Source organism: Alteromonas sp. ABH4_452 (assembly GCF_056311825.1).
The window spans coordinates 1263358-1494043 of record NZ_CM149973.1; the positions used below are offsets into that span (position 1 = coordinate 1263358).

Consider the following 230686-nt stretch of genomic DNA (forward strand, 5'->3'; position numbering starts at 1 on the left):
ATGGCAAAGGTTACACCGAGATTTACACAGTCTTCCATAATCTCAGACACCTTTTTGATATTAGATAGCTTGCTGGTTTCAAGTACTTCTAATTGGATTGCTTTAGGTGGTGTTTCGGGTACTTTTGAAAGCAAATGTTCTAAACGAGTAGGGAAGTTTCTTTGTTGTATCTGCAATGCAGAAATATTCACGCTAATTTTGATGTCTATGCCGAATTGCTTCCATTGGTGGTATTGCCGCAACGATTGTTCAATAACCCATTCGCCAACGTCGATACTCAGAGGGTGATTTTCGATAAAGGGTAAGAACTCTGCCGGAGAAAGTAGTCCACGTAGTGGGTGTTGCCAGCGAATCAGCGCTTCTACACCAACAATCTCTCCTGTATGCATATTCACTTTAGGTTGGTAGTGAAGTTCAAACTCATTATTTTGAAGCGCCTTGCTTATATTTTTAACTGTTTCATGGCGAGTTTTAATCGCATCTTCTGATTCAATGTCAAAAAGGTGGAAACAGTTCTTCCCTTTCTGTTTTGCTAAGTACATGGCTTGATCAGCATGTCTGATAAGTTGCTCTGCATCGGTTTCGTCGGAAGGGTAAACCGTAACGCCAATACTTGCTGAAACTTTGAGTTCATTTTCACCATATTTAACTGGCGTTGAAGCTGCTCTAAGCATGTTCTTTACTGTATTCCTAAAGTCCTGGGCTTGCTTTAAATCGGTAAGTACTGCTACAAATTCATCTCCACCAAAACGGGAAATGGTATCTCCCTGGCTTAGCGTGCTTTTGAAACGGTGAGCCAATGTAATAAGTAGCTCGTCTCCTACGCTGTGTCCGAACGTATCGTTTATCTCTTTGAACCCGTCTAAATCAAGTAACACAACAGCGGCGTAACGTTCATTAGTCTGGCACTGCCTAAGAGCACTATCCAAACGTTCAGCGAGTAGAGTGCGGTTAGGTAAGTTAGTTAAGATATCGTAGTGAGCCATCTGCTCAAGACGATATTGCTGTTCTTTTGTCTCGGAGATATCGCTAAAAATAGCAATGTAATTTTTAACTGTGCCGTCATCATCTTTTACAGCACTAACCGTTAGTAATTGAGCATATATTTCGTGGTTTTTTCTCTTGTTCCAAACTTCTCCCGCCCAATAGCCGTCATTGATTATCGATTTCCATAGATTCTCGTAAAATTCCTTAGACTGCTTTCCAGATTTAAACATACTGGGCTTCTTGCCTAATACGTCGCTTCGGGAGTAGCCAGTTATCTCTTCAAAGGTTTTGTTTACATCAATAATGTTCGATTCGCTATCGGTAATAAAGATACCTTCTCGGGCGTGAGAGAAGACGCTGGCTGATAACTTTAATTTATCTTCTAAGCGTTTGTTTACAGTAATGTCTTGAACTAATGAAACGACGCTTATTACTTTGCCAGAGAAGTCCAAGATTGGGGTGCTGTACCACTCGCAAGTGATTGTTTCGAGCAGTCTAGTGAGGTTATCGTTTACTCTACGGACAGTTTTTTTTCCCTCGACTAGTATTTCGAATACGTCATTTATTTCATGACGCAGTTCAATTGGAACCACAAGCTCCGAGGCATGCTTACCTATAGCTTCTTCTTTGCTATAGCCAAAGATCACCTCAGCCGATTTGTTCCAATCAGTGCAGATGAAGTCAGTATCCCAAGTAACGCACCCTAAAGGTGTGTTTTCAATATGACTCGCTAAGATATCTCGACTTTCCTGCAGTGAATTTTGACTATCAATAAGTTGTTTTTCAGCATCTAGGCGCGTTCTAGCCATCTGTGCAAAACGTAGCTGAAGCTTTCTTAGCTCTATACTGCCCTTTGTCGATGTCTCATCAACTTCTTTACCTTCGGCCAACGCTGTAGTCGACTTCAAAAGGGTTTTTATGGGTATCAAAACGTTTTTTCGAATCAGCCATACTGAAACACCGACGAAAAATAAAACGATCAACGCTAATATAAGGGTGGTTGTCGTTAACCTGGTATCAATTGCTTCAAACGTATGTTTCAGCGGAATACCAATGGTGATGTTGATATGCTTCCCATCATCAAATAGTGGGTGCGTTACATAAACCCGTTGATAAGGGTCTTCGGTCAGAAAAACAGTATTACCCAATGTTATGTCTGTATATTCGCTCTTATCACCCTTTTCTTCTATATCTAGCTGAGTGCCAATCAGCTCTTGTCTAGCAGGGAATGCTGCCACAATTTTGTTTTCACTATCAGTTATAAATGCCACGGTAGCATCAGGCAGGTAAGACTCAGAAAGTATTTCGTTCCACCACTCGAGTGATATAACAGCTACAACCAAACCGACTAAATTACCTTGTTTTGAATTTATAACGGGGTAGGCAAAGTTAATACTGGTTAAATTTGTCGCCCGGTCTATTTGAAATTCACTGATTGAAAATTTACGGGTGGCGATGGCTTGTTGTATATAAGGTCGGTCGTAAACGTTTACCGAACGTTTTAATTCTCGTGCATTACATAACAATTCACCATCTGCGCGTGGTACACCTAGATTTACATAATTACTGTTTACTTTAAGCACGTTAGCAAGGAAGCGACTACACTGTTGTGAACTAGGCTGCTGCACTGCATCGAATTGCGCCAAGTTCTTTAGAAAATGTTGTGTTTTATCAATGAGGTTTGCTTGGATCTTCGAGTGTGTTTTTGTGGTATTTACTGCTTGGATAACTGCAGTCTTTATTGCTTGTTCTCTTTCCACGAATGCATCGTAAAAGATGCTAATGAAGCCGGGCACGGCAATCATTAAAATCAGAATAATAACTCTTGCCTGTAGAGTCTGAAAAAGTTGTGACATGTAATTTGTTTAAATCCATTTAAGCTTGATTAGATTGGAGAACATCGGTGATTTTCGATATCCACAACTTTCCAAAAAATTATACGTGCGCTCAATTGTTAGTTACTAAAGGTAGTATAGTAAAAATATTATAGAAGGGTTATTAAAGTTAAAATGCTCAGCTCAAGAAAGTGACGGGCAAATTTTATAGGTAATGGGCTCCCTTGAAATAGCGCCACCAGCTACTCCTTTTTAGCGCGTGCTATTAATAAGAAAATGGGGGAATATCCATTGCTAAAGTAGAAAGTAAGAATTTAAAATGAACAAAGCCTCTAATGAGGCTTTGTTTTAAGTTACTTCGCGATAAGAGTGAAGCGCTTTTCACCTATAGGCTTTTACATATAAAAGTAAGGGCCTACCCAGCTATAGCTATCACCGTTAATCTCAACCTTGTGTTTTGCGCTGTTATCATTATTGCTATTAGCGATAATAAACAGCTGAGTGTTGCCTTTTACATCGGTAATACGCACGCCAGTGTACGCGTCACTATCTAAAACCACCTCAAGACTTTTGATACTGCTTCTTGAGTTAATCGACGATTCACTTACTGGGCTGTATGAACCATGAGATTCTACTACAGAAACAAATAAAGTGTCTTGGGTGTCATTTCGTCTAAGCGTAATCGCCGCGTCGCGACGTAGGTTGAAGTCTGGATCGTTTGCGCCGATGCGAGTCAAATACACCTCGTCTTCAGCGTTGGTAACCGTAGTCAGCGTATAATACTTGCCATGCTGAAGCCACTGGAACTTAGTGTTGCCGTCACTCGCGTTACCCTTGCCCTCTACAAATAAATGTTGATAGCCATTGTCTTCACCAAATGGTGATAAGCTGGTAGGCGACACGTGAGTAAAGTTCTTATCGATTATCTGACCCATGTAATAGAAGGGCAGGTCGTATTGATTTTTCTTGTCAGAATCAACGCGTAAAATGTCTAGTACAAACGGCTTTTCAAAGTTTTCGTCTTTTATCACTGCCATGGTGCGGTGCATTAACGTACCCGGGTAGGCATTTTCTTCTGTTGCACTAACCACTTTTACATTGTCATTTTCTGCGTCGAAAGTGAAAAGATCTGAGTGGTGTTGACTGGCAACCTCGTACTCACCATCAAAATGCTTTTTGCCATTAATCGATAAAGTATTATGTGCAATGGTTGTCTTTGCCCACGTAGTGTTTTCTTTTAGATAGTTACCACCGCCTTTTTGGCCTATATTCACAAAGCGAGCTAGACCATAATCTTGCAGAACCTCCTCGCCTTTTTCGTACAAAGAGAACGATAACTTATCGTAATGACCGTGGCTTAAACCCTGAGCGGCATACTTAAACACAAGCGTTAGGTCTTCATTACCATAACGCAAAATGCCTACACCGCCTTGGTCACCGTTCGGGCCATCACTTAAATTCACGGAAGACTTTACAAAAGGAACCGCTTTGCCATCTCGAATATCAATAGCAGCTTCAAGTCCTGACTCTTGAAGAAGCACTTGTCCTTGCTTCTCTACCACGCTTAGCAAGCGAGGATCTTTTTCTCCGTAAAAGTAGGCGAGGTCGACTGCAGTTACCAAAGAGGCTTTCTTATAAGACATGCCCTTTTGAGCATCGTTAAGCGGGAAAAATTCGCCATCTGCGTCAGACAAATTAAGAAGCGCATCGATACCTTTTAACAATACATTGTCTTTATGCTGTAGCACTTTTAAGTCTGGACGATTGTTCTCCATAGCCAGCGCAAGTATTAGGAAAGGATACATTGCATAGCGCTGATAGTAAGGGCCTTCGGTATAGTAGCCATCAGGAGAGAAGGGCTCTTCTAAATTTGCAAAAAAGCCCTTACGCTGACCTTCTACTTTAATAGTGCCGCCATCGTTGTCTTTACCACCCACTTCTAAGCCATCATCTTCAATACCATAAAGCGCGCGTTGAATAAGCTCTTCATCGTTCATAACAAGGCCAATCATGCCTACGGCAGCGATGCCCCAGGTACTGTGGTTGTGAACGCGGTTAAAAAATTGTGGGTTTTCCAACGAAATGAAATCGGCAAACGGACGGAAGAGGTTGTCCTCTAGTGTTTTGCGTTCTTCAGCAGAAAGGTAATCGTAAATAGCATCATAAGCTTGGCTCATGTAAACCAGCCAGTTGCTGTCGTTTAAGCATTGCCAGAAAAGTTTTCCACGAGAGTACGAACGCTCTTGCGGGTGCAAAGGTAAGTCTTTGTACATGGCTTCATATTGAAACAACATGTCACGGATGTATTTAGCGTATTTTTCTTCTTCTAACACTTGATAAAGCACGCCAGCTTTTTGCGCAATGAAAAAGTTTTGTTTATGGCGCTGGTGGGTGTAACCACCGGAGAAATCCTTAGGAATGGGCGTATCAATACCCATTGCAATTTCGGCGTCTACTTCTTGCTTAACGGTTGCCAAGCTTTTATCAAACAGAGGAACTTCACCCAAGTTGTCTCTCATTCTTTCTACGCCAGGTTCGGTAAGAATAAGGTTAGGGTGACCTTTTGCTTCGCTAGCAAAAGACGATAGGCTGATACTAACAGCTAGCATGGTAAGGCTAAATTTCTTGATGTTCATTGTATTTATTTCCTTGTTATCAAATAGCCATTGATGAAAACAGGCAACAACGGATGTAGGGTAAAAATGTTGTTATTTAAAAATGACAATTTGTAATAAACACAATAACAGAATAGAAGATGTGGTGGATAGGCCAATTTTAGTTTTTGGTAAAAAATAAAAATAAAATTGGTAATATGTGCTTGGCTAGCTGTTGCTAGGTTATGGGAGCTTTTTTGCTCAAATGGAACGCTGTGAACGAGAAAATTGCGAAATAGCTCTATGCAAATAGGAATAGCCTTGATGCGTTACACAAGGTGCAATTTGCTTAGTACCCCAAAGGCGAGGGCGGTAATCGGTAAAGACGCTAATGTGCTGACTGCGATAATACTTGCTGCTAAGCGATAGTCGCCTCCTAAGTTTCTCACCATGACATAGCTTGCTGCAGCGGTTGGTGAGATGGCTAATAAAAGAACAATACCCAGCTCCATCCCTTTAAAACCAAAAGCATAGGCAAGGGCAACCAATACAAATGGGTAAACTACACATTTGCTGGTTGTACTAAGCACAATATTAAACCAGTCACTGGAAAAAGAGCGGAACTGCAGTGATGCGCCGGTGCATATAAGTGCAAGTGGCAGGGTAAGCTGTGCGAAGTACTCTCCTGTTTTCACTAGGGTATCGGGAAGCTGCCATTCGAAGTATGAAAAGGGCAGTGCTGCGGCAATCGATAAGATCAACGGGTTTTTCGCCATGCCGGTAACTTGGCCCATTAAGGAGCGCGACGTACCTTGGTAAAAGTTAAGAACAAAAACTGAAAGTACATTAAATAAGATGGTAATACACCCCATGTAGACAGACGCTACAGCAAGCCCTTCTTGCCCATAAGTGTTAGCACAATAGGCTAAGCCGATAATACCCATATTGGCTCGAAAGCCGCCCTGAACAACTACACCTCTGGCTTTGTAAGGATGTACTGTCAAATGAGAAATAACCATAAGCGCTGCAAATACAATAAGTGTACCTATCACGCCCACGCTTATAAGGGATAGATTCGCGGCTTTGGAAAAGTCAGCTCTGGCGATTGATAAGAACAGTAGAGCAGGGAGCGCAACGTTAAATACGAGTTTAGAGCCAGCCTCTATAAAGCCTTCATTGAGCCACTTAATACGAAAGAAAAGCCAACCCATTAAAAGAAGGATCAATACAGGAATAAGGGTACTGGTAATAAAGCTAAGCATAAAAAGAATTAACGCCATTGAGTAGATTTGCGAAACAAAGCAGTAGATTGCTGCTTTGCAAATAGGCATACAGGACCATAGTATGCCAAGCTTCTGAGCTTATGCATAAAGTAAATGTGTAATTTACGAAAGAAAAAGCGGCTACATAGTGATCTACTAAATAAACTTATTCACAAACCTTGTTGATAAGCGTAAGTTAATATTTAAGTTTACAAGGGTTAAGCTTTTCTAATTCCAACCCTGTCTCTGAACCCCTATTAGAAAGAACTGATGTATGAGAGCATTTCTTTTCTTTGTTGGCTTGGTGATAGTTTACAGTCTTTGGGGCGGGCTTTCTTTCGCTTATGCTAAAGGAACAGCGCCATTAGATAAGATGGAGCTGATAAATCACAAGCTTTGGATGTATTTCGAGGGCGGTAGTGCGTCAGCCGCCGAAGACATTTTAGCAAAATACCGACAGAATAGTTTAGTCAAAAATGTAGGAAGGCAAGTCAGTTATGGGTTTACCGATAACACCGTTTGGGGTGTGCTAAAGATTGAACTTAATAACTACAACGTACTTACCAATCAGGTTGATGAAACCCGGCAACAAACGATTTCACCTTTACCTCTTACAATAAAAATAGACAATGCGTGGATCGATGATATCGACGTTTATTTTTTTGAAAGCGGTAAAAGAAAACACCATGTTCGTCTTGGCGACAACCAGGTGCATAGCGCACGTCGTGAAGATACTCGCATGCCATCACTTTCCTATCGGTTTACTCAGCCAGAAACGCTGGTAATTTTTCGGTTTGCGTCCCAAGACCCGATGACTATCCCCATTTATGTCGGACCTCCCAGAGCGGCAAAAGATAAATCGACGGAAAATGCGTATTTTTATGGTGCTCTATATGGGGCGCTTATCATTCTGTTGCTGTATAACCTCGTCTTATACTCTTATCTTAGAGAACAGCGCTACCTGCTTTATTCACTATATCTTTCGTCGTTTCTGTTGTTTAACTTCACCTACACAGGTCACGGTTTTTGGTGGTTGTGGTCAGAGTCGGTATTCATTCAGCAGTGGCTAATGCCAGCGCTTATGTTTTTTTATTTATTCAGCGCGGTAAGATTCACTATCGAGTTTCTTAATACCCAGCTTTACCTGCCCAGGCTTTATCGGTCAAGGAAGTATATTTACGGTGCTCTAGTTGGGCTTGCGGTAATCATCGTGCTAGTTGGAAACCGCTCTTTTGCGGTGATGTCACAACTGGTGGTACTGACATCAATTTCGGTTTGGATGCTGTGTATCGGAATACTAGCCTATCGCAATGGTGACACCCTTGCTAAGTTTTTTCTCCCCGCTATTTTGTGCGGAACAGGTGGTGCAACTGTGTCGAGTTTGGCCACGTGGGGGCTTATTCCCTATTCAAAGTGGGCGTTCAGAGGGATTGAAATTGGCATGGTATTGGAAATGTCTCTACTGTCTATTTCACTAGCGTTTAACTACAAGCAAGTGCAGCAAGCGCGAAAAAACGCTGAGCGCGACGCAAGACTCGATCCTCTCACTTCGCTCTATAACCGGCGTGCTTTTGAAGATTTGGTGTACCCTATTTGGGAGCTAGGAAAACGCAGTAATAAGTTTATGTCAGTTATGCTTATTGATATCGACTGGTTTAAAAAAGTTAACGATAAGTATGGTCATGACATGGGCGACAAGGTGCTGCAAAAAGTGGCAGAAGAAATAAAAGGGCAGGTTAGAGGCTCTGACATCACCTTTCGTTGGGGGGGAGAAGAGTTTTTAGTATTTTTACCTAATACCCGCGTTCAGTACGCTAAGCAAATAGCCGAAAACCTGCGCCTACATCTATTTTCCCATGACATCAATAAACTGCTTCGTGTAACAGTAAGTATCGGCGTGGCAGGCACCACTCCGGGCGAACATGATATCAATGTGTTAATTAAAGAGTCAGACCAAGCCTTGTATTTAGCAAAAGCGAAAGGGCGCAATAAGGTGGTGCTGTGGAACGAAGGCGTCGAATAAAGAAAGAAGCCAAGAACCAGAGAAATTAAAAAGGAGTAGTTGGAAATAAGAGGAAGTACCTCGCTGTTTTATATATACAGCATTCTCACGTATGATTCTGTTTTCGTTTTCTCAGAGTATCCTTTTCATGTACCAAAATTTTCAAGCAGAGCTGGCGTGGGCCAGCCTGCATATGCCGCGCACTCGCAAAGCCATTGCATCACTTCCCGATCTGTCTAACGTCAAGCTTGCCTGCAACATGCATTTAGATTTAAAAATGGCACCTTTGGTAGAGGGGCTACTTTCACGTGGCTGCGATATCTTTTTAACCACGTGCAACCCTACTACGGTTCAAGATGACGTGGTGTCTTACCTTGTTGATAAAGGTGCAACAGCACATGCATGGCGAGACATGAGCGACGCTGACTGGTCTGAGTCATTTGATAAAGCGCTAGCATGGCAACCCACTCACTTATGTGAAATGGGGGCGGACCTTACTACTCGACTGCATGAAAATATAAAAGCAAACAAGCCAGTTCCAAGCATTGTATCGGGCTTAGAAGCAACGGGTTCTGGCATTAACCGCTTAAACGGTATGGCGCCAAACTACCCGATATTTAACTGGGATGATTTGCCAGTTAAAGAAGGGCTTCACAACAGGCATATGGTGGGTTTAAGCGCATGGCAAACCTTTTTCCAAACCACCCATTTAACCCTACACGAAAAAGTAGTGGTTGTTATTGGTTATGGTTTGGTAGGGCAGGGCGTGGCAGCGTCGGCAAAGGCGTTTGGTGCACAGGTTCAAGTTGCAGAACTTGACCCAGCAAGAGCGCTGCAGGCGAAATACGACGGCTGGCCAGTGGTTGATTTGAATGAAGCAGCCAGCCAAGCTGACGTTATTGCCACTGCAACTGGTGCCTATGGCGTAGTGAATTCAAGCCATTTAGAAAGCATGAAAGACGGGGCGTTTATTTTAAATGTAGGTCACGTGGCACAAGAAATTGATGTGCCATACCTTAAAAATAACGCTACTCACAGTGTGCCAATGCCTTATGTTAACGCTTATAAGCTAGGCGATAAAACGCTGTATCTTCTCGCTGATGGCTCTATGTTTAACTTAACGGCGGGCTATGGCGACAGCATCAATGCGTTTGACGTAACCCTAGCCGTGATGGCTGCGGGCATCGGCTATATCGTGAATGAAGGTGCAGCAAGCGAGAAAGGTTTGTACTTACTTCCAGAAGCTGCGTGGAAAAGTGCACTGTAAAACTGAGTTGTAGTAAGCGAGTGTTCAGCAATAGTTACGCCATTTAACAGGCATCGCGACCCTCGCTTATCTCGACTTTCCTACCCATTATTGTACAGTGTGCCCGTTTTAATAAATTCATAGTTAAGGCGGGCTGAACACACTCCAATAGATAATCAGCCTTGCGCTAGTGTAGGGACAAAAAATGGGCACAACAATAGGCACAAAGACACCACAACAGGCTTTAGATAGCCTCGTCAACATGACAGGCGACCTAACACCCATCCCACTTTCAGAATACAAAGCCCGAATTGCCAAGGCGCAGCATTACATGCAACAGCATGGCATTGGCGCGTTATATCTTAACGCGGGTACTAACTTAGCGTATTTCACAGGCATGCAATGGTACGCCAGCGAACGCTTGGTCGGCGCACTTTTACCTGCAAAAGGTGATCTTGTATATCTTGCCCCTACGTTTGAAATAGACTCATTAAACGAGCTTAAACTAGTAGAAGGCGAGATTATCGGTTGGCAAGAACATGAAAGCCCGTACGCGCTTGCCATTTCTATGTTAAGCGAGCTGGATACAGCGGGTGGCAGCAAGCTGTGTGTTGATGAGTCTACGCAATTTTTTATTGTAGATGGCTTTAATAAACTGCTTGAACAGCCGTGGCAAATTATCAATGGTGCTGAGGTTACTGCGCACTGTCGTATGCACAAATCTAGCAATGAACTCGCGCTCATTCAGCGAGCCATGGACATGACCCTTGCTGTACACAAAGCCACAGCCAGTATGCTTTATGAAGGCATTACCACCACAGAAGTTGAAGCATTTATTAATGATGCACATAAAAAAGTAGGCGCCAGCGGTAACTATTTTTGTATTGTGCTTTTTGGTAAAGCGACCTCGTTTCCCCACGGCGTTAAAGACCCTCAAGTATTAAAGAAAAACGATCTTGTATTGATTGATACCGGTTGTAAAGTTCACGGCTACCTGTCTGATATCACTCGAACCTATTGCTTCGGTGAGCCAACCGATAAACAACGGGCACTATGGGAAAGCGAAAAGCGCGCGCAGCTTGCGGCATTTAACGCTGCAAAGGTCGGTGTACCTTGTGGTGACGTGGATAAAGCAGCGCGAGATAGCTTAGCCAAAGACGGCTTAGGGCCAGACTATAACTTACCAGGCTTGCCACATCGAACAGGACATGGCATAGGCATGGATATTCACGAATGGCCTTATTTAGTAAAAGATAATCCTCACCCGCTAGCATCTGGCATGTGTTTCAGTAACGAGCCTATGATAGTGGTGCCAGACGAGTTCGGTATTCGCTTAGAAGATCACTTTTATATGACCGAAGAGGGCCCGGTTTGGTTTACTGAGCCTAGTGAATCTATCGACTCTTTGTAAGTAAACTAAATTAAAGCTGCTCTTTATTACGAAGAGCAGCTGTAGTGCGCAACACCGCCAGCACTGAAAAATTCAAGTGGGCGTAGTTGGTAATACTTGTTCTCTACCTCTTCTGATTGCTCATCATAAGGCGCGGTAAGTATATTCTGTAGTTGGTGAATTTGGCTAAAATCACCTTTCTCGGCGGCTTTATAGGCAGGCACAATAAGCCACTCGCGCCAAGTGAACTTAGGGTTAACTTGGCGCATATTCTCTGCTATGGCAGTAATAGCGTTCGCCACGTCACCTTGTGCTTCAGCGACCTTTTCAATGCGCTCACGCCAGGTTTTTAACCAGGCTTCCCATTCTGTCATCACTTCTGTTTTAGGCGGGTAGTAAAAGCTCTTCGTCAAACTCGCCATATCTTCAGGTATTGATGATAGCTCTCTGAAAAACATATTGTAGTCAACGCCAGTGCGCAGCATTAATTGCAGTAGCTTGATAAGCAAATCGTGGTCGTAGCTGGCAAGACCGAGCTTTGTTGCCCACATGCTCTCCATAGCGCGTTCCATAACGTCAGAAAAACCGTCGTTAATATCGTCAAGCTTTGCTAGTTGTTCACTGTTGCCTTCAAGTAACGTCATCAGTGAGCGACAGAACATATCAAAGTTCTTTTGGGCGGCAATGGGCTGGTTTAAAAACGAGAAGTGACGACCGCCCCCTGTCCAAGGTTGGTAGTCTGCTTCAAAAAACTCACAAAAGCCGAATGGCCCATAATCCAGCGTAAAGCCGCCAGCGGCGCAGTTATCGCTATTGAAATTGCCCTGGCAGTAACCTACGCGAACCCAATTAGAAACTAGGCGAGTTAATCGGCCTCTAAAAAGCTCAGCCAGCGTTATCACTTGCTCTTCAAACGGCGCTGTAGTGTCTATTTCGCATGCGTACTCTCGCTCAATAAGGTGCTTAACAATGGCTTCTAGCTCGCTTAATGCTTCGCTGTGTTCATTACACCTTGCGCGCCTAGCAAAAAGCTCTATTTGTCCTACGCGCAAAAACGATGGGGCGACGCGGGTGGATATCGCCGTTATATTTTCTACCATCACTTCAGGCTCATAGGAGTGAGAGCCTTCGCGATACCAAGGCCTGCCTACCGTGTCTGATTCAGACATAAACAAGCTTAAAGAGCGGGAAGTGGGTACGCCAAGCGCATGCATGTGCTCTTGCACTAAAAATTCGCGTACGCTAGAGCGCAATACGGCTCGACCATCTGCGCCGCGACAATAAGGCGTGCGACCCGCGCCTTTTAACTGCATTTCCCAACGCTTACCGTTAAATATCCCTTCAACAATAGAGATAGCGCGACCGTCACCATAGCCATTACCCGTTCTAAACGGACACTGCTGTGTGTACTCCGTACCGTAAATAGAAAGCGCATAGCCGGTTGCCCAGCCGAACGACTTCATAGATTCAGGCATTGCAGACATGTCGCCTGAAAACAGCTGGGTGAAATCGTTAGATGTTGCCAGACTGTCGTCTAAACCTAATTCGGCAAACAAAGTTTCACTATGAGCAATATATTTGGGAGAAGATAATGGGGTCGGAGTAACCGGCACATAGTGACCAGAGAAAACTTGGCGTGGATCATGGTCGTTGCCATCACACGTCGACTGTGGGTCTGGGGTAAGGGTATTTAGTAATGAATAATCTACGTGCTTTGCAAATTCATCTAGCGTTTTGATACGTTCTGTCACTATGCCTGCCTATTTCACTGAATGGAAAAATCTGTTTGCGAGCATCGAGGCTCAGGTTACTTTCGTACCTTTAACAATTAGTAACCTCGACACTGCTTACGGTGTTTCAATGATTATTGTTTAGGTCGAAGCGCAAGTTTTCCTTGCTCCACAGTTAGCTGCAAAGGCACGGTTGAAAGCACGTTCACCGCTTTGTTTGCAGGGTCTAAGCGATAAACCGGGTTCGATGCTAAATAACCGTTGATAAGCTGCATAAATTCGCCGCTTACAGGTGCTAAGTTACCTTTAAAACCGCCTGCATCAATGGTGCTATCAAGTAGCGACAACGAGCGCACAAAAATCGCCTTTTCTTCACTGTCATAATAAGGCGTGCCTTCTAATGAAAGGCTTACCTTAGCAGGGTAGTTCAAACCAAAGGCACTAACGCGAGCGGTGGCAATTGCGCCTAACTGAACCACGTCTCTGCCATCTGGCCCAATGGTCGCCGTCATATCTTCCACATCTAAATAAAGCGGAATACCAGCAAGTGAGGTCTTCTTTTGTAGCTTACTCACTTGGCTATCGAGTACTTGTTCTAGCTCGGCATTAGAAACCGTATAAACCGCTAACTGAGAAAGGGTTGCACAGCCAGCAAGCGTAATAGCGAAAGCTATAGAAAGTAGAAATCTCATAAAAAAAGTCTCTTTAGTAATTAGGTGTCGAATTACACAGCGTGAGCTACTAATGCTATCGCTGTAACAACAGAATGCATTCATTGTAAGGGCTGAGGCAACAGATGAACAACGAAATCGTGTACGGGCTAAGACAACGGCTTATTCAGGCAATACGTTTCTTTGTTTAATCTAGATATTCATAACAAAGAAACGCCTAGTCTGTAGTGATGACTTTAAGGAAGCGCCATGAAAAAACAGCCATATACGAATTCCAATGATGCTGCAGAGCCTGAAAAAAAAGATGATGGTAGCAGTGACTTTGATAGAGAGACTATCCAATCAACTAAAGCTGCTTTGAATGAATCGATGGTGCTAACAGATAGCGAAGTAGAAACCTACCTTAAGTGGCTAAGCGGTTATCCAATGGAAAGCCGAGGCGAAGGAGTCTCTATTACCATCGAGTTTTTACCCGGCTTTGGTGATCGTATCGTCGCTAAACTTTCCAACAGCGAGTGTGTGTTGAGGGATTATTTTTAAAAAGGAAGCTAAGAATCAGGTTAGGTCCATACTAGTTAAATCGATGGACCTGCCTATCTCAATTGTCTAACTATATTTCGTTTGAAGTTGTTCCATCATGAATGTTACGACATGGAAGATCTCATTAATATCATCAGCTCTTGGGCGTACCTCAATATCTTTTTTAATCCCAGCTCGCTCAAGATAATTCTGCAACCCAATGTAGCTGCCTACACTGCCATTATTTACTTTTAGTGGGGCCATGGCCTGTGCAAAGCGCGTCTTCGATTCTTTATCTGTATTTGTGCTTACAAACTCTGGGCTGATCGTTCTTCCAGCTAATGGTAGTTTTAGCCTAATCGAAATGTCTATCGCAGGGTTATTTATCCATAAACCAGTGTCAGCAGGTGACTTACCGATAATTTCACTTACTGAATATTCAGTATCTTCAAGCAGAGGCTCGATATTCTCTTTGATTGACTCAAGCTTGGCTTCAATGTTGTTTTTCACAAACTTTTCTTGCTGAGCTTTAGTGAACGAACCGTCGTTGAGGCTAGGTGTGTACTCCACATCAATACCTGGGATCGTTTCGTAATTACCTATTGTTCGTATTAGCGCAGAATAACGGCCATGCACTTTATTCGTAAGGTTATCAAAGCCGTAAACCCACTTTATAAGCACAGTTTCAACAGCATGGGCTTCGCTCTCTGTATGGTATCGGCCCACAACACGTTTGCCGAAACGCTCAGTCTCCTGTAACTCTTTAATTTTAGCAGTTTTCTCACTATCGATAGTGTCATTTTCATGATGATCGATTCTAAAGCCTTTACCTTTCCCTACGTAGAAAACATCGTTGGTCTTGGTATCAAACAGTATATAAACGTAATAATCCATATTGAAACTTCTCAGTGGTTGCTTTTATTAGTCTTTTTCTATCTATAGCCCAGTTAAAGCGTGCACACTATAAGAGGATTTCCTACTTCTGATTTACCATAAGAGTAGAGAAGCTTAGGTTCCTCGTTTCTAATAAGTGTAAACATGTTCACTACAAAAACTTTTGCCATAACGTCTGTAACAAAGCAGTATAAGAAGCTCTTCTTATTAAAAATAAAAACACGACAAGGCACTTTCTATGGTTTCACAGAGACTGGTTTCTCGGAAAATGGTGGCCGCTTTTGCTATTTGCGTAAGCGCACTTTCTAGTTTCTCGCATTCTGCATTCGCACTTGAAGATACGGTTAACCCCGAACTTTTCGATAAAATGGAGTATCGCTTTATTGGGCCTTATCGCGGTGGGCGCTCTGTGGCGGTTACTGGGGTTGAAGGTAATACCAACCTTTATTTTATGGGCACCGCAGGTGGCGGTGTTTGGAAAACCGAAAACGCGGGTTTATCCTGGAAAGTCATATCCGATAAAACATTTAAAGTAGGCAGTATCGGCGCTATCGCGATTGCGCCTTCAGACCCTAACGTTATTTATGTAGGTACGGGTGAAGGCCCTATTCGAGGCGTAACCACTAGCCACGGAAAAGGTGTTTATAAATCTACAGACGGCGGTGAAACCTGGAAGCTGGTGGGTTTAGATAAACGGGGTCAAATACCTAAAATTCGCATACACCCCACTAACCCTGATATAGCTTGGGCGGCGGTACAAGGTAATATCTGGAGGCCGAATGAAGAGCGCGGCATTTTCAAAACGACAGACGGCGGCGAAACATGGCAGCATGTATTGAAAGTTAATGCTGATACGGGCGCTGCCGACTTAGCTATCGACCCTACTAACCCGAGAATTCTCTATGCCAGTATGTGGCATCACGGCAGAACGCCTTGGTTTATTAAGTCAGGCGGTGAGGGTGGCGGCCTTTATAAGTCAACAGACGGCGGCGAAAGCTGGGACAAGCTAGAAAAAGGGTTACCTAAGCTTATCGGTAAAGTGGGTGTTGATATTGCCGCATCTAACCCTAAGCGCCTCTACGCCATTATCGAGGCGGATGAAGGTGGCCTATATCGCAGTGACGATGCGGGTAAGTCTTGGTCGTTAATGAACGGCGACAATATTCTTAAAGCCCGTGCGTGGTACTACAACCACATCAAAGTTGACCCTAACGACGAAAATACCCTGTATGTGATGAATGTGCAGCTGCATAAATCTATTGATGGTGGCAAAACCTTCGAAATTAAATCTTTGCCCCACGGTGATACCCACGATATGTGGATAAACCCAGAAAACAGCTTAAACATGATCAACGCTAATGACGGTGGCGCAACCGTTACCTTCGACGGTGGTGAATCTTGGTCAAGCATTTACAATCAGCCAACAGCGCAGTTTTATCGTGTAACTACCGACAACTTAAACCCTTACTATGTTTATGGCGGGCAGCAAGATAACACGACCATGGCGACCCCGTCTGAAACCTGGGGCGACGGTATGGGAATAGAAGATCAGTTTTCTGTTGGCGGCGGCGAGAGTGCGCATATTGCGTTTAACCCAGACGATCCAACCCTTATTTACGCCACTACCATCAATGGCACGCTAACAGAGTATAACCGCGACACCGGGCTTACGCGCCCCATAATGCCATACCCTGAATATGTGTTTGGCAGAAACGCACGAGATCAAAAGTATCGCACCAACTGGAATGCCCCAGTGATAGTATCAAAGCATGATCCTGACACAGTCTATTACGGCACGCAGATGATTTTAAAAACCACCGACCGTGGTGTGAACTGGCAGGAAATTAGCCCAGACTTAACCCGTAACGAGCCTGAAAAGCAAGGCTTGAACGGCGGCCCCATTACCAACGAGCAAGCTGGGGCTGAATACTACAATACGGTTTTCTATATTGCAGAATCAGCGGTTAACAAAGGTGAACTCTGGGTGGGGGCCGATGACGGCAAGCTACATATTACCCGCGATGAGGGTGAAAACTGGAAAGATATTACTCCTCACAAAAAAGAAGCGCAGGTCAATGCCATAGAGCTTAGCCCTCACGCACAAGGCAGGGCTTACGTTGCGGTAGCAGGCTATAAATTAAATGACTACACGCCTTACATTTACAAAACCGACAACTACGGCAAGCGCTGGAAGCGTATTGACGAAGGCCTACCAGAGGACGCCTTTGTTCGTGTAGTGCGTGAAGATACAGAGCGCGAAGGCATGCTGTTCGCGGGTACAGAAAGCGGCATGTTTATTAGTTTCGACGACGGTAAACATTGGCAAGAACTAGACTTAAACCTGCCGCCTGTTGCAATTACCGATATGCAGGTAAAAGGTGATGATCTGGTCATTGCAACCCAAGGGCGAGGCTTTTGGATATTAGATGACATGAGTCCGCTACGTGAAGTGCATAAGTCGCTAGATGGCGAAGCGCTGTTTCAGTTTGAACCCGTAGATGGCATTCGCTTGCTATCTGGCGGTGGCATGACTGACCAGCCTCAAGCGAAAAACCCACCACGTGGCGCTACCTTCCGTTATTACCTGAAAGATGCGTTAGAAGAAGAGCAGACGCTACGCATTGATATATTTAATGCCGATAACGAGCTGGTTCGCACACTATCATCTGCACCTAGTGCATTTGAGAAATGCGCGAAGGGTAACGAAGACGTTCGCAGCCCTATCAAATTTAAACACCCTGCAACAAAAGCGGGTTACAACGAATTTGTATGGGATCTTCGACGTGAGCCGTTGAACTGCATCGAAAACGTAAAACTGTTTGGTGGTTGGAACGGCGCCCGTGTTATGCCTGGAGACTACAAAGCGAAAATCACAGTAGGTGAACAGGCACAAACCCGCACATTTAAAGTACTTCCAGACCCAAGGGAAGAAGCAGATAAAGCGCAGCTTCAAGTAGTTGAAAAGAGCATTCAGGCTACAGAAACTTTACTGAATGATTTGTTTGCACACCTGCAAAAATCCCGTGATGTTAGAGCGCAATTAAACGGTGTGTCTGAAGATAACGTAATGCTGGCAAGCGATGTGTCGGCTTCAATCGAGCGCATTGTTAGTGCAATCGACGACTGGGAAGCGTTGGTCATTCAGCCAAAACATCAAACTTTCGAAGACGACATTAACTGGCCGAATATGCTCGACAGACAAGTCCGCTTCTTGATGGATAACTTCGACAGAACAGGGGCACCTGCACAAGCTGGTGCACTAAAACGGTTGGAAGACTTAGAGTCAAAGTGGCAGCAGTATAAAGTGCAGCTAGAAACCCTGTTTGGTGAAGAAGTGAAGCCATTGAACGAAAAGCTCTCAAAGCAAGGCGCATTTGATTTAGAGAGTTTATAGGATTGAGGTAAACCCATAAAAAAGCCCCGTATTACGCAGTAGTAATACGGGGCAAAAAGCATCTTTAACGGGAGTTATCGATACTTGTTACGGGTCAACTGTTTAACTCGGGCGAATACATCAACACCAAGCTGACGGTATACGTGAAGTAAATCTATTAGCACCCAGTTCTCGCGTATCATGCCGTTCTCATTGCGCCAAAAATCTAAGCTGCGCATAGTGATGGGCTTATCGTTTGGCACAATGCCAAGCCAGCCATCGCCTGAAATGGTCATGCTCATGCCAGGCCAGCCAGTGAATCCCACATAATTATTTTCGGAGAACAAATGGCCGTTTGCGGGGTCGCCCACGCGGTTAGGCATACCGTTTAAAAACGCTTCTTGATGGGTATTGCGAAAGCCTTGAATACCGCGCCCAAAACCAATACCAGATGGGCCATACCAGTTTGATTTAGGATGCCAGTATTTGTCTAGGTTCATGGCAGCAACACCGCCTTCGGCGAATTTCCCTAAACTATTTAGCATATCAAGTACAAGCTGATGGCTCTGTGCGGTAAGCGACTTGTCTTCTTCAAACAAGTGTATTCCGTCTTGGGTTGTTGGCCCCGGCACATGCCACTCGGTACCTAAGCTTGGACTAAACGGCCAGCACTTTGCCTGCATCATGACTTCAGGCAAGTCCCAAATGGCTTGAACTTCCACTATGGTGTCGCCTTCAAAACGATAAAATTCATGAAAGCGCATATGAATTTGATCGCCAGTCGCAGGGATGTCTAACCAAGGCTTTTCAAGACGCCCAGTGTAATAACCACAGCAACCTAACCAGCGCAATTGTTTGTCGTCCTCGCCAACCATAATTATGGTATCGCGGCGCTCAAGATCGGGGACAGACTCCAGCAGTGGCGCATACACCTTATCTAGCATTTCGCGGTGGCCTGTCATGTCATCAAAAGGCACACAAAACTTAATGGCGGCATCCTGTGAAAAAAGGGTATCGCCCAGCGTTTTTAGCTTCTCGAGGTCAAAGTCGTACTGTGTTTCTCGAAAAGGAAGAAACGCTTTTTTTAGTGCAATATTTGAAAAAGTAGACATCGCATTTGCCTCTAATCAATAAATTCTGGGGCTTTGGCTGTGTCACCACGTCGGGTCACATAAATTAATGCTACCTCATCACCTTGCTGGGCAAAACTGCGAGCTGCGCCAATAGGTGTGGTAAATGTATCGCCTTTATTAAGAATGAGCGCTTCGCCGTCAACAAGCATTTTGATGCAGCCGTCTTGTACATATACTACTTCTTCCTCGAAGCGTTTGTGCGCAGTAATAAAAGCACCCGGCTTGAATTTAAGGGCGCGAACGCAGAATCCATGAGACCAGTTTAGCTTTGTTTCACCAAGCTTTTCATCCGCACTGGCAGGGCCGATAAGCGGTGCTTCCAAAACTTCTGTTCCTTGGGTTAATGCCGTGTTGTTGCTAAACGGGAAATCAGCTAAACGCACCACGCACTGCTCTAACGCTTCATCATCAATTACGCGGTGTTGCGCTATTTGTTCTGCCGATGTTTTTGGCATAGGCGCAACGCCTTCAGGAATTTTTTGTCCCAGAGTAGTATCAACTAAACCACCGTTTTCGAGCAAGACAAGCCCGTAGTCGCTGGCCATATCAAAAACTTGAGGAGCCCAAAGTACACGACCTGGATCGTCTCGTCCCAATACTGCGTAAAGGTATCCCGTGCCGTCGCCTACATTTTCAAAACCGCGAAACAAATCCATAGGAATAGAAATAATGTCGCCTTCTTCCATACGCACTACGGCATCGTTGCCTTCAACACCCGTAGTAAAGTGCCAGCTACCTTGAGACACAACAAATACCTCTTCGGTTAGGTGGCTATGCTGCGAGTTAAGGCAGCCGGGAGGCTGACGAGCTCCGCCAATGTTAAAGCCGTGCGGAATAGCAATGTGAACATGTTGGTCAGGGTTTTCGGCGACACCTGGACCAATTATGGTGAAGTTCTCTTTTTGATCACTGCCTGGCGAGCGCGTATCGATAAACGCGTTGCGGCATGGGATTAATTCTTCATAGCGGACTAAACGCTCGGATAATACTGACACAGTGATACCTCGTATTTAATGGGCGGTCCAACCGCCATCGACTTTAAGACAACTACCCGTGGTGGTCATAGACAATTCACTAAGTAGAAATATGCACGCGTTAGCAACGTCTTCGACGCTGCCTAAGCGTTGTAAGGGAATGTTGTTCATCACCATTTCAGCGAACGCTGGCTCTTCAAGCATGGGCTCGGTCATTGGTGTTTTAATAAACGTTGGCGCTACGCTATTGACGCGAATATTATTCGGCGCCAGTTCCACAGCCATGGCTTTCGTTAAGCCTTCAATTGCGTGTTTGCTTAAGCAATAAAGCGTGCGGCCTGGAGAGCCCACAAAGCCCATTTGTGATGACATGTGAACAATGGATGGAGACTGACTTTTAAGCATTGGCGTAATGGCAGCCTGCGCAACTTTGTATGCTGAGCGAATATTTAAATTCAAAATATCGTCAATATTCTCATCGCTCTGTTCTTGCATTGGCGCAACACGGTTCGTCCCGGCGTTATTGATTAATCCGTGAAGAAAGGGAAGTGCTTGGATCTTTTCATGAAGCGCTTTATCTTGAACATCTCCCACCCAAAAGCTAAGCCTTTCTGAACTCTCGTTCTTTAGCGCCACAAGGTCACTTTCGGTTCGCGCCACAGCAATAACATTTGCACCACATGCGTCAGCCAATAAAGCACATGCTTTACCAATACCTTTACCCGCACCTGTAACCAAAATTGCCTTGTCTTTTAATAGGTCATGAGAGAAAGCCACATGTCACCTCAAAATAATAATTGCATTCGAAGTCATTCTTATGTAATTTTTGGTGAAGATCAAGATAAATATTTGTTCGATTAATGTAACATCTCATTCACCTTTGTAGAGGAATAGACCGTGATCAAGTACTTGAAGCAAGGCAAGCAGGCTGAAGAAAAAGCAATTGATAATCAGAAAGTTAAAGAAATAGTTGAAAATATAATTAGCGATATTGAAAAACGTGGAGACGAAGCTGTTTCGCAATATTCTGGTCAGTTTGATAAATGGACTCCGGAGTCTTTTAGGTTGAGTCGTGAAGAAATTGACGCATGTTATGAGCAGTTAACCGAACAAGAGATTAGCGATATCAAATGGGCGCAGGAACAAGTTCGAAACTTTGCGACCATTCAGCGTGAGTCAATGAAAGACGTTGAAGTTGAAACGCTGCCCGGTGTAGTGCTTGGTCACAAAAATATTCCGGTAGATAGTGTGGGTTGTTATGTACCCGGTGGTAAGTATCCGCTGGTGGCTTCAGCACACATGAGCATTGTTACGGCAAAGGTGGCTGGTGTGAAACGGGTTATTGCTGCTACTCCTCCGTTTCAGGGTAAACCCGCACCAGCGGTAATTGTAGCGATGGACTTAGCCGGTGCTGATGAAATATATACCTTTGGTGGTGTACAGGCGATTGCCGCTATGGCTGTGGGCACTGATACTATTGAACCGGTAAGTATGATTGTTGGGCCGGGCAATGCCTTTGTGGCCGAAGCAAAACGCCAATTGTTCGGGCGCATTGGTATTGATCTTTTTGCGGGTCCAACAGAAACGTTAGTTATTGCTGACGACAGTGTTGATGGCGAATTATGTGCGGCGGATTTGCTCGGGCAGGCTGAGCATGGGCTTAATTCTCCAGCCGTATTGCTTACCAACAGCGAGCAACTGGGTAAAGATACTATGGCCGAAGTAGAGCGCCAGTTAACTATTTTACCTACTGCAGATGTGGCCTCTGTCGCATGGCGAGATTACGGTGAAGTCATTGTATGCGACACCTATGATGAAATGTTAGAGGTCGCTAACGACCTAGCATTTGAGCACGTTCAAATTATGACGAAAGACGTGCCGTACTTTCAAAAGAACATGCGTAACTTCGGAGCACTGTTTTTAGGCCCTGAAACCAATGTGTCTTACGGCGACAAATGTATTGGTACAAACCACACCCTACCCACGAAGGGCGCAGGTCGTTATACTGGAGGTCTATGGGTTGGTAAATTCTTAAAAACCTGTACATACCAGCGTGTTACGGAAGAAGCCTCAGTGATGGTTGGCGAGTATTGTTCACGTTTATGTGCAATTGAAGGTTTTGCAGGTCACAAAGAACAGGCTGACATTCGATTACGTCGTTACGGAAAAAAATAATTGAATAAAAAAAATAGGGTGACGTCATATGACGTTGCCCATGCAGCAGGAGTCTCTCAGTCGGCAGTGTCGCGGGTATATCGCCCGGGCGTTAGCGTATCTAAGAAAACCCGTGAAAAAGTGCTAAAAGCCGCAGAAGAGTTAGGCTACAAACCTAACGCCATTGCACGCATGTTGATAAACCAAAGCACGGGCATGATTGCGGTAATTATTTCATCGCGAGCTAATGTGAACTTCCCTGAAGTATTGGCACAGCTAAATAAACACATCGCTGAGAAAAACAAGCGGGTGCTGTTATTCACACTTGATGACGCAGAGCAGCTAGAAACGGTTATTGAGCAAATATTAGCATACCAGGTCGACGGCGTAGTTGCGCTTACAGCGCACTTCGAACCCGACAGTGTCACGCAGTTTGCTAAACACAATATTCCAGTGGTGTTGTATAACCGTGAGCTTCCTGATCACAGTGTAAGCTCGGTATGTTGTAACCATGACCAAGGCCTTCGCATGTTGGTGGATATTCTAGTTAACCATCATCACCAGCACTTCTTAATTATGGCTGGCCCAAAAGATTCTGATGTGGCCCGCGCAAGGTTAAGTGGAGCAAGGAATGCCTTATTATCTCATGGGTTTACCGACACCAACGTGGTTTATGGCGACTACAGCTATGACTCGGCGAGAGAGTGCTTAAGTGCTTATGCCGAGAAAAATGCGCTTCCTACTGCAATTATTTGTGCCAACGACACAATGGCAATTGGTGCCATTGACGAAATACGGGAAAACCTGAATTTGCGGGTACCTGAAGATATTTCAGTTGTTGGGTTTGATGGTATCAGTGCTTCTTCGTGGCACAGCTACCAGCTGACTACCGTAAGTCAGCCAACCTATTTTATGACAAAAGCAGCAGTAGAAACCTTGGTTAACTTAATTGAGAGCCCTGATATACCGCCAGAGACACGTTACTGGCCGGGCAAGCTCATTGAAGGAAACTCAGTGGCCGCTGCGCCAAGAGATAATGAGTAAACTATTATTTATACCCGGAACCCTTTGTAACGGAAACGTTTTTACCAACCAAATAACGACCTTAACCAATGCTGGTCATCAGTGCATTACCTTAGAGTATGACCAGCATGACAACCTGAGCGATGTTGCCAGTCATGCGTTACGTCTTTTTGATGAAGGCGAGCCATTCAGCATTTGCGGCTTTTCAATGGGCGGTATGGTGGCGTTTGAACTTTTAGCGCGCGTTCCCGAGCGAATTGAAAAAATAGCATTGCTAGATAGCAATGCGCATGCAGACAAACCCCAAGGGCGATCAGCCAGGAGCGAGCATTTAATTTATGCCGTTTCGCATGGCCTAGACACGCTTATTCACGATAAATTTAGCGCCGTCTATCTGCATAAGCCCAATGAAGCATTAATGAAATTAATTGCACAGATGGCGCAGGATACGGGAATTGAGCGCTATAAAGCCCAGCTCGAAATTCTTGCAACACGCCCGGACGCTAGCGAACTGTTAGCTAATTGCGCACATCCAATGCTGATAATTGGCGGTTGCAACGATGTGCTTTGCCCGCCATCAGAGCAGCAAAGAATGCATAACCTGGCCGCAAATAGCGAATTGGTGCTGATTGAAGACGCGGGGCATTTCGCAATGCTTGAGCAAAGCGCAAAAGTGAACCTGCATTTATATAACTTTTTCGGAGGTGCAGCACATGCTGAAACAAGCGCTTAAAAACAAGCAAAGCCTTTTGGGTACGTTCATAAAAACGCCCCATTACAATGTAATTGAAGTTTTGGCGCACGCTAGCATGGATGTATTGTGTTTAGATGCTGAGCATGCACCATTTTCAAGACAGGATTTAGACACCTGCATTCTTGCGGCAAGGGCGGGGAACATGCCTGTTCTAGTAAGAACACCAAACGATGCCCCAGAAACACTGCTAAATGTGCTGGATATGGGCGCAGACGGTGTGGTTGTGCCACATGTGAAAACGGCGGAACAGTTAAGTGCTATCGTCAGGCATTGCCACTACGGTGCAGGTGGAAGAGGCTATGCAGGTTCGAGCCGATTTGCAGGCTACACAACAAAGCCATTGAGTGAAAATTTAGAGGCGGGCAAAAACGTTAGTATTGTTGCCCAGCTTGAAGATTTAGACGCAATCGACAACATAGAAGCCATTGCACACGTTGACGGTGTCGATTGCTTGTTTATAGGTCGAATGGATTTAACCGTAGCGCTAGGCGAAACCAGCGCAGACGCCCCAAAAGTTAAACAAGCGGTTGAACACTTAGTTGAAGTAAGCCACAAGGCAGGTAAAGCTACGGGCATGTTCGTGGGTAATTTAGGAGAGCTCGCCTACTGGAAAGAAAAAGGCGTTTCTCTGTTCTTATTAGGTTCTGACCACGGTTTTATGTTAAGTGGCGCCAAAGCACTGCGCGAGACGTTTGATAAGGCGTAAAAATAAAAGCGTATACCTTTTTATCAAGCAAGAGTGCATTATGAAGACCAAAATAAGTCAATCCACAAATATTTAGCTCGGTAGATATTTAACTATTGCCGCTCTATTTCGATTGTTATATGGTAATTCTTTGTTAATTATAAAAATTCAGGGAAGATGTTATGACTCAATATGATGAATACAAAGTAATTCACGTGGTAGAAGGCGGTTGTGGAACACTATTACTTGGTTCCAGTGGATTGCCTCTCAAAAAGCTTGAAGCAACGCTTAATATGGAAGCGCAAGATGGCTGGCAGCTTGTTTTCCAAGTTATCGAAAATAAAAGATTTTTATTATTCTGGAGCCGAGAAGCTGTTATTTTAACTCTCGGCCGTAAACGTGTTTAAAAGCGTTGCACTTTCAGCCATTCGCCGATACCAAGCGAATGGCGGTTCCCAAGCTCATTTCAATATAAGCTGTAACTTTACTCCAACGTGTTCCGAATACACGCACCAAGCAATCGAAAAGTACGGTGTAATGAAAGGCATTTATCTCGGTTATTCTCGTATCCGAAGGTGTAATGATCCTGATTGTATTACGGTAAAACCAGATCCGTTAAGGTAACGTCATGGACGATTTAGCATTCAGAGAGCAAGAAGAAACACTTAGAAGCAAGGTTGCACAACTTAGTCTTGAATTAAGAAAGCAGTATTACCAGCTTGAAGAGCAACTGGTCAAAGATCCTGACACTTACGCTGTACTTAACTATTTTTTTGCAGCTGGTTTGCATCATTTCTATCTGGGCAAAGTAGCTCGCGGTGTCGTGAATTTAGTATTAATGCTAATTGGTCTTGCACTAATTCCCTATCATGGTTGGGTATTGATAATTTTCGTATGTGTTGTCGAATTACCTCAATTATTTAATAGCCAAAAGATAGTTAGGCAATACAACATTGATGTGATGCGAGAAATATTAGATGAGCTTAATAATTCAAAGCAGAATCAACCAATCTCAAACGTCTAAACGAGCACAATGGTTTTTAATTTTCGCGGCCACAATAATCATTGTGTTGCTTAGTGGATATCAGTTTTACACCAAAGGTGTGCCCTATTTTTCGGAAAGAATATCCGAGTCGTTACCCGATCAGATCTATCAAGTTATTGACGAAAGTAGCTTACAAGAATTAGATAACTCAGAGTTCAAAGCTTCTCAATTAAGCCTGTCAGAGCAAGAAGAAATACGGGCTCTCTTCAAATCATTACTCAAGGAAGACACACACGGCAATCGAGATTACAAGCTTGAATTCAGACAGTGGAGTGGAAAAGTAAACGCTATGGCGTTGGCAAACGGCACAATTATTATTACTGACAGTATGGTGACTCTTTCTGAAAATCCGCAAGAACTGAGCGCAGTCATGCTTCATGAAATTGGTCACGTTAGACATAATCATGTTATGGAGTCTCTGGTGGGTTCTTCTATTGTTTTCGTTAGCTTGACTATAGTATTTGGCGATGTCTCTGCGGTTTCAGACATAATAATGCAGGGCGCAATACTTGGGCTAAATCAAGGTTACTCTCAACAAGCCGAATTTGAAGCCGACTTTTATGCTAACGAAAAAATGAATGAAATGTATGGTGATAATACAGGAATGATTAGCATTTTTGAGAAGTTAGCTGCTGAGACAGACGACCAGCACAGTTGGTTGAGTTCACACCCAAGTTTTGAAAAGCGGATAGAGAAAATCAAGCGGGCGGATTGATTCGGCCTCGTTAACTCAGACTATTTGCACATGCTGTCTTAACCTTAGGTTACACACTTCCGGTGAAAGCTAAATTAAATCTGGCGGTCTGTTGTGTACGTATTCCGGACCTTCGTAACTTAGCTTTCAAGCTTCAGCTATGAGCGAGTAGCAGATCGTCACCATAGCCAATGCGATGGTCTGCTGAAGACAAATTGCGGAAGCTCTAACCTTGAATGTTTTTGCAATGATTAGTCATCGTCATGATTTTCAAAGCTACTACTTATGCAAATTAAATGGTAACTTCTAGCTGCGATGTGTAGGGGAACCCACTTTAAGAGCCAACTTTAGATAACTACCACTTAACTATACCTCGCGTTACTTTTATCCCTCCAATGATAGTAGACCCACCATAATCTTTTGCAAGACGCAACAGTGTGTCGTGAAATCCGTGATTGGGGAAAGTTTCTTCAACTTCTTTAATGATAGCTTTATCAATACCTTTTCGAAGCATACCTTTCGAAGCATCAACCCAGTCAGCTTTTCTGCAAGCTTCTATAACTTTTTGGTGAGGGCCCTTGTAAGAAAAAATCTTGTGATGCCAATGAATCGCTCCTTGCAGTAACTCAGGGTCTAAGCCCCACCCATACTTCTCGTTATCGCGCAAAGCAATTGCCTCAGACGGCTCCAAATAAGCCAATTCATGGTCAGTCCAAAGACCAATGTCGTGATAAACAAAGACTGTTTCAATCAATTGCTCGAACTCTGGATTATTGTTCAGAAAGTACATCGCATAGGTAATCGTACGGTAAACATGATTACGATAACCAAGGTAATCACCCCCAATCAAATCCTTGTATGGTTGGAATAGCTCTTCAACCCGAGGACGTTCAAGTTTAATCACAGGTTCAGACATTTTAAACCTCTAAATCGGTAAATAGTTAAGATAATTCATCTGAAATTGTATGAACTTTTGTTACGACTCAACAGTGACCCAGTTGCCATATTTCGATAAGATTGGGCCATCAATCAACTAAGTGATCCAAAAGATGGTTAAGATCGTGGAAAAAACCAAACAGGTTGCAGTACTAGCTTTTGAGCAAATAAGTCCATTTCACCTCTCTGTACCTTGCATAGCTTTCTGTGACGCGCCTAAAATGATTGGTTTATCAGATTTCAACCTAAAAGTGTGTAGTGAAGAAGCCTTTGCAGTGACCTGTAGCACTGGCTTTCAACTAGTACCTCAATACGATTTAGAGACACTGGCCAATTCTGACATTGTAATTATTCCTAGTTGGCCAAACCCCGATTTAAAACCATCTGATAAATTAATATCAGCAATCCAACATGCAAGGCAAAAAGGTGCATTGTTGGTTGGTCTGTGCTTAGGTGCTTACGTTTTGGCAGCAGCAGGTGTGTTGGATGATAAGATTGTTACTACTCACTGGGCTTACGCAGAAGACTTACAGCAACGTTTTCCTCAACTAAATGTGCAGTCAGATACACTTTACCATCAGCAAGATAATGTCGTAACCTCAGCAGGAACTGCCGCAGCTATTGATTGCTGTTTACAGTTAATTAGGGAATATTCAGGATTAGAGGCTTCTAATCGTATTGCAAGATTAATGGTGACAGCTCCACAACGTACAGGGAATCAGTCGCAGTTTATTGAGTTACCAGTTCTGGACAAAGTTACTGACTTCAAATTGGCCGAATTAATGGACGAAATTCTATTAGATCTTACGGCGCCTTATACAATTAACGTATTAGCTAGCCGTTTAGGAATGAGCCGCAGAACATTTACAAGGCATTTCCGCGCACTAACAGGCCAGAGCGTGGGGCAGTGGATATTAGTACAACGTCTCCGTCTTTGTCAGACTTTGTTAGAGCAAACAACCCAGAATATAGAACAAATTTCTCAGCTTTCAGGATTTCAATCTGTAGTAAGCCTCCGCCATCATTTCAAACAAAAGTTTGGAGTCTCCCCAAGTGAATGGCGCAAAACCTTCCAAATAAATTAGTGTAAGCAGTTGCACAAGATTATAGGTATGTGGTTGTATTGCTAACAATTGTAAACTTGCCAAGTCTACTGATCTTTAAAGCGAAAAATTCATTGCGCTAAGGTCGGGTTTACGTCAAAGGGGTCGTCCAGCAACAGGATTTCGACGATCTGCAAATGGCACTTATCGGAACCAAGAGCGGAGACTCCTGAATGTCCGTTGTTTGTCTATTTCAGAATCTAGATGAATACTCTTAGGTGGGAAGAAATAAAAAAGTAACTGAACGATACTCAAGTTCTGCTCCCAGCTTAAGAGATTTAACCAATCTTGATCGATACGTTAGATGCTTACAATGATGCCTTGAGAGTTAAGGATATTGTCCATACTTCTACGAGATGTGATTTGTTACTTTTGGGGAAAAGATTAGTTGAGTTTTAAATATCCGCATACGCCACTGGCGTATTTTGGTGTTAGTGTTATAGTTAACGTATGGTTATTATTGAAACACCCATATTCACCAAACTCATAAAAGAGCTAATGAATGATGATGAATACAAAGACTTGCAGGAAGCACTTGTTAGCAGGCCAGATAGAGGCTCATTAATTAAAAATAGTGGTGGTCTTAGAAAGGTACGCTGGGCGCTGGAAGGAAGGGGAAAGAGTGGTGGAGCTAGAGTTATCTATTATTGGATGACCGACAACGACCAACTTTATATGCTGTTGGCATACCCAAAAAATGTGCAGGATAATTTGACAGATACTCAGCTTAAAGCGCTGAAGAAGATCGTAGTGAGGTGGTCAGAATGAATGGTGACATGTTTGAACAATTGATAGAGAGTGTATCTCAGGCAGACGATATCATCAAAGGTAAGGCAAAGCCTTCCCGTTTAACCGAATTTGCTGAGCCTGAAGTAAAAGCCATTCGCGCAAAAACGGGGTTAACACAAGCCCGTTTTGCTGACGTTTTGGGTGTGAGCAAACGCACACTAGAGAATTGGGAACAAGGCCGACGCCATCCAACAGGTCCTGCTCGTGCTTTGCTTAAGATCTTAGATGCTGATCCTAAGCACGCTCTGGAAGCACTTAATCACTAGATAGCCAATATTAACCGCATGATAATACGTTCGGCAATGCACTTAGGAGTTACGACGAAGGTCCGTTGTTTGTCTACAGCCGACCTTTAAAGCTCAAAGCAGCGATAAGAAAAACTAACCCTTCAAACCCTCAACCACCACTAATAGAAAGCCAAAAAAAACGCCTCTACACACGGAGAGGCGCAAAATTCTAACGTATCAAATTTTAGTGACTGGAAGCTGATACGTTAGCTTAAAAAGGTTGGTTAAAAGGGAAGGGGAGCACCAAAGCGTTTTTCAAACGCGATAGAATCAACTACCCAGTACTCAGTAGTAATCTTATTCTCGTTAAACGTAAGCATGGTTGCTATGGGCAGGCGCACGCGTATTAGGCCGTTATCAGTCTTCAGGTCTGCATCTATTCGCCATCTGACTAGCGCGTTACTTTCATCCGCTATTACTTGTTCCAGCTGACAGTAGCGGCGGTGTAATTTGCTTTCAAGTAAAGTCAGCCAAGACGAGACAGAAGGAAAACCTTCTTTGTTTAACATTTGGCTATTTACGCTAATATGGGTAGCGTCACTGTATAGCTCTTTGATACCTGCCGTGTCGAAGCCTTGCCACACTTGCCACCATTGCGACAGTAGCGCCTTGCTCTTATCGCTAGTGTTACTTGCAACCACATCGTTAATGCCCGCATGGGTTGTCTTAAGATGAAGTTGAGGGTCAAATTCGCTCAGCTGTAATGGGTCTGGCTCGGGCCAAAAAGGTAGCGGCATCGAGTTGTCATGGCCAAGGGCTTCTTTTGTATTATAGTGCGCCGCAAGTGAAGCACTGTCTACCCATTGAAGCAATTGCTTGATAGCGGCATTGCGATGTTCGCATTGTGCAATAAAGTAGGTGCTGGTCGATGCTGATGAAAGACAAAATACGCCTGCTTCAACATCACCACTTTGCACCTTCGCGCATAATTCAACGGTCTCAAAATGCGTTGTAATATCAAGCCAATTAGCCATTAAACCCCGTTGCTGAATTGGCCCGTAGTGCAGTCTTTCTCCTAAAAGCCAGCGGCTTGAATGAAGCAAGGCGGCGGTAAGTGTTTGTGTGTCTTGTTTTTCTAGCAACTGTTGAATTGTGCTTAACATGCTTATGCCTCCGTCGCTTGTGGTAGCTTGCGCATAAGGTTTGCTAACGCCGCTACTTCGTCAAACACCGTAAATTCCTTGGCTATAACACCGTCTTCAATCTCAAAGTGAGTTGCGCCTAAAATGTAATGGGGTTGCTGATTAAACTGCGCATATTTGCTTTGTGTAGCATTGTAATGACCCGCCAAGCCCCATCTAAGCGCAATGTTCACGCGATTGTCGTCGTAATGGGTAACGCAAATGTGATCTACAACCATGTTGGCGTCTGGGCAACTGGCCAAGTACTTAATGAACATGCCGCCAATAGCTGCATTGCCAGTGGCTTGGCGACCGCCCGGCCACTGCACTGACGCATTAGGTTTGTAAAAGTCAGACAGCTTATTGAACATGCGCTTATTGAAGATTTGGTCGGCCCATGATTTGGCAAAGTCGCCCCACTGCTTGTCTTGCTCTGGCAATTCTTCCCAGCGCGATGCCTTGTTAGCACATGTTCGAGCGTACTCTTCATTTATCCATTGGGTAAACGTACTCGATACAGGAAACTTGGCTTGAAACGCTGCAGCATCGTCTAGCTCAATACCAAGCTGAGCGATAAGAAAGCTATTGTCTCGCATTAGCCATTCGTAAAAAATCTTATTGTCTCTGCACATGCAGTCTGCAATGGTGGTTACACGCCCGGTTTTGCCTGTTGGCGCGCCAAATTCAGAGGGGCCTTTATTGGTCATAATACTGGTGATACGGTGCGACGAATAATACACCTCGTTGGCTTCTTTACGGTAAATAACGTCTTCACCTATAAGCGACCTGTCAGGGAAGGCTGCGATGGTTTTTAACGTGTTTTGAACCACCACATCAACACTGTCGGCATAACCGCCAAGCGTATGTACCGGGCAGTAGTCAGCATAATAATCGTAGCAAGCGCCAATATTTTTCTGCTCCCAAATACGATGGGTAATGCGCAATATATAGTCTGCTAAGTCGACAAACTCTTCATCGAAACCCGCTAAGGTTTGCGTTTTACTTCGTGCAGGGTCCAGCATGTCATGCAGAGGCTGCCAATACACCGTTTTTGCTATGGATGTTTCGCTCATAGAATCTCCCTCAAAAGCGCTGAGTTTGGCTTTTAAAACATAAATTGAATTGAAAATAAGAACACGAGTGTGAGTAAGAAGAACCCAAACAATACGTAGTTGATTGGGTCTACGCGGCCGGGAACGCGATACCATCCTTGCTCTTTCTCATCGAGACCTTCGCGCGCGAAGTGTTGCTGCTGCCCTTTAATGGTATAAGCGTTGTATTCGGTTTGAACGCCATCAATAAGGCGACTAGCAATCATAGACACTACAATGTTGGCACTTGCACCTATGATGCAGTACCAAGGCCACGCGATATCTGTATTCAAGGCCACTAAAGTCACAACAATAAAGCCGCTCAATGTGCCAATGATCAGGCCATTTTCGGTTGTCTGTTTAGAGAAGAACCCTAAGAAGAACATGCCCATTTGCGCACCTACAAAATAAGAGCCTACTTTAGACAAAATTTCTAAAATTGAGCCTTCACTGAATAGGTGGTAGCCAATTGCTGGAAAAATAATAAGTACGGCGAAGAACAAGGTGAAAATACGTGAAGCCTTAAGGTAATGGGCGTCCGACGCGTCTTTCTTGAAGTATTTGATGTAGAAATCGATAGTTGCCACTGTCGATAGCGAGTTAAATGAGGAATCTAGGCTAGACATGGAAGCGGCCATAACCGCGGCTGCAATAATGCCCATTAAACCCGGCAAGCCGTAATCGGTTGCGAACTGCAAAATGATTGTGTTGCTGTTTTCGAAGGTCTTGCCTTGATAAAAGTCGTAGAACAACACGCCAAGTACAATGAAGAAGAAGTAGATGAAGAACGCGCAGAAACCCATTAATAAATAAGATTTTTTGGCGTCACCAATATTCTTGGCAGCCAGCGTTCGCTGCACCATCATTTGGTTGGTGCCGTAAACGGTGATGTGGTACAGCGTCATAGCAATAATGCCGCTCCACACCGTAGTTTCTTCAGTAAAGTCGAAGTCCCAATCAAGTGGGTTTAATTTACCCTGAGCTTTAAGCTCGCTCATTGATGAAGATAGCGTAGTGTCGCCGCTTTCAAGCAGGGCGTACATAATAATGCCCGCGCCCACAAATAAGATCACTGACTGAATAACGTCAGTCCAAATTACGGCAGTAATGCCGCCCATCATGGTGTAGATAAGCGCTATGGCAGTAACTATAACTATAGACCACACTACAGGTACGCCAGTAATGAACGACAAAACAAGAGAGGTAGCATAAAGAATAGCTGCTGAGCTCATGATTTGGCTTAGCATAAAAATGCTGGATACCATGGCGCGGGCACGCTTGCCGAAACGCCGTTCTTGGTAATCGTAAATGGACGCGACACCCGCGTTATAGAAGAATGGGAAAAAGAATATGATTACAGCCATGATGACGAGAGGGTAGTTCAAATGAAGTGCTATAACGGATAGCCCCTCTGAATAAGCCCAGGCTGGTGCCCCAAGAAACGTCATAGCGCTAACGTAAGTGGCAATAACCGAAATACCTATTGCCCACCACGGAGTTTGTTTTTGACCGAGATAAAAATCGTCGGAATTTTTTATATTTTTACCAATCACCAAACCCAGCAACAGGTTCGCAATGATGTACCCGCCTAAGATAGACCAGTTTAAAACGCCAAAATTTTCAGTCATATTCTTTACTCTGCCTGCTTAATAAGCGCGCTTTCTATTTACAATAATATTCAACCTAATACATAATGACTTCGAAGTCATTAATTATTTCAGGCCAGTATTAACAATTTTTTAAACAAAGAGGCGTAAGTCATGAGTTTTAATAGCGAAAAAGCCGTTGTCAGATCCTATCAAGCCGCTTTTGACAAAGGTGAGGCAAGTGATGTTAAAGGCGTAGTGAAATCGTATGTTTATGAAAATGCAAAGATTTATGCCTGCTATCCGTTTGATAAATGTTCGACTCCAGCAGAATTAGTGAAAGAGTTGTGGGAGCCGTTAAAACAGAGTTTTACGCGTATGAAGCGCCGTGAGGACGTATTCATGGCGGGAGATAACAGCGCCGGCGAAGGCAAATGGGTTATGTCGATGGGTCACTTCGCTGGACTGTTCGACAAGCCGTTTCTTGGTATTAGAAGTACGGGGAAACTGGCTTTTTTACGGTATGCCGAGTTTTTTGAAGTACGTGAAAATAAGATAGTTAGCCACGCTATTTTCTTCGACTTAATTGCACTAATGCAGCAAGTTGGGCTTAATCCTTTGCCCGTAGAAACAGGCCATACGTTTGTTTATCCAGGGCCATGTGATCACAACGGTTTACTGTTTGAAGAGCAAGATCCTAAGGAGTCTAAAAAGACCATTGAGCTGGTTGAGGAAATGGTAAAAGACCTAGATTCTTTAAATAAATCGGGTAACGACAACTGTCCTCCAGAGCTTCTCGCCAAATGCTGGAGCGAAGATATGGTGTGGTACGGGCCAGCGGGAATAGGGGCTACATACACCATCGAGCGTTACCAGCAGCAACATCAATTTCCTTTTCGTAAAGGTTTGAAAGATAAAGTTTTTAATGGTCATGTGGCGCGCTTTAGTGAAGGCAGTTTTGCCTGTTTCTTTGGTTGGCCGAACCTATCGAATACCGCAGGCGGCGGCTTGTTCGGCATGCCGGCGTCGGGTATACGTGCTGACATGCGAGTGGTTGATGTGTACTATCGCAAAGGGGATAAATTACTGGAAAACTGGGTGCTGATGGATGTGCCTTATTGGTTAAAACAACAAGGGTTAGATATCTTATCGCGCACTACCACCTACAGTTAAGCTAACAACATTAAAGGCTTTATACCTGAAATAGGTGTACTGACTGACGTCATTTTCCCATGAAGCTACCTAGCAAAACGCCCGTTTTTGCTAGGTGGGCTTTCTGATAAGCCAAACTATCTTAAGTGCACTTTCTTATCTATTTCCACTAATGCTTAACTCATGCATCAGCATTCGGTTTCTATCTTTTAAAGTGCCATTTTTCTATGCAGATCCTACCAGTCATTTTTGACTTGAAGTCTTAATATATACTTCGGAATCTTATTTTTATTGTCATTGATAAAGCCCTTTATTGGTTAATAAAGTTATTAAATACATGAGTTTATTTGTTTTTGGTATATTTAAACAAAAAATTAAAATTCATGAATTAACAATATTTGAACATTTTTATTGACTTCGAAGTAAATTGGGTTGTATGTTTGTTTAGACCAAGAATTAAACAACCTAGTATGATGTTGTCACAGGCAGGGTCATCAAAGGCTTGATAAACGCAGGGCACTAACAGGTTACTGCAGATAAGGTTTTATTAATCCGGGAACTATCACGATGAAGCAAGACCAACGAAAGTACCATACAACATACCTCTCCCGCGCTATTCAAAGTGCACTTCTAATCAGCGTTAGTTTTTGCGCTAGCGCCCAACAAGAAACCCCTGACAGCGAAGCTAAAGCAGCGGGTGTTGAACGTATTGAAGTAACAGCAAACCGACAATCTCAAGATTTGCAGGAAGTATCGTCTTCTGTGAGCGCGTTAGGTGCAGATGATATTTTGCGTAACGGCATTGAAAATATTAGTGGTCTTGAAAACGTTGTTCCCGGATTAAGAATAGGCAGCTCGGGTGGTGAAGTTCGTCCCGCTATGCGTGGTGCTCGTACCAACGAAGTCGGCGTGGCCGGTACAGGTATTGCTGAACAAGTTGTTGGTATTTTCCAGGATGGTATTTATGTGCCAACGACCACCGGTGGCTTAGGGGCTTACGTTGATATTGAGCGCATTGAAGTACTGCGCGGGCCGCAGGGAACATTGTATGGAAGAAATACATTTGCAGGTAGTATCAACGTTATTTCAAAGCAGCCTGAACTTGGCTATACCAGTGGTTCTGTGAAACTTACTCATGGTAGCTATGACCGTTCGGCCTATGAAGCTATTTTAAACCTGCCGCTAAGTGATAAGGCCGCTACGCGCTTTGTCATGAGCCACGACCGTCATGACGGCATGATCGAAAACCATTTCTTGCCGGGCTCGTCAGACGATTTACGCGAAAAGAATCAATTCTACTTACGTAACACGACTAAATACGAATTCTCAGACGATGTTACTGCATTGCTTCGCCTTGATTACAGTAAGAAAGATGCAAACTCAGAAGCGATTTGGGGTTACCAACAAATTGCGGGTTATCAAATTTCTGAAACCTCGCCGGGATCGGGCGTTTACAACCCTGTTGCTACGGTAACGCCTGGCCACATTTATCAGCCAGCTGATGCTGAGCGAGATGATGAAGGCCCATACGATGTATACAGAAATGCGGTGTCTTTCGATAACCAGGAAGCATGGTCGGCAACCTTGACGCTCGACTGGGCGATGGACTGGGCAAATGCAAAGTGGACCACTAATTATTCTGAACTGTCAGGCGAGCAATTCTACGATAACGACTACAGCGATGGTGGCTTAGACTTTGTTGGTGGTTTTGGACGTCAGGACGATCAAAAAGCGTTTTCTACCGAACTACAGTTGTCATCTGTTGAAAGCGATAGCCCGTTTTCTTGGATAGCAGGCGTTTATTTGTTCTCGCAAGAAGCGGATTGGGAATGGCTGTGGCGTGAGGATACAACCGGTAACGGTGAGCCAGATTCTATTACGGTTCCTTCGTGGGGAAATCCAAATCACGACCCGCATGAAGTCGATTCTGTAGCCGTATTTGGCCAAGCTCGTTATCAACTTAACGACGCCAACCGCTTGTTGGTTGGCCTTCGCTACAACAAAGACGAGAAGACATTTACAGGCGATTCAATTCCCGATTGGGACGACTCAGCGGTATTGTGGAAGTTAGCTTATGAGCTAGATGTTGCAAAAGACATGATGGTCTATGCCAGTGCAGCAACAGGTTATCGCACTGGTGGTGCTAACGACGCGAGGGTGGTAGCGCGTGGTGCCGATCCGCTATACGACAATGAAGAAGTTATTTCTTACGAAATTGGTTTGAAGAGCTTTTTATTCGATAACACCGTTCGGTTTAACGTTTCTGCTTTTGCAAACCAATACGACGACGTGAAAGCGCAGCTGTTTGCAGTTTCGTGTAACGACACAACAACTGACTTAACCGTGGCACAGTGCGTTTCTACTGGCGTTAGTACAACCTTTGAATACTATGAAAATGGTGGTCAGGTTGACACCTACGGGTTAGAAGCTGATTTGGAATGGCGCCCACTAAGCGAGTTAACGTTAAATGCAACTTTGGCGCTTCTTAACGCCGAGTTCGCTGACGACTTTGCGGTAGGTAATTCTCAACTTCAGCCTCTACTTGGGTTAGGCAATGTTGATGGCCGTCAGGATATTAACGATCCAAATAGCCAGTTTAGCTTTGCGGGTTACTCTCCAGCTATGTCACCAGATTATACGCTGGGCCTAAGCGCAAGGTATGAGTACTCATTGCCAAATGGCGGTTACTTAACGCCTTATCTTCATGTGAACTTTGTTGACGATCACTACGCGTTTGATATCAACATTCCTGAAACAAAAGTAGATGCTCACGCCATGGTAACGGCTCGTATTTCTTGGGAAGTAAATGAAAACTTAAACGTCGATTTCTTTGCAAATAACCTGACGGATGAAGAAGTGCTTACTCGTGCAGTGGTTCAGTCTCAAGTGCTTAATGGGCTGCCTATTAACTCCATTCAGGCAAACTGGAATAACCCGCGTACATACGGCGTAAGCTTACAGTACAAGTTCGACTAACACTTGTAGCGCAGTGCGCTATTTTAAACGCTGAACAAACTGGGCAATCACTAGGGTGATGAGCCCAGTTTTGGTTCTTAGCGCCAAATATCTACTTTACGCTCTGTTTCAAAACCCTAATTACGCATTCTTTAAACAGAGCTTTTAATATGCAGTACTCAACACTTTTTTGGGAGATATGAGATGAAAGGTTCACGTCCAGAACAAGGTATTCTTACAAAAGACAACGACTTGTCAAAAACGCAGGAAACTATTGATACCATTGACGCTATGGTCGATGGATTAAATGATCATGATATCGACAATATGGGCCGTTTCTTCAGCGAGAACTTTCGCTGGATGGGCAATGCAGGCTGCGGCTTCAAACAAGGGTTAAAAGAGTTTCAAGACAACTGGCAGCGACCGTTTCAAGCTGCGTTTTCTGATAAAGTTTGTATAGATGAAGCTCGCGTTACACAAGGCGAGTGGTGCGCTGCGTTTGGTCGCCAAGAAGCGGTTCACACTGGAACCTTTATGGGAATAGAGCCTACTGGTAAAAGAGTCGAAATTCGCTATATGGATTTTTGGAAAGTGGTAGACGGTAAAATTGTAGATAACTGGGTTAACGTTGACTTCCCCTACATTATGCAGCAGCTAGGTGTAGATCCGTTCAACGGACACGGGTGGGAAAACCGTGACTCAGGGAAAATGCCAGTGCAAAACGGCGAATAGAGAATGTATAACAAACAAGCCGGAACATCGAAGCCTCCGGCTTGTTTGATTTTATTACTAGAACTGGTATTTAACGCTCACCGTGTAGTTAGTTGGTGAGCCCGGCATGGTCCAAAGCTGATGGTATGAGTTCTCAAAGTAATCTCTGTCGAACAGATTATTCACGTCAAATCTCATAGAAAGTTCATCGCTGATGTTTACCGACGCCGCTAGGTTCACAAGGGTGTAAGACGGCAAGATGAATGATGGATCTGTGGTTTGCCCTAAGCGGTCGCCTACGTAACGCATGGTCACACCAAAGAACGCTTCTTTTTCAAATACGCTGGTGTAATGGTTCAGCGAGATATACCCCGAATGCTTGGCAATATTGATTAAGCGCGACCCTTTTGGAATAGGCACGCCAAAATCTAAGTCATTCACTGCTTTCGCGGTCTTAGCGTCGGTATACGCATAGGCCATATCAAGGCGAATGTCTGAAGTAAGGTCAGTCGTTAATTGAAACTCAACCCCTTGGCTTTCAACTTCACCGAGCGTAGCTGAAAAGCCAGTATTAGGTTCAGCGGTAAGCATGTTAGTCTTTTCCGCATCAAAAATAGCGACGCTACCAGAAAACATATCAGCAATGTTTTCCCACTTAGCTCCTACCTCAAAAGAGGTGGTCTCTTCAGGGTCAAACGCATTGCGGTCAGAGTCAAGTCCGGGGTTGGGTCTGAAACCTTCTGCATAGCTAGTGTAAAGGCTTACAGAATCATTGACTTCATACACGAAGCCAAAGCGCGGTGTCACTTCCGTTTGGTCTTGTTCTTGCCCTTCATTGCTTAACTTATTAAGAATGTCTTGCTCGAATTTGTCCACGCGAAAGCCAACTAAAAGCTTGGTTGCTTCGCTAAGTTCTATAACATCTTGTGCGTAGAAACCTAACCCTTTTTGCTTTTCAGCCGTGAGTGTAGTGGGCGTAACGTCAGGTCTGAAAATAGTGTAGTCTGGATTTTCAGGGTTGATGCTGTAAGTGGTATCACCCGCACCCCACGCAGTGCGCCAACGACGATAGTCTGTGTCGATGTGGTAGTTGTAATAGTCCAAACCAAACAAGACGTTATTTACGAAGCCTGCCACGTCTACCACGCCACTTAATTCACAGCGTAGTGATAAGTCTTGCGCTTGATAGTCACGGGTTCTGCGTTGCCTTGAAAGTATAGATGGGTCGGTATACAAAAGCTGACGACCTTCTGACAGTTCAGTATCTGAAGACTGCCCTTCAAAAGAAGAGTCTCTGTAGGCGAAGCCACTGAGTAAATGCCAGTTGTGATTCAACTCGTGATTTAACACTAGCTGATGTCCGAAGGCTTTAACTTCATGGGCTCCGTCTCTAACATCACCATAAAAGTCTTCGGCATCTACGGCGTCAAAGTCGTTATTTAATATGAACACACCGCGATCAAGCGGCTTTTCCTGATCCAATATTTCCATCTGGTAGCTTAAGCTGGTGTGATCAGAAATGTTCCAAATAAATGAAGGGTTAAGGTTCAAATTCTTGAAAAACACGTTATCGCGATAAGTATCAGAGTCTTCGTATGAACCGTTAACGCGATACGCCATGTCTGAATTAATGCCGTTCGTGTAATCGAACTCTACTTGTTTTTTATCAAAATTACCTACGGTACCCTGGATGTAGCCTTGCTCTTCGAACTGAGGTTTTTTGGTAATAACGTTAATGGTACCGCCAGGTTCCCCTTGACCATATAAGGCTGATCCCGGACCCTTCATTACTTCTATGGTTTGAACGTTAACCGTGCTTCTATTACCGCTATAGCCACGCACGTTGAAGCCGTTTATTAAATAACCCGATGGGTTATTTTCATCGCCAGAAAAACCTCGGATCGCAAAGCTATCGAACATGCCGCCAGAGTTGTTTTGTCTAACAATGGTGGGCGCAAAATCTAGCGCATCGATGAAGCGCGTGATCCCTTCATTCGCTAAGGTATCAGCAGTAATTCGGTCGATTGCTTGTGGGGTGTCGATTAGCGGTACATTACCACGGTATGGCTGAAAGTGTCTTTTTACCTCAATGTGTTCAAGTTCATCATGAGCACCTTGAAGGGAGCTTTCATCACTTTGCGCAGCGGCGCTTACTGATAATGCAACTAAAGAAAATATAAACGGTGTTTTAAGATCAAGCATAAGCAAGGTATTACGTGTCTTTGGCAGGTTTTTCAGAGGTCGCGAATGTTATGTTATCTCGTTTCTTTCCGCAAGAGGGCTTAGGAACCAAAAGGTGAGATTAATGATTCTTGAAGACTAATTGCATATCGGGCGCTTCATTCGGAAGGTGAAAACGCGCAAAGCGTTATTACAAAGCGTTGTTGCAAAGTGAATATACTGGTCCAAACTCAACTATCTGGCGTTTTCCTCTGCCTGCCAATGCTATACACTTCGCGTCTTTGTTACGCCTCCTTGCTGGCTACCCGTAAATTTGAACTAGGACCCTAAATGCGTCATACAACCCTCTCATTACTCTTTTGTACTCTACCTTTTTCTGTCATGGCCGCTGAAAGTGTTGATACTTCAAGCGCTAACGCTGGAGTGAACAGTAACGAAAAAGGCGTGGAGAAAATTACGATTGAAGGGGCGGCGACGGCGAATGACAAGCCAGTAGGCACGTTTAATTCACCTATTTCAAATTTAGAGTACGACCCGCGTGTCGATTTGCAGTCGAGGAACATGGCAGAAGCGCAGGCTGATGTCACTATTCGCGGCGGTATATTCGAAAACACGGGGTTTCGCATAGGAAGCGCGACGCTTATTGACCCGCAAACGGGGCACTATTTCGCTGAAATTCCCATTGCGCCAGAAATGTTGACGAAACCGAGTATTTTTACGGGCGTCGATAATGCACTTTACGGCGTAAATAGCTCTGTAGGTACGGTGTCTTACGGTTGGCGTCCTATCCAAACAGCAGGCAGTGTGTCAGTGGGAGTAGGTAATAACAACTTCAATCTGCAGCGTGTACACGGTGCAGTAAAGCACTCGCTTGATGGCTTACTTGGTTTGAAAGCCGGTTGGTCTGTTGGGGTTGAAGGCGAGTATTCTCGTTCTGAAAGTGATGGCACTATTGCTAATGGCGATCATAATTTCGAACGCGCGTCAGGGCGTATCCAACTAGCAAGTGACGATTCACAAACTGATTTGTTTTATGGCTTCCAGCAAAAGTTCTTTGGCTGGCCTAACTTGTACACGCCTTTCGACGTCAACGAAACAGAAGACATTCAAACTCGTTTGGTTATGCTAAATCATAAACAGCGCTATGGCGAAAAGGGTATAGAAAATAACTTTGAAGTTTCTGCCTACTACAGAGAGAATGACGACCATTACGTTTTCTCACGTGAAAATCCTGAATCGTTTCAGGCATTTCACGAAACCCAAGTGAAGTCATTCGCGTTTTCGGGTACTCATAATGTATCGCAAGAATTTGGTATCAACTATGCAGCACAGCTTACTGCAGACGACATCACATCAACCACGCTAGAGAACAATTTCACCTCTCGTGACTACTACAAAATAAGCCTAGTGCCCGAGTATCGAACTCAGTTGAACAGCAATGAGTCACTTACCGTTCGTTTAGGTGGGGCGTTTGACGATACAAATCGCGACGACGACCGACTGTCTTTTGTGGGCGATATTAGTTGGCTTACCCAAACAGGGAGTAATGCCTCGCGTACACTCTTTCTTTCGTATGCAAAGGCAACGCAGGTGGCTGGCTACACTGCTGTAGGCGGCAGTACCACAAGCGGTCTGTTTAGAAGTAACAACCAGTTACAGCGAGAAGTCAGCAAAAACCTAGAGTTTGGGGCGTCATTTGATAAATCCTCTTTCAAAGTTGATACCGCCGTATTCTATCGCTGGGATAATGAACTAACAGACTGGACTTATAGCTTCGACGCTACTTCAGCACGCAGTGCAAACCCGGTTGATATTGAAACCCTGGGGATTGAGTTGATTGCAGTGAAGCGCTTTGATAGCGCAGATGTGGTGGCAAGCTATACCTATTTAGATAAGTCTGAAGACTATCGAATTGATGAGGTAGACGCGAGCTTTTACGCGCTTAACTATCCGCCGCATCGCGCAACCCTTGGGTTGGTGTGGTTTGCAACCGATACGGTCGAGGTTCGCATTGATAACGAGTGGCGAAAACAAGAAACCAATGCGCTTAGAAACGGCGGTGACTCTGCGTTTTTCTCACATGTCACGCTCACATATTCACCGGCTCAAATTGAAGGGTTAAACCTAGTATTGGCCGTGGATAATTTGTGGGATGAGCGCTTTGAAGAAATCCCAGGAACGCCGGGCCGAGGCGACCAATATTCAGCTACTGTAACCTATTTTTGGTAAGGGAGGCGCAATGACCATTAATTCTCCTAATACCTTGGACGATTTTGCTGGACGATGGACGCTAACGCGAAAAATCATCCAGAGAAATGGCGATGTATTTACCTTTTCTGGCAAAGCTGAATTTAGCTGGCTTGAAGACAAAGGCTACATAGGTGAAGGCTACGTAGATAACGGTCACACCGGCAAAGACGACATAGTCAAAAAACACAAAGGCAAAAAACACGAAGACAACGTCGGCGCAAAAAAGGAAATGTGCAGCTTAGCGTATAACGAAAAAGGTGAGGTAACGGCGCCTAACGGCAGCGTTATGCCAGCAGAACGTCGGTATTTCTGGCAGCAGCCTCAAACTGGTTTATTTGAAGTGTTGTTCGACGATGAACGTTATTTTCATACATTTAGTGCGAGCAATCTTAATGCCGAACATCTATGCGGCGATGATAATTACGTGGTGCGCTATGACTTCTCTACTTGGCCTGTGTGGCGCTCAACATGGCAGGTGATTGGGCCGCGCAAAGACTACACCATGATAAGTGAGTATAGCCCAGCGTAGAGTCGGCTTTGGTAAGGCTAGGTCTGCTTCTGTTTTTTGTTGTATTGATGAGACATCCAAAGCGCAATAGCAATGATAGCACCGCCAAGAAACAGACGAGTGAAATCGGTGTCTTTTTGCCAAAGCAGTAAGTTAACCACAAGCCCTGCCGGAATAAGCGCATTATTCATTATGGCTAACGTACCACCAGAGACTTTTAGCGCGCCTTGATTCCAAAAGTAATAGCCAAGCCCGGATGCCGCAATCCCCAACCACAGTAGCACTCCCCATTGCTCGGTATTCTGCGGTAGTTGGCTTGTGTTGCCGAACAGGAAAAACGCGGGCAAGGCAACAGCCAGCGCGCCTAAATAAAACCAGGCGAATACGTTGTGATAGGGTACTTGGGCGGTAAAAGTCGAGGTCAGCTTTTTATAACCCACTTGGCCTAGCGCAAAGGAAAGGTTAGCACCTTGAACAATGGCAAAACCAAACCAGTAATTATCAGTCACGCCATCAAAACGAATTATTGCTGCCCCAGCGGTGGCGATAAGTGCGCACAATAAATAAAACGGGGTAAACCGCTTAAACAGGGCGTCGTTTAACATAACGACATAAAGTGGCGTAAAAATGGTGAAAAGCAACACTTCTGGCACGGTTAAATACAAAAACGCGTGGTAGAAGAAAATGTACATTAACCCCAGCTGCACAGCACCTAAAGCCGCCAACGCCGCTTTTTGCTTGGCGCTTAGCAATGATACTTTTAGAAACGGAAGGAACACCGCTGCAGCAAGAATTATGCGGGTTAATACGGCAAAGTAGCTATCTACTGAGCCGGCCAAGAATTCACCGATAAGCGAAAAGGAAAATGCCCATAGGGCTGTAACTGCAACAAGGTATAGCACGCGTTTCTCTTTTTCTAAGTAGGACGCGCGCTAAAGTATTGCAATGGGCAGTATTTATCAACTAATAGCTTGTTTGGACATTACTGATAACATTTAGTGAACAACGCTAGAAAGTACAGGCACTGGCGCTGACTCAACTTTTTTGTTGCCCTTATTACTTTCCTTAAATTCGCCAGCTTCCTCAACCAGCGCCGTCATAGCGTCAATAATATCTAAAAAGCTTGATAACTGCTCTGGCGTTAGGCCATTAGACAAATTTTCGATTTTATTGATAAGTTGTTTAGTAGGTAGGCGCATAGTGTCAAAATCTCGTTGTTTTCTAGCATGAAAGCTAAATTTTCAAGGTATAGCGTTATCAAAAACGTTATTTTCAACTAAATACTTCAATAAACTTGCCAACTTTTTTCTGACGGTTTTGTGCAAAAATCGTTGCTTATCAGTTTTTTGTATCATTTAAATGGTTTCTAATCTTGTTTTGCGTTCAGCGATATCTATTAAACCTAATGATAACGGCTGCTTTTCCATGTCGAAATTATAAGTAGTTTCTCCGCGTGTTGCTCTATTAGCACGTTGTAGTGAGTTATTACTAAGCAGTGAGTTCATGATTAAGTACGTTTTAATCTGTTCTCGTAAACCTAGTTACTTCTTGTAGAAGTGAAAGAAGGCGTTGAATATGAAAAAAGTAAGAATGTCACTGACAGCAGCTGTTATTGCCATCAGTGCCTGTAGTTCTGATGAAAACAATGTTAATACACCCCCTGTAGTAGAAGCAGGGGAGAGGCAAACAATAGATGAAAGGTCTATGGTAGTGCTTCAGGGTAATGCTAGCGATACACAAGGTAGCGTTAGCGTTCAATGGGAGCAAATATCAGGAGAGTCGGTTGATATCGAAGATGCAAGCTCACTTAATGCGAGTTTTCGAGCACCGTCTACCTCAGATGACGAAACCCTAGTGTTTCGACTTACCGCAACAGATAGTGAAGGGGTCACGGCCTCAGACGATGTAACCGTTGTGGTGAACGACCGTAGAGCCTCGTCACAAGGTATCGACGAAGACGCCAATGAACGACGCGAACGAGTAAATAATGACAGGGACAACGACAACGACTTTGTTGATAACAGAGAAGTTAGAACAATTGATGGCTCTTTAAATAATAATGCCAATCCACTTTGGGGGGCAGCATTTACTCAATTAAAACGGTGGGTTGATCCTGATTACGAAGATGGCGTTGCTTCAATGTCAGGCATTAATCGTCCTAGTGCTCGTTTGATTTCCAATAATATACATCATCAAGATACGGGCGAAGTTATCCCAAACACTTTCGGTACATCTGATTTTGTTTGGCAGTGGGGGCAATTTATCGATCATGATTTTGGTCTAACGGATGGCTTAGAAGAAGTGGCCGATATTCCGGTGCCCGTTGGAGATGCGTTTTTTGACCCTCGAAGTACGGGAACCGCAACTATCCTGTTCTCAAGAGCTATTTTCGACCATGATACGGGCACATCTACCCGAAATCCGCGAGAGCAAGAAAACGAGCTAACTGCGTGGATCGATGGAAGCATGGTCTATGGGTCTGACGAACAACGTGCGTTGGCGATAAGAGTAGGGGAAAATAGCCCTTACTTAGACACAAGCGAGGGTAACTTACTGCCTTTCAATACCAGCGGGCAAACCAATGGTAACGCGTTTGGTGTGGAAGACGACGAGCTGTTTCTAGGTGGTGAAGTGCGTGCCAATGAGCAGGTTGGACTTACTGTTATGCACACTCTGTGGGTAAGGGAGCACAATCGACTTGCGGCTATATTGGAAGAACAGTCGCCAGGTGCATCTGGTGAAGAAATTTTCCAAGCAGCACGGCGACTGGTTATAGCTGAAATACAGTCTATTACTTACAACGAATACTTGCCTGCACTGATAGGTGACAACGCATTGTCTCGCTATCAAGGCTATGACAACACAGTGGACCCTGGGCTTTATAATGCATTTTCTGTGGCTGCGTTTCGTCATGGTCATTCGCTAATAAACGACCAAATTTTGCGACTTGATGCACAAGGAAATACGATTGACGAAGGGAATTTATCGGTAAGAGAAGTGTTCTTTACTGCGCCCAGCATTCTTACCGATGAGCAAAGTATTGAGCCTATTTTAAGAGGCCTCGCAAGTCAGTTGCACCAAGCCATCGACGTGAAAGTAACCAGTGAGCTGCGTAACTTTCTATTCGGTTTGCCGGGGCAAGGCGGACTAGACCTAGTTGCACTAAACATTCAACGAGGGCGAGATCATGGCGTACCTTCTTACAATGAAATGCGTGCCCAATTCGGTTTGGAGCCTAGACAGTCCTTTAGTGAAGTAACCTCAAATACTGAGTTACAACTTGCGCTAGAGGCGACCTACGACAGTATTGACGATATTGACTTGTTCACGGGCGGTCTTGCTGAAGACCCTGTGGCGGAAGAAGGTTCCCAGTTAGGCCCTTTGTTTCGCGCAATGATTACCGAGCAGTTTGAAGCACTTCGAGATGGTGACAGATTTTGGTACCAAAATTATCTAACAGATGAAGAGCTAGACATGATTGAGGGGGTGACGCTAGCTGATGTTATTCGTAACAACACAGGTATTGGAAATGAAATACCAGACAATGTGTTTTACGTAAGTGACTCGACTAACTAGCTACAAATTACATACCGCTACACAACTTGTGTAGTGGTATTTTCTTTATTCCAATTTATCCTTTAGTAGGGGAATACTATTTCTAAAAATAGAAAGGAATAGGCAACTTTTCTTTCAGTTCAGCTTTTTGGTATTCCTTCTTTCACTTCTCCATGTTGTTTACTCCACATCTTTCCACTGTTTTTGTCGCACAAGGCAGAAAATTTTATCATTGCCTATCATTCTGTTTTTATTGCAAAAAGCGTTTAAAAATAAATGGCCATGTGGGGTATTTATACTGAATATCCATTTTTCTTCTTGCAAAACGTTTCCAAATAAATAAGATCAAACGCAAATCATTATCATTTGCGTTATAAGAAAAATAAATGAAACGAGCCTACGTTGTACCTTCACTTGCCATAGCCGCCACGCTTCCTTTGGCTTTTTCAGTTTTAGCGGAAGATGACCTAGAGCGCGTTGTAGTGACTGGTACTAGGACGCCGAAATTACTGGCTTCTTCACCAGTGAAGGTTGATGTAGTTGATAAAGAAGAGATTGCTCGATTAAGTAAAGGCACGCTACGCCAAGTGCTTGAAGTGATGCCCGGTGTTGTGGTTAGGCGCAGTCAAAAAGACGGGTACAACGTTCAGCTAAATGGCTTCAATGGTGACCATGTGCTGGTGCTAATCAACGGCCAACCTATTATTTCACCTACAGGTTCTTCGGTCGACCTTGACCAAATTAGCGTGGCTAATATTAAGCAAATTGAAATTGTGCGAGGCGCTGCTTCTGTGCTTTACGGCAGCTCTGCTATGGGCGGCGTTATCAATATCATTACCGAAAGGGTAGAAGGCTCGCGGTTTTCAGCAGACTACGAGGCATCTTATTTTACCGATGATGCAATTGACGGTGATGAATTCGGGCACACGTCTAGGGTCACTGCAGCGAAAGCAGTAAGCGATTGGCAGCTTGGCATCACGGCTCAGAACATTACTAACCCGGGTTTTGATTACGACGGCGAAACTACATCACAAGATGGTGGCGCGGTAGACAAATCTTTTGTGCAAATGTCTTTATCTACGTTGATAAATAGCGTTAGCGTGCAATATAAAGGGCAATGGCTGGACGAGCAAAAAGACAAACCTCAATCATCAATACCCGGCCAAGCCACCATTATTAGTTATCTTTCTAACGTTACTCAGTGGCAGCACGATCTTCGCGTTGAGCAACAATACGATTGGCATATCAACACGCGCTATCTTTCACATGATGAAGAGAGTGGTAACAGCAACGGGTTGCGTCAAACCGATATTCAGCTAGCGGAACTAGAAGCGCAGAAAATTTATTCTACCGAAGATATCGAGTGGGTAGGCGGCCTTGTTTTACATGGCGACACGCTGGACCAGCAAAACCTCAGCACGGGCACGGTTGAAGTTGACGATGTAAGTCGTGAAAGTGCCGAGCTTTATTTACAAGGAAACTGGCAGAAAAACGACACCCAGCTTTTAGCAGGCGCAAGAATACAAAACGATTCTGATTTTGGTTGGCATACTGCATTTAAAGCAAGTGCAAGCCAGTCAATTAGTGCTGACAGTACTTCGTGGCAACTTCGCGCAGGGGCTGGCAGTAGTTATCGCGTGCCTAACCTTAAGGAACGCTATTACATATTTGACCACAGTAACTTGGGTTATATGGTGCTTGGCAACGACGCACTTACCCCTGAAACCGCGTTGAATGCTAACTTAGGCGCTAACCTTCGAGTAGAACCGATCCAAAGTGACTGGTTATATCACCTTGATATTAACCTTCATTACACTAAAGCTGATGACTTTATCACCACAGCGGTAGATGTGGACGCATCGCAAGAAGCAGGTTTAGATATTTCAGTTTATCAAAACCTCGATGAAGCGACCCTATACGGTGCAGATTTGAGCGCCAGCGTGCAGAATGATAATTGGCAGTGGCAACTGAATTACAGTTACTTAGTTGCTGAAGATGGCAGCTCACAGCGCTTGCCTGAACGCCCTACGCACTTAGTTAAAGCATCCGTTACTTATCAGTTTAGCCAAACTGACACCAGCCTACAGCTCTATGGAGTGCATGAGGGAAATGTGTCGCCTTCCAGTGGCTATACATCAGTTTTCAAAGACAGCTTTACCACGCTAAACGCAGTTGTACAGCACCAGTTCACGCCTCAATGGCAAGCGCGCCTCGGGCTTGAAAACCTCACCGATGAACATCGCTCAACCGACGCTCTTGTGGCAGGCGCGTTTGACGCAAGGCCGATTACTGCCAGGCGGTTGTATCTGGGCGTGAGTTTTCAGTATTGAAATAACCATTAAACGAAAGCACCGACATAGAAAACAGCGTTTGAGATCAAAACAAAAAATACCTAACGGCAGATCCCAAACCAACAACTAAAAACCGCTGGTTAATTCGGCGAACTTTAAAAAAGGAAAACACATGAACAAAACGTATTTGGCGCTATTGCTTGCCATGACATTCGGTTTAACTGCTTGTGGTGGTTCAAGTAGCGATGACACCTCAGTTGAAACGCCTGATCAAGTAACCGATGGCAGTGGAGATTCAGATGACGGAAGCAGTAACGGCGAAAACGAAGAGGCAACAATTTACGGGCCTTTTAGTACAGGGTCTACATCCGAGCCTGTGGCCGTTTATTTTGACTTAGATACACAAACACAACTTACGCTTACTGAAGATGAAGCCGCAACGGATACCACGTGGGATATTGGCTTTAAGCGTACCAATGTGTTTTTGAATACAAACCAGGAAACCGCTGTTAGCCTTTACTTTACCGGAAATAACAGCGACTTTTACGATGATACGGGCGCACCAGTGTCTGACTTGTTCTTAAATGCTACGGCTGATAGCGAACTAGACGACTACTTAGCTGTTACTCAAAGCGATATACCAGAAGCTGAAGCGTTCAGCACAGATACAGAAACCCAAGTGATCGGCGATACCTTTTACAACTACGACTTTACTACTCACGTAGTAACGCCAAATGAAGAGACCTATTACATTGTGTCCTCTGACAGCAACTACACAAAATTCCACGTTACCGATATCGTCACTGAAGGGCGCGGTATTGGCGAAATAACCCTTGGCGTTATGCATCAAAGCGTTCTTGACGGGCAAAGCACCTTTGCTGAAGAAGTTGCACTTACCGTTGATGCAGTGGGTTGTAGCGACGCCGTTTACATTGACTTCGATATGCAGCAAGTAGTTACACAAGCGGACGGTTGGGACTTATCAATTCCGTGTGCGGACGGGGCGGGGGAATTTACCCTTTCTATCGCTGATGATGCGACCGTACTTCGCACCGACGCTGAAACTTATGATGGAGTGGATACCGAAGCGGCACAGTTTTATGGCTTCAGTGAAGAGACCGTTAGCGAGTACGCTATGGCTACGAACAACTGGTATTTCTACGACAGTACCAGCCACTTACTTTACTCACAGTTTGGGGTTTATTTAGTTCAGTCTGGCGACACTACCTACAAGCTTCAAATTACCAGCTATTACGATGAAGAGGGAACATCAGGTGCGTACAGTTTCCGCGCCGACCCGGTAAGTGGAGAGTAAACAATGTTGCAAAAGGCTCTTTCACTTTCATCTATTGCCGTAAAAGCGATGTGTACTGTGATGGCGGGGTGGAGTTTGTTTGCGGGAGGGGCGTTTAGCGCCCCTTTAGTTGAACCGCAAACTACATCTCCTAGAATTGTTACCGCTGGCGGCAGTATCACCGAAATTGTATTCGCGTTAGGACGAGGCGATTGGGTAATTGCTACTGACAGTACCAGTATGTACCCAAAAGAAGCGGCAAGTTTAACTAAGCTTGGGTACTTTCGACAGCTCAGCACTGAAGGAGTATTGGCCCAACAGCCCACAATGCTGCTAGGAGCTGAGGCGACAGGCCCAAGCGTTGCGCTTGAACAAATAGCCCATGCTGGCGTAGAGGTTACTACCTTTAACATAGACAAAAACTTAAGTGGCCTTAAGCGCCTAGTATTGGATATTGGCGAAAAACTATCGGCAAGTGATAACGCCATTACCCTTATTCACGATATTGAAAAGAAGGTAGAGCAACAAAAAGCGCGGTACGCTGATAAAACCTTAGCATTCAATACGCCAATTAAAGCGCTCTTTGTGGTGGCGAACAATGACAGGGGAATAACGGTTGCGGGTAAAAATACTGTGCCCCAAGCGCTATTCGATACGCTGGGTATCGTTAATATAGGTGCAGCAGTGGAAGGCTACAAAGTGATGAGCGCCGAGTCTGTGCTGATGCAAAACCCTGATATTGTGATTGCCGCTGGGCACATGCTGCGTGGAAAAAGCGCGAAGGACGCGCTTTGTACGCACCATGCGTTGGCAGCCACCTTTGCTGGTATCCATTGCCTGGTTGAAGCCATGGATAGCAGCATAAGTTTGGGCCTTTCTCCGCGCTTTGATGTAGCGCTTCAGCATGTTGCAGAGTATGCAGAAAAAGCTATTGAAATTAAGCAAACGCAAAACGCGGCTAACAGTAGTACGAGTCAATAATGCAGTTATCTTCGGCAGCTAAGCACAGTGATAACCTAGCTGATAAGCCAGGCGATAGTGCGTCTATGTCTGTGGTACTTCAGCTTATTAATGCCCGCGCGCAGCGAAAACGTATTGGCATAGGAATATTGGTTGTATTGCTGTTGCTCTGTGCTTACGTGGGGTTAACCCGCGGGAGTTTACCAATTGATATTGAACAGCAACTTAAATACTTCATTAGCGGCGGAAATACTGCGACAAATAGCACCCATTGGTATGTGTTGTCTGAAATAAGGTTGCCGAGGGTGATCATGACAATGCTGATTGGCGCGCTTCTAGCCGTATCTGGCTGTGCAATGCAGGGGCTAGTGCGTAATCCGCTTGCCGACCCTGGTTTAATTGGTATTGCAGGTGGCGCAGCCGCAGCCGCAGCTCTTAGTATGACCCTAGTACCTCCGCTCATCCCTGCGCTTGAGTCTATATGGGTAGCCATGTGGGCCTTTGGTGGTGCACTACTTTCTGTATGGACAGTGCTTCGGTTTTCAAATGGGCCGCAAGGCGTTTCAGTAGCCGCGCTTATTTTGGCAGGGGTTGCCATTAACGCCTTAACCGGAACTGTGATAGGGGCTATTAGTTATGTAGCAAGCGATGATGCACTTCGCCAAATAAGCTACTGGACCATGGGTAGCCTTGCCGGAGCAAGCTGGACGCTTTGTGGTCTTATTGCGCTAGCTGGGCTTGTTGCTTTTACTGGTCTTATGAAGTCACGTAATGCGCTTAATTTACTTGCGCTTGGTGAAAAAGAAGCGGCTTATATGGGGCTTAATGTTACCCGATATAAACACGGGGTTTTATGGCTGGTGGCGTTCTCTGTGGCGCTAGCGACGGCGTTGTGCGGCATTATTGGCTTTGTTGGTTTGGTGGTGCCCCACATGTGTAGGGCAATATTTGGTGTAAACCACAAGGTGCTAATACCTGCCTGCGCACTAATGGGCGCGTTGCTATTAATGGTTGCCGATACATTGGCTCGCACCTTATTTGTGCCTATGGAAATACCTATTGGTATTGTTACATCGGCAGTTGGGGCGCCATTTTTCCTTTACTTACTGTGGCAACAACGCCGTATATTTAGTGGTGGGGTGTAGCTACTATGAAAATTGAAAGCTTAGAGCAAAGCGATAACGACAAACGGTTAAACACTGAGTTGCTTACATTAAAAAATGTTGTCATTGCCAGAGGTAAAAAGCGCTTGCTAGAGCAAATATCGTTGTCATTTAACACTGGTGAGTTTACCGCGATAGCGGGTGAAAACGGATGCGGTAAATCTACGCTTCTAAGTATGCTCAGTGGTGTAGATACGCCATCTGGTGGAACGCTAACCCTTGACGGGCAAGAGATTAGCTCGCTAAGCGCAAACCAGTTAGCAAAGCAGCGTGCAGTGATGGCACAAAGCGCTGCAACGCCATTTGGATTTATCGCCGACGAGCTACTTCATTTGGCGCGGTATCAGCATATTGAATCGCTAGAACACAAAAGTCGTCTGATTAATCTTGTAGCCGAGCAGTTTGACATTACGCATTTACTTGCTCGGAATATTCAAACTTTGTCTGGTGGAGAAAGGCAAAGGTTTTTTTTAGCCAAGGCAGTTCTTCAAATATTGCCAGGTGATCAGAATGAAACGTTGGAAGGCAAGCTTTTGCTGTTAGACGAACCTACCTCAGCGCTGGATTTACGTCACCAGAAACTGGTCATGCAGCAACTGGTCGCGTTACGAGAAAAAGGGCTGTGCATTATTTGCGTAAGTCACGACCTCAATTTAATTTCGCCTTACTGCGACAGACTCATTTTACTGGGTGAAAAGCGTTGCTTAGCCGACGGAGCACCAACGCAAGTGCTCACTACCGATATGCTATCTCGGTGCTATCACACCCAGTTAAACCTAATTAAAAACGAACAAAAACAAGTTTTCGTGACACATTAATTTTAGCGAAAACCGAAAACAGAAAAACAAGAACGGAGTTAACCATGAGCATGCAAGATATTGCATTTCAAGCAAAACAGCTAAGCCGCACCCATCAGAGCGGTGTATTGGGCACGCATTCAACATCAATGCCCGGCTACCCTTTTGGCTCGGTTGTACCTTATTATTTAACGCCCGCCGGTGACGCAATTATCTACATCAGCGATATCGCACTGCATACGCGCAATATTAAAGCGAACGACAAGGTTAGCTTAACCATTTTCGATGCTAGTGAAGATGACTCTCAGGCGAATGGTCGCGTGACTATTATGGGGAGTGCGGAGCTAGCGAACCAAGATGACGTGAAAGCGCAGTATCTTCGTTTATTCCCACAAGCTAAAAAATACGAGCAAACTCACGACTTCAATTTTTACGTTATTCGTACTGAGCGAGTCCGTTTTATTGGAGGTTTCGGAAAAATCCACTGGGTTGATAAAAACTATTGGCGCGTTGAAGCCCAAGACTGGCATAGCGCACCAGAGGGCATGATCACCCATATGAATGAAGACCATCAGGACGCGATGCAGCTTATCTTGCAGCATAAAATAGGAGTCAACGTTGAAGCGCCGATAATGCACAGCGTATTTCCAGAAGGCATGCATTGCGGTACAGAAAAGCAGACCTGGTTTATCCCTTTTGAAGCGCCGTGCATGTCGTCAACGGACGTACGAAAAGCGTTAGTGAAACTGACCAATGGCGCACGGAATGCGCTTAACGTACCCAAAGCGTTGTCGTAGCTGCTGCAGTTTTGACCATAGCTAGCTATTCTAAATAATAGCTGGCTATAGTTGCTTCGTTTTCGTCATAGTGCGATGGTAGGTAGACCTTCGATAAAGCGCTTAACCATGGAGCATCAAAGATGACGGATATAAAACGTAGACAGTTTGTAACAAGTGCCGGCGCGCTGGCATCTTTTGCCGCATTACCTGCTAGTGCCAGCTCTCCAAGTTCTTTACCTTCAGGCATTGCTAAGTCTTCGGGCATGAAAAATAGTATGCTTCCCCCCATACTTCATATGGTTTATTTTTGGCTTAACAATCCGGGCTCTAATGAAGACAGAGCGAAGTTGATTGCTGGCTTAGAGACCTTAAAAGCTATACCGCAAATTCATTCCCTTCATATCGGTGTACCTGCCAATACTTTAAAGCGCGATGTTATTGATAATTCTTTTGATGTGTCTGAGCTCATGTTTTTTGAAAGCGTCGAGGCCCAAAATGAATACCAATCTCATCCAATTCATAAACAGTTTGTTGAGCAGTGCTCGGGTTTATGGCGGAAGGTTGTAGTGCGAGATTCTGTCTCGGTATAGGGCTTATTGACGGCTTGGATATCATAGTTAACGGTCACTTTTTTCACAGTCTATGAAAGCTGGTAACGAGTAAATTAGTACTTCCCACAGCTGAACTGTCTAGTGGAGCGACTATCGTACCGCGCATTGTGAAAGGTTGACTTAATATGCTCTGGCTCACATCGAGAGTCTTCTTCTGGAGGGTAAGAGGTTATTTGGATAGTGAGTAATTGATGTGAAGTAAAATACGGCACAGTGGCTAAACAGGCAATAATTCCTCTACTCTCAAGCACAAACTTTAACCCATCTTTACACTTATCCTATGGTGAGCGGAAAACTTATTCACTATGATATTTTCCTACTTTGAATATCTTTTCTTGATAGTGTGAACTATGTCTAACCTAAGTGGCTAGTGACACTATTTCAAAACCATTTATATAGGAAAAGTAATGCGCCACTTTGCTTATTTTTGTGCATTTGCTGCGCTAATAATGTCTTTGTCAGCAGTCGCTCATCACGGAAGTAGCGGACAATTCGATACCAATGCAACGGTCGAGTTTAGCGGTAACATCACTAGGGTTCGTCTTGTTAACCCACATGCTTACGTGTATTTCGACTCAATTGATGAAACCGGTAAAGTTACGAACAAACGGTGCGAATTGCAGTCTGGTTCATTATTGAAGCGAAGAGGCTGGACTCAGTCGCTCTTCAAAACGGGTAGCTTTATTTCCATTAAAGGTTCACCAGACAGAACCGATCCTACTACTTGTTACATGAAAGAAATTACGTTTGAAAATGGCGTTGTTGCATCACGAAATAGCGAGTTTGATGAACATGGAAACGTACTTGTAACAAGTGAAGGTACTTTAGAAAACGAGCCTTCTAAAGACTATCACGCTGAAGAGCATGACGAGGACCATCATGAAGAGGACGTTCATCATGATGAAGGCGGCGATGTTGAGACCACCTCTCCAGAGCAGACCGTAGAATTGAGTTCGCGTGAGCGCCTTCGCGAAGACGGTTTACTAAATATTGCGGGAAACTGGGCTATGGTTCGAGCGGGCGGTGGCCCTCCAGGCGGAGGCGGAGGCAAAGCAGTGTTAACGTCTGCCGGAGAAAAAGCGGTTGAAGGCGCTACATCCGCTGATAATCCTCGATATCAATGTGAGCCAACTAACATCATTATGGACTGGTGGTTCGATATGATGGTTAATCATATTGACCAAACAGATAAACGTATTACGTTGACATACGGCTTCATGAACTTAAAGCGTACTATTTATCTAGATGGCACTACTATTCCAAAAGACTATCAGCCTAATCGTGCCGGTTTTTCTACTGGACATTGGGAAGGAGAGGAATTAGTTGTGACAACCACAGGGTTTGATGAAGGGTGGATAATGGCGCCTCTTGGAGGTAATCCTGGCGGCCCGCCACCGGGGCAAGAAAGAGCAAACCGACCACCACGCCCAGACGGTGAACAAGGTATGCCTAGTGAGGGGAGAAGTGGCCCCGAGGGAAGACCAGGCCCACCTTCTCCAGCTAAGAACAGTACACAGATGACGATTGTAGAGCGCTTTACGTTAAGTGAAGATGGCACTGTTTTAACCAGAAAATATACGATAACAGACCCACTATATTTAGCGTCACCAATGGAAGGGCAAGATCAGGTAACCTTCACCAGCGACCAATACATAGACTACGAATGTGAAGATCTAACCGCTGAACGAGGGTCAGACAGTTTAGGTGGGGTAGGTGTAACACGTGCCTCAGAAAAAGTTGGAGCAGGTCAATCGGTCAAACCTCTTTTGTATTGGTTTGAAGAGACAAAAATTGGAACAACTGTATCAAGCACGCAATGGGGCTATCCCATTATCCTCTCGCTGCATGCGATTGGTATGGCGATTATGGTGGGCGTTTCATTGATGTTATGTGCTCGTGTTTTAGGATTTGCGTCAACCATACCTCTTTCGTCCTTTACTCCCTATTGGTCGATAGGCTTGGTTGGCTTCGTGATTAACTTTTTATCTGGTTCAGCTTTGTTTTTCGGTAACGCTTCCGAACTTTATTTCAACTTGGCTTTTCGAGTAAAAATTGTATTGGTCATTTTGGGGCTTACTTTTACTAAGTTGATGGTCAAAAAAGCGATGTCATCACCAAGCGAAAACGATAAAAGGCATAAGACGCTGGCTGTCGTCGCACTGCTTTGTTGGGTGTTTGCTATTATTGCTGGCCGCTTGATTGGCTACACAGGTTAGGGGCGTAAAAATGAATACTTTTCTATCCACAGTGATCGATACATTACAATCAAGCCAGCTTAATCATTTCGTTATGGACAATGCCGCAGTATTTCCAATATTAGAAATGGCACATTTTTTAGGTTTGAGCATGCTTTTTGGGGCTCTGCTGATCGTAGATTTACGTCTTGTAGGTGTAGCCAAAAAAATTCCGCTAAACAATGTTGAGTTGTTTCTCCGTTTTGCCCTTATCGGTTTTGCTATTAATTTGATTTCGGGTGTCTTATTTGTAGTAGGCGACCCTGGACGATACCTAGTTAACCTTGCTTTCGGGCTTAAGATGCTGGCTATTGGGCTAGCCGGTGTTAATACGATTTACTTTGTAAAAAGAGTAAAACCGCAACTACATAAGACTCACCAGCCACCAACGATAGGCAAAGAAGCAGCGGTAGTGGCTTGGTTATCTATAGCGCTATGGTTGTGCGTTATCGTATTAGGTCGCTTCATTCCTTATTTAGAAACACCTTAAATAAAACTCACTTATTACATCTTTCCATATTTTCATTGCAACGGAAGTCGTATTTTTAGCAAGATAAGAAGGTGTTACTTCGACTCAATAAGCCTTATCCAGTGGTTAAACACCCCTAAGTTTGCCAGTATTATTTTCACACACATTAAGATAGGTACAGCAAGCAACACACCAATTACGCCCCACAACCAACCTGTTATTGCTATCCAAATTATAATAATGAGTGGATTAAGCTGCATACTTCGTCCTAAAACAGCCGGTGTGATCAACTGAGACTCGGTGATATTTAAAATAAGAAAGACCCCCGCGGGTAAAAATACACTACTTGTAAGCCCAAACTGAACTAGCCCCACAACAAGAAGTACAACGCAGCTAGCAACGCCACCTAAATAGGGTACGAAGTTCATTAAAGCGACTAGTGCCCCCCACAATAAGGCATCTTCGATACCAAAGTAATGAAATGCGCCTGCGGTAGCCAGCCCTAAACAAGTATTTATAATACTAATCGTTACTATGTATGAAGAAAGCTCCCGTTGGATTTGATCGACTAACACTAATGCTCGTCTTTTATCCGTAACCACGGGAAAGTCTCTTATGAAAACGTGAAACAGGTTAGGACCGAAAACTAACAAGAAAAAGATTAATACTACACAGCCCAGCATTTGCGCTAGCAAAAAAGGCGCGCTACTAAAAAGCGTTAAACCCATATCAATGCCGGTTTGCTTAATTTTGTCGGTCACTGAATTTGTTTTATCAGACTGAGTCTCCGGAATATCGGGTTCATCCTTGTCGCCAAACCAATCAAAAATCGAAGACTCTCTTTCTTCGGTCTCGGTCTCGGGAGGAGGTGGAGGGGTAGTAAAGGCGTCAATACTGCTACTAATTTCTTCTATCTCTTCCGTTATTTCGGCAGCTATTTTAGGTAGGGAGTGCAGCCAACGTTCGGCGGGCTCAGCGAGCTGTACTGATAACAAAGTAAAGGGGGCTACCAACAGTACAATTAGAGCGCCAGCCGAAATTGTCCGTGGCACATATACCTTTCTAGCAATGGCGACAAGTGGGCTGAGTAGTAAGGCTATAAAAGCTGAAAAGAACAGTGGAATTAGAAGTGATTTCGCTAAATACATGGTGTAAATAAAGGCGAAGATCACCAGGGTGTTCAGCAACTTAGTTTGCTTGGCTATTTTAGGGTACGCACCAGTTAAATTCTTTCGTTGTTGTTCGTTAGTAGAGCCAGCGTTATCCATGTCTTAGCCTTGGGTGAGAAGCGAAATTTGCGCGATTTTTTCGTCAATCTTGAAGAAGAAAGAGTATAAATATTACGAAAATTTCATGTTTAAAGTTCAATTCCTTCAAACTCTAGTCTTCGTATCTTCTTCGACAATATTTGGGTGATCTGTATAGGCAAGTAAAGCACTATTAAAATCAAACATGGATTATTGTCTTATGGAGAGGGCTAATGCCTGGTATTACTCGTCGTCACTTCCTTCAAATAGCGGGTTCAGGTTTACTCGTTGCCCACAGCCCTTATTTACTCGCTCAGACACCTAAGAAGAAACTAGGCGTAGCCTTGCTTGGTTTAGGCAATTACAGCACAAATTTATTAGCGCCAGCGCTACAGCACACCAAGCATTGCGAGCTGCGAGGCATCATCACGGGTAGCGAAGAAAAAATTCCCAAGTGGCAAAGAAAATACGGTATTAAAGACCCCAACGTATATACATACAGCTCAATGGCAGAAATAGCGAATAACGACGATATCGACATTATCTATGTCGTTACCCCCACAGGTACGCATAAAGACTTCGCAGTGCAAGCCGCAAATACGGGGAAACACGTGTGGTGTGAAAAGCCAATGGCCATGGATAGTGAGGAGTGCCAGGCCATCATCAATGCCTGTAGTAAAAATAATGTGACCCTGTCTATTGGTTATCGCATGCAGCACGAACCTAATACCCGCACTTTTCATCAATACCTTGAAACGAAACCCTACGGAGATATAACTGCCGTGTCGAGCTTCGCTGGTTATGCGGGGCAGGGTAGACCAGCTGACAACTGGCGTATGAAAAAGCATATGGGAGGCGGTGCCCTTTATGACATGGGCGTTTATGCAATAAACAGTGCGCGCTTTTTAACGGGGCGAGAGCCCTTGTCTGTTACCGGTAGTCATCCTCCAAAGCGCTTCCCAAACAAGTTTACTGAAGTTGATGAAACTACCTTATTCACCATGGACTTTGGTAACGGGCTGGTGGCGGATTGCGGCACTAGCGTAGTAAAAGGGTTTAACCATTTTAAAGCTGACTGTAAAGACGGTTGGTATCAGCTAAAACCAATGCAGAGCTACAACGGTGTTACGGGTACAACATCTGATGGGAAAACACTGCCACCTATTGACGGTATGCAGCAAACACTTCAAATGGATAACGACGCCCTAGCCATATTAACTGGGCGACAGCCAATGGTACCTGGTAGTGAAGGGCTTGCTGATATTAAGATTGTTAACGCGATATTTGAGGCAGCGAAAACGGGTCAAACGATTACGCTGTAAGATTTTGCCACAAAGTTAACTAGGGTGAAGCGAACATCATTAATTAGTAGCTTACAATGCGCTCAGTTAGACATTCGCTTCGCCCTGAAAGTACACAGCCTTAAACTACAATACTTTTATATCCTAATTATTCCTCGGCGAGCGAATCGATCAGCGAATTTAGCTTTTTCGCATCAGTTAATTCACTAAACCATGGCATTATTTCTGCCCCGTGCATTAAACCTAGTATGGCCCCTAACACAAAACCGCGATGCACGTTGTCACCGCCCACATTAGTGTTTGCTACAAGCGCTCTTTTCGGATTATCTGCGTAGCGGTATGCGAAATACAAAACGGCGGGCCAGGCGTCTGAGATATAACACGCTGGCGAATACATGCGCCCTACAACTTCAATATCGCTTTTGTTTTTTGCCGTAAGGGACGGCAAGTTCAACCCTGCTGAGTTACGCGCAATTTCATCTAAAATGTCTTTGGGTGATTCATCTTGGCGGTGAACCAATTTGTATATCAGCTCTACATAGTAATCACAGACTGAAGCTAACGACTCGTCGGGATGAGTTAAATATAGATGCTTACGACACAGGTGTTTGATGTCATTAAGCGCAGTGTTCTTAGCTGCTTCTACTACCGCTAAAGGTGTTACTGATACAAAAGCCCCTATCGAAGCTGTATCGTGGGTAACCGCTCCACATTTTTCTGCCGGAATGCCTTGTACGAGATTTGCGAAAAAACCTCTGTGATAAGACTCGGCATACGTGTCGGGGTGCTTAGGAACATCGGCGCGCATAAAGCTAATGTATTGGTTTAAAAACTCATCTGCGTCATAGCCTTTAAGCGCGCAGGTTAAAACAATACGGGCACAGTGGGCATTAAGCGTATTTTCACCTGCTTTCATTCCCTGATGGTAATGAACGTTGTCTTTACCCCAGTACTGCCTTTTTCCTTTTAGAATAACCTCACCCACTATCTCTTTTTGGCTAGCTGATGCTTTGTTTGCCCGTCCACCTTGCTGAGTAGAGTGTAGCGACATTATTGAAGAGGGGTGGAACGTTGGAGCATCTTCAAATTGTTCGATACCTAATGGAAAGGCTTTATAAATATCGGCAGGGTTGTAAAACCAGTGCACCGGCATAGCGAGTGCGTCGCCGACAAATGCGTTTTTGAGTGCTGCTCTTGCGCGTTCTACCATTAATGAAGCCATCTTTCCTCTCGCCTGCCAACTAACTCATTGGGATGGGTATGCGTGTATTAACTCATTTAAATTACGCGCAAATGGCCAAAAATGATCGCTTTAATGCTCGTCAAACAAAGACTTGTTGCGGATATATTTTCGCATGTAGTGGTAGGTAATAGGGCGCAACAACCAGCTTTTAAGAGACATTAAAAATCGCCTGTGAGTAGGCGTGTTTTCATAAATTTTATCATCATGCAGCCACAGCATTTTACCCACATGCCAGAAGTAAAAAGGGAAGGGAGGCATAAAGGTAATAACGTCTAGGTCGCAGCAAATGCGATACGTTCGATGGTGTAACAAGTAATGCTTGTACCAAGAGCGGGTGCCAACAGCAGGTTGCCCAAAGGTAACCACTCTTTTTACTGACTTAGGGAACCGTCTTTCGAAATAATCGGCCATGAGCACGGCGACCGCACCACCGGATGAGTGACCGATAAATGAAAACCGTTTGCCTTGTGCACGAAGTGGCTCTAATACTTTTACGAGTAGTTCTCTGAGTGGTAAGGCGTCATCAGAGGTTTTTGTACTTGAGTACATAGGTTGCGCAAGTAATCGGGCAAACCCCCAGTGGACAAAGAAACTTCTATTTAACTGGTGCAATTTATAGGGTATGAAAAACAGGTTAGCAAACCAATCTTTGAAGCCTAAGGAACCTCGGAAAACGATGATGACTTCTTTTTTGTTCTCTACCCACAGGATCCTCACGCTCATTCTGCCGTACTTATCGACAAGATGTCGTTCATGAAAAGGGTCGAGTATTTTTTCGTATTGCGCGTCGGCATCGGGGTAGGCGAGTTGACAGAGGATGGCATATCGTTCGTATTGATAGCGTTTCAATTTCTTCATGAAAACTCGTATCGGAGCAATGTGCGTTTTGAAATAGTGCTTTTGACGGCACTTTCAGAGAACCTTATACGCTATAGGATATTTATTTCAGAGATATTACGGCGAGAAAAATTTGGATAAATTTAGCATGGAAGGGCTCTATGTAATTGCGGTATATCATCAATCATAGAGCCTAGAATCCGTTCTTGCTTTTAATGCTTAGTCTGCAATCTCAGCAGCAACAACTGAGATTTCTACAAGCAGAGCCTCACGCGCCATATCGGCTGTAACACAAGCTCGCGCCGGAGCGTAACCCTCTGGTACCCAGTTGTCCCACACCTCATTCATTTTCGCAAAATCATCCATGGTTTTAAGGTAAATGGTCGCTGAAAGCATATGCTTTCTATCGCTGCCTGCCTGTATAAGCAGACTGTCGACTTTATCTAACATGGTTTGAGTTTGATGAGTAATATCTTGCGTGGCATCTGCGCATACTTGCCCGCATAAGTAGATGACGCCATTGTGCTTCACAATACGACTCATGCGCTGCTTAGTTTCCATTCGTTCAATGTTCATTAATTAAAGCCTTTTAAGAAGTGAGAAGGGTTTGTGCTGAGCGACTTTAATTGGTTTGGTGGGGGACTTCAATTGTTAGGCAGCACCAAATGAAGTAACCCCAATACATCCCACTATGAGTAAATTAAAAACGATAACCCAACATAAAAGCTGCGCTAGATTCATATTCATCGGCAACTTTCTGTATATTCACTTCAAAATCTAACGCGATGTTTTCGAAACCATATTGGTGCAAGCTAAGTGATGCTGCATCGATTGGCTCATCACTTCCATATTGGTTGAAGGTCCTACTTAAGCTAATCGCCAACTTACTATTCAGTTTTGTATATGCATATAGCCCAATAACGGGTTTGGCGTACACAAATGCTTCGTGCTTGTTAGCGCCTGCACCTACTATGATGTCGCTATACACCCCTAAACCTTGCATTACTTCACGTGTTAAGCCTAACCCAAACTCCGATTGCACAATGAGTTTGCGTTTTCGCTCGTCAGTTAGCACGCGGTTTAGCCCTATGTTAAATGATGATGACCAGTTGCTTATATTTTGTGTAACAGGTACCCGCGACACCATTTGGTAAAGCATGGCCTTGTCCATATAGATATCACCTAAGTTGCTTTGTTCTAAACCAACTCTGAACTCAACGTCGGCCAAGATAAGCTCGGTTTCACCAATCATGCTTCTGTTGTCGTCGGCTAGCCTTCTTGCAACAGGAAAGGCTCGAATTGACATAAACGAACGGCTGTCTTGATGAGTGAAGCCGGCAGCAACATATCCTTCTTGCTGGCGAGTGGAAGGAACAGGAAACTCAGACACGTCTAAAGAAAGGTGTTGATATTTAGCATCAAACGCTGCAATTTCAGCGGAGTTCTTTTGATATTGCTGTTCTGAAATTGTTTGAGCTGACCTAAAGTATTGATTAAGCGCCAGTGCGTATTTGGTTTCAACAAACGAAAGTGATAATGAATCTAGCTGAGCGCGAGCTAAATGCGAAGATATGGCAGACGCGCGTTTACTCCCGATACTTTCTTCTAACGTCGTTATTTCCCATTTGTTAGAAGGAACAAATTGGGTTGATGCAACGAGAGAGTTTGCTTGTGCAAATTTAACAACATCAAGAGGGGTCAGCCAGCTTGCAACCTGATTTAGATGAGCAGGACGAGCAATATTTACCAACAACTGAGTAACGGTGGCACAGTTGAATATATGAAAAAAATAAGCGGGGCTCTGCTGTCCCAATTCCCATATGTAGTCTTGTACAAAGTGGCGCTGCTGCTCACTGAAATCTAGCGTGTATCGCCAAATATTTCTTTGCTCTTCATAGAGGTAAAACTGCTCAAATTCTTGGTAAGGAGCAACCTTAAATACGCCTTCTTTTCCTGTCATCAATGTTTCGTACATGATGTGAGGGACGTTTAAAGAGTCTAATTCTGTAAAAAACGTAATACCGTGCTTAACGGGAATGCCTTTATAGTTAGTTCCATCTAGTCGAAGCATAATATGCCCCATCATAGAGCTCGCAGATGTAACATTTTCTGAGGCATAAATTAGTTTGATACTATCGGCCGGAACACTTTCAACAAATTTGCGATATTCTGCGCAGTGCTCGGCAGGGGTAATAGATTCGAATTCTGGTATGTAACGCTTGAGCAGCCGTAAACGAGCAGGGTAGTTGCAAATGTTTTGGGTATTACGCTGAAAAAGGTCTATGGTAGCTTGCGCTTCGGCCAACGGGCTGACGAACGACTTTGATATATAGATAGAGGTGTCGTTAGTAATTGGCTTCCCATTTTTTAGTTGTAACAATAGGTGCCACAACGGGTCGTTAGCTATTTGCTGTAACGTTGCGCTATCAACTTTCGAGTAGCTAGTTTGAGTAACGTCACTGGCCGTGGAATTAGCTGAAAAAATCAAAAAAAAGGAAGCAAGAATGCTTCCTTTTAGAATTCGAGTAAACATATCTTATTTACAAGGTACGCTTACTGAATCTTGGTATTTCCACATTTTGTCTGAGCCGTAATCGGTAGACGAACCGAATACACCGCCACTAATAATGTTGATGAAAAACGCAGATTCGACTTCTTTGTTCAAGTTAACGTCGGTACATTTTGCATCGTCAGCAACTAGCACTTTATCTTTGTTCTCTTTCTTAACAGTAACTACACCAGGAACTGTTTGAGACATGCCATCAACAGTAACTGTAGTCGTTTCACCGCTAGTTGTTGTAACGTTTATTTTGTGTGTTTCTTCGGTAAGAATTGTGGCACAACCTGAGGTAAGAATAAGGCTTGCAGCAGCTAGTCCAATTATTTTTTTCATTATATTTCCCTTTCTGATTTTGAATGTCGAATTTTCGACGAGCGTTAATATAATGTTTGCGCTATAAAAATCAAATAAAGATTGTTTCTAAATTGGTCTGCTGGTGGGAGAGGGCAAATATAAGTAAGCGTATGCGCCAAGATAATGCAGTTAGTGCCAAGTAACCCTGACACTAACTTCATCAGTGCGCTTATTTGTGCATACCGCGAATAGGGTAGTTGTTATCAGGGTTACGAATCCAGCCCAAACCACTTACTAATGTCTCTAACTCAGGTCTAACAAATGGGTTGTTAGAAATATCAGCGACGTGCACATTACCTTCATTGTTCACAACAAACAGCGCGGGCTCAGAAAACGGGTGATCAGTTTCTTGAGGAGATCTTGGATCAGAGATATATACGCCTAATTCTTCCATTTGCTCCACCGTTAAGCCGTACGCAATTGGAAAGTTAATGTCCAACCTAGGCAGGTGACTTTCAAGCTGCGCTTTACCGTCGCCAGACACCGCAATAAGGTCTACGCCAGTTTCGGCAAGATAACCTCTAACACTCTCAAGTTGATTGAGGTATCGAGTGCACAGTGGGCAATGTTGCCCTCGGTAAACCACTATCATTTTCCAATCAAGACCGTTCTCAGGTGTCGCTAACTTTTTAGTGTCGCCATTTAACAGCTTTGCTGAAATATCTGGAAAAGCAGAACCTGCATGTAACTTATTGGTGAATTCAGTACTCATGATAAATCCTTAAAAATGCTTGTTGATGTGGGCTTCAAAACGTTTGAAATCGTTTTCTACATCGGCGTTTTTCATTACGTCAAAGCTAGCGAAAGTTTCCATTGGCTTCATGCCAAAGAACTTAAAGTTCATATGCATTGGAAATAGTAAATCGTCTACAGATTTACCTTCGAAAAACTCTTCGCTGTCGTTAAATGACTCTTCTGGAGCATTGAAGGTTAAAGACATCATATATTTAACGTCGGTAAGGGTACCGCCTGTGCCGTAGTTTTTCTTCGGCGCTTCTTCAACGCGACCATCGCCGGCACATAGGGCTCCACCCATACCTGCAGTGTAGATTTCATCCATATACTTCTTGAAAGACCATGGCACACCCATCCAGTTAATTGGTGCCTGTAGAAGGACAATGTCAGCCCACTGATGATGGGCCAACTGTTCTTCAACGTTGTGCTCTTCGGCCATTGTCACTACACGAGTGTTATAGCCTTTAGCTTCAAGAAGCGTTACTGCTTTATCGACGAAAGATGCGTTTAGCTTGCCTTCCGAGAAAGGGTAATACTGGTGTGCATTAATAATTAGTACATTGCCTGCTTTTGTGGTGGTCATCTCAAAACTCCCAAAAAAAATTGAATAAAGATTATTGCTTATAGGTAGTTTATTTTAGTGACCTTTTAACTTTAAGCAACTAGTAGTGTTTTAGTAACTATGTTTGGGATTAATGGGATATTGTATAAATTGACTTTGAATCAATTGGTTAAGTGATTAAAGAATGTGGGTTGTCGAGCGAAGTTTATTGCAGCCTTCAAGCGCTTACTGCAACGAAGCTTATTTTTTATTGCTTCTAGGCAAACAGTAAATTTTCACTCTATTCAATTAGACAAGACTTGGTGTATTTCATTTCTTAGCCACCTTCTCATTGGATCCTGATGCGTGCGTCCGTGCCATATTTGGCTAATGTTTACCTTTGGTAAGTCAATTGGACACTTATGTATGGTTAATCTGTCGAAAGTGAAAGCATACATTTTAGCGATAGACTCCAAGCACACTAAAATGCAGTTTGTATCTTTTGCAATAAGCGGGGGCGTTAAAAAACTTGAAACGCCAGCAACAACATTTCTGGTTAAGTTTAGATTACGTAGTGCTTTATCTACTATTCCGTCAAGATCTCCGGTTAGTGTAGTGACGATATGCCTAGCGTCTAAAAAAGTGTTTAGGTCTAGTTGCGCTGTTGGGGCAAGCTTTTCGCTGCTACTTAAAACAACGAAAGACTCGTCTCTTAGTTTTTGCTGATAAAAGGTATCAGGTAACTCATTGTAAAAGCCTGCAATAGCTAAATCACATTCGCCTGTTTCCAACTCTTTTTTGGGCACTTTGCCCAAGGTATTGTGGCAGACTATTTTAAGGTTTGGTGCCTTCGTTTCTATTCGCGTTAGCAGATCAGGCAATAACAGTTGCTCAATAAAGTCTGTCGTATATATGTGAACAATATCTTCATTAAGTAAAAAGTTTTGAGATTCGAGTTGATGATATAAGCCTTCGATAGATTGAACGGCTTGCAATACGAGCGGCGCAATTTGTTCAGCTAATGGGGTTATGGTTAAGCCTCTAGCTGCCCTTACGAAAAGCGCGTCATCGAATTCATTCCTTAACTTATTTAGCTTATGGCTAAGTGCAGGCTGGCTAAGAGCCATGCGTTTAGCTGCATTGGATAAGTTCCTCTCTTCAAATAAAACCTTAAATACATAAAGTAAGTTTACGTCTTTGGTTGAGATATTCATAAATTGGATTGGTGTTATTTAACCTATTCATTTCTTGTGATTCTAGTTTGTACTTAAACTTCCCGTCAATTAATCACTGGAGGTAAGTATGAATAAGTTACGTTTAGGTATTGTTGGTTCAGGCATGATAGCGGGTATTATCGCAAATGCAGTAAAGCAGGTAGAAAGTATTGAATTAGCAGCCGTGGCAAGTCGCCGCCCGGTTTCAGCTAAAGCATTTGCTGATGAGCATGGCATTAACCTCGTGTTTGATACATGGCAAGAGATGTTAGCGTCAGACTCGATTGATGCAATTTATGTAGCAACACCAACGGCAAGCAAAGAAGAAATTGCGATTTATGGCGCACAAAACAAAAAGCATTTGCTGGTGGAAAAGCCTTACTCAAGCGCAAAGTCACTAGAAAACATGATAAATGCAGCAAATGTGAATGGTGTTAGCTTTATGGACGCTACGCATTTCACCCATAATCCGCGGACTAAAGTCGTTAATGACATAATGGAGAAGGAAATAGGTGCACCACAAGCGGTTAGAACGTCTTTTTTCTTCCCATTCATGGATAAAACTAACATCCGTTTCGATACCTCAAAAGAGCCGACAGGCGCAGTGGGTGACATGACTTGGTATTCAATGCGGGCCATTGCCGAGTATTTGAAGCCTACGGCACCGCTAAAACAAATTTCTGGCGCAATTGTTAGGGACGAGGAAACCAATGCTGTCATCCGAGGTTCGGGCGTTGCAGTGTTTGAAGATGGCAAATCGTCTACCTTTGACTTTGGCTACAACGTTGGAACGTGCCTGATGGATTTAGATATTCTGGGTCATGAGGGAGTATTTAGCATGTCTGACTATGTACTTGATTGGAAGAATGGTTTTGCATTTGATAACCAAGACCATGTTGTCGGTTTTACTAAGCGCAAAGAAATGCAGCAACCCAGCGAGCATCAATATATTGAAGCAGATTCCTCAGAAGCGCAGTCAGTCTTTATGATGAGAAATTTTGCGGCGCTAACATCGGATGTGGAATCGACCGAAAATGCAAAAGCGCAACACTTGGCCCTATTAACCCAGAGGTTGCTAGACGCATATTGGGATGCAGTGGCATAGAAGATATGGCACCTGAGTCCGAGCTTGATTGGTCCCCATGCGATGAAGCGAAGCTCGGGCGACCCCCCTTGCGTGGCGATTTGCTGAAATTCAGGCACAAAAAAACCGACTCAAAGGTCGGTTTCAGTATCTACTTCTAAAAGAAGAAGATGGTACCAGTGGGCGGGCTTTGATTGGACCGACACTCGGCCGCCACGCTATCGCTAGCAACGGATTTTGAAAGGTTATCGTGTACTTTGTTCTTATAAATCAGTGCCTTAATTCTCTTATAAATAGCTTTGCAAAGCTATTGAGAATAAGTCTCGCTTATCCCCAAAATATACAAGTGGTAGTGGCCGTCAAATCCAAACGTCGTTTTCAGCTCTAAGACCACTATCTGTATCACCAGTATTAACCACGCCTTTGGGCTCAATGAGCATTACGTGACACTCTTTTTCTGCTACAGGCTTATGCTCGACTCCTTTAGAAACTATGTACATTTCCCCTTCATTTAATTCGACACAGCTTCCTCGAAGCTCAATGCGCATAGAGCCGGAGATAACAAAAAATAGCTCATCGGTATCTTTGTGGTCATGCCAAGTAAACTCTCCCTCAAATTTTGCTAGTTTTATTTGATAGTCGTTCAACTCCGAAATAACCCGAGGAGACCAAAAATCATTAAATTTTCCAAATTTATCTTTTAAATTTATTGCGTTAGCCATTATTTTTCCGATATTTACGTTGATTGTTTCTATTAAATAAAAAAGTTACGTTCGATGTCCGATTAATTGCTGGTAAATAACATCACACCAAAGATCACAAGTCCCATTCCGCAAGCTTGATTTATAATGCGACTAAATTGCTGAAAGGTACCGAGAGCCTTGGTGGATGTAACAAGAAATGCCAAAAAGCAAAACCAAATAATGTGTAGTAACGTGATGTACAGACCATATATCAATACAAACATAAAGTTGTTCTCACTTTCCGGTGACACCAGTTGACTAAACACACTGAGAAAAAATAACATTGTTTTAGGGTTTAATGCGTTACACAAAAAGCCTTGTGCAAAACATTTCTTAGCACTGCTATCAACCGTCTTTTTATTCTTAATGTCAATGGTAAGTTTCGAGTTAAACAATCCTGAGAGACCAAGATAGATCAGATACGCTGAGCCTGCGTATTTAACTAAACCAAAAATAGCCTCGTTATGTGATAAAAAGTGACTAATTCCGAATGTTGAGTAGCTAACGTGAATACAAATGCCAAGGCCAATGCCTATTCCAGTCATTAATCCTGCCTTCCTTCCACTACATAGGCTATTTTTTAATACTAATATGAAGTCTGGCCCTGGGCTTACAACGATTAATAGGCCTAAAGCTGCATAGCTGATTATTTCCATTTCTACTCTCTTTACTCCTCTAGCTTACCGTCATTGTAATGACTAAAGAGCGAGTTATAATCGAAATAAACGCTTAGTTAGTGTGAGAAAAAATCACAGATGAGACACCTTAAAGCCTTTCATGTTTTTCATATTGCAGCAGAATCTACCAGTTATAGTGAAGCGGCAGATAAGCTGTATATAACTCACGGAGCAGTAAGTAAACAGATAAAACTGTTAGAAATGTATCTTTCTAAGACATTGTTTTATAAAAATGGTCGGGGAATGAATCTTACTCAGGACGGGGAGTTGCTTAAGCGATATACCAATGTAGCTTTTGATGCGTTAAATACTGGCATCAGTAAGCTAAAAGAAACAACAAATGATTATCTTGAGGTTTCCTGTGAACCAACATTAACTATGCGTTGGCTTATGCCAAGGCTTTCAAATTTCTATCAAAGCTCTGAGATTGATATCCGGCTGTCTACAGCGGGCGGCCCCGTTGTTTTAAGTGAGGCGGGGTTGGCAATGGCAATCCGCCGAGATGACTTTGATATACCTTCTGACTACGCGAAACACAATTTGGTTGAAGAATGGGTTGGCCCGGTAATGTCTCCTCAGTATTGGAACATGATCCAGAACAATCATGCGAGTATTACTTTGCTTCATAGTAAAACGCGTCCAGATGCTTGGGATGATTGGATCGCGGTATCACATCATGCTCTTCACCTGAATAAGTCTAACCAATCGTTTGATCACTTTTACTTCTGTCTACAGGCTGCGGTTGATGGTCTGGGAGCAGCAATCGGCTCACTTCCGTTAGTTGCTGACGACCTTAAAGCTGGGAGGCTTATTGCTCCATTTGGTTTTTGCCCGTCAGGGCATAATTACTTACTAATACGACATTCACAAAACCTGAAAGCAAAAGAGGAGCGGTTTCAGCAATGGTTGGGAGCTGAGCTTTCGAATTGTACTCCTGATAAGTTCGAGTTATGCATTTAATCTAAATTACAGGTGCTTATGATGTATATCGCATATTTTCGACCTTGGGGATTGCAGAATAAGAGTGATGAGTCGTTGTGCCATGCCGGTTACTAGACGGGATAGTGTTATCAACAGGGTAAAATGAATGCTAATCCTTTTATTTATGGGCGAGAGCCGACTCAAAGTGCGGTTTCAGTATCTGCTTGTAAAGAAGAAGATGGCATCGGTGAACGGGCTTGGATAGACCGATACTCGGCGACACGTTTGCGTGGCGATTTGCTGAACTTCAGACACAAAAAAACCGACTCAAAAGTCGGTTTCAGTATCTGCTTCTAAAAGAAGAAGATGGTACCAGTGGGCGGGCTTTGATTTGACCGACACTCGGCCGACACGTTTGCGTGGCGATTTGCTGAAATTCAGACACAAAAAAACCGACTGAAAAGTTGGTTTAATGTTTGGTACCAGTGGGCGGACTTGAACCGCCACGCTATCGCTAGCAGCGGATTTTGAAAAGTTAGTGTTTGAAATAATTATTTCAAATCAGTAAGTTAAATTGTAATAATGACGCTTTGCAAATTCTTTGCATGACTAACAGCTTTTCGCAAAGAAAATGCTTATAGCCACTTTACCCGATTCTCCCTCCCCCAGTCCATGAAGCCCCAAACAAAGGTGATGAGGTTTAGGTGGAATCCCTTTCTATCAGACTCAGATAAACGGCGTGTTTTGGTTTTAAATTCCATGCCATAACAAATAAATTGATGTTTATTGAAGACGCTATGATTACTGATGCAGCACACATTCGATTAGAGTAAATGACGTTTTTTATCAACGGATTCATATGTGCGCAGAAATCAGTTCAATAAACAGAGGCGTAGCTATGATTTCTTTGGAAAATCCATTTGTATTTTCATCGGTGCTTTCACGTTTTTCTATTAGTCCGACTTGCCATGCAAAGTCGAACCAGAAATGAAAAATATACTGGGAGGGCAATTCTATCTTTGAAAGCTCTGACAACGGATATGCTTGATCTGGGAAAGCCTGCCCATAAAGTGCCTGGTATTCTCGGTAATGTCGCCATTCAGTGCCAAGATGACGAAGCATATATAATGAGATTTCCCAGCGGGCAGGCTTTGACTGGTCGCCGCGCGAGGGGGCTGGTTAGATTTCTGTATTCCCTGTTCTTGAATAGCTGACTACTAAGGTTTTTGCCGGATTTTGACTTGGCCTCTTGTAATCATCCGAAGTTACCCAATGGGTCTGAGTTTTGTAGTAGTGATAGCCTGCTATGACTGCCGCTGCACTACAAATAACTAGAATAATCATCCACTTTGACATATTGACGACCTTTAATTTCAACTGTTTTTTTGTGCCGTATGTTGGTAGCTGGAGCAGTGATAAATGTAGCTACTTACAAAAAAGACAGCAAAGTTTTGATCTTACTGCCTTTTGAGTATGGGGAAAGTTCTCATACAACTGACAATGCAGTCCTATTTAGTTTCCAAAGCGGCTCAAATTTTTCACTTAGCAATTAATAAACATTATTAAACTCCTTATTGCTTCTAGTGTCAGTCCCAAGTTTATCAACGATTCGAACGAAGCACTTTTCACGATCATGAAGTCAAGTTATTGATTCTTTGTCATTAAAGTAAACGTTTACTTTTTGGTTTTTTGCTCGTGTGGTTGTTTTTAATTTTTCTTCTATGTAGAGATATAGCAGTTAGGCGGCACCATAGATGTTAAAGTACACTTTTTTGTTTACTTGGTATTTACAATTTTTGCTGTATGGTTTAACTTTACGTAAACGATTACTCTTTTGGCTTCGAATTTTAGTTTTCAGACAGTAGAATTAGGACACACGAGGTAACACAATGAACATGCACATAAAAACAATTAAACCTCTTGCTCTTGCGGTCTCATTTGCATTGGCAGGACAAGTAATCGCTCAGACAGATGAGCAGCAGGTAGACTCTCCTGAAGCAGAAAAGTCAACGTTTGAGCAGATTATTGTCATAGGGAACATGCAAAAACGACTGATTGAAGCTTCAGTCCCATTCTCCCAAATTACAGAAGAACAAATTGCTCGTCAGGCACCGAGAAACATCTCAGACGCGTTGACTAATATTCCTTCTCTTCAAGTCGAAAATACTTCAGGTAATACAAACAATGAGTATCGCTTTCGTGGGGTTGGTGCAGGCGGTACTCAATTTTTGGAGTTCGAGGAAGATGGAATTCCTATTATGAGGGATGCACCTGACTTTCTATATCGGGTGAGTAACGCAACAGGAGGAATTGATACAATTCGTGGTGGTAATGCACCTATTCTGAGAACTGCAGCAGTAGGCGCGGTTATTAACTTCCGACATAAGGAAGCAACACAAGAGCAATCGGGCGATGTATTTTTTCAAACTTCTGACTTCGGAATGTTTAGAACTGAGCTATGGTTAGGCGGTCCTATTAACGAACAACTCGAATATACGCTTGCCGGATATTACACGACGGATGACGGTGTAAGAGAAGTCGATTTTCCAGCAAACGAAGGCTACAACCTTCACGGAAGTCTTAAATACCATTTTGAAGATGGATCTGGGCACTTCAAGATGTCTGGACGTACCTTTGAAGAGAATAATATTGTTTACTTAGCAGTTCCACTGCGCGGTGATCCAGCAAATCCTGAGCAGTTCCCCGGTGGTCCAGACATTACTACAGGTTCTTTACTAAGCCGAGAAATCGCCCTTTCAAATACTTTTTCTGCACCCAATGAACCTAGTGTATTGGATTTGTTGGACGGTAATGCCTCCGACATGACTTATTTAGGCACGGAATTGAAAAAGAACTGGGACTTAAAAGACGGTTCAGCGCTTGAGTTTACCAGCCGAAATAGGTACACCAGCGTTAGTTCTCGCTTTTCAGGTTATTACGCTGCTGGGTTTGCGTTAGGCGGTGATTTTCAAACAGGAGAATCTCTTGTTCCAAACATGCTAAATACAAATACGATGGGTGCAGGTCTAGTTAACTATAGTTATGCGCTGCCAGAAGGCTTTGCGCCAACCGGATATACAGTCACAAATCAACAAGGGGCTGTCCTTGATAACGGTACAATTGCCGATACAAATGGCAACGGGATCATCGATGCAGGAGAAGCAAGTTCGACTGCAACATCGCTTGCAAATGGAAATGGGATATTCATGCCTGTTGCCGCATTTGATCAGGACAATCCATTTACCAGCTTCCAGCAAGATTTAGAGTTGGCTTATAGTTTCGATACTGACAATGCTGAACATTACGTTTCTGCTGGTTACTACTACATGAAGATGGATAGGGAACAGGATAACCGTCAGCAATTGTTTCTAATTGACTTACGACCTCAGGCAGGCAGAGTGGATGTAAATCTGCAGAATGCGAACGGAGATCAAGTAACGCTTACGGATGATGGATTCTTGACCCACAACCACTGGTTGAATCGAGAAGCAATTACTGATGAGATTAATGCTTTTTATGTTGATTATGAAATCAAATTTGATCAATTGACTCTCGATGTGGGTGCTCGACACGATGAGTTCTCAAACATTATTCAAAGAGCAAACACAGTTAACTTTTTTGGAGACGGACCAAACCAAGTTGCGCTTCCTGAGCCCGGCACAACAGTTTCCCCGGCTGTATCTGCAATTCAGCGATACGATGGTTCATTTAGAACTGACCAAGACTTTACGACCAAAGAATGGAGTTATACGTTCGGTGCGAACTACTTAGTACAAGACAACTTTGCTCTTTATGGTCGTTATACAGAAGCTCATTTACCAAACCCAAGAGGTGCTACAGGCACGGATGTGATGGAACTTGGAGCTAGATATGATGGTGGTGACTTCACTATATCCAGCAACATTTTCAGATTGACGCAGGATGGTGATATTCAGGAACGAGGTCTTACGATTGATGGACAAGAAGTCATTGCTCAGTTCCAAACAGACCGTGAATCGGTCGGCCTTGAAATTGAGGCTGTTTGGGATATCACTGATGCATTGAGCCTGAATATTAGTGGTACTTATCAAAAGCCAGAGTTTGCTAGTGGCGGTTCGGCGACTCCTCGCCCCGGCTTTGATGTTACACAAGATCAACTTGATGCCGCGATAGGTGATTTGACATCTATCGATGGTAACCAGATAGCAAACCAACCTGAACTGCTTGGTAATTTGGGCTTAGACTATGAATGGACATTGGGTGACTATGGCTATTTGAACTTCAATGTAGTGCTTCGCTATGTGGATGAGGTGCCTCTCGATGATGCCAACTCAAACTATACTGAATCCTACACACAAGTTAACACTGGCCTTAATTTCGAAAGCCTTGAAGGTGACTGGTACGCTCGAATAAACGTTCAGAATCTGACAGATGAAGAGTCAATTCAACGTGTGTTTGGTGGACCTCAGTCGATTGTTGAACAAAGCGTTGCGGCGGATGGGTTCTATGGGAGACCGCTACTTGGTAGAAACGTTGTATTCGGCGTAGGTTATAGATTCTAAATAAAGCCAAAGGACAGGCGCTTTTGTTCCTGTCCTTATCCTATTCACAATTGATATTTCTAAGTCTACTAAAGTTTGATCAATACTCTTTCGCAGGGACATCGATGATAATTAGAACTCTCGTCTCGTTTATATGTATCGCTTGTTTTAGTCAAAGTGTGTACGCAAAGAAGCAAGTCACTATTGCTGGGTATGGTGGAAATGACGTCTTCGCCATGAAGCTGTTGTTAGAAGAGACACTTAAGGATGAGTTTGATAAGCGAAATATCGATGTATCCTATTTCGCGATTGAGAGTGACTATCCTAAATATGTTCTAAATGCATTGTCTTCAGGTAATGCACCTGATGCATTTTACGTCAACACAGATGTCGCTCAAAGCTGGATTCAGACTAACCAGTTGCTGCCTCTTCCAGAGTCTCTAAAATCAGCAAGAGCGAACATTACTCAAAAAGTTTTAGAAAACTTTACTTTCAACAACTCACTATTCGCGATACCTAAAGACATGAATGCTATCGCATTAGTCTTTAACCACGATGTATTCACAGATGCAGGTGTTACACCTCCAGAAAACAATGATGATTGGAGTGACTTAAAGTCGAAACTAGAAAAAGTAGTTGAAGAATTAGGTGATGAGGGCGTCACGGGACTTTGTATAAGTACCGATTTCAATCGATTTGCTCCATTTGCACTTGCTACAGGCTGGAAGCCCTTTGACAAAACAGGTCGAACCATACTTGACAAAAATTTTAAGAGAGCTTTTTCGTTCTATCTCTCTTTACATTCTAGTGGCCTAGCAAAAATGCCCTCAGACCTCGGTCAAAATTGGGGTGGTGGTTGTTTCGCTATCGAAAGAACGGCCATAGCCATTGAGGGAAGTTGGATAGCAGGCTACCTACGAGACAAATCCCCCAACTTACTTTACGGAAGTACACTGCTTCCAAAAGATCCCGTATCTGGTGAAAGAGGAAATCTGCTATTTTCAGCCGGGTGGGCTGTAAATAAAAATGCTGAAGACGTAGAGGCTACACTAGAAGTCATTGAACTTTTAACCAGCAATGCAGCGCAGTCCACAATATTATCTTCTGGATTAGCGATCCCTAGTTCAACGCTTTTAGACGACCATCCTTATTATGACTCGCAACAGCCAAAAAATCAGCTAGCAAAAACTATACAAGAAGGTACTCAGGTCAACAATACAATGACTTTCAGCTTTGGGAAGTATGGTAATCAATGGTTAGAGCCTATACAGATTGCCCTGTCTTCCGTCATGTTAGGTCAGTTAAGCGAAGAGGAAGCGCTTGAAGAGGCGCAAAGAGCATATGATGAAATGTTCAAAAAAGTCGGAGCCAACAAATGAAATTATCATCATCTTTCAAGCACAACGCGTTTGGTTGGCTACTTATATCTCCGTTTGCTTTATCGCTGGTTCTCTTTTTCTTCTATGCATTACTGAGAACAATCGCTTATAGCTTTACAAGTTACGACCTCTTCAACTCTCCTGAGTGGGTTGGTTTTAAAAACTACGTCAATCTGTTCTCTGACCCTTTGTTTTTTAGAGCGCTGACAAATACGTTTGCATTTTCACTCATCGTAACGCTAATTCAAACGACACTTGCCTTGCTTCTCGCCGTTGCGCTCAACGCTGAAATAAAGGCAAAAGGCTTTTTTAGAACCGTTTATTATGTTCCGAGTATTATGTCTAGTGCGGCAATAACGCTCATTTTTGTATGGGTGTATCAGAAGAACGGTTTTTTAAATCAACTTTTACAAAACATTACTAGCAACCAACAATTCATACTCACATTTATTGTTGGGTTTATTGCTTGTCAGGCTTCACTCGTAGTTTCAGGAAGAAAAAGGAATCAGCGAGTTAGAGTAACGGACCCGTTCTATGCGCTTATTAGTCTACTCGTTGCATTTAGCATTTGTGTATTCGTTAAGAATACAGGGTTAGTAAGTAGCCAAGATTCTTCCGTTGTTGTCTCATGGCTTGGCACCAGAGATATGGTGGGGCCTCTGCCACTGACTCTTTGGGCCATCGTTATACAAAATATATTTACCACTGTCCCAACACTCATGCTTCTGTTCCTTGCAGGGTTACAAGGCATTCCTGATGATCTTTATGAATCTGCGACGGTTGACGGAGCAAACAAATGGCAACAGCTCTGGCACATTACTGTGCCCCAGCTTGCTCCAGTTACTTTTGTTGTCATCACTATGGGTATTATTGGGACATTGCAAATGTTTGATCAAGTAGCTTTGCTAGGGGGAGGCGTTCCACTTGAGTCAAGGATTACGTTGGCATTTTACGTTTATCACTACGCTTTTCCCGATGGCACATCACCACAAATAGGAGTAGCAAGTGCTTCCGCGCTCGTTCTTGGAGGGATAACACTCGTACTAGTATTTCTCCAGAAGAAATTAGGAATTAAGGAGCAAAGCGATGGATAACATTTTGTACAGCAAAAGCGCCTCTCAGTTTAGACAACGTCGCTTTGTCTCCCATATAGTGTGGGTTTATGGACTTCTTTTGCTATTAGCAACCGTAACGTTAGGTACGTTTTTGATAGCGTTTGTTGCAAGCATCAAAGATGACGCTTTAAATGAACCAAGTAAGATCAGTATTCCTCAGCTACAGCCTTCTAACTGGATTGCTGCTGGTTCATTGGGAAGTCAGGGTGGGAAAAGCATCTTATGGGGTGGCTTTGTTCCTGAATCTGAAGTTACATTTCAAGTTACTTATGCCACCACAAATCAAAACGAACTCATAGTACCCGCCATTAGTGTTCCTAGAAGAAAGCCGGGAAGTGGTATGGCATCCATTGCGTACCCACACTTCGCTGCGGACTATGCCATTGTTTCCCAGCCAAAACTTATCTCTACTTCTGACAATGTAGAATACATCCAGACTTTGGGGATAAGAAAAGAGTCTCGAAGCGGGCATAGTGCAACGTGGGAATTCACCATTCAATACAATGGATATGGTCCAAATATAAAACACCTACCACTGGATATAACAACTCCCAGAGAGCAGGTCTTGATTGACTCTACGATCCCCCCAAACCGATTTGAACGACGTGGCAGAGTGGCAAGCTGGGGAAATATTTCTCCCGGACTGATAGGTTACGTTTTCAAGAGCTACATCAGAGTATGGAATGAGTCTGTCAGTCTCGACACTGGAGAAAGCTTGTTTTGGAGCTGGACCATCAACTCTTTTTTTATTGCTCTGGTAAAAATGGTACTGACAGTATTAATTGCATGTGCTGGAGGCTTCGCCTTGGCTAGAATGAAGTTCGCAGGATCTCGTCTCATATTCTTCGCCTTGGTTATATCAATGGCTGTCCCCATGCAAGTTAGCTTCATCTCAAATTACGAGGTATTCAATACGCTAGGTCTATTAAACACTCCGTGGGCAGTAATTGGGCTGTTGGTGGCCTCTGCGCAAGTGCTCATCATGAAGCAATTTTTTGAATCATTTCCGAAAGAACTTGAAGAAGCAGCAATAGTCGATGGCGCGTCCCCTCCATCTATACTCTGGCACGTGTTTATGCCTCTCGCGAAGCCAGCGATTGCTTCAGTTGCGATTTTAGGTTTTCAAGGCACATGGAACGACTTTTTCTGGCCTCTCGTTGTGCTTACTACGCCACCAGAGACCTACACGCTTCCTGTAGGGTTATTGAGTTTGCGTAACAGCTATGGAGTGGCGGGTGACTGGAATTTAATTTTGGCAGGCTCGTTTCTCTCAACCGTTCCAGTACTCATTATTTTCATTGCATTTCAAAGATATTTTGTAGGAAACAACGTGAGTTCGGCGGTCAAGGGTTAGCCGACAGAAGGTGAATAAATATATGAATAAGCTTCGCTTGAAAAATATAAATAAAGTTTACGATCCCAGTGGTACACCTGCTCATATTGTAAAAAACGCAAACCTTTCGATTGAAGAGGGAGAGTTTGTCGTATTTGTGGGTCCGTCAGGCTGTGGTAAGTCAACCATGCTAAGGATGATAGCTGGGCTTGAAGAAATAACAGGTGGAGAGCTAATCATAGACAACCAAGTTGTCAATGACTTGTCGCCCAGTGAGCGTGGCATAGGAATGGTATTTCAATCCTATGCTTTATATCCACACATGACTGTAAGAGAAAATATCGCCTTCGGAGTGAAGTACACGAAGCGATGGTCTAAAAAGCAAACAGATGAAGCTGTTGAATCGATAGCTGAAGCACTTGAGCTAACTAGTTTACTCAATAGAAAGCCAAGTGGCCTGTCTGGAGGCCAAAGGCAGCGTGTGGCGATTGGTAGGGCGTTAATTCGAGAGCCAAAGGTGTTTTTATTGGATGAGCCACTTTCTAATCTAGATGCTGCATTAAGGGTTCGCATGCGGCTCCAGATAGCGGCTTTTCATAGACAGTTCAAATCAACGACAGTGTATGTGACTCATGACCAAGTTGAAGCCATGACTTTAGCTGACAAAGTAGTCGTTTTAAACAAGGGAACGATTGAACAGATCGGCTCACCTTTAGAACTTTATCACTTCCCAAAAACTGAGTTTGTCGCCAATTTTATTGGTTCACCAAAGATGAATATGGTTGACGTTAAATTCGTTGAAGTTGTTGATGATTTAGTTGTTGTTGATATGGGCGGCAAACTGGTAAAAGTGGCCGTAGACGGAAGCGAATTACGACCAAATCAACGATTAAAACTAGGAATCAGGCCAGAAGACATTCAGATAGGTGGTGTAAACGACATCCCCGTCTACGTGACAGGCAAAGAATTACTAGGTGCAGAATCAATCTTATTTACCAGTACAAAAGCGGTAAATGACGAATTTTTAGTGAGATGTCCGGGTACGCTCAATGTAAGTAAAAAAGATGCTTTGTTTGTGAGGTTTCCTCCCACTGCCTGCCACCTTTTTGCAGACAACGGAATTACGCTGAATAGAAAAGTTGATAGAAATTCACTTTTTGTAAGCCCTCAGGATTTAGTACCACACTAGTGTGAGGGGAATAGGTTTATTGGAATTTGCCTTTGCTATCATTCTGGCCACAGTTTTGCTTTTGCAGTCCTTGAAGCTTGATATCAAACTGCAAGTGTAAACCTCCCCTAAACTAGTGGCATACTTTTTTAGAGCTCTTCGGCGTACACTGAGCCAAGAAGGAGAACTCCTGATGAAAAAGTCCCGATACACAGAAACACAGATCGCTAAGATCCTGAAAGAAGTGGAAGCTGGCCGACTGGTTAAAGAAGTCGGCCGTGAGTACAGCATTTCAGACGCCACCTACTACAACTGGAAAGCCAAATATGGTGGTATGGAGGCTTCGGACATCAAGCGCCTGAAAGAGCTTGAGGACGAAAACAGGCGGCTGAAATCGATGTCTGCCGATCTCAACCTGGAACACCGGATATTGAAAGATATCGTTGAAAAAAAGCTGTAAAGCCAGCGATCAGACGTGAACTTGTGAATTATGCGCGAGAGCAGCATGGCGCTAGTTTACGGATGGCGTGTCGCGTAGTTGGCATCAGTGACTCGGTCTATCGGTATCAGCCGGATAAAGCGCGCGATGACAAGGTCGTCGCCAAGCTAAAGGAAGCCGTTGAACGGTATCCCGCCTACGGATTCAGTAAGCTATTTAAGATCCTAAAACGCTGGGGTCACGGCTGGAACCATAAGCGTGTTTATCGCATTTACTGTGAGCTAAAGCTGAATAAACGCCGACGTGGAAAACGACGCCTACCAGCAAGAAACCCAGAGCCTCTAGCGGTTCCAGCTCAGGCCAACCATTGCTGGTCGATGGACTTTATGTGTGACAGGCGCTTCAGAACGTTTAACCTGGTGGATGACTTCAACCGTGAAGCGTTGGCCATTGAGATTGATTTAAACCTGCCGTCGCAGCGGGTTGTACGCGTACTGGAACGCGTCGTCGCCTGGCGAGGTTACCCAGCCAAACTACGCATGGATAATGGGCCAGAGTTCATCTCCATCACACTGGCCAGTTGGGCGGAAGAACATAACATCGCACTGGAATTTATCAAACCGGGTAAGCCAACACAAAACTCTTTCATAGAGCGTTTTAACCGGACTTACCGCGACGAAATACTCAATATGTACGTCTTCAGAACACTCAACGAAGTTCGTGAACTGACGGATAAATGGGTGACTGAATACAACGAAGAACGCCCCCATGATGCGCTGAATGATCTTACGCCATGGGAATATTTAACGAAACATGAGCTGGCCGAAACCTCTAATTATGGGTGTACTTAATTAAGGGAGGTTTACAGCACTACATGCATGAAAGCGTTGTATCCATGACTCAACTATCTTTACTGCTTGGATTCGCAGAACCTAGTATTTTTACTAGAAAATTTAAGTCTTGGAGTGGAGTAACCCCAACAGAATACATCAGGGCTTCGGGAAGCAGATTAAAGTTAAGAAGTTAATCTTGTTGCTCGTCATCAATGGTCCAAAATTTTGCTGTCAATTCGCATTTCCCATTTTGGGGCGCAACCGCCAAATCTACTCTTGTAGATGTCGGAAAACAGAGATTTGAAAACGCAAAAGTATTGTTCACAATGAGCGTACACAGCCCTCTATCCAATAAAACTTGAATATGAAGGTTTTCGTACTTAGGTAGTTCGACCGAGTAATCATGGTTGAATCCACTTTCTATAAGGTCTCGGTGCTCGGAAACAGCTCTAATAGATCTGACAACCGTTTTGTTTTCTTGCTGCGAGACAACGAACTGAAGTTCTTGTTGTTCAAACAAAGAGAATTTAATTTTTTTTGAATCGTTTAACGCAGTATCAAACTCCAAGAGTGCTACATCGGTATTTAGCGACTTTAAAAATGATTGAGTACCTTCTTGTACGATTTCAACTTCTTCACACGATTTGAACTTGTCATACAATCCTTCAACAAAAGTCTGTTGTAACTTAAATGAACCTTTTCTCGAGCGTCGTATGCTGAGTTTTCGGGGAACAATCATAGCCCCTCTGAACCTAGATGTTGGAGTTGATTTGGCATATTGGTGGTTACTCATCCAAGCACTGATGACTCTTTCGTCAGCGCTAGTGCCGCTGAAAGACTGCGTAGCGTAATGGTCTCGACCAAAATCTAACCACCGCTTTTTGTCGTGCCTTTCTACACACGTAAAATCAAAACCATCAAACGTTCCGACAAAGTATTGAGTGCCCGAACCGCCAGCCCAAACACCCTCTCCAATACCTACTATCAAGACCCAGAACAACTCGCCAGAGTCTTCACATTTTAATGGAAAAAGGTCAGGGCACTCCCAAGGACCTTTACTATGGAAACCATATCTGTGTCCGAACTCACTAACTTTTACCCAGTTAATAAGATCCGGTGACCGAAAAATCTCAATGAATTGTCCGCTCGCTAGAACCATAACCCATGCATTGGTTTCGACATGCCAGAACACTTTAGGATCTCTGAAGTCAGGATTACCCTTAGAATACAAAACTGGTTGTCCATTATTATACTTCTTCCATTTGTATCCGTCTTCACTAAAAGCGAGCGCCTGGTGTTGTTGAGGTCTAATGTCAATATCACCGTCTATACATTCGTATTCGCTCTCAATGAAAGTCGTGAAGAGAGCTACTATCCCTCCTTTTTTGGGAAATAGTCCTGAAGTGTTTGTGTCATCGAATACTGCCGAGCCTGAAAAGCACATACCACTTTCGTCAGGGTAGAGGGCGACTTCATGCTCCTCCCAATCTACTAAATTTAATGAGGATTGGTGCCCCCAATGCATTGGCCCCCAAAGTGTAGAGTTTGGGTGATACTGATAGAATTGGTGATATCTCCCCTTAAACTTAATGAGCCCGTTTGGGTCATTAATCCAACCACTACTCGAGGTTAGGTGTAGCGAGGGACGGTACTTTTCAGACTTCGACACTTATTCACTCTCCGTCGTTCATAAGGTAAACGAGAGCAGCCGCAGACCATGCCTGTGGTCTACATGCTTCTACATAAGGCAGAATAGGAGTTAATCCTCTAGGGTAACCAGAGAAGAGCTCAGGAAGTCGTCTATCTTTTTGAGAAGATGCAACATCCACTAGAGCTGACTTTACAACATCAAACTCTTTCTCTTTCCCATATCTTTTGAGTCCAGCAGCAAAAATTGCCGTGTCATGAGGCCAGATTGAACCGTTGTGATATGAAATTGGGTTATAGCGTAATTCTGTAGTGCTCAAAGTTCTTAAACCCCAACCGCTCCACATATCTTCTTCGAATAACCGATTTACAAGAACATCGACTTTTTCGTCCAATACGATACCTGACCAAAGCAAATGGCCGCTATCTGAGCTGTTTACATCTAATTGGCAATTATATTCGTCCACAGCTATAGCAAAGTTATTGTGCTCGGGCATCCAAAATAAGCTATCGAAGGAGTGTTGAAGTTTGTCAGCCTTTTCTTTGTAATACGCAGCTTGCTTAGTGTCGTTCTCATGTTTATAGAAATTCGCGGCAGCTAAGTACGCGGCGTAAGCGTAACCCTGTACTTCGGCTACTGCTAGTGCTCCTTCACCAAGCTTCCCATTTTTATAACTCAATGAATCATGTGAGTCTTTCCAGCTTTGTACCGTCAAACCTTTAGTGTTGCCGCGAAAAACGATTAACCCTCTTTCGTCTTGATACTTTTCCATCCAATGTAATGCGCTTTTCCAGTTGTCCTTAAGCTCATCAACTAGAGAGTAATCTTTTGTTTTCTCGACATAATCGTGCAAAAGAACAATAAACAGCGGCGTGGCATCTGCAGTTCCAAAGTACGTTAAGAACGGAAGTTTTGCTAAGCGGCTTAACTCTGCGTACCGCTGCTCATGAAGAATTTTTCCAGGCTGCTCATCACGATATTCATCAATTTTTGTACCTTGATTTGCTGCAAGAAACTGAAGCGTCCCTCTGGCTAAATCAGGGTATGTATTCAAGAGAAACCACGAAGAAATAATTGAATCGCGACCGAAGGGTGTAACAAACCAAGGTATCCCCGCTGCTATAGTTAGGCCGTGTTCGGTTGATAATAACAGGTCATGCAGATCTCTCTCTGCCTGCCTGTAAACTTTCGTATGATCTGGTATCGATTTACTACTTAACCAGTCTTCAGGAATACCCTGAATAGTTGATGCAATTGAATATGTTGAAGTAAATTTTGCATTTATTTTAAGAAGGCGCTTCGACCGAGCAGCTATTGCCATTTGCTCGTTAAATTTAAAACCTTCCAGCTCCAATTGAACTTCGGACTTTACATCATCAGGCGCAATATAGTGAGCATCATAGCGGTTGCTAGACTGATGATGATATACGTCTCGGACACCCTCACTTGGTACATGTCCACGAACTTCAAACATATCGATGAAGTCACTATCTAGTTTGAGCTCCGCTAAAAAAGTATGGTCTTCCAAATCATCGTTAATCAACTCTAACTCATCTGTAAAGCCACCGTCCTTTACAGATAATGTTCTTACGATCATCAGACTTTGTTTGTGTTTCTCGAACTTGCTGAAATACTGTTTTATACATCTACTTCCGATGTATTTAGTGTGTAACAACTCGAATCCTGCAAAATTCCATTCGTACTGGCTTATTACACGGGTGTCTAATACGTATCCACCAGACTCTGAACATGCTATAGCGGCATCATGTCTACTGTTAATTTGACCTTCATCATTGAGAATAAGATAAGTAAAATTTTTCTTTAGAGGGATCACGTAGGCAAGCCTCCTATCCGTTAAATATTGAAAGTTATTAACGCATAGTAAACGTTTACGTAGTGAGTTCAAGTGTTATTTTTTTATTGTATGCGAGACGATTCTCTAATAACCAAGTTCACTGGCAATATTCTACTCTCTGGTGCGTCTCCGTTTCGAGCTTTATCTAAAAGCTCAACAGCGTTTTTAGCGATCTCGTTAATATCTTGATGTACCGTTGTTATGGTTTCAAAAATGCCGGGAAGATCATCGAATCCAACGATTTTCAAATCATCTGGGACAGATAAATCAGAGTCCTTACAAGCGAGCATGGCCCCATATGCAATATCGTCGTTTTCACAAAAAATGGCGTCAAACTTGGATGAATTGTTTTTGAAAACTTTCATTAGGGTTCGATAAGTCTGAAGTTCTACAGCCATTGAATCATCTATGTAAAGTTGACCTGCAACAAACCCTTTTTCTTGAATGGATTTCTGAAACCCCATAATTCGAGCCTTAGTCCCTTTGCTTCTTAATGCGCTTTCAACTATGAGAAATTCTTGACACTCTTGATTTAAAAGGTGTGAGGCCGCCAGTTGCCCCCCCTGATAGTCATCTGGGCACACCCAGAATTCCCCTTCAACCTGACCGATAGATACGAAAGGCAAAGACGCTTTTTTGAGGCTAGCCACTCTTGAATCACTTTCCTCGACACCAGTAAGAATTACTCCACTTGTATCTCTTACCATGCTATCAAAACTGTCATAAGGATAAATATTTACGATTAACCCCTCTTTGCTTAGAAGCGTATGAATGCTCTCGAATAGAGAGGATATGTAGTGGCCGTGCGGCTTGTCACTTTTGCCTAGGGAGATTGCAACATGACTATTTTTGCCAAACTTTAGACGTCTTGCTGCATCTGATGGCTGATAATCAAGCTCATTGCAAATATCAATTATTCTCTGACGTGTTGTTTCAGAAATTCCGGGTTTACCATTTAATGCGCGAGAAACAGAGGCTACAGAAACTCCAGCGAGTCTTGCAGCTTCTTTGATTGAGTTTTTATTCATGATTCGGCTTTGCAATTGTTCGAAAAGTGAGAATACCAAATCAAAGTTTCAATTAAAATGCTGGAAGTTTAGTAATCGTTTACTCTTGCGGTTGGTTCAACGATATGCAAGTCCTCCTTAATGAAAATTTAGAGATGTTAATGTGTTTCGTTGCAACTGAAGTTGGTGGTGCAGAATTACACTCAGTCCAATGTAAGCCGTTGAGTGAATCATTTGCTGGAAATCGGTCTCGCTATCGGGCAACGGAGCGCTTTCGCTTGGAAGTCTGAATCGACTCAACCTTACTAGACTGGTTCTCGTTTTGATCTTTTAACCTTTTTACACATCAATACAGGCGCTTCATACTATAATTGATGATATTTAAAAGTTTCTTATAACGTAGCTACTAGATAACGTTAATGACGATTAACGTTACCTCACACTTACGCTGGCTTGTTTACTATAGCTCGACAGAGTTTGGTGTTCGAAGAGCCAAATTAACAACTGAAGTCGATGTGGTTATACATGTTATTAAAATAGGTCCGCAATTTAGGTTAAGCAGAACATAACTTAAATTGCGTACTCACCGGATCTTCTGAACTAGAACAGCATTGATTTTTTTAGGAAGAACTTTCTTTCAGACACAAAAAAAACGACTTAAAGGTAGGTTTCAGTATCTACTTCTACAAAGAAAAGATGGTACCAGTGGGCGGGCTTTGATTGGACCGACACTCGGCCGACACGCTTGCGTGGCGATTTGTTGAAATTCAGGCACAAAAAAACCGACTCAAAAGTCGGTTTCAGTATCTACTTCTATAAGAAGAAGATGGTACCAGTGGGCGGACTTGAACCGCCACGCTATCGCTAGCAGCGGATTTTGAATCCGCCATGTCTACCAATTCCATCACACTGGCATAGTGTATAGACATCAACGTGGTGTTGATGCTTGGCATTATAGCGATGCGGCGCGCCTATACAACTACTTTTTGTGCTTTTTATGGCTAAGTGCCGAAAGATTGTCCAAAGGCGCGCGCTGCTTTAGTCATTTCTTATTTTTTTGTCACTCAGTATAAGCTTACTCTTATCTCTCAATTAATAACTAGGTGTGCCGCTGCTACCATCTCTGCAACGTCCAGTTAATCGCTATAACCGCAATAATTGATGACGCAATTGGCATAATGGCTTTCGAATATAACCTGACGTTTCTAAGTAGGATAAGTATGGGAAGTAGCAGTGCAACTATGGCAAGTTGACCTATTTCTACACCTAAATTAAATGCAAGCACGTTCATCACCAAACTGCCTGACTGGGCATTTAGGTCGCTAAACACGCTTGCGAATCCCATCCCGTGAAGTAGGCCGAATCCAAAAGTAACAAATCCCAAGCGCATGATAACGGGGTACACGTTATTTAGTGCAGTAATGGCCACCGAAATCGCAATGCCTAGTTCAACAAAACGACTATTGAGCGTTATAAAATCAAGAGATGTAAGTGTCAACGTAATTGAGTGCGCTAAAGTAAAAGTGCTTACCAAAATCACCGTGCTTTTTACAATCCGTTTGATACTTTTTTCTTTTACCCAACGTTTACTTTTTCTAAGTAAGTTAACAGTCAGCAATGTCGCGACTAAAAACAGTATGTGATCTAACCCAATAAAAATGTGCCAAATACCCTGATAAACCATTTCGCTAAACTGTGAAATCCAGTGACTATTTTTAGGAAATACAGATACGAAAGTTTGCTCACTATCAAGTACATGCACACTTGTTTGTTCATTAAGGGTGACGGAAGTAAGCAGTTTATGTGTAGGAAAATCGCTCACTAAACCCGTGTAACGTACAGACACTTCGTTTAAAAAAGCGCAATTCGCCGAAAGTGGATATACCAATAATGACTCCGCAGATATGTCACGTATGGAAGGTGATGCAAGACTTACTGTACATCGTGTTTCGCTACCGCGAATTATTAGGTGATTTTGAATGTAATCATTCGCTAGATTGTGGTTTCTTTTCACTTCACCCCATGTCAGATTGCCGTCATTATTGGTATCGAGTCCGGCAGCTTGCCCTATGTCTTTGGGTTTTAACAAAAGCTCGCCTGAAAGTGTCTCGCCAGAATCATTTTTTAGGGTTAAATAACCGTTGCTTAGCTCGTGAGAAAGGGTTGGAAAACTGAAAGACGCTACTATGAAAAATACAATAAATCTTATCATGGTTCGTTCGCTGAAATAGTTGAAAGATCTAAGCATTGGTTGATTCACCATTAGCTTTGCGGGCACGCTCTAAAAGCTTTTTGTCACTTAATGCTTGGGCGTACTGCCAATTGATTTCAGCGAACTTGAGGGCCTGCGGGTAATTTTGCTCTATCTCTAAAAAGTAATTAGCAACTTGTGCCGCGTGCGAGCTATCCTCTCGCCACACTCTAATTTCCATATTTTTTGACAGTTGAGACTGCACCGTTGAGGACGTGATACCCTGTGCACGTTCTGCGATAGCCCATTTCAAAAGCAAGCCGTCATCTGCTTTTTTGATATCGGGTACATTGCGGGCGAGCGTGGTGGTAACAGCCTCATAATTTCTTAATTGAAAATTAGCGTCTGACCATACTAACAGGGCACTTATAGGAAGCGTTTCAAACTCTGTTTGTGATAGATACTCAAGCGCTGCTTCAGGGTAGCCAAGCTGCAGTGACATATCCGCAAGTACTTCATAAAACCACTGGCGTTCAGAAGGCCGAGCATTACTGGTATAAGTTTCAAAGGCCTTCAGTTTTTGAAGCAGCCTCGCTTGAGCGTTCTGGGAAAACTCTGCGTTTACCATGCAAGTAAATGCAATGAGAAAGCTTGTTTTCCCTACCAGTCTTTCACAGTTTTCTTTTGCTTTTTTAACATCACCTTGTTGCGTGGCAATATCAGCCATAAGTAAGTAAGCGGCCGGCGAGCGAAAGTAGGCAATTTGTTTTAAATGTTGCTTGGCTTCTTCGAACCTATGAGTGCCTTGTAACAAGCGAGCCTCTAAGATTACTAGGCGTTCTTGCTGCCCATCATTTAACGATGTGAAGTTTGCTCGCATAGAGTTGGCGAAGCGAGCCACCCGCTCTCTTTCGTCTCCTTTTGCGGAAATATAGCGACTTGATGACAGCACTTTTTCTGCTTCATTCAAGCTTGTTATTGATAACTGTTCAGGCTCCCAGCTTGCTATTACAGTATTGATATCAGGGGGTTGTTGTTGAGCGTATATTGAAAAAGTCGAAAGGGTTAGTGATGTACTCGCCAAAATGAACTTCAGAGCAGAGTACTTTATAAACTTCATTGCTACTTCCTTAAAAAAAGCCGTCCTTGGCTTTACGGTTGACACTGGTTATGTGCTAACAAACTCCTGTTATTTGATGCGTGTTATTGGTCTATCAACAAGTCATCAAATGTAGAGTCGTCAGCATCTTGGATGAACTCCCTTCCATTTATTGGTAATGGATCATCCGTTGGCGCTTGATTGAAGGCGTCGCGGGTATAGCTAGAAAGCGATACCTGCTGTGCCTCAATCGTAACGCTAATGGTGGCTGTAACCTCTGGGTTAACCCCGTCAGAAACGGTGAATGTAAAGCTATCGCTTCCTGTTACCTGAGCGTTAGGTGTGTAGGTAAAGCTGCCATCAGCATTAACTTCTGCATTACCTAACGTACCGTTTTCACCAAGCCCGAACGTAAGCGCATCACCATCGGCATCGGTAGCTGACAAGGTGCCATCAATCGCAATATCCGCTTGTGTCGTCAACATTTCATCAACGGCTACCGGCGCAGCATTTTCTTCTGGGGCTTGATAGTCGTTATCGTCGTCACTATCGAAACAACCTGAAAGTGCTAATACCAACCCTGAAGCAATCCACATACGGTGTTGTTGACGTTTACCTGACGTTTGCTTTTTAGGCGCAGTTGCATCACTGCGCTTATTTAATAACCTAATCTTCGTAGACATGATGGATCTCCTTATTCAGAGCCAGCAAGTGGTGTTTTTAGGTAAGGGAATGATGTATCAATCATGCTCGCATCTACAGGCGCGCCATCAGTGAATGGTACATTACCTACACTCGCGTCTTCAGGTGCACAAAGGCCAAGGTCTGTGTCTTCGCCTGCAACTGGAATGGGGTAGCATAAACGGCCCATTACTACGCGAAGCGCAATATCAACCACGTCATCACCAGGGCGACGACCATTTGGGAAGCCTGCTAAGTCATCACCTGCTACACCAAAAGCTGACTGCGATTCTGCTGGTGTTGCTGGGATCCCTGTATTTAGGCGCAGCATTTCAGACGCTGTAACCGTTGCTTGCTGGTTAACGCCAGGGAAGCCAGTAAGGAACGCTGTTACTAAGTCCATACGCGGGAAGTTAGTAGGTGCAAGGGTTTCAATATCCGTACCCAGTGTGGTGTTCACTGCATCTTTAAACAGAATGTTCAGTAATTCTGGCAAAGAAGGGTGAGTGACATAATCTGCAAACTGACCATCTGCACTTGGATGAGAGCTAGAAAATTTGTCTTTATCGCCAATACCAATAACAAGCTCATTCACTAGCGGACTACCTAAACGAGACACTTGTGTCATTGCGCCGCCATTGGTTTCTGGTTTTGCAAACGTGGCATCTGGGTTCAAAATACGCGCTTGCGGCAAACTTGCCGTCGTCCAGCTACCAATTACGCCATTGCCTTCACCGGTAACGCACGCCTTTGGTACTTCAATAGAGAGAGCAGTCACGTTTTTGTCTACTAAGTCATCATTCATAGCACTTTGTGTAATGCCGCCAGGGAAGCCCTCGCCATCGCCTGCACCCGGTGCGCTATCGCCCTCAACAGGTACATAATTGACCAAGTCGAAGGTTTTGCCTAAGTTAACAACGAAGGGGTCTTTGCGCTGGCCAACAAATACTTTGGCCATGTCGTCACAGCCAGGGATGTTGAATGAGTAGATGAAGCTTTCAGCATAGCGTGCGTATTCTGCTTCGCTGGTAAAGGTTTTATTACCGATGTAATCAAGGGGCTTTTTAAACATATCACCCATCGCTGGTGCTAGCGTTGTGCGCGTGCCCGTTTGCATGTCGCCGCTTACCATAGTAAGGCTGTACATTTCAGAGAAGTTCGCTGCGCTTGAATCGTCTGCGCTAATTCCACCTACATTTTTAAGCGGCACTTTCACCATCTTTTGATCGCCTTCAGGGCCTATTGGCAGGGCAATACCTTCGTTATCTGCAGCGAGCATATTGTTAAATTGGAAAACAAAGCTTAAGTCTTCAACCGCGTCGCCGTCGCTATCGATATGGATGGCATAGTGCGCGTTCGGATCCATCGCAAAATAATTAGGGCCACCGTACGCATCCTGCAATGGAATGTAGTTTGCTATGAAAGTCACATAGTCTTCACGGCCTTCTTCATAACTGTTAAAAGCGTAAAAGTCTGTGCTATCTAAGGCTGGGTGACGGGTAATGTTCGGTGCTTCTCTGTGGCTTGATGCAATTGCACCCGCAGTGACGGCGGCGCATGTCACGGCAATAGCCAATGGTAAAGTTTTGCGTTTGAATTGGATCATGTTGGGTCTCTCTGTTTTTTTATGAGTTCAAAAGTTAAACGTCTGAGAATTCATGTTGGATGCAAAAGTTTTTAAAAAAATTAAAATAAAATTTTAGTTAAGTGTAAAAGCAGGTAGTGGGGGAAAAGGAATAACGAAAAAGCGTTAGCAGTTAGAAGAGCAAGAGAGCCCTGAGAGACTACTGGTGAAAACTAAGCAAGCAGCGATAGAAAAATAAAAGGCCACAGATTGTGGCCTTTTGACGGAAAGTTTAGTGTTTAAAACTACACAGACACAATGGGTGCTATGTAAAGTACTTCGGTCGGTGCACCCGTTACCGAGCCACCAGGCGCTTCTAAACTCACTGCCAAAGCCATGATGCTTTGATCTAGCAGTATATCTGGTGTTGCCCTGGTATCTCCATTTGTTTCAGGCATTAGACCAAGGGAAATTGGCGCTTCACCGTTTGCCGGTACCATCCACAGCTCGTAGTCTTTGTCTGCTAGAGCCACGAAAGCATCGGTAACCTTAACATTCATGGTCGTGTCAGATACCTCTATCACCCACAGTGGCGTGTTATCAGCGTTGTTGACTACGGCGATATGGGAAACCTCTGGTGCAGGCACAGGTTGCATAACAAAGAGTAGTACGGCTAACACCATTGCAGCAGCCGTGGATATGAATGACAAGCTCTTCCAGCGTTTCTGCTTTTCTTTCTCAAAGTCAATAACCTCGCCAGACTTACTGGAGGGTTGTGTATCGCTAGCTACGCTTGCGTCGTTAGCGGCTTTATGTCCAAGTTTTACTTGGATGTTTTCCCACACGTTGTCTGGCGGCGTCACAGGCGGGAGCGTCTCCGCAAAGCCGGTTAGATATTGTTCCCATTGGGCCGTTGCATCGCTCACCGCTTGATATTGCATCATTAACTTTTGATAGCGTGTGCGCGCTTTACCTCTGAGGGTACCAACAACGTATTCCGCTGCCAGTGCATTAAGTCGTTCTTCTTTCAAATAATTCATAGTGACAGGCACCTCTGCAAGCTCTGCAAGCCTCGTCTTATCCAGCTTTTAATTGTACCAAGGGGCGAGGCCAAGTGACTCACCACTTCCTGGTGAGACATGCCGTTAACGTAAGCTAAGTGAATGGCTTGGCGCTGAGGGCCGTCTAATTCATCCAAGCACGCGGCTAATCTAGCTTGCTCTGCACCCAGTTTAACATTTTGTGAGCTTTCTACTCCTGATGGTGCATCATCGTTCAGCTCAACTTCATTTCTTACATTGTGATAGCGAATTAAATCCAGCGCTCGATAGCGTGCAATGCTTACCATCCAAGTTAGCACCGTACCTTTTCCTCGCTGATAATTGCCAGCGTTATGCCATATTTTAATGTAAGCATCTTGTGTGGCTTCATCGGCAAGCTCTGGCCGTTTTAGTAGCTTTAAAGCAACTGCATAAAGCTGTGGGCTGGTTATTTTATAAAGCTCTGCGAAGGCTTTTTTGTCACCGTCTGCTGTTTTACACAGCAAAGGGAACAAAGTTTCATGTTCCATCGTTGCTCCTACCTTTTATTGTTATGGCACCATTTTCACAATGAGACTTACTATTGAAAAGTGCGGCTTCTAAGTATTTAAACTAGCACGCTTTTTAAACATTTACATAAAATATTGCGGCGCCAAAAGGGCCTGCGCCGCTGTTATTAAAAACTTCTGCTCGGCTAATATTTCAAGGAAACAGTAAGGCGAACGTTTCTTGGTTCAACCGGGTGATAGTGCAAGTCCTCTATGCCCTCTTCAGGCTCGCCAGGAAGTCTCGACGCATAAAAGTAGTCGATATCATGATCATCACTATCAAGGGCATTTAACACTTCTAAAGTAACGTCCCACATAGGCTGACGATAAGCGACCTGTGCATTCATTAAAAATGTTGATGGCGGCGAAACTTCATCGAAACTCTCCACCGTGCGAGAGCTTAAATAACGACCTCGCAGCGTATAGCTAAACCCAAGCTGGTTTCCGTTTTGAAAATAGGTCAGGCCCGCGCTCACAACGCCCGGAACTGTACCGTCAATATGGCGGCCTTCACCCTCTACGCTGTCGCTGAATCTTGCTTTTGTCCAAGCAGCTTCAATGTCAGTTGTTAAATGATGATTAATCCAGTAGTAGGCACTTACTTCTATACCGTGTCTTTCTGATGGTCGGCTCGCTTCAGTGAAGCCTGCGTCGCCGACATAAACCAGTTCACTATCTAGTTCTAGTCGCCACAATGCAGCGGAAACGTTATAGGTTCTGTTGTCGGTAAAATTAACCCCGGCTTCATAACCAAGAGACTTCACTAATAGCGGTGAAGTTTCGGTTGCATCCCCACTTACCGGATCTACAGTAATAGTTGCACCCCGCGCGTCGTTTGAGTGATAGCCTTGACCGATATTGGCAAATGCGGTGAGCTGTTCCGACAGCAAATATTTAAGACCTGCTTTTAACGTAAAAATACCATCGTCAGCACTACCGCTGTTGGCGTCTAAATCGCTATCTACGTCAACATCTAAGTAATCATAACGACCGCCTAACGACAGGCTTAATCTATCGTTTAGAAAAATATTTGACTGAGCAAAAAGTGCATAGCTGTTGCTCTCTATCGCGTCTTCTCGAACGGTGCCAAACCGAGTTAAATTCTGAGTGCGATACAAGCCTACATTGTCAATATCGTCAAAGCGCCACTGGCCGCCCAAGGTAATACTGCTCCCTTCTGTAACAGCGAGGGGGAGGGTAGTAAATATTTCACCGCCATAGATTTTTCTATCATCAGCTTGTTCGAACTGATCGCCTCGCTCAGGGTTATCGAGGAAGTAAGTGAAGTTAGAAAATAAACTAAGCTCAGTATCTATGGCATAAATAGAGGCGTTCCATGTGTCGCTAGCGTAGTTTGCAGATAAACTATACCGAGAGGATTCACCGCCAACTTGAGTATCGATAGAGCCAAGACGGTCTATTAAGCCGCTTTGAATAGCGCGCTCTGGAACCTGGTCGGCGCCATTCCAGCTATTGTCATAAGCCATGCCTGTTATGGTAAGCTGGCCATCTAGCAAGGGCGTAATATAACGAATGTGTGCGTTTTTCTTTTTTACGTCTTCGTCTACATCAGTCCATGGGCCGTCATAAGTTTGATATTCTAAAGCTGTAACGACACGGCTCTCTCCTGCTTCAAACTGGTTTAGTGCGACGGCGCGTTTGAATCCATATTCACCTAAGCCCAAGAATACCTGGTTGTTTTTAAGGGAATCTCTCAAATTAAAAATTGCGCCGCCTGCGCTAGAAAAATCGCCAATGTTGGCGTAATAGGTGCCTTTGAAGTAGCTAAGGTTGTCGATAAATTCAGGAATGATGAAGTTCAGGTCGCTGTAGCCTTGACCGTGTCCATGGCTTCGCATGTTGACCGGCATTCCATCAACGCTTACGGTGAAATCGGTTCCATGGTCAAGATTAAAACCGCGAAGAAAATACTGGTTGGCTTTTCCTGAACCGCTGTGCTGCGTCACCATCATACCCGGAATAAATTCCAATATTTCACCAGCGCGAAGCATTGGTCGGTCAATCATAGTGTCACCCGACACCCATCCCTGAGAAGCAGAAATAAATTCACCGTCTTTGACCGACGAGTCACCGCGTACCCGAATATGTTCAATATCACCTTCTGGGTCATCGAGGGCGAGTGTGGGCGCAGTTGCGAGTAATATAGCGCTAGCAGTTAGTGTTTTTGCGAAAGTTAATGTGGTCACTTTAAGATTTCCGTTATCCGTTTTAATAACAATAACGAATGAATTGAATGCTTGGATGCATTATTTTTAATAACAGTGCAGTTATCGGTTTATCAATCACTTTATTAAATGACGTTTAGTGTGGCTTATTGTGTTTAAGCTATAGGGCGCTTGTGTCAAAATATGTATTGAAAATGATGATGTGAAGAGATACCCGTGGCAAGACACGATAAGAAAGTTAAGAAAAGGCAACCGGCACCAAAATCGTCGACGACTGCTGAATATGAAAATGCGAGTAGCGCAGACTCAGAAAGTGAAACCCTTGAGCGAGCAGGGTTTGTGCGACGCTTGTTGGCCATGATTTACGATGCGCTAGTGGCTACTGCTGTCGGTATGTGTGCGGCTATGGTGATGATAGTAACCTTGGTGGTTATGTTGAAAAATGGTGCGCTTGATTTACAAGGTTATGCTGAACCCGCTGACCTTATACAAGCATCCTTTGGCTATAAACTGCTTATTCAAACCTGGGTAGGCTTATGGATTGCGGGTTTCTTCTTGTGGTTTTGGCGCAGAGGCGGGCAAACACTTGGCATGCGTGCTTGGCGGTTACGAATTTACAGCACGGTTGAAGAGCCTATGACATGGCCGCGTTTGTTCATTCGCCTTGTCGCATCATTGGGTGGTTTAGGGACATTACTTGTTTTGTTCGATTTTAAAAACAAACAATCTCTACAGGACCGCTTAGCAAAAACAGAAGTGTTGAAGCTGAGCAAAGAAGCGAACGACCACAAAAGTTGGTAGGACACAGCTTGTAGGGCGCTAAAAAATCATAAGAAAGAGGCTGCAACGAGCCTCTTTTTTGTAAGCGTTGAGCGTTTAATTAGCCTATCGCTGATAGCTTTATCAACGTTTAAGCATCACACCTGCGACAGCAGCGAACAGTAAACTCGGTAGTAGAGCGCCCAAGAAAGGCGGCAGCTGATATACCAAACTGACAGGGCCAAACACTTCGTTAAGAATAAAGAAACCAAAGCCCGTGAGTACGCCCATAATAACTCTTGCGCCCATGGTAACGCTACGAAGCGGGCCGAAGATGAAAGACAACGCCATTAACAGCATTACGCCAACAGAAATAGGCTGAAAGATTTTTCGCCAAAGCGCTAGCTCATAGCGCGAGGGATCTTGGTCGTTGTTATCTAGATAGTTTACGTAATCTAGCAACCCAGTGATGGATAAAGCCTCTGGCTTAACGGCAACAATCCCTAGCTTGTCAGGCGTAAGCGTTGAGTTCCATCGCATACGTTCGTTTTCTTCTACCGACACCTTGGTCTCTGAAAACTCAGTTACTTCAACATCGCTTAACCACCAACCGTCGCCATCGAAAGCACTATTTTTCGCGTAGGTAATACTTTCAAGAGACAAGTCAGGATTAAAGCTAAAAATGCTTACGTCTTTAAGCGAGTCTTGGCTAAGTACTTGGCCAATACTCACAAATCGGTCGCCATCTTTTGCCCACACCAGCTTATCGGAAGAAAATAAACTACCGCCTGAAATGGCTTCGGTTCTTATCTGTTTGGCCTTGGTTTCGCTGTATGGAGTAACCCATTCACCAACGGCCATCACCAATAAAATCATCACAAGGGTGGATTTCATGGCTGAGTTGATGATGTTCCAACGGCTCATACCCGCGGCCTGCATTACTACCAGTTCGCTGTTGCTGGCCAATACGCCCATACCGATAAGACCGCCAAGTAAGGTGGCCATAGGGAAAAATTGTTCTAGGTCGCGAGGTAAGCTCAGTAAAACGTAGATAAAAGCGACCAGCATGTCATAGTCGCCTTCGCCAATTTTACGTAGCTGTTCTACAAATTTAATGAGCGCGCTCAAGCCGATAAGTACGCTAAGCGTAACGGTGATAGTACCTAACAGCGTACGGGCAATATATAAATCGAGGATCTTAAACATCTACTTTTTCCCCAATATCCAAGCGCGAAGCTCTGTGCCAGTTTTTCTGTCCCGCACGATTAACATGACTCCAATGACCAGCATGATGGTATGTACCCACCATAAGCCTAATTGTGGTGGCATTTTTCCGTCTTCCAGTACGCGTCTACTTGCAAGCAATAGCAAGAAGTAGCCTAAGTAAAGCAGGATGGCAGGGAACATTTTACCAAAGCGGCCCTGGCGCGGGTCGACTGCGCTTAGCGGCACAGCAATCAGTACTAAAAATGGAATGGAAAGCGGTATGGCAATACGCCACTGAAGCTCGGCTCTGGCTTCAATACTGTCGTCTTCCCACAGTTCGTTAGTAGGCAATACGCTTACCTTACGACGAGTTTCGTCAGCAGGTTTATCGGCAATCTGAATTTGGTATTCGTCAAATTCTACTTTGCGGTAAGCCTTTTCAGATTGTTTGCCTTCGTACTGCACACCTTCTTTTAATACAAGATTTCGGGTACCGTCGGGGTTGTTTGCAACTTCACCAGTTTGTGCATATACAACGCGCACATCGCCTTCGCTATCGTCCGTTTGATTTTGCGATAAAAATACGCGTTGCAGCTTATCGTTGCTATCTACATCGTGCACAAATATAACCGCTTTTTCGTTACCGGTTTGCTGGAATCTACCTGGCATTAGGGCAGAAAGCCCCGCTTCGTTACGGGCTTTTTCACGTAGTTGGTATTCGTTTTCAGCGGCCAAGGGCGCGAAATAAAGAGTGATTGCGCCTGTGACTATCATGATGATTACGGATAAAAACAGCATCACCCGTGTGACGTACCATTCACTGATGCCACAAGCCCGCATTACGGTCATTTCGCTGTCTACATACAGCCTGCCGTGTGCCAGCATAATGCCCAAATAAGCACTGATAGGCAGCACCAAAGATGAGAGAATAGGAGCATATAAACCTAAGAAGCCAAGCACTAGCCCAGCAGGGATATCACCGTCTGATGCGTCGCCCAAAACGCGCACAAATCTTAAGGTGACAAAAATTGCCATTAGGATAAAGAAAATCGCTAACTGAGATTTCAGCGTTTCCTTAAGTAAATAGCGGAATATCAGCATCTCAGCCCTTCCGGAAAATTAGGAATTTTAGTGAAAGAAAGCACAATTTTGTTTAAACTTACCGTTTTTACAAGTTTTGCCTGCAATCATAAACCGTTTGCATGGTGTTTTGACGCAAATTTAACCTATATTCAATAGGTCTGTAAGCGTGAATTGCAGCGAACTAAAAAGTTATGCTGCGTATTAAAACATAAAGCAGCGCGAAACGTTACGTGATTTTAGTCATCGTGCAAACCATAAACGACGAAAAGCGAGGTGATATCGTGGAGTTTAGTGTAAAAAGTGGCAGTCCTGAAAAACAACGCAGCGCATGTATTGTTGTGGGTGTCTTCGAGCCGCGCCGCCTTACGGCAGTGGCTGAACAACTAGACGAAATCAGTGAAGGTTATATCAGCAACTTGTTGCGCCGTGGCGACCTTGAAGGTAAAGCGGGCCAAATGTTGTTGCTACACAACGTGCCAAACGTACTAAGCGAGCGCGTGCTTCTTGTTGGTTGTGGTAAAGAACGCGAGCTAGATGAGCGTCAGTACAAAAATATTATTGCTAAAACCATTCAAACATTGAATGAAACCGGCTCGATGGAAGCGGTGTGTTTCTTAACCGAGCTTCACGTTAAAGGTCGCGATACTTACTGGAAAGTGCGTCAGGCTGTAGAAGCGACAGAAGATACACTTTACACCTTTATGCAGCTTAAAACCAAGAAAGGCGAGCCTCGCCGCCCGCTGCGTAAAATTGTATTTAACGTGCCTACCCGTCGCGAGCTTACTGTTGGTGAGCGCGCGGTTGAGCATGGTTTAGCCGTAGCTCGTGGTTCAAAAGTGACCAAAGACGTAGCTAACATGCCGCCAAATATCTGCAACCCAGCGTATTTATGGCAGCAAGCACAAGAATTAGCAAGCCAGTACGACAGCGTAACCGCCGAAGTAGTAGACGAAACTCAAATGGCAGAGCTGGGTATGCAGTCTTACCTTGCCGTTGGTCGTGGTTCTGCAAATGAAAGCATGATGAGTATTATGCATCACCGCGGTGGCCCAGCTGATCAAGCGCCAATTGTGCTTGTAGGTAAAGGCCTTACTTTCGATTCAGGCGGTATTTCAATAAAGCCTGGTGAAGCCATGGATGAAATGAAGTACGACATGGGTGGGGCAGCAGGCGTATTAGGTACAATGCACACTATCGCGGCGCTTAACTTGCCAATTAACGTTATTGGCGTATTGGCTGGCTGTGAAAATATGCCAGATGGCAAAGCGTACCGTCCGGGTGACATACTAACGACTATGTCGGGTCAAACTGTTGAAGTACTAAATACTGATGCGGAAGGCCGTTTGGTGTTGTGCGACGCGCTGACCTACGTTGAGCGTTACGAGCCAGAGCTAGTGATTGACGTAGCCACGCTAACTGGCGCAGCGATTATCGCACTTGGTCATCACGCAACAGCAGTAATGAGCACGCACAACCCACTAGCTCACGAGCTACTTAATGCATCAGAGCAAAGCTCAGATCGCGCATGGCGTTTACCGCTATGGGACGATTACCAAGAGCAGCTTGAAAGCCCATTTGCCGACATGACAAACCTTGGTGGTCGCCCAGCAGGGTCAATCACCGCAGGTTGTTTCTTGTCACGTTTTACTAAGAAGTACAACTGGGCTCACCTTGATATTGCCGGTACGGCGTGGCGCAGTGGTAAGAACAAAGGCGCAACAGGCCGTCCAGTGCCTATGCTGTCTCAGTTCTTAATGAACCGCGCTGATATCAAGCTAGAGGACTAATCATTTATGCCACAAGTGATTTTTTATCAACTTACCAGCGGTGACAATGGTGTGGCAGGCCGCGCCAGTGAAGTCATTGCCTCAGCGTTTGCTAATAAGCAAAAAATTAGCGTGTTGTGTGATACACAGGCGCAAGCTGAAGAAGTTGATGAATTGTTATGGCAGCTGCCGGCAGACCGCTTTGTACCCCATAACCTTTATGGTGAAGGGCCACAATCGGGAACGCCGGTGGAAATTTGTTGGCAGCCCGAGCAGGTAGCCAGACGACAAATGGTGGTGAACGTGGGTTCCGGTATGGTGCCTTCACCCAATCAGCATCGTCAAATCATCGATTTTGTACCCGTGGACGAGAACGCCAAACAGGCTGCGCGGGTAAGATACAAAAACTATCAGCAAGCTGGATGCAACATGCAGTTTAAATCTGCATAAGTCATTCGCGTTTAGCTTCAATTTGAGAGTGTGTAATGGATAAAACCTTCGAACCGCAGTCCATCGAGCAGCAATGCTATAAGTCATGGGAAGAGGCGGGTTTATTTAAAGCTTCAGGCAGCGGCGACCCTTATTGTATTTTGCTTCCGCCGCCGAACGTTACCGGTAGCCTTCACATGGGCCATGGCTTCCAGCAAACCATTATGGATGCCCTAACTCGTTATCACCGCATGAAGGGCGACAATACGCTATGGCAAGTGGGTACTGACCACGCCGGTATTGCTACCCAAATGGTGGTAGAACGCCAACTTAACGCTGAAGGCAAGACGCGCCACGATTTAGGTCGTGAAGACTTCATCAAAAAAGTGTGGGAATGGAAAGAGCACAGTGGCGGTACTATTACTGGTCAAATGCGCCGTTTAGGTACTTCTCCTGACTGGTCTCGCGAAGTATTCACCATGGACGAAGACCTGTCTAAAGCCGTAACTGAAGTATTCGTGAAACTACACGAAGAAGGCCTTATTTATCGTGGTAAGCGTTTGGTTAACTGGGATCCAGTGCTTCACACTGCAGTATCAGATCTTGAAGTACTAAACGAAGAAGAAGACGGCCACATGTGGCACATGCGCTACCCGTTAGCTGACGGTAGCGGTGAGCTAGTAGTTGCGACAACGCGCCCTGAAACCATGCTAGGTGATACAGCGGTTGCGGTTCACCCAGATGACGAGCGTTATCAAGGTTTTATCGGCAAAGAAATTAAGCTGCCTATTACTGGCCGTTTAATTCCAGTTATTGCCGATGACTATGTCGATCAAGAGTTTGGTACAGGCTGCGTTAAAATTACGCCTGCTCACGACTTTAACGACTACGACATGGGTAAGCGTCACAACCTACCTATGATCAACATTCTTACCGACGATGCGAAAATTAATGATGATGCGCCAGAAGCGTATCGCGGTTTAGATCGCTTCGACGCCCGTAAGCAAATTGTTGCTGATTTAGACGAACAAGGCGCGTTGGTTAAGATTGAGCCGCACAAGCTTAAAGTGCCACGTGGCGACAGAACCAACGCGGTTATCGAGCCATACCTAACTGACCAGTGGTATGTAGCGGTTGAGTCTCTTGCTAAACCTGCGATTGAAGCGGTTGAAAGTGGCGAAATTCGTTTTGTGCCAGAGAACTGGAACAAGACTTACTACCAGTGGATGCACAACATTCAAGACTGGTGTATTTCGCGTCAGCTGTGGTGGGGACACCGCATTCCGGCGTGGTACGACGAAAACGGCAAGGTTTTTGTTGGCCGCACCGAAGAAGAAGTACGTGAAAAGCACGGCCTTGGCAGTGAGGTAACCCTTTCTCAAGACGACGATGTACTAGATACCTGGTTCTCAAGTGCATTATGGCCGTTCGCCACCATGGGCTGGCCAGAAGAAACGCCTGATCTAGAAACTTTCGTGCCGTCTTCAGTGCTAGTAACCGGTTTTGACATCATTTTCTTCTGGGTTGCCAGAATGATCATGATGACCAAGAAGTTCACTGGCAAAATTCCGTTTAAAGACATCTACATTACTGGTCTTATCCGCGATGAGAACGGCGATAAAATGTCAAAGTCGAAGGGCAACGTGCTTGACCCAATCGACTTGATTGACGGTATCGATATTGAGTCACTAGTCACAAAACGCACCGCGGGCATGATGCAGCCTCAGCTTGCAGAAAAGATTGCTAAGCGTACTCGCAAGCAATTCCCTGATGGTATTCAGGCCTATGGTACAGATGCACTACGCTTTACCTTTGCAGCTATGGCGTCAACCAGCCGCGATATCAACTTTGATATGGCCCGTGTTGAAGGCTACCGCAACTTCTGTAACAAAATTTGGAATGCATCGCGTTTCGTATTGATGAACACAGAAGAGCACGATACAGGTCGTGACGGTGGCGAAATGGTACTTAGTATGGCCGATCGCTGGATTTGGGCTAAGTTCCAACAAACGCTAGTTGAGTTTGAAAAAGCGCTTGAAGACTACCGTTTCGACATTGCAGCGCAAACCGTTTACGAGTTTACCTGGAACCAGTTCTGTGACTGGTATCTAGAGCTTACTAAGCCAGTGCTTAACAATGACGCCAGCACCGAAGCTGAAAAGCGCGGTACGCGTCATACGCTTATCAATGTACTTGAAAGCCTGCTGCGCTTATTGCACCCGCTAATGCCATTTATCACCGACACTATTTGGCAGCGTGTGGTACCACTAAGTGCGCTTAAGGTGGAAGAGGGCGCTAGCATTATGGTTCAGGCATTCCCTGAAGTTGATGCAGCGAAACAAGACGACAAAGTACTTGCTGATATCGAGTGGGTGAAGAAGTTTATCGTGGGTATTCGTAATATCCGTGGTGAAATGGATATCTCGCCAAACAAACCGCTTAATGCGCTACTTAAAAACGTAAGCGACGAAGACGCTCGTCGTCTTGATGCGGCTAAGGCATTCCTTGATAAGCTTTCTAAGCTTGAAACCGTAACCATATTAAAAGACGGTGAAGAAGCGCCAGCCAGCGCGACCGCGCTTGTGGGTGAGATGGAAATTCTTATCCCAATGGCAGGACTTATCGACAAAGACGCAGAGCTTGCGCGTATTACTAAAGCCATGGAGAAAATCGAGAAAGATGTATCTCGTACACGTGGCAAGTTGGGTAATGATAAGTTTGTAAGTAACGCGCCAGAAGCGGTAATTGAAAAAGAACGCGGTAAGTTGGAAGAGGGTGAAAAAGCCCTAGCCAAACTTAAAGAGCAGTTCGAGACTATCAAAGCGCTATAGCTAGATACGCTTCATCATAATGACTAAAAACTAAAACGCTGCCATTTGGCAGCGTTTTTTTATGAATATTTTGGTCGCTATACCAACGTTGTTTCTGCTATGACCTCTGGCGACACCCTGTTTCGCCCTGTTTTTTTTGCGTTATACAGTTCTTTATCTGCCCGATTAAACAGTGTATTCCACGTATCTTCGACGTTGCTTGAAGAAGACATACCTACGCTAATGGTTACTTTAATTTCTTCAGAGCCACTGAATATAACAAGCGAAGACACCGATTCTCTCAATCTATCGGCAACGGTAAAAGGGGGCTCAGAATGTCGATTAGAGATAATAACGCCGAACTCTTCTCCGCCTAAGCGACCCACTATGTCACCTTTGCGCAACTGTGCTTGTAGACACTGTGCCACATTTTTTAGCACTCTATCGCCTTCAGGATGACCATAGCTGTCGTTAATGGTTTTAAAAAAATCGATGTCAATTACTAGTAAAGTGAAAGGCCTTTTGCTTTTGGACTTCAACTTTTTCAATACCGTGCGAATAAACGCGCGACGTCCTAACACGCCGGTTAACTCGTCGAAGTTTGCCATTGCTTCCCATTCGCCTTTTTCTTTTGACAGAATAATAAATGGGAGAAGTGCTGAGGTGGCAAGGCAAAGTAGTACGTGGAGCCCTACAGTAACCGTTATAAAAACTTGCAAGTTAGATACTAAGCCATAATAGGTAACACCAGTGGTAAGCCCCGCCCGTATCACCATTATGATAAAGTGAATGAACAGTATGCTTCGTATCAGAACAGAAATACCTTCAATGGTTTTCCATTGCTGTGATTGAAAGCTCTGAAAACAAAATAGAAACATTAAAGCAATAAAAAAGGACGTTGTTGGCTCGACTAATTCAGGGTACCAAGACGCTCCAATCAAAGAGAGAATAGCTATTACAAAAACACGGTTACCTGTGCGTTTGACGGTAGAATGTACACATTGAATGTTAAAACTTAAAAAGCCATGAAGTAGCAAATAGCTGGCCGTTAAATAAAGAAGCCCAGTGAGTGTGCTGAGCACGTTTATACTTGGCGCGAACATAGTGAGCGCGCTGCCGACTAGCCCTAAGCAATACACCAAGCACGATGCGGCCCAAAAGTTGAACGCGACAGGTTCGTATTGGTTTTTCGCCAAGATGCGAAAATATCCACCTACCGCAGCATTTATAGCGAGCGACAGGAGCAACACAATTAAAACGGAACTTGTCATTTTTTCGCCAACAAAATTAGACAAAAGTATTATTAATAATGGCGTTGAATTAAAAATTTACGTAACGATAAAGGTATGGAGGTGAATAAATAAGTTTTTTTTTATATACCTTTGAGGCAAAAGTCTTTTTGAAAAAGAGGTGCTAAGCTTATGCAATATAAGAATTTGTTAATTTATTTAGGGCTCGCTGTTTGTGAACGTCAACTTAAAAAGTTTTTTACCACTGCAATAAGCGACTTCTGCTTTATAGGCTTGGTTAAATAATCATTCATTCCCGATTGAAGCGCGTTTTGTTTATCTTCTTTCATCGCATTGGCTGACAGGCCAATGATAGGTACGGCTGTAAAGCCTTTTTCGCGAAGCAGCTTAGTGGCTTCATATCCATCCATAACGGGCATTTGTACGTCCATTAAGATAAGGTCGTATTGAGGGGCGTTTTCTACTTTTTGTACTGCTTGCTTACCATCTTCAGCGATATCAAACGTAAGTCCCAGGTTTGTTAGAATTTCACCGGTAACGAGTTGGTTTATATTATTGTCCTCTACAAGCAATATGTGCCCTTCAAGTTTTAAGCTATCGGGTTCCTCGTTATATTCTTTACTTTGATAGTTAGCATCTTTTGAGATTATTTGGTGTACAAAACTTTCAAATTGGGCGGGGGTGAAAGGGTGCATAATTAAAGGGCCTTTCCACAGCGAATCATATTTAGACTGCAGGGCACTACCAGCGCTCTCCATCACTAAGCCTACAGACTTTCCGCTTTCTAAAAGACTGTTCAGCCAGCTAATATTTTTCCTAAACGAGCTAAATTCATGAACGTCGACAACAATATGATCAGGGAGAGTAGCAGCATTTTTAGCATTTTCAATTGACATGCTTGATGCTGTCGACAGCTGAATTTGAGAGCAATAGGCTTCTGGGAGTAACGGCGATTCAGTTACGTAAAGGCTATTAGTAGGCAACTGTGGAGAGTTTTGTAATACCCCTGGCTGATTCTTAAATGCTTTAAGAGGAAGTTCAACCTCGAATCTACTGCCTTTCCCCATAGTCGAGGTTGCATCAAGGCGTCCATTCATAAGTTCAGTAAGCTGGCTGACAATGGCAAGGCCCAGTCCAGTACCGCCGTATTTGCGGTTAGTTGAGCCATCAGCCTGTGTAAAAGGCTTAAATATTTTATCGAGCTGTGCTGGGCTCATGCCTATACCTGAGTCGGCAATTCGCATGATGAGGTTTAGTAGGTTACCTTTTTCATTCAAGTTACCGTCAAACTCTATATCTATACGCCCTTGTTCGGTAAATTTCACGGCGTTGTTGCCAATGTTCATAATAATTTGAGCAATACGCAACGGGTCGCCTATAACCTGAGGTGGTATTCTAGGGTTAACCGTAAAATGAACAGATAGATTCTTCTCTTTTGCTCGCAGCGCTATTACGGCGATGAGGTTGTCAAATAGCGAGTGCAGTGAAAAGCTAACCTCTTCTATCTTTAATTCACCTGCTTCAATCTTGGAAAAGTCCAGAATGTCGTTAATTACGCTCAGTAATATTTGCCCAGAGTACGAAGCTTTATCAAGATAGCCTCGTACTGTTGGAGATAGTTCTTGCTGTTGGGCTAGTTCTATCAGGCCAATAATGCCGTTCATAGGCGTGCGTATTTCGTGACTCATATTGGCCAAAAACATACTTTTCGATGCGGTAGCCTGCTCGGCTTTTACTTTAGATTCGGTGATGACCTTGTTCAAGCTTTCTAGCTGAGAGTTCATCGATCTCGCTTCATTTAATAGCTTTTCTGTCTCACGATTCTTATCACTAAACACAAGCGCGGCTTTCGCTAGTTTGCCAATTTCGTCTTTTCGATTGCTGCCAGGAATATTAGAGATTTGTATGCCTTGAGCGAGCTTGTTGAAAACTTCAGTGATAGACCGGATAGGACCAAGGATACGTAAGGTAGAAAAAAGCGCAGCCGACAGAGCAAGTAAAATGGCAAATAGAGAAAAGAGCTCGCCATTGCGTTGTGTACTCTCTGCTATTTGGTAGGTACGCTGGGTTATAACTTCAGAATCGGTACTTACCTTTTTAGCCAGCTCTCCACTTAAATAGAGAAATTCGTTGGCAGAGCCTGCCATAACAACATTAACCAGAAAAAGGTTGCCCTGTGTTATTTGCGTCAGCTTAAAAAAGTCGTTTTTAATTCTATCTATAATGCGCTCAATACGCTGCTGCAGTTCAGGGGAAGCAGCAGATGGTAAGCGTTTCAAAGCGTCAATAGCATCATTAAACGACTGGATGAATTCCATATCAGGCTTCATCAGGTATTTCAGCATCGCATTTTCTGTACGTATAAGAATGACCTTGGCATCGTCTACGAAAGCTGCAGAAACCTTTCCTTGTGCTAAAGCCTTATCTAGCTCACTCCCGAGTAGCGTAATGTCAGACATAGTGCCTTGGTCGATGAGGTTGTCTCTTTCTGAGCGTGCTTCAACAACCTGAGAGAAGTTTTCTTGATAAGCGTTCAAATGCTCTCTCATTCTATTGAGAATTTGATTGCTGTCATCTTTTTGTTCGGCGCGTTCGTTCACCACCGCAAGCTTATCGAGTTTACTGTTGATGGTAACCATCAGGCGACTAAAGCGCGTAATGGCCGACTTACTGGCATTTTCTTTAAATATTAAAACATTGCGCTGAAGGTCGACAACGTCTCGCTCAAGCTCTTTAACTATACCAACATCAATGACGGCTTTCGCAGCAGACGCAACCCCTTCGTTTAAGACCTCTTGGTTTTTTCGTGCCACAAAACCTTGGGCGAGTATCAGCGCGATTAAGGCAACTAACACTGTTATAAGCTGTATCCGGATTGACGATAACATATAAGCCTAAAGAACCTTCTTCCATTTAAGATGTGGTATTACACTGTTTTATGCAGTGATAAATTCGTACCACTTTTGTAAGCTATATTCATAGCTTGGCATAACCGTATTCCAAACTGCAACGTTGCTAAAGCGCTCTTCATAACTACCGCCGGTCCGCTGCGCGCCTTTTTGTACACTCACCTTGCCATCTGGGCCTTTTAGCGGTGTGGAGGCAATTTGCCCTCTATACCAATAGTCCCACTCAGCTTGCGACAAATACTCGGCAGAACGTTGAGGGTTTGAAATGTAATAGCCTTGTCTTGCTATAAATGCACCAGGCCAGCCTGAAAGCCACCAATTCATATATTCGTAAGCTACATCTTTCATTCTTCCTTGGGTAGCAGAAGAAAGGCACATGACGCCGTGCCATCCTCTATACCCTTCTTTAGGGGCTGCAAATGTGACGGGAATATTCTGGCCATTTAGCGCAGAGACCGCTGGGGAGAACATACTTTCAATGGCAACCCGGCCACTTTTCATAAATTCAACAGATTCGGGAACCGATGTCCAAAACCCACTAAAGTGATTCAACTGATTTAACTCTATAAGCAGGTTAAACAGGTCGTCTAGCTCGTATTCCGTGATCGCACCAATATCTTTAAAAGTGATAAACCCTTTAGCTTGTGCTGCTAGCGCTAAATCGAATAGCCCGATAGTAGGGTCGTTCACAATGCCCACTTTTCCAGAAAAATTACGGTCTAACAGCCATCCCCAACTTTCTTCTTGCCCTTTTAGTTCAGCGGGGAGTTTTGAAGTGTCGTAACCAAATGAGTCCACGTTGTGCACATAAGGTAAAAAGCTGATGGTATCGGTGTGCTTCTCACCCAAAGAGCCATCTCCTTGCACATTAAGAATCTTGTGGGGAGCGTCGCCCGCGCCCATGCGAGCGTTTTCAGTGAGCTTACCGGTTTTGCTTAAGTCATTTATTTCTTCCCAATAGCGAAGGCGCTTTTTTTGTATCGGTTGAATAGCCTTCGCACGCCACAGCACGTTAATGCTATTTGACCATTGTTCGTATAAATCAAAGGAGTTGGGATTCATAGAGGCTTTTTGCAAAACAGTGGCACTGCCGCCAGGTTCAAACACTATGTTAATACCTAAGTCTTCGATAGCCCGCTGACGAATAGCCTCCTGTAAAGTAACGTGAGTTCCCATAACCCGAAGTGTTGGCTTAGCTTTACCTATAGCGAAAGGTGTTATGCCGGCTGATAATCCAAACGCTAGACCGCCTTTTAGTAAAGTTCGGCGTGATGCTGAAGAGTCATTGTTTTTAGAAGGCTTAGTAGGCATTGTGAAATTCCGTATAAAGAAGTTCCTTTGATACATTCTGGCACTTATTTCATTTTGTTACCAAAAAAAGTAAGAAGATTGTTGAAAAAGTGGTTGTGGAGGTCGAAGATATTCAACCGTCGAAGGGGGATGGTTTATAAGGATCACTAAGAGGCCTAGTGTTTAACAGCGCGAGCATTTTTAAAGTGAGTGGTATGCGCTTTTTTTTGATGTAGTTTAGAGCGCTTCCCGTGATGTATCGTCCAATGGCTCTGACGCTGAAATTTGTGAAATTTTAGTATCTTCCTGAATGCACTCCACCGTATTTCGGCCATTGTTTTTGGCTTTATAAAGCGCTTTATCAGCATAGGTCAAAAGCTGTTTAGTGCTTTTGTGCTGGAGCTCCTTTGTTTGCACTGCCCCAATACTTACCGTGATTTTATGCCCTTTTAAAAGCGGCTGGGTTTCGTGTAATTTGCTTATTTTCTGCCTTAGTCTATCTAGTATTTGGTAGGGGGAAACCTGACTTAAAAGCACAATGCAAAAAGCAAATTCTTCCCCTCCAATTCTGCCTATTGCGTCTTCGGCGCGAAAAAAACTCTGCATTGTTTGCGCAACGATAGTCAGGACTTCATCGCCAAACCCATGGCCATTGTTGTCGTTTATTGATTTAAAGTGATCAACATCTGCAATGCCTACCAGAACTTCATGGTTGTTGCGCTTGGCAAACATTAAAGATTTAGAGAACGCATCCATAAACGCTCGCCTGTTAGGAATATTGGTTAAGGCGTCAAAATATGCCAGCTTTTCTAATTTCAGGTTTGCATCTCGCAGCTCACTTGTACGTTCGTGAACCAAGTTCTCTAAATCTTGTTTTATTCTTTTTAGCTCTGAATTTCTTTTATCCAGCTGTTCAGACTGAAACTTCATCTCGCTTACATTGCGCTGAACCGCAGCAAAATGCGTAACTTCACCAAAATCGTTTGTTAGAGGGAATATATTCATTTGTACCCAGAACGGTGTACCTGTTTTCGTATAGTTCAGCAGTGTCTCAGTACACGGAATTTGTTCAACAAGGGCTTGGCGAATGCGATCGGTAGAGGATTTGTCTGTTAGGGTTCCCTGAAAAATTCTGGGTGTTTCGCCTATTAGCTCTTCGAAGGAATACTCAGTATGTTTACAGAGAGCTTCATTGGCGTAAATTATCTTAGGCGAGAGTGGGGCATTGAGGTTTTCCGCTTCTGTCACCAAGATCATGTCTTGTGAATTTTGCACAATGTCTTTATAGGAAAAGTCGTTTATTTTCTTGGTGATGTTCGTAAAGTAAACGACTACAAAGGGCGGTGTAATACCGTTCCCGCTATGTTTCTCTGGGTAGGCATTTACACTAAACCAAGCTTTCGTTTCTGTGGTTTTGTCGATAATGCCTACTATTTGATTATCTACAGGTTTACCCGTCGATAGTACGCGAACTACGGGTAATTCATTGTAGGAAATCCGTCGGTTTTGCCTATCAATGAACTCCCACGTCTCAGCATCCATACTTTTGTTTTTAAGCGCCTCAAGACTTAATTTAAGCATCAACAACGCAGCAGGGTTGGCGTACTCCACAGCGCCAGTCGCGTTGTGAATGACCACACCAATTTGCGTGTTTTCTAATAGATTGAACAAGTTAACATTGTTGAAGCTCATTGCACTACACCACTTGAAAGCGTCAGTATGTACCGTTTTTTTGTACATTGGCGAATCAACATCAATTAAAGAGAGGGTTCAACTTACATATTAGACTTTAGTTTAAAAAATAGCCAAAAGCTGTGTTTAAAACAGCTTTTGGCAAGGATAAATGTAAAAGAATAAATTAGTGGCGAGAAGATTTGTTTAAGCGTCGCGTAAGCACAATGCCTCCCAGCAGAAACAATGGAAGTAGCGACCAAGCACCGCCGTGTTCTTCTACTATTACTACCGTATCCTCTACGATGTACTCGTTGTTTTCGCTTTCAAGAGGAAGATAGGCAAGGGCGCTGTCATCATAGGCATCGGTAAATGCCACTAGCTCTTCAGTGTCGGCATCGTAAAGTTCTAGCAGTATGTCGTATTCACCAGGAGGGAAACCAGATACCAATGAGCTTTCGATGGTAAAGGTATCGGTTGAATCTTCTGAATAAATATAAAACTCAGACGACACGTGAATGGCATCGTAAATACCGTCTTTACCTAAATACAATACAGCGTATACCGGTGCTCGAGTAAAGATAGTGTCGGCATCAAATTCAATCGAAAACGTGGAGTGATAGCCATCGTAATCGATATCTTGTTCTAGCGTTACCCAACTTTCATAAATCCAAAATTCATTAACGCTGCTAACTACAATATCGCTTGATGACTTGGTTAAACCTAGGTGTTGTTGATGCTTATTCGTTTGGGCGTGTGTAGTGTGTTGTGCGTTGGCCTTATCTGTAGATTGCTCGACAACACTATCATTGACCAATTCACTCGTGGTTTTTGGCTGTAGTGATTCAGCGGCGGCAAAGGGTTTGTCGTAGCGGAATTCAGTTGAGTTAACCTGTTTTTCTTCTGAACTATTATCAGTATTTGCATGCACAGGTGACAAAAACGCAAGCTGTAATGTGACGATAGCAGAATATGCTGTAAGTGCTGATACTAAGTTTTTCATCTGTCCATCCTTTTCCAATCGATAATGACAGGGTCATTGTTGAATAAAAAAGATGAACAAAAGCTGAAGAGTAACTTAATACCCCTTCAGCTTTATCGGGGAATTTAAGAATTAGTCGTCGAAGTGATAGTCTTCTTCTTCGTACTCGCCTTCTTCACGCGGTTCAAAATAGGTGCCCCATCCATCGTAGGTTACATCGTGTTTGTCGGCAATTTTTAACAGTGCGTCTGAATCAGCATTAAGCTTTTCAATATCTAGCTTTCTTTCTACCACGGCGTCGAAGCAAAAAATGGTTTCGCCGTCATCAAGAATTAGCTCTTCGGCGTCAGTCACCTCAAAGCCCGCTTTAAAGGCATCTACAGCGGCTTTTTCTAATACGTCGAAGTCGGTACTGGCGAAATGGTGCTCAATGGTATAGTCGGCATCTGCTTGACTGCCATCTTCTAGAAGGGCATCAATAGTTTCTTGGTTAAACTCGTACCACTCTTCTCTTTCATCGAACTGGGTCATAATAAACACTCGTTAGCAATTTAGGCGCAAGTTTACCTGCTTTTTTCCAGTTCATCGACCTGTGTATTAAGCACATCAAACTTTTGTTTCATTTCATCATTGAAGTGCACCATCCACTCTTTAATTGTATGTTCTTCGGTCAGTGGTTGAGGCGCTGCAATATCAATCAGCACAATTCCATTGTTCCAGCGGTTCCATTTAACCTTCTTATGCAGGTTGCTCGCTGTAACCATAACAACAGGTTCATTAGTGGTTTTGGCTAAACGAAAAGCCCCTTGTTTAAACGGCAAAATGCCTCTGCCGTAACTTCGGGTACCTTCAGGGAATAGCCACACAGACGTTTTCTTTTTAGCGATGCGGTTAGCGGCAATATCTAAGGTGTTTCGCGCTTTTCCTGAATTTTTTCTATCGATCATGATATTCCCCGACAGCCAATAAATTTGGCCGAAAATAGGGATCCATTTCAAACTCTTTTTACCGATGGTAACTACGCCGGGAAGTGCTGCCTTACAAATTGTAATAACGTCAAAGCTGTTTTGGTGATTAGCGATGAAAACATAGGGCTCGTTCGTTTTTACAGCGGGGTCTCTTTTTATAATAATTTTGAGGCCCACTATTTTAGCCATAAGCGAATACAAACTACCGGCAGCATGCACGTTGTCTTTGTGAAAAGGGCGCACAATACAAATGATCAGCAAAATAATGTTGATTAATAAAAAGGCGATAAATAGTGCCGGTATGCGAAATAAAGCGATCAAAACAACTCCTAGATACAATTGACGCGCGCAGTATAGATGAAGTTTCAGCGTACACTTGTCCGATGAGTTTTTACAGCGTTTAGATCTAATTTGGTCATTACTTGTGAAAGCTCTTTTTTATCGCCTTTAGTATGAGGAAATTTTGCCGATACCGAATTACAATAATAGAAAGCTTAATAGAACCTAACTCGGTATTCATTACATGCAGACATTTACTCCAGACGACCTAGAAGAAGATATTCTTGCTGACCTTATGGAGGAAATTAACGAACTCTATGAATCAAGTGAGCAAACTTTGATTGAATTAGAGCTTCGGCCGGAAGATAACGAGTTGCAACGGGCCCTGTTTCGTTCAATCCACACTATTAAGGGCGATTTAGGCTTGGTTAATTTCTCTCCTATGATCCCCCTTTTGCAGCATGTTGAAGATTTACTCGATTATTTGCGCAAAGGGCAGGTGGCATATACCAGCACTATGAGTGATTTGGTACTTCTTACCATGGACAGGGTAAAAGCCTTTGTCGAAGCTGTAATGGCTGACGGTAAGGCCGAGTATGATGACAATCTTCACAACCAGCTAGTGCTGGCTATCAGTCGTGTTACGCCTGACAATTCTGCTGAACATGAAAAACGTCTTACTGAAGCTGTGTTGTTACTCAACCCTGCGTTAGACATTGTCGCTGACGGCGACGACCCTGAAAACGTGCAAATAAAGCCGCCCACATTAGCTGCGACAGGTATACCTAAAGACATTAGCAGCGAGAAGAAACAAGATATTTTGTTTTTCCGCGATCTTATGCAAACCATTGAGCGGCGTTCTAACTATTGGGTTGGACGAGGTGATCGCATTGCTAAGTTGGCCATGTACATTAACGATGTCGCTGAAAATCCAATTGACGAAGACCAGCTGGCGGTAGCCAGTTACGTTCATGATTTTGGCATGGCCTTCATGCCGTTAAAGCTGCTGCATAAAGGCGATGAATTGACTGATATCGAGTTTAATCTGATGCGATCTCATGTTTACAAAAGCGCCCGTTTGTTAGAGCACCTAGATCAATGGGACATGGCACGTAAAATAGTGATGCAACACCATGAGCGCACGGATGGGACCGGTTATCCGCTAGGCATAAAAGAAGACGATATCTGTGAAGGCGCGAAGCTACTTGCCATTGTCGATACCTACGATGCAATGACGCACCCCAGAGCGCACAATGAAGATAATGTGCTTTCCAAAAAAGAAGCGGTGATCGAGATAAATCGCAGTGCCAAAGGACAGTTCAGTATGAAGTGGGTGAGGCTGTTTAATCAAGCTATGACTGCGCTTTTGACTAAAGGGCAGTAAACGCTGCCCTTATCTTGCTACGTGATGTTGGCTGAGAGCCTAATTCAGCTAAAGGCTTCTCAGCTACTTCAAGAAGCGAAGCAGGTTTAATTTACCCCTAATTCCTTTAGTTTACGGGTAAGGGTATTTCGCCCCCAACCTAAACGCTTAGCTGCATCTTGCTTGTGACCATGCGTGTGCTGGAGTGCTCGCTCAAGCATAACGCGTTCGAAAGTAAGCATAGCGTCGTTAAGAATATTATGGTGACCATCGCGTAGTTGTTTGTCGGTCCAACTCGCAAGTAATTCTGGCCAATCACCCGATTCGGCACTAGGTTTTTCGATACTGCTATCGCTGTGAATTTCTGGCGGCAGATCGCTCGGTAAGACTTCTTGTCCACTCGCCATCACCGTTAACCAGCGGCACACGTTTTCTAACTGCCGTACGTTACCCGGCCACGGTAACTGAGACATAACGCGCTCAGCTTCTTTTGAAATGCTTTTTGCTTCCACATCAAGTTCTTTGGCTGCTCGGCGAAGGAAGTGACGCGTTAACAAAGGAATATCTTCTCGGCGCTCGTTCAGCGATGGAAGGTGCACACGAATAACGTTTAGGCGGTGAAATAAATCTTCCCTAAATTTTCCTTCAGCAACGCGCTGCTCTAGGTTTTGGTGGGTTGCTGCAATAATGCGTACATCAACGCTTACCGACTGATGGCCACCTACGCGATAAAACTGACCATCCGCGAGTACTCGCAAAAGGCGGGTTTGCACATCTAACGGCATATCGCCTATTTCATCTAAGAAAAGTGTACCGCCGTCAGCTTGCTCAAAACGCCCTTGGCGTGCCGCTTGTGCACCGGTAAAGGCGCCTTTTTCATGACCAAACAGTTCAGATTCTACAAGATCTGCAGGTATGGCCGCCATATTAAGCGCAATGAAAGGCTTACTCGATCTAGGGCTGTGTCTGTGAAGTGCGTGCGCTACCAGTTCTTTACCCGTACCTGATTGGCCGTTGATAAGCACGCTTATCGAAGAACGTGAAAGTCGACCTATAGCACGGAAAACTTCCTGCATAGCAGGTGCTTCACCAATTATCTCGGTTACAACGTCTTCAACTTGTGATTTGGATACCGTCGACTGCTCTCTTGCATGAGCAAGGGCGCGCTGGGTTAAGGTTACCGCTTCGTCAATATCAAAAGGTTTTGGCAAGTATTCAAATGCCCCTTTTTGATAAGCGTTTACCGCACTGTCTAAATCCGAATGCGCCGTCATAATGATAACGGGAAGCAACGGATGGGAAGCGTGCACCTCGTTCAGTAATGTCATGCCGTCCATTTGTGGCATTCTTATGTCTGAAATGATGACTTCGGGGGCTTGGCCGCTTTGAAGTTGAAGCAATAAATCTTCAGGGTTTTCAAAACTCAAGCAGCTGATGTCAGCGGCTTGTAAGGCCTTTTGCAGCACCCAACGAATAGAACTGTCATCATCGACAATCCACACAGACTCATTCGTCATCGTCTGTCTCCTTACGATCTATTGGTAGGTAAATTACGAACTCAGTGTGACCAGGGTAGCTGTCTACATCTATTTTGCCGCCGTGGTGGTTAATAAGGGTTTGTGAAATAGACAAACCCAGCCCAGAGCCATTTTGTTTACTTGTGACCATGGGATAGAAAAGTGTGTCTTTAATTTCAGCGGGAATACCCGGGCCGTTATCTATAATTTTTATTTTTGCTACCAGCGCATGACGTTTTGTTTGAATCGTCATCTGGCGCTCTATTCGCGTAACTAGCCTAATTTCTGGGTTAGGGGTTTGGCTCTCGGTTAAAGCCTGAATACTATTCCTGACTATATTGAGCACCGCCTGCTGAATCATGTCTGGGTCTAGTAAAAGTGGTGGTATGCTAGGGTCATAGTCGCGAACTATGGTTATAGGGTTGTCTGAATCAAAACGCATAAGACTACGTATTTTTTCAAGTGCTTGATGCACATTGCTTTCTTCGAATCTAGGCAGTGAATTCGGTCCTAGCAAACGGTCTACCAGGTTGCGCAGACGGTCAGACTGCTCAATGATCATACGGGTGAATTCTTTATGTTCTTCCGACAGCTCCTTTTCTAAAAGCTGCGCCGCGCCGCGAATGCCACCTAGTGGATTTTTTATCTCATGCGCTAAACCACGTACTAGCTCTCGAGCCGCATAATGTTGTGCGTTTTGTAAGTTTTCGCGAGAAATTCGTTTTTGTTGATCAATCTTTTTGACTTCGAACAGCAGTCGAGGGCCATCGTCAAAGTGTAAGTTGGTAACGGTCAAATCGGCAGAAACATAGCGGTTGTCTCTGAACGCTAGCTTAATTTCATTCTCGGTAAAGTCTTCACCTTTTCTAATGGCCGCTTTTAGTCGGGTAGTCTCTATTGTTCCCGGTAAGAAAAAGTCTTGAAGCGGGTGCCCGATAAGTTGCTTCAAGCCTGTTTCGAACAAAGCTTCACCCGAGTGGTTAGCGTAAACAATGGTAAGTTTGTTATCTACCATTACCAACGCTGTGTTTAGGCTATTTATAAGCTGTTGTGTTTCTAACTCGGTGGAATGCATCCGAGCTCGTCTCCTTTGCACTATAATTGTGCATTGTAGCTTGCAATGATGCGATGCGCGAGTAAGAGGCTAAGCAAACATAGTCTACTGAACCTCGGTGGTGCGCTTACAGAACAATGATTGCACGCTATTAGTTATTAATTAACGCCGATGCCTGATGTAGGTAAAGGGTTTGTTCTGGAGACGATGCAAGAGTCTTGCCCGTATTGTTCGTTAGCTCAACTTTGTAGGTATGTGCTCCACGATGGATACCTGAAAGTTTAAATACGCCTGAACTATTGCTTGCAAATGGGGCGTTATCGAAAATTAAGCGATAGATGGGCGCTTTGGGTGCACCAGTTTGTGCCGCAGAAATAATTAACTCACCTAGATTATTTCTAATAGTTGCTTCTGGTGCAGGAGATTTGATAACTACGCGATAATTTGGTTTAGGGGCATCAGGCTTAAGCGGTGGTGGGGGGGCAACTTTGGCTGCTGTAACTACGTTTTGCGTTTTATCATCGAATGCCAACGGCTCAGCATTTTTTTGCGGCTTATCGGTGAAAGTAATAGAGCCGTCTTTTCCTACCACCTTATAGATTGTTGTAGTCGATGGGGACGTCGTAGTCGATGCATCGGGAGCTCGTTCTGCCTCGTTCGTCAGTGGTTCTTGCTGCGCATTGTCTTGCTCTAAACCAAGCGTAGCGGCTTGCAAAGGTAACACTCCATTACTGCAACACAATAATAGGGAAGTTAAGCAGATATATCGCATCATGTTTTGCACGTGTTGTTACCTAATCATTGTATTTGAAAACTGCCAGCTTACTACTTTTATCATAAGAGGCCTGTGGCTAAATCTTTTAAGCGGTACTCAAATAAGGCAGCCCTTAGTTTACTGCCCAAGGTAAGCAAACGTATAAGCCACTTTTAGCGCAGACACAATGACATAGTAGTTAAATTGCAAACATAAAAAAAGCCCGCAGAGCGGGCTTTAGTATATATCGCTATACAGTGTGTTATTACACGCTGTAGTACATGTCGAACTCAACTGGGTGAGTTGTCATGTTAAGTTTAGTTACTTCTTCTGACTTAAGGTCGATGTATGCATCGATCATGTCGTCAGTCATTACGCCACCGGCTTTAAGGAAGTCACGGTCGTTATCAAGTGCTTCAAGTGCCATTTCAAGCGAGCTTGCAACAGTTGGAATTTCAGCCGCTTCTTCTGCAGGTAGATCGTACAAGTCTTTATCCATAGCATCGCCAGGGTGGATCTTGTTTTTGATACCGTCAAGGCCAGCCATTAGCATCGCAGAGAATGCAAGGTAAGGGTTAGCTGTTGGGTCAGGGAAACGTACTTCAATACGACGCGCTTTATCGCTAGTTACGTGAGGAATACGAATTGATGCAGAACGGTTACGTGCAGAGTATGCAAGCATTACCGGCGCTTCGAAGCCAGGAACTAGACGCTTGTAAGAGTTAGTAGAAGCGTTAGCGAAGGCATTGATTGCACGCGCGTGCTTGATGATACCACCGATGTAGTAAAGCGCTTCTTCAGAAAGACCTGCATATTTATCACCTGCGAAGATGTTCACGCCGTCTTTAGAGATAGACTGGTGACAGTGCATACCAGAACCGTTATCGCCAACAAGTGGCTTAGGCATAAAGGTAGCAGTTTGGCCGTATGCGTGCGCAACGTTGTGTACCACATACTTGTAAACTTGAATTTCATCCGCTTTCTTAACTAGCGTGTTGAATTCACAAGCGATTTCGTTTTGACCTGCAGTCGCTACTTCGTGGTGGTGAGCTTCAATTACAAGGCCCATTTCTTCCATAACCATACACATAGCAGCACGAATGTCGTGAGCAGAATCTACCGGAGGTACTGGGAAGTAGCCGCCTTTAACGCCAGGGCGGTGAGCCATGTTGCCGCCTTCGAATTCTTCACCTGAGTTCCACTTTGCTTCTGAAGAGTCAATCTTGTAGAACGAACCCGCCATATCTGTGTGGAAACGCACGTCGTCGAAAAGAAAGAACTCTGGCTCTGGGCCGAAGAAGCATGTGTCGCCGATACCTGTAGATTTCAAGTACTCTTCTGCGCGACGTGCAACAGAGCGTGGGTCACGCTCGTAACCTTCCATTGTTGAAGGCTCAACAATGTCACAACGGATGTTTACTTGTGTTTCTTCTGCGAAAGGGTCTACTACGCAGCTGTCTGCGTCTGGAAGAAGAACCATATCTGATTCGTTGATGCCTTTCCAACCAGCAATTGAAGAACCGTCGAACATTTTACCTTCTTCGAAGAATTCTTCATCAACAACACTTGCAGGAATTGATACGTGTTGTTCTTTACCTTTGGTGTCGGTAAAACGTAAATCTACAAACTTCGCTTCACTTTCTTTAATCAGTTCTAATGCCTTATCTACTGACATCGTGTCCTCCAGGTTTAATGTAAAAATGCGGAATGATCAGCTTCACTCCAACAGTGGCAAAAGTGAAAGCGATTATCATGCCATTTACAAGCATGCCGGTTTTTGTGGCATGGACAGGCATCTATCACTTCCATTTGAATAGCAATGCACCAGAAGGGTGCGTCAATGCTCCATAGTGGTGCTTTATTGTTACTTTTATGTCATCTAGCCTAGATCACTTTCTATCACACCACCACCGTCTCTGCTCAATTCGGTGCAATTAATATTGTCTATTTTTTAAGCTAAAGAGTTAATTCTAATAAAAGTGACTTCTTATCAAAAAAAGGTGCGCAAACGTCGTGGTTTTTCTGTACAATCCGCGCAAATTTCTCTATCTGCATTTTTTTGCAACAAATCTAATGCAGACTTATTCGATTCCCGAATTAAGTTGGCATCGATTTACACAGGCTCTATATTAAGCATGAATACCACTGATATTAGTAAATTGCGTAACATCGCAATCATCGCCCACGTTGACCACGGTAAAACCACCCTGGTAGACAAACTGTTACAGCAGTCTGGCACCCTTGAATCTCGAGGCGAGCAAGAAGAACGTGTAATGGACTCGAACGACATCGAGAAAGAACGTGGCATTACCATCCTAGCTAAGAACACAGCGATTAACTGGAATGACTACCGAATCAACATCGTAGACACCCCAGGACACGCTGACTTCGGTGGTGAAGTAGAACGTGTAATGTCAATGGCTGACTCTGTACTTCTACTTGTAGATGCACAAGAAGGCCCAATGCCACAAACGCGTTTCGTTACGCAAAAGGCATTTGCTCAAGGTCTTAAGCCAATTGTTGTTATTAATAAAATCGACAAGCCTGGCGCACGCCCTGATTGGGTAATGGATCAAGTATTCGACCTTTTCGATAACTTAGGCGCAACTGATGAGCAGCTTGACTTCCAAGTTGTTTACGCTTCTGCACTAAATGGCTGGGCATCACACGATGCAGACGAGCCTCAAGAAGACATGAATGCACTATTTGAAACTATCGTTGAACAAGTTTCTGCACCTGATGCAGACGTAGACGGTCCTTTCCAAATGCAGATTTCTCAGCTTGATTACAACTCATACGTAGGTGTAATCGGTGTGGGTCGTGTTAAGCGCGGTTCAGTTAAGCCAAACCAACAAGTGACTGTTGTTACTGCTGATGGCGAAAAACGTAATGGTAAAGTTGGCTTAGTTTACGGCTATCTTGGTCTTGCACGTCATGAAGTTGAATCAGCGCATGCTGGCGACATCATTGCTATTACAGGTCTTGGCGAACTTAAGATCTCTGACACAATCTGTGACCAAAACACAGTTGAAGCGCTTCCGCCACTTACGGTTGATGAGCCTACTGTAACCATGACCTTCCAGGTAAACACGTCTCCGTTTGCGGGTAAAGAAGGTAAGTATGTAACGTCACGTAATATCCTAGAGCGTCTTAACGACGAACTAGTACACAACGTTGCGCTTCGCGTTGAAGAAACTCAAGACCCTGATAAGTTCCGCGTATCAGGTCGTGGTGAACTTCACCTTGGTATTCTTATTGAAAACATGCGTCGTGAAGGTTACGAGCTAGCTGTATCTCGTCCAGAAGTAATTCTGAAAGAAGTTGATGGTGAAACTCAAGAACCTTACGAAACACTAACGATTGACTGTGAAGAAGAGCACCAAGGCTCAATCATGGAACAGCTTGGTCTTCGTAAAGCCGAAATGACCGATATGTCTCCAGATGGCAAAGGTCGTGTACGTATCGACTTCATTATTCCAAGCCGTGGCCTAATTGGTTTCCAAACAGACTTTATGACAATGACGTCTGGCTCTGGTTTGCTTTACCACACGTTCGATCACTACGGTCCATATAAGGGCGGTATTATCGGTAAGCGTAAAAACGGTGTACTTATCGCAAACGCAAACGGTAAAGCATTAACTAACGCCCTGTTTAACCTGCAAGAGCGTGGTCGCCTATTTATCGGTCACGGTGTTGAAGTGTACGAAGGTATGGTTATTGGTATTCACAGCCGTGACAATGACCTAACTGTAAACGCACTTAAAGGTAAGCAGCTTACAAACGTTCGTGCCTCTGGTACTGACGAAGCGCAAACCCTAGTTCCACCAATCAGAATGTCTCTTGAGCAAGCGCTTGAGTTCATCGATGATGACGAACTAGTAGAAGTAACACCTGAGTCTATCCGTATTCGTAAGAAGCTTCTTACAGAAAACGAACGTAAGCGTGCATCACGCGCACCTAAGTCTTAATATCCTTTAAGACTACATCGACTTTAAAAATGCCAGCTTTTGCTGGCATTTTTTATTTAGCGATTGAATTTTAATAAACCAATATTTGCCGCTAGGCTTTCCTATTTTTGAACGGTTGAAGGTTTTCTTTTCGAAATCACCAACTCAGTTAATTCACTGTAATAGTGAACATCGAAAAGCGTAAATATCGACCAAAGGTTAGTGGTCAAACATGCTTAGAGCTTCTATGCTTATTCAAGTACATGTTTACGCATTAACTCGTAAGCTAAGTCGTTGTAATATCGACGGCTAATGACCTAACAAAAGGGGAAGGGTAGTGTTTTCTGTAGCCGTTGTTGAAGATGATCCTATTACGCTAGACCTTATTACTGATGCCTTAGAGACGCAGTTAGACGCTACTGTTTTTCCATTTACGCGTAGTAAATTTGCAAGAGATTTCTTGCTGCAACAAACTTCCGACACTATAAGCTTGATCATAAGCGACCAAATAATGCCGGATTATGACGGGCTTAGCCTTTTAAAAACTTGTCAGTCGTCTGGTTTGGACGTCCCTTTTTTGCTTATTACTGCCGACCCTAACAAAGAGCTCGTTATTGAAGCACGTAAACTTCAAGTATCAGGCTTTTTAGCTAAACCCCTGAATATGGAAGAGCTGGTTCAAAAGTCGAAAGAAGCAGTCACACAAGCAAATTAGCCTTAAAGCTTTTTTGACATGGCACGGCTTCACTGACGCGACCACTTAATAACGAACACACAATAGCGAAAGTAAACAGGCTTTCACCGTAACCCGGTATGAAATGGAAGAGTCCACCTTGGCATTGCTCATTTAGCGCCTAAACTTTACCTCTATAAAAGTACATTTCGATATAGCAAATCTGAGTTAATTCATCTTAAGCCCCTAGTTTATGAGGCGCTAAAATTCTACACTGGTGTCATAAGTTTTTGAGCAACAGGATGTAATGTGAGCGCCTTATTCGATAATACCCCTTCTAGAAAAGATACGTTTTCGTTCAAATGGCAAAAGTACAAAGGAAAAGACATCATTCCTGCTTGGGTGGCTGATACCGAGTTTCGATGTGCTCAGCCAATCTTAGATGCCATCTCTGGTCAAGTTGAACATGGCAATATGGGGTATATACTGCCTGCCCATCACGCTGGTGCTATTCAGGCTGTAGTACGATGGCTTAAAGACAAGCATAATTGGGAAATCCAGCCCGAGTGGCTAGTGTGGACACCAGGAGTTGTACCTGCGTTCAACGTAGCGTGCAAAGCGTATTGTGACCCCGGCGATAAAGTGCTTATTCAAACGCCTAATTACCCGCCACTGCTGGCGGCGCCAAAGCTAAACGGCCTAGAGCGAGTAGATATAGGTACGGTTGTAGAAAGCGCGAACGGTGAACGTTTAGATAGAATCAGTGAAGTCGATGGAGCGCGCTATACACTGGACTTTGACGCGTTAGAAAAAGAAGCTGCGGATCCTAAGTGCAAGCTGTTTATTCTTTGTAACCCAATGAACCCTGTAGGTTCGGTACTTTCAAAAGCGGAGCTGGACCGCATTGCCGAAATCTGTAATGCGAACAATGTTAAGCTTTGCTCTGATGAAATACACTGTGACCTTATTTTAGAAGACGGGAAGCAGCATATCCCAGCAGGCCGCGAGGCTAATCTTGCTGAAAATAGCGTAACGCTTATGGCTGCCAGTAAAACATTCAATATTGCGGGGTTAGGTACGTCTTTTGCCATTATTCCTAATCGCCAACTGCGTCAGGCATTTACTAATGCCGCAGCAGGCATAGTGCCGTGGGTAACCGTATTAGGCTTAGCGGCAACAGAAGCTGCATTTACTCAGTGTGACGATTGGCATCAGCAGCAGCTTAGCTACTTACGTGAAAACAGAGACATGGTGTTTAACACCATCAACAGTATTGACGGGCTTAAAATGCTAAAAGCCGATGCGACGTTTCTAGCATGGGTAGACGCCAGCGGGCTTGGCGTAGAAAACGTTCAACAGTGGGCGGAAGAGAAGGGCGTTGGCCCATCTCCGGGTATTGATTTCCACAAAGCGGATCATTTCAGAATCAATTTTGGCTGCAGCAAATCCATGCTTCAAGACATACTCCAACGTCTCGCCAGCTAAAAAAAACTGTGGGGTCAGAGTCAGGACTCTGACCCCACACCTCAAAGGTGTTAGCTGAAAACACCGATCAGTTTATATAGGCCTAAACCAATCACTGTGCCTACTACCACAAAGCCTGCCAGATTACTTTTCCACGTGTTTCTAAACTCACCCAGCGCTGTGCTTTTGTTCATAACGACCAGCAAAAATATCGCGATAATAGGTAGCAGTAGGGCATTAGTTGCCTGCGCAAACAAAATAGCAGGTAGGGGCTTAAAGCCAAGTGCTGCAACACTTACCCCTACAACAATGATAATGAACCAAACAGCTTTAAAGCTTTTACTTTGCATATCATCAGATAGTCCTAGCGCGCCAGTTACGGCATAAGCGGCGGCTAAAGGCGCTGTAATGGCGCTGGTTAAACCGGCTGCGAACAAACCTAATGCAAAGAACCACTGTGCTTTGTCACCTAAAACCGGTTTTAGCTGCTCGCCCATGTTCGAAGCGTCCATAGTGGCCGCTTGATTGAAGAACGCCATCATTGCTGTTGCCATTACGATAAGGGTAATAAGCCCTCCCATACTGATTGCCCTAGCCGACTGGTTTCGACAGGCTATTACGGCGTCATTTTTATCCTGCCCTTTTGACGATTTCGCAACTAGGCTGGCGTGAAGGAATAAGTTGTATGGCACAATGGTTGTACCAATGAGGGCTAGCACAGTGGTAATAGCATCTGTGTCTAGTCGCGGTGAAGTAAGCTGGCTAAACATAGCAGCAATATCAGGCTTGGCTACAAGCAGCGTCACTAAAAATACCCCCGCCATGATAAAAACAAGATACACCAATACTGTTTCTATCCACTTGTAGCTGCCTGACCATAGCAACACAATTGCGATAGTGCCTAATATACTGGCCCACGGACCAATGCCTATATTGATAAACGCGTCCAGGCCGATTGCTGCGCCGGTTAGGTTGCCCGATTCATAGGCTGCGTTACCAATGCCAATAGCGCTAACAATGAGCACAATGAAGGCGTTTTTAAGCCATGGCTTATACGCCATGTTTTTCATTGCGCTTGCCAGGCCTTGGCCACTTGCTACACCAAGACGTGCCGCCATGTCTTGCAATACTATGGTTGCAAAAATGGAAAAAAGTAGCGCCCATACCAAGTGAAAACCAAAGTTTGCACCCGCCAAGCTTGCTGTAGTTACTGTTCCAGGGCCAATGAAGGCGGCCGCGATGATATATCCTGATTTATCTTTTGCCATTGCAACGACTCTTAGTTAAGTTTTGCTATCATGACAATAGGTGGGCGAGCACGCAACAGTACCGCTAAACCAATACAGTAACAGATTGGTTTTAAACCTATTGTCGCGTACCCAGTGCAAAGGACTTATTTTTTCTGCGTGCCTAACCCCAACTATGTGGGAGAAGTATAAGGTCAGAAAACACGCCCTCTGCAAAGTGGCCGCGCAGACTACCGTTTCGAGAAAGAGAACGCAAATTAAAAAAGGAAGGTAATGATGAAAGACGGGTTTCCAGTACACATCATCAGCGATATTGTTTCGCATCCCAATTTCAAAAATGTACTTCCGAATGCTTATCAGGTTGATGGGATGATCTTTGCGGTTGCCGCCGCACCAGAAATCCCCATGCCCGAGCAATGGATGCCTTGGCTCATTCAATCTAGTGATAGCAAGCTAGTAGATAAAGATGTCGATAAGCTTGCAGATACCCTGATGAACGGCTTGCGCTCCCATTTAGATTTAATGCGCCAGAGTAAACCACCTTTATCTAGTGAACTCACCGAAGCGATAGAAGTGAAAGGAGTGATGAGGCCTTCAAAGGAATTAGAAAGCTGGCTGAACGGGCTTTTACAAGTACATAAGCAGTTAGAGCCAGTGTGGCAAAATGCTTGGAACCATCTTGATAAGCGCTCTGCACAGAATACAAGTGACGACAAGGATAAACTAGCTGAACCTGCGGAGGCGAGGTTGTCCCGTTGTTTAAAACTTTTTTCAACGCTTGCCAATATAGAATTGGCTTTGTCCTACAGAAACGAAACGCAAGTTGCACAGCTTGAAAGTAATATACACATGCTTGTTAAGCAGTTGCCATCGGTACTCGCAGATTACACAAAGTTATCCGGAGAGCTGGCGCAAGCACTACCCAATCAATTCGAAACCTTTAACAAAGTTACTTAAGGCTTAATATAATCGGTCTCACCGTAGCTGGTTAACGCTGCCGTTGCTGTTGGTGACGTTGATTTAACGTGTGTTTTAGCGAAGCCGTGTAGCTATCTAGCTCAAGTTTCGCCTTCTCGTATTGCTCATTTAACAGTATAGAGGCTGGCTCTCTCATTAGCGCCTTAAACGCAATATCCGTCTGTTGTAGTAGGTGTTTGAGGTGTTGATTACTGTCATCCATGGTAAACATTCCGATAAAAACAATTCAATAAACCCGATATATCGTGACTCTCGGGCGGCTATGTGTGATGTCTACAACACTCTCTACATAAAGATTCAAAAACTTTTTTGCATCACACTGTAGTACGAATTCCTTGAATACTGACTTCCTTACTGACTATGGATGTCTGCGTGTAGCTAAGCCCTAGAAGGGTTTAACTACAGCTAGACATACAACTGCGAGAATAATTAACACTGGGGCTTCATTCAAAAAGCGATAGAAGCGTGGAGTGTGCCTATTTTCATCTCGTGCGAACTGCTTCATCAACTTAAACAAATAGAAGTGGTAAGCGTAAATAGCAAGTAGCAGCAGCAATTTTATGTGAAGCCATCCTGACATTTTAAACCAGGTGCCACCATAGCTGACAATAAGCGCAACGCCGAATGCCAGAGTTAATAAGGCGAATGGAGTAACGAAGAGCCACAATCGGCGCTCCATAACTTTAAATTCATCTTTAACTATTTGAGACTTAGTCGTGGCGTGATAAACGAAAAGTCGTGGTAAATAGAAAAGACCTGCCATCCACGCCAGCATGAAAAAGATGTGCAGTGCCTTAAACCATAAAATGTACATATTAGTAGTGTGCCTTTTGTAAGAAGCTTTGCAAAATATTCCAGGTTACTACGCCAATGATATCGTTAAGCTCCTGATCGTAAATATAAACTGCGCCAGAGCGCGAATTTTTAAGATGTTCGTATACTTCGTGCAGCGTAGACTGCGCGCTGATGCCTTCCATTTCATAATAGTTTAACGCGGAGGCATCGTGTTCCAAACTTACATTGTATTGGACCAGTTTATACTGCACATCTATTTCAAATTTTGATTTCTGAATGACAATTTTTGTCGGATCGCCTTCTAAATAGTTAATTAGCGCTTGTTCTGGGGCATCGTGAAAAAGCTTATAATCTCTATTCATTGCTGCCAGTACACCGGTCTTTTCAAGAGCCTCTCGGATAGATGAAATGGCGTATGGTAGATTCTGATAGTCAAGCTGACGTATAAAAATAGAGCGGTTGCCGAAAAACTGCGTTGAAGTTACGTAAGCAGGTACTATCACCAGCATGGCTGGCAGAATGATTTGAGGGCTATAGGAAAGCTCCATAACCGCAGATAGTGCAGCGAGAGGCGCGTGTAATACCGCCGTCAACATACCCGCAATACCTAGCAATGCGAAGCTGTTAGTGAACTCAGGCACGTTGATAAAGTAGGATAGCGGCAATAAAAGCACGGCACCAGCGAGCATACCGATAACCATCACCGGGCCTATGATCCCTCCAGGAATACCAAGGCCGATAGCAAATACCGCTAAGATAACCTTAAACACAAGGGTAGATACCAACAATAGCGCGCCAGGTGAACTATCGAATAAGTGCTCTACATCGATAAAATTCGCCCCAAGTGCCTCAGGTATAAACATACCTATAGTACCGGTAATTAGCGCTGCAAGTATTAAACGCCACACCATAGAAACCGGTCGGAACCAGGTCATAACACGCATAAGTTGGCTATTAAAAAGCACAGCCAACATACCCAGTAAAATGCCTAACAGTACTAAATAGAAATACATCCACTGGCTAAAGGCATTGAAAGATAAGAACGAAAGTTCGTTGACCTCTCCAAATACAATACGGGTAAGCACAGAGCCACAGGCTGCGGCCAGCATAATAGGTACAAATATGTGGATTTTGTATTCTCGAAGCACGACTTCCATTACAAAGATAACGGCAGCGAAAGGGGTATTAAACGATGCAGAAATGCCCGCAGCAATGCCACAGCCTGCAAGAATTCTAATACTGTTATAGGGCAGACGAAGCCATTGCCCAAGAAAACTACTGCCCGATGCTCCCATATGAACAGAAGGACCTTCTCTTCCTACGACGAAGCCTCCAGCAAGCGCTAGCATACCGCCAAAGAACTGATTGATGGTCGTTCGAAACGGAATATGACCGTAATAGTATTTTACCCGGTGAATAACGAAAGGAATACCCAAGCGGTAGTGTTTGAAGCCAGTGAGAAAAGCAATGAATAGTATTAAGCCAACACTAATAAGCGGCATGATAAGCCACACTAACCAGTCGTAAGCAAGAACTGACTTAAGCGACGATACCCCTGTTTCTTGAAGCCATTCAACGCATAGTCGAAACAGTATGATAATAAGCGCCGCGCAGGTTCCCCCTACAATGCCCAGCATGCACAACTGAATAGTAGTGCGTGGATGAGCTAACTCCTCTCTTAAAGCCTGCAAGCGCATGTTGTGGTACAGTAGATTAACGTAGCTAGCAGCTTACCATAAACACTTAAAATTCATAATATTTAGAACGCGTTAGCGTTTTTGTAGTTTTTTATTGAAGAAATTATGACGACAGACCAATTAAAAAAATTTTTAGGCAACTATAAATGGACCTTGATGGTAGCGCTCATCATGTTCGTCATGATTGGGTTCGGTTACAAGCTGGCGCGAATTATTGACGAAGGCGACAGCAAGAAAGTGCAGGCTCAAAAGGAAACTATTGCTATTTTGTCTGAAGAAAATAATGCGCTAACGACGAAAGTAAATCAGCTTGAAGTAGCCGTGGAACTTGCCTCACTCGAGTCAGAAAATATCGCAAAAACGTTAAGTGAACAGAAGAAAGAGCTAGAAGCACAACAAGAGCTGTTAAGCTTCTATGAGCGTGTTATGGCGCCCGAGAAAAGCGATGACGGCTTTGCTATTGAAGGGGTAGAGATCTTTAAATTAAGCGATACATCATATCAGCTCAGGTTAGTCTTACTGCAATCTAAACAGAGAAAAGCAGTGATAAATGGCAACTTAGATATTGCTATTGTAGGCAAAAGAGATGGAAAGCCTGTTAGGCTAGAATCTGGCAGTTCAAGCCTACTTGCTGAAGACGTTAAGTATCGTTTTCGTTTTTTCCAAGCGGTTAACGTAACGCTTAATATCGAAGAGGATTTAGATGTAGAGTCTATTGATTTTACTACACGGGTTTATCAATATAAAACCCGCAAGGGCAACTATGAGGTTAGCGTCCCATGGAGCGAAGCGCTTTCAGTTGACGTAGAGTAAGTCTCTAACAACCATAGTTTAGCTAAGCACATAGCTAGGTATACTTAGGTTTTCCACACATATGATTTATTCACGCCCATGGTTTTGGTAAGTAAAAGCTTAATAATTACTAGGGCATGATCTTGTTAATATTCAAACAGGTACCAGTAGCCATAGCCTACAAGAAAAGCTGGAATGGCAGAGTAGACAGTAGCGATAAGGGCTGCCTTTGGTGAAAGCGCGATAGCGGGAAACAAGGCATCGCCATCGTTACTAATCGCGTTGCCTAATTGAGCTGAAAAAGGGACTGCGCCATTTAAATACAAACTGGTGACCAATATTTGAGGGCCGCAGCCGGGTAGAAAACCTATAACAATAGCCAAGCCGACCAAGCCAGGTCCCATAGCTTTAAGCATTCCCGCTATGTCTAGTCCAAACCAGACAACAGAAAGCTCGAAAATCAAAAATGCGAGTATCACCCATGCCAATACAAATTGCGTATCTAATGCGGCTTTTTCCTGCCACTTAGGCGGGGACGGAATGACGTCTTCTTTGGCAATAGAGGCGTATCCGCTTCCAGAACCACATAGTGACCAAAGCACCAAACTTGCTATACACAAACAGGCGCCAATTAGTGTTAGTGTATTCTCACTGATAGCCAAGTAACGGTGAACGGGGAGTTGAAACGCCATCGCTAAGGCAATTGCTAGCGACGGTAAGCTCACAATCATCCAGAATGCTGTAGATAGTGAAGCGGCTTTATGGCTTAGTGCTTTCGGTTTATCTGTGTTCAGGGGCTCTTGGTTAGAATCAACAGTTTCAGGTGCTCGATAATTATGGAATTTATTAACCACTAATCCCGTTGCAGCGCCTACGGTGACACTTACTGCCATTACCGTTAACGCATCTAATGGTGCTTGGGCTAGTAATAGAAACGCCGCATCTCCCATGGTGCTGGTTAATACCGCTACCACGGCTCCAAAACTGGTAACACCTCGTGTGTACTGGGTTACTACAATAATTGCACCACCACAGCCGGGTAAAGCACCAAGCAGTGCCGAAAGGCCTACCTCGTGGACGGGGTGGGTTTTCATGTAGTTGCCAATAGCATCGGCTGAGACCCGCAATGTGGCCACGTAATAAAGTGCAAGCGATGCATAAACAAATGCTGCTACTTGGAAGTATGCGTCTGATAAAACTGAAAGCGTCACAGAGCGGGTACTGCTGTAAGTGAGTAGGGCGATAACTAATAGCGGCATAAGCAGACGCTTGTTAGCTAACAGCGGGTAAAGAGTGCTTTGCATAAAACCTTGAGTAAAGCCACCAAGAAAACGTGGCCGATAATTATCGCGCTCCAACGCTTTTGCATTTTTCGATGTGTGGGACGCTGTATTCATTACAACTTCACTCTTAAATTACTGAACACTGTTTTGAAGGCGCACAATTGAAAGTGCGCCTTCCGTTTGCCTATCGGCAAATTGCATACGCTTAGCTAGAAAGGGTAACCGTGCCTTGCATAATTCCGATATGACCGGGGAAGGAGCAGAAGAACATGTATTCTTCATCTTTACTTAGACCTTCAACAGAAAACGTAGTAGAAGTTTGTTCACCACCACCAATAATCTCTGTAGCGCCAATTACACGTTCGTCACCAGGCTTAATGTAGTCATTATCGAGTCCAGCACTCATGCCATCTGTTGCTACCGCTTGCCCATTGGCCTTGGTGGTCATTACCCAATTATGACCCATAGATTGCTTCGGGAGTTGACCAGTATGCTTAAGCGTTACGGTAAATTCGCTGCAGCTTGCAGGAATCGTTACGTTTTTTGTATTGAACTGCATCGCGTCATTTGATTCCACAGTAGTCTCACATTCGTTAGCAAATGCACTGGAAGCTAAAAGGAAAAGGGCTGTGCCGCCAAGTAGTTTCTTAATCATGAATAATATCCTTTGAATATAGATTAACCGCACCTTTCGGTGGAATTAGAAGATTCCATCTTCAATACGAAGAAGCATAGCACTGGATCATGTCAAATGCTAATAATTATCATTTGAGTTTTTGTGGTGAGTTTGCTATCAATAGTTCTTGCTTATCCACCGCGTAATTTTTTGATGCGCTCTTGATAAAAGAAAAAGCTAATGTCATCGATACGAAATGCACATAAACAAATTCGTTTTGGACACAAGGATATTGAACTGGATGTATTGGTTAACTATTTAGACAGTGTGACCTGCATCGCTAATTTATTACCACAAAAAAGCGACAAGTTTGCGATTTACCACAATGCTGTTGAATTGCTGCATGAAGTCATTTGCGACCCACTAGTATGTAAAGAGTGGCGTTATGCCTGTTTAGACCACTTATATAAACCTTTACTTAACGCTGAGCGTTACGCCTGTACTGAGAGTGATCGAATTACGCTTGCAAGATTAAAAATAGATATGCATGTGCTAGTCCCCCATTTTTTATAAGCGACTAACGAGGGGGATATCTACTCAGTACTATTAGTTTTCACTTAATAGCCCGAGTAGACCTTTGATGACAGTGTGATAAGCACACCGAAAATTAAGTTACATCAACACAAGGATACGAATTATGACAGCAACACGCACAGAACGGGACAGCATGGGTGAGTTACAAGTGCCTGAAGATGCACTTTACGGCGCACAAACTCAACGTGCTATTCAAAACTTTCCGGTCAGTGGGCAGCGCATGCCTGAAGCTTTTATACGCGCGTTGCTCACTGTAAAAAAAGCCGCAGCGCAAGCAAATATGAAGCTGAAAACACTAGATAGCGATCGCGGTTTGGCGATAGTTAAAGCCTGCGATGAACTGTTAGCCCTTGATGATGTGATGCAGCATTTTCCGGTAGATGTCTTTCAGACGGGGTCCGGTACCAGTACAAACATGAATGCCAACGAAGTAGTAGCCCGTTTGGCGTCTCGTTATTCAAGTGAAAAGGTTCACCCGAACGATCATGTAAATTACGGGCAAAGTTCAAATGATGTAATACCAACAACCATTCACGTAAGCGCAGCTAATGCCTTGTCAAATGAACTAGTGCCTGCTGTGGAAGGTTTGGTTAGCATTATTGAAACGAAAGCAAAGTCTGTCGCGCAATATTGTAAAACGGGGCGCACTCACTTAATGGATGCGATGCCAGTAAGGATGGATCAAAGCCTACTAGCATGGGCATCTCAACTTAAGCAGCAGTTAAAAAATCTTCGCGCTGTGCAACCTGCTATCCAAACCCTTGCTCAGGGAGGCACTGCGGTGGGGACGGGTGTAAACGCTCATGCTGACTTCGCAACAACATTTTCAGACACCCTAGGAGAGCTGACCGATATCGCGTTTAAACCAGCAGATAATTTCTTTGCGCTTATTGGTTCTCAAGACACCGCAGTAACGCTTTCAGGTGCCACGAAAAGCCTGGCTGTAACACTTATGAAGATTGCTAACGACCTGCGTTGGATGAATTCCGGTCCGCTAGCAGGTTTGGGTGAAATAGCATTGCCTGCGTTACAGCCTGGATCATCGATTATGCCAGGCAAGGTTAACCCAGTTATTCCTGAAGCGGTGGCAATGGCTTCAGCACAGGTGATAGGTAACGACGCGGCAATTACTGTAGGCGGGCAGTCTGGAAACTTTGAGCTCAATGTCATGCTGCCTATGATTGCCAGTAATCTACTATCAAGCTTGTCGCTAATGACCAACAGTGCAACGCTTATCGGCGAACAAGCAATAGAAGGATTCACAGTGAATCAAGATAACATTGAAGCGCCTCTTTATAGAAATCCTGTCCTAGTTACCGCGCTTAACCCTGTCATTGGCTATGCTAAAGCCGCGGAAATTGCCAAAGCAGCTTACAAAGAGAATAAGCCTGTTATCGATGTGGCTGAAGCAATGACGGACATCTCTAGAGACGAGCTAGAAACCTTACTAGACCCTAGAAATCTCACTTAGCTGAAATAGGGCCTAAACAAGGTCTAAACTAAGTGCTATAGACCGATGTGGACTGAAAAAAGTGCGACTAACCATCGCACTTTTTTTGTGGTTTGGCTCAAAGGGGGTTGGGTAAAAAAATCGCAGAGCGCCTGCTTGCCTAAAAACTATTCGATGGTTGGCACGTTCCTAGCTAAAAGCTTGGGTAAAACCTGTTTTAACCGGTATACAGTTGCTGTATGTAATCAGGAATTTTGGTACAGTGATGTTATAAATTATTTGTATAGCTGCGTAAGACAGCGACAGACATTAGCGCTAATAGGTTTTACTTATTTTGATGGCCAATTGCTAGGAAAAAAGTAACGCCTTTTCGGGATGAAAAAATGACAGAAACTTGCTTTCGCATGAAGGGCACTACGCTCACCAGTATTGTGTTAGAAGTAATAGATTTTGAGCCAGATAACTTCGAAGCTCAGCTATCTAAGAAAGTTGCGAGCGCGCCGCAGTTCTTTACCCGTTCCTCACTGATTTTGCATTTGATAAAGCCTTTGTCTGCTACCGAGTTCGAACTGCTAGTGGCACTTTGCCGTCGTTTGCAATTGCAGCCTATGGCGGTGAAAGGTGAAGTGGCAGAGCTGAAACCGACCATTAATGATTTGGGATTAGCTGATGTAAGCCAAAGTAAATTTACAGATAGCGCGCTTCGTTCACAAAAAGAGAACGCTAATAACGGCACTGAAAGCGGCAGCGACAAAGCTCATAGCAACGAGCACGCGCCTCAGGCTCAACAGCAAGCGGCTGCAGAGCCATCCAAAAGCGAGCCTGCGCCTACAGCAGCTCCCGCACTTAAGCCTGCTAAAGTTGTCAATCGTCCTGTACGTTCTGGTCAGCAAGTTTATGCTGAAGGCAGTGACTTAGTAGTAACTGCGTCAGTGAGCGAAGGTGCTGAGCTTTTGGCTGATGGCAACATTCATGTTTACGGTACGTTGCGCGGACGCGCGTTAGCTGGCGTAAAAGGCAACACGGGGGCTCGTGTTTTTTGTCAGTCATTAGACGCAGAACTCATTTCAATTGCTGGGCAATTCATTATGCATGACACCGTAAAGGGTGAGTGCTGGAAGAAGCCTGCACAAGTGTATTTAGAAGAAGAAACATTACGTATAGAGCCGTTAGCTTAATGCTTTGTACGCACTAATAGGAAAGAACAGATGGCAAAGATTATCGTAGTAACCTCAGGAAAAGGTGGTGTAGGTAAAACTACATCGAGTGCAGCAATAAGTACGGGGCTTGCGTTAGCAGGTCATAAAACGGTAGTGATAGATTTCGATGTAGGCTTGCGAAACCTTGACCTTATCATGGGTTGTGAGCGCCGCGTTGTTTACGATTTTGTTAACGTTATCAACAAAGAAGCGTCACTAAAACAAGCGCTAATTAAAGATAAAAGAACAGAAAATCTTTTCATCCTTCCAGCTTCTCAAACTCGCGATAAAGATGCACTTACTGTAGAGGGTGTACAAGCAGTATTAGATGAGCTTAAGAAAGACTTTGAGTACATCATTTGTGATTCGCCAGCAGGTATCGAACAAGGTGCTCAAATGGCGCTTTATTTTGCTGATGAAGCCATTGTAGTAACCAATCCGGAAGTATCTTCGGTACGTGACTCAGATCGTATTTTAGGTATTTTACAAAGCAAATCGATGCGCGCAGAAAAAGGCGAACCAGTTAAAGAGCACCTGCTTCTTACTCGCTACAACCCAATGCGTGTAGAAAGTGCGGAAATGTTGAGTGTTGCCGATGTGGAAGAAATTTTGGCTATTCCACTTTTAGGTGTCATTCCAGAATCAGAGTCAGTGCTTAAAGCGTCAAACCAAGGGCAGCCGGTTATTCTTGACGAAGAGGCTAATGCAGGACAAGCTTATGCTGACGCCGTTAAACGTCTGCTAGGCGAAACTGTTCCACATCGTTTCCTTGAAGCAGAAAAGAAAGGGTTCTTTAAGCGTCTTCTAGGAGGGAAGTAATGGGAATTTTCGACCTGCTCAAAAAGAAGCAAAAGCCGAGCACTGCCGCTGTAGCTAAAGAGCGGTTACAAATTATCGTTGCACATGAACGTAAAAAGCGTACCGAACCTGATTACTTGCCCATGATGCAGCAAGAAATTATCCAAGTGATTAGAAAATACGTTTCTATCGCGGATGATCAGGTATCAGTTCAGCTTGATAATAATGACGAATGCAGCGTACTAGAGCTAAACGTAACGCTTCCGGAAAACTAGTTGGTAATAACCGATAGAAAATAGTAATAGATTATTCTTTATCGGTGCTTCTTAGCTTTTCCTCATTAACGTCTAGTTGTTTTGAAGCCATAGCAATGAGCTTCTCATCTAAAGGGGGAGGGGTAATATCTACCCCTTCACTTAATGCTTGAACGAGGGTCTCAAGTACGTCAACTCTCGCCTGCCACTTGTACTCTCCATTTATAATATGCCATGGGGCGTAATCGGTATGAGTCTTCTCGAACATATCGTTGATAGCTTCAACGTAATGTTCGCGCATGCGACGATTATGTAAATCCTCTTCAGTGAGCTTCCAACGCTTAAAAGGGTTGTGTAAGCGCTCTTCAAACCTTTCGCGCTGCTCGTCGGCAGAGATATGCATAAACAACTTTATGATGCGAACGCCATTATCGCTAAGCGTTTTTTCAAATTCGTTTATCTCTTTATAACTACGCTGCCAGTCTGTGGCCGGGGTTAGCCCGTCAACACGCTCTACCAGCACTCGTCCATAGTGGGAGCGGTCAAAAATTGTGAGCTTTCCAGGTGAAGGGATCTGTTTCCAAAAACGATAAAGAAAGTGCTTTTCACGCTCTTCCTTGGTTGGTGCAGCTACTGGACACACGTTCACGGAGCGAGGATCTAACTTTTCTGTGATACGTCGTATAACTCCACCTTTGCCTGACGCATCCCAACCTTCAAAAACGATAAGCGCGCGTCTTTTTTGGTGATAGTAGGACTGCTGAACATGAAAAAGAGATTCTTGGCATGCACTTAACTGATTTTTGTATTCTTCTTTCTCACTAAATCGAGAACGACCGAAATCGTCAAACAAGGTAACGGAAGTTTTTGAATGAGAAGAGCTCATATAAATAACCTATATTTCAGATAGATATCAGATTTTTTTACCACGAATTATTAATTTTTAAGAAATCTCATGCAGAATTAAAAAGAGCGTCTACACTTACCTGTCAAATTACGCTAACAGGATTTAAGTATGCAGTTCAACGTTTATTCGTTGATTCTTTTGACGGCAATTTTTCTTTTTTCTCTTAATACCCATAGTGCAACATGGAGTGAAAACGAGCTTCATATCCAGCACGGGAAGCTCAATCAGCCTTTTGCCGAGGCCTCGGGTACCGAACTTACTACAACAATTTTTACGTTCCAGCATGCCAGCGGGTGGGAGTATGGCGGAAACTTCTTTTTTGCTGACTATTCAAGCACGTCCGCCGGTGATGAACTATACGCAGAGTGGTACCCCACTTTCAGCTCTAAAGCTCTATTTAATGCTAATTACAGTGGCGTGCTTAGCGATATCAGTTTTGTCATGGGCGTAAATATGGCGCCAGAGTCAGACGTTTTAAAATATCTGCCAGGCATTCAACTTCATCTCGACGTGGAAGGCTTCCAGTTTTTGAATGTGCTTGTCACCGCATATTTAGATGATAGCGAGGGACTCAGTGCTGGTGGAGCACCTAAAGAAGACGACAGCTGGATGGTTGATATTGCTTGGCGATACCCCCTAAGTCTTTATTCACAGCAATTTTATATTGAAGGACATGCAGAGTACATCGATGAAAGAACGTCTGAAATACCTGGCGCTGTAGTCGAGTCGTGGGTATTGGCTCAAATCCAAGCGCGATGGGACGCTGGTCAGGCTTTCTTCAATGTGAAGGACAGGCTGTTTCTAGGGGTAGAGTATCAGTATTGGAACAACAAGCTAGGAACGCAAGAAGAAGACAGCGTTGTTCAAGCGCTGGCAGTATGGCGTTTTTAAGCCAAACTTAGTGTTGATAGTTATTTAATTTTATTTGGAGTAAATCAATATGCAATTAAAGCGTTTGCTTTTCATTGCGTTAATTTCCGCGCTTATTGTACCTGTGGTGATTACCACGGCCGTATTTGCAACGTCTATTTTAACTTTTCTTACTAATAAGGTAGAGACATCAGACCTACCTACCGCCCTTGAAGAGGTCAAGAATGCTGTTGAATTAGATTTGCAGAGTACAATACTCCCAAGCCGTTCATTGGCTAACAATATGTACATAAAACGTTGGATGCAAAATGGTGAGCCTTCAGAAGGCGTTGACGTACTTACCAGCCACCTTGCGGAAATAAAACGAGAAAGTAATGCTATTAGTGCTTATGTTGTGTCGGGAAACTCTAATAATTACTATACCCATGATGGTATAGATCGCCAGATCACACCTCAAGGCGACGCTTGGTTTCAAACCTTTATTAATAGTAGCCAGCCTTTTGAAATAGCTATTGATATCAACAAATCGAACGGTGTTGCTTCGGCGTTTATTAACTATGCGATAAAAATTGAAGGTGAGCGCGTAGCACTGGCAGGCGTGGGTTTATCGTTAGATGCAATGTCTAAGCTGATAGCTTCCTATAAAGTTGCTGAGAGTGGCATTGTTTATCTAGTTGACGACGCCGGTAGTATTGCTTTGCACCCAAACATGTCAAAGCGTGGCGAAAAGTTGAATGCAAGTGCATTTGTGAACAATCCCAGTGAACTAGAAGTGTCTGGCAATGATGTAACACGTCTTGCAGTAAAACTGAATTCCTTGGATTGGTATTTAGTTACAGAAGTTCCAACCGGTGAGCTTTACGGAGCCATTAACACGGCTGTTTTAACTAACATACTCATTGCGCTTGTTATCATAGCGCTAGGTTTGGTGGGAATGAGATTCTTGTCGAACAAGATTTTTGCACCTATTGATACTATTACCGCCGCTGTTACTTCGTTAAACGAACGGGATGGCGACCTTACTGCTCGCTTGAATATCAGTGAAGATAACGAGGTTGGCGCTTTATCTGCTCAAATAGATTTATTTTTGGAAAAGCTCCATGCCATGTTCATCCAAGTTTCAGAAAGCGCGCAGCACGTAAAGGGCATAGCTGCCCAAGTTTACGAACAAATAGAGCTTTCCCAAAGCTACTCTTCAAGACAAACCGACAGCACCAACTCGGTAGCTGCAGCAATTGAAGAAATGGACTTGACCGTACGTGAAATATCAAACAGTGCTCAGGGCGCATCTGAAGTCGCTAATACTACCGAAGAAAACGTCAGCGCTAGTGCCAATACAATAGACAAGGCTATGCAAAACATGAGTGAGCTTAGCGGTGTTATGACAAAGTCGGTCAACTCAGTTAACGAGCTCTCTAGCAGTATTAATTCTATTTCTTCTATTTTAGATGAGATTAGAGGCATTTCTGAGCAGACCAATTTACTTGCGTTAAATGCAGCTATTGAAGCGGCTAGAGCAGGGGAGCAGGGCAGAGGTTTCGCTGTAGTCGCCGACGAGGTTAGGAACCTCGCAAGTAGAACAAACGAGTCTACGACAGAAATTAGCCAGCTTATGGATGAACTAAACAAGCGCACGTCGGACACTGTAGCGGATATCTTGCGAGGTAACGAAAGTACACAAGCCACGTCTGAGTTCTTATCAACCTGTGTGCAGGCTCTCTCAAACATATCGGCTGAGGTAAGCAAGTTAACCGAAGCCAATACCCATGTGGCTTCAGCAACACGGGAGCAATCTGCGGCTACCGGTGAGATCAGCGAAAATATTTCTGTCATTTCGCAAACCGCAGAGGAAACATCTCGCAGTATGGAAAGAAGCTATAGTTTGGTCAATGAGCTTGATGAAGAGGCGAAAGCGTTGGATAACACTATCAGTAAATTTACGCTTTAATGCAGGTTAGCCACAGTCGTTGTTTGGATAGTTCGAGAGCTACTAGAGTTAATTCAGGTGCTACTAGTTGGTTCAAGTGTTATCACATGGCTTAATTTTTATCTCATGGTTTGATTGTTAACTCATGGCTGTGGTTGAATCGTTAAGTTTTGCCCCAATAATTGCTAACTATCCGCAAGTATTAGATAATTGCGAGCAAGCAGAAAGTGCGTTAGCACGAGATTATTGTAGAGGTGGGTATGTCTGTAGAAACGGCGTTGCCAATTGAGTTTTCAGACGCTGCAGCAGCGAAAGTGAAAGCCCTTGTTTCAGAAGAAGAAAATCCTGATTTGAAATTACGTGTATACGTAACAGGTGGTGGTTGTTCGGGCTTTCAATATGGTTTCACATTCGATGAGAAGGTGAACGAAGGCGATATGACTATTGAGAAAGACACAGTAACTATGGTTGTCGACCCAATGAGCCTACAATATCTAGTAGGTGGAATAGTTGATTACGTGGATGGCCTTGAAGGGTCACGCTTTTTAGTTCAAAACCCAAATGCCACGACTACCTGTGGCTGTGGTGCAAGTTTTAGCGTTTAAATAAATTCGCTTAAGGGCAAGCTAAACGCTGTGCTTTTTAAACCCGAAAGTCTGCATTTATACCATTTGCAGTTAAAGCGATAGGCATACATCGCATCATTTTGTATGCCTGTCGGTTGTTCTACTTACAATACTTCCTTTTAATTTCAAATTCTGGCTACACTGATTTCAACAAACGACCATAGTTTAGGACAGCGTTTATGAAATTATATGGCTCTACTACTTCTCCCTATGTACGCCGCATTCGCATTGTATTAGCGTCTACAGAGCACGAATTTTTAAATCTTCAAATCTTTTCAGGTGAAGATCGCGAACTGCTTGCTTCGCGCAACCCAACCTTAAAAGTACCTTGCCTTGAAGACGATGGGCAAATGATATTCGATTCTCGCATTATCTATAGTTATCTTGCCGATAAGCTTGATCATGACGGGTTAAGTTGGGAAGAAGAGAATCAGCTAACATTAATTGACGCCGCTAACGATTCATTTGTTCAGCTTATGCTTCTAAAGCGTTCAGATTTTGATATTAGCGAAGATAAAATGTATTACCGACTTCAAAATGAGCGGATTGAAGCAGTATTGGATGCGTTGTCAGAACAACTCGATGCGGGTGGCTTTAGTGGATGGACTTACCCGGAAATCTGTTTGTATAGCATGATCGACTGGGTGCTTTTCCGCGAATTACACAGCATGAAAGACTACCCACAATTGTTAGCGTTTCACGAAAAGCACCATGACAGAATTGAAGTAACCGCAACTGACCCGCGTAGTTAGATTTAGTCAGATATCATGGCCAGGTAAATTAGGTAAATTAGGTATAAATAGGTAAAGCTGTCCTAACTTACAATCACCACTCTATAGTTACGCTTAACCAAGTTTCCGACTTTGCTACAGAAAGTGCTGCTATAGAAAAGGCTGCTAAAATAAGGGCTACTAAACAATTAATAGCCCTTATCAAAATCAAACTGGTATTTAAGCGGTTCGCCTTTGATATAGCGCAGCGCATTGTCTAAAAACACATCTGCCACATCGCTAGGTTGAGATTCTGCGGCCGTGTGAGCAGTCACTGAAATATTAGGGTGCTGCCAAAACGGGTGAACGGGGTCGAGGGGCTCGCTGCGAAATACGTCCAATACTGCATGCGCCAAAGCGCCTTTGTCTAAAGCTTGCAAAAGCGCATCGTCGTCAACTGCACTGCCTCTACCCGCGTTAATGAAGACACTATGAGGTTTAAGTGCATTAAAAAAGCCGTGAGATAGCAAGTTTTGTGTTGTGGGAGTATCTGGCATTAAATTTACTACGTGGTCACACGCACTGGCAAACCCTTCGATGTCGTCAGGAGTGTAAACAGCATTAGCGCCTTCCACTTCTGCACCGCTTCTCGTTAGACCTACAACCTGCATACCGAAGGCGTGAGCAACTGGCATAAGTGCTTGCCCTATACTGCCAAGTCCGACTATACCCAGCGTTTGACCATTTAACGGTACCCGTGTTGATGCCTCCCACTTCGGCTGGGCGGCGCGCTGATTTTGTTCAAACGCTTTTGTATTTCTAGCATGCTCCAGTAAATAGGCAAAAACGTATTCCCGCATTAACTTACCGAAAATTCCTTTTAGCCCAGTAAGCGTGTAGTCTGATTTATTTGCGTTTAACAGTGGGGCATTGCCCGCCCACGTTGATTGACACCAAGTAATCGCTGCACAGCTGTGGATGATATTAGAAGCGAGATCAGGGTCTGCGAGCATCACGCTGACGTCTTTGGTATCTACATCTTCTGAACGCGTAGTTATTTGTTTAAGCGTTATAAGTGGGCAGCCATCTGCCCCGATGAAGCTATCGTTATCTGCTATTTTTTCTCGAAGTGCATCTGCAATATCGTTAGCTTCATTACTTAAAATAGTAAGTTCAATCACCTTCGAACTCCTCGCTGTCATTGGTCTAACACTCCTAAAGTAAACTTTTCTTTCCTCTGCCTGAATGCATTATCGTTAACCTGGTTGTTCTAAAAATGTGATTTAAGTTTTACATTTTTGTAAACAGTGTCGGTGTTATGTATTTGCACCTGAAGTTAAATTGCAACGGAATCGCTATGCAGTCAGAAAACAAATTCCAAAATTCAATAGATGTTGATGTAACGCACGCAAAAGTACTATCACCTAAGCGTAACACGACCCAAGCCGAAACGTCGCAGGCGTTAGTTGAGGAACAACTTTCACATTTCGGCATAAGTGCACAAAGCGACTATGGCAAGGCACTCGCCAATACGGCTCATCACTTGTACGGTGCTCAGGCCAGCGTTATGCAGCTTTGGGATATTACTAGTAATACGTTGCAAGAACTTGATAAAGAAGACAGGCTTGCCTATTTCAATGCTAAAAAGTTTTTGTCTTTTCAAATTGCGAAAATATTAGATACGCTGCAAAACCCGTTTAGAGCCACATACCAAAGCTTGTCGAGCGGCAACGGCTCACAAGGGCACTATCCACTATTCGACAATGTCACTGCACTTTTTTCAGCAACGCCCGTGGTCGTAAGAACTGCAACCTATATATATGCCTGTACTGAATGGGTAGACGATGCTTTTCAAGGAAAAGAGTTTACCCATCAAATTTATTCGCGATTATTAAACCCTACCAACATCTCCCTTGCTAACGCAATTGTAGATATGGAAGCGGGCCCTTACGCCGCCGAATACTTGGCTTGGAATTTCAATTCGGGCATGGCGGCAATTGACGCTTGTTTATCGAACGTGCTGAGTCATGGCGATGTGCTCATTGTTTCTAGGAATGTATATGGTGGGGTGTATCAGCTGCTTCATGATTACTTCGCTCGCAGCAACCGTATGGATATTCAAATTGCATGGTTTGATGGCTATGACGCACAAAGCTTTGCGTCATTTATGCAGCAAACAAAGGCCGAGCATGCCTCACGTTTAGACAATGGTGCAAAAATGCATGTGTATCTAGAGTCGCCATGCAACCCACATGGTTACGTACTGGACGTACCCGGAATATGTGAGTTAGCACACGCACAAAATGCGTTAGTTATGTTGGACTCTACGCTTGCTACGCCTGTGTTGCACCAACCGCTACAGCATAAAAATAAAGCCTCACGTCCCGATTATGTCATCCACAGCTACACCAAAGATCTGTGTGGCAGTGGCGCAACCACAGCGGGCGTTGTGATAGGCGAGGGACATCGCATGTTCCAGCCAAAAGGCAGCTCAGTAAACGGGGTAGACTGGTCCGAAACCATGTTCTGGGATGTGTACTACATCAAAGGTGCATTCCTAGATTCTGAAAAGGCGTTTGATGTATTAAACGGTATGAAGACCTTGGAACAGCGCATGATGACTAAGGTTATCAATACTCAAGTCTTTACCTCATTCCTAAATGCCCACGACCAAATTCGCGTTAACTGTCATGCGTTGCCTGAACACAGCAATGCAGGTTTGCGCGAGAAACAGCATACGCACGGCTGGCCTTGTACCTTATTCACCGTAGACATGGCGCCCGCGAATTTACCGCGCGACGTGTTTGTGCGCTTTTTCGATGCCCTAGAGCCGGCCTTTAGCCACCAGGTAAGCATAGGTCAAAACAATACAATAATTTTGTGTCCTGCGCTGACGTCTCATTCAGAGCTCAGTGGCGACGAACAGAAAAAAGCCGGAATAGAATTAACGACTATGCGTATTGCAATGGGTACAGACAATGTTAAGCAGCTTATTGCTCACTTTATGCTGGCCGCCAAGCATTTTATAGAGCCTCATGCGCCTGGTTTTTGTGAGAAGTTTATGGCAAACGCCGACATTGATAACTTGTATTTATCAGTAAGTGAAAGAGTAAGCTCACAGCATTTTGGCAGCAAGGCCAGTATGGATTCACTGATGAAAGGGGCTTAGGTGCACTTTTAGTTCAAGAATTTGTCTTGAACTGTCGATAAAACATATTGAGGATGTTCTCCTTCTCCCGGGCCTTTCCTTACGCGGGCTCGGGATTTTTTATTTTTGGCAAAGCTTATTAGTGATGATGAGCGATTCTCTTTGCTATAAAGTAAAAAGACACTAAAACCCTTACCTTCACAAAATAACTAAGGCGGCTTTATGCACGAGTTTAAAATTGATGTAACGCTAGATGCATCATTGCCCTTTATTTTTGCAGCATTTCACGAACCTGAGTATCTCTCAGAGTGGTTTGCACCAGGCGATTGTTCAGTTACACAAATTATGAGTGACTTCAAAGAGGGCGGACGTTATCGGATAAAAATGATGGATCCCAGCGGTATAGAAATGTCATTGACCGGTGAATACGTGACCATTTTAGCGAATGAGCAGCTGTCGTTTTCCTGGGTGTGGGAAGATGACATGGAAGAGTCGGTAATGACATCGGTGGACATTCACTTCGAAAACACCGAAGAAGACAACGTAAGGCTAGTTCTTATTCAACAGGGCTTTTTAAATAAGCAAGAGTGCGATCAGCACAACTTCGCGTGGATGTCGTGCTTGGAAAAACTTGCCGTGTTAGCAGCTAAGACGAAATCGTTTAATTAACCATTTTTCTGCAGTCACCAGCTTTCTGCAAGTTAGGCATAGTTTAAGCCTAGTTTAGGCATAGACCAGGTATAGTTCAGGTATAGTATTAATAGCGACGCGTATACATGGGGCACAGTGTTTGATACACACTGTTTGATTAAAATTCAGTGGGCGCAAGGCAAGGGCAGAGCGGCTTGCTCTGCCCTTAGCTAATTTAGGTTAGCGACGTCATCGCGTCTTTTCCGCTTTTTTCTCGGTAAGTGTCAAAGTCGTTATAGCCTTCTTCACCTCCCCCGTACCATGCAGACGGATCGTCAAACGAAGCTAACGGATAACCGTGCTTGAAGCGAGTAGGTAGATCCGGGTTTGTGATCCAAGGTCTTCCAAAAGCAATCATGTCTCCATCACCGTCAGATAACCGCTTTTCCGCTTCTTCTTTTGTATAGCCACAATTCCCCATCAACATACCGTCAAAAAGGGCCCTGAATTCTGCTAACGTCATGGCTTCACCACGCTCATGAAACCCGAATGCTAGGCCATCCATTACATGTAAATAGCCTATCTCTAGTTTATTTAGCTGTTGGGCCACATAAGTAAAGGTTTCTCGAAAGTCGTCAGCACCCATGTCGTTAAATGCGCCATTTGGCGATAACCTTACACCGACATGCTCTTTTTCCCATACGCTCAATACTGCGTTCATTACCTCGCTTAAGAAGCGATATCGATTGTCTACGCCACCTCCGTAATTATCGTCGCGTTGGTTGCTACGGCTATCTAAGAATTGGTTTATAAGGTAGCCATTTGCCGCATGGACTTCCACGCCATCAAACCCTGCAGCTTTGGCGTTAATAGCTGCCTTTTTGTAGTCTTCTACAGTGCGCTTTATATCATCAAATGTCATGGCTTTCGGCACCTCGTAGGGCTTTTTGCCCTTAGGCGTGTGAATCTCATCGCCTTCAATTTTGATAGCAGATGCTGAAAGAGGTAAATTACCGTTGTGAAAGTCGCTGTGAGATGCGCGCCCGGTGTGCCAGAGTTGAAGTACAATCTTTCCACCCGCTTCATGAACGCGGTCTACGATTGAGCGCCAGCCTTCAACCATCTCGTCAGTGTAAATTCCAGGGGTATCAACCCAACCAATGCCTTCTTCTGATATGGTCGTTGCTTCAGTGATAATAAGCCCTGCATCTGCACGCTGAACATAGTGATCGCCCATAATTTTATTGGGTATGCGGTCGGCGCCCGCTCTACCTCTTGTCATTGGTGCCAATACCATGCGGTTTTGCAATGTGTTACCTGCCCAATCGAACGAGCTGAAAAGTACTGAGTCTGTCATTCGTATTCCTTATTCAACGAAGAAGAGTTTGTTGATGAAGCGTTACGCTTGTTAGCGCTATAAACGCCATAAGATAAGTATTAAATACAGGAATAGCGGGGAGTTGGATTTATAAAAGAGCGCCCGAAGGCGCTATTGAGTGTATTGCAGGGAGAAAAACTTTACAGTAAAGCTGCTAGGTTGACGTCGAACCGTAGGCCTAGAACAATAGCATCATCAAGTGCCATTACTCTGTCGCGCTCTGCGAATTGGTCGGGATTGATGATGAAGTGAACGTTTGGCTGAATTCTTACGTGGTCGTTGAGTTGATAGCCATAACTCAGCTCTAACATGGTTTGGCTACTTGCTGGAGTACCAACCCCGCCGTTTATGGCTCTTAATATACGCTGATCCTCTAGCGCTTCATCACTGTATTGCTGACGGGTAAACACGAAGCCCAGAGTATCGTCAGGACGTGACGCCATGGTACCTCTTAGTACAAAGCCTGCTTTGACATAATAGTCTTCAATCAATTCGCCAGATGTACCGGTTAGCACGGCGCCGAAAAGCGTTAACCCTTCTTTCGTGAGTGGGTTAGGGCGAGTAACAGTTTGTTCAAATCGAGCAAATATACCCGAGCGACCGTTTCTAACAGCGTAATCATTACCTGTTTGCGCCGCATAGTTGCCTTCATCATCAAAGACAGGATCGGTGTAGTCTGCGCCATCATACCAACCGCCAATTTCATATCTTCTTGGTAGTTCGTCATTATCCCAAGTAGTTTGATACCCTAGAGTGAACGGAACAACAACGCCAGTAGCTTCATTAGTCGCCCAATCGAAGCCGTGATCGCCTAAGTCCTGATGACTGGTATTATCTTCGTACACGCCGGTATGAAAGTATGTTTTTGGTGAAAGCCAGTATTTAGCATGGCCACCCCAACTCGAAACCGGCCACCAAGTAAAATTACTGGTTCTAAATACAAAAGTCGGGTTCCCACAGGCAGCATTGGTTTGAAAGTACTGGCAAAGTTCAGAGCCTAAAAAGCTGATATTCGCTACAGTACGGCCACCTTCTAGTTCTAAATCGCCATCAAGAAATGTGGAAGAAATCGTAAACCGTGCAAGACGGGTATTTTGACCGCCAAAGATCTCTTGTACAGATGTGCTGTTTCCGATGTAGTGCTCGGCTAAGTTTTTACCGTGTCGATTTGTCATGGCAATATGAATTTTAGTGTCATCCCAACCTGCTAACGTATTTAAGTCGAGTTCTCCACCTACAAAAAGCTGACCAGCATAGGCACTACCTCTGCGCTCACCACCGTCAATGTTGGTTGCTGACTCGCCTGTGTAACTTGCTTGAAAGTCAAACGCTTCTTGAAACTTACTTTGTGATGCTGACGCGGTGGCAGCAAAAAGAACGGTACCAGCGAGTATTGTGGTGTATGACCCTCTCTTATATCTAGAAAGTCGACGTGTAGCTGTAGTTGTTTTCATCGTTATTCTCTCAATTAAAAATGTTTATCAGCCGTAGCTTGTTACGAGCGTGTGACTGATGGCATCTACACATTCTTTGCTAACTCTTTGTTGACGCTAGATAAATCAGAGTGGGCTCTCGTTACAGCGTTTTAACATGTCTATGCTTTTGACGAAATTTAACGAACCTTTGTTATTAAATCAACCATGTTTATTTACTTGATTTTCTAATTTTGTGTATTTTTGGTTAATAAAAAAATGGTTTCTTGGAAATGAACGCGTCACGAAAAAAAATTTTCGGTTAGTTAGCTTGTCCATGTATCATGCTGATTATTAAATGGATTTTTATTTGTTGGTGTAATGAATAGAAGTGGATTAAATTATTTTGTTAATACTCATCTAAATATAAAGTCTAATTCTTAACGTATTTTAGCATAAATAAATTAAATTGATTTATTGACAGGGGAAATGGTCGGTGCTTAAATTGCTTAACTAATTTTTTACAAGCGAAAGGCCGTTTTTATGAAAAACAACGCCCCTTTGGTTTCCAAAGACACACTGATTCCCTTTGTATTGTTAACGATTTGCTTTGCTGCATGGGGTGTGGCTGCGAACATGACAGACCCTTTGGTAAAGGTATTTAGTAAGATATTTACTATGTCGTCTCTGCAATCGGCACTGGTTCAATTTGCTTACTATGGCGCATATTTTTGCTTAGCCATTCCTGCTGCTTTTATTAACAAGCGCTTTTCTTACAAAACAGGCGTTTTGACAGGATTGGGCTGCGCGGCCGCGGGAGCATTTCTTTTCTACCCTGCTAGCCAAACTATGACGTATGGTTTTTTTCTAGCCGCTCTTTTTGTATTGGCTGGTGGCTTATCTATTCTTGAAACCTCGGCCAACCCTTACGTTATGGCGATGGGAAATCAAAAAAGTGCGACACGTCGTTTAAATTTAGCGCAAGCGTTTAACCCTGTCGGTACCAATTTAGGTGTATTTTTGGCCGCAACACTTATATTGCCAAATTTGAATCAAGCATCTGCACAAGAGCGTGCCGCCATGTCAGTAAGCGAGCTTAAAAACGTGATAGGGGCGGAGCTTGATGCAGTAATGCTTCCTTACGTAGGTATGGCATGTGTGCTTGTTTTAGTTTGGGTTGCTATCTTCCTAATTAAAGCGCCAATTCAAGAATCGGTTGAGTCAAGTGTGGAAGACGTTAAGTTGGGCGCATCGCTTAAGCGCTTAGTTGCTAACAGGCATTACCGTTTTGGTGTATTGGCTCAGTTCTTCAACGTTGGCGCACAAACATGCGTGTGGACCTTCACTATTCAATATGCGATGAAAGCGACAGGCGGCAATGAGGTGAGTGGTGGCGAAATCTTACAGTACAGCATGATTGTATTTCTAATTTCTCGCTTTGTGATGACGTGGGTAATGCAATATCTCTACCCAGCTAGACTACTAATGATCATGTCACTGGTTGCCATGGCGCTATGTATCTTCATGACACAGTCTCCTAATTTAGCAGGCGTAATCGCATTGGTATCTATCTCTGCTTGTTTGTCACTAATGTTTCCAACGATTTACGGCATTGCGCTTGAAGGGCTGGGTGAAGATACCAAACTAGGCGCAGCTGGCCTTGTGATGGCGATTCTCGGCGGCGCTATCATGCCACTCTTCCAAGCAGCCATTATTGACAGTGCTGGTGTGGTTGTATCTTATGTCGTACCAGCCATCTGCTTTTTACTTGTGGGCGGTTATGGTTATTTCGATATGCGAGCCAAAAAGAGCATTGCTAAACCACAGTCTGATAGTGATGTTAGCACACTAAAAGATATGGAAATGGAAATCGCTAAATAGTACTTCTAAATGAATGGTATCAAAGAGCCGCTGATTGCATCAGTGGCTCTTTTTTATGCTTTTTTAAATAGCGCACCTAAAACCGCTGCTTTTGAAGCGCCAGTCACTGTAGGCACATTACCGGGAATATCATTCAAATAAGCATGTGCAAACCACGCAAACGCGGCGCCTTCTACATGCTGTGGATGTATGCCCAGAGCATAACTGTCAGCTACGGCATAGTCGCTCAAAGCGTTGTTCAAATAAGACATTAATTTTTTATTAAACGCGCCGCCACCGCACACAATCACTTCACTTTGTAAGTTCGCATCACTCGCTTTTGGGAGGTGTTTCATTATTTCTTGTGCGATAGTGCTGCCGGTAAGTGTGAGCAAAGTGGCTTGAACATCTTCTGGAGCTAAATTGTTGTTTTCTTCTTCGCTTTGCAGGTCTGCACTAGAGGGAAAATAATCAGCAAGGGCGTTGCTTAACCAATCAATATTGAAATGCTCTCTACCTGTACTCTTAGGTGCGGGTAAAGAAAAGTAGTTATCTAATAAAAACCTGCCTAGTAAGCCGCTATGGCATTGTCCTGTCGCGGCCCATTTCCCGTCTTTATCGAAACTTTCATTTAAATGTAGGCTAATCCATTGGTCCATCAAGGTGTTACCTGGCCCAGTATCAAACCCTCTAGGTGGTATGTCATCTTGCTTTGGCGCAAGCAATGAGATGTTTGCGATACCGCCAATATTTACCAACGCTCGATATTTGTTTTCAGTGGCGAAGACCGCATTATGAAAAGCGGGGACCAGGGGTGCACCTTGTCCGCCTAACGCAATATCTTTGCGCCTAAAATCGGCGATAACATCAATGCCGGTTAGCGCAGCGATAGTGTTAGGGTCGCCAATCTGACAAGTGAAGCCTCGGATAGAATGGCTGGTAAAATGGCCAGACATCACGTCAGAATTTGGGTAGTGACGCACTGTTTGCCCATGGGAGCCTATGGCAGTGATATCTGACGCTTTAAGATTGTTTTTATCAAGTAACGCTAAAGTAACTTCTGAGAAGGCTTCTGCAACGAGTCTATCTGCAATGCCGAGCGTATTGAGCTCGTCAGGGCCTTCATTACACAAATCATTAAGCGCGTGAAGCAGTTCGCTAGGGTAGGGAATTGTATGTGCTGAAAGCGTTTTGCACGTCGTTGCAGTGATGTCACATAGGACGGCGTCAACGCCGTCCATGCTAGTGCCTGACATCAAGCCAATATATTTCGCCATAGCGCAACTATTTCATCGCGAGCATAATACGTTTGTTGTTATTGAGTTGCTGCTGACGAAGTTTTGCAATTTCCATAAATCTTTCTCGCTCTTCCTTTGCTATGGGTAAAGCTTTTGGCAGTTCTACGGTGCGTGGATTTCTATGCACACCATCTACCAAAAATTCATAGTGAAGATGCGCACCAGTCACCATGCCAGAACTTCCAAGGTAACCTACCGTTTGACCCTGTTTAACGATGTCGCCGACTTTGACCGCACGTTTTTTAAAGTGAAGGTACTTAGTGGTGTATTTCTCGCCGTGCTGAATAAATACATGGTGACCGTTATATTTATCATAGCCTGCTTTGATAACTTTTCCATCGCCAGCGGCCATAATCGGTGTACCAACGGCTGCTACGTAGTCGGTACCTCGGTGCGCTTTCCAGCGTTTTTGTACGGGGTGAAAGCGTGCCTTAGTAAAATTAGAGCTGACGTATCTGAAATTAACTGGCGCACGTAAAAAGCTTTTACGCATGCTACGCCCTTCCGGGGTGTAGTAGGTACCGTCTTCATGAAGAATTGCACTGAATTGTTCGCCTTGGTTAGTAAACTCCGCTGCTACTATATCGCCGTAGCCCACGAACTCCCCATCAATGTATTGCTCTTCAAAAACAACGTTGAACGTATCGCCAGAGCGTATTTCCATTGCGAAATCTATGTCCCAGCCGAAAATACCTGCCAAATTCATAATTTGGTTGCTGGTAAGCCCAGCATCTCTCGCGGCATTCCAAAAGCTTGAGTGAATTTCACCTTGCGCAAAGTTATAGCGAATATCTACATCGCGTTTTTCTAATTCAGCGACAAGACTGCTGTTCTCGTCAGTCGAATCCGGACGAACGAAAAGAGTTTCCGTTGAAGATAGCTTGTACTTTAACTCGCCAAAGCTACCGTCTTTGTTCGCTTTAAACGATAATTCGTCGCCAGGCAATAAAGTAACAAGCGTTTTTGTTAGTTCACCAGCCTGAGTCACATTGTAAACATCGCGCGATGTGAACCCTGCACGCTTAAACAGCTTTGCTAGGGTATCGCCACTTCGCACTTTATACGTTTGCCAAGTAGACTCTTCTTCATTCGAAAAAACGTCGGTTGACGGTGTAATGTTAAGATCTACAGGGTAGCGGACACCTGCGTCTAAGATATGTGCCTCTTGATGACGGCTAGCCTCTACAGGCTCCGACGGCAAAAGGATAAGCCCACCAAGAAACAAGCTTGCGATCGCAATGCCGGTTCTATGTTGCTTAGGTAAATTTTTATATAAATGTAGCGCTTTTGAAGCGTCTAATTTCTTTCTCATACTACAGCCCACCTGAGAAATGTTATGTGCACAACACTATTTCACATACGTTGCTTAAAAATGCAACTTTTCTCATTATTTTGTTAGCGCAAATTGTTACACCCAATAGCTCTTAAACTCGCAATTACATAATGCGCTATCTAAATATCAGTGAATGTAAGGGGAGGGTTGGAGCAAACTCTCCACCGCAGGGAAGCGGTGGCGGAGCGCCCATGGGTGGGGTTACCGCGTGTTTGCGAAAGCCCTTCCCCTCTCTTTCAATTCAGCTATATTAATACGCTAATTTTGCGTTCAAAGCTGTTGGGTTTAACAACATGACTGTTTGTAATCCTTTTTTGACGCGCAAAGCTTTTAATGGTTCCGTTGTAAGCGTAAAATGCCCGCCAATATTGAATGTACAGTTATGTAGAGTGTGATTAACAAATGAAAGATTGGCAAACAGCGATAGCTGAGATTAAACGGGGCGTTGATGAAATACTCCCCGAAGAGGATTTAATTGAAAAACTAAAATCCGGCAAAACCCTAACCATTAAAGCGGGTTTTGATCCAACTGCGCCTGATCTGCATCTAGGTCATACTGTGTTGCTCAACAAGTTGCGTACATTCCAGCAACTAGGCCACAAAGTTGTTTTTCTTATTGGTGATTTTACTGGCCTAATTGGCGATCCTACAGGTAAAAATGTCACACGCAAGCCTTTAAGTAAAGAACAGGTATTAGAAAACGCTAAAACGTATCAAGAACAAGTGTTCAAGATCCTTGATGAAGATAAAACGGAAATTCGTTTTAACTCTGAGTGGATGGACGGTCTTGGTGCGGCGGGTATGATCAAACTTGCGGCAAGCCAAACCGTGGCGCGTATGCTAGAGCGTGATGATTTTAAGAAGCGCTACAACAACGGCCAGCCTATTGCTATCCACGAATTCCTATATCCACTGGTGCAAGGTTGGGACTCGGTAGCCCTTGAGTCAGACGTTGAAATGGGCGGTACTGACCAGCGTTTCAACTTGCTAATGGGCCGTGAGCTTCAAAAAGAGCAAGGCCAAAAGCAGCAGTCAATTGTGATGGTTCCGCTACTTGAAGGCTTAGACGGTGTTCAAAAGATGTCGAAGTCATTGAACAACTACATTGGTATCACAGACGCGCCAAACGATATGTTTGGTAAAGTGATGTCTATCTCTGATGACTTGATGTGGCGTTACTACGACCTTATCAGCTTCCGTCCGTTAGAAGAGATAGCAGAGCTTAAAGCGCGCGTTGAAGGCGGTGAAAATCCGCGTGATATCAAAATCATGTTGGCAAAAGAAATTATCGCTCGTTTCCACGACGATGCTGCCGCTGAAGGCGCGCACCAAGACTTTATTCAACGCTTCCAGAAAAATGCTATTCCTGATGACATGCCAGAGCTTGAAGTAGCGCTAGGTGAAGAAGGCATCGCTATCGGCAATTTATTAAAAGAAGCGAAACTTGTTGGTTCAACGTCAGATGCCATGCGCATGATCAAACAGGGCGCAGTTAAAATAAACGGCGACAAAGTAGAAGACACCCGTCTAGTGCTCACTGAAAAAGGTGAAAACGTTTATCAGGTAGGTAAGCGCAAGTTTGCCCGTATCACGTTAGCTTAACGCTTCACTAAGCTAGTATTGGAAAGCCCGCTTATTTAAGCGGGCTTTTTTTTGCCTTAAATATCTCGTTCAAGAAAGGGCGAAATTTCTAAAAAAAGGATTTTTTGCTGATATGCAACAGCGTTGTACTTCCCGTTTGGGCGTGAGGGATTTGCTTTTTATTGTTTAAATGGTTGATTTAATTGTATTTTTAATTTTATTCACTTTTTTTGAAAAAAGTTTGTCAGTTTTTTGTCATAGCCATCGTCTATAGGGGAAAAGTTAAACAATAATCCCAACTGTACGATGAGCAGTTTACGCGTAGCAGCCTGGGTGAAATTCCAATGATACTTAGGTCAACTGACCTTTAAATATACGCTTACGCAATGCGAAAGGATAATGTGATGACAACTGTAACTACAACCCGTGCAACATACCAACAAGTTAACCAAAGTCTTCCAGCTAAAGAAGCGCTCACATGGCTTAAAGAGGGCTGGCAGCTTTTTGCAAAAGCGCCATTTAAACTATTAGGGCTCTCATTTGCTACGCTACTTACTGCTGGCCTTATGCAGGCTTTGGCAGGTCCTGTAGGTTTAGGGATATCTAAATGGGTAAGCCCGCTTTTAGCCACAGTAATGTGGTTGGCCATTGCTAATTTAGCGGTAAAAGGCAAGGTAAGCTTAACGGGCGGAACCGTACGTTCATGGGCAAACATCGCACTTTGGAGTTTAACCGGTCCGTTGATCGCATGGATGCAGTTTCAAATTGGCGCTATGTTAATGGGAGCAGAACCAGTAGCGGCATTAGCAAGCGGTAATGTGGTAGACGTACCGGCGTGGAAAGTAAGCCTAATGATGGGCTCGGCAACACCAATAAACCTACTGCTTTTATTTGTACCTATGTTGCTTATTTTAAAGCATCGTTCACTTTCAGCGTCATTTTCAAATAGTATTGCTACAGTAGCGGGAGCTTATAAGCCAATGTTGGTAATAGGTGCCATGATTTTCTTAACAGTTGCACTTGCACCTTATACCTTCGCACTGTCGGGGTTAGTGTTCGGCCCTGTTGTTTCTTGTGTGTGCTTTATTGCTTACCAACGTTTGTTTCGCTAATCGACAACAAAAAAGTTACCAGCTATTTAATGCGTGGAATTAATAAGAATAAAAATGGAATTGCAGTGAAAGAAACCATTCAAATAGAAAAACTGCTCAGTGAATACGCGCCGCTTATGGCGCGTATTGCCGCAACGTTTGAGGCCAATAAATCACTTCAAGATGAACTGATACAAGAAATGTCACTGGCGGTCTGGCGCGCCTTTGATGGAGCTTCGAAAGGTAGTGATAGTGGCTTTCGCGGTGAGGCGAGTGTGAAAACCTTTGTGGCCAAAATTGCGCATAACAAGGCGGTAGACCACGTAATTAAAGAGCAGCGACACAAAGAGTTCACCCACGACGGAGAATTTGACCCCTCTAATGCACCGGGCGCCGGTTCATCTCGTGATGCGACGTTGCAAGAGAATGCGATGGATCTTATGACAGGCTTACGTCAGCTAGAAATAAAGTACAGACAGGTACTTTCTATGATGCTAGAAGGGTTCAGTCAGATAGAAATAGCCAATATGTTGGGCATCAACGAGGGCGCTGTCGCCAAGCGAATAGCTCGAGCCCGCCAACAGCTTACTCAGGTAATGGAGCAGCAGCCATGAGCGACAACAAAAAAGTGATTAGCGAAGATAAAAAAGCTATTAGCGAGGATAAAAAACTCGTTAGCGAATACAGAGAAGGTGTGCGTGACCAAGAATCAGATACTAGCGCCAACAGCCCGCAAATGAGCGAGTTAGATAAGCAATTTTCACAGTGGCAAAGTGCCTATAAGAATGCAACCCCTTCGGTAGATACAGATTCACTGTTTAAAGAAATCAAAAGCGTGAGGTTTAAACTAAAACTAAAAGGTGCCGTTGATTTGCTACTCGGGCTTGCGGTTTCAGTGTGGTGTTTGATTTTGGTATTGTTTGAGCCGCTCTCCACGTACCAATTTTTGTTATTCACGGTACTGGCGCCTATCCCTGCCGCTTTTGGGGTATGGGGATATCGGGTAAGACAAAAACAGTGGAAAGCTCAAACGTTAGATGTGCATTCGATGCTGTCATTTAAACAAACCCAGCTACAGCAGCAGTTACATTACTGGAAAATTAGTCTTTATGGGTGTGCAGCACTTTGGTGTGGGTTATTTGTATTAGCCATTTTCAACGTAGTCATGTTCAACGCCTATACTCTGTGGGGCACGCAGCTGGTGATAAACAGCGTGGTCGTCTATATCGTATACCGCAGGTACAAAAAGCTAAACGCCGATTTGCCGTCGGCGCTAAAGAAAATAGAGGATATGAAATAGCTGAAACTGATAGTGTTACAATTCCAACATAGGAACGAAGCCCCCGTAAATAAGGCGTTTACCGTCAAAAGGCATGGGGTTTTCGTTCTCCTGCATTCGTGGATCTTCCATTACTTTTTTCCACGCAGTATCGCGTACTTCTTTTGATGGCCAGAACGCGATAGAAAACACCACGGTTTCATTTTCTTTGGCTTGTACCGCTAAAGGAAAAGACGTTATCTCACCGTCGGGTACATCGTCACCCCAAGCTTCAAGAATTTTAGTGGCACCATACTCTTTAAAAATATCGCCAGCGAGTTTGGCGTGTTCAATGTATAACGCTTTGTTTTCTGTGGGAACGGCTACAGTAAAGGCATCGATGTATGACATGAGGTGGCTCCGTCAGTGATTAGAATACTAACATAGCCTAAATAACGAACAGTACGCAATGGTGAATACGGCAGACTTTTCGTAAACAATCTACTAAGACTAACGCTCTGCAATTTTAGCCCACTGATATAAACCGTGCAGCGCTAGTCTTCTTGCCTTGGGAAATAGATATTTTTTAAGGGGCGATTGATAAATAGGAAGAGATAAGTCGAGGTCGCTTGTGCCCATCATTCGCTGAGCAAGCCGCTGCCCGGCAAAGGCGGCAAAGGAAACCCCTGAACCACAATACCCCATAGCATAACCGATAGAATAAGCAGAACGGTTTGCGTTATTACTGCTGGCTTCACTGTCTACGAAAATACGTGGCATGCTATCTAGCGACACGCTCACCCAACCACTCCAAAAATAATCCATGGCGATTCCGCTAAGTGAAGGGAAGCTTTTAACCATAGCGCGGTATAAGCGCTGCTTATCTGAAACGTTATCTGCATCTTTACCTTTTACGGCACCACGACCGCCAAATAACAATCGACCATCTGGCAATACCCGATAGTAGTATTTCATCATTCGCGTATCCATAAAGCTCATGGGAGTGGTCAACCCGGTCGATGCGCGTTGTTCCTTATTTAAAGGGGCGGTAACAAAGATGCTCGACTGTACGGGGAATTGCTTATTGTCTACGCTGTCGTGAAAGCGTTTGGGGGTATAGGCGTTAGTAGCAATGAGTAAATGCTTAGCAGATACCGAGCCGCTCGGCGTGGTGACAAGGAACCCTGTTTTTTGCTTTTCAATGCGAATGGCTGGTGAGTCGTAAAAAAGTGTGGCACCAAGTTCTTTAGCGACTCTTGCATATTCACTTGCCAGTTTTAAAGGGTGTAAGCATGCACCTTCAAGTTCAATGCCACCGTAAGCCCCGTTTATTCCAAAACGGGCAGCAAGGTCTTTTGAAGTGAGGGTAGTGCTTGGTACATTGAAGCTTGATGCTAGATGATTAGCACTGGCGTATAGTTGCTCGGCTTGCTTAACGTTATGGGCCAATTTTAAATAAGGCCCTTCTACTAAATCGACCTGCATATCAAAGGCTGTAATACGCTTTTTAAGCAAATCCACGGCGCCGTCAAACTCGGCCTGCATGCCCATGGCGACTGTATGATCCCATTTATCTTCTATAGCGCTTAACGACAGTCTACCGCTTCCAGAGAGGATAAAGCCGCCATTGCGGCCTGCACAGCCGAACCCAAGTGAGTTTGCATCAAATAGCGTAACATCCTGCTTAGCTTGAGCAAGCGTAATTGCAGCAGACAAGCCGGTATAGCCACCCCCGATAACGAGATATTCGGAATCAACCTTTTTGTTCAAAGGCGGCAGTGCTGGCACCTTATGCGTGGCATGCCAGTAGCTTTTGGGCGCGGGAAGCATTGATGAAACGCCGCGGGAAATAAGAGGGTCGTAGGTCATAAAATAAGATGGCTGTGAGCGTTTACGTCATGTTGGGCATTAGAATTGTAGTAGCATTTCCGCACCTTCACATTCACAGTAGCCCTCACAGACTGGGCAATCATAGCCCTCGTGAATAGATGCGTAGCGCCATTTGTTGGCGTGTTTTTTTATCAATTGGCCGCCATTTTTGGTGAAGTATTTAAATGCACTATTGCCCGGGCTTGCCAACCAAATATGCGCTAAACCCGCTTCTGCACCTTGAGCTTGCGCACACTTTATAGACTTGCGTAATAGCGCACTGCCAATTCCACAACCCTGCATGGCGGGGTCTACAGTGTTGCATTTAAAATAACATACGGTATTTGACTCTACGGGCCAAAGAGTAGGCGTACACCACTCATCGGTTTGCCACTGCGTATGTGCAAAGGTAAGCCTGAAACCCACCACTTTATTTTTGTATAGTGCTACCCAGCTAGCATTAGTATTGCCAACAAAACTTTTGGTGTAGTAATCAGCGAGCAACTCGTTAGTGAGGTAGTTGTCACCATGTACGTAATTACCAAGAAAAATCACGCCTTGAAAAAGCTCAGGCGCTAATTGCTCGTAAGTTATATCGTTTTGAACAAAATGATTCATTTGAGTGGTTGGCGTCATGTTTTTTCTTTATGAGGGGCATTTTTCATCCCATCAAGGTGAACATCTAACGCTTCTACAGAAATCAAAATTTCTCTCACCGACATCCACAATGAATAGAGTAGTGACACTAAACTTGCCGCGAAAACCCAGTTTCCCACTTGTTGATAGGTGAGATAAATGGCCAACATTGAGACCACACAAAGAAAAAAGCTACCCACCCCCGCTATTTGCATACGCTTAATAAGTTGAATGCGCAACCGAAGGTTTTTTATTTGCGCTTGAGTGTTGTCATCTTTCTCTTCTTTTGAAAAATTTCGGATGATTGTCGCAAGGGTTAAAAAGCGATTGGTATAGGCTAGAAGCAATAAAGAAATTGCCGGAAATAACATAGCCGGAGTAGCAATATCTATTTTCATAGGTGGTTCATGCAATCGTCGAATAAAGGAAGTGTATCACAGGGGATGCGTTACACACAGTTATCAGCTAAGCGCTTGGTTTATAGAACATTGCCTAGTTTCTAGGGGCAAGCTGCTAGGCTACATTCTGTCTACTGTCATGCCTGCTGCGCTCCAGCCTAACATGTCGCCTTCTAAATGCATGACTTCGGAGAAATCGAGTTCTTCCAACACTTTCATCGCCAATTTAGCGCGTCTACCGGAACGGCAGTAAATGATGATAGGTTTGTTTTTGTGGCCTTCTAATTCGCTGAGGTAGTCATTGATGTTCTCATGGGGCATATTCACGGCACCAGGAATGTGACCATCGGCAAATTCTTTAGGTGAGCGAACATCAATAAGCAGCCAGTCATTGTTAGCGACCCGTTCGATAAGATAAGGCGAAGCGGCAACAGAAGCTTGCGCGGTCGCTTTCGCTGTGCACTGAAGCGAAACGAATAATGTAACACTAACAATAACTAGAAAACCCGCAACAACAATCCGCATGAAAAGATGCTCTTACCTTCTTACTGATATTTTAGACTTAAGTATAACGCTTATGCGTTTTATTTAATACCTTCACATAATGATTTTAGTTCACTTATTAATCGTAGTGAAAAGCGGCTAGCGACATCCGGGTCGACCACAATAAGCGGTGCATCAAGAAACCCGCGATGGGCGCGCCAAAATACTTCTAGGTCTTCGTGTGAACTCTTGGAGGCGGCAATGAGTGCATAGGGTTGGCGAACTAGCACGTCTTTAACCGCTACTTGAGGATAATCAATCGGGCTATCGTGAAATAGCGTTTGCGCCCCACAAACATTTAATAGTTTATTTCCCCATGCATTGGGGCCAATAGTCATAAGTGGCGCCGTCCATGAATAGTAAAACACCGGTTTACGTGGCTTCTTATCGTATTTTAGTCTTAGGTTTTTTAACTCACTGAGAAAATCATTGGCGAGCTGGGTGGCTTTTTTTTGCGTGTTAGTAAGTGCACCAAGCCTTTTTATTTCACTACCAATATCTGTGATATTTCCAACCTTGCTGGTAAATACATTAAGCCCCATTGAAGAAAGTTTATGTATATCCTGAGGTTTGTTACCTCCGTCCCAAGCAAGTATTAAATCTGGTTCTAACGCCACTATTGCCGCAATGTCAGCACCTTGAAAATCGGCTATTCGTTGAATACTTTTGGCAGCTTCTGGATAGTCACTGTAGTCGCTTACACCTACAAGGTTTGACCCTAAACCTAAACTAAATGCCCATTCTGTAAGGTGTGGTGCAAGGCTAATTATTTTTAAGTCGGAAGGTTCCGCATCCAATTGTTCATTTAAACCGCCGGAAGGAAGTTGCTCTTCGTTGGTAATTTTTCTTGTCCCGACGGTAGGCTCTGTTGCTTTGTTGGCATGTGCGCAAATAGGCATTGAGCACAGCAGAAAAAAAGAAAAAGCGCTTAGTGCGCGCAATATTTTCATAGCGCAACGGCCATGGCAAACAGGGTTAAAGATGCAAATGAACTCGTTGCTATCATAGCCAAAGTAATCGTGTTTTTAGCTTTTAACATGTGAGAATACTTAACGTCATTTACGCCTCCTACGCGGGCATATCGAAATTTCTTATTAGCATAAATGGCAGGGCCCCCCAGTTTTACATCTAGTACACCACCCATAAGCGCCAGAAGCAGTGACGTCTTATCTTTTACTGGTGAGCGTTTTATAGCGCTAATGCCTTTTACGGGATGGCTAATAAGAAGAGTTATAAAGCCGCCAATAGCAGCGGGTGGAAGGGTAAGTAAATAAACCAGCTTGCGAACGGGTTTTGCAAAGAGTGCCATTGCAGGCGTGCGGTAGTGCCATTGCCACGACGTAAGCAAAAGTAACCTATAGATCAATGCGCCTATTGGCCCTGCAACCACAAAGTAAAAAATAACGCCGCAATACAGGTAAAGAAATTTAAGCCAAAGCGACTCAATCGCTGCTTTAGCAATACCGATATCTGTTAGAGAGTTACATTGTCGTGCGGTAATGGTTTGGACCATTTCTCGGGCAAGAGACTTTTTGTTTCTACCTACACTTGCCAGTACTTTTTTATACTGCTGGCGCTGGTAGCCAAAATCGAGCACCGCGACAAGAATAATTGCTTCAAAGAAAACGGGGTACTGAGCCATGTACACTAAGATGGCGATACAAACTACTAAAGGCGCAAGTAAAACTAGAGCGGCTAACGAACCTGAAATGTAGTGTTGAGATGGGCCGAAGTCGCGAGACGGCACTACCTTACGTCCCATTTGCAAAACAAGATAGCGCATGAGTGTTAGGGGATGTGTACTTTGGGGCCAGCGCCACAAGGCATCTACGGCGAGAGCCAGCCAAAGTACTAATAGCGACTGATATTGCGGGTCGCTAATTACCTCTGTCATATTATTTTGAGAGGGCCTTGATCATTGCCATAACTAGCTGTGCAGAATGCTTAGCAGCAGTGTCTAAATATTCTTTAAAGCTCACTGACGAAGTTTTACCAGCAATATCTGATAACGAGCGAATCACAAGAAACGGTGTATCTAGCATATGGCAGGTTTGACCGATAGCCGCACCTTCCATTTCTACCGCTTTCATATCAGGAAAGTTTTCACGCAATTCCGCCACCGCTTCATCGCTCCCGATAAATGCATCACCAGTGCAAATCAAGCCCGTTGTCGATTGTAATGAAGTAATTTCTGCAGCTGCACTACGTGCTGTTTCCATCAATGCGGTATCACAGCGAAAATCTTCAGGCATACCTGCACATTGACCCAGCTTGTAACCAAAATGGGTTAAATCGGCGTCGTGGTGAATAACGTGACTTGCTATCACTAAGTCACCAATATTCAGGTTCTTGTCGAAACCACCAGCAGAACCTGTATTAACAACTGCATCAGGAGCGTACTGCTCAATCAATACAGTGGTAGCGATAGCCGCTGCTACTTTACCAATGCCGCATTTAACCAACACCACTTCAATGTCGTTGAGTGTGCCTTCATAGAATGTAAGGTGTTTCCACTGTGTTTCTTTTACGTTCCAAAGCGATGCTTTAAGTAGCGCAACTTCTTCATCCATTGCACCTAAAATACCAATTTTTTTCATAACATTACCGAGGGTGTTAAGAGAGTTAAAAGCGTGAACACGCTATTGAATGCACTAATTGTATAAGGAAAATAGAGAAACTGACAGAAAAATGCCTTTGTTACCGCTATTTGAGAGTAAGAAAACAGCAAAGTAACAAAGGCTAGGGGAAGCTCTGATTAACCGTTTCAGGCGGCAGCTGGTCTGCTTGAACGCACAGGACGGGTAGGGCGCTTGGGTGGTTCTGGGTTGTGCGTAGGTAGCTGTGCCATTTTATTTTGTAAACGGCGATAAGGGATCAGTTTGTTTTCCAAGCACTCGCGAATATCGTCAACCGTGTAGCCAGATTTAACTTTAATCCTTGCGTGCGGAAGGCCTGCTGCATCTAAAGCGCCCGTTACAAACCAATCTTTTTGCGTTTTATAGCCTTCTTTCCCTTGGCTGTGAACCAAATCGATAGCCATAACAGGGCTCATATCTTGTTTATCGACCAGTACAAAGTCGAGTTGTCTGCTAGATGCTCTGCTAAGCGCTTGGCTTGCTGTCTTCTTGTTGGTTGATTGACGTACTGATACAAGGTCATTAAGACGTACGCGGCACACTATTCTAAACTCTCGACCCATGGCCTGTTCAATAAGGTTTAAAAAAGTATGCTCTACCGGAGTGAACAGTTGTGCTTTCCGCCTAAATGGAAATGCTACTCCACCGTCTGACAACTTTATGGCACCTAGTGCAACGACTATAAGTAACATCATTAAAATAATTGCCAATTCCATCGTAACCCTCGCAAATATCAATAGAAAAAGTCATGACATGAGTAACTGAAGGTCAGCCTGGCCCAGTGTATATAGCTTAGCCGCATGAGCTTCGTTTACGGCATAGGCGTCATAAAAATGACGCTTATTGCTGTCATGAAGTAGTTATTGATGAAATAGCAAAGCGGGTGCCAACATTAGCTTTGTTGGCAGATTTCTACGATGTATTTATTGATTTTTTGAGGTGACTAGAATATCAACCTGAGAACCGGCATTGTCAGGGCTTATAACTACCCTTACGGCATTATCTTGAGAGGACAATAATGTACGGCCTCTAATAGCTGGATGGGGCTTAAGTAGTGGGTGAGCGCCTTGGTATTCGCTAAGTATCTCACTTGGGGAGCGTGGTGAGTGATAAACCATAACTGCCGACGTGTCTTTTTCGAAGGCTTGGCACTGTCTTGCATCATTAGATATTTTCACCTGCTGAAACTCGGCGGGGCACGACACAATAGAAGGTTGGCTTAAAGACGGCATCGCACCCTGGTTAACTTTTTGCTCATTAACTTGGGCGTTCGACGAAGAATCTACTGAAAGAGTGTCTGCAAAACAGGCACTTCCTGAGGCTAATGCTAAACAAAATAAAAGCTTCTTAGTGTTTACGTGCTTCATAGGTAGGTTCTTTATCCAGTGGGCGATATTCTTTATTCGTTTTTACGATACTAGAGGCGTTATTCTTTTGCTTCAACTAAACCTTGGTCTATTAAGGTATGTAAGAAGAGCTTTTCGTATCTTCTGTGGCGTGTAAAACAAAAAAGCTCGATAGCGAGGCTATCGAGCTTTAATAACAGAGAATATTCGCGAAGGTTAAACGCCAATATAATCCATGATACCTTCGGCAGCCTTACGGCCTTCGTCGATAGCGGTAACAACAAGGTCACTACCACGCACCATATCACCACCAGCAAACACTTGTGGGTGTGAGGTTTGGAAAGCAAATTTACCCGCAGAAGGCGCGCGTACGCGACCTTTCTCATCAAGCATAATGCCGAAATCGGCAAACCATGGCGCAGGACTTGGTTGGAAACCAAATGCGATGATAACAGCATCTGCTTCAAGTACGTGTTCAGAACCTTCTACTTCAACAGGGCGGCGACGACCATTTACATCTGGCGGCCCCATTTCAGTTTTCACGAACTTAACGCCACAGGCTTTTCCATTTTCATCAACGGCTATATCAAGAGGCTGTAGGTTGAATTTAAACTCAACGCCTTCTTCTTTAGCGTTAACCACTTCGCGGCGTGAACCAGGCATACTTTCTTCGTCACGACGATATGCACAGGTTACTTGCGCAGCGTCTTGACGAATTGAGGTGCGTACACAGTCCATGGTGGTATCACCACCACCTAGCACAACCACACGCTTGCCTTTCATATCAACAAAATCAGCAGGATCTTTTTCAAGGCCCATTACGCGGTTGGTGTTGGCTATAAGGAAAGGAAGTGCATCATATACGCCTTCAACGTGTTCGTTGTCAAAGCCACCTTGCATCGACTTGTACGTCCCCATGCCTAGGAATACAGCATCGTACTTGTCGATTAGATCCTGGAACTGGATGTCTTTACCAATCTCAGTATTAAGTACGAACTCAACACCCATCTCGGTAAAGATTTGGCGGCGTAGCTTGATTACATCTTTCTCTAATTTGAAAGACGGAATACCGAATGTAAGTAGGCCACCAATTTCTTCGTATTTGTCGTAAACAACAGGTTTAACGCCGTTACGAACTAATATATCAGCACATGCAAGACCAGCAGGGCCTGCGCCTACAATCGCCACTTTCTTGTCGGTCCATACCACGTCAGACATATCTGGGCGCCAGCCCATTTTGAATGCCGTATCGGTAATGTATTTTTCAATACTACCGATGGTAACAGCACCAAAATCGTCATTCAGCGTACACGCACCTTCACACAGTCTGTCCTGCGGGCATACGCGACCACATACTTCCGGCAAGCTGTTGGTTTTATGAGAAAGTTCTGCCGCTTCTAGAATACGGCCTTCATTTGCCAAGCTTAACCATTGGGGAATGTAGTTGTGCACAGGGCACTTCCATTCACAGTATGGGTTACCGCAGTCCAAGCAGCGATCTGCTTGGCCTTCGGTTTGAGATTGGCTTAGCGGCTGATAAATTTCCGCGAACTCTTGCTTACGTACCATGATCGGCTTTTTAGGCGGATCGATACGTTCAACATCGACAAATTGATATACGTTCTTTGCCATAAACTAAATCCTCCTACTGAGCCTGAATGCGTAATTCAGCACTTGAACGACTGATGTGACCAAGCAAGTTTTTCACATCACTGGTTTTTGGCTTAATAAGCTTAAAGCGTTTCAGCGTTGCGGCGAAATCAGTAAGCAGTGACAACGAGTGCTCGCTTCCTGTTTCTTCGTAATGCTGATTAATTAAGCCTCGTAAGTGCTCAGCAAGAATCGCTTTGTCTTCAATAGGCATAACATCAACAAGCTCGGCGTTTACACGGTTATCAAGGTCGTCGCCATCATCCATAAGATAAGCAAAACCACCTGTCATACCTGCGCCGAAGTTCACGCCAACCGGACCAAGTACGGCAATAATACCGCCTGTCATGTATTCACAGCCGTTGTCGCCAATGCCTTCCACTACTGCAATAGCACCTGAGTTACGTACCCCAAAACGCTCACCAGCGCGGCCAGCAGCAAGCAATTTACCGCCTGTTGCGCCGTAAAGGCATGTGTTACCCATGATGGCGCTGTCGTGGGCGTCATACGAGATATCGCGCGGCGGGTGGATAACAAGCTTACCGCCAGTCATCCCTTTACCTACGTAATCGTTGGCATCGCCTTCAAGGTGCATATGTAGGCCGCCAGCGTTCCATACGCCAAAGCTCTGGCCCGCTGTACCGGTAAGTTCAACCTTTATAGGTGTATCTTCAAAGTCGTGATTACCGTGATGTTTAGCAATTTCACCTGATAGCAGAGCGCCTACAGAGCGGTCTGTATTGCGTACTGGGTATTTGAGGGTAATTGACTCACCATCTACCACAGCTTGCTGAGCATCTTTAAGCATCTGAGCATTTAACTCGCCTTTATCGATAGGCGCGTTAGTGGTTTGCGAACAAAATAGGCGAGTGTGGTCGCCCGCTTTAGGCTGCGCAAGTAGTGGCGACAGGTCCAAGCGATTTTGTTTAGCAGTAATGCCGTCTAGCACTTTAAGTAGCTCTGTGCGGCCAACTAAGTCGTCGAACTTAGCTACACCCATAGAAGCCATGATCTCACGTACTTCCTGAGCGATAAACTTGAAGTAGTTCATCACCATGTCAGGTAAGCCAATAAAGTGATCGTCACGCAGCTTTTGATCTTGCGTTGCTACACCGGTCGCACAGTTGTTTAAGTGGCAGATTCGTAAGTATTTACAACCAAGCGCTACCATTGGGCCTGTACCAAAACCAAAGCTCTCAGCACCTAAAATACCTGCCTTAACTACGTCAAGACCGGTTTTCAAACCACCGTCGGTTTGAACGCGTACTTTATGACGCAAGCCGTTTTCAATTAGGGCTTGTTGCGTTTCAGATAGGCCTAGTTCGAACGGACTACCAGCGTACTTAACAGACGTTAATGGGCTTGCTCCTGTACCGCCGTCGTAGCCTGAAACGGTAATAAGGTCGGCATAAGCTTTTGCTACACCTGTTGCAATGGTGCCTACACCAGGCTCAGATACCAGCTTAACCGATATAAGTGCCGTTGGATTAACCTGTTTCAAATCGAAAATTAGCTGAGCCAAATCTTCAATTGAATAGATGTCGTGGTGCGGTGGTGGTGAAATAAGGGTTACACCTGGCACAGAGAAACGAAGCTGTGCGATGTACTTATTTACTTTATCACCAGGAAGCTGACCACCTTCACCTGGTTTAGCACCTTGCGCTACTTTTATCTGAATAACGTTAGCGTTTACCAAATAGTGAGGTGTTACACCGAAGCGACCTGACGCAACCTGCTTGATTTTAGAGTTCTTCTCAGTACCAAAACGAGAAGGGTGTTCGCCACCTTCACCCGAGTTAGACTGACCGCCTAAGCGGTTCATGGCAATCGCCAGCGCTTCGTGCGCTTCAGGGCTTAGTGCACCGATTGACATGGCAGCGGTATCAAAGCGCGGGAATAAGTTCTCCGCTGCTTCTACTTCGCTAACATCAATAGGGTCGCAATCAGGGTTAATAGCTAGCAAGTCGCGAATGTGTGCTGGCGCACGGTCGTTAACAAGCTTGGCATATTGCTGATAGTCATCGTAGTTACCTGACACTACAGCCTTTTGAAGCGTACTCACTACGTCTGGGTTATAGGCGTGATATTCGCCACCGTGAACGTATTTAAGCAAGCCGCCGTGATCGACAGACTTACGCTTAAGCCATGCAATACGGTTAAGGTTCACAAGGTCTTGATGGAAATCATCAAAGCCCGCACCTTGAATGCGTGAAGTCACACCTTTAAAGCAAAGGTTCATTACTTCGTTGTTTACGCCCACCGCTTCAAACAGCTTAGAGCTACGGTAGCTTGCAACGGTGCTAATACCCATCTTAGACATAATCTTATACAAGCCTTTGTTGATACCCTTACGGTAGTTCAACGTGGCCTGCATAGGAGAAATATCCAGTTCACCTTTTTCGCAAAGCTGCTCAATGGTTTCGTATGCTAGGAATGGGTAAACCGCAGTAGCACCTAAACCAATCAACACGGCAAAGTGATGCGGGTCGCGGGCACTTGCTGTTTCAACAACAACGTTCGCGTCACAGCGCAATGACTTTTCAACGAGACGGCGCTGTACCGCACCTACCGCCATTGCTGCTGGAATAACCAAACGGTTTTGCTTAATGTTTCTGTCAGACAGAATAACAAACGCAGCTCGCTTGTTCTTAACCAGCATTTCTACTTCGTTACACACGCGTTCAATAGCTTTCTTCAAGCCTTCTTGCGGTGCGTATTGAAGCTCTACAACCTCTGAATAGTAGTTGTCAGGGTTAAATTCACGTAGCTGCTTAAGATCGGTATACATTAATATAGGCGAGTCGAACAACACGCGGTCAGCATAACCTGAAGTTTCGCTAAAGACGTTTTGCTCGCGGCCAATACAGGTTGCTAACGACATAACGTGGTTTTCACGTAGCGGGTCGATAGGCGGGTTAGTAACCTGTGCAAATTGCTGACGGAAGTAATCGTAAACAGTACGCTGGCGCGATGACATAACCGCCATTGGGGTGTCGTCACCCATTGAACCAACGGCTTCTTGACCGTCTTTTGCAAGCACTTTAACCACTTGCTGAATTTCTTCGTAGCTGTAGGCGTGTAGCTTGTGATATACCGCCATGGCATCATCGTCAAACACGCGTTTGCCAATTAGAGAGGCATCAAGCTGCTCGATAGGAGTCAAACGACGAATGTGTTTTTCTAGCCACTCTTTATATGGATGACGCGCTTTTAAGTCGTCATCAATTTCTGTAGAACGCCAGATTTTGCCTGTGTAAGTATCTACAGCAAGCATTTCACCAGGACCTACACGGCCTTTCTCGATAACGTCAGCTTGCTCGTAGTCCCAAATACCCACTTCTGAGGCTAGGGTAATGAAACCGTTCTTAGTGATAACGTAACGTGCAGGACGTAGACCGTTTCTATCAAGGTTACAGGCAACGTGACGGCCATTCGTTAATACGATGCCGGCAGGGCCATCCCATGGTTCCATGTGCATCGAGTTAAACTCGTAGAATGCACGAAGGTCATCATCCATGGTTTTGTTATTTTGATATGCAGGTGGAACAAGCAAGCGCATGGCGCGGAATAAATCCATACCACCGGCTAGGAATAGTTCCAGCATGTTATCCAGTGACGATGAGTCAGAACCTTCAGTATTTACAAAAGGTGCTGCATCTTTAAGGTCGGGGATAAGCGGCGTTGAAAACTTAGCAGCACGTGCCATCGCCCAGTCGCGGTTACCTTTAATAGTGTTAATTTCACCATTATGCGCAAGAAAACGGAAAGGTTGGGCTAGCGGCCAGCGTGGTAGTGTATTCGTTGAAAAGCGTTGGTGGAAAACGCAGATCGCGCTTTGCATACGCTCATCGGCAAGATCGTGATAAAAGGCGGGTAAATCTTTTGGCATTACCAAGCCTTTATAGATAGTTACCAAGCCTGATAAACAAGCTACGTAAAAATCGGGATCTTTTTCAAGACGTTTTTCGGCGCGGCGACGGATCATATACAAACGACGCTCTAGGTCGCGTTTTCTCCAGCCCGCAGGGGCGTTCACAAAAACCTGTTCAATCTGTGGAACGCCTGTAAGCGCTAATTCACCCAGTACTGAGCGGTCGACAGGCACTTCGCGCCAACCCACTACTGAAAGTGTTTCTTTTTCTAGTTCTTCATTAAGTACTTCACGCGCAGTTTGCGCAAGTACTGGGTCCTGACTTAAGAAAATCATGCCCACGCCGTATTTTTTGCTGAGTTTCCAGCCATTTTCTTCGGCGATTGCATGGAAGAACGCATCCGGTTTCTGTAGTAATAGACCACATCCGTCACCGGTTTTCCCGTCGGCGGCGATACCGCCACGATGCTGCATACGGTCAAGACCGTGTATAGCAGTAGTTACCAATTCGTGACTGGCTTCCCCATGAGTGTGAGCAATTAAGCCAAACCCACAGTTGTCCCGGGAATCATTGGGATTATATAAACTCATCTCTTAACTCCTTCAACCTTTTGACTGGGCAAGGTATGCGTTGCGTGTAGATGCGCCTAGGTTTGCGTATCACAACATTATTAGACGTCTTTTAAACCTGCGAGCGGTATTGCTCGCGGCATGCGCCTTTCTTGTCGTTATTTATTATTAGAGGATTCCAGTCTTTTCCGCATGTTTATGCATTATTGCTGTGCGGGCCGTACAAAATACCCACATTGAAAAATAAAATCAAACGCTAAAAATTCGAGGTTTATAGAGAATTGGTATAAATATAAATAAGTTTATTAAAATCAAAGGTTTGTAGTTGAACTTTCAGGTTTGTAACAAAAATGTTATCAGCGGATAAAAATGATAAGTTTTAGTTGCGTAAATGGTATTGGTTCTCATTCGCTTTTTTAAAGTGAATAATTATGCTCTCAGGTTGTCATTTTATGTTGTCAAATGCCTTTTGTTTGTATTTTTATTAAATCGTAAAGTTACGGTTCCACTCATATAAGTAGTTTGCTATATTGGTTAAAAATTATTCGTATGTAAGGTTGTGTCTCACTTGATAGGACATTCGTGTAATTTCCACGAACGCATTAGCGTTAGTTAGAGAATAAAAATTCACTGAAAGCACATGCTACCGAGTCAGTGAGGACTATCGAATGACTGCATTACAGGCAAGCCCCAACAGCACCTTTATTATTAACGACCATATAATAACAGGCGAAGACGTAAGTTTTACGCCTTCTCCCAATACCTCCGGGCTTTTTGAGCAGGGCTTTCCTGACACTATCGTCATACACTTCACCGCAGGCAGTAGCCTAGCGTCGTCAGTTAATGTATTAACTAGGCCAGGCAGTGGCGTGTCTGCTCACTTTGCCGTGGGACGCAGTGGCAATATTGTACAAATGCTGCCAACCAATAAGATTGCATGGCATGCAGGGGAAAGCCATTTCGAAGGGCGTAGCGGATTAAACCAATATTCAATAGGTATTGAACTAGATAATGCAGGCCAGCTTAAAGAAAGAAGTGACGGCACTTATGAGAGTTGGTTCGGTAAAGTGTTTGAAAAAAACGAAGTATTCGAAGCTAAAAAGAAAAACCAGCATGCCACTGGCTATTGGCATAAGTATTCTGATATTCAAATTTCGCGAACCCTTACCTTGTGTAAAGCACTGTGTGAGCACTACCAAATTTCTACCATTGTAGGGCATGAAGAGATTGCGCCCTCGCGTAAAGTAGATCCCGGCCCCGCCTTTCCCTTACAAAAATTTAAAGAACTCGCATTACATCCCGACAGTAACGTTTGGGAAACTGATTCAAATAACACCAATTCACAGCGAGAAGCCCACGACCAATTCCGACGTGACATAACTAGCCCCATAAAGAAAATTGCGAATGTGAGTGCAAATGCGCTTAATGTTAGAAAAGGGCCTGGCACTTCATTTCCCATTATTGATAATGGTTTAAATAAAGGAGAAATATTAAAAGTACTAGAGAGGCAGGGCGATTGGGCGAAAGTATCTTTTACTAAAGTCGGATGGGTAAACACCTCGTTTATTCACGAAGTTACGGAAAAGTCGCCGTTTAAATCGTGATCGTGAAGTGGTGTCATCGCTTTGCTACAACAAACCGCATTCCCGAAGTGATTAAAGCCTGATAGGATACAGGCAAAATAAGATTAGATTAGACGTACATGCATTCAGATTCACCAAACGATTCTTGGGCAATCCGCTTTGCTCAATTTGTTCAGCGTTTTGGCACTCTAAAGCTCAGCATTTTGTTTGTTGTTCTTTCGCTGGTGTTCACGCTAGGCGGTTCTTACGTGATACGCGTGAGTATGGGAAGCCAAGTTCAACCTGACGATTTCATAAGTGCAGTCATTCTCACGATGCTATCTGCGCCTTGGGTACTCTACTTCTTCAGTGAACTAATAAAGCAGCTAGAGAATTCGCGTACCAACTTAAAAGAAGTTGTTAGCCAATTAGAAAGCTTACGTGAAGAAGACGTATTTCTTAACCGAGAACTACAGAGCAATATTCGTCAGCTTAATCATGAAATTGAACAGCGTAAACAGGCGCAGGAAGAGCGAGAAGCTCTGTTCAAAGATTTAGAAAGAGAAATTCAAGACAAATCTGAGCAAGAGGCTCAAGCGCGACGTTTGTCCACGCTATTGCGCTCTATCATTGATGCGTCGCCTGACTTAATTTACTACCGCAATGAGGAGGGTCGATTTGCAGGCTGTAACCGCATTGCCGAGTTAATGACGGGCAAAACCGAGCAAGAGTTGCTTGGGTTGACGCCAAAAGATGTATACGAAGAAGAGCTAGCCCGCCAAATTGTAGCAAGCGACCATGAAGTATTAGAAACCAACGCAAGTATCACAGAAGAGTTGTGGCTTCGCTTCGCTGACGGCCGTCGTCGCTACTTTGAAATGAAGCGCGTACCTTTCTTCGACAAAGAAGGTAATCGTTTAGGTTTATTGTCTTTCGGTCGAGATATGACGGAACGTAAACAAGCCGAAAACGCTGCGGCGAAAGCAAGCACCGATAAGACGCGCTTTATAGCGACCATCAGTCATGAACTTCGTACCCCATTGAACGGTATTGTAGGCCTAAGCCGCATGCTGCGTGATACCGAGCTAAGCGATGAGCAATTTAGCTGGGTAAGTACTATTTACGCTAGTGCTATTACATTAGGTAATATCTTCAACGATATTATTGATCTCGACAAATTAGACAGAGATAAACTAGAGCTAAGCCTTAAAACGATTTCGCTAAAAGATTTCACAGAAGAATTAAGCAGTATTATTCGACTGCTAGCGGCAGATAAACAGCTTGAACTAAAAACAACGATTAATGAGCCGTTACCCCGTTTAGTGGAAATTGACGGTACCCGTCTTCGCCAAATTTTGTGGAATATATTGTTTAACGCAGTGAAGTTCACACAAAAGGGGCACGTGAGTTTATCAGTATCATCAACGAAACCTGATGGTGATAAGGCATACGTTACCTTCATTATTGAAGATACCGGCGTGGGTATTCCTGAAAGCGAAATCGATAAGATTTTTGCTATGTATTACCAAGTCGATCACCCCGATCACCAGTCAGCCACAGGCACGGGTATCGGTCTGGCTATTTGTAAGCAAATGGTCGATTTAATGAAAGGTGAAATTCACGTTTCTAGTAGCGTGGGTAAAGGCACCCGTTTTGAGATTGTACTGCCAGTGCAAATCTCTAACAGCCCAATGAAGGTCGCACAGCTTCAAGTGACGGGGCTTAATATCTTGTTGGTAGAAGATATTGAGCTGAACGTTATGGTTGCCAAAGCCTTGCTTGAGAAGCTTGGGCAAAAGGTTGATGTTGCAATGACGGGCCAAGAAGCTATTGATAAGGTAAGGGAGAACCAATACGACCTTATCCTGCTCGACATTCAGCTGCCTGATATGACTGGGTTTGATGTGGCGAGCACTATTATTGAAGAAGACTTGGTCATGCAGACGCCTATTGTGGCGCTAACGGCTAACGTAATTAAAAAGCGTGATGAATATTTAGAAAACGGTATGGACGATGTGATTGCAAAGCCAATCAAGAAGTCTCGGGTTATTGAGGTGTTCAACGAGCTGTTCCATGCACCTCCAGCTCCGCTAGAAGTAGACGGCGAAGTAGAGCGCCCTGAACCAACTAAAACATTAAGTAACATTTTAGATATGGACTTATTACAGATGTTAGTTGATACCATAGGGGATGAGATGGTTCGCGCTAGCGTCAAAGTATTCCAAGAAAAAATGCCTGAATACATGGAAATACTGCAGCTTAGCTTAAGCGCCGATGAAAAGTCCGAAGTGTGCTCACAGGCTCACAAAATTAAAGGTGCAGCTGGCTCTGTAGGCTTGGCTCGCGTACAACGTATCGCTAATCAAATCCAACAAGGTGATCACCCAACGTGGTGGGAGAACGTGCACGATTGGGTAGAAGAGCTTCAAATGGCGGTTCAGCACGACATGAAGGCGCTGCACGATTGGTTAAACGAACAACAGGTTGACGACTAGTCAGCGCAACGCGCTCTTTGATTTGTAATGTTAAAAAGAGGGCTTGCCCTCTTTTTTGTTATAAAAATAGCGGTAGAGTAGACGTTAAGAACAGCGCTGTTACTTAGCTAAATGGCTCTCAAAAAGGCGGAGGGCTTATTATATCTATTCAGTGGTAAAAGGAATTAATGTGATGACAATAAGCGCACAACAAGAAACCGTATTTTCAAACGATCAGTTAAGCGTTGACGAGATTCCCTCACTTCAAACGCTCGCGTTACTGCCTATTTCTAAAAAGTACCGAGCGCTGAATATTTTCTCAATTGGATTGATAGCGGTAGTGCTAATAGGCATCGCCACCGGACTACGAGTACAAAACTTTTGGTCACTACCAGATGGGTTACTACACGCTTATCCATATGTTATCGCAGGTATCGTCGCTTTAGGCAGCGTGTGGGCGCTCTACCACTTCTTTGCTGATGTCCGCATATTCTATGCGATTCGAGAGCAAGATATTAGTAAACAGTCTGGGCTAATTTTCAGAAAACTCTCGTGCCAACCTATTTTGCGTGTTCAGCACGTTGAAGTTAACCGCGGGCCGTTTGATAGATGGGCGGGTCTTGCTTCTCTTCAAGTATTTTCGGCTGGTGGTGAAATGCATACCTTTGAAATACCCGGGCTAAGTATTGAAAGGGCTGAGCAGCTACGAGAGTTTATCCTTGCTCACAAAGATATTGGTGCTCGCTAATGTCGGTATCAGAAACGTCCTCAAACGAAGCGTCAGAACATAATCTGTCACAAAAACCTGATGCTGCTGTGCAAGCACCGACATTAAAGGTAGAAACGGGTGATGAGTGGCAGCGCCTTTCTCTTATTTCTATTCTGTACTTTACCATTCGTAATTTTTCCGCCTCGGCACAAGTACTTATCTACACCATTCCCGCGTTAGCCATATCGTTTAATATTTGGGATAACTTGCTGTCGCCTGAAGTGCTAATTGGTGCCGGGCTCCTGTTTTTATCTACTAGTAGTAGCGGCGTAATAAGCTTTCTTATGTACAAGTTTCGCGTGCACAACCAACACGTCGAAATTCATCATGGTGTGTTTCAACGCCGCTATACCAACTTGCCTTTGTGGCGTATTCAAAACGTTAAAATAGAACGCCCTTTCTATTATCGCCCGTTTGGGTATGCGTTAGTGGTGCTCGATACCGCAGGAAGCGGTAAAGAAGAAGCAAAAATAGTGGCGGTGCCTCAAGACTATGCTGAAGCACTGAAGAAGCAGGTGCTGTATGAAAAAGCTCATCATGACGTGGGCGATATAGATGAGCTAGCTGGTGAGAACCTTTCTGATAGTGAATTGGCTGACGGAAGTTCGATTTCACGTACAAAAAGCATGAGTGATAAAGCTGCAAGTAACGCCCATACAAGTGAAGAAGTATTAAATCGTCGTTCCGTAAAAGACATTATTATTCACGGAATCACTAACAATCGAGTTTGGATCATACTGGGTGCGGCAGCGCCTTTTTACGACGATGTGTTTGGGATTGTGTCAGAGTGGTTAGCTGATAAGGGATTGCAGCTTAATCAGCTGGTCGGTGAACAAACGGTAGCTTGGTGGCAGTTTGGACTGTATGCCTTCGTCATACTAATGATGCTAATGGCTTTAGTTGCGCTACTTAGCGTAGGTGGCGCTCTTTTCACGTTCTATGGCTATACGCTTTCACGATCGGGAGACCGCTATATCCGTCGCAGCGGCTTGCTCAATAAGCTGGAAGTCAGCATGCGTGCATCACGCATTCAAATGATTACGGCGAAGCAAGACTGGCTGGATAAAATACTAAAGCGGGTGAATTTGTATTTTGAGCAGAACTCTACGGCTGGGCAGCAAATGCAAGAATTGATGTCGCCAAATAAACTCATTGTGCCATCGGTAACTGAAAATGAAGCCTTTGAACTTAGCCAAGAGGTTATGCCTGGTTGCGACCTGAGAGGTAAAAGTTATCAAACCATCAGTAAGCGGTTTATTAGGTTTTGGTTACTTGCCGTTTGGGCGTTGCCAGTTTTTGGTTTTTTCACACTGGGAGCCTTCACTTCCCATTTAGACATTATGATTGGCGCAGTTACTATTTTTATCTCTGTTGCGCTTTTGCTGACACTTAGATGGTGGCGATGGGGAATAGCTTACGATAACAAATATGTGTATATAAGACGAGGTCGTATAGGTGTCGATTATCAATGTTTTGAGCCCTATAAAGCACAGCAAGTAATTGTGAAACAGAGCGTTTTCATGAAACGAAAAAAGCTTGCCACGATAAAGTTTGTGCTGGCTTCAGGCGCGGTGACTGTACCGTTTTTACCAGAGGAATACGTCGATAAATTAGCAGATAGTGTTTTGTTTGAAGTGGAATCTACCAGAAGGTCTTGGATGTAATGTAAGGCGCTTTTATAACGCTATTTTCTATTCACTGTTTTAAGTACTGTTTTTATACGCTGTTTTTTTATGCAAACAGCGCGAGTTTGTGTAAAGGTAGATATCAAGTTACACAACCCTGCGTTTATATGGATATTCTTGATTACAGTGTTATTGCGATCTACCTCATTATTTTACTTATCATTGGTTTTAGTCTGCGAGGACAGCAGTCGAAGAAAGACTACTTTTTAGCTGGCAGAAGCTTAAGTTGGAAGCCGCTATTGCTGTCCATCATGGCGACTCAACTTTCAGCCGTTAGTTTTATTTCGGCTCCGGCGTTTGTTGGGTTTCGCGAGGGGGGCGGGCTAATTTGGCTTTCTTACGAACTTGCTGTGCCTTTAGCAATGCTGTTACTCGCTACTGTTGTATTGCCAACCCTGTATCGAAGTGGAGTAGTGAGTATATACGACTACCTTGAACGCCGCTTTTCCACCTCCACGCGTATTTTTATTAGTATTGTGTTTCAATTCAGTAGAGCGTTTGCCACCGGAATAATGGTTTACGCCTTGTCTATTATCTTGCAAGGAACGATGCAAGTATCAGCTACACAGGCGATATTGCTAATTGGTGTTATTACGCTTTTGTATTCCTTACAGGGCGGTATGAAAGCGGTCGTTTACGGTGACGCTGTTCAAATGATCGTTATCGTGATGGGCACCGCTGTTTGTATCGCGTTTGGTCTTAATGCACTGGGTGGCTGGGACGCCTTTATGCAACTCCTCCCCAGTGAGCGGGTATCGACCATTAACTTCTCCTCACTAGGCTTCGACGGCGATAGTTTTGGTTTTTTACCCATGGTGTTAGGAGGTGTAATACTTTATGCCTCCTATTATGGATGCGATCAATCTGAAGCGCAGCGAGCATTATCCGCTCAGTCCGAAAACGATCTTAAAAAGATGATGTTAGCTAATGGAATATTTAGGTTTCCAATTACGCTTCTTTATTGTTTAGCTGGTTTGGTGGTTGGCACTTTGGCGTTCAACGATGGCGGCTTGTTATCTCAAATTCCCAAAGATAATCCAGACTGGCTAATGCCAGTATTTATTCTTAACTACTTGCCCCACGGACTTATAGGCTTGTTAGTCGTCGCTATACTTGCTGCCGCCATGTCATCGTTAAGCTCAGCAATAAATTCTCTCGCAGCAGTATCACTGGAAGATTTTTTCAAGTTAACGGGAAGGCAGTCCAAACCTGAAGGCTACCTTCGCAGCGCTAAACTCGCGGGATTGATATGGGGCGTGATCATTTTGTTGCTTTCGCTCAATGCCGGCGACATAGCGCCCACTGTAATAGAAGCAGTGAATAAGGTGGGCTCAGTCTTTTTCGGTCCTGTGTTGTCTGTTTTTTTACTAGGTATTTTGACTAAAAAAGTAGATACAAAGCACGTTAACCTAGCGCTTTTATGTGGTGTTGCAACAAATCTAAGCTTCGCATTTTTTGTAGAGGGCGTATTCTGGTTTTGGTGGAACGTCACGGGGTTTTTGGGAACAATGTTACCTGCGGTTATTTTTTCGGTGCTTGTTCCTAGCGATAAAGCTAACACTAGCAATGCCCGTCGAGAGAATGAAGGCAATGCACTTAAAGACAATGTACTTAAAGGCAATGCACTGAAAAACAAAACCATTGCCGCCTTGTTAGTAAGCTATTTCGGCTTACTGGTGGTTTTCTGTTATTTGTTACCAGGGTGGCTGCAGTAGCGTTGACATTTTAAGCTTAAGCAGTTTGTGCAACTGCATCCCTAAGAATAATCTGATCTTTGCCGGCATGTTTAGCTTTATACAAACGCGCGTCGGCTTTTTCTAGCTGCGACTCTAAACATTTGTGCTCTTCAGTACTCACACCGATACTGCACGTAATGTTAAATTTGTGGCTGGTAAAGAGCGTAGTGCGAACTGCATCCATAAATGCAGAAAGCGCTGATAGATACACCTTAGGCGGCCTCACCGATACCACCGTAAACTCTTCGCCGCCGTAGCGCACAATTAGGTCGTCAGGAAAGTAATCTTTCAGTAACGCTGCGAACTCCTGCAATAACATGTCGCCAGTTTTGTGGCCATACGTATCGTTCACGCTTTTAAAGTTGTCAGCATCAATCATAGATACAATAACGTCTTTTCTAGACGTACTATTGGCGAAAAGCTCCTCCGCTTTTTCGTGTAGAAAACGGCGATTATACACTTTCGTCAATGCGTCTAAGTTCGCCGAGTTACGAATGGTTTGAATCATTTCTTGGGATTCAAGGTTTTGCATTACACGGCAGTAAAATTCTTCGTGATAAAACGGCTTAGATAAAAAGTCATTAGCACCGCTTTTAATAAACTTAGAAGTGAGCACGCTGTCGCCGGTTGCTGAAAGGCCAATAAAAACTAAGTCTTGCATCCGCCTTTCGTGTCTAATCGTTTTAACTAGCTCATAGCCATCCATATTAGGCATTCTATGATCTGCGATCACCATTTTGATATCGCGATGGTTTTCCAGCACCTCAAGCGCTTCAAGACCGTCGTTGGCCTCATGCACCTGAAACTGGAATTTGCGAAGTAATGAACAAATGTGATTGCGGCTCGTTTTTGAATCTTCTACAACAAGCACTTTAGTCGTTAGGTTTTTCCGCAGGCGGTCAACTAATTTAGAAACTTGAAGGTATGAGTAACGAGATTCTTTTGTAATGTAGTCCAGTACGCCTTGATCTAATAATTGGGCTCGAGTGAACTCGTCAAAGTTCCCAGTTAGCACGATAGTTGGAACGTTGTAAGAAAGCGCGAGCTCAACGCTCTCGCCATTCGGAGCATCGGGAAGATTCAAGTCGACGATAGCTGCCAAGTATTCGGTATCGCTCTCAAGCGCACTTCGGGCTTCAGCGAGGTCTTCACAAAGATCACAGGTAAAGTGAGGGTTATCCTCAATGAGTTTGTTTACTATCTTTCGGACAGTTAAGCTGTCTTCTACTACAAGAACTTTATACATGTGATTTACTCAAGGCATTTAACTTATGATAATAACCAATAAAATATAAAAAAGCCCTCAATGAGAGGGCGTTTCATACTTATGTCTAAATAAGGTTTTTCTAATATTGTATTGGTTAGAAAGGAGCTACTAACTTTGCTCAACGGGAACGCGCACCTTACCTTCCATCAAAACACGGGCGCTTCTGCTCATTACAGCTTGCTCGATTTTCCACTTGTCGTTTTCAAAAGTGGCTTTAGCGCCTACTCGAAGCGTTCCGGATGGGTGGCCAAAAGTCACCGATTCTCTGTCTTCACCTCCTGCGGCTATATTCACCAAGGTTCCTGGAATGGCAGCAGCGGCGGCAATAGCTACTGCTGCTGTGCCCATCATGGCGTGGTGAAGTTTCCCCATAGAAAGCGCGCGTACTAGTACGTCTATGTCGGAACCTAATATATCTTTGCCGCTTGACGCTTTATAACCTCTCGGAGAGGCGACAAACGCAACCTTAGGTGTATGCTGCCTGTTTGCAGCTTCACCGACATCTTTGATTAGCCCCATTTGAACCGCGCCGTATGCACGAATGGCTTCGAACTTCGAAAGCGCCTCTGCATCACTGTTAATGTCGTCTTGCAGCTCAGTGCCTGTGTAGCCAAGATCTTCCGCATTAATAAAAATAGTCGGAATACCCGCGTTTATCATAGTCGCCTGAAGTGAACCTACGCCTGGGACTTCCAGTGTGTCGACTAAGCGTCCAGTAGGGAAAATAGCGCCTTCACCGTCGGCTGGGTCAACAAAGGCCACTTCTACTTCTGCGGCTGGGAAAGTAACGCCGTCTAGCTCAAAATCACCGGTTTCTTGTACTTCACCATTAGTCATTGGTACTTTTGCAATAATGGCTTTGTTAATATTCGCCTGCCAAATGTTGACGGTGGCAATGCCGTTTTCCGGAATCTTACTTTCATCAACTAAGCCATTGCTAATAGCAAAAGCACCAACCGCTGCGGTAAGATTTCCGCAGTTTCCGCTCCAGTCTACAAAAGGTTTGTCGATAGCTACTTGACCAAACAGGTAGTCGACATCAAAACCTTCACGTTCACTTTTGCTTAAGATCACTGTTTTGCTGGTACTTGAGGTAGCACCGCCCATACCGTCAGTTTGTTTACCGTATGGATCTGGGCTTCCGATGACACGAAGAAGTAGGGCATCGCGCGCCGGTCCCGGCTGTTGTGCTGCCTCTGGCAAATCAGTTAAATTAAAAAACACACCTTTACTGGTACCGCCACGCATGTAGGTAGCCGGTACTCGAAGTTGTGGCGCATACTTTGTCATGTTCTTTCCCTCAACTAGCTTCCGCTTCTAAGAAGTCCTTGGCGAAGCGCTGTAATACGCCGCCTGCGCTGTAGATAGAAACTTCCTCTGCTGTATCTAAACGACAGGTTACAGGCACTTCTAACTGCTCACCGTTTAGACGGTTTACTACTAGCGTAAGCGTTGCACCTGGTGACGGTTCGCCGCTAACGTCGTAAGTTTCTGTGCCATCTAGCTCTAGTGTTTTACGGGTTGTGCCAGGTTTGAACTCAAGCGGTAATACGCCCATACCAATCAGGTTAGTACGGTGAATACGCTCAAAGCCTTCAGCCACAATTACTTCAACGCCTGCTAGACGTACACCTTTAGCTGCCCAGTCACGTGATGAACCCTGACCATAATCAGCACCTGCTACAATAATCAGCGGTTGTTTACGGTTCATGTAAGTTTCGATAGCTTCCCACATGCGTACTACTTTACCCTCGGGCTCAACGCGGGCCAGTGAACCTTGCTTCACTTCACCGTTTTCCAGCACCATCTCATTGAATACTTTCGGATTCGCAAGAGTAGCGCGCTGTGCGGTTAAATGATCGCCCCGGTGGGTAGCGTAGGAGTTGAAGTCTTCTTCGGGTAGCTCCATTTTTGCTAAGTATTCACCTGCAGCACTGCTTGCCATAATGGCGTTCGAAGGTGATAGATGGTCAGTGGTGATGTTGTCACCCAAAATGGCTAACGGACGCATACCTTTCATTGTACGCTCTGCATCCATTGCGCCTTCCCAGTAGGGCGGGCGGCGAATGTAGGTGCTCATTTCACGCCAGTCATAAAGCGGGTTAATGTCTTTGCCATAGTCCACGCTTAAATCGAACATTGGCTCGTACACTTTTCTGAAGTGTTCAGGCTTCACTGACTTCGCAACAATAGCATCAATTTCTTCGTCGCTTGGCCAAATGTCTTTAAGCGTTACTGGGTTGCCTTCTTTGTCAGTGCCCAATACGTCTTTTTCAATATCAAAACGCACGGTACCGGCGATGGCGTAAGCTACAACAAGTGGTGGCGAAGCTAGGAATGCTTGCTTTGCGTAAGGGTGAATACGGCCGTCGAAGTTACGGTTACCCGACAATACTGCTGTTGAGTAAAGATCGCGGTCGATGATCTCTTGCTGAATTTTTGGGTCTAGCGCGCCGCTCATACCGTTACAGGTAGTACACGCAAACGCAACCACGCCAAAACCTAAATCTTCCAGCTCGCTCATCAGGTTAGCTTCTTCAAGATACAACTTAACGGCCTTAGAGCCTGGTGCTAGTGAGCTCTTAACCCACGGCTTACGGGTTAAACCGCGCGCGTTGGCATTTCGAGCAAGTAAACCTGCAGCAATTACATTGCGTGGGTTCGATGTATTAGTACAGCTTGTGATTGCCGCGATAATAACCGCGCCATCAGGCATTTTGCCTTCCTCTTCGGTCCACTTCGCTGCTATACCGCGACTTTCTAAATCGCTGGTAGGTAAACGTGCGTGAGGGTTAGAAGGGCCAGCCATGTTACGCCCAACAGAAGACAGGTCGAACGTAAGCACCCGCTCATACTCGGCAGTTTCTAAATCATCAGCCCATAAACCTGTGTGCTTAGCATATTGCTCAACTAGCGCAATTTGCTTTTCCTCACGTCCTGTTAGGCGCAAGTAATCAATAGTTTGCTGGTCAATGTAGAACATGGCGGCAGTGGCGCCGTATTCCGGTGTCATGTTCGAAATGGTTGCGCGGTCGCCTAGCGTCAGGTGCGATGCACCTTCACCATAGAATTCAAGATACGCGGAGACTACGCGCTCTTTACGCAAGAATTCAGTTAACGCTAATACAATGTCGGTTGCGGTAATGCCAGGCTGTGGTTTGCCGGTAAGTTCAACACCTACAATATCAGGCAATCGCATATATGACGCACGGCCCAGCATAACGCTTTCCGCTTCAAGACCGCCCACACCCACGGCAATTACGCCAAGTGCATCAACGTGCGGCGTGTGGCTGTCGGTACCTACTAGCGTGTCAGGGAAGGCAACGCCGTCACGAGCTTGAATAACCGGCGACATACGCTCCAAGTTTATTTGGTGCATAATGCCGTTACCCGGCGGGATAACATCAACGTTTTTAAACGCGGTTTTTGTCCAGTTAATAAAGTGGAAACGGTCATCGTTACGTCTGTCTTCGATAGCACGGTTTTTCTCAAACGCGTCTTTCTCAAAACCAGCATGCTCTACAGCTAATGAGTGATCCACAATCAACTGTGTTGGAACTACTGGGTTAACCTTCGCCGGATCGCCGCCTTTTGCGGCAATAGCATCGCGAAGCCCCGCTAAGTCTACCAGTGCCGTTTGACCTAAAATGTCATGACACACTACGCGAGCAGGAAACCACGGAAAGTCTAGGTCGCGCTTGCGATAAATCAGCTGTTTAAGTGAGTCGGTAAGCATTTCAGGGGCGCATTTGCGCACTAAGTTTTCAGCCAGCACACGCGACGTATAAGGCAGTTTGGCGTAGGCGCCAGGTTCAATAGCATCTACCGCTTCACGGGTATCGAAAAAGTCGATACCCGCGTTAGGAAGCGGTTTACGGTAATCAATATTCATAAAACCCCAACCTTAATCTTAAGCGCGTTCGCTAATAACTGGCACTGGGCGAAGTTCTTCGCCTGTGTATTCTGCTGACGGACGAATAATACGGTTGTCAGCGCGCTGTTCCATAACATGTGCCGCCCAACCTGTTAGACGAGACATTACGAAGATTGGCGTAAATAGCGGTGTAGGAATACCCATAAAGTTGTACGCAGAGGCATGGAAGAAATCAGCGTTACAGAATAGTTTCTTCTCGCGCCACATCACTTCTTCACAACGAACTGATACAGGGTAAAGCACGTCGTCGCCCACATCGGCAGCTAGCTTTTCAGACCATTGCTTGATAATTTCGTTACGTGGGTCAGAGTCTGAGTAAATAGCATGGCCAAAGCCCATGATCTTCTCTTTGCGCTCAAGCATGCCCATCATTTTTTCTTCTGCGTCATCAGCAGAGGTAAAGCCTTCAATCATTTCCATCGCTGCTTCGTTAGCACCACCGTGAAGTGGACCACGCAGTGAGCCGATAGCACCCGTTACACAAGAATGCATATCAGATAAGGTTGAAGCGCAAACACGTGCAGTGAAGGTGGACGCGTTAAATTCATGCTCAGCATAAAGAATTAGCGAAACGTGCATGACTTGTTCGTGTAGTTCACGTGGCTTTTCACCGTGAAGCATGTGAAGGAAGTGACCTCCAATTGAGTCGTCATCGGTTTCAACATCTACGCGCACACCATCGTGCGAGAAGCGGTACCAGTAGCAGATAATACTTGGGAAACATGCCAACATACGGTCTGTCACGTCTTGTTGTTGGTCGAAGCTGGTTTCCATTTCAAGGTTACCCAGCATTGAACAGCCTGTGCGAAGTACGTCCATTGGGTGGGCATTCTTCGGAATGCGCTCTAGCACTTCTTTAAGTGCTGTTGGAAGGCCGCGCATGCCGCGAAGTTTTGTTTTATATGCGTCAAGTTCAGACTGATTAGGTAGCTTGCCCTTAAGAATAAGATACGCCACTTCTTCAAATTGACAGTTTTGCGCTAAGTCTTTTACGTCGTAACCACGATACGTTAAACCAGAACCTGATTTACCTACGGTTGATAATGCTGTTTTACCTGCAACTTGGCCGCGTAAACCCGCGCCACTTAACTGTTTAGCCATCTTGTTGTCTCCGGTCTTGTATAATTTGTAAGGTACTTTCAATTGACAATAGTGTGTAATTTGGACGCTTGAAGTTGGCGGGCACATTGGCTGCAGGAGCAAAGCACAGTTCCCTGCCACGCCGTAAACCCATCCATGGGGGCTCCGCTTCGGCATCCATGCCTCAGAGGGGCAGGGAACTGTACTTCACCCCTGCATCTTCGCGCCCGCCAACTTCAAGCTGAATTTATTTACTAATTTTTGCCTTCTGCGAATAGCGCATCTAGCTTTTGCTCGTATTCGTGGTAGCCAAGATAATCGTAAAGCTCCATACGTGTTTGCATGCTGTCGACAACGGCTTTTTGGTCGCCTTTTTCAAGTATAGATTTGTACACCATTTCTGCTGCTTTATTCATCGCACGGAATGCACTTAGTGGGTAAAGCACCATGTCGGCACCCCATTCACCAAGCTCTTCTTTGTTCCACAATTCGGTTTTGCCGAACTCAGTGATATTGGCAAGGATCGGTACGTCTAGGGCCTCTGAGAATGCACGGTAGTGCTCTTCAGTTTGAACCGCTTCTGCGAATATGCCGTCGGCACCTGCTGCAACGTAAGCTTTTGCACGCTCAATAGCTTTTTCTAAACCTTCTTGCGCAAACGCGTCGGTGCGCGCCATAATGAAAAAGTCGGGGTCGGTTCTGGCATCAACTGCAGCTTTAATGCGGTCCACCATTTCTTCTGTGCTTACAATTTCTTTGTTTGGGCGGTGACCACAGCGCTTTTGTGCAACCTGATCTTCCATGTGAACTGCCGCCGCGCCTGCTTTTTCCATGTCGCGAATGGTTTTGGCAATATTGAATGCACCGCCCCAACCTGTGTCGATATCTACCATTAATGGAAGGTCGCATGCGCTGGTGATTCGCTGAACGTCTGCAATCACATCGTTAAGCGATGTCATGCCTAAATCGGGTAGGCCGTAAGACGCATTAGCTACGCCGCCACCTGATAGGTAAATAGCTTGGTGTCCAATGGCTTTGGCCATCATTGCGGTATAGGCGTTAATGGTACCGACAATTTGTAGCGGTTTGTTGTTCTCTAATGCGGTTCTGAATTTCTTTCCTGCACTCATGATAATCACTCGCTTATTTGAAAGTAGGGTAGAGGTGAATTAGGTATGAAGAAGACTGAGTGGTGTTAACCATGATTAAGCTTCTTCTCAATATTATTTTTTGAATAAAGAATATGGCGACGCATTAGCATTTCAGCCAGTTCCTCGTCGCGATTAGCAATGGCGTTTACGATGTGTCTGTGCTCATCAAACGCAGTGCTTACGCGAGGGCCAGCCATACCGAGCTGCACGCGATACATGCGTACTAAATGGTAAAGCCCGTCTACAAGTACACTGATGAGATGATCATTCTTACTGCCAGTTACAATTCTGTAGTGAAAGTCTACATCGCCCGCTTCTTGGTAGTAGCTTTGGCCATCTTTTACTTTATCGAAGTGGCTATCGAGCAATGCCTGCATATCGGCAATTTCTTCATCGCTCATGTAGCGTGCGGCTAAGCGTGCCGCCATGCCTTCTAACGCTTCGCGCACTTGATAAAGCTGAATAAGGCCTTCGGGGGACAGTGCAACCACACGGGCACCGACGTTCGCTTTACGTTCTACTAGGTGGCAAGTGGCTAGGCGGTTTATGGCTTCACGTATAACAGCGCGACTAACTTCATACTTTGTCGACAATTCCATTTCACTAAGCTTACTGCCTGCTGGAATGATGCCCTCAACTATATCCTTTCTTAATTGAAAGAAAGTGCGGTCGGCATTGGTGATGGCTTGTTCGCTTTTTACTAACACTTTACATCGTCTTTGATTAACTAATGTCGACAATATATGCCTGTTAGACGTCTTTTTCAACCTTTCTAAGCCCAAATTGTCGACAACGAGCGTAAGCTGTTGGTCTTATGGAGGTGTTTAAAAATATTGCTTAAACGAGGGGTAGAAAGCTTTGGTTCTATCTGAATATGAACGCAAACTAGTTGTCGGAACTCGCATTCGAACGCTGTCGCAGCGGGGTTGAAAGTTGGGGGCGGGTATTGATTGGAATTATGTGTGGTAACCAGCGTCACAACAGAAATATCTGCAGTGAGTAATTTGATTAAAGTTTGTCCGCTTGGTCTAGGTTTTAATTTATCATTCTAACCAGGCTTTGTTAGGTGGTTGTTATATTTATTTGTTTGATATTTATTCTCTTTTTGGGCTTTTAAAGAAATCGGAGTCTTGATGCTTAACTTAACCAATTAGTCTAATTTTGAAGTCTTATTTTAGTAAAAGTGTAATATTTTACTTTGCAAGGTCGCAATCTAACGGTAACATATCGTTCCAGTCTTCAAGCCTAAATTCTTCTACTGAATTTTAGAGGACTGGAAAAGTATTCACTACTTTTAAAGCAGAGTTTTATTGAAAGTAAGTTTGTAATGTTTTATTGCGACTTACTTTTTTATTGCCTGTAATCCAGTATTAGCACAAGGTTATGTGTGCCTCTTAGTTCAATGAGTTTAGTCTTTCAAGGTTCCAAAGAAGAACTTGAAGCAGCTTATAACAACAAATTTATACCTAACACTCACGCAAAAGGGGTTACACCATGAAATCCAATACTGACGTGTCTAAGACACTCGCCAGTAAGCTTTCACCTGTCGCACTAGCAGTAGCGATGACCGTTCCAGCTCTTTCAAACATTGCTGTTGCTCAAGAAACTGAAGCAACTGAAGAACAACAATTTGAAGCCATTACCGTTACCGCGACAAAACGCCCTCAAGTTATTTATGAAGTGCCAATTGCTATCAGTGCTTTTGACGGCGATAAGCTAGCTTCTCAAGGTATTACTGACCTGACAGACGTTGGTAAGTTTGTACCAAATCTAAACGTTACTGGTTTTTCTGCCGGTCATACGTCTTCTGTAAACCCATTTATTCGTGGTATTGGTCTTCAAGATCACCTAATTACTACAGACCCGGGTGTAAGTGTTTATGTTGATGGTGTTTACCTAGGCCGCCAAGTTGGTCAAAACTGGAGTCTCAACAACATTGAGCGTATTGAGGTACTTCGTGGTCCTCAAGGCACCCTATACGGTCGTAACTCTATCGGTGGTGCAATAAACATCATCACTAAAGAGCCAGACCAAGGCGATGTAACTAAAATCAATACTGAGTTTGGTACACGTGGTCGCGTAAAAGCAGACCTTTTTGTTAACCACGCTTTATCAGAAACTGTTGCGTTCAATATGAATTTGGCTTTCAACAAGCGCGACGGGCTTGGCGAATTTATCAACGTACCAAATGCTGAATACGACGTAGGTGAAACTGAAGATATTTCAGGTCGTGTTTCACTTAAGTGGGAGCCTTCAAATGACTTCCGTATGGTATTAACTGCAGACGCTAACAATGGCGACGGCGGCCTTCGCCCATACACTGTGCTTATTGATGAAGTGGGCTCAGCACGTTACTTTGGTGGTGGTAATGGCCTTGGTATAGAGCTGCGTAATAGCGATGTGACGCCTGAAGGCGCTGATATCTACGATAACGCAACAGGTACTGAAGCAGTAACTGGCGTATCGAACGAAGCGCGCGGCATTTCATTGACGACCGAATGGGACATCAACGACGATTACACAGCTAAAGTGGTAGCAAGCCAACGTACATCAAAGTACAAGGCTGGCCTTGACGATGACGGCACGGTTTTCTCACTAGACCAGTTCCCTGAGCGCGGTGAAGCAGATCAAACATCAATCGAACTTCAGCTTAACGGCTATATCAACGAATACACTGACTTCGTAGCCGGTCTTTACTACTTCAACGAAGAAGGTAGCAACCGCCAAGGTGATGACTCTAACTTCGATGGTGGTCCTAACCTGCTTGCGCTAGACCAAGAAACTACGTCAAAAGCAGCATACGTAAATGTACGTCATGATTTGACTGACGAACTAAGTGTTTCTGGTGGCCTTCGTTACACCAAAGACGAAAAAGATGCGTCTGCGAACGTATTCTCAGCACTTGGAACTATCTATGATTCGAACGATTGGGATGAAGTAACTTGGGAGCTTGCTACAAACTACACGTTTGACAATGGCATGACAGGTTATGCGACTATCCAGTCTGGTTATCAGTCTGGTCAGTTCCCAGCGCGCCCTTACTGCCTAATTGGCCAGTTCTTTGGTGCAGGCGGTTTTGATGATATCGAAGGTGCGCAAGCAGCAGTTCGTGCAAACAACTGTTTCACAGCTTCAGACAATATTACCGCTACTAACTATGAAGTGGGTATCAAAGGTCGTGTGAATGACTACTTCGATATCAGTGTTGCCGTATTTAACACCGAGTTTGAAGATCTTCCTTACCAAGTAAGTCGAGTTAGCGAAGGTGGTTTTGATACAGCAAACCTTGTTGTTGAACAAACTTCTCGTGGCGTAGAAGCTGATGCAACATTTAGTTATGGTAACTTCAGCATGATGACCAGTATTGGTTATATGGACGTTGATGTTGAAGAGCAAGACGGTTTCAACCCTGTTGCACCGCTTACGCCTGACCTAACGTTAGCAATTGGCCCGCAATATACCTTCGAGCTTGATGGTGGCGATTCAATTCGCGTGCGTGCTGATTACTCATACCGCGCTGAAATGTATGGCGAGCCGACGTCTGCACCTGAGCGTATGACCGAGCTAGATAGCCGTGAGCTAGTAAACTTTGACATTGCTTACACGCCAGCGAATGATGCTTACACCGTAGCCCTTTACGGTCGCAACATTTTCGATGAGCGTTACGACAACGCACGCTTGAATACAGGTGACTATATCCTGCAAATTTTAAGCAACGATGCGAGCGAGTTTGGTGTTAGGTTCTCAACTGAATTCTAATATCAACAACGAGTTATAATAATAAAGCCAGTCTTGTGACTGGCTTTTTTTTGCTTATTTTTTCTTGTTTTATCTGCATTATTAGCATAATTTTAGAATTGTATTAAAAGTAATCGGCCAATAACAATGAAGCTAAAATCAATTTCTCGTTTAATCACCATGTTTGCGACAAGTCTGCTTTTTAGCTGCACATACACTGTATATCTACCGGATGATGAAGCAGGTAATGCCACTCGCAACGAAAGAGCAGCATTAGCCAACCCTGAGTTTGGTAACCAGTGCCGCTATGGTAGTAACGGCGAGTACGGCACATGCCCCACGTCGAACGGTGAAATGGTTGGTACGTCTTGTTCTTGTCCGACTCCTTCAGGGCAAATTATGGGAACGGTGTCGAAATATTAGAAATGCTTTAGCTGCACGTTAAGCCTTTCAATCATACGGAGATGGAGCGTGGGTTTTTTTACCAGTTTCAAAAAATCGCGGTTAGAAAGAAAGTTTAAGAAAAACGAATGGGTAATCATTCAGCCTATTCCGTTCTCTCAATTCGAACAACTTATCGTAGAGCATGTTGACGCAGGTTGGGAAATTGAGGATGACTATGAACGACTTGCTGAAACCACAGCTAAATGGCAGTGTGAATTACGCAAAGGTACCAGCATTTTAACCTGCGTATGGACTGCAAAGCATCAAGGAATACTCTACGGTCCTGAGCGCGTGCTTACCGGTTTGTCAGAAAAATTAACTATACCCACGTCTACGACAATTTCTACGACGTGGTTTTAAGCTTCTATTAAAGCCAGCCTTTTTGTTTCGCGATGCGTGCTGCGTCGACACGGTTCGTTGCATCAAGCTTTGATATCGCTTCGGAAAGATAGTTTCTTACTGTACCTTCTGATAAAAACAACGATTGCGCGATGTCTTGGGTTTTGAGTCCGTCAGAAGCAAGCTTAAGTGCCGCCATTTCTTTCTGCGAAAGCGGATTGTTGTCGTCGAGGGCCATGATAGCCAGCTCTGTCGAAATCACTTTTTCCCCCGCAGATACTTTATGTATGGCATCTATCAGGTAGTCGCTGTCAGACTCTTTTAAAATAAAACCTTTAACCCCTAAGCTTAATGCACGTTTAATATATCCCGGTTTCGAAAATGTAGTCATTAAAACTACCTTGGTACTAAGGAATTTTTCTGTCACGTGGGCGGCCAAATCTAGGCCTGAGACCAGCGGCATTTCAATATCGCTTAGGATAATGTCTGGCGCAGGGTGATCGCTTAAATACTTAATCGCTTCTTGCCCATTACTGCATTTAGCTGCGATGGTTAGGTCGTCCTCTAGTGACAGAAGCATGGCTATGGCATCTCGAATTAGCGATTGGTCTTCAACAATTAAAATGGTTGTTTTCGCTTTTAAATTCATAGCGCCACCTTTTCAGACGATGGGTTTTTTATAATAAGCTGCACGTTTACAGAAGGGTGGGGGTGAAACGAAATGCTCACATCTGCATTTATAGATGCTGCACGTTCTCTAATACCCATTAATCCGTTTCCTTCTTTAATTGACCCGCTGTCCTCAACTACACCATCATCTTGATAGGTCATGATCAAAGTTTGCGGATTATCGTTAAGGTCAAAATTAATAGATACCGTCTTTCCCTTTGAATAGCGCAAGGTATTGGTGGTTAATTCCTTTACTATAAGCGCAAGCTGGCTTTCTTGCTTTGAAGTCAGCTTCATCAAAGCGCTGTCATCAATAGTGGTTGAAACGTTAAAGCCGTTTTCTTCTAGCAGTGCTTTATCTTTCGCTATTTCATCACCAAGGGAAAGTTGTTTAATGTCTGATACTGCCTGACGAATGTCGCTTAATAATGCTTGAGATAGTTGCGCCAACGCCTTTACTTCCCTATGCGCGTCAGCAATTTTATCCTTACTAATAAGCTTATCAGCCAGTTGAGCTTTCAACGAAATTGAGCTTAATGCGTGACCTGCAACATCGTGTAAGTCTCTGCCAATGCGTTCTCTTTCAGCTATCGCGGATAATACGTGCAAGGCTTCAGCTTGCTGGCTTTCTTTTAGGCCATGAAGGGTTTCCTTACGCTCCATAACGCCAAAACCAAACAATACCAAACTGTTAATTATTGAAGCACCTAAGAGGAAGTGTGCATTTTCAAACATAGTAATATTTAGGGTGAAGAGCACGATCATCATTATGCTTATGCTTGCTAACCCCGTTTTGAACGAGTTGTAATAGCCAATAATGAATGCAATAAAACCTATAATCGTCGCGCCACCTGGATTTTGAAAACAACAGGCGACAGAAAGCAAAAACATAGACAATAAATAGGAAGGAATAGCTTTGACAGGCTGGCTTATCGCTTTGATGTACAGAACAATAAAGCTTAGGTATCCCAAGCTTTGAATTACCCATACCTCGATGGGAAGAGGATGGGAAATTATGAGGGGCACAAAAAAGAACAGCGAAAAAAACAAGCTGGCATGAGACCAGCGCTTTTTTCTACCACTTCCCAATAATGGCATGACCGGCGCCATATCGCTTTTGCCTACATTATTTATTGAGCCACCCACTGTCGCAGTGCCTTCATTTAAATGAGCTGTAGGCACTGCGTCGTTGTTATTTTGCATGCTGTTATGGCTGCGCATTGTGAGTACTTCGTCCTTACTGAAATACAACGGCTGACTTGCTAGTAATTAGCAAGGTACCAGAGATAATTAACATAATACCTAGCACGGCATAAATGTCGAAAGTTTGTTTCCAAAATATCACCGAAGCAGCAGTGATTAGCGCGATACCCATCCCTGACCATATCGCATAGGCAACGCCAATTCCCATGTTTTTTAGGACCATGGCAAACAACATTCCTGACACCGTATAAAAAAATATAGCGCCGTAGCCAAAGGCCCATTTCTCCCAACCGTTCGACATTTTAAGCAGCATGGTAGCCGTAACCTCAGTGATAATTGCAACCGCTAAAAGTAAGTAAGTCATCGTATGTTCCTTCTTGTTAAAGTGAAATTAGTTAGATTTGATTGTTTGAAAACGGCGTTCAAGAGTGATGAGCGACACAATGTAAACCGCGACAATTACCGCCGAAATTGCTTCTACTCGTGCTTCGGGAAACAGGTACCAAGCTACAACAATCCCGAAGGTTCTTGCGATAGTGTGAAAATAGCCAACCCAATGCTCTATAGCCCACGATAAAGGCATCCACATTAGTCCAGCAAGAATGCCGATACTCAACGGCACGGTTGTGTGGTCGATGGCTGCAACCGGAAGGGCGATGGCAAAGACCAGTAGGCTCATAAACATACCAACAAAGAAAAGGCGGTCGAAGCTGTTCTTTACTGCGCTTTTCGCAAAGAATCTTTCACCGGTAAGGTAAGACAAGCCTGCGCCTAGATAGAAAATTGCCCCTGTGCCGATATAAATCATCCAGGTTATGGTGAGCTCAGATACAAAGGGAGCACTAATACCAAGCAACGCCCAAACAAGGGTGCCTGCAAGCGGCATTGCAATGAATCTATTGTTTTTGAAGTCTTCACGCTGTTCTTCCAATGAAAGAGGGAAACTCTGAACATTGGTTCCAGGAGTGTGATTTAGGAGGTGTTCCATTTGCTTTACCTAGTGTTGTAATGTCGATAGGTAAAGTATGCAAAAGTGTCTTAGATAGCGTTAGTCACAAACGTCACCAATCGCATGTGACATTTGTCACAAGATTTACAAGCATGGGCTTGGGCTAGCTTTGTCGCGCTTTTTTCGCCTTGCGCTTGTTTAAGACAGAGTCACCATCTTCTTTCGAAAGCATTAAGCTGTCGTAAATACTCACTAGCGCCACCGCTCCCATAAACATCATAGATAGGGTGAAGGTTTGTAGATTTGGCGTGTCGGGGCTTTGTCCAAGAATGAAGGCTGCAGCAGCGATGGCAAGCGCTGATAAGGTAATACCAAGGCCACGATTCATTTGCATTAGAATAGCGCCTAACGTATTCGCATCTCGCATTTTATTAGGTGGTACGTCGGCAAAAGCAATAGTATTTATTAACGTTAAGTGCATTGAGCGAGTCACGCCGTTAGCAAACAAGATAGCGGCAATGGTAAACGACGACGTAGCGTGATTTATCATCGCTAGCGCGACAAAACCAAGAGCAATGAGTACTCCGTTCACTACAAGCACACGTTTGAAACCAAACGTATTCATAATCCATGTTGTTGCAGGCTTTATCGCCAAGTTTCCTGCAAAAAGCCATAGTAAAAGGGAACCAGCCTCTACAGGCGAGTAACCTAGCCCTAGCTGTAGCATTAGCGGCACAAGAAAAGGCGCACTTCCAAGTGCCACTCGCACAACAGAGCCTCCGTAGACTGAAAGTCTGAAGGTTTTATGCTGCATGGCATCGAATGAAAATAGGGGATTTTTGGCTTTTTTAACATGTTGTATTGCGAGAATCATGAGTGTTAAGCCAACGGCAATGACGCCAAGAGACTGAAGAAGTTTGTCGCTGGTACTGGCAAGAAACTCGATACCAGCCATAAAAAGCGCAAAGCCTACGCCGGTAAGCAAAAAGCCTTTAATATCAAATTTTCCTACATCACCTTTGGTGTTTCGCAATAGGTAAAGAGAGGCGAGGATCGCGATAATACCCAGCGGAATATTCATATAAAAAATCCACTGCCAGCTAAAATGTGTGGCTATGTAGCCGCCAAGTACTGGGCCTAATAGCGGCGCACTCAAGGCGGGCCATGTAATAATCGCTACGGTTTTTACTAGTTTTTCTTTTGGCAAATCCCGCAATACTACTAATCTTCCAACCGGCACCATCATAGCACCGCCTAACCCTTGAAGAATGCGAGATAAGGTAAATTCAAATAGGCTGGTACTTAAGCCACAAAGAACCGAAGCAAAAGTAAAAACGGCAATCGCCGCTATAAATATTGTGCGAGCCCCAAATTTGTCAGCAGCGTAACCACTTAAAGGGATAAAGAGCGTGACGGCTACCAAATAAGCCGACACGCCGATAGAAAGGTGGGCTGCCGGCACGTTAAAGTCAGCAGCAATAACAGGGAGCGCCGTGGTAATTACCGTGGCGTCCAAAATTTCCATAAAGAGTGCCCCTGCTACCAAAAGGGCAGTGGCAAGCTCTTTATTGAACAATTTCAAAGGCTCTAACGACGCGAGCTACACCCGTAATATTACGCGCAATATCGACCGCAGCTGTAGCTTCAAGGTTAGTTAATCGACCCATTAAAAATACCTCTGAGTCTTGCACTACCACTTTAATCTGAAGAGCCGGTACGCGCTCATCTGCGACTATCTTGGTGCGTACTTTTGACGCGAGCCACAGGTCGTTGGCTTGTGTACCTGCACCTATGGGTTCGCCAATGCGTATTTGGTTGTGAATTTTCTTAATGTAGCTGACTTCCTGAGCACGGCTAACTGCCTCGTCTATAAGCCCTTGATTAGGGGCTTGACCGGTAAGTAAGGCAACACCGTTATAAACATCAACCTGAAGGTTAGTCTGCTCTTTAAGCGCGTCACTTTTCGACCATTGGTAAGACACCGCCGCATCGGCATTTTGATCGTCAAGTTGTGTACCTACCGTACGTCTATCGTTAGCCACTTTTGCAGCCATGGCGCCGGCAGCACCGACTGCCACTACGCAACCTTGTAATGTTAAAATTAGGGCTAATACAGTGCCAAGCAGGCTTAAGTTTTTTATTTGTCTACTCATAGTTAGTTTGATCAGTCGTCGCCATGATCAGCAGGGAATAAGCTGTCGTCAATGCATTCACATAGGTTGTGAATAACTAGAAGGTGCACTTCTTGAATACGTGCGGTACGGTTAGAAGGGACGCGAATTTCGACGTCATGCTCACTTAAAAAACCAGCCATTTCGCCGCCGTCTTTACCGGTAAGCGCAACTATGGTCATGTCTCGAGAAAGTGCTGCTTCCATTGCCGCGATAACATTACGTGAATTGCCGCTAGTGGAGATAGCCAAAAGAATATCTCCCGGCTGGCCTAACGCACGTACCTGCTTGGCAAATATTTCGTCGTAACTGTAGTCATTAGCGATAGACGTGATGGTCGACGTGTCTGTGCTTAACGCAATAGCAGGTAGGCTAGGGCGGTCACGTTCGTAGCGGTTTAACATTTCTGATGAAAAGTGCTGTGCGTCGCCAGCAGAACCACCATTACCACAGCTCAGTACTTTATTGCCTCTTATCAAGGCTTCAACCATCATGTACGCCGCTTTTTCAATATATTCTGGCAATATTTCCGAGGCTGCGATTTTTGTCTGAATGCTCTCGGTAAAGTTCGCTTTTATCTGTTCAATCATCTGTCATCTCTTTGTTTTCAACTGCCTACTGATCTCTTTTAGTGGTTGTAGCACTAAGTTACAACGCATGGCTAAGCATAATGATCAGTATCTGAGAAATATTTGCTTATGTTTTGCATTATCAAAATCAAATACCACGTGACATTGGCCTTTACTGCAATGCCAAGGCGTTATTTATTGAAGCGAGCGAAAAAACTCTACTAAGTTCTTTGCTTCATCTTCAACCTTAAAGTTTTTTACAACGTGTTCGCGACCTGCTTTGCCCATTTCTGCAAGTTTATCCATATCTGAAAGTAGCAGGTCCATTTTTTCAGTTACAGCTTGCTGGTCTCTGGTAGGAACGATGTATCCGTCAATGCCTGGTCTAACGATATCTTCCCAAGCTCCCGCCTGTGTCGCTAGTACAGCCGCGCCAGCACTCATGGCTTCCGGCACGGTTAAACCAAAGCCTTCATTGTAACTAAGAGCACTCACAAGTGACAATGCACTGAATATTTTAGGAATCTGTTCAAACGGCAACTCACCGGTGAAAATAATGCGATCAGTTAAACCTGCTTCACACACCTTTTCTTTAAGTTCGTTTACAAACCCTTGGTTGCTTGGCGAAATGGCACCCACCACTACCGCATTTACATCAGGGTATTTAGGTAATATTTTGATGCAGGCCTCCACAAAAAGGTGAACCCCTTTTTGCTCTCTTACTCTACCTAAAATTCCTATTCCGTATTTTCCTCCGTAACCTAATGACTGCCAAGCTTCCTGCTTGTTTTCTGCTGGTGTGTAATTATCAATTTGCACACCGTGAAGATTAATCTTGGCAGGAGGTTTGTTTAAGTACTTTGCAGAACGGTTACTCATCGCAATAATAGCGTCCATTCTGTTGCTTAACCATACGGTGGAAGCGGAACGCTCCCGTTGAGCCGCTGAGCTAAATACAAGCTTTATCTTTGCGCGAAAAATGTATTTCAGCAGCACTCCTTGAATCATTTCGTCAACGCGGCGTGCGTGAAAAATACGCCACTTACCATTGCTAAGCGGGCGTTGACACATTTTAACGACTTCCCAGAATGTTATCGTCATCGACGGATCTGAGACAAAGTGTTTACCCATGATCCGCAAATTGATCATGTGCTTTTGAATAGATGTCACCTGCAGCATAGTAGACGTTACACCAGAAAAGTTGGCACTAGAGTTACCAACTATTAATTCAATTTCTTGGTTATCAACGCTGCTTGGCGAAATCTCGTTGTTGGGATGACTCATTGTTTGTAGGAACCTAAGACACTTTCGTCACATAGAAGAAAGCGTGTAAAACTATGATAAAACAAATGGAATACTTCTGACATAAAGACATTTTCATTAATATCGGACGCGTCCATCGTTGCGTACGTTTAGCGTCCTCTTTGGGCAACACCGGTTTTAAAGCTGATATTGTCAGTCTTTAGCCCACGTTCTTTAGCCACTGAAGATTACTTCCGTCTATGGCGATAACGTCTATCCTTAAAGGCGTAGATGCTGGATTCAGGTTATTATCTAACAAATAGAAACCAAACGCAGCATGAATTCGATTTAGCTTTTTATCCGTTACAAATTCTATTGCACTGCCAAAATGATTCCGTTTCCGATATTTGACTTCAATACACACAATAGTATTGCCGTCTTGCATTACAATATCTAACTCACCACGTCGCGTACGGTAGTTTCGACACAGAAGGGTAAGGCCTTGTTCCTCAAGATAATGACAGGCTTTGTCTTCTGCTGCATTCCCTTGCAGTTTTGACATATTTTACTCCGACAGCATCTGTACTTTTTCGTTACGGATCATAGCTTGAGGCTGCTGGCGAATGACTTCGCCTTTCTCATTAAGCGAAAGGGTTCCGGTCAAGCCTTCATGTGAAAGGTATTTAAGCGTGTTTAGCATGCCTAGCTGAGGCAGCAGCTGGTAAGCATCGAAGCCAAACGCAAACAAACGTTTTTGCATGGTATTCTGATTTTGCCAAGCTTGCTCCACCTCTTGCTGAAGAGGTTGCCAATTGTGTGAAGGCATCAACCATGGCATATCGATAAAATGCACATTTTGTAAATCACGCCATTGGTTTTTTCCGCTGTCGTAATCCATCGAACGAGATGTGGCATACACAGGAACTTGCTTACCGTCGTAAGGGTTTAAGCTTGCTTCAATTATTGGGTTTAGCAGCTCTGTGTCTTGCGGAGAGGCAAACGCGACTATGGCGTCAATATCACGTCTGCTGCGAGGCATATTGTACACTTCATCGTTGGTCATGTACTCAATTTGATTAATGCGATCATTGCTTTGGGCAACATCGAGTGCTTGAGTGATACCCTCGCGAAGCGAGTTACTGTCGTTAAAAGTAACCGATGTTATGTTAGTGCGACGCTTATTCTCTTTATTGTTAAGCGCTCTCCAATGCGTCTTAAACGTGGTGTCCATTCGCTGATATAAACTGCTTTGAGCCGCAATAACGATAGGGGCACGGTAGCCTTTATTGAAGATATATTCAGCAAGCTGCTTGGCTTCATCTTCTGGGGCAAGACCGAAATAGTTCAACGAAGTGGCTAGACCTAATGCATCCAACTCCCCTTGGGGTTCGGTGGCTTTCAAAACGTTGGCAGGCATAGTTGAATCATTATTTAGCGCAGGACTGGGCGATGTCGCTAGCGTATTGCTGGTCGACGTATCATTTGCTACTACTTTGTTTATCAGTTCTTCTGGCCGATTCAATGCTAGTACGTTCACACCTGTCGGTAAATTAGGAATTAAACTTTCTACGGTATCTTTTAACAGCGGGCCAACAATGAATTTAGTGTCGCCAATTTCATTTAGTAGGTGCTGCGTATCAACGCCATTAGTGTCAATAAAACGAAGTCGCGGCAGTAAGTGCTCATCTTGACGTTTTTCAACATCAGTATAATAGGCCGACATTATACCATTTTTTACTACTTGCCCCGTGCGCGCTAAGCGGCCGGAAAGTGGAAGTAGTACTGCAATATCATTGGCGCCAGCGTCAGTAAGCTGTGTTGCTTTAAGCACATTGTTAGGCAAAGTCGTTTCTAAAATGTGCCCGCGATAAACTTGTTGAAACTTTTGAAGTTCTCTTGCTAATGTTGCGGGCGATGAAGCATTCGCTTCAGTCAACTCGCGAAGCGTGATGAAAGGTGATAGAGCGGGATATGCTTTTCCTACTTTTGAAAGCGTTTCTGTCGTTATGGAAGTGAGCCACTGCCATACCTGCTGTACTTTATCTTCGTCTGGCAAGTTGGTTTGTAGCACGCTATTGGCTGCTGCTGCAAAATTACCTTGCTGTGAGTACAGCTGAGTTTGAAGTTCTGCTTTTTGGAATGCAGTTTCCCCTGTGCCCATTACACCATCGAGCATTGCCAGCAATTCGTCTGCTGACGCATCAGGCATCCCCGCATAGGCTTTGGTAACTAAAAGAGAATAGTACGAGTAGTTACGTTCTGACACACCATCTTCTTTAACTTCATACAACACCTGCTGCGCTAATACAGGTTGCTGGTTTTGAAGGTATAAATCAGCGGCTTGCAGTAATAAGCTATTACGCTGTTCTTTATCTCGGGTACGTTCCCATACCTTCTTAGCTTCTAGGAGTTTGTGCGAAGGTGTGACGTTCTCTTCAACCTGGGTGATTTCAATTGGAGTCGGTTCCACTACCACAGGTTTCGACTGAGTTTTTGGAGTACTCCCACAACCCGATAGTACCAATACCGTAGCAATGGCTGATAGCGTAAAAATTTTTCCAGATTGTCCGATATGACGCACAGTTTCATTCCTTTTACATCGTTATAGGTCAAGTTTATCTTAACCAGTGTGAAAATCTACGCTTGCCAGCATAATCTGGACTAATGGCGTGGTACACTTATCGCATAACCTTTCAATTTAACGTAAGACTTAACCACTGTTATGACAGACACCGCCACTCTTTATATTGTTCCTACGCCTATTGGCAATTTAGATGACATCAGTGCTAGAGCAATTCGCGTATTAAGTGAAGTTAACTGGATTGCTGCCGAGGACACCCGTCATAGCGCGCGACTTCTACAGCACTTTAGTATTGGAACTAAGACCCTTTCACTTCACGAGCATAATGAAGATAAGCGTACAGCTATGCTTTGTGAACGTTTGAAAGGTGGTGAATCTGTTGCTTTGATAAGTGATGCGGGCACGCCACTTATCAGCGACCCTGGTTTTGTTTTAGTGCGTAAATGCCGTGAGCAAGGCATTCCAGTTAGTGCTTTGCCCGGACCATGCGCCGCAATTACTGCATTAAGCGCGTCAGGACTGCCTACAGATAAATTTACATTTGAAGGCTTTTTGCCAGTTAAAACCCAAGCGCGTGAAGGTGTATTATCAGCGCTATTAGATAGAACTTTCACCACGGTTTACTATGAAGCGCCTCGTCGAATTCTAGATACGGTTACCGACATTCAGCGTGTGTTAGGCGAACGCCACATTGTTGTGGCTAAAGAGTTGACTAAAACCTTTGAAACCTATGTAAGTGGTAACGCACAAGATGTGATTGATTATCTTAATGCCGATGCTGCACACCAAAAAGGTGAGTTCGTTGTGATGATTGGTCCCGCTAAAGTAAGTGACCAAGCAATACCCAGTGAAGCAATGTCACTCCTAAATACCTTGTGCGAGCACATGCCGTTGAAAAAAGCAGCGGCTGTGGTAGCAAGTCATTATGACTTGAAAAAGAATGCGCTGTATCAAGCAGGGCTAGATGCAAAAGCGTAATTTGCTCTAAGAAAGATTGATCTTAAGCGTCATCGGCGAAATACAAAGTAGTACATTGTATGACAGTCCAAGATGAATGGGCTGGTTACTAAAGGAGGCGCAGATGACAAAGACTCTTAAAATCACCATGTCTGATGGCAAATGGCTGGTAGATATATTCTCTCAAACGAATGACTCTGGCGTTTACGATTTAATCCATCCAAATGATGTGACAGAAGTCTCATTGAACGAAGGTGAGATGTACGGCTTTCGCTACAGTTTGCAGGGGAAGCCTGGCACAACCTTTAAAATAGAATTAGGTAATGATGTCCTTGCTGAAGGAGAGATTGACAAATCTGAAGCTGCTTCGGGTAGTGGTGTGGTATAGCTATAACGTGTTACTACTATCAACAGTATTGAGAGCCGAAGCCGCAATTTGCGGCTTCGGGTTCAATTTTCTAATAGCTAAATACCCTCTGGGAACAAGCTTTCTTTTGTTACTACCTGTATGCTTTCAATAACTTGACGCACTTCGTCGTCGAGTTTTTCATTTCGAAGCGCTAATGTCCGGTTTCGCTCAAACAGTTCGGTGTGGCTTTCCAACCTTCTTCCCATTTTTCTCCATGCTTGCACCCTAGCTTCATATGGCCATGCTTCAAGTTCAATACGGTGAGAATCTAACTGAGTTAGAAGCATGGTCGCGGCTGCCGCCATAGACATTCCGCCTGGCCAGTTAGGATTGTTATTTTCGGGGTCGAAGGAGACGAACGCAGTCATTAATGGGCCATAGTTTTTCAGCCAGTCATAATACCTATTAAAGGCTTTTTCATCGTATTCATCGACGTCAAAATTGTAAGACCTGCGGTCTGAAACGGTGACCCTAGAAGGGGTGTTGTCGACATAGACGGCAGTAGTTGTTGTTGAGGTAGTTATCGCTGGCGCATCGGTAGCATCTGGCATGGCATCATCAGCGCCCCCCACTGTTAACCTTCCTCCTTTTCCTAGCCCCCCTTCAACTTCTTGCGCTTTGTAAGAGCGAAGTGCGACCACCATCTGGTTAAAAGAATCGGCAAAAGCAGTGACCAGCATTTTACCTTCAGGTGTTTTTGAGAAGCCGCCAGCGCCACCTGCTGCTGCGCCAGCAAACATGCCGCCAAACAAGCTAAAGTCGTGATTCGCAGCACTACCTGTTGCAGCAGAAACCTGAACACCGGAGCGGTTATCTATAAGCAGTAACGAGGTAGCCGCTTCATTCTTGCTAAAACCTCCGCCAACGATAGAGCCTAATGTGCCAAACAGTGCACCGGCTATGGCTTTACCGCCCTGGGTTTTTTCGGCAAAAAGTACAGATGGGCTGAGCGTGTAATCAGCTGCTACCATTTGGCCGCCCCCAATATTTGAACCAGAGCGAAGTTGCCCAGATTGCATTAGCTGACGCTCGGTGTTCATTGCATTCATAGCGCGGCCACGCTCAACAATGACAAAACAGTTAGACTGTTGAATCATTAACCTGATAACAGGGATGGTACTGCCGAGTTTTGGGTAAGTTCTGCGATACTCTGACCACCAGGGCAAACTTGTATCTTCAAAAACACTTAATGTACCGAGTGTTTCGTCACAATTCTCTAATTGCGCATTATTGTTTGAAGCCGTAGCGCCGCCGGCGCCACCACTTACTGCGCCTGAACTTCCACCTCCCATAGAAGGAGTTGTCGACATACAGGCCGTGGTTAAAAGTAGCGCACTAAGCGCAGATACAATAGGTTTGGCAAATGTGTGTACTTGAGTTGCACAGTTTGAGCCTTGATTATTCCTTCTCACGATCAATTCCTCTGATAAAGATAAGATATAACCGAGACAGGCAATTTTTGATGGTTTGATACAACACCTGAATTCGGTGTTGAACAAAAGACGACGGAGATTAAGGACTCACCTCAGAAAGGACTGGTAGGTCGAAATTCCCTTTTGACTACTCAACAATCTCAAAATAGCACTAGAGCAGATTGGGAACAAGCTAATTGATCAAATATTGATCAATTAGCTTTTGGTATACTTTTTAGTGAAGGGTTAAGGCTAAGACAAACGGCCTTTAAAGTCTTCGTAACTGAACTCACGAACTAGTTCGAAGTCGCCATTAGTTCGTAAAATACCAATAGCAGGGTGCTCTACACCGTTAAAGAACGTGGTTTTTACCATGGTGTAATGCATCATATCTTCGAACTGTAAACGAGCGCCAGCTTTTAACGGTGCGTCAAATGAATAGACATCAATAACATCGCCAGCAAGACATGAATTTCCGCCTAGCTTCACGTTACACGCTTTTTCATCTGGCATACCTGCACCTAAAATGGCAGGGCGGTAAGGCATTTCCAAAACGTCCGGCATGTGAGCGGTAGCCGAGATATCTAAAATGGCAATATCACCATCGTTTTCTACCATATCTACCACTTCACAAATTAGTGGGCCTGTTTGCCACGCAACCGCAGAGCCTGGCTCTAAGATAACGTCTAAGTGCGGGTAACGCGCTTTAAAGTCTTTTAGCGTTTTAATAAGGTGCTCTACATCATAACCTTCACGGGTCATAAGGTGTCCACCGCCTAGGTTCAACCATTTCAATTGACCAAGCCATTTACCAAAGCGCTTTTCGATAGCTTCAAGGGTACGTGCAGTAGCGAAAGAATCACATTCACAAAGGTTGTGGCAGTGGAAACCCTCTATACCTGTCAGATCCACGCCTTCTAGTTTACTGGCGCGTATGCCTAAGCGCGAGCCTGGCGCTGCTGGATCGTACAGTGGCGTATCAGCCTCTTGATGCTCAGGGTTTATGCGAAGGCCTAACGACACGTCCGCTAGTACTTCTTTGTGCGTATTCCACTGGGTTAGACTATTAAATGACAGGTGATTAACAAGGCTCGCTAATTCCTTCGCGTCATTAACTTTATACGCTGGGGAATAAGCGTGAACTTCTTTACCCATCTCTGCAGCAAGTTTCGCTTCCCATACCGAGCTTGCTGTTGCACCGTGTAAATACTGTTTAATAATGTCGAAGCATGACCACATTGAAAAGCCTTTCAGCGCGAGAATAATGCGCGCGCCAGATTCATCTTGAACCCGTTTCATTAGCTCAAGGTTTTTTATTAATTTTGCTTCTTCCAGCACGTAGCAAGGAGAGGGGATATCAGTGCGTTGAGTTAAATCGGTCAATGGGGTAAAGCTCCAAAAATAAAACTGCTTTCAATATTTATCTAACGCCCAATGTATTACATTACAGGTCATAGCTCAAAACTACGCGGAATAATACGCTCGTGTAATTTGGCCTAGTTTAAACTGTGGCGTTAATAAAAAAGGCGCTTGAATTAAGCGCCCGGTATATCGATTATTTAGTGAAAGGGCTGCTTTCACATTCAAGAACGTGCCATGGAAGACCGTGCTCGTTAAGCATATCCATGAATGGATCTGGATCGAATTGTTCCATGTTCCAAACGCCCGACTCTTTCCATGTACCATTAAGCATAAGCGCCGCGCCAATCATCGCCGGAACACCTGTGGTGTAAGATACAGCTTGTGCGCCCACTTCTTCGTTACATTTCGCGTGGTCACAGTTGTTGTAAATAAAGATAGTTTTTTCTTTGCCATCTTTAATACCTGTGATGTAAGTACCAATGCACGTCATGCCGCTATAGCCTTCAGCAAGTGAGCCTGGGTTAGGCAGTACTGCTTTCAAAAACTCTAAAGGCACAATTTTCTGACCTTGGAATTCAACTGGCTCAATGCTAGTCATACCAATGCCTTCAAGTACGCGCAGGTGGTTAAGGTAAGCATCACCAAAGGTCATCCAGAAGCGTGCACGCTTCAAAGTAGGGAAGTGCTTAACAATAGACTCTAGTTCTTCGTGGAACATCAGATAAGACGCACGAACTCCAATGTTTTGGTAATCTAGGTCTTCACGTACGCTTAGCGGATCAGTTTCTTTCCACTCACCGTTTTCCCAAAAACGACCGCGCTGAGTAATTTCGCGAATATTGATTTCTGGGTTGAAATTAGTTGCGAAAGCCTGACCGTGATCGCCGCCATTACAGTCTACGATATCAAGGTAGTGGATTTCGTCGAAGTAATGCTTTGCTGCATATGCTGTGTAAACGTTAGTTACACCTGGATCGAAGCCACTGCCAAGAAGGGCCATAATGCCCGCGTCTTTAAATTTGTCTTGGTAAGCCCACTGCCATGAGTATTCGAATTTTGCTTCGTCTTTTGGCTCATAGTTGGCAGTGTCTAAGTAATCTGTGTTAGTAGCAAGACATGCATCCATAATAGGCAGGTCTTGGTATGGCAACGCTAGGTTGATTACTAGGTCTGGTTTTACTTCGTTAATAAGTGCTTCAACTTCTTTTGCATTGTCGGCATCAACAGCGAAAACACCCTTAACGCGATCTGCACCTACTTCTTGTTGCAGTGCTTCACACTTAGATACCGTGCGGCTTGCTAAGTAAATTTCGTCGAAATGTTGCGGTAAACGTGCACATTTTTTCACAGTTACCGACGCAACTCCGCCAGCACCAATAATTAAAACGCGAGACATAATAACTAATCCCTAATTTTGCTAATGAATTTTGGGCTGAATGCTAGCAGACCAATGGGATTTGGCAAGCAAAGACAGCCTATGAAAGGACAAAAAATTTTAATCGTAACAACGAATGTAAAAGGTAGTGCACGCACTGGCGAACCTACCTTAAAAAACTATTGTAATAACCGAACTTGGTTTGTACTAGGTAATTTGAAATACAATGCTTTCACTACCGTATTGCACTAACGCGTTACCGTATCTATAGGAGGAGAAATGACTACTTTGTCATCTACCTTGTAGTAAGGATAAAGTATGAGCCGTTCTTCGTGATTTGGTGTGGCAGTTGCAATGGCAATCGCATCAAGGGTTTTACTGTCTTGAGTGTTAACTGCCGCAGCATACACTAAGACACTGTAACTGTTTGTATCTGTTGTGGTATCGATTATTCGCCACTGAAGCTGTTCAATAAGCTGTGACTCGCGCTTTTTAGTTCCAGACTCGTCGGCAAATATACAGCCGATGCGACCATTTTCATAAATAGCAGCAAAAGGATAAAACACATCACACACGGGTAACATAAGCTCACATAGATTTAGTGACTTTGACACGAGTGCATTTAACTGCGTTGGCAATGTAACTGGACGGTCGATCATAGCGTATCTCCTGTGAGTTAGCGTTGCTGTACACCTGATAATACCTACGCGTTCTTAGTCACATTAGTTTAATAATCAAAATTTTGATAGTAAAAAATTGCCTGTTCAGACAAAAAGATTATAAGTCACATCACCTTTCTCAAACCGCAATTACGCGTGCGGCAAGGTTAATAACGAAATACGCTTACTCTTCTGATATTAGCTGTTTTTGATACTTAAGCGGTGTGGTGGAAAACCACTTTTTAAACGCGTGGGTAAATGATGATTGCTCTTGAAACCCCAATAAATCTGCGGTGTCGGCAATAGAGTATTGTTTAAGAAGGTCGTCTAAACGAGATTTGCGCTCACTATCAAGAATTTGCTGAAAGCTAGTGTTGCTTTGCTTCAACTTTCGCTGCAGGGTGCGCGGGCTTATGAATAGCGCTTCGGCCATACGCTTTTGCTCACACCCTTTTAGCGTTGGGTTGGCTTTTAAAAGTGCAACGACTTTGTGAGCGATATCTTCGTGTGAAGTAGGGGAAAAATGGCGATTGTTGGTTTGAGCAAATCGTTCCCCTTTGCACTCGTCTAATTCTTCTTCAGTCACTTTTATTAGCGCGCTGAACATAGCCTTGTTTTCACTGGTAAACGGCACATGCAGTAAGTGTAGGGGAAAAATAATGGCGTTAGTGCGGGCGCAATCAATCACCTCGCAGTTAAACCACTGGGCTAACGTATTTTTTTCCAATGTACTTAAGGGGAAAGTAAAGGTAATAGCGTTTAATTGGCAGGCTGAACCCAATATTTTATAAACGGTTGCTACCCACGCGGTGGTATTGCGCAATACCATTTGTTTGCAATCTGAGCTTTTAGGCACCCACTCAACCCGGGCATCTTCAGATTCAAAAAATACGCTTGTTGTGCCGATATCAGCGACTAGCGCATCAAACCGAGTAAGCGCCCCTATGGCTTGAGCTAAATTCTCGCAACTTTCAACGAGGTAACCCAACACCCCATAATCTTTTGCCTGAATATGTTTGCCTAACTCAAACCCAAATAATGCATTGTTGGTGAGCGATGCACCTTGGTTTAAAAGCTCGACGTAGGCTTCCATGGAAACACGGGATGAACCTGGAAGTGAGCTATGCTTTTGCGTGAGTCGCGACAGTTCTCTTGTATCAACCTCTAAACTAGCTAAATAGCTTTCTATACTTTGAATATAGGCAAAAGAAACTGATGGCATATGCATGTCGCAAAATAACAAAAATCATGACGTATTAACGCAAGATCAAATAGGAATGTCAATTTATGCTAATAGTCATGAGAAGAGGACATATTGTAAATGGTTGACGTTCACTACCAAAGAATTATTCATGCAACGCCACAAGTGCTTCGCGATACGCTGCTTGATCACCCGAATTTAAGCGATTTCTTTAACGCTTCGTTTAAGGTATTAAGGGCAGCAAATAATAGTGAAGTTAGTGGCGGAGTAGGCTGCGTGAGAGAAGTGAGTATTCTAGGCGTTAGCTTTAAAGAAGAGATTGTGAAAGCAGACACAGATGGTATTGAATATCGTGTTGTTGACGACTTTCCAGTAAAAGATCATCGGGGAGTTATCAGGTTTTCCGCACAGGGTAGCCTAACCAAAGTTTCTTATCACATTAGCTGTTGCGCGCCTTGGTATATACCCAACTGGCTACTAACACGCCTTTTACAAAACGACGTAGAGCAATGTTTGAATAAGTTAGGAGCACGTTTTGATCCCTGTTGAACTTATTTTACTTGGCTTAAGCCCGGTTTTCTTACTGTGTGTTTTTGTGGAGTTCAAAAAGGCACGGCAGTTTTATAACGTAAAAGACAGTGTGAACAATGCATTACTTGCATTACTTCATCAGGGCTCTGATGCTTTGGTATTACTACTACTAATGCCTTTGTTTCTTTGGCTGCACCAGTTTTCTCTATTTAACATAGAGCTTACGGCAGTATCGCTTGTTACAGGTTTTATCCTGCAAGACTTCTTGTACTACTGGTTTCATCGGGCTTCACACAACATACACTGGTTTTGGCTGGCCCATGTGGTGCACCACAGCTCAACAAAAATGAATTTCACCACAGCGTTTAGACAAAGTATTTTGTACCCATTTGTGGGCATGTGGCTTTTTTGGCTACCAATGATACTTATTGGCTTTTCTCCCAGCCTTGTCTTTGCCATTGTTGCCATTAATCTGGCTTATCAGTTTTTTGTACACACGCAAACGATTGGTCATTTAGGCTGGGCAGAGCATCTCTTCAATACGCCTACTCATCACCGCATTCACCACGCAACCAATAAACCTTATATTGATAAAAACTATGGTGGCGTACTTATTATATGGGATAAGTTATTCGGCACTTTCGCTGAAGAAGATAAAACAATCAGTATAAAGTACGGCATAGTTGGAAAAATACCTAAGGATAATCCTCTTAGCGCCAACTTCAGTCAAATAGGTGTGCTTCGTGAACAGCTTCAGCAAGCAAAAGGAATAAAAGCAAAGTTGAAAAGGTTGTTTGGCTATCCTGTTGCAGATCGATGTAAAGGCCTGGATTAAGAAATAAACGGAATGCTATCGCTATTTAAAGAAGCGATAGCATTCGCATAACACTACTCTTTATTTGCAATTTTTTGAAGGTTGCTGTGAATTTTGAAGAGAACGATAAGTAGTTCGCACCAGATTCTTGCGCCAATACACCCGGATACGATGATGAACAGGCCGTATACGAAGCTTGCGTCGTAACCTACAAACATTGTTGTTACGCCACTTACTACTGACGCTAAAAGCAATAGCCAGTACACGAAAGTAATAATTTTAGGGGTGAGCATTGAGTCGAAGAAGAAAATATCTTTCATAATCATTCCTTGATGAAGTTTGCAGGTAGCAAGCTTTAAATTTTATGCCGCATCCTGCGACAAACTTCTTGTTGTTATCGTTAGTTTATTATTTATGAGTAAAGTGAGCATGCTCACAAATTTAGTTGTATCACTCATACGTAGTTAAAACAATACTTTGTTATAACAAGGTTTTACCTTGAACCTTGTAAACCACCCGTGTGCAATACGACGATGCGTGAACCGTCCTCAAACTTGCCTTTAGCCAGCATATCTTTAACGGCCCAGAAAGCTTTGCCCGAGTAAACTGGCTCTATTTCAAAATCCATAGTGTTATTGAAATCGCTGCAAAAGGTTTGAAGCTCACTTGGCGCTTTGGCGTAGCCACCAAAATGGTAGCTATGATCAATATGCCAATGTGTCTGGTTAACTGTTGGAAGAAATTGCTCAACCAACCCCTCTAGATAGCCTTCACCTTTTAGTACGCCTATGCCAATGGCTTTGTTGCGAGAACTAAACTCGATGCCCGTAGTACTATTACGTTTATTTAATGCATTTACAATTCCCGCCAATGTGGCGCCGCTTGCGACAGGGGCAACGATAAAATCGAAGTCTACCTCGATTTCATCGACCATATCTTTTATCCCCTGAAGCGCTAGGGCCTGGCTTCCACCTTCAGGAATGATAATCGCATTGGGGAACTCCAGCTTTAGTTCATCTAAATAAGTACTATCGTTACGCTTTTTGTAGGTAATTCTATTTACATATTCAATGCGAGTCTGCCACTGCATCAAATCCTTAATCATTGGCGATGGTGAAGCACTGTAGTCGCCGCGAATAATGGCGGTAAGGGGAATTCCAAGTTTGTAACAAGCAAACCCCAACGCATGAAGGTGGTTAGAAAAGCCGCCTCCGAAACTGATTACGGCGTTTGGCAAAGGACTCGTTAGCGCATGGCTTAGCTTTCGCCATTTGTTTCCTGACATCACAGAATGAATTGCATCGTCACGCTTAACATAAAGCGATACCTTGCTTGCACCCTCCCAGTTCGGTTTAAAAGGGATCAGAGGCGAAGGAAGAGCGAGTGACGTTTTAAATTCATCAAGGGAAAGCACGATGAGAGCCTAGAGACAGTTGATCAATTGCACATTGACAAGAGTATAACCAGATACAAATTCAATAAAAGACCTGTAATTTTTATTAGGACTTATAAGAGCATTTTTATGGTTATTAAGAAAAACGGCGTTTTACGAAAAACTGTGATTTATACCCCATCCTGGTTTTTTTATTACGTAAGAAGCGCTTGGGCTATTTGTATGTCTTGCGCCAATAAAATAGCCGCTGCATCTGCCTTTATTTTAATTTTTTCCATATCAGTGAGCGGACTAACCATGTCAAACAACGCCTATGCGCAAGAGTCTGATTCAGAACACATCAATGAGTATGTTCCCAATGCGAAACTAGTGGGGAAAGGCATGTTTTCTTACTACTTTTGGGACGTATATACCGGAGAGCTTTTTGCTTCTGAAGGCAAGTACGCAAAGCAGCCTCCTTTCGCCCTTCGTTTGACCTACCAACGGGACCTTGAGGGAAAAAAGATTGCCAAGCGCTCTATTGATGAAATGAAAAAACAGGGAGATATCGCTGCCGATGATGCTGATAAATGGCTGTCGCTAATGGAGCGTATCTTTCCTGACGTTAGCGAGGGCGATGTAATTACAGGGATTGCAACGAAAGAAGGCACAAGCGTGTTTTACGTAAATGGCAAAAAAGCGGATGAGATAAGTGACAAAACGTTTACGCAGCGTTTTTTTGATATCTGGTTAAGTGATGAAACATCGGAACCTAAGTTTAGAAGAAAGCTACTCGGAAAAGATTAGTTTAGTGATTTTATAGATATAAATCCCAAGCAGGGTTAGTTGAGCAGGATAAGTAAAATGATAAAAAATATGATGAAGTTGTGTTTAGGAGTGGGGTTTGCAGCATTGACCATGGCAGGGCTTTCTGGATGTTCTGTGTCGGTCGATGGTGAAGATTATCAGTCGGTATCTCCGGTTTTTGATATTGAGCAGTTTTTCGATGGAAACGTTAAGGCATGGGGCATAGTACAAAACCGCTCAGGTGAGGTGGTACAAAGGTTTGTGGTAAACATTGATGGCTCAATAGTGGGGAATACCCTAACACTTGATGAAACGTTTGATTATGGCGTAGGTGAAGGGCCTGAATCTCGGACTTGGAAAATAGTAAAGCAAAGCGATAACACTTTTGTCGGTAACGCGGGTGATATTGATGGTCCTGCAAAAGGTACGAGCTATGGTAACGCTTTCAATTTTCACTACCAGATGGATTTGCCGGTAGATGATACTACCTATTCAGTAACATTTGATGACTGGTTTTGGGCTTTCGATGACACTACCATGATGAACCGTTCGTACATTCGTAAGTTCGGTATTGTGATGGCAGAAGTTACTATCTTTATGCAAAAGCAAAGTGATTGATAGTTTACAGATATAAATCTGGAAAGTTTGCTGACCTGTACCATCCATAGGTCAGCATTCAGAAAAAGAAAAAGAAAAAGAAAAATAAAATTAGCGAGTACAACTTAGCGCACCAGATATCTAGATAGTGCCTGCAATTTGCTGATTCAGACTAGCTGATTTTGACGCAGATTAATCGGAAAACAAAAAACAACACCCAGACCATGTCCTTGCATTAGCGGGTCGTGCACAAACCAAGTTTGCCCATCGTGAAGCTTCACTATTGCGGAGACAAGTGATAAGCCTAGCCCATTTCCTTTGCTCGTTCTGCTGCCATCAGCGCGATAAAAGCGGCGTTCTAGATTTAATATCTCGTGTTCACCCACGCCTATGCCTGCATCATTGACGGCAATAACGATGTGTTTTTCCGTGGTAATTAGCTGAACCGCAACCATACTATTTTCATTTGAATACTTGATAGCATTATCTAATACGTTGGCTACAGCTTGGAAAAGTAAGTTAGGGTCAGCAAGCATAGTCACGCTTTCAAGCTGACTGGACAGCTGAATATTGCGCTCCTCGGCAAGGGGGTGGTAAAGGTCGACCACATCTTCAACAATAGCTCGGGCATCGGTACTACAGAAACCCTCTTTTTTGTTCGTGGTCTCAAGACCGCTTATGCGCAATAAACTATTGAACATATTCAGTAGGTTATCTGCTTCTTGAGTCGTGTCTTCTCGTAGCTGGTCGTCTTCAATTCTTTCTAAGGTATTACGAAGTCTGGAAAGCGGTGTGCGTAGGTCATGAGCAATACTGTCTGTGACTGACTTGATGTTATTAACCGAGCTTTCAATGGTATCCAGCATTTGATTAAAAACGAAGGAAAGACTGCTGAGATCGTCCCAATTGCTATCAATCTCTAGCCGCTCTTCAAGGTTACCAGTCTTTATAATCTTATCAGCGGTTTGAGACATGCGGTTAATTCGATTGACCACATAAACGGCAATGGCGAAGCTTAGAATACTTAAGGCACAAAGCAACACAACGATAATCCAGCTAAAGGTTTTGCCAAACCACTGTGCGCTATATAAGTCATCGATACCACGCCCGACATAGAGGGTATAGTCCCCTAGTACATCTTCCCTCATCAATGCTTGGCGTAAGGTTTTCCTTGATGAGCTGTTAGGCCGGGTAATAACAATTTCTGCAGTATCAAAGTTGGCCCCTTTGTGCCGCTCTAACACCAGAGGGATAGATGCTAAGTTCCCCGCAACTACTTGCTCATCTTTGCTCAGAACGACAAATGATCGCAAATGTTCGAATGAATAAGAGGGTGTTTTCGCGCTAGAAGGGCTATGGTTATTATCGTTTACAATGGCCGACTTAACGGCATCAATACCAAGGTTTTCATAGAGAGTTACGAGCGCGTTTGCTTTGGCATTAACGGCAGCATTCGACTCGGAAATAAACAAGTCACTGCTCGTTAATCGCCAAAAGTAAACAATTAAAACAATGGCAATACAAGCTAGGGTGGTGAGCAATACGCCTACGCGAAAACTAGAACTACGCGTAAAGTCGCGTATTGCTATCATGCAAGCTCGTCCGCTATGCGGTAGCCAGTGCCTCTTACGGTTTCAATAAGTGGAACATTAAACGCTTTATCCACTTTCTGGCGTAGACGGCTAATGTGAACATCAATCACGTTAGTTTGCGGGTCAAAATGATAATTCCAAACCTGCTCCAACAACATGCTCCGCGTTACAACTTTACCTTTATGACGAAGTAGACATTCAAGTAGTTGGAATTCCTTTGATTGAAGATCAATTTCTTGATCGCCACGCAATACTTTACGGTTAACTAAGTCTAGCGTGAGGTCTCCAACTTTTATCAAGGTCTTGTCATCGCCGTCTTTATTGCGACCAGCCAAACCTTCAACGCGAGCAAGCAGCTCTTCAAAGGCGAAGGGTTTAGTTAGATAGTCGTTAGCGCCGGTGCGAAGGCCTTTAACCTTATCTTCAACTTGGCTCTTGGCGCTTAGTAATAGAACAGGGGTCGTGTTACCTTCTTCGCGAAGTTTCTCAAGCACAGTGAAACCGTCGAGTTCGGGTAACATTACGTCTAAAATTACCGCGTCTAGTTCGTTACTAGCGGCTTGTTGGTAGCCTGATGTTCCATCACCTACAGTAATACATTCATGCCCTTCACCCAACAGTCCATTTGCAATGTGCGAGGCAACCTTTGGATCATCTTCTACAAGTAGCACTTTCATTATCAGGATTCTTCTATTTATCTACATTCACACACTTGTTTGGCATTGCTGATACCGATATACGGTATTTAACAAACAGCAAGCGAGAACAAGTAGTCAAAAAGCAATATCGCTTTGCCTCTTTTACGAGCTATACGACTTAAAACGATCACTTTTAAGCTTTTTCGCATGTAGCTAAATTTTGTCCTTATTTATAGAGCGCTATATCCCTTTGAACGTTAGTTTAAGATGATACGGAGGATGCTTTTTATTCACGTATCCAGTCTATTCACCTTTGTTAAAGCGCATGCTCGGGTTATAAGGGGTAAAATGCTGCACATCTCCACGGGCACACTTCTTTTGTACACCGTGCCAGTACTCCGGTGTCATCAAGTCGCCGTGCAATGACTTAAGTATATCTTTGAACTTTCGCTTACCAACGATGAAGTGCTCGAATTGTTCGGGGAATACGTCGTTAGGCGCTACTGAAAGTGTATCAATGGCATAGGGGTCATCAGATTTTGGCAACTCCCTGAAGTTACGCTCGTTCATTAAGCAAATTTCATCATAGTCGTAGAAGATCACGCGACCATGACGGGTAATGCCGAAGTTTTTGTGCAGCATGTCGCCGGGAAAGATATTTGCCATGGCAATTTGCTTAATACATAGACCCAGCTCATCAAGCGCACGCGTTATTTTTTCATCGTCGGTTTCTTCTTGAAGGTATATATTTAGCGGCGTCATTTTCCGCTCAATGTACATGTGCTTGATGATAAGTTCTGTCTCAGTAAATTCTAAACTCGACGCACAAGTTTCTTTTAGTTCTTCAATAAGCTCGGGTTCAATTCTATTTAACGGGAACCTAAAATTAACGTATTCATGGGTGTCAGCCATTCGGCCAACACGATCTGACATCTTCACTAACTTGTAGCATTCTTTTACGTGCTCACGAGTGATTTTCTTACTTTCTGCAAATTCATCTTTAATAATTTTAAAAACAACGCCATAAGAGGGCAGATGGAAAACCATCATCACTAAGCCGCGAATTCCCGGCGCAGCTTCGAACTTGTCATCAGTCTCGTCCATGTGTGCCAAAAAGTTGCGATAGAAAACCGTTTTGCCGTGTTTGTAATGCCCCATCGACATATATAATTCGAAGTGTTTTTTATTCGGCAATAACTCTTGTAGAAAAGCGGCAACCTCGGCCGGGTTTTGCGTGTCGGCCATAAAATAGCTACGAGCAAAACCAAAAATGACGCTTAGGTCTTTGCGGTCGGTCAGAAGGGCATCAACGAACATATGTGGCTCGTTGTATCTTCGCATGGCGATGACAAACGGCAGGGTTTCATCGGGCATACAAATGCGACCAATCAAATAAGCCGCTTTACCACGAAAAAAAGTAGGCTTAAGGATCTCAACGGCTTGTACACTGGCTAGTTGTTCTTTGTTTAATCGTGCGCGTAGGGCCGTTTCAAGGTTTTGTAAGTCCCGTTCAAAGTTTTCAAACGGAATATTGTATCGATAAATTTTGAATATCGACTCGTACATTTCACGTACGGTAGTGGTGGTGTCAAAGCTGTTGACTACTTTGTCTCTGTCTTGCCCCGGCAAAAAGCAACGGCTAGGCAGAACAAACATCATGTCGTTGTCTATTTTTCTGTGCTTAAACAGTCGACCAATCACTGAGTTATAAAAGGTTTCAGCTAACTCAAACTGCGGGTGCCCTTCAAGCTGTAGCGCAAACACTTTTTTGAGCTCTTGCCAAAAAGCATCATCTTTTTGGTGGACCTGAGTAAGCTGATAAATTTCGGCAACCGCATCTGACAGGCTTTGTTCATAAATAGTAATGCGCTCTTTAGAGGCTAGCTGTGTTTCTTTCCAATTACCCTTTTCAAATCTTTCTTGAGCGCCCCGTGTAATTCGGGTGAACCATCGGTAACTCTTATCAAAATGAGACAAAATCTGATAGGCAACTTTTCTGACCAAGTTTTTGTCTTGGGTCGCAGCTAACTCTTGCATAGGGATGTTTTCCTTTTTTGTTACGCCTTATATCTACCACAAAACATGCTAATAGGAGAGGAGAGTTTGGTGTCGTTATCGAGTAAGTAGCCAATAATTCGATGTTTTTATTATTTTCTTATACTTTCGTTTAATGTATTCTAACGGTGGATTAGTAACCAATTATAAGATTGTAGTTAATGGGTTTTAATATTCTGATTTGTGACGATTCAGCGCTTGCACGGAAAATGGCTAGAAGTAACTTGCCTGGTGGGTTCGCTGAAGCTATTTATGAAGTGTCAAATGGTATGGACGCTCTAGAAGTATTAGCCCATCATACTATTGACCTTGTATTACTAGATTTAACAATGCCTGTGCTGGGCGGGCTCAGCGTTTTGAGCGAAATTAAACGCCGTAAACTTGAGACTTTTGTCATTGTTATTTCAGGTGATATTCAGCCATTGATGCAAGAGAAAGTGATGTCTTTGGGCGCATTAGGTTTTATTGAAAAGCCAATTAAGCGAAACGAACTTACGGCGGTTCTACAACGCTTTGGTTTCATTCTTCCCGATACTTATAAAGCGCCAATTGCGGTTTAAGAATTTAAAAGATGAGAAGGGCGAGCCATGGGCTCGCCCTTTTTTATTTCCGCGATGTCACCGCTGCAGACTGGGATAACACTGCTTAGTCAAACCAATGGCGAGTTTTGTTTGCAAACCACACTAGCGAAAGCATAACGGGCACTTCAACTAGTACGCCAACGACGGTGGCAAGCGCTGCGCCGCTGTGTAAACCAAATAGTGAAATGGCTACGGCTACCGCCAACTCGAAGAAGTTAGACGTACCTATCATACATGCTGGTGCAGCTACATTGTGCGGCAGTTTCATGCGCTTTGCGGCAAAGTAGGCAATAGCAAAAATACCGTAAGTTTGTATAAGCAGGGGTATCGCAATAAGCACGATATCTTGGGGCTGCGATAATATCGTTTCTGCTTGAAGGCCAAACAAAATAACTATTGTCAGCAGTAACCCAATTACTGAAAACGGCTTAAATTTACTTACTAGCGCGTCGACCGCGTTATTTCCTGAACCTGTTTTCTGTGTGCTGTTGTTTTTGTTTTCCAAGTGGCGGCGCGTGATATAACCCGCTACCAGCGGCAATACTACATAGAGCGCTACAGACAGTAGCAGGGTGTCCCAAGGAACCGTGATATCTGTTACACCCAACAGCATGGCGGTAAGCGGTGCAAAGGCAACGACCATAATAAGGTCGTTAATTGATACCTGAACTAGAGTGTAGTTAGCATCTCCTTTGGTAAGGTGGCTCCATACAAAAACCATGGCAGTACAAGGAGCAACACCAAGTAAGATCATACCTGCAATGTATTCTGTGGCAGTTTGCGGGTCTACCCAGTCGGCAAAAATACCTTTAAAGAATAGCCAGCCTAATAGCGCCATAGTGAAAGGCTTTATCAGCCAGTTAACCACAAGCGTTAGCACCAGGCCTTTTGGCTTTTTACCCACATCTTTAATAGAGCCAAAGTCTATTTGCACCATCATTGGGTAAATCATTAGCCAAATAAGTACTGCCACTACAAGATTTACGTGTGCATATTCAAGCGCTGCAATAGACTCGAATACGCCAGGCAAAGTATAACCTAGGCCCACCCCCGCAATAATGCAAAGACCAACCCACACTGATAAATAACGTTCAAAGAACCCCATTTCTACTCACCTTTGTCTTAATTTTACAGCGATTTTTGATTAACACGCTTACTCACTTCCTCTGCGCTTTCAACGCGCTCGGAATAGCGATCAACAAGAAAGTCTTTGTTGTCGCGGGTAAGCAAAGTAAATTTCACCAATTCTTCAACTACATCTACTATTCGGTTGTAGTAAGGTGACGGTTTCATGCGTCCATTGTCTTCAAATTCTAAAAACGCTTTTGCCACAGAAGACTGGTTAGGGATGGTTAACATGCGCATCCAGCGGCCTAAAATGCGCATTTGGTTTACCGCATTAAACGATTGTGAACCGCCTGATACCTGCATAATGGCCAGCGTTTTCCCTTGAGTAGGGCGCACGCCACCAAGGCTAAGCGGTACCCAGTCGATCATGCTTTTCATGATGCCGGTCATGCTGCCGTGACGCTCAGGTGAACACCAAATTTGACCTTCAGACCACATCATAAGCTCGCGTAGCTCTTTTACTTTCGGATGTGATTCATCTTCAGTATCGGGCTGCGGCAAACCGTGCGGGTCAAAAATCTTGGCCTCTGCACCAAAGTATTCAAGCAATCGGGCTGATTCTTCTATAACTAGGCGGCTGTAAGAGCGTTCTCTAAGCGAACCGTAAAGCAACAAAATGCGCGGTTTGTGGTCTGAAAACCTTGTTGCAAAGTTTGCCATAATCGGCTTGTGCATTTGCTCCATTACTGCATTATTAGAGGGGCTTTCAGCTGTTAATGTTTTCTGTTCCATTGATTTACCTTTACTCTTTACTGGGCGCCTAATTTTGATAGCGCCTCTTTAAGCGCTGCTTTATCTAAGTTTTTTTCAGCAAGCTCTGCTAATGCCGCTACACGCTTTTCAATAATATTGATAGTGTTGTTGAATGCTTCAGCTTTTTCCTGTTCGCTACCTTCTAACTTAGACGGGTCTTCTAAGCCCCAGTGCACCTTAAGCGATTTGCCGAAATAAACGGGGCATGATTCACCCGCCGCTGAATCACAAACGGTAACAACGAGATCAGCGTCATAATCTTCAAATTCATCCCACGATTGGCTTTGAAGCCCGTTGGTCTCAAATCCGCGCTCTGCAAGGTATTTAAGAGAGAGAGGGTGAACTTCACCGACAGGCTGACTGCCCGCGCTGCGCGCTTCTACATTACCGTTAGAGGCATTAGTGATGGCCTCGCAAAGAATACTGCGGCAACGGTTGTGCGTACAAATGTATAAAATCTTCATATAAAAACCTTATTTAAATGACTGAAGCTACTTTAGTTAGCTATCAAAAAGTTGAAAAAATATTGAAAAATAGAAAACTGGCGGCTTACCAAGATGCAATCATCACTATTGATTTGCACCACACTACGTAAGAGTTAGCAATTCTCGCAGAGCAAGTTCGCTAATGGCTCTTCGATGTATGCACTATTATTCGAGGCAGTGTTTTTGATAACGTCTAGCGCCCAAGCAGGCAAGTCAGGATGAAGTTGGTAATACACCCATTTGCCCTTACGGGTATCGAGCACTAAACCGCATTTTCGTAAATCTGCAAGATGACGTGAAATTTTTGGCTGGCTTAGTTGAAGCGCATCGGTGAGATCGCACACGCATAACTCGCCTTTTACGCTAAGCATAAGCAGCGTCTTTAAGCGAGTGTCTTCCGACAGACATTTAAAAAATGCTAGGGGCGCTACCTGCGCAGGTTCACAACAATTCGACATAAAAACATCACATATGAAATTTCGTATGTGATATATCGTATATGAAATTTCGTATGTGTCAATAACGCATCTGAAATTTCATATATGTGTAATAGAAATGAAGTGGTTTAAAAGCTAATTAAGGAAGTGCTTAAATCTATTGGCTTTCAGAAACGGCGGCCTCAAACGACATCGCTACTTGTTTGCCGCTTACCCCGTTGTAGTGAGTGATAACTTCGTTCATAAAGGCGTACCATGTCGGGTTCGGGTGCCAAATAGCCATAAGGTCTTTTTTAGCATTTTGTTCACTTTCGCCCAGTACGTTAATTCTATAAAGATAGGTAAAAGCAGCACCCCGCCAATTCAGTTTACAGTGGGTGAGTACCTTGTCTTCCTTAACATCTACGCTTTGCATAAATGCCGCGTAATTTAAAAAGTTAGCGAGCGTTGGGCCTTCCCAATCTACGGGCACATTAAAGTAGTCGAGTCCTAATTCTGAGGTCGTTAAAATCTCACTCGCTCGATTTCCAGGAATCAAATCTATAACGTGTGTCACCCCTTCCTCTTTTAGCAAAGAAAGATGAGAGGCATCAGGCAAGCCTGAAGAATACATAAAGGGCGCGTTTTTTTGGTAGTTAGTGAGCGTTGAAAGGGTAGGTGTGGTCTCAACCTGCGTGTCGGCACTTGTTTTCGATGCTGTAGCGTGAGCGTTCACAGGTGCACTTAAACCTAGCCCTAGACCGATACAAGCAGCGGTAACAGTAAAACTAAATGTAGGCTTTTTAAACGATAGTGACTTTTTCATTCTTGTATCTACTGCTGGCTGGGGCTTTTTCATAATTTAGCGCTCAATGTTGACACTGTTTAAAGGTGGCAATGTTGCCACGTCTTACGTTACACACTTGATTGCGTGTTGTCCAAACGGTAAAGCCACCCTTTTGTAATTAGGGCCAGTTGACCTTTGATTTTAAGTAAAGGTCAACAAGCCCAAACACTAACATAGATAACTGCCGTTATATTTTGGATTCAGCCCTCAGCTTTTTACCGCCTTAGGCTTTAAAGAAGGTGCCTTATTTCAGTTGAAGATCAAATACTGACGTGAGAGATAGAACAAGGGCCGTGCTCAAAGCATTAGAGCACCGAGTTATTTAGTTATACTTTTATACGACATGCTAAAGAATAAGATACACAGGTTGGACCACTTGATAAAATATACTTATAGAATCGCGCGTGGTTTTGGAGAAGTACATGAGCAAGTGGTTACAAGTTCTATTTTTAGTTTTAGGTGTGAGTACGTCCGCTCATGCTAACTTGATATTAAATGGTAGTTTTGAAAATAACGATATCAGAAGTAACAGCTGGAAAGCCTTTACCGCCGGAACCGTAGAGGGTTGGAGCGGCACGAATATGGAGTTATGGGATAACTTTCAACGTTTAAACGCTTTTGATGGTAGTCAATACGCTGAACTAAATGCTAATGGAAACGGCGGTCGATATTCTATTTTTCAGACTTTTTCTACTGAGGCCGGAAATACTTACGATGTGTCATTTGCCTATGCAGCACGACGCAGTGGAGAAAGTTTCCAGTTAGACATACTCAGTGATACCAATAGCGTTTTATACAGTCAGGTGTTTGATGATCATGCCATTAAAAGCTGGTCTGAGTTCTACGGTGATTTTGTTGCACAAACTGCTCTAACTACCATTCGTTTCTCTACCATTAATACAGGAACCTATGGCAACTTTGTTGACGATATTGTGGTAACTGCAGCGCCTAGCTTTGCAGCAAGCGTATCGAGTGTTTCTGTTTCTGAACCGGCAAGCTTGGCAATATTGCTACCTCTATCGGCTTTGGTGCTGATAAGACGCAAGAGAGCCAAGTAAATTCACATATGAAGTAATTACGAAAAGGCCCGCAATTATGCGGGCCTTTGTTTTGTATGCAAAAATATCTGCGCTTTGGTTCTAACGCTTATTTATCCATATGCACAACAGAGCGGATGCTTTCGCCTTTATGCATTAAATCAAACGCTTCGTTTATTTCATCAAGGCCCATAGTATGAGTGATAAACTCTTGGAGGCCAAAATCACCGTTTAGGTATTGTTCAACAATACCTGGCAGTTCTGAGCGACCTTTAACACCACCAAAAGCAGAACCGCGCCATACACGACCTGTCACCAACTGGAATGGACGCGTTGAAATTTCTTGCCCTGCACCTGCAACACCGATGATTACTGATTCACCCCAACCTTTGTGGCAACATTCTAGCGCAGAACGCATTACGTTGACGTTACCAATACATTCAAATGAGTAGTCAACGCCGCCGTCAGTCATTTCAACAATCACTTCCTGAATAGGCTTGTCGAAATTCTTAGGATTAACTAGGTCAGTTGCGCCGAGCTGTTTCGCTAGGTCAAATTTGCTTTCATTAATATCGATACCAATGATGCGACCGGCCCCCGCCATGCGCGCACCAATGATGGCTGACAGACCGATGCCGCCTAAACCAAAAATAGCAACCGTGTCGCCTTCCTGTACTTTTGCAGTTTTAAGTACAGCGCCCATACCCGTAGTTACACCACAACCAAGCAAGCAAACCTCGTCTAGCGGCGCATTTTTGTTTACTTTCGCTAGCGATATTTCAGGTAGAACTGTGTACTCAGAAAACGTTGAGCAGCCCATATAGTGATAAATTGGCTCGCCATCTTTAGAAAAACGACTTGTGCCATCTGGCATTAGGCCTTTACCTTGCGTCTCGCGCACTGCTTGGCAAAGGTTAGTCTTACCTGATTTACAGAACTTACATTCGCCACACTCGGCGGTATAAAGAGGGATAACGTGGTCGCCTACTTCTACACTGGTAACGCCTTCGCCCACCATTTCAACAATACCACCACCTTCGTGGCCAAGAATTGAAGGGAATACGCCTTCAGGATCATCACCGGACAGCGTAAATGCGTCAGTGTGGCACACGCCCGTCGCAACAATGCGTACAAGTACCTCGCCTTTCTTAGGAAGCTCTACGTCAACTTCTTCCATCTTTAACGGCTCACCTGGGCCCCAAGCCACCGCAGCTTTTGACTTGATATGGGTTTGACCTTCTTGCAACGAATCTTTGAATGACGCCATGTAATGACTCCTTAATCATAAATATACGATGATGTTTTATAGGCCAAAGTATAGGAGACGGATTACTAATGATAAATACATTTTAAGTAAATCACTTTTGCAAAATTGTAATAATTGCGTTTGGCGAATAGAATTGGTGGATAGAAAAGAGTACTACATTGAGTAACGCTCAATTAACGGGTGAGAATAATGAAATATCTAGAGGGAATAGCTGAGTTTTGTGCAGTAGCAGACGTAGGAAATTTTACAGGGGCTGCAAATAAGCTAGATACTTCAGTGGCGCAAATAAGCCGTAAAGTCGCATCGTTAGAAAAGCAGTTAGGCGTTAAATTATTGCAGCGTACTACGCGAAGTGTTTCACTTACTGAAGCAGGTTCCCAGTATTTTCAGCAAGTTTTACCCGCGTTAAAAGCGCTTGAAGATGCCCAGCTATCCGTAAGCGCGCTTCAAGCATCGCCGCAAGGGTTAATTAAGCTCACCGCACCAGTCGCCTTTGGCGAAGCATTTATTGCGCCTCTGCTCAATACCTTTATGCAAAAGTATTCTGGCATTAGCGTACAGTGCACCTTCTCAAACGAAAAGCTCGATATTGTCGAGCAAGGCCTCGACCTGGCCATCCGTATTGGCAAACTAGAAGACTCGACGCTGGTTGCCAAAAAGCTGGCTACTCGTCACTTGTTTGTATGCGGAAGTAGGGAATATTTCAAAGATAAAGGACAGCCTAAAAGTATTGAAGAGTTAAAAGCGCACTCGCTGCTGGTGGGGTCAAAACCCTATTGGCGTTTACTTATTGATAATAAAATTCAATCAATTCCAGTACAGGGAAGGGTTCGGTATAACAGCGGTAATGCACTATGTAGCGCCGCGATTGCTGGTTTAGGTATTGCACAACTGCCCGGGTTTTACGTGCGTAAAGCACTAGCCTCAGGTCAGCTAATAGAGCTGTTCCCCGAGTATAAAGATAAGCAAGAAGCCATTTGGGCGGTATTTCCTTCAAACAGAAATGTTGCACCTAAAATTAGGTTACTGGTGGACTTTTTAGCTCAACATCTTGTCTCAGATAGCTAAAGTGACTGTTTTAAAAATAGTGATCGAAATATAGCGCCTGTATCTAAATATTGTTTAATAAGGGTGATATGCAGGTGATGAAGTGCACAATGATGAGGGAAAAATTCACGTACACGGTGCCCGTGTACACAACTTAAAGAATATTAGTATCGATATACCGCGAAATGAAGTGGTGGTGTTCACCGGTGTATCTGGTTCAGGAAAATCTTCTTTGGCTTTCGGCACGCTTTACGCAGAAGCTCAGCACCGCTATTTAGATTCAATATCACCTTATGCCAGACGGTTGATTGAGCAAGTGGAGAAACCTGATGTAGACGCGATTGAAGGTTTACCGCCTGCTGTGGGCCTACACCAGCGCCGTGGCGCACCTTCAGTTCGTTCTTCCGTTGGCAGTATCACCACGCTATCTAATAGTCTGCGAATGCTTTATTCCCGGGCAGGCGACTATCCCGAAGGGCAAAACATTGTTTACGCAGACGGTTTCTCTCCTAATACGCCTGAAGGTGCATGTGAACACTGTGACGGTATTGGAAAAGTTTTTGACACACAAGCTCATCGTCTTGTACCCGACGATAGCCTCACCATACGCGAGGGCGCTGTGGCAGCTTGGCCTGGTGCGTGGCAGGGCAAAAACCTAGTAAGGGTGCTGTTGTCGCTTGATATTGATGTTGATATTCCATGGCGTGAACTGCCTCAAAAAACGCGCGACTGGATCTTATATACCGACGAAATGCCACAGGTGCCCGTCTATCGAAATTACAATCTAGCGCAAACCCGTAAAGCACAACAAGAAGGTGAACCTGCCAGCTATAACGGCAAGTTTATCAGTGCGCGGCGTCATGTGCTCGATACCTTCAAAACGTCTCAAAAAGAGAAAATGAAGCAGCGAATCGCTCCCTTCATATCTGTTGAAGCATGTCCGGTTTGTCACGGTAAAAAGCTGAAGCAAAATGCGCTGGCGGTGAAAATTGATGGCTTAGATATTATTGATTTTTCAAGGCTGCCACTACAGCAAGTTTACGAAAAGCTTCAGGCGTTAAGAAATTCGGTGAACGGCGATACTTCAGAGCGCGCTCAGGTGATACGCAATATTACGGGCGACATTATTGAAAGAGTGAAACCGATTATAGCGCTTGGGCTTCATTACCTTTCGTTAGATAGAAGTACAACAAGTATCTCAGTAGGCGAGTTACAGCGAATACGGCTGGCAACTCAGCTAAAATCAAACTTATTTGGCGTTGTCTTCGTGATGGATGAACCTTCATCAGGTCTTCACCCTCGCGACGTTGAAGGGCTTATTAGCGCGCTTCACAATATTACCGAAGCGGGAAATTCGTTGCTTGTTGTCGAGCACAACCCTTACGTTATCAAAGGCGCTAACTGGGTTGTAGACGTAGGGCCGAGGGCCGGAGTAAACGGCGGTGAGCTTGTTTATAGCGGATCGGTAAAAGAACTAGCACGCATTAAAAGCTCCCCAACGGCAGACTATGTTTTTAACAATAAAGCCCTAAGCCAGCGTATAAAACGCAAATCATCAGGGGTATTGCGTTTAAAAGACGTGTCTAGAAACAACGTCAGCCATGTTGATATTGATATTCCACTTGGTGTGATGACCTGTGTCACTGGCGTTTCCGGTTCTGGGAAGTCGAGTTTAATTAGCCAAGCATTGGTTGAGTTGGTCAAAGATGGTTTAAGTCCAGTCGAGAAAGAAGGAAAGCGAGCGAAAGAACTGCTTACCGACGCCAATTCGCTTCTCGCTCAGGACGCTTTTTCACATGAAAGTGAACCGCAGCAAGGCTTTATTGAAAGCGGGCTTGATGAGTTAAGTCGTATAGTTGTGGTAGATCAGTCTCCCATCGGCAGGACACCCCGTTCAACATTGGCAACCTATACAGGTATATTTGACCAAATCAGAAGTTTATTTGCTTCAACCGAAGAAGCAAAAGCCCGAGGGTACGATGCGGGTCACTTTTCTTTCAACGTGGCAAAAGGACGATGCCCACATTGTGACGGTTTGGGTGTGGTATCGGTAGAACTACTGTTTATGCCGAGTGTTTATTCCCCCTGTACCGTTTGTAACGGACACCGTTTTAACGAAAGCGTACTGGAAGTTGGTTACAACGAACACTCTATCGCTGACGTACTATCGCTTACGGTTGAAGAAGCACTATCTATATTCAAGAGTAATCAAGTCATTACGCGGGGGCTTCAAACGCTAATGAACGTAGGGCTTGACTATCTAACCCTCGGGCAAAGTGCCACCGAATTATCAGGCGGCGAGGCGCAGCGTATTAAATTAGCATCAGAACTTAAACGCGCTCAAAACGCTAATACCCTTTACGTGCTCGATGAACCTACAACAGGTTTACACCTTTCAGACACTTCGCTACTTATGCAGCACTTAACCAGATTAGTTGAAGCCGGAAATACTGTGGTGATGGTTGAGCACAATATGCAGGTGGCTGTGGCTTGTGACCACATTATAGATATGGGACCAGGCGCTGGTGACGAGGGGGGAGAAATAGTAGCTGAAGGTAGCCCAGAGGAGGTTGCTAAGGTTAAACAAAGTGCAACAGCCCCATTTTTGAAGGCGAGCTTGCTCTAACAAAGGCTTTCACTGAATGAGTTCGGTTTAAATGATCGTAGAAATAAGTACTTGTTTAAGGCTACTTAAGTACAAGTAAGCCAATTTAGAAACTGCTTAAACTGTATTTGTACCTCAAAAAGAAATATTAATTAAAGAGTGTTTCATATTTTGCAATACAGTGTAGTGAAAACTGCGGTTGACTTATAGACGTCTATACGGCAAATTGCTTGTATGAAAAAGATTCTACTTACTCGCACCACCATTATGTTAATTACCACCTTAAAAAGGGCGGTCGCTGACTAGTGCAAGTAAGCAAAAGACAACGAAAGCCCGCCTAACACAGAGCGGGCTTTTTTTTACACACGTTTTAGCATGCGTAACCTTAAGGAGCAGCATATGAAAGTCTTAAAGTTTGGGGGTTCTTCTCTAGCCGATGCACCGCGATACATGCGCGTTATGGAAATTAGCACGGCAACCCACCAAACCGACGGTGCTGCGGTTGTACTCTCTGCCCCAAAGGGGGTAACGAACGCGCTTTCACTACTTTGTGAACAAGCAGCCGCGGGTGAAGATTTCCAGCCATTATTCGATAAGTTGAATGACACGGTCACAGGCATTGCCAACGACCTGAACGATGAACTCGACGGATTTGAACACGCAAGCGTGGTGGAATTTATCAATAGTCACTTATCAGTATTAAAACAGCACCTTGAAGGCATTAAACTGCTCGGCGTTGCGCCAGATAATGTTGCTGCTGGTATTCTTAGTATTGGCGAATACATCTCGGTTACGCTCTTTAGCGCTATGTTATCGGCTAAAGGCATTGCAAACCGCGTTATCGACCCAGTTAAATATGTGCTTGCTGAGGGCGATTACTTAGACAGTATTGCCGACGTATCGCTAAGTAAAGCGCGTTTTTCAGATGTGCCTACCGATGGCAGTGAGTTTTTGGTTATGCCTGGCTTTGTCGCTGTTAACGAAGCAGGCGAAAAAGTAACGCTAGGACGTAATGGCTCTGACTATTCAGCGGCTATTTTAGCGGCGTGTATAGACGCTAGCTGCTGTGAAATTTGGACAGACGTAGACGGTGTGTATAACGCTGACCCCAATCAAGTGGAAGGCGCGGTGCTGCTAGACAAGCTTACTTATCAAGAGGCGATGGAGCTGTCTTACTTCGGTGCCAAGGTGCTTCACCCTAAAACTATCGGGCCTATCGCCCAGCATCACATACCTTGTTTGATCAGAAATACGTTGAACCCGGCAGCGCCTGGTACGTTAATCAGTAATGAGAAAAGCGAAGTGTGGACGTCGGTGAAAGGTATTTCACAGCTTGATAACGTCACCATGTTCAACGTTGCAGGGCCAGGCCTTAAAGGCATGGTGGGTATGGCGAGCCGTGTGTTTGAGGTTATGTCGAACGCTAATATTTCAATTAGCCTTATTACGCAGTCATCTTCGGAATACTCAATTAGTTTTTGTATTCAAAGCAAAGACGCCAGCCGTGCATTAACGCTACTTGAAGATGCTTTCGCGCTAGAGCTGCAAAATCAATTGCTAGATCCTATCGAAGTACGTCACGATCTGGCCATTGTTACTTTGGTAGGCGATGGTATGCGTCAAACCAAAGGTTTGGCAGCGCGATTCTTTAACTCACTAGCCCAAGCACGAGTAAATAACGTTGCTATCGCACAGGGCTCTTCAGAACGCTCAATTTCCACAGTAATCGAAAGTAAGCGTGCTAAGAAAGCGGTTAAGGTTATTCATCAGAATTTTTTCTCTGACCGCCATACCATAGACGTATTCCTAGTAGGGTGTGGCAATGTAGGCACTGAACTGCTAGGTCAGATTGAAAAACAACAGCCAGCACTTTTAAAACGTAATATTCAGCTGCGCGTTTACGGTATAGCAAATAGCCGTAAATTGCTGTTGAACAGCCAAGGTATTGATTTAAGCAGCGATTGGAAAGCGGCCCTGGACTCTGCAAGTGAAGGCTTGAGTGTAGAGCGCTTGCATCAGTTCGCAAACGATACCAGCTTGGTCAACCCAGTCATTGTTGATTGTACAAGCCATGAAGCCATCGCTAATCAGTACGTTGATATGATGGAAAGCGGCTTCCACGTAGTAACGCCTAACAAAAAGGCGAATACCAGCGCTATGTCTTATTACCGCAAGTTACGTAAGACTGCACTTAATACGAATCGCCAATATTTGTATGAGACAACAGTGGGCGCGGGCCTTCCTGTTATCGACAACCTGCAAAAACTATTCAGTGCAGGTGATGTGCTGCATCGTTTTGAAGGTATTCTTTCAGGCAGCTTGTCTTACGTATTCGGTAAGCTTGAAGAGGGCATGAGCCTGTCGCAAGCGACACAAACGGCCAAAGACAACGGTTTTACCGAGCCAGATCCTCGCGACGATTTAAGCGGTATGGACGTTGCTCGTAAGTTGCTTATTATGGCCCGTGAAGCCGATTTAGAGCTTGAGCTTTCTGATATAGAGATTGAGTCGGTACTGCCTTCGGGATTTGCAGAAAACTGTTCTATCGACGAATTTATGCAGCAGCTACCCGAGTTAGATGCTGCGATGAATGATAAAGTTGAGGCGGCTAAAGCGGAAGGCAAAGTGCTTCGCTATATTGGCAGCATTGAAGATGGAAAGTGCAAAGTTAGTGTACAGGCCGTCCCTGCTAGCAATCCGCTTTCTCAGGTGAAAGACGGCGAGAATGCACTGGCGATTAATAGTGACTACTACAGCCCAATCCCTTATGTAATTAGAGGATATGGTGCAGGTGGTACGGTAACGGCGGCAGGGGTATTTGCCGACATTTTACGCACTATGCCGTGGAAACAAATGGCGCATTAACCGCTAAATAACGCAAAGCATGCTTTGCGTAATGGGTAAGTGGCTAAAGTAAGAAATTCGAAGGTGTGACTTAGGCCAGTGATTTATCGCGTTAAGTCGCAAGCGAAGTAAGAGAAATTATATGAAAGCATTCAAGGCCTTTGCGCCGGCATCAATTGGAAATGTAAGCCTAGGCTTTGACGTACTGGGCGCAGCGCTTGCGCCGGTTGACGGTACTAAGCTCGGTGATGAAGTTGAAATAAAAGCGGCTGAGTCATTTTCATTAGAAACGGTGGGGCGCTTTGCTCACAAGCTTCCGGGCGATGCGGATAGCAATATAGTTACTAAGTGCTATCACTATTTTTGTGAGCAAATGGAAAAGGCTGGAAAGCCAACCTCTCCTGTTGCACTAACGCTACATAAAAATCTACCTATTGGTAGTGGTTTAGGTTCAAGCGCAAGTTCTATTGTGGCAGCGTTTGCGGCACTTAATGCTTACTTCGATACGCCATTTGATGAAGATACGCTACTTATTATGATGGGTGAGTTAGAAGGTCAAATAAGCGGTAGTATTCACTACGACAATGTTGCGCCATGTTATTTAGGTGGCATGACTTTGATGACAGGTAGCGATGCGCCGGTCACTCTGTCTCTACCTCTTAACGATGACTGGTACTATGCAGTTTGCTATTCGGGTATTAGCGTATCCACAGCCGCAGCGCGTGACATCTTGCCTAAGCAGGTGGATATGGCGACGGCGCTTACCTTTGGTCGACAACTTGGCGTGTTCGTACACGCACTGCATGCGGGTAACTTTGACTTGGCGGCGTCGGTAATGAAAGATGTTATTGCCGAGCCTTACAGAAAATCGCTATTGCCAGGTTTTGATGAAGCTCGCGCGTTTAGCGAGCAAGCCGGGGCACTAGCTTTTGGCATTTCGGGCTCGGGGCCTACGGTGTTCGCTGTATGCCCAAGCAAGGCGCAAGCGGAAGAAGTCGCGGCATATTTAACCGCGAACTACATCCAAAACGAAGATGGCTTTAGCCATGTGTGCCAAATACCAAGCCAAGGTACTATTATTTCTTAAAGAACATAATTTCTTAAAAGTACATGACTTCTTAAAGGTATATGATTTCGCAAAGGTAAATGATTTCTTAAAAGCACATGATTTCTTAAAGTCATAGTAACTTATAAAAGCACAGTGATTTTTTAAAAAATTTAAAGGGTAGCCTATCTGCCCAACTATAAAGGTAACAGCAAGTGGAATTGGTAAATTTAAAAGATTCATCGGACACAGCAAGTTTTGCCGAAGCCGTTAAGCGCGGCTTAGGTAAAAACCAAGGGCTTTATTTTCCAGAGCATATACCAACACTAGATAATATTGATGAACTGTTGGAAAAACCGTTTGTCGAGCGCAGCATTGACGTGCTTCGCGCGCTCATCGGTGACGAACTGAACAATGGCGAACTAGAAGAAATTGTTAAAACCGCATTTGCTTTTGGTGCGCCGGTTGAGCAGGTTAATGATAATGTCTACAGCCTAGAGCTTTTCCACGGTCCAACGCTGGCATTTAAAGATTTCGGCGGCCGTTTCATGGCGCAAACCCTTTCGCGCATCAGCGAGGGCAAGCCAGTGACTATTTTAACCGCAACATCAGGTGATACAGGTGCCGCAGTTGCTCACGCGTTCCATGGTATTGATAACATCAACGTGGTTATCTTGTTCCCGAAAGGAAAGATTAGCGCGCTGCAAGAAAAGTTATTCACTACGCTAGGCGGTAACATTCATACCGTTGCTGTAGAGTCAGACTTCGATGCATGCCAATCGCTAGTGAAAACCGCGTTTGACGACCCTGATGTGCGTGAAGGTCTTCACTTAAACTCAGCAAACTCAATCAATATTAGCCGTTTGTTGGCGCAGGTTTGCTATTACTTTGAAGCGGTAAGTCAGCTGCCTAAAGAGAAGCGCGATCAGCTTGTTATATCAGTTCCTAGCGGTAACTTTGGTAACCTGACCGCAGGCATGATTGCTAAATCTTTGGGTCTACCTATTAAGCGTTTTATCGCGGCAACTAACCTAAATGATACGGTACCTCGCTACCTTAAAACTGGCGAGTGGGACCCTAAAGCGACGGTTGCAACTATGTCTAACGCGATGGATGTTAGTCAGCCAAACAACTGGCCTCGTATTGAAGCGCTTATAGAGCGTGGTTATATCGACAAAGCGTGCCTGAAAGGTGAGATGGTAGACGAAGAGTATACTCAGCTTGCAATGCGTCAACTAGCGCAGCTGGGCTATACCAGTGAGCCGCACGCCGCTATTGCCTATCGCGCGGTAAGTCACGACTTAGAAGACGGTGAAATTGGTTTGTTCTTAGGAACAGCGCACCCGGCTAAGTTCAGAGAAACAGTTGAAAACGTGTTAGGTAACCCAATTAGTTTACCGAAAGCCTTGGCCGATGTAGCGGGAGAAGACAGCTTAGCGGTGGACTTACCCGCGTCCTACGATGCACTTAAGCAGCACATGATGGATTTGCTTAAGTAATGTCATCATCGGAGTTGACTTGGCAAAGCACGTTAGGTGATGAAAAACAAAAAGACTATTTTGTTGAATTGCTTGAACGGGTGAAAAACGCTCGTGAAGCGGGTAGCGTTATTTACCCGCCTCAGTCTGACGTATTTAATGCACTTAAATACACCCCGCTTGATAAGGTTAAAGTCGTGATCTTAGGGCAAGATCCCTATCACGGACCTAATCAAGCACACGGGCTATGTTTTTCAGTAAAAGCGGGCGTTAAGACACCTCCATCTCTGAAAAACATGTACAAAGAATTGTCAGCCGATATAGACGGTTTTAGCGAGCCTAATCATGGCACGCTTACGTCTTGGGCAGAACAAGGCGTACTTTTACTCAATACCGTGCTAACGGTAGAGCAGGGGAAAGCCCACAGCCATGCGAAATGGGGATGGGAAACCTTCACCAATAAGGTAATCGATGTGGTCAATACGCACGGCCACAACGTTGTATTCCTTTTGTGGGGAAGTCACGCGCAAAAA

196 protein-coding genes and 1 tRNA gene (2 of these 197 running past the window's edge) are annotated in these 230686 nt (G+C 44.2%); 90 read left to right on the forward strand and 107 right to left on the reverse strand.

Annotation, left to right across the window (positions count from 1 at the left end; translation table 11 throughout):
* The 3 genes from ACYX4N_RS05415 to ACYX4N_RS05425 all read right to left on the reverse strand — a co-directional run.
* Positions 1–2843 carry the 5' portion of a bifunctional diguanylate cyclase/phosphodiesterase gene (locus tag ACYX4N_RS05415; protein WP_476055854.1) on the reverse strand. 319 nt of this gene lie to the left of the window's left edge, so the window shows 2843 of its 3162 coding nt (coding positions 1–2843); it begins with the start codon at positions 2841–2843; its stop codon lies off the left edge, out of view.
* A gap of 374 nt (positions 2844–3217) precedes the next feature.
* A complete protein-coding gene (locus ACYX4N_RS05420) occupies positions 3218–5458 on the reverse strand; it encodes an alginate lyase family protein (protein ID WP_476055855.1) in 2241 nt (746 codons plus the stop codon).
* Positions 5459–5745: 287 nt separating this feature from the next.
* A complete protein-coding gene (locus ACYX4N_RS05425) occupies positions 5746–6678 on the reverse strand; it encodes an AEC family transporter (protein ID WP_476056420.1) in 933 nt (310 codons plus the stop codon).
* A 274-nt stretch (positions 6679–6952) separates the two neighbouring features.
* On the opposite strand from ACYX4N_RS05425, the gene ACYX4N_RS05430 reads away from it, so the two are divergent.
* The 3 genes from ACYX4N_RS05430 to ACYX4N_RS05440 all read left to right on the forward strand — a co-directional run bounded on the left by ACYX4N_RS05430 (position 6953) and on the right by ACYX4N_RS05440 (position 11337).
* A complete protein-coding gene (locus ACYX4N_RS05430) occupies positions 6953–8701 on the forward strand; it encodes a sensor domain-containing diguanylate cyclase (RefSeq protein ID WP_476055856.1) in 1749 nt (582 codons plus the stop codon).
* Between the two features lie 127 nt (positions 8702–8828).
* Positions 8829–9947: an adenosylhomocysteinase gene (locus tag ACYX4N_RS05435; protein WP_476055857.1), complete on the forward strand. Its 1119-nt coding sequence runs from the start codon at positions 8829–8831 to the stop codon at positions 9945–9947.
* 184 nt (positions 9948–10131) lie between these two features.
* Positions 10132–11337, forward strand: a complete 1206-nt coding sequence (locus ACYX4N_RS05440) for a M24 family metallopeptidase (RefSeq protein ID WP_476055858.1) — start codon at positions 10132–10134, stop codon at positions 11335–11337.
* 26 nt (positions 11338–11363) lie between these two features.
* On the opposite strand, the gene ACYX4N_RS05445 is transcribed toward ACYX4N_RS05440, so the two are convergent.
* Together ACYX4N_RS05445 and ACYX4N_RS05450 are read right to left on the reverse strand one after the other, a co-directional pair.
* Positions 11364–13067, reverse strand: coding sequence for a protein adenylyltransferase SelO (locus tag ACYX4N_RS05445; RefSeq protein ID WP_476055859.1), 1704 nt, complete (start codon positions 13065–13067; stop codon positions 11364–11366).
* A gap of 113 nt (positions 13068–13180) precedes the next feature.
* Positions 13181–13738, reverse strand: a complete 558-nt coding sequence (locus tag ACYX4N_RS05450; RefSeq protein ID WP_476055860.1) for a YceB family lipoprotein — start codon at positions 13736–13738, stop codon at positions 13181–13183.
* Between the two features lie 228 nt (positions 13739–13966).
* Between ACYX4N_RS05450 and ACYX4N_RS05455 the strand changes: the two genes are divergently transcribed.
* Positions 13967–14257 carry a hypothetical protein gene (locus ACYX4N_RS05455; RefSeq protein WP_476055861.1) on the forward strand — a complete coding sequence of 97 codons (291 nt, stop codon included), beginning with the start codon at positions 13967–13969 and terminating at the stop codon, positions 14255–14257.
* 66 nt (positions 14258–14323) lie between these two features.
* Here ACYX4N_RS05455 and ACYX4N_RS05460 read toward each other — a convergent pair whose 3' ends face one another.
* Positions 14324–15130, reverse strand: a complete 807-nt coding sequence (locus tag ACYX4N_RS05460) for an LEM-3-like GIY-YIG domain-containing protein (RefSeq protein WP_476055862.1) — start codon at positions 15128–15130, stop codon at positions 14324–14326.
* Between the two features lie 238 nt (positions 15131–15368).
* Here ACYX4N_RS05460 and ACYX4N_RS05465 point away from each other — a divergent pair, with 238 nt between their 5' ends.
* Positions 15369–18524: a WD40/YVTN/BNR-like repeat-containing protein gene (locus ACYX4N_RS05465; RefSeq protein WP_476055863.1), complete on the forward strand. Its 3156-nt coding sequence runs from the start codon at positions 15369–15371 to the stop codon at positions 18522–18524.
* Positions 18525–18598: 74 nt separating this feature from the next.
* On the opposite strand, the gene ACYX4N_RS05470 is transcribed toward ACYX4N_RS05465, so the two are convergent.
* The 3 genes from ACYX4N_RS05470 to ACYX4N_RS05480 are packed head-to-tail and all read right to left on the reverse strand — an operon-like array spanning position 18599 to position 21387.
* Entirely contained in the window at positions 18599–19615 is a 1017-nt protein-coding gene (locus ACYX4N_RS05470) for an ester cyclase (protein WP_476055864.1), read from the reverse strand.
* 11 nt (positions 19616–19626) lie between these two features.
* Entirely contained in the window at positions 19627–20631 is a 1005-nt protein-coding gene (locus tag ACYX4N_RS05475) for a cupin domain-containing protein (protein ID WP_476055865.1), read from the reverse strand.
* Between the two features lie 15 nt (positions 20632–20646).
* Positions 20647–21387 (reverse strand): SDR family NAD(P)-dependent oxidoreductase, encoded by a 741-nt coding sequence (locus tag ACYX4N_RS05480; protein ID WP_476055866.1) that lies wholly within the window; start codon positions 21385–21387, stop codon positions 20647–20649.
* Between the two features lie 120 nt (positions 21388–21507).
* Here ACYX4N_RS05480 and hisD point away from each other — a divergent pair, with 120 nt between their 5' ends.
* The 8 genes from hisD to ACYX4N_RS05520 all read left to right on the forward strand — a co-directional run bounded on the left by hisD (position 21508) and on the right by ACYX4N_RS05520 (position 26986).
* Positions 21508–22785, forward strand: coding sequence for a histidinol dehydrogenase (hisD, locus tag ACYX4N_RS05485; protein WP_039235455.1), 1278 nt, complete (start codon positions 21508–21510; stop codon positions 22783–22785).
* Positions 22786–23808: a LacI family DNA-binding transcriptional regulator gene (locus ACYX4N_RS05490; protein ID WP_014950649.1), complete on the forward strand. Its 1023-nt coding sequence runs from the start codon at positions 22786–22788 to the stop codon at positions 23806–23808.
* Positions 23801–24520, forward strand: a complete 720-nt coding sequence (locus tag ACYX4N_RS05495; protein ID WP_476055867.1) for an alpha/beta fold hydrolase — start codon at positions 23801–23803, stop codon at positions 24518–24520. Before ACYX4N_RS05490 ends, ACYX4N_RS05495 begins: the two co-directional genes overlap by 8 nt.
* Positions 24501–25247, forward strand: a complete 747-nt coding sequence (locus ACYX4N_RS05500; protein WP_476055868.1) for an HpcH/HpaI aldolase family protein — start codon at positions 24501–24503, stop codon at positions 25245–25247. Before ACYX4N_RS05495 ends, ACYX4N_RS05500 begins: the two co-directional genes overlap by 20 nt.
* A gap of 161 nt (positions 25248–25408) precedes the next feature.
* Positions 25409–25633, forward strand: coding sequence for a DUF4177 domain-containing protein (locus tag ACYX4N_RS05505; RefSeq protein WP_025254191.1), 225 nt, complete (start codon positions 25409–25411; stop codon positions 25631–25633).
* On the forward strand, positions 25626–25850 hold the full coding sequence (gene yidD, locus ACYX4N_RS05510) for a membrane protein insertion efficiency factor YidD (protein WP_476055869.1): 225 nt from the start codon (positions 25626–25628) through the stop codon (positions 25848–25850). Before ACYX4N_RS05505 ends, yidD begins: the two co-directional genes overlap by 8 nt.
* 4 nt (positions 25851–25854) lie before the next feature.
* The gene (locus tag ACYX4N_RS05515; RefSeq protein WP_476055870.1) at positions 25855–26250 is read left to right on the forward strand and encodes a TM2 domain-containing protein; all 396 of its coding nucleotides are present in this window, start codon (positions 25855–25857) and stop codon (positions 26248–26250) included.
* The gene (locus ACYX4N_RS05520) at positions 26204–26986 is read left to right on the forward strand and encodes a M48 family metallopeptidase (RefSeq protein ID WP_476055871.1); all 783 of its coding nucleotides are present in this window, start codon (positions 26204–26206) and stop codon (positions 26984–26986) included. The genes ACYX4N_RS05515 and ACYX4N_RS05520 overlap by 47 nt, the downstream gene beginning before the upstream one ends.
* A gap of 334 nt (positions 26987–27320) precedes the next feature.
* On the opposite strand, the gene ACYX4N_RS05525 is transcribed toward ACYX4N_RS05520, so the two are convergent.
* Positions 27321–27881 carry a hypothetical protein gene (locus ACYX4N_RS05525; RefSeq protein ID WP_476055872.1) on the reverse strand — a complete coding sequence of 187 codons (561 nt, stop codon included), beginning with the start codon at positions 27879–27881 and terminating at the stop codon, positions 27321–27323.
* A gap of 145 nt (positions 27882–28026) precedes the next feature.
* Here ACYX4N_RS05525 and ACYX4N_RS05530 point away from each other — a divergent pair, with 145 nt between their 5' ends.
* The 3 genes from ACYX4N_RS05530 (at position 28027) to nadS (ending at position 30059) form a co-directional block, all read left to right on the forward strand.
* On the forward strand, positions 28027–28986 hold the full coding sequence (locus tag ACYX4N_RS05530) for a GlxA family transcriptional regulator (protein ID WP_476055873.1): 960 nt from the start codon (positions 28027–28029) through the stop codon (positions 28984–28986).
* Positions 28987–29454: 468 nt separating this feature from the next.
* Entirely contained in the window at positions 29455–29772 is a 318-nt protein-coding gene (locus ACYX4N_RS05535) for a type II toxin-antitoxin system RelE/ParE family toxin (RefSeq protein WP_476055874.1), read from the forward strand.
* Positions 29769–30059, forward strand: coding sequence for a NadS family protein (nadS, locus tag ACYX4N_RS05540; protein WP_476055875.1), 291 nt, complete (start codon positions 29769–29771; stop codon positions 30057–30059). Before ACYX4N_RS05535 ends, nadS begins: the two co-directional genes overlap by 4 nt.
* A gap of 245 nt (positions 30060–30304) precedes the next feature.
* On the opposite strand, the gene ACYX4N_RS05545 is transcribed toward nadS, so the two are convergent.
* The 3 genes from ACYX4N_RS05545 to ACYX4N_RS05555 are packed head-to-tail and all read right to left on the reverse strand — an operon-like array spanning position 30305 to position 33920.
* Positions 30305–31183 carry a nuclear transport factor 2 family protein gene (locus ACYX4N_RS05545; RefSeq protein ID WP_476055876.1) on the reverse strand — a complete coding sequence of 293 codons (879 nt, stop codon included), beginning with the start codon at positions 31181–31183 and terminating at the stop codon, positions 30305–30307.
* 2 nt (positions 31184–31185) lie between these two features.
* Positions 31186–32274: a nuclear transport factor 2 family protein gene (locus tag ACYX4N_RS05550; protein ID WP_476055877.1), complete on the reverse strand. Its 1089-nt coding sequence runs from the start codon at positions 32272–32274 to the stop codon at positions 31186–31188.
* A gap of 32 nt (positions 32275–32306) precedes the next feature.
* On the reverse strand, positions 32307–33920 hold the full coding sequence (locus ACYX4N_RS05555) for a sodium:solute symporter family protein (protein WP_476055878.1): 1614 nt from the start codon (positions 33918–33920) through the stop codon (positions 32307–32309).
* A gap of 132 nt (positions 33921–34052) precedes the next feature.
* Here ACYX4N_RS05555 and ACYX4N_RS05560 point away from each other — a divergent pair, with 132 nt between their 5' ends.
* From ACYX4N_RS05560 to ACYX4N_RS05570, 3 genes are all read left to right on the forward strand, one after another.
* Positions 34053–35051 (forward strand): ester cyclase, encoded by a 999-nt coding sequence (locus tag ACYX4N_RS05560; protein ID WP_476055879.1) that lies wholly within the window; start codon positions 34053–34055, stop codon positions 35049–35051.
* A 546-nt stretch (positions 35052–35597) separates the two neighbouring features.
* Positions 35598–38006, forward strand: a complete 2409-nt coding sequence (locus ACYX4N_RS05565; RefSeq protein WP_476055880.1) for a TonB-dependent receptor — start codon at positions 35598–35600, stop codon at positions 38004–38006.
* A gap of 183 nt (positions 38007–38189) precedes the next feature.
* Entirely contained in the window at positions 38190–38717 is a 528-nt protein-coding gene (locus ACYX4N_RS05570) for an ester cyclase (RefSeq protein WP_014980218.1), read from the forward strand.
* Positions 38718–38774: 57 nt separating this feature from the next.
* Here ACYX4N_RS05570 and ACYX4N_RS05575 read toward each other — a convergent pair whose 3' ends face one another.
* On the reverse strand, positions 38775–40898 hold the full coding sequence (locus tag ACYX4N_RS05575; RefSeq protein ID WP_476055881.1) for a TonB-dependent siderophore receptor: 2124 nt from the start codon (positions 40896–40898) through the stop codon (positions 38775–38777).
* Between the two features lie 309 nt (positions 40899–41207).
* Here ACYX4N_RS05575 and ACYX4N_RS05580 point away from each other — a divergent pair, with 309 nt between their 5' ends.
* Together ACYX4N_RS05580 and ACYX4N_RS05585 are read left to right on the forward strand one after the other, a co-directional pair.
* Positions 41208–43106 carry a TonB-dependent receptor plug domain-containing protein gene (locus ACYX4N_RS05580; RefSeq protein WP_476055882.1) on the forward strand — a complete coding sequence of 633 codons (1899 nt, stop codon included), beginning with the start codon at positions 41208–41210 and terminating at the stop codon, positions 43104–43106.
* Positions 43107–43116: 10 nt separating this feature from the next.
* Positions 43117–43656 carry a DUF6314 family protein gene (locus ACYX4N_RS05585; protein ID WP_476055883.1) on the forward strand — a complete coding sequence of 180 codons (540 nt, stop codon included), beginning with the start codon at positions 43117–43119 and terminating at the stop codon, positions 43654–43656.
* A gap of 17 nt (positions 43657–43673) precedes the next feature.
* On the opposite strand, the gene ACYX4N_RS05590 is transcribed toward ACYX4N_RS05585, so the two are convergent.
* The gene (locus ACYX4N_RS05590; RefSeq protein WP_476055884.1) at positions 43674–44537 is read right to left on the reverse strand and encodes a DMT family transporter; all 864 of its coding nucleotides are present in this window, start codon (positions 44535–44537) and stop codon (positions 43674–43676) included.
* Between the two features lie 93 nt (positions 44538–44630).
* Positions 44631–44834 (reverse strand): hypothetical protein, encoded by a 204-nt coding sequence (locus ACYX4N_RS05595; protein WP_474805073.1) that lies wholly within the window; start codon positions 44832–44834, stop codon positions 44631–44633.
* Between the two features lie 376 nt (positions 44835–45210).
* Here ACYX4N_RS05595 and ACYX4N_RS05600 point away from each other — a divergent pair, with 376 nt between their 5' ends.
* The 10 genes from ACYX4N_RS05600 to ACYX4N_RS05645 all read left to right on the forward strand — a co-directional run bounded on the left by ACYX4N_RS05600 (position 45211) and on the right by ACYX4N_RS05645 (position 57809).
* Entirely contained in the window at positions 45211–47211 is a 2001-nt protein-coding gene (locus tag ACYX4N_RS05600; protein WP_476055885.1) for a peroxidase family protein, read from the forward strand.
* A gap of 365 nt (positions 47212–47576) precedes the next feature.
* Positions 47577–49520, forward strand: coding sequence for a TonB-dependent receptor plug domain-containing protein (locus tag ACYX4N_RS05605; protein ID WP_476055886.1), 1944 nt, complete (start codon positions 47577–47579; stop codon positions 49518–49520).
* Between the two features lie 133 nt (positions 49521–49653).
* Positions 49654–50796, forward strand: a complete 1143-nt coding sequence (locus ACYX4N_RS05610) for an HmuY family protein (protein ID WP_476055887.1) — start codon at positions 49654–49656, stop codon at positions 50794–50796.
* 3 nt (positions 50797–50799) lie between these two features.
* Positions 50800–51756 carry a heme/hemin ABC transporter substrate-binding protein gene (locus ACYX4N_RS05615; RefSeq protein WP_476055888.1) on the forward strand — a complete coding sequence of 319 codons (957 nt, stop codon included), beginning with the start codon at positions 50800–50802 and terminating at the stop codon, positions 51754–51756.
* Positions 51756–52880, forward strand: a complete 1125-nt coding sequence (locus ACYX4N_RS05620) for a FecCD family ABC transporter permease (RefSeq protein ID WP_476055889.1) — start codon at positions 51756–51758, stop codon at positions 52878–52880. The genes ACYX4N_RS05615 and ACYX4N_RS05620 overlap by 1 nt, the downstream gene beginning before the upstream one ends.
* A 5-nt stretch (positions 52881–52885) precedes the next feature.
* A complete protein-coding gene (locus ACYX4N_RS05625; RefSeq protein WP_476055890.1) occupies positions 52886–53716 on the forward strand; it encodes an ATP-binding cassette domain-containing protein in 831 nt (276 codons plus the stop codon).
* Positions 53717–53760: 44 nt separating this feature from the next.
* Positions 53761–54492: a HugZ family pyridoxamine 5'-phosphate oxidase gene (locus ACYX4N_RS05630; RefSeq protein WP_476055891.1), complete on the forward strand. Its 732-nt coding sequence runs from the start codon at positions 53761–53763 to the stop codon at positions 54490–54492.
* Positions 54493–54614: 122 nt separating this feature from the next.
* The gene (locus ACYX4N_RS05635) at positions 54615–55064 is read left to right on the forward strand and encodes a Dabb family protein (protein ID WP_476055892.1); all 450 of its coding nucleotides are present in this window, start codon (positions 54615–54617) and stop codon (positions 55062–55064) included.
* A gap of 428 nt (positions 55065–55492) precedes the next feature.
* Positions 55493–57301, forward strand: a complete 1809-nt coding sequence (locus ACYX4N_RS05640; RefSeq protein ID WP_476055893.1) for a DUF6152 family protein — start codon at positions 55493–55495, stop codon at positions 57299–57301.
* A gap of 10 nt (positions 57302–57311) precedes the next feature.
* On the forward strand, positions 57312–57809 hold the full coding sequence (locus ACYX4N_RS05645) for a DUF6644 family protein (RefSeq protein WP_474854679.1): 498 nt from the start codon (positions 57312–57314) through the stop codon (positions 57807–57809).
* Positions 57810–57883: 74 nt separating this feature from the next.
* On the opposite strand, the gene ACYX4N_RS05650 is transcribed toward ACYX4N_RS05645, so the two are convergent.
* Positions 57884–59056, reverse strand: coding sequence for an AI-2E family transporter (locus tag ACYX4N_RS05650; protein WP_474854681.1), 1173 nt, complete (start codon positions 59054–59056; stop codon positions 57884–57886).
* A gap of 212 nt (positions 59057–59268) precedes the next feature.
* Between ACYX4N_RS05650 and ACYX4N_RS05655 the strand changes: the two genes are divergently transcribed.
* Positions 59269–60357 carry a Gfo/Idh/MocA family protein gene (locus ACYX4N_RS05655; RefSeq protein ID WP_474854683.1) on the forward strand — a complete coding sequence of 363 codons (1089 nt, stop codon included), beginning with the start codon at positions 59269–59271 and terminating at the stop codon, positions 60355–60357.
* Positions 60358–60484: 127 nt separating this feature from the next.
* Here the strand turns inward: ACYX4N_RS05655 and ACYX4N_RS05660 are convergent, their stop codons facing one another.
* From ACYX4N_RS05660 to ACYX4N_RS05695, 8 genes are all read right to left on the reverse strand, one after another.
* Positions 60485–61558, reverse strand: a complete 1074-nt coding sequence (locus ACYX4N_RS05660; protein ID WP_474854685.1) for an ADP-ribosylglycohydrolase family protein — start codon at positions 61556–61558, stop codon at positions 60485–60487.
* A 90-nt stretch (positions 61559–61648) separates the two neighbouring features.
* The gene (locus ACYX4N_RS05665) at positions 61649–62437 is read right to left on the reverse strand and encodes a lipase family protein (protein ID WP_474854687.1); all 789 of its coding nucleotides are present in this window, start codon (positions 62435–62437) and stop codon (positions 61649–61651) included.
* Between the two features lie 198 nt (positions 62438–62635).
* Positions 62636–62992: a RidA family protein gene (locus ACYX4N_RS05670; protein WP_474854689.1), complete on the reverse strand. Its 357-nt coding sequence runs from the start codon at positions 62990–62992 to the stop codon at positions 62636–62638.
* Positions 62993–63116: 124 nt separating this feature from the next.
* Positions 63117–64949, reverse strand: coding sequence for a lipoprotein N-acyltransferase Lnb domain-containing protein (locus ACYX4N_RS05675; protein ID WP_476055894.1), 1833 nt, complete (start codon positions 64947–64949; stop codon positions 63117–63119).
* 3 nt (positions 64950–64952) lie between these two features.
* The gene (locus ACYX4N_RS05680; protein ID WP_039223413.1) at positions 64953–65309 is read right to left on the reverse strand and encodes a hypothetical protein; all 357 of its coding nucleotides are present in this window, start codon (positions 65307–65309) and stop codon (positions 64953–64955) included.
* Positions 65310–65499: 190 nt separating this feature from the next.
* Positions 65500–66042, reverse strand: a complete 543-nt coding sequence (locus tag ACYX4N_RS05685; RefSeq protein WP_476055895.1) for a redoxin domain-containing protein — start codon at positions 66040–66042, stop codon at positions 65500–65502.
* A gap of 9 nt (positions 66043–66051) precedes the next feature.
* Positions 66052–66648, reverse strand: coding sequence for an NAD(P)H-dependent oxidoreductase (locus ACYX4N_RS05690; RefSeq protein WP_474854696.1), 597 nt, complete (start codon positions 66646–66648; stop codon positions 66052–66054).
* 263 nt (positions 66649–66911) lie between these two features.
* Positions 66912–67820 (reverse strand): LysR family transcriptional regulator, encoded by a 909-nt coding sequence (locus tag ACYX4N_RS05695; RefSeq protein ID WP_474854698.1) that lies wholly within the window; start codon positions 67818–67820, stop codon positions 66912–66914.
* Between the two features lie 88 nt (positions 67821–67908).
* Between ACYX4N_RS05695 and ACYX4N_RS05700 the strand changes: the two genes are divergently transcribed.
* On the forward strand, positions 67909–68925 hold the full coding sequence (locus ACYX4N_RS05700) for a Gfo/Idh/MocA family protein (RefSeq protein ID WP_474854699.1): 1017 nt from the start codon (positions 67909–67911) through the stop codon (positions 68923–68925).
* A gap of 338 nt (positions 68926–69263) precedes the next feature.
* Here ACYX4N_RS05700 and ACYX4N_RS05705 read toward each other — a convergent pair whose 3' ends face one another.
* Both ACYX4N_RS05705 and ACYX4N_RS05710 read right to left on the reverse strand, forming a co-directional pair.
* The gene (locus tag ACYX4N_RS05705) at positions 69264–69626 is read right to left on the reverse strand and encodes a cupin domain-containing protein (protein WP_438823648.1); all 363 of its coding nucleotides are present in this window, start codon (positions 69624–69626) and stop codon (positions 69264–69266) included.
* A 62-nt stretch (positions 69627–69688) separates the two neighbouring features.
* A complete protein-coding gene (locus ACYX4N_RS05710) occupies positions 69689–70303 on the reverse strand; it encodes a LysE family translocator (RefSeq protein WP_474854701.1) in 615 nt (204 codons plus the stop codon).
* A gap of 99 nt (positions 70304–70402) precedes the next feature.
* Here ACYX4N_RS05710 and ACYX4N_RS05715 point away from each other — a divergent pair, with 99 nt between their 5' ends.
* The 9 genes from ACYX4N_RS05715 (at position 70403) to ACYX4N_RS05755 (ending at position 82226) form a co-directional block, all read left to right on the forward strand.
* Positions 70403–71284 (forward strand): LysR family transcriptional regulator, encoded by an 882-nt coding sequence (locus ACYX4N_RS05715; protein ID WP_474854703.1) that lies wholly within the window; start codon positions 70403–70405, stop codon positions 71282–71284.
* 123 nt (positions 71285–71407) lie between these two features.
* A complete protein-coding gene (locus ACYX4N_RS05720) occupies positions 71408–71602 on the forward strand; it encodes a hypothetical protein (RefSeq protein ID WP_476055896.1) in 195 nt (64 codons plus the stop codon).
* Between the two features lie 1682 nt (positions 71603–73284).
* Positions 73285–75786 carry a TonB-dependent receptor domain-containing protein gene (locus ACYX4N_RS05725; protein WP_476056421.1) on the forward strand — a complete coding sequence of 834 codons (2502 nt, stop codon included), beginning with the start codon at positions 73285–73287 and terminating at the stop codon, positions 75784–75786.
* A gap of 104 nt (positions 75787–75890) precedes the next feature.
* Positions 75891–77144, forward strand: coding sequence for an ABC transporter substrate-binding protein (locus ACYX4N_RS05730; protein ID WP_476055897.1), 1254 nt, complete (start codon positions 75891–75893; stop codon positions 77142–77144).
* The gene (locus ACYX4N_RS05735) at positions 77141–78238 is read left to right on the forward strand and encodes a carbohydrate ABC transporter permease (RefSeq protein ID WP_474810461.1); all 1098 of its coding nucleotides are present in this window, start codon (positions 77141–77143) and stop codon (positions 78236–78238) included. Before ACYX4N_RS05730 ends, ACYX4N_RS05735 begins: the two co-directional genes overlap by 4 nt.
* On the forward strand, positions 78231–79613 hold the full coding sequence (locus tag ACYX4N_RS05740; RefSeq protein WP_476055898.1) for a carbohydrate ABC transporter permease: 1383 nt from the start codon (positions 78231–78233) through the stop codon (positions 79611–79613). Before ACYX4N_RS05735 ends, ACYX4N_RS05740 begins: the two co-directional genes overlap by 8 nt.
* Before the next feature lie 22 nt (positions 79614–79635).
* Positions 79636–80781, forward strand: coding sequence for an ABC transporter ATP-binding protein (locus ACYX4N_RS05745; RefSeq protein WP_476055899.1), 1146 nt, complete (start codon positions 79636–79638; stop codon positions 80779–80781).
* A gap of 172 nt (positions 80782–80953) precedes the next feature.
* Positions 80954–82050, forward strand: a protein-coding gene (locus tag ACYX4N_RS05750; RefSeq protein WP_476055900.1) for an IS3 family transposase whose coding sequence is annotated in 2 segments (ribosomal slippage) — positions 80954–81206 and positions 81206–82050 — 1098 coding nt in all. Because the reading frame shifts where the segments join, the coding sequence is not laid out codon by codon here.
* A 23-nt stretch (positions 82051–82073) separates the two neighbouring features.
* A complete protein-coding gene (locus ACYX4N_RS05755; protein WP_474854715.1) occupies positions 82074–82226 on the forward strand; it encodes an AraC family transcriptional regulator in 153 nt (50 codons plus the stop codon).
* Here the strand turns inward: ACYX4N_RS05755 and ACYX4N_RS05760 are convergent.
* The 11 genes from ACYX4N_RS05760 to ACYX4N_RS05810 form a co-directional block, all read right to left on the reverse strand.
* Positions 82223–83701 carry a glycoside hydrolase family 32 protein gene (locus ACYX4N_RS05760; protein WP_476055901.1) on the reverse strand — a complete coding sequence of 493 codons (1479 nt, stop codon included), beginning with the start codon at positions 83699–83701 and terminating at the stop codon, positions 82223–82225. The two genes, ACYX4N_RS05755 and ACYX4N_RS05760, sit on opposite strands and share 4 nt — an antisense overlap.
* A 4-nt stretch (positions 83702–83705) precedes the next feature.
* Positions 83706–85514 carry an amylo-alpha-1,6-glucosidase gene (locus ACYX4N_RS05765; RefSeq protein ID WP_476055902.1) on the reverse strand — a complete coding sequence of 603 codons (1809 nt, stop codon included), beginning with the start codon at positions 85512–85514 and terminating at the stop codon, positions 83706–83708.
* Between the two features lie 83 nt (positions 85515–85597).
* Positions 85598–86563 (reverse strand): LacI family DNA-binding transcriptional regulator, encoded by a 966-nt coding sequence (locus tag ACYX4N_RS05770; protein ID WP_476055903.1) that lies wholly within the window; start codon positions 86561–86563, stop codon positions 85598–85600.
* Between the two features lie 806 nt (positions 86564–87369).
* Positions 87370–87456: transfer RNA gene (locus ACYX4N_RS05775), tRNA-Leu, on the reverse strand.
* 200 nt (positions 87457–87656) lie between these two features.
* Positions 87657–88754, reverse strand: a complete 1098-nt coding sequence (locus tag ACYX4N_RS05780) for a HupE/UreJ family protein (protein ID WP_476055904.1) — start codon at positions 88752–88754, stop codon at positions 87657–87659.
* Between the two features lie 28 nt (positions 88755–88782).
* On the reverse strand, positions 88783–89853 hold the full coding sequence (locus tag ACYX4N_RS05785; protein WP_476055905.1) for a tetratricopeptide repeat protein: 1071 nt from the start codon (positions 89851–89853) through the stop codon (positions 88783–88785).
* 83 nt (positions 89854–89936) lie between these two features.
* Complete coding sequence (locus tag ACYX4N_RS05790) at positions 89937–90515, reverse strand: Ig-like domain-containing protein (RefSeq protein WP_476055906.1); 579 nt, start codon at positions 90513–90515, stop codon at positions 89937–89939.
* Between the two features lie 11 nt (positions 90516–90526).
* The gene (locus ACYX4N_RS05795; RefSeq protein WP_476055907.1) at positions 90527–92119 is read right to left on the reverse strand and encodes a DUF4331 domain-containing protein; all 1593 of its coding nucleotides are present in this window, start codon (positions 92117–92119) and stop codon (positions 90527–90529) included.
* A 263-nt stretch (positions 92120–92382) separates the two neighbouring features.
* Entirely contained in the window at positions 92383–93117 is a 735-nt protein-coding gene (locus ACYX4N_RS05800) for an anti-sigma factor (protein ID WP_476055908.1), read from the reverse strand.
* Positions 93114–93647 (reverse strand): sigma-70 family RNA polymerase sigma factor, encoded by a 534-nt coding sequence (locus ACYX4N_RS05805; RefSeq protein WP_105929435.1) that lies wholly within the window; start codon positions 93645–93647, stop codon positions 93114–93116. Before ACYX4N_RS05805 ends, ACYX4N_RS05800 begins: the two co-directional genes overlap by 4 nt.
* Before the next feature lie 164 nt (positions 93648–93811).
* Positions 93812–95872: a TonB-dependent receptor gene (locus ACYX4N_RS05810; protein WP_476055909.1), complete on the reverse strand. Its 2061-nt coding sequence runs from the start codon at positions 95870–95872 to the stop codon at positions 93812–93814.
* A 195-nt stretch (positions 95873–96067) separates the two neighbouring features.
* Between ACYX4N_RS05810 and ACYX4N_RS05815 the strand changes: the two genes are divergently transcribed.
* Positions 96068–96652: an RDD family protein gene (locus tag ACYX4N_RS05815; RefSeq protein ID WP_476055910.1), complete on the forward strand. Its 585-nt coding sequence runs from the start codon at positions 96068–96070 to the stop codon at positions 96650–96652.
* Positions 96653–96754: 102 nt separating this feature from the next.
* Here the strand turns inward: ACYX4N_RS05815 and lptG are convergent, their stop codons facing one another.
* Together lptG and lptF are read right to left on the reverse strand one after the other, a co-directional pair.
* Positions 96755–97816 (reverse strand): LPS export ABC transporter permease LptG, encoded by a 1062-nt coding sequence (gene lptG / locus ACYX4N_RS05820; protein ID WP_474805154.1) that lies wholly within the window; start codon positions 97814–97816, stop codon positions 96755–96757.
* Positions 97817–98917 carry an LPS export ABC transporter permease LptF gene (gene lptF, locus ACYX4N_RS05825; protein WP_474805156.1) on the reverse strand — a complete coding sequence of 367 codons (1101 nt, stop codon included), beginning with the start codon at positions 98915–98917 and terminating at the stop codon, positions 97817–97819.
* A gap of 263 nt (positions 98918–99180) precedes the next feature.
* Here lptF and pepA point away from each other — a divergent pair, with 263 nt between their 5' ends.
* Genes pepA through ACYX4N_RS05840 form a run of 3 tightly spaced genes read left to right on the forward strand, consistent with a single transcriptional unit; the run spans position 99181 to position 103925 of the window.
* Positions 99181–100686 carry a leucyl aminopeptidase gene (pepA, locus tag ACYX4N_RS05830; protein WP_071817605.1) on the forward strand — a complete coding sequence of 502 codons (1506 nt, stop codon included), beginning with the start codon at positions 99181–99183 and terminating at the stop codon, positions 100684–100686.
* A gap of 6 nt (positions 100687–100692) precedes the next feature.
* Positions 100693–101115: a DNA polymerase III subunit chi gene (locus ACYX4N_RS05835; protein WP_025256327.1), complete on the forward strand. Its 423-nt coding sequence runs from the start codon at positions 100693–100695 to the stop codon at positions 101113–101115.
* A 35-nt stretch (positions 101116–101150) separates the two neighbouring features.
* Positions 101151–103925: a valine--tRNA ligase gene (locus ACYX4N_RS05840; RefSeq protein WP_476055911.1), complete on the forward strand. Its 2775-nt coding sequence runs from the start codon at positions 101151–101153 to the stop codon at positions 103923–103925.
* 77 nt (positions 103926–104002) lie between these two features.
* Here ACYX4N_RS05840 and ACYX4N_RS05845 read toward each other — a convergent pair whose 3' ends face one another.
* The 7 genes from ACYX4N_RS05845 to ACYX4N_RS05875 all read right to left on the reverse strand — a co-directional run bounded on the left by ACYX4N_RS05845 (position 104003) and on the right by ACYX4N_RS05875 (position 113295).
* Positions 104003–105175, reverse strand: a complete 1173-nt coding sequence (locus tag ACYX4N_RS05845; protein ID WP_474805162.1) for a GGDEF domain-containing protein — start codon at positions 105173–105175, stop codon at positions 104003–104005.
* Positions 105176–105375: 200 nt separating this feature from the next.
* Positions 105376–108042: a hybrid sensor histidine kinase/response regulator gene (locus ACYX4N_RS05850; RefSeq protein WP_476055912.1), complete on the reverse strand. Its 2667-nt coding sequence runs from the start codon at positions 108040–108042 to the stop codon at positions 105376–105378.
* 48 nt (positions 108043–108090) lie between these two features.
* Positions 108091–109374 carry an ABC transporter substrate-binding protein gene (locus ACYX4N_RS05855; protein ID WP_474805166.1) on the reverse strand — a complete coding sequence of 428 codons (1284 nt, stop codon included), beginning with the start codon at positions 109372–109374 and terminating at the stop codon, positions 108091–108093.
* Positions 109375–109590: 216 nt separating this feature from the next.
* On the reverse strand, positions 109591–111045 hold the full coding sequence (locus ACYX4N_RS05860; protein ID WP_476055913.1) for a sensor domain-containing diguanylate cyclase: 1455 nt from the start codon (positions 111043–111045) through the stop codon (positions 109591–109593).
* Between the two features lie 166 nt (positions 111046–111211).
* Positions 111212–112027 (reverse strand): choice-of-anchor H family protein, encoded by an 816-nt coding sequence (locus tag ACYX4N_RS05865; protein WP_476055914.1) that lies wholly within the window; start codon positions 112025–112027, stop codon positions 111212–111214.
* Positions 112028–112138: 111 nt separating this feature from the next.
* A complete protein-coding gene (rraB, locus tag ACYX4N_RS05870; RefSeq protein ID WP_474805173.1) occupies positions 112139–112537 on the reverse strand; it encodes a ribonuclease E inhibitor RraB in 399 nt (132 codons plus the stop codon).
* 32 nt (positions 112538–112569) lie between these two features.
* Positions 112570–113295 (reverse strand): 1-acylglycerol-3-phosphate O-acyltransferase, encoded by a 726-nt coding sequence (locus ACYX4N_RS05875; RefSeq protein WP_476055915.1) that lies wholly within the window; start codon positions 113293–113295, stop codon positions 112570–112572.
* 202 nt (positions 113296–113497) lie between these two features.
* On the opposite strand from ACYX4N_RS05875, the gene ACYX4N_RS05880 reads away from it, so the two are divergent.
* On the forward strand, positions 113498–114637 hold the full coding sequence (locus ACYX4N_RS05880; protein WP_476055916.1) for an HD-GYP domain-containing protein: 1140 nt from the start codon (positions 113498–113500) through the stop codon (positions 114635–114637).
* An 86-nt stretch (positions 114638–114723) separates the two neighbouring features.
* On the opposite strand, the gene glnG is transcribed toward ACYX4N_RS05880, so the two are convergent.
* The 4 genes from glnG to glnA all read right to left on the reverse strand — a co-directional run bounded on the left by glnG (position 114724) and on the right by glnA (position 119616).
* Complete coding sequence (glnG, locus tag ACYX4N_RS05885; RefSeq protein WP_474805179.1) at positions 114724–116133, reverse strand: nitrogen regulation protein NR(I); 1410 nt, start codon at positions 116131–116133, stop codon at positions 114724–114726.
* Positions 116123–117208: a nitrogen regulation protein NR(II) gene (gene glnL, locus ACYX4N_RS05890; protein ID WP_476055917.1), complete on the reverse strand. Its 1086-nt coding sequence runs from the start codon at positions 117206–117208 to the stop codon at positions 116123–116125. The genes glnG and glnL overlap by 11 nt, the downstream gene beginning before the upstream one ends.
* Positions 117209–117338: 130 nt before the next feature.
* On the reverse strand, positions 117339–117911 hold the full coding sequence (locus tag ACYX4N_RS05895; RefSeq protein ID WP_476055918.1) for a DUF4124 domain-containing protein: 573 nt from the start codon (positions 117909–117911) through the stop codon (positions 117339–117341).
* A gap of 295 nt (positions 117912–118206) precedes the next feature.
* A complete protein-coding gene (gene glnA / locus ACYX4N_RS05900) occupies positions 118207–119616 on the reverse strand; it encodes a glutamate--ammonia ligase (RefSeq protein ID WP_020746516.1) in 1410 nt (469 codons plus the stop codon).
* A 460-nt stretch (positions 119617–120076) separates the two neighbouring features.
* On the opposite strand from glnA, the gene typA reads away from it, so the two are divergent.
* From typA to ACYX4N_RS05915, 3 genes are all read left to right on the forward strand, one after another.
* The gene (gene typA, locus ACYX4N_RS05905; protein WP_474871671.1) at positions 120077–121909 is read left to right on the forward strand and encodes a translational GTPase TypA; all 1833 of its coding nucleotides are present in this window, start codon (positions 120077–120079) and stop codon (positions 121907–121909) included.
* Between the two features lie 316 nt (positions 121910–122225).
* Complete coding sequence (locus ACYX4N_RS05910; RefSeq protein WP_476055919.1) at positions 122226–122603, forward strand: response regulator; 378 nt, start codon at positions 122226–122228, stop codon at positions 122601–122603.
* Between the two features lie 267 nt (positions 122604–122870).
* On the forward strand, positions 122871–124046 hold the full coding sequence (locus tag ACYX4N_RS05915) for a MalY/PatB family protein (protein WP_476055920.1): 1176 nt from the start codon (positions 122871–122873) through the stop codon (positions 124044–124046).
* 50 nt (positions 124047–124096) lie between these two features.
* Here the strand turns inward: ACYX4N_RS05915 and ACYX4N_RS05920 are convergent, their stop codons facing one another.
* Positions 124097–125293 (reverse strand): Nramp family divalent metal transporter, encoded by a 1197-nt coding sequence (locus ACYX4N_RS05920; RefSeq protein ID WP_476055921.1) that lies wholly within the window; start codon positions 125291–125293, stop codon positions 124097–124099.
* A 252-nt stretch (positions 125294–125545) separates the two neighbouring features.
* Between ACYX4N_RS05920 and ACYX4N_RS05925 the strand changes: the two genes are divergently transcribed.
* Positions 125546–126229 carry a UPF0149 family protein gene (locus ACYX4N_RS05925; RefSeq protein WP_474805192.1) on the forward strand — a complete coding sequence of 228 codons (684 nt, stop codon included), beginning with the start codon at positions 125546–125548 and terminating at the stop codon, positions 126227–126229.
* 31 nt (positions 126230–126260) lie between these two features.
* Here ACYX4N_RS05925 and ACYX4N_RS05930 read toward each other — a convergent pair whose 3' ends face one another.
* The 3 genes from ACYX4N_RS05930 to ACYX4N_RS05940 all read right to left on the reverse strand — a co-directional run bounded on the left by ACYX4N_RS05930 (position 126261) and on the right by ACYX4N_RS05940 (position 128742).
* Entirely contained in the window at positions 126261–126452 is a 192-nt protein-coding gene (locus tag ACYX4N_RS05930; protein ID WP_474805194.1) for a hypothetical protein, read from the reverse strand.
* A gap of 183 nt (positions 126453–126635) precedes the next feature.
* Positions 126636–127064, reverse strand: coding sequence for a CopD family protein (locus ACYX4N_RS05935; protein WP_474805196.1), 429 nt, complete (start codon positions 127062–127064; stop codon positions 126636–126638).
* Between the two features lies 1 nt (position 127065).
* The gene (locus ACYX4N_RS05940) at positions 127066–128742 is read right to left on the reverse strand and encodes a chloride channel protein (protein ID WP_476055922.1); all 1677 of its coding nucleotides are present in this window, start codon (positions 128740–128742) and stop codon (positions 127066–127068) included.
* A gap of 105 nt (positions 128743–128847) precedes the next feature.
* Here ACYX4N_RS05940 and ACYX4N_RS05945 point away from each other — a divergent pair, with 105 nt between their 5' ends.
* Complete coding sequence (locus ACYX4N_RS05945; RefSeq protein WP_476055923.1) at positions 128848–129555, forward strand: DUF6776 family protein; 708 nt, start codon at positions 128848–128850, stop codon at positions 129553–129555.
* Positions 129556–129680: 125 nt separating this feature from the next.
* Here ACYX4N_RS05945 and ACYX4N_RS05950 read toward each other — a convergent pair whose 3' ends face one another.
* Complete coding sequence (locus tag ACYX4N_RS05950; protein WP_476055924.1) at positions 129681–130931, reverse strand: putative manganese transporter; 1251 nt, start codon at positions 130929–130931, stop codon at positions 129681–129683.
* Positions 130932–131022: 91 nt separating this feature from the next.
* Entirely contained in the window at positions 131023–131472 is a 450-nt protein-coding gene (gene azu / locus ACYX4N_RS05955; RefSeq protein ID WP_474805204.1) for an azurin, read from the reverse strand.
* A 201-nt stretch (positions 131473–131673) separates the two neighbouring features.
* On the opposite strand from azu, the gene ACYX4N_RS05960 reads away from it, so the two are divergent.
* From ACYX4N_RS05960 to minE, 5 genes are all read left to right on the forward strand, one after another.
* On the forward strand, positions 131674–132006 hold the full coding sequence (locus tag ACYX4N_RS05960; protein WP_476055925.1) for a hypothetical protein: 333 nt from the start codon (positions 131674–131676) through the stop codon (positions 132004–132006).
* 124 nt (positions 132007–132130) lie between these two features.
* Positions 132131–133498: a class II fumarate hydratase gene (locus ACYX4N_RS05965; RefSeq protein ID WP_476055926.1), complete on the forward strand. Its 1368-nt coding sequence runs from the start codon at positions 132131–132133 to the stop codon at positions 133496–133498.
* Positions 133499–133860: 362 nt separating this feature from the next.
* The gene (minC, locus tag ACYX4N_RS05970; protein ID WP_476055927.1) at positions 133861–134655 is read left to right on the forward strand and encodes a septum site-determining protein MinC; all 795 of its coding nucleotides are present in this window, start codon (positions 133861–133863) and stop codon (positions 134653–134655) included.
* A 30-nt stretch (positions 134656–134685) separates the two neighbouring features.
* Entirely contained in the window at positions 134686–135495 is an 810-nt protein-coding gene (gene minD / locus ACYX4N_RS05975; RefSeq protein ID WP_269916709.1) for a septum site-determining protein MinD, read from the forward strand.
* Positions 135495–135749, forward strand: a complete 255-nt coding sequence (minE, locus tag ACYX4N_RS05980; RefSeq protein ID WP_118492536.1) for a cell division topological specificity factor MinE — start codon at positions 135495–135497, stop codon at positions 135747–135749. Before minD ends, minE begins: the two co-directional genes overlap by 1 nt.
* A 31-nt stretch (positions 135750–135780) precedes the next feature.
* Here minE and ACYX4N_RS05985 read toward each other — a convergent pair whose 3' ends face one another.
* Positions 135781–136614 (reverse strand): polyphosphate kinase 2 family protein, encoded by an 834-nt coding sequence (locus tag ACYX4N_RS05985; RefSeq protein WP_474805212.1) that lies wholly within the window; start codon positions 136612–136614, stop codon positions 135781–135783.
* 129 nt (positions 136615–136743) lie between these two features.
* On the opposite strand from ACYX4N_RS05985, the gene ACYX4N_RS05990 reads away from it, so the two are divergent.
* The 4 genes from ACYX4N_RS05990 (at position 136744) to ACYX4N_RS06005 (ending at position 140810) form a co-directional block, all read left to right on the forward strand.
* A complete protein-coding gene (locus tag ACYX4N_RS05990) occupies positions 136744–137526 on the forward strand; it encodes a hypothetical protein (protein WP_476055928.1) in 783 nt (260 codons plus the stop codon).
* A 49-nt stretch (positions 137527–137575) separates the two neighbouring features.
* Positions 137576–139453, forward strand: a complete 1878-nt coding sequence (locus tag ACYX4N_RS05995) for a methyl-accepting chemotaxis protein (protein ID WP_476055929.1) — start codon at positions 137576–137578, stop codon at positions 139451–139453.
* Between the two features lie 239 nt (positions 139454–139692).
* Entirely contained in the window at positions 139693–140037 is a 345-nt protein-coding gene (gene erpA / locus ACYX4N_RS06000) for an iron-sulfur cluster insertion protein ErpA (RefSeq protein WP_025256292.1), read from the forward strand.
* Positions 140038–140237: 200 nt separating this feature from the next.
* Entirely contained in the window at positions 140238–140810 is a 573-nt protein-coding gene (locus ACYX4N_RS06005) for a glutathione S-transferase family protein (RefSeq protein ID WP_474805219.1), read from the forward strand.
* 167 nt (positions 140811–140977) lie between these two features.
* Here ACYX4N_RS06005 and ACYX4N_RS06010 read toward each other — a convergent pair whose 3' ends face one another.
* The gene (locus tag ACYX4N_RS06010; protein ID WP_476055930.1) at positions 140978–141970 is read right to left on the reverse strand and encodes a D-2-hydroxyacid dehydrogenase; all 993 of its coding nucleotides are present in this window, start codon (positions 141968–141970) and stop codon (positions 140978–140980) included.
* A gap of 155 nt (positions 141971–142125) precedes the next feature.
* On the opposite strand from ACYX4N_RS06010, the gene ACYX4N_RS06015 reads away from it, so the two are divergent.
* Both ACYX4N_RS06015 and ACYX4N_RS06020 read left to right on the forward strand, forming a co-directional pair.
* Complete coding sequence (locus tag ACYX4N_RS06015) at positions 142126–143937, forward strand: trans-sulfuration enzyme family protein (RefSeq protein ID WP_476055931.1); 1812 nt, start codon at positions 142126–142128, stop codon at positions 143935–143937.
* Between the two features lie 201 nt (positions 143938–144138).
* Positions 144139–144585 (forward strand): SRPBCC family protein, encoded by a 447-nt coding sequence (locus ACYX4N_RS06020; RefSeq protein ID WP_476055932.1) that lies wholly within the window; start codon positions 144139–144141, stop codon positions 144583–144585.
* Positions 144586–144781: 196 nt separating this feature from the next.
* Here the strand turns inward: ACYX4N_RS06020 and ACYX4N_RS06025 are convergent, their stop codons facing one another.
* On the reverse strand, positions 144782–145903 hold the full coding sequence (locus ACYX4N_RS06025) for an alkene reductase (RefSeq protein WP_476055933.1): 1122 nt from the start codon (positions 145901–145903) through the stop codon (positions 144782–144784).
* Positions 145904–146064: 161 nt separating this feature from the next.
* Positions 146065–147378, reverse strand: a complete 1314-nt coding sequence (locus tag ACYX4N_RS06030; RefSeq protein WP_476055934.1) for a carbohydrate porin — start codon at positions 147376–147378, stop codon at positions 146065–146067.
* 501 nt (positions 147379–147879) lie between these two features.
* Here ACYX4N_RS06030 and fucP point away from each other — a divergent pair.
* Complete coding sequence (gene fucP / locus ACYX4N_RS06035) at positions 147880–149217, forward strand: L-fucose:H+ symporter permease (protein WP_476055935.1); 1338 nt, start codon at positions 147880–147882, stop codon at positions 149215–149217.
* 53 nt (positions 149218–149270) lie between these two features.
* On the opposite strand, the gene ACYX4N_RS06040 is transcribed toward fucP, so the two are convergent.
* On the reverse strand, positions 149271–150473 hold the full coding sequence (locus ACYX4N_RS06040; RefSeq protein ID WP_476055936.1) for an anhydro-N-acetylmuramic acid kinase: 1203 nt from the start codon (positions 150471–150473) through the stop codon (positions 149271–149273).
* A gap of 7 nt (positions 150474–150480) precedes the next feature.
* On the reverse strand, positions 150481–151806 hold the full coding sequence (locus ACYX4N_RS06045; RefSeq protein ID WP_474854804.1) for an OapA family protein: 1326 nt from the start codon (positions 151804–151806) through the stop codon (positions 150481–150483).
* Between the two features lie 423 nt (positions 151807–152229).
* Here ACYX4N_RS06045 and tyrS point away from each other — a divergent pair, with 423 nt between their 5' ends.
* From tyrS to ACYX4N_RS06065, 4 genes are all read left to right on the forward strand, one after another.
* Positions 152230–153429 carry a tyrosine--tRNA ligase gene (gene tyrS, locus ACYX4N_RS06050; protein WP_474805235.1) on the forward strand — a complete coding sequence of 400 codons (1200 nt, stop codon included), beginning with the start codon at positions 152230–152232 and terminating at the stop codon, positions 153427–153429.
* Between the two features lie 383 nt (positions 153430–153812).
* Complete coding sequence (locus ACYX4N_RS06055) at positions 153813–154520, forward strand: hypothetical protein (protein ID WP_476055937.1); 708 nt, start codon at positions 153813–153815, stop codon at positions 154518–154520.
* Between the two features lie 65 nt (positions 154521–154585).
* Positions 154586–155113: an RNA polymerase sigma factor gene (locus ACYX4N_RS06060; RefSeq protein ID WP_474805239.1), complete on the forward strand. Its 528-nt coding sequence runs from the start codon at positions 154586–154588 to the stop codon at positions 155111–155113.
* The gene (locus ACYX4N_RS06065) at positions 155110–155799 is read left to right on the forward strand and encodes a hypothetical protein (RefSeq protein WP_476055938.1); all 690 of its coding nucleotides are present in this window, start codon (positions 155110–155112) and stop codon (positions 155797–155799) included. The genes ACYX4N_RS06060 and ACYX4N_RS06065 overlap by 4 nt, the downstream gene beginning before the upstream one ends.
* Positions 155800–155814: 15 nt before the next feature.
* Here ACYX4N_RS06065 and ACYX4N_RS06070 read toward each other — a convergent pair whose 3' ends face one another.
* From ACYX4N_RS06070 to gltB, 12 genes are all read right to left on the reverse strand, one after another.
* A complete protein-coding gene (locus tag ACYX4N_RS06070) occupies positions 155815–156168 on the reverse strand; it encodes a DUF1428 domain-containing protein (protein ID WP_476055939.1) in 354 nt (117 codons plus the stop codon).
* A gap of 99 nt (positions 156169–156267) precedes the next feature.
* Positions 156268–157626 (reverse strand): NAD(P)/FAD-dependent oxidoreductase, encoded by a 1359-nt coding sequence (locus ACYX4N_RS06075; RefSeq protein ID WP_476055940.1) that lies wholly within the window; start codon positions 157624–157626, stop codon positions 156268–156270.
* 39 nt (positions 157627–157665) lie between these two features.
* Positions 157666–158262, reverse strand: a complete 597-nt coding sequence (locus ACYX4N_RS06080) for a GNAT family N-acetyltransferase (protein WP_476055941.1) — start codon at positions 158260–158262, stop codon at positions 157666–157668.
* On the reverse strand, positions 158259–158660 hold the full coding sequence (locus ACYX4N_RS06085; RefSeq protein WP_071952535.1) for a DUF2721 domain-containing protein: 402 nt from the start codon (positions 158658–158660) through the stop codon (positions 158259–158261). The genes ACYX4N_RS06080 and ACYX4N_RS06085 overlap by 4 nt, the downstream gene beginning before the upstream one ends.
* A 120-nt stretch (positions 158661–158780) precedes the next feature.
* Positions 158781–159185 carry a rhodanese-like domain-containing protein gene (locus ACYX4N_RS06090; protein ID WP_476055942.1) on the reverse strand — a complete coding sequence of 135 codons (405 nt, stop codon included), beginning with the start codon at positions 159183–159185 and terminating at the stop codon, positions 158781–158783.
* Between the two features lie 59 nt (positions 159186–159244).
* Complete coding sequence (locus ACYX4N_RS06095; RefSeq protein ID WP_476055943.1) at positions 159245–160153, reverse strand: cobalamin-binding protein; 909 nt, start codon at positions 160151–160153, stop codon at positions 159245–159247.
* The gene (locus ACYX4N_RS06100; protein ID WP_476055944.1) at positions 160150–161097 is read right to left on the reverse strand and encodes a cobalamin biosynthesis protein; all 948 of its coding nucleotides are present in this window, start codon (positions 161095–161097) and stop codon (positions 160150–160152) included. Before ACYX4N_RS06100 ends, ACYX4N_RS06095 begins: the two co-directional genes overlap by 4 nt.
* 1 nt (position 161098) lies before the next feature.
* Positions 161099–161800, reverse strand: a complete 702-nt coding sequence (locus ACYX4N_RS06105) for a 5'-methylthioadenosine/adenosylhomocysteine nucleosidase (protein WP_476055945.1) — start codon at positions 161798–161800, stop codon at positions 161099–161101.
* Positions 161801–161967: 167 nt separating this feature from the next.
* Positions 161968–162555, reverse strand: coding sequence for a DUF2726 domain-containing protein (locus tag ACYX4N_RS06110; RefSeq protein ID WP_269916726.1), 588 nt, complete (start codon positions 162553–162555; stop codon positions 161968–161970).
* 207 nt (positions 162556–162762) lie between these two features.
* Positions 162763–163206: a hypothetical protein gene (locus ACYX4N_RS06115; RefSeq protein WP_474805254.1), complete on the reverse strand. Its 444-nt coding sequence runs from the start codon at positions 163204–163206 to the stop codon at positions 162763–162765.
* A gap of 195 nt (positions 163207–163401) precedes the next feature.
* Entirely contained in the window at positions 163402–164817 is a 1416-nt protein-coding gene (locus tag ACYX4N_RS06120) for an FAD-dependent oxidoreductase (protein ID WP_334056559.1), read from the reverse strand.
* 13 nt (positions 164818–164830) lie between these two features.
* Positions 164831–169297, reverse strand: a complete 4467-nt coding sequence (gene gltB / locus ACYX4N_RS06125; RefSeq protein ID WP_476055946.1) for a glutamate synthase large subunit — start codon at positions 169295–169297, stop codon at positions 164831–164833.
* Positions 169298–169944: 647 nt separating this feature from the next.
* Between gltB and ACYX4N_RS06130 the strand changes: the two genes are divergently transcribed.
* The 5 genes from ACYX4N_RS06130 (at position 169945) to ACYX4N_RS06150 (ending at position 177481) form a co-directional block, all read left to right on the forward strand.
* Positions 169945–170880 (forward strand): N-acetylmuramoyl-L-alanine amidase, encoded by a 936-nt coding sequence (locus ACYX4N_RS06130; RefSeq protein ID WP_476055947.1) that lies wholly within the window; start codon positions 169945–169947, stop codon positions 170878–170880.
* A 98-nt stretch (positions 170881–170978) separates the two neighbouring features.
* Positions 170979–173333 (forward strand): aerobic respiration two-component sensor histidine kinase ArcB, encoded by a 2355-nt coding sequence (gene arcB, locus ACYX4N_RS06135; protein ID WP_474805257.1) that lies wholly within the window; start codon positions 170979–170981, stop codon positions 173331–173333.
* A gap of 172 nt (positions 173334–173505) precedes the next feature.
* Entirely contained in the window at positions 173506–174060 is a 555-nt protein-coding gene (locus ACYX4N_RS06140; protein WP_476056422.1) for a PH domain-containing protein, read from the forward strand.
* A complete protein-coding gene (locus ACYX4N_RS06145; protein ID WP_476055948.1) occupies positions 174060–175745 on the forward strand; it encodes a PH domain-containing protein in 1686 nt (561 codons plus the stop codon). The genes ACYX4N_RS06140 and ACYX4N_RS06145 overlap by 1 nt, the downstream gene beginning before the upstream one ends.
* Positions 175746–175873: 128 nt before the next feature.
* On the forward strand, positions 175874–177481 hold the full coding sequence (locus tag ACYX4N_RS06150; RefSeq protein ID WP_476055949.1) for a sodium:solute symporter family transporter: 1608 nt from the start codon (positions 175874–175876) through the stop codon (positions 177479–177481).
* A 16-nt stretch (positions 177482–177497) separates the two neighbouring features.
* Here the strand turns inward: ACYX4N_RS06150 and ACYX4N_RS06155 are convergent, their stop codons facing one another.
* The 6 genes from ACYX4N_RS06155 to ACYX4N_RS06180 all read right to left on the reverse strand — a co-directional run bounded on the left by ACYX4N_RS06155 (position 177498) and on the right by ACYX4N_RS06180 (position 185641).
* The gene (locus ACYX4N_RS06155) at positions 177498–178748 is read right to left on the reverse strand and encodes a diguanylate cyclase (protein WP_474805260.1); all 1251 of its coding nucleotides are present in this window, start codon (positions 178746–178748) and stop codon (positions 177498–177500) included.
* Positions 178749–178877: 129 nt separating this feature from the next.
* Positions 178878–180059 carry a 2-methylaconitate cis-trans isomerase PrpF gene (gene prpF / locus ACYX4N_RS06160; protein ID WP_474805261.1) on the reverse strand — a complete coding sequence of 394 codons (1182 nt, stop codon included), beginning with the start codon at positions 180057–180059 and terminating at the stop codon, positions 178878–178880.
* Between the two features lie 10 nt (positions 180060–180069).
* The gene (acnD, locus tag ACYX4N_RS06165; RefSeq protein WP_476055950.1) at positions 180070–182661 is read right to left on the reverse strand and encodes a Fe/S-dependent 2-methylisocitrate dehydratase AcnD; all 2592 of its coding nucleotides are present in this window, start codon (positions 182659–182661) and stop codon (positions 180070–180072) included.
* A gap of 18 nt (positions 182662–182679) precedes the next feature.
* On the reverse strand, positions 182680–183804 hold the full coding sequence (gene prpC, locus ACYX4N_RS06170; protein WP_476055951.1) for a bifunctional 2-methylcitrate synthase/citrate synthase: 1125 nt from the start codon (positions 183802–183804) through the stop codon (positions 182680–182682).
* Positions 183805–184037: 233 nt separating this feature from the next.
* Positions 184038–184913, reverse strand: coding sequence for a methylisocitrate lyase (prpB, locus tag ACYX4N_RS06175; protein ID WP_476055952.1), 876 nt, complete (start codon positions 184911–184913; stop codon positions 184038–184040).
* A gap of 65 nt (positions 184914–184978) precedes the next feature.
* Positions 184979–185641 (reverse strand): GntR family transcriptional regulator, encoded by a 663-nt coding sequence (locus ACYX4N_RS06180; RefSeq protein WP_014977261.1) that lies wholly within the window; start codon positions 185639–185641, stop codon positions 184979–184981.
* 787 nt (positions 185642–186428) lie between these two features.
* On the opposite strand from ACYX4N_RS06180, the gene ACYX4N_RS06185 reads away from it, so the two are divergent.
* The 3 genes from ACYX4N_RS06185 (at position 186429) to ACYX4N_RS06195 (ending at position 189476) form a co-directional block, all read left to right on the forward strand.
* Positions 186429–188693, forward strand: coding sequence for a TonB-dependent receptor (locus ACYX4N_RS06185; RefSeq protein ID WP_476055953.1), 2265 nt, complete (start codon positions 186429–186431; stop codon positions 188691–188693).
* 126 nt (positions 188694–188819) lie between these two features.
* On the forward strand, positions 188820–189095 hold the full coding sequence (locus ACYX4N_RS06190) for a hypothetical protein (protein WP_474805267.1): 276 nt from the start codon (positions 188820–188822) through the stop codon (positions 189093–189095).
* 48 nt (positions 189096–189143) lie between these two features.
* On the forward strand, positions 189144–189476 hold the full coding sequence (locus ACYX4N_RS06195) for a hypothetical protein (RefSeq protein ID WP_474805268.1): 333 nt from the start codon (positions 189144–189146) through the stop codon (positions 189474–189476).
* Positions 189477–189483: 7 nt separating this feature from the next.
* Here ACYX4N_RS06195 and ACYX4N_RS06200 read toward each other — a convergent pair whose 3' ends face one another.
* The 10 genes from ACYX4N_RS06200 to ACYX4N_RS06245 all read right to left on the reverse strand — a co-directional run bounded on the left by ACYX4N_RS06200 (position 189484) and on the right by ACYX4N_RS06245 (position 198839).
* Positions 189484–190104 (reverse strand): response regulator transcription factor, encoded by a 621-nt coding sequence (locus ACYX4N_RS06200; RefSeq protein ID WP_476055954.1) that lies wholly within the window; start codon positions 190102–190104, stop codon positions 189484–189486.
* Positions 190101–191345, reverse strand: a complete 1245-nt coding sequence (locus ACYX4N_RS06205) for a sensor histidine kinase (RefSeq protein ID WP_476055955.1) — start codon at positions 191343–191345, stop codon at positions 190101–190103. Before ACYX4N_RS06205 ends, ACYX4N_RS06200 begins: the two co-directional genes overlap by 4 nt.
* Positions 191346–191361: 16 nt before the next feature.
* On the reverse strand, positions 191362–191691 hold the full coding sequence (locus tag ACYX4N_RS06210; RefSeq protein WP_474805271.1) for a DMT family transporter: 330 nt from the start codon (positions 191689–191691) through the stop codon (positions 191362–191364).
* Between the two features lie 27 nt (positions 191692–191718).
* Positions 191719–192315 carry a DUF7010 family protein gene (locus ACYX4N_RS06215; protein WP_474805272.1) on the reverse strand — a complete coding sequence of 199 codons (597 nt, stop codon included), beginning with the start codon at positions 192313–192315 and terminating at the stop codon, positions 191719–191721.
* 124 nt (positions 192316–192439) lie between these two features.
* The gene (locus ACYX4N_RS06220; RefSeq protein ID WP_476056423.1) at positions 192440–193822 is read right to left on the reverse strand and encodes an MFS transporter; all 1383 of its coding nucleotides are present in this window, start codon (positions 193820–193822) and stop codon (positions 192440–192442) included.
* A 19-nt stretch (positions 193823–193841) separates the two neighbouring features.
* Positions 193842–194417: a BON domain-containing protein gene (locus ACYX4N_RS06225; RefSeq protein ID WP_474809221.1), complete on the reverse strand. Its 576-nt coding sequence runs from the start codon at positions 194415–194417 to the stop codon at positions 193842–193844.
* Positions 194418–194440: 23 nt separating this feature from the next.
* Positions 194441–195037 (reverse strand): phosphoheptose isomerase, encoded by a 597-nt coding sequence (locus ACYX4N_RS06230; protein WP_118492632.1) that lies wholly within the window; start codon positions 195035–195037, stop codon positions 194441–194443.
* Positions 195038–195211: 174 nt separating this feature from the next.
* Positions 195212–196300, reverse strand: a complete 1089-nt coding sequence (locus ACYX4N_RS06235) for a glycosyltransferase family 4 protein (protein ID WP_476055956.1) — start codon at positions 196298–196300, stop codon at positions 195212–195214.
* 178 nt (positions 196301–196478) lie between these two features.
* Complete coding sequence (locus ACYX4N_RS06240) at positions 196479–196820, reverse strand: YraN family protein (protein WP_476055957.1); 342 nt, start codon at positions 196818–196820, stop codon at positions 196479–196481.
* A 3-nt stretch (positions 196821–196823) separates the two neighbouring features.
* On the reverse strand, positions 196824–198839 hold the full coding sequence (locus ACYX4N_RS06245; RefSeq protein ID WP_476055958.1) for a penicillin-binding protein activator: 2016 nt from the start codon (positions 198837–198839) through the stop codon (positions 196824–196826).
* Positions 198840–198980: 141 nt separating this feature from the next.
* Here ACYX4N_RS06245 and rsmI point away from each other — a divergent pair, with 141 nt between their 5' ends.
* The gene (rsmI, locus tag ACYX4N_RS06250; protein WP_474805276.1) at positions 198981–199817 is read left to right on the forward strand and encodes a 16S rRNA (cytidine(1402)-2'-O)-methyltransferase; all 837 of its coding nucleotides are present in this window, start codon (positions 198981–198983) and stop codon (positions 199815–199817) included.
* A 103-nt stretch (positions 199818–199920) separates the two neighbouring features.
* The gene (locus ACYX4N_RS06255; RefSeq protein ID WP_474805277.1) at positions 199921–200184 is read left to right on the forward strand and encodes a hypothetical protein; all 264 of its coding nucleotides are present in this window, start codon (positions 199921–199923) and stop codon (positions 200182–200184) included.
* A gap of 77 nt (positions 200185–200261) precedes the next feature.
* Here ACYX4N_RS06255 and ACYX4N_RS06260 read toward each other — a convergent pair whose 3' ends face one another.
* From ACYX4N_RS06260 to ACYX4N_RS06280, 5 genes are all read right to left on the reverse strand, one after another.
* Entirely contained in the window at positions 200262–201617 is a 1356-nt protein-coding gene (locus tag ACYX4N_RS06260) for a CsgG/HfaB family protein (RefSeq protein ID WP_476055959.1), read from the reverse strand.
* A 252-nt stretch (positions 201618–201869) separates the two neighbouring features.
* Positions 201870–203000: a carboxynorspermidine decarboxylase gene (gene nspC / locus ACYX4N_RS06265; RefSeq protein ID WP_476055960.1), complete on the reverse strand. Its 1131-nt coding sequence runs from the start codon at positions 202998–203000 to the stop codon at positions 201870–201872.
* A gap of 172 nt (positions 203001–203172) precedes the next feature.
* The gene (locus ACYX4N_RS06270; protein ID WP_269916754.1) at positions 203173–204375 is read right to left on the reverse strand and encodes a saccharopine dehydrogenase family protein; all 1203 of its coding nucleotides are present in this window, start codon (positions 204373–204375) and stop codon (positions 203173–203175) included.
* A gap of 227 nt (positions 204376–204602) precedes the next feature.
* On the reverse strand, positions 204603–205013 hold the full coding sequence (locus ACYX4N_RS06275; RefSeq protein ID WP_476055961.1) for a hypothetical protein: 411 nt from the start codon (positions 205011–205013) through the stop codon (positions 204603–204605).
* Positions 205014–205197: 184 nt separating this feature from the next.
* A complete protein-coding gene (locus ACYX4N_RS06280) occupies positions 205198–206235 on the reverse strand; it encodes an AraC family transcriptional regulator (protein WP_476055962.1) in 1038 nt (345 codons plus the stop codon).
* Between the two features lie 99 nt (positions 206236–206334).
* Here ACYX4N_RS06280 and ACYX4N_RS06285 point away from each other — a divergent pair, with 99 nt between their 5' ends.
* On the forward strand, positions 206335–206763 hold the full coding sequence (locus ACYX4N_RS06285) for an SRPBCC family protein (RefSeq protein ID WP_476055963.1): 429 nt from the start codon (positions 206335–206337) through the stop codon (positions 206761–206763).
* Complete coding sequence (locus ACYX4N_RS06290; protein ID WP_476055964.1) at positions 206750–207580, forward strand: sterol desaturase family protein; 831 nt, start codon at positions 206750–206752, stop codon at positions 207578–207580. The genes ACYX4N_RS06285 and ACYX4N_RS06290 overlap by 14 nt, the downstream gene beginning before the upstream one ends.
* 53 nt (positions 207581–207633) lie before the next feature.
* Here ACYX4N_RS06290 and ACYX4N_RS06295 read toward each other — a convergent pair whose 3' ends face one another.
* Positions 207634–207879 carry a DUF4282 domain-containing protein gene (locus tag ACYX4N_RS06295; protein ID WP_118492654.1) on the reverse strand — a complete coding sequence of 82 codons (246 nt, stop codon included), beginning with the start codon at positions 207877–207879 and terminating at the stop codon, positions 207634–207636.
* Positions 207880–208052: 173 nt separating this feature from the next.
* A complete protein-coding gene (locus tag ACYX4N_RS06300) occupies positions 208053–208973 on the reverse strand; it encodes a 1-aminocyclopropane-1-carboxylate deaminase/D-cysteine desulfhydrase (protein ID WP_476055965.1) in 921 nt (306 codons plus the stop codon).
* A 276-nt stretch (positions 208974–209249) separates the two neighbouring features.
* On the opposite strand from ACYX4N_RS06300, the gene ACYX4N_RS06305 reads away from it, so the two are divergent.
* Both ACYX4N_RS06305 and ACYX4N_RS06310 read left to right on the forward strand, forming a co-directional pair.
* Positions 209250–209738: a chalcone isomerase family protein gene (locus ACYX4N_RS06305; RefSeq protein ID WP_476055966.1), complete on the forward strand. Its 489-nt coding sequence runs from the start codon at positions 209250–209252 to the stop codon at positions 209736–209738.
* Positions 209739–209795: 57 nt separating this feature from the next.
* Positions 209796–210356, forward strand: a complete 561-nt coding sequence (locus ACYX4N_RS06310) for a DUF3833 domain-containing protein (protein ID WP_476055967.1) — start codon at positions 209796–209798, stop codon at positions 210354–210356.
* A gap of 146 nt (positions 210357–210502) precedes the next feature.
* Here the strand turns inward: ACYX4N_RS06310 and ACYX4N_RS06315 are convergent, their stop codons facing one another.
* The 3 genes from ACYX4N_RS06315 to aceK all read right to left on the reverse strand — a co-directional run bounded on the left by ACYX4N_RS06315 (position 210503) and on the right by aceK (position 214602).
* Positions 210503–211927 carry a sensor histidine kinase gene (locus ACYX4N_RS06315; protein WP_476055968.1) on the reverse strand — a complete coding sequence of 475 codons (1425 nt, stop codon included), beginning with the start codon at positions 211925–211927 and terminating at the stop codon, positions 210503–210505.
* Positions 211924–212604 (reverse strand): response regulator transcription factor, encoded by a 681-nt coding sequence (locus ACYX4N_RS06320; protein WP_474805288.1) that lies wholly within the window; start codon positions 212602–212604, stop codon positions 211924–211926. Before ACYX4N_RS06320 ends, ACYX4N_RS06315 begins: the two co-directional genes overlap by 4 nt.
* Before the next feature lie 264 nt (positions 212605–212868).
* On the reverse strand, positions 212869–214602 hold the full coding sequence (gene aceK / locus ACYX4N_RS06325; RefSeq protein ID WP_474805289.1) for a bifunctional isocitrate dehydrogenase kinase/phosphatase: 1734 nt from the start codon (positions 214600–214602) through the stop codon (positions 212869–212871).
* Between the two features lie 179 nt (positions 214603–214781).
* On the opposite strand from aceK, the gene ACYX4N_RS06330 reads away from it, so the two are divergent.
* Positions 214782–215180: a response regulator gene (locus ACYX4N_RS06330; protein WP_474805290.1), complete on the forward strand. Its 399-nt coding sequence runs from the start codon at positions 214782–214784 to the stop codon at positions 215178–215180.
* A gap of 85 nt (positions 215181–215265) precedes the next feature.
* Here the strand turns inward: ACYX4N_RS06330 and arsB are convergent, their stop codons facing one another.
* From arsB to ACYX4N_RS06355, 5 genes are all read right to left on the reverse strand, one after another.
* Positions 215266–216306 carry an ACR3 family arsenite efflux transporter gene (arsB, locus tag ACYX4N_RS06335; protein WP_474805291.1) on the reverse strand — a complete coding sequence of 347 codons (1041 nt, stop codon included), beginning with the start codon at positions 216304–216306 and terminating at the stop codon, positions 215266–215268.
* 23 nt (positions 216307–216329) lie between these two features.
* On the reverse strand, positions 216330–217013 hold the full coding sequence (arsH, locus tag ACYX4N_RS06340) for an arsenical resistance protein ArsH (RefSeq protein WP_474809222.1): 684 nt from the start codon (positions 217011–217013) through the stop codon (positions 216330–216332).
* Positions 217014–217078: 65 nt separating this feature from the next.
* Entirely contained in the window at positions 217079–217546 is a 468-nt protein-coding gene (locus ACYX4N_RS06345) for an arsenate reductase ArsC (RefSeq protein ID WP_474805292.1), read from the reverse strand.
* Between the two features lie 134 nt (positions 217547–217680).
* Complete coding sequence (locus ACYX4N_RS06350) at positions 217681–218025, reverse strand: metalloregulator ArsR/SmtB family transcription factor (RefSeq protein ID WP_474805293.1); 345 nt, start codon at positions 218023–218025, stop codon at positions 217681–217683.
* Between the two features lie 136 nt (positions 218026–218161).
* The gene (locus tag ACYX4N_RS06355) at positions 218162–218842 is read right to left on the reverse strand and encodes a protein-tyrosine phosphatase family protein (protein WP_474805294.1); all 681 of its coding nucleotides are present in this window, start codon (positions 218840–218842) and stop codon (positions 218162–218164) included.
* 410 nt (positions 218843–219252) lie between these two features.
* Between ACYX4N_RS06355 and ACYX4N_RS06360 the strand changes: the two genes are divergently transcribed.
* Entirely contained in the window at positions 219253–219888 is a 636-nt protein-coding gene (locus ACYX4N_RS06360; RefSeq protein ID WP_476055969.1) for a carbohydrate binding domain-containing protein, read from the forward strand.
* A gap of 88 nt (positions 219889–219976) precedes the next feature.
* Here the strand turns inward: ACYX4N_RS06360 and ACYX4N_RS06365 are convergent, their stop codons facing one another.
* Positions 219977–221134: an S-(hydroxymethyl)glutathione dehydrogenase/class III alcohol dehydrogenase gene (locus tag ACYX4N_RS06365; protein ID WP_474827394.1), complete on the reverse strand. Its 1158-nt coding sequence runs from the start codon at positions 221132–221134 to the stop codon at positions 219977–219979.
* 189 nt (positions 221135–221323) lie between these two features.
* Between ACYX4N_RS06365 and ACYX4N_RS06370 the strand changes: the two genes are divergently transcribed.
* The 6 genes from ACYX4N_RS06370 to ung all read left to right on the forward strand — a co-directional run.
* Positions 221324–222202 carry a LysR substrate-binding domain-containing protein gene (locus ACYX4N_RS06370; RefSeq protein ID WP_476055970.1) on the forward strand — a complete coding sequence of 293 codons (879 nt, stop codon included), beginning with the start codon at positions 221324–221326 and terminating at the stop codon, positions 222200–222202.
* Between the two features lie 82 nt (positions 222203–222284).
* Positions 222285–224807, forward strand: coding sequence for an excinuclease ABC subunit UvrA (locus tag ACYX4N_RS06375; RefSeq protein ID WP_476055971.1), 2523 nt, complete (start codon positions 222285–222287; stop codon positions 224805–224807).
* A 378-nt stretch (positions 224808–225185) separates the two neighbouring features.
* Positions 225186–227651 (forward strand): bifunctional aspartate kinase/homoserine dehydrogenase I, encoded by a 2466-nt coding sequence (gene thrA, locus ACYX4N_RS06380; RefSeq protein WP_474805299.1) that lies wholly within the window; start codon positions 225186–225188, stop codon positions 227649–227651.
* A gap of 121 nt (positions 227652–227772) precedes the next feature.
* On the forward strand, positions 227773–228717 hold the full coding sequence (thrB, locus tag ACYX4N_RS06385; protein ID WP_474854897.1) for a homoserine kinase: 945 nt from the start codon (positions 227773–227775) through the stop codon (positions 228715–228717).
* Positions 228718–228890: 173 nt separating this feature from the next.
* Positions 228891–230174 carry a threonine synthase gene (gene thrC / locus ACYX4N_RS06390; protein WP_476055972.1) on the forward strand — a complete coding sequence of 428 codons (1284 nt, stop codon included), beginning with the start codon at positions 228891–228893 and terminating at the stop codon, positions 230172–230174.
* Positions 230174–230686, forward strand: the 5' portion of a protein-coding gene (gene ung / locus ACYX4N_RS06395) for a uracil-DNA glycosylase (protein ID WP_474805302.1). Its footprint extends 159 nt past the window's final position; the window shows 513 of its 672 coding nt (coding positions 1–513); its start codon is at positions 230174–230176; its stop codon lies off the right edge, out of view. Before thrC ends, ung begins: the two co-directional genes overlap by 1 nt.

What these genes read in the sequence shown, in the direction of transcription:
- ACYX4N_RS05420 (WP_476055855.1), bottom strand. Translation starts at nt 5,458, where the DNA reads ATGAACATCAAGAAATTTAGCCTTACCATGCTAGCTGTTAGTATCAGC.
- ACYX4N_RS05425 (WP_476056420.1), bottom strand. Translation starts at nt 6,678, where the DNA reads ATGCTTAGCTTTATTACCAGTACCCTTATTCCTGTATTGATCCTTCTT.
- ACYX4N_RS05430 (WP_476055856.1), top strand. Translation starts at nt 6,953, where the DNA reads ATGAGAGCATTTCTTTTCTTTGTTGGCTTGGTGATAGTTTACAGTCTT.
- ACYX4N_RS05435 (WP_476055857.1), top strand. Translation starts at nt 8,829, where the DNA reads ATGTACCAAAATTTTCAAGCAGAGCTGGCGTGGGCCAGCCTGCATATG.
- ACYX4N_RS05440 (WP_476055858.1), top strand. Translation starts at nt 10,132, where the DNA reads ATGGGCACAACAATAGGCACAAAGACACCACAACAGGCTTTAGATAGC.
- ACYX4N_RS05450 (WP_476055860.1), bottom strand. Translation starts at nt 13,738, where the DNA reads ATGAGATTTCTACTTTCTATAGCTTTCGCTATTACGCTTGCTGGCTGT.
- ACYX4N_RS05455 (WP_476055861.1), top strand. Translation starts at nt 13,967, where the DNA reads ATGAAAAAACAGCCATATACGAATTCCAATGATGCTGCAGAGCCTGAA.
- ACYX4N_RS05460 (WP_476055862.1), bottom strand. Translation starts at nt 15,130, where the DNA reads ATGGATTATTACGTTTATATACTGTTTGATACCAAGACCAACGATGTT.
- ACYX4N_RS05465 (WP_476055863.1), top strand. Translation starts at nt 15,369, where the DNA reads ATGGTTTCACAGAGACTGGTTTCTCGGAAAATGGTGGCCGCTTTTGCT.
- ACYX4N_RS05470 (WP_476055864.1), bottom strand. Translation starts at nt 19,615, where the DNA reads ATGTCTACTTTTTCAAATATTGCACTAAAAAAAGCGTTTCTTCCTTTT.
- ACYX4N_RS05495 (WP_476055867.1), top strand. Translation starts at nt 23,801, where the DNA reads ATGAGTAAACTATTATTTATACCCGGAACCCTTTGTAACGGAAACGTT.
- ACYX4N_RS05500 (WP_476055868.1), top strand. Translation starts at nt 24,501, where the DNA reads ATGCTGAAACAAGCGCTTAAAAACAAGCAAAGCCTTTTGGGTACGTTC.
- ACYX4N_RS05505 (WP_025254191.1), top strand. Translation starts at nt 25,409, where the DNA reads ATGACTCAATATGATGAATACAAAGTAATTCACGTGGTAGAAGGCGGT.
- ACYX4N_RS05515 (WP_476055870.1), top strand. Translation starts at nt 25,855, where the DNA reads ATGGACGATTTAGCATTCAGAGAGCAAGAAGAAACACTTAGAAGCAAG.
- ACYX4N_RS05520 (WP_476055871.1), top strand. Translation starts at nt 26,204, where the DNA reads ATGAGCTTAATAATTCAAAGCAGAATCAACCAATCTCAAACGTCTAAA.
- ACYX4N_RS05525 (WP_476055872.1), bottom strand. Translation starts at nt 27,881, where the DNA reads ATGTCTGAACCTGTGATTAAACTTGAACGTCCTCGGGTTGAAGAGCTA.
- ACYX4N_RS05535 (WP_476055874.1), top strand. Translation starts at nt 29,455, where the DNA reads ATGGTTATTATTGAAACACCCATATTCACCAAACTCATAAAAGAGCTA.
- nadS (WP_476055875.1), top strand. Translation starts at nt 29,769, where the DNA reads ATGAATGGTGACATGTTTGAACAATTGATAGAGAGTGTATCTCAGGCA.
- ACYX4N_RS05545 (WP_476055876.1), bottom strand. Translation starts at nt 31,183, where the DNA reads ATGTTAAGCACAATTCAACAGTTGCTAGAAAAACAAGACACACAAACA.
- ACYX4N_RS05550 (WP_476055877.1), bottom strand. Translation starts at nt 32,274, where the DNA reads ATGAGCGAAACATCCATAGCAAAAACGGTGTATTGGCAGCCTCTGCAT.
- ACYX4N_RS05555 (WP_476055878.1), bottom strand. Translation starts at nt 33,920, where the DNA reads ATGACTGAAAATTTTGGCGTTTTAAACTGGTCTATCTTAGGCGGGTAC.
- ACYX4N_RS05560 (WP_476055879.1), top strand. Translation starts at nt 34,053, where the DNA reads ATGAGTTTTAATAGCGAAAAAGCCGTTGTCAGATCCTATCAAGCCGCT.
- ACYX4N_RS05565 (WP_476055880.1), top strand. Translation starts at nt 35,598, where the DNA reads ATGAAGCAAGACCAACGAAAGTACCATACAACATACCTCTCCCGCGCT.
- ACYX4N_RS05570 (WP_014980218.1), top strand. Translation starts at nt 38,190, where the DNA reads ATGAAAGGTTCACGTCCAGAACAAGGTATTCTTACAAAAGACAACGAC.
- ACYX4N_RS05575 (WP_476055881.1), bottom strand. Translation starts at nt 40,898, where the DNA reads ATGCTTGATCTTAAAACACCGTTTATATTTTCTTTAGTTGCATTATCA.
- ACYX4N_RS05580 (WP_476055882.1), top strand. Translation starts at nt 41,208, where the DNA reads ATGCGTCATACAACCCTCTCATTACTCTTTTGTACTCTACCTTTTTCT.
- ACYX4N_RS05585 (WP_476055883.1), top strand. Translation starts at nt 43,117, where the DNA reads ATGACCATTAATTCTCCTAATACCTTGGACGATTTTGCTGGACGATGG.
- ACYX4N_RS05595 (WP_474805073.1), bottom strand. Translation starts at nt 44,834, where the DNA reads ATGCGCCTACCTACTAAACAACTTATCAATAAAATCGAAAATTTGTCT.
- ACYX4N_RS05600 (WP_476055885.1), top strand. Translation starts at nt 45,211, where the DNA reads ATGAAAAAAGTAAGAATGTCACTGACAGCAGCTGTTATTGCCATCAGT.
- ACYX4N_RS05605 (WP_476055886.1), top strand. Translation starts at nt 47,577, where the DNA reads ATGAAACGAGCCTACGTTGTACCTTCACTTGCCATAGCCGCCACGCTT.
- ACYX4N_RS05610 (WP_476055887.1), top strand. Translation starts at nt 49,654, where the DNA reads ATGAACAAAACGTATTTGGCGCTATTGCTTGCCATGACATTCGGTTTA.
- ACYX4N_RS05615 (WP_476055888.1), top strand. Translation starts at nt 50,800, where the DNA reads ATGTTGCAAAAGGCTCTTTCACTTTCATCTATTGCCGTAAAAGCGATG.
- ACYX4N_RS05620 (WP_476055889.1), top strand. Translation starts at nt 51,756, where the DNA reads ATGCAGTTATCTTCGGCAGCTAAGCACAGTGATAACCTAGCTGATAAG.
- ACYX4N_RS05625 (WP_476055890.1), top strand. Translation starts at nt 52,886, where the DNA reads ATGAAAATTGAAAGCTTAGAGCAAAGCGATAACGACAAACGGTTAAAC.
- ACYX4N_RS05630 (WP_476055891.1), top strand. Translation starts at nt 53,761, where the DNA reads ATGAGCATGCAAGATATTGCATTTCAAGCAAAACAGCTAAGCCGCACC.
- ACYX4N_RS05635 (WP_476055892.1), top strand. Translation starts at nt 54,615, where the DNA reads ATGACGGATATAAAACGTAGACAGTTTGTAACAAGTGCCGGCGCGCTG.
- ACYX4N_RS05640 (WP_476055893.1), top strand. Translation starts at nt 55,493, where the DNA reads ATGCGCCACTTTGCTTATTTTTGTGCATTTGCTGCGCTAATAATGTCT.
- ACYX4N_RS05645 (WP_474854679.1), top strand. Translation starts at nt 57,312, where the DNA reads ATGAATACTTTTCTATCCACAGTGATCGATACATTACAATCAAGCCAG.
- ACYX4N_RS05650 (WP_474854681.1), bottom strand. Translation starts at nt 59,056, where the DNA reads ATGGATAACGCTGGCTCTACTAACGAACAACAACGAAAGAATTTAACT.
- ACYX4N_RS05655 (WP_474854683.1), top strand. Translation starts at nt 59,269, where the DNA reads ATGCCTGGTATTACTCGTCGTCACTTCCTTCAAATAGCGGGTTCAGGT.
- ACYX4N_RS05660 (WP_474854685.1), bottom strand. Translation starts at nt 61,558, where the DNA reads ATGGCTTCATTAATGGTAGAACGCGCAAGAGCAGCACTCAAAAACGCA.
- ACYX4N_RS05665 (WP_474854687.1), bottom strand. Translation starts at nt 62,437, where the DNA reads ATGAAGAAATTGAAACGCTATCAATACGAACGATATGCCATCCTCTGT.
- ACYX4N_RS05670 (WP_474854689.1), bottom strand. Translation starts at nt 62,992, where the DNA reads ATGAACATTGAACGAATGGAAACTAAGCAGCGCATGAGTCGTATTGTG.
- ACYX4N_RS05675 (WP_476055894.1), bottom strand. Translation starts at nt 64,949, where the DNA reads ATGTTTACTCGAATTCTAAAAGGAAGCATTCTTGCTTCCTTTTTTTTG.
- ACYX4N_RS05680 (WP_039223413.1), bottom strand. Translation starts at nt 65,309, where the DNA reads ATGAAAAAAATAATTGGACTAGCTGCTGCAAGCCTTATTCTTACCTCA.
- ACYX4N_RS05685 (WP_476055895.1), bottom strand. Translation starts at nt 66,042, where the DNA reads ATGAGTACTGAATTCACCAATAAGTTACATGCAGGTTCTGCTTTTCCA.
- ACYX4N_RS05690 (WP_474854696.1), bottom strand. Translation starts at nt 66,648, where the DNA reads ATGACCACCACAAAAGCAGGCAATGTACTAATTATTAATGCACACCAG.
- ACYX4N_RS05695 (WP_474854698.1), bottom strand. Translation starts at nt 67,820, where the DNA reads ATGAATATCTCAACCAAAGACGTAAACTTACTTTATGTATTTAAGGTT.
- ACYX4N_RS05700 (WP_474854699.1), top strand. Translation starts at nt 67,909, where the DNA reads ATGAATAAGTTACGTTTAGGTATTGTTGGTTCAGGCATGATAGCGGGT.
- ACYX4N_RS05705 (WP_438823648.1), bottom strand. Translation starts at nt 69,626, where the DNA reads ATGGCTAACGCAATAAATTTAAAAGATAAATTTGGAAAATTTAATGAT.
- ACYX4N_RS05710 (WP_474854701.1), bottom strand. Translation starts at nt 70,303, where the DNA reads ATGGAAATAATCAGCTATGCAGCTTTAGGCCTATTAATCGTTGTAAGC.
- ACYX4N_RS05715 (WP_474854703.1), top strand. Translation starts at nt 70,403, where the DNA reads ATGAGACACCTTAAAGCCTTTCATGTTTTTCATATTGCAGCAGAATCT.
- ACYX4N_RS05720 (WP_476055896.1), top strand. Translation starts at nt 71,408, where the DNA reads ATGAATGCTAATCCTTTTATTTATGGGCGAGAGCCGACTCAAAGTGCG.
- ACYX4N_RS05725 (WP_476056421.1), top strand. Translation starts at nt 73,285, where the DNA reads ATGCAAAAACGACTGATTGAAGCTTCAGTCCCATTCTCCCAAATTACA.
- ACYX4N_RS05730 (WP_476055897.1), top strand. Translation starts at nt 75,891, where the DNA reads ATGATAATTAGAACTCTCGTCTCGTTTATATGTATCGCTTGTTTTAGT.
- ACYX4N_RS05735 (WP_474810461.1), top strand. Translation starts at nt 77,141, where the DNA reads ATGAAATTATCATCATCTTTCAAGCACAACGCGTTTGGTTGGCTACTT.
- ACYX4N_RS05740 (WP_476055898.1), top strand. Translation starts at nt 78,231, where the DNA reads ATGGATAACATTTTGTACAGCAAAAGCGCCTCTCAGTTTAGACAACGT.
- ACYX4N_RS05745 (WP_476055899.1), top strand. Translation starts at nt 79,636, where the DNA reads ATGAATAAGCTTCGCTTGAAAAATATAAATAAAGTTTACGATCCCAGT.
- ACYX4N_RS05755 (WP_474854715.1), top strand. Translation starts at nt 82,074, where the DNA reads ATGCATGAAAGCGTTGTATCCATGACTCAACTATCTTTACTGCTTGGA.
- ACYX4N_RS05770 (WP_476055903.1), bottom strand. Translation starts at nt 86,563, where the DNA reads ATGAATAAAAACTCAATCAAAGAAGCTGCAAGACTCGCTGGAGTTTCT.
- ACYX4N_RS05780 (WP_476055904.1), bottom strand. Translation starts at nt 88,754, where the DNA reads ATGATAAGATTTATTGTATTTTTCATAGTAGCGTCTTTCAGTTTTCCA.
- ACYX4N_RS05785 (WP_476055905.1), bottom strand. Translation starts at nt 89,853, where the DNA reads ATGAAGTTTATAAAGTACTCTGCTCTGAAGTTCATTTTGGCGAGTACA.
- ACYX4N_RS05790 (WP_476055906.1), bottom strand. Translation starts at nt 90,515, where the DNA reads ATGTCTACGAAGATTAGGTTATTAAATAAGCGCAGTGATGCAACTGCG.
- ACYX4N_RS05795 (WP_476055907.1), bottom strand. Translation starts at nt 92,119, where the DNA reads ATGATCCAATTCAAACGCAAAACTTTACCATTGGCTATTGCCGTGACA.
- ACYX4N_RS05800 (WP_476055908.1), bottom strand. Translation starts at nt 93,117, where the DNA reads ATGAATTATTTGAAAGAAGAACGACTTAATGCACTGGCAGCGGAATAC.
- ACYX4N_RS05805 (WP_105929435.1), bottom strand. Translation starts at nt 93,647, where the DNA reads ATGGAACATGAAACTTTGTTCCCTTTGCTGTGTAAAACAGCAGACGGT.
- lptG (WP_474805154.1), bottom strand. Translation starts at nt 97,816, where the DNA reads ATGTTTAAGATCCTCGATTTATATATTGCCCGTACGCTGTTAGGTACT.
- lptF (WP_474805156.1), bottom strand. Translation starts at nt 98,917, where the DNA reads ATGCTGATATTCCGCTATTTACTTAAGGAAACGCTGAAATCTCAGTTA.
- ACYX4N_RS05835 (WP_025256327.1), top strand. Translation starts at nt 100,693, where the DNA reads ATGCCACAAGTGATTTTTTATCAACTTACCAGCGGTGACAATGGTGTG.
- ACYX4N_RS05840 (WP_476055911.1), top strand. Translation starts at nt 101,151, where the DNA reads ATGGATAAAACCTTCGAACCGCAGTCCATCGAGCAGCAATGCTATAAG.
- ACYX4N_RS05845 (WP_474805162.1), bottom strand. Translation starts at nt 105,175, where the DNA reads ATGACAAGTTCCGTTTTAATTGTGTTGCTCCTGTCGCTCGCTATAAAT.
- ACYX4N_RS05850 (WP_476055912.1), bottom strand. Translation starts at nt 108,042, where the DNA reads ATGTTATCGTCAATCCGGATACAGCTTATAACAGTGTTAGTTGCCTTA.
- ACYX4N_RS05855 (WP_474805166.1), bottom strand. Translation starts at nt 109,374, where the DNA reads ATGCCTACTAAGCCTTCTAAAAACAATGACTCTTCAGCATCACGCCGA.
- ACYX4N_RS05860 (WP_476055913.1), bottom strand. Translation starts at nt 111,045, where the DNA reads ATGAGCTTCAACAATGTTAACTTGTTCAATCTATTAGAAAACACGCAA.
- ACYX4N_RS05865 (WP_476055914.1), bottom strand. Translation starts at nt 112,027, where the DNA reads ATGAAAAACTTAGTATCAGCACTTACAGCATATTCTGCTATCGTCACA.
- rraB (WP_474805173.1), bottom strand. Translation starts at nt 112,537, where the DNA reads ATGACCCAGTTCGATGAAAGAGAAGAGTGGTACGAGTTTAACCAAGAA.
- ACYX4N_RS05880 (WP_476055916.1), top strand. Translation starts at nt 113,498, where the DNA reads ATGCAGACATTTACTCCAGACGACCTAGAAGAAGATATTCTTGCTGAC.
- glnG (WP_474805179.1), bottom strand. Translation starts at nt 116,133, where the DNA reads ATGACGAATGAGTCTGTGTGGATTGTCGATGATGACAGTTCTATTCGT.
- glnL (WP_476055917.1), bottom strand. Translation starts at nt 117,208, where the DNA reads ATGCATTCCACCGAGTTAGAAACACAACAGCTTATAAATAGCCTAAAC.
- glnA (WP_020746516.1), bottom strand. Translation starts at nt 119,616, where the DNA reads ATGTCAGTAGATAAGGCATTAGAACTGATTAAAGAAAGTGAAGCGAAG.
- typA (WP_474871671.1), top strand. Translation starts at nt 120,077, where the DNA reads ATGAATACCACTGATATTAGTAAATTGCGTAACATCGCAATCATCGCC.
- ACYX4N_RS05920 (WP_476055921.1), bottom strand. Translation starts at nt 125,293, where the DNA reads ATGGCAAAAGATAAATCAGGATATATCATCGCGGCCGCCTTCATTGGC.
- ACYX4N_RS05925 (WP_474805192.1), top strand. Translation starts at nt 125,546, where the DNA reads ATGATGAAAGACGGGTTTCCAGTACACATCATCAGCGATATTGTTTCG.
- ACYX4N_RS05930 (WP_474805194.1), bottom strand. Translation starts at nt 126,452, where the DNA reads ATGGATGACAGTAATCAACACCTCAAACACCTACTACAACAGACGGAT.
- ACYX4N_RS05935 (WP_474805196.1), bottom strand. Translation starts at nt 127,064, where the DNA reads ATGTACATTTTATGGTTTAAGGCACTGCACATCTTTTTCATGCTGGCG.
- ACYX4N_RS05940 (WP_476055922.1), bottom strand. Translation starts at nt 128,742, where the DNA reads ATGCGCTTGCAGGCTTTAAGAGAGGAGTTAGCTCATCCACGCACTACT.
- ACYX4N_RS05945 (WP_476055923.1), top strand. Translation starts at nt 128,848, where the DNA reads ATGACGACAGACCAATTAAAAAAATTTTTAGGCAACTATAAATGGACC.
- ACYX4N_RS05950 (WP_476055924.1), bottom strand. Translation starts at nt 130,931, where the DNA reads ATGAATACAGCGTCCCACACATCGAAAAATGCAAAAGCGTTGGAGCGC.
- azu (WP_474805204.1), bottom strand. Translation starts at nt 131,472, where the DNA reads ATGATTAAGAAACTACTTGGCGGCACAGCCCTTTTCCTTTTAGCTTCC.
- ACYX4N_RS05960 (WP_476055925.1), top strand. Translation starts at nt 131,674, where the DNA reads ATGTCATCGATACGAAATGCACATAAACAAATTCGTTTTGGACACAAG.
- ACYX4N_RS05965 (WP_476055926.1), top strand. Translation starts at nt 132,131, where the DNA reads ATGACAGCAACACGCACAGAACGGGACAGCATGGGTGAGTTACAAGTG.
- minC (WP_476055927.1), top strand. Translation starts at nt 133,861, where the DNA reads ATGACAGAAACTTGCTTTCGCATGAAGGGCACTACGCTCACCAGTATT.
- minD (WP_269916709.1), top strand. Translation starts at nt 134,686, where the DNA reads ATGGCAAAGATTATCGTAGTAACCTCAGGAAAAGGTGGTGTAGGTAAA.
- minE (WP_118492536.1), top strand. Translation starts at nt 135,495, where the DNA reads ATGGGAATTTTCGACCTGCTCAAAAAGAAGCAAAAGCCGAGCACTGCC.
- ACYX4N_RS05985 (WP_474805212.1), bottom strand. Translation starts at nt 136,614, where the DNA reads ATGAGCTCTTCTCATTCAAAAACTTCCGTTACCTTGTTTGACGATTTC.
- ACYX4N_RS05990 (WP_476055928.1), top strand. Translation starts at nt 136,744, where the DNA reads ATGCAGTTCAACGTTTATTCGTTGATTCTTTTGACGGCAATTTTTCTT.
- ACYX4N_RS05995 (WP_476055929.1), top strand. Translation starts at nt 137,576, where the DNA reads ATGCAATTAAAGCGTTTGCTTTTCATTGCGTTAATTTCCGCGCTTATT.
- erpA (WP_025256292.1), top strand. Translation starts at nt 139,693, where the DNA reads ATGTCTGTAGAAACGGCGTTGCCAATTGAGTTTTCAGACGCTGCAGCA.
- ACYX4N_RS06005 (WP_474805219.1), top strand. Translation starts at nt 140,238, where the DNA reads ATGAAATTATATGGCTCTACTACTTCTCCCTATGTACGCCGCATTCGC.
- ACYX4N_RS06010 (WP_476055930.1), bottom strand. Translation starts at nt 141,970, where the DNA reads ATGACAGCGAGGAGTTCGAAGGTGATTGAACTTACTATTTTAAGTAAT.
- ACYX4N_RS06015 (WP_476055931.1), top strand. Translation starts at nt 142,126, where the DNA reads ATGCAGTCAGAAAACAAATTCCAAAATTCAATAGATGTTGATGTAACG.
- ACYX4N_RS06020 (WP_476055932.1), top strand. Translation starts at nt 144,139, where the DNA reads ATGCACGAGTTTAAAATTGATGTAACGCTAGATGCATCATTGCCCTTT.
- ACYX4N_RS06025 (WP_476055933.1), bottom strand. Translation starts at nt 145,903, where the DNA reads ATGACAGACTCAGTACTTTTCAGCTCGTTCGATTGGGCAGGTAACACA.
- ACYX4N_RS06030 (WP_476055934.1), bottom strand. Translation starts at nt 147,378, where the DNA reads ATGAAAACAACTACAGCTACACGTCGACTTTCTAGATATAAGAGAGGG.
- fucP (WP_476055935.1), top strand. Translation starts at nt 147,880, where the DNA reads ATGAAAAACAACGCCCCTTTGGTTTCCAAAGACACACTGATTCCCTTT.
- ACYX4N_RS06040 (WP_476055936.1), bottom strand. Translation starts at nt 150,473, where the DNA reads ATGGCGAAATATATTGGCTTGATGTCAGGCACTAGCATGGACGGCGTT.
- ACYX4N_RS06045 (WP_474854804.1), bottom strand. Translation starts at nt 151,806, where the DNA reads ATGAGAAAGAAATTAGACGCTTCAAAAGCGCTACATTTATATAAAAAT.
- tyrS (WP_474805235.1), top strand. Translation starts at nt 152,230, where the DNA reads ATGAAAGATTGGCAAACAGCGATAGCTGAGATTAAACGGGGCGTTGAT.
- ACYX4N_RS06055 (WP_476055937.1), top strand. Translation starts at nt 153,813, where the DNA reads ATGACAACTGTAACTACAACCCGTGCAACATACCAACAAGTTAACCAA.
- ACYX4N_RS06065 (WP_476055938.1), top strand. Translation starts at nt 155,110, where the DNA reads ATGAGCGACAACAAAAAAGTGATTAGCGAAGATAAAAAAGCTATTAGC.
- ACYX4N_RS06070 (WP_476055939.1), bottom strand. Translation starts at nt 156,168, where the DNA reads ATGTCATACATCGATGCCTTTACTGTAGCCGTTCCCACAGAAAACAAA.
- ACYX4N_RS06075 (WP_476055940.1), bottom strand. Translation starts at nt 157,626, where the DNA reads ATGACCTACGACCCTCTTATTTCCCGCGGCGTTTCATCAATGCTTCCC.
- ACYX4N_RS06080 (WP_476055941.1), bottom strand. Translation starts at nt 158,262, where the DNA reads ATGACGCCAACCACTCAAATGAATCATTTTGTTCAAAACGATATAACT.
- ACYX4N_RS06085 (WP_071952535.1), bottom strand. Translation starts at nt 158,660, where the DNA reads ATGAAAATAGATATTGCTACTCCGGCTATGTTATTTCCGGCAATTTCT.
- ACYX4N_RS06090 (WP_476055942.1), bottom strand. Translation starts at nt 159,185, where the DNA reads ATGCGGATTGTTGTTGCGGGTTTTCTAGTTATTGTTAGTGTTACATTA.
- ACYX4N_RS06095 (WP_476055943.1), bottom strand. Translation starts at nt 160,153, where the DNA reads ATGAAAATATTGCGCGCACTAAGCGCTTTTTCTTTTTTTCTGCTGTGC.
- ACYX4N_RS06100 (WP_476055944.1), bottom strand. Translation starts at nt 161,097, where the DNA reads ATGACAGAGGTAATTAGCGACCCGCAATATCAGTCGCTATTAGTACTT.
- ACYX4N_RS06105 (WP_476055945.1), bottom strand. Translation starts at nt 161,800, where the DNA reads ATGAAAAAAATTGGTATTTTAGGTGCAATGGATGAAGAAGTTGCGCTA.
- ACYX4N_RS06110 (WP_269916726.1), bottom strand. Translation starts at nt 162,555, where the DNA reads ATGGAATTGGCAATTATTTTAATGATGTTACTTATAGTCGTTGCACTA.
- ACYX4N_RS06115 (WP_474805254.1), bottom strand. Translation starts at nt 163,206, where the DNA reads ATGAAGCACGTAAACACTAAGAAGCTTTTATTTTGTTTAGCATTAGCC.
- ACYX4N_RS06120 (WP_334056559.1), bottom strand. Translation starts at nt 164,817, where the DNA reads ATGGCAAAGAACGTATATCAATTTGTCGATGTTGAACGTATCGATCCG.
- gltB (WP_476055946.1), bottom strand. Translation starts at nt 169,297, where the DNA reads ATGAGTTTATATAATCCCAATGATTCCCGGGACAACTGTGGGTTTGGC.
- ACYX4N_RS06130 (WP_476055947.1), top strand. Translation starts at nt 169,945, where the DNA reads ATGACTGCATTACAGGCAAGCCCCAACAGCACCTTTATTATTAACGAC.
- arcB (WP_474805257.1), top strand. Translation starts at nt 170,979, where the DNA reads ATGCATTCAGATTCACCAAACGATTCTTGGGCAATCCGCTTTGCTCAA.
- ACYX4N_RS06140 (WP_476056422.1), top strand. Translation starts at nt 173,506, where the DNA reads ATGACAATAAGCGCACAACAAGAAACCGTATTTTCAAACGATCAGTTA.
- ACYX4N_RS06145 (WP_476055948.1), top strand. Translation starts at nt 174,060, where the DNA reads ATGTCGGTATCAGAAACGTCCTCAAACGAAGCGTCAGAACATAATCTG.
- ACYX4N_RS06150 (WP_476055949.1), top strand. Translation starts at nt 175,874, where the DNA reads ATGGATATTCTTGATTACAGTGTTATTGCGATCTACCTCATTATTTTA.
- ACYX4N_RS06155 (WP_474805260.1), bottom strand. Translation starts at nt 178,748, where the DNA reads ATGTATAAAGTTCTTGTAGTAGAAGACAGCTTAACTGTCCGAAAGATA.
- prpF (WP_474805261.1), bottom strand. Translation starts at nt 180,059, where the DNA reads ATGACAAAGTATGCGCCACAACTTCGAGTACCGGCTACCTACATGCGT.
- acnD (WP_476055950.1), bottom strand. Translation starts at nt 182,661, where the DNA reads ATGAATATTGATTACCGTAAACCGCTTCCTAACGCGGGTATCGACTTT.
- prpC (WP_476055951.1), bottom strand. Translation starts at nt 183,804, where the DNA reads ATGGCTAAACAGTTAAGTGGCGCGGGTTTACGCGGCCAAGTTGCAGGT.
- prpB (WP_476055952.1), bottom strand. Translation starts at nt 184,913, where the DNA reads ATGAGTGCAGGAAAGAAATTCAGAACCGCATTAGAGAACAACAAACCG.
- ACYX4N_RS06185 (WP_476055953.1), top strand. Translation starts at nt 186,429, where the DNA reads ATGAAATCCAATACTGACGTGTCTAAGACACTCGCCAGTAAGCTTTCA.
- ACYX4N_RS06190 (WP_474805267.1), top strand. Translation starts at nt 188,820, where the DNA reads ATGAAGCTAAAATCAATTTCTCGTTTAATCACCATGTTTGCGACAAGT.
- ACYX4N_RS06200 (WP_476055954.1), bottom strand. Translation starts at nt 190,104, where the DNA reads ATGAATTTAAAAGCGAAAACAACCATTTTAATTGTTGAAGACCAATCG.
- ACYX4N_RS06205 (WP_476055955.1), bottom strand. Translation starts at nt 191,345, where the DNA reads ATGCGCAGCCATAACAGCATGCAAAATAACAACGACGCAGTGCCTACA.
- ACYX4N_RS06210 (WP_474805271.1), bottom strand. Translation starts at nt 191,691, where the DNA reads ATGACTTACTTACTTTTAGCGGTTGCAATTATCACTGAGGTTACGGCT.
- ACYX4N_RS06215 (WP_474805272.1), bottom strand. Translation starts at nt 192,315, where the DNA reads ATGGAACACCTCCTAAATCACACTCCTGGAACCAATGTTCAGAGTTTC.
- ACYX4N_RS06230 (WP_118492632.1), bottom strand. Translation starts at nt 195,037, where the DNA reads ATGATTGAACAGATAAAAGCGAACTTTACCGAGAGCATTCAGACAAAA.
- ACYX4N_RS06235 (WP_476055956.1), bottom strand. Translation starts at nt 196,300, where the DNA reads ATGAGTCATCCCAACAACGAGATTTCGCCAAGCAGCGTTGATAACCAA.
- ACYX4N_RS06240 (WP_476055957.1), bottom strand. Translation starts at nt 196,820, where the DNA reads ATGTCAAAACTGCAAGGGAATGCAGCAGAAGACAAAGCCTGTCATTAT.
- rsmI (WP_474805276.1), top strand. Translation starts at nt 198,981, where the DNA reads ATGACAGACACCGCCACTCTTTATATTGTTCCTACGCCTATTGGCAAT.
- ACYX4N_RS06255 (WP_474805277.1), top strand. Translation starts at nt 199,921, where the DNA reads ATGACAAAGACTCTTAAAATCACCATGTCTGATGGCAAATGGCTGGTA.
- ACYX4N_RS06270 (WP_269916754.1), bottom strand. Translation starts at nt 204,375, where the DNA reads ATGTCTCGCGTTTTAATTATTGGTGCTGGCGGAGTTGCGTCGGTAACT.
- ACYX4N_RS06275 (WP_476055961.1), bottom strand. Translation starts at nt 205,013, where the DNA reads ATGATCGACCGTCCAGTTACATTGCCAACGCAGTTAAATGCACTCGTG.
- ACYX4N_RS06280 (WP_476055962.1), bottom strand. Translation starts at nt 206,235, where the DNA reads ATGCCATCAGTTTCTTTTGCCTATATTCAAAGTATAGAAAGCTATTTA.
- ACYX4N_RS06285 (WP_476055963.1), top strand. Translation starts at nt 206,335, where the DNA reads ATGGTTGACGTTCACTACCAAAGAATTATTCATGCAACGCCACAAGTG.
- ACYX4N_RS06295 (WP_118492654.1), bottom strand. Translation starts at nt 207,879, where the DNA reads ATGAAAGATATTTTCTTCTTCGACTCAATGCTCACCCCTAAAATTATT.
- ACYX4N_RS06305 (WP_476055966.1), top strand. Translation starts at nt 209,250, where the DNA reads ATGTCAAACAACGCCTATGCGCAAGAGTCTGATTCAGAACACATCAAT.
- ACYX4N_RS06310 (WP_476055967.1), top strand. Translation starts at nt 209,796, where the DNA reads ATGATAAAAAATATGATGAAGTTGTGTTTAGGAGTGGGGTTTGCAGCA.
- ACYX4N_RS06315 (WP_476055968.1), bottom strand. Translation starts at nt 211,927, where the DNA reads ATGATAGCAATACGCGACTTTACGCGTAGTTCTAGTTTTCGCGTAGGC.
- ACYX4N_RS06320 (WP_474805288.1), bottom strand. Translation starts at nt 212,604, where the DNA reads ATGAAAGTGCTACTTGTAGAAGATGATCCAAAGGTTGCCTCGCACATT.
- aceK (WP_474805289.1), bottom strand. Translation starts at nt 214,602, where the DNA reads ATGCAAGAGTTAGCTGCGACCCAAGACAAAAACTTGGTCAGAAAAGTT.
- ACYX4N_RS06330 (WP_474805290.1), top strand. Translation starts at nt 214,782, where the DNA reads ATGGGTTTTAATATTCTGATTTGTGACGATTCAGCGCTTGCACGGAAA.
- arsB (WP_474805291.1), bottom strand. Translation starts at nt 216,306, where the DNA reads ATGGGGTTCTTTGAACGTTATTTATCAGTGTGGGTTGGTCTTTGCATT.
- arsH (WP_474809222.1), bottom strand. Translation starts at nt 217,013, where the DNA reads ATGGAGCAAATGCACAAGCCGATTATGGCAAACTTTGCAACAAGGTTT.
- ACYX4N_RS06345 (WP_474805292.1), bottom strand. Translation starts at nt 217,546, where the DNA reads ATGAAGATTTTATACATTTGTACGCACAACCGTTGCCGCAGTATTCTT.
- ACYX4N_RS06350 (WP_474805293.1), bottom strand. Translation starts at nt 218,025, where the DNA reads ATGTCGAATTGTTGTGAACCTGCGCAGGTAGCGCCCCTAGCATTTTTT.
- ACYX4N_RS06355 (WP_474805294.1), bottom strand. Translation starts at nt 218,842, where the DNA reads ATGAAAAAGCCCCAGCCAGCAGTAGATACAAGAATGAAAAAGTCACTA.
- ACYX4N_RS06360 (WP_476055969.1), top strand. Translation starts at nt 219,253, where the DNA reads ATGAGCAAGTGGTTACAAGTTCTATTTTTAGTTTTAGGTGTGAGTACG.
- ACYX4N_RS06365 (WP_474827394.1), bottom strand. Translation starts at nt 221,134, where the DNA reads ATGGCGTCATTCAAAGATTCGTTGCAAGAAGGTCAAACCCATATCAAG.
- ACYX4N_RS06370 (WP_476055970.1), top strand. Translation starts at nt 221,324, where the DNA reads ATGAAATATCTAGAGGGAATAGCTGAGTTTTGTGCAGTAGCAGACGTA.
- thrA (WP_474805299.1), top strand. Translation starts at nt 225,186, where the DNA reads ATGAAAGTCTTAAAGTTTGGGGGTTCTTCTCTAGCCGATGCACCGCGA.
- thrB (WP_474854897.1), top strand. Translation starts at nt 227,773, where the DNA reads ATGAAAGCATTCAAGGCCTTTGCGCCGGCATCAATTGGAAATGTAAGC.